Source organism: Cupriavidus pauculus (genome assembly GCF_008801835.1).
Classification (GTDB): Bacteria; Pseudomonadota; Gammaproteobacteria; order Burkholderiales; family Burkholderiaceae; genus Cupriavidus; species Cupriavidus pauculus.
Genome location: NZ_VZOW01000006.1, coordinates 57672 through 233120 on the forward strand (window position 1 = coordinate 57672; position 175449 = coordinate 233120).

Genomic DNA, 175449 nt, shown 5'->3' on the forward strand with positions numbered 1-175449 from the left:
CAAAGGCGGACAAACCCGCCTGAAACAGCAGAGCCACGCGACGCGGGCGCAGCGCGGCCCGATTTCATCCGATGCCGCGCGGCTGTCCCCTCGCTGGCGTGCGCTCGGTCAGGCTGACCAGAGCGGCGGCTCGTCCATCAGCGCGATCTGTTCGCGCAGTTCCAGAATGCGATCCTGCCAGTAACGCGCGGTGCCGAACCACGGGAACGCCGCGGGGAACGCGGGATCGCGCCAGCGGCTGGCCAGCCACGCGCTGTAGTGAAGCAGCCGCAGCGTGCGCAGCGCTTCCACAAGCCACAGTTCGCGCGTATCGAAATCGGCAAAGTCCTCGTATCCGGCGACGATGTCCGCCAATTGATCCTGCATCGCGGCGCGATCGCCTTCCAGCAGCATCCACAAATCCTGCACCGCCGGGCCCATGCGGCTGTCGTCGAAGTCCACGAAATGCGGACCGGGCGCGCCACGGCCGCGCGCGTCGGCCTCGTCGATCCACAGCACATTGCCGCGATGGCAGTCGCCATGCAGACGCAGCGTACGCACCGCGCCCGCGCGGTCATAGCAACGGCGCACGGCATCCAGCGCGAGATCCACCGCGGCACGCCATGGAGCCAGCAGATCGGCGGGAATGCAGTCGTGCGCGATCAGGTAGTCGCGCGACGCCACGCCAAAGGTCTCGGCATCGAGCGTAGGGCGTGCTTGATATGACGCCGATGCGCCGACAGCGTGAATGCGGCCGATAAAGCGGCCCAGCCAAGTGCGCGTGTCGGCCTGGTCGAGCGCCGGCTCGCGGCCGCCGCAGCGCGGGAACACGGCAAAGCGGAATCCGGCGTGCTTCAGCAGCGTGCCGGGCGCCTGCCCTTGCGTCGCGGCCGACAGCGCCGGCACGGCAGTGATTTCGGCGTCGGCCAGTTGCTGCACGAACGCGTGTTCTTCAAGAATTGCCGCGTCACTCCACCGGCCGGGCCGGTAGAACTTGGCAATTACCGGCGACGCATCCTCGATGCCCACCTGCCATACGCGGTTCTCGTAGCTGTTGAGCGCCAGCAGCCTGCCATCCGGATAGAACCCCGCCGACTCGAGCGCATCGAGAATGCACTCGGGCGTCAGTCCCGCATAGGGGACGTCGTTCGACGCGGGTTCATCCGTGGGGGTCATGGCGATGGGCGCTCCGAGGCGTGGTTACTGCGCCGGCTTGCGATTGCCGCCAAGCAGCGCTGCCTGCGGCGCCGGACGACGATTGCGCGCCGGCGCGGCCGCGGCGGGTTCCTGCACCGGACGCGGCTGCTGGGCCGGACGCGGCTGCTGGGCCGGACGCGGCTGCTGCGGGCGCGGACTCGCGGCCTTGGCGTAACCGTCATCGCGCCGACCGTCACGTCCGTCACGTCCGTCACGTCCCTTGCGGCCGTCGCCCTGGGCGCCGGTCTGTGCCCCGGTCTGGCCCTGGCCATTGCGCGGCGCGTTGCCTGCGCCGTTGCTTTTGCCATTGCCTGCGCCGTTGCGGCCTTCACCGCGGGCCGGCGGCGCGGCGTTCTGGCGCTGGCCCTGCGGCGCGCGCGGCTGACGGCGTTCGCCGCCATTGGCCGGCGCATTGCCGCCACCGCCATTGCCGCGCGGCTGGGCGCCACGGCTCTGGCCGCCGCCCGCATTGCGCTGCTGACGTCCCTTCTGGATCGGCTCGGGGGCAATACTCGGGTCGACTTCAAACCCGGGCAGCACCACCTGTTCGATCTGGCGCTTGATCAGACGCTCGATATCGCGCAGCAGGCCATGCTCGTCAACGCATACCAGCGAGATCGCCTCGCCTTCGGCGCCCGCGCGACCCGTGCGGCCGATCCGGTGCACGTAGTCCTCGGGCACGTTGGGCAGGTCGAAGTTGACCACGTGCGGCAGCTGGTCGATGTCGATGCCGCGTGCCGCGATATCGGTCGCCACCAGCAGGCGCAGCGTGCCAGCCTTGAATTCCGCCAGCGCGCGCGTGCGCGCCGACTGGCTCTTGTTGCCGTGGATCGCCAGCGCCGACAGGCCGTCCTTGGTAAGCTGCTCCGCCAGGCGATTGGCGCCGTGCTTGGTGCGCGTGAACACCAGCACCTGGTGCCAGTCGTGCTGGCGCACCAGATGGGCCAGCAGTTCGCGCTTGCGGTCGCGATCGACCGGAAACACGCGCTGCGCGACGGTTTCGGCCGTGGTGTTGCGGCGCGCCACCTCGATCGACGCCGGATTGTTCAGCAGCCGGTCGGCCAGCGCGCGGATCTCGTCCGAGAACGTGGCCGAGAACAGCAGGTTCTGACGCTTGGCAGGCAGCACGTTCAGAATCTTGCGGATATCGTGGATGAAGCCCATGTCGAGCATGCGGTCGGCTTCATCGAGGATCAGCAGTTCGACATGTGCGAGGTCGATCGTGCGCTGGGCCACGTGATCGAGCAAACGGCCGGGCGTGGCCACCACGATATCGACGCCGCGCTTGAGGGCATCTATCTGGGGATTGATGCCCACGCCGCCAAACATCGCCATCGAGCGCAACTTCACGTACTTGCCATAGTTGCGCACGCTTTCCTCGACCTGCGCCGCCAGCTCGCGCGTGGGCGTCAGGACCAGGGCACGCACGGTCGGGCGGGCGCCGCGCGCCGCCGGATCGCGCCCCGCGGTGTCGGACAGCAGTTGCAGCATCGGCAGCGTAAAGCCTGCCGTCTTGCCGGTGCCGGTCTGGGCGCCGGCGAGAAGATCGCCACCTTTAAGAATTGCGGGAATGGCTTGCGCCTGAATCGGGGTCGGCGTGGTGTAGCCCTGTTCGGCCACGGCACGCACCAGCTTGTCGGACAAGCCGAGTTCGGAAAAAGACATGAAAGGACGCTTCGGCCGCCCGTCGCGCAAGAGAAGTGCGCCAATCGTGGGGCGGCTCGGGTAGAAAACCGTACCTGAGGGTCAGGGCCGGCGGGACGGGTCGATTGCCCCCGCCTCCGGGCTGGAAAGGCCCGTAGTGTACCAGCCTGGCGACAGACCGTACCGACGCCGGCAACGAGGTGGCGCTGCGCTATCATGGCGCCCTTCCCCGCGCCACCGCCATTCCCGGTTCCACTGCCATGCGGCTCCGCTTTCTCGAAGACCAGGAAGTCACGCTCTTTGCGGCCATCCCCGTCGGCATTCTGGCCGGCATCGTCACCACGCTGTTCAAGGACGCGCTCGAAGCCAGCGGCCTGGTGATGTTCCACAAGGACGCCGATATCGTGCTGATCTTCGCCGGGCTGGCGTTGGCCTGGCGCGTGGTGATTCCCGCCTTGGGCGGCGCGCTGGCCGGCGCGTTGCTGGTGGCGGCGCAGCGCTATGCGCGCACCGAATCGCTGCCGAGCGAATACATGGAAGCCGTGGCGCGCGGCACGGGCCGGCTGCCGGTAAAAATCACGCTGTTGCGCGCGCTGGCGTCGTTCTGCTCGATCGTTTCGGGCAGTTCGGTGGGCAAGGAAGGCGCGATGATTCAGCTGGCGGCGCTGACTGGTTCGGTCTTTCCGTCGTCACGCGCCGATCAGGCCGTGGGCGACAGCAATATGCGGCGGATGCTGACCGCATGCGGCGCGGCAGCGGGGCTGGCCACGGCGTATCACACGCCACTTTCGGCGGCCGTGTTTGTCGCCGAAGTCGTGTTCGGCGCACTGGCGGTGCAGCGTCTGATGCCGCTGTTCCTGGCCTCCGTCGCCGGCACCATGGTCAGCCAGTGGCGCGGCGGACTGGAGCCGCTCTACTCCGGCCTCCATATCGCGCCCGATCTGCTGCAACAGCCGCATCTGATGCTGGCGGCCGCCGGCATCGGCGTGATCGCGGGCGTGTCGGGCGCACTTTTCATGCGCGCCAACACGATCGCGCGCAACGCTTTCGGCCACGTGCCAGGCGGACCGATCGTGCGCCTCGCGCTGGGCGGCCTGTTGGTGGGCTCGCTGGCAGTCGTGGTGCCTGAGGTGGTGGGCAACGGCTACTACACGATCCAGACGATCCTGCATAACGAGCCGCTCTCGGTGGCCGTGTGGGGCGTGCTGCTGGCCAAGCTGCTGGCCACCGTGATCAGCATGGGGTCCGGGGCGGTGGGCGGCGTGTTCACGCCGTCGATGTTCGTAGGGGCCGCGCTTGGCCAGATGCTGGCGCTGATGATTCCCGACGGCACCGCCACACCCGTGCTGCCACTGGTCGGCATGACGGCGTTTCTTGCGGCCACCAGCCAGGCGCCGCTGATGTCGATCCTGATGGTGTTCGAAATGACACTGGCGCCGACACTGCTGCTGCCGCTGATGATCGGCGCGGTGGCCGCGTTCTACACGGCGTCGCGCTGCCAGACGCTGTCGCTGTACAGCGTGGTGGTGGAGCGCGCCCAGGCCTCGGCCGCAGCGGAACGGGCGCGCGGACTTCGGCTGGCTGGCCTGTGCGATCCGACCGACACGGTTATCGATCCATCCGCCACGCTCGCCCAGACCGCCGACAAGTTTGCCGAGACCGGCACGCGCTACTTGTATGTCGTCGACGCTGGCGGCGCGCTGCTGGGCGCGGTGTCGATCCACGCGGTGCAGCGCGCGCAGCGCGACGGCGCCGATCCGGCGCTGCTGACGCTATGCGACGCCAGTTTTCCGTCGCTCACGCCCGATTCGCGGCTGCGCGACGCACTGGCGATCTTCTCGGAACACGGCATCAACCGGATTCCGCTGATCCGCGATGCCGCCAGCCGCGAACTGCTCGGCACCGTGTCCAAGCAGCGCGTGCTGCAGGAAGCGTCCTGCCTGTTCTGAGCGGCCGTTTTGGCTGCGCCCCGGCGGCTTGTCGACCGGAACGACCAAGCGATCGGAGCGATCCGCACCATGTAAGGATTGCGCCACAACGGGCGCGCCCGCGCTCCCCTGCACCCGGGACATCAGGGTAGAATCGCGGGTTAGCCTGCCTGCGCGAAGCGGCTGCAAGCATGACGACACCCGGCGCCGGCGGTATCCAATAAAACGCTCGCATCTTTCTTGTCGGGAGTCCCCATGTCCAGGCTGTTTTCGCGTCTGCCGCGCGCCGCGTGCGTGGCCACGCTGCTGCTCGCCGCCGCCGCATCCGCGCCGTCTTTCGCACAGTCAACGCAGGACGCTACGGCGATTCCCGGCGCGCCGGTGCGTGTGATTCCGGCCGACGCCGCGATGGCGCGCATGGAACTGGCCCGGCCCTCGGCCACCGATCCGCTGCAGGCCAAGCTCGACGGCAAGGTGGTGGGCGTAGCGCCCGGCCTGCGCATCTTCAGCACGGAAACGCTGCTGGTGAATCCCGCGGCCATCGCCAACAAGAAGCTGCCGGTGCGCTACAAGCTCGACCTGTACGGCCAGTTGCTCACGGCCTGGGTCATGACCGATGCAGAAGTGAAGGCCTGGAAGGCCGCCCACTGACGCCAATTTTTTGAATCGACCTGTTGTGCCCCTGATGCCCCCAGGTAAACCACTGAGACCGGCACCATGAAGAAGGTATTTGTCAAAACGTACGGCTGCCAGATGAACGAGTACGACTCGGACAAGATGGTGGACGTGCTGAACGCCACGCAGGGCATGGAGCCCACCGACAACGTCGAAGACGCCGACGTGATCCTGTTCAACACCTGCTCGATCCGCGAAAAGGCCCAGGAGAAGGTGTTTTCCGAACTCGGCCGCATGAAGGCGCTGAAGGCCGTCAAACCCGATCTGGTGATCGGCGTGGGCGGCTGCGTGGCCAGCCAGGAAGGCGCGTCGATCGTGTCGCGCGCCCCGTATGTCGATGTCGTGTTCGGCCCGCAGACGCTGCACCGCCTGCCCGACCTGATCCACCGCCGTCAGCAGACCGGCGTGTCGCAGGTCGACATCTCGTTCCCCGAAATCGAGAAATTCGATCACCTGCCGCCGGCGCGCGTGGACGGCCCGAGCGCCTTCGTGTCGATCATGGAAGGTTGCTCGAAGTACTGCAGCTATTGCGTGGTGCCGTACACGCGCGGCGAGGAAGTGTCACGCCCGTTCGAGGACGTGCTGGCCGAAGTGGCCGGTCTGGCCGAACAGGGCGTGCGCGAAGTGACGCTGCTGGGCCAGAACGTCAACGCCTATCGCGGCGCGATGGGCGGCACCAGCGAGATTGCCGACTTCGCGTTGCTGATCGAATACGTTGCCGAAATTCCGGGCATCGAACGGATTCGCTACACAACCAGCCATCCGAAGGAATTCACCACGCGCCTGATCGAGCTGTACGAACGCTGCGACAAACTGGTGAACCATCTGCACCTGCCCGTGCAGCATGCGTCCGACCGCGTGCTGATGGCGATGAAGCGCGGTTACAGCGTGCTCGAATATAAGAGCATCATCCGCAAGCTGCGCGCGATCCGGCCGGACATGTCGATGTCGTCCGATTTCATCATCGGTTTCCCCGGCGAGACCGATGCGGATTTCGACAAGCTGATGGCAATGGTCAACGAGATCGGCTACGACACGTCGTTCTCGTTCATCTTCAGTCCGCGCCCCGGCACGCCGGCCGCCAACCTGCACGACGATACGCCCCACGAGGTGAAGCTGCGCCGCCTGCAGACGCTGCAGGCCACGATCGAAGAAAACGTGGTGCGCATCAGCAAGGGCATGCTCGGCACGGTGCAGCGCATCCTGGTGGAAGGGCCATCGCGCAAGGACCCGAGCGAACTGCACGGCCGCACCGAGAACAACCGGGTGGTCAACTTCGCGCTGCCCGGCGTGCCACAAGCGCAGCGGGACCGCATGATCGGCCAGATGGTCGACGTGAACATCACGCAGGCTTTCCCGCATTCGCTGCGCGGTGAACTCGTCGTGCGTCAGTAAGGCCATATGAAGATTCCAACCGCAGAATTCGTCGCACCCAGGGACGACAACACACGCCTGCAGAACCTGTGCGGGCCGCTCGATGAAAACCTGCGCCAGATCGAGCAGGCGCTCGACGTGACGATCCAGCGCCGCGGCCATCGCATGACCGTGCGCGGCGATCGCGCACAGGACGCCGCGCTGGCGCTGGAACGTTTCTACAACAACGCGCGCGTGGCGCTGTCGATCGACGATGTGCAGCTCGGACTGGTGGAAGCGCGCCAGATCGCCGCGCACGGGGCCTATCTGCCCGACAACGACGACGATGCCGCGCCGGGCGTGGAAGACGAATCGCCGGTGCTGCACACCCGCCGCGCCGGCCTGCAGGGCCGCACGGCGATGCAGCGCGATTATCTGCGCAACATCCTGTCGCACGACCTGACGCTGGGCATCGGTCCCGCCGGCACCGGCAAGACCTACCTGGCGGTGGCCTGCGCGGTGGACGCCCTGGAGCGCGACACGGTCAAGCGCATCGTGCTGACGCGTCCCGCCGTCGAGGCCGGAGAACGCCTCGGCTTCCTGCCTGGCGACCTTGCCCAGAAGGTCGATCCGTACCTGCGCCCGCTGTACGATGCCCTGTACGATTTGCTCGGATTCGATCGCACGCAGAAGATGTTCGAGCGCCAGATGATCGAGATCGCGCCGCTTGCGTACATGCGCGGCCGCACGCTCAACCACGCGTTCATCATCCTCGACGAAGCCCAGAACACCACGCCGGAACAGATGAAGATGTTCCTGACCCGGATCGGCTTCGGTTCGAAGGCCGTGATCACCGGCGACACCACGCAGATCGACTTGCCGCGCGGCCAGAAAAGCGGTCTGGTGGAGGCGCAGCACGTGTTGCGCGACGTGCGCGGCGTGTCGTTCACGCGCTTTTCCAGCATCGACGTGGTGCGCCATCCGCTGGTGGCCCGCATCATCGAGGCTTATGACGAATTCCACGCCCAGCACAAGGACGCCTGATCTTGACCAAGAAGCACCCGAAGACCACCCCGCAGACCGCCAGCCTGGTCCTCTTCGACGGCAACGGCCGCGCACGCAAGGCCTCGGCGCACGCGCTGCGCATCCAGCTTGCCGATGGCCGCAGCCTGACGCTGGACCTGTCGCAAGCCGGCGACGGCGTGGTGGCCCTGCTGGCCGAACATACCGACACGCATCAGCAGGCCGGCTTGCTGGTGCGCCCTGACAATGCCGATGCGCTCTCGGTGGCCGTGACCGCCACGCCGATCGTGACCACCACCGGCACGCCGGCCACGCCGCCGGAATTCGAACTCGATGTCCAGATTGGCGACGGCATGGCAAAGCGCGAGGGACTGCCTTCACGCAAGCAGATCCAGAAGTGGGTCAAGTCGGCGCTATACGCTGACGCGGCGCTGACCGTGCGCTTTGTCGACGAAGAGGAAGGCCGAACGCTCAATCGCACGTACCGCGGCAAGGATTACGCGACCAATGTGCTGACCTTCGCCTACGCGGAAAACGCCGACGATCCGGTCAGCGGCGATATCGTGCTGTGCTGCCCGGTGGTGGAAGCCGAGGCGCGCGAGCAGAAGAAGGCGCTGGAAGCACACTACGCGCACCTGATCGTCCATGGCGTGCTGCACGCGCAGGGCTACGAGCACGACGACGACGCCGAGGCCGAGGAAATGGAGGCGATCGAGACGGAGACGATGCAGGCGCTGGGGTATCCGGATCCGTATCAGGTGAAGTAAAGGTCGCGATAGCCCCGGGGCTACTCGGGCACTGCGCTGGCCGTTTTTGTATGCGCTGCGACGTGGGGACGTCGCAGGGCGTAAGAGCAGCATCAGTCCAATGATGCGATAGCGACGTGTCGATTCAATAGCAATTCCCGAACACGCCAACTGGTGTACTTCCTGGGGAAGACGGCAATTTTACGCTCTCATCACCCTCTCCCAGATAGACCACACCACGGTCGACCCAGAGGGGGCCCTCATAGTGACCGAGATTAACGAGTGATTCTGCGCCACCTGCAGCAGAGCACGCCTAGTAACAACCCGAAACACCGCGACTCCTATGACTCGGTCTTCCGGCCGACGAGGGCAGAACCCACTCTTCGCTGTCATCTCCCAGAAAATAGACCTCCTTATCCCCCCAACGGGGAAATGGTCCATGTTGTAGGTTGACAAGGCGTTCGTTTAATAGACGGCCCTCCTTATTGTATAACCGCGCATAGCCTACGCCGTTGTCGCTGACCTGACCCGGCATTCCAAAACCGACGGCCAGCGCCCACAAGTTGATGTTCTGGTACTGCTGGATAAAATAGTCATGATTTGGGCTATAGCAGCGGTCGCCGAGTGGGGTGCCAGGTTTCCAGATGAGGTACAAACCGAGCATGAGCATCGCTGCGGTGACTGCTATCTTCTTTTTTCCAAGTGCTCCGAATATTTTCATCGCAGCAATGAGATTGCAGCGATCACAAAATAAATCAGCCGATCCGAGCCGCAATAGAAATTCATACCTCGTCCTAGTAGCAGTCGCCGTAGTAGCCGATGGGAATTTCGCCGACCGTAGTCGGTAGTTGAACAACGTCGTAGTCATTGCCGGCATAGAGGGTAACCTCCGTATCGAGCCAGAGAGGGCTCGGCCCATGAACAAGGTCGCCAAATATCTCGTGCATCAGTTTTCCCTTTCTGTCATACAGGCGGGAGTAGCCGACAAAGCTGTCGCTGCCTTGTCCTGGCATCCCAATGCCAACAAGCAGCGCGATGAGGTTCAGGTTCTGATATCGCTGCACGTAGTAATCATGATTCGGGCTGTAGCAGCGGCCGCCAAACGGCTCACCTTGCTTCCACCACCAATAAGTGCCATAGGCAACCGCACAAAACAAAATACCAGCCGCTAACCATTTTAGTTTTACGCTCATCGTTTGCAATCCTTCCCTAACTGCGACGCTATTCGCGCGGTGTGCTAGAGCGCAACGTATTTCACATTAGCCGGCAACCATATGACGTCCGAAAAAACATAGAAATCGCCACCCTCATTTCTGGCATGCTGCCACCGACGAAAATCGGTATTTTTCACTGGAACAAAGCCTGGAAATTCCCCGGCTCTCAATTCATTGGAGTACGACTTGTATTTCGCTATCTCAAGCTTGGTGAGACACCGTTTTCGACTCCAGATACCCAGCCCGAATAATTCATCCTCATATCTTCGCGCATTGAAGTCGTAGGTATCGCGAACGTAGACGCCCATGCGCTCTATTTCGAATATACTTTATTCGAAAATATCCCACGGGATGTTTTCCCCACAAGCGCAAGCTTCAACGTGGCATTGAATATCGCCCCAAAGAGATCGTCTAGCGTATCGAAATACGAACCGAAAGTCCTGTAATTCACCTGGCAGGTCCTATCGAGCTCCCATGCATTTTCCAGGCCATACCCTAGCTTGATCTGCTTGCCCGGAGACCATCCAGCTTTTTTCAAATGCTTAACAAGTTGGTCTCGTCCATTTTTTGTGTTCCAACCCTGGCAAAGATCCTCAAATACAGGGACGACACGCGGAAACTCAAGAAGCCACTTCATCTTTACTATCTGGCTATCAACTTGACTTGCTGGTAGTAATCGAGGATCCCCTGCGTCTTCGCCCCTCAGGTGAGCAGGCATCGCCCAAGCCGGCTTCGTCGAAAACCATCGACGCATCAGGGCCGCGGACACCCGCCATCCCATCCGGTCCATCGCAACGGGAATCTCGTCGAGATACATCACGTCCGCCTCGACCACCTTTCCTTGCCGATTGCTCACCGGACTCAATATCGAAGTCGCTACGCTCATGGCCGAATTCCCATCTCCGTTTGCACCAGATAGATCAGCGACACCGCCTCCGGCGCGCTGCCGCACGCCGCGGCAGTCGTGCCGTCGGCCAAGGTGACACCTTCGAGATCTCCGGACGCGGTGCGAACGCACCATGCAAAGCCCGCCGCAGGCAGCCCGGTCTCGCGGCTGTGAATGACGAAATGCTCGTCAAAGGCGGTTGATTGGGACGCACGTTCCCGATCGAAACCGGACGAAAAGCCACCCTGCGCTGCTCCGACATCGGGATTAACCATCCAACGCCGCCCGTACACAGGAGTGATCCGGGGATGACGCGCGCATTTGCAGAGCACGAGGTCGCCGCCCAGCGCCTGGCGCGCTCCTCCTGCCGTGAAGTCAATCATCCGGTTTCTCTGCGGCGACCCGGGCGCCCTGGCGATTGGGCCCGCGCTCCGACAGGCGTCGCACCATGCCTGATCCCCAAGCAGCGCCAACCTGCGCGGGCGGCCGTCCTCACCTTCGATGGTGCTGTGCGAGGCGCCGGGAAAGACCCGGCTTCCGGCACCGCTATCCAGCGGATCGTCTTCGACTGCTGCGTAGTAGATTCCCACCATCGCCTCTGTGGTCGATACGGAAACCAGCAGTCAACTCAACTGACGATGCAGCGCCAATCACATTTTCATTAAATATGTAACCGATACCGCGCAAATGGGCCCTGAAACCCGCCCACCGCCCACCCCGGCCAGTTCAGCCTTTTCGTGTATCCTTCAATCACTCTCCACCACGCGCTAGCCGCGACATGAACGACCCTTACCCCAGTTCGAAATCTGCCAACCACAAGCAGACGGATCGCCCCAGATCCCTTCTCGAACGTCTTTCAGATTTCATCTCCCCCGAACCCGACACGCGCGCTGAACTGCTGGAAGTGTTGCAGGATGCGCATGAGCGCAACCTGATCGACGCAGATTCGCTGTCGATGATCGAGGGCGTGTTCCAGGTTTCCGAGTTGACCGCGCGCGACATCATGGTGCCCCGCTCCCAGATGGACGCGGTCAATATCGCCGATGCGCCGGAAAGCTTTATCCCGTACATGCAGCAGACCGCGCACTCGCGCTTTCCCGTGTACGAGGGCAATCGCGACAACATCATCGGCATCCTGCTGGCCAAGGATTTGCTGCGCTATTACACCGACGAGAATTTCGACCTGCGCGAGACCTTGCGCCCGGCGGTGTTCATCCCGGAATCCAAGCGCCTGAACATCCTGCTGCGCGAATTCCGCATCAACCGCAACCACATCGCGATCGTTGTCGACGAGTACGGCGGCGTGGCGGGGCTTGTCACGATAGAAGACGTGCTGGAACAGATCGTGGGCGATATCGAGGATGAATTCGACCTCGATGAAGACCAGGACAATATCCTGCCCACCGCCGACGGCGCCTGGCGCGTGCACGGACTGACCGAGATCGAACAGTTCAACGAAGCGTTTGGCACGGCCTTTCCCGATGACGATGTCGACACCGTCGGCGGCCTCCTGACTAACCACGTTGGCCACGTCCCGCATCGCGGCGAGGTGATCACACTGCCGCCGATCCGCTTCGAAGTGTTGCGCGCCGATGCGCGGCAGGTCCATCTGCTGCTGGTGCGCCGCGAAGCGCCGGCCGAACCAAACGGCCTGGCTGAGGCATGAAGCGTGTCGGCACGCCCGACGCCGTGGGCAACCGTCGCGCCGATCTACCGCCTGGCCTTCCAGCACGCTCCGCCACGGACCCGCTGGCCGCCGATCCATTCGGCAGCGCCTCACGCAGGGGTCTTGTCTATCGCCTGCTGATCGCAGCCGTGCTGGGCGTAGCGCACACGCAGGCTTTTGCGCCGCACGACTGGTGGTGGCTGCAGATTCTGTCGGTGGCCGGTCTTGTGGCATTGATCGCCGATGCTCCGCGCCCGCGCACCGCTGCGGCCACGGGTTTTGCCTTCGGGCTGGGCTGGTTTCTGTCGGGTATCTGGTGGCTTTACATCAGCATGCACGTCTATGGCGAAATGCCGGCATGGATGGCTGCGCTGGCGGTGGTGCTGTTTGCCGGCTACCTGTCGATCTGGCCAGCGCTGGCAGCTGGCACATGGCGCTGGCTGACCGCACGCTCAGACGCCGGCATTCTGGCGGCGCTGGCGTTCGGCGCCACATGGGCGCTGTCCGAATGGCTGCGCGGCGTGGTCTTCACGGGCTTTCCGTGGCTAGGTAGCGGCTATGCGCATACCGACGGTCCGCTCGCCGGCTTTGCGCCGCTGGTCGGCGTCTACGGCATTACCTTCCTGGCGGCCAGCGCGTCGGGCCTGCTGGTTGTCGGCATCGGGGCATGGCGGCGGCGCCAGCGCCACGGTGCACGCTCGCTGGCCGCCGCGTCGGCGGTCATCGTTGCCGGCGTGCTGGGCGGCGGCGCGGCACTCGCTCCGATCGCCTACACGACGCCGACTGGCAAACCGATCCATGTGCGTCTCTTACAGGGGAACGTCGCCCAGGACATCAAGTTCGAACCGGCCGGCATCCAGCGCTCGCTGGAACTGTATCGCGACCTGATTACGGCGGAACCGGCCGACCTCGTGGTCACGCCCGAGACTGCGTTCCCGGTGATCCTGCAGGAATTGCCGATCGACATCGCCAAGGCGGTGCGCGCATATATGGAGAGGACCGGCACGACCGTCATCTTTGGTGCGGCGGGCGCCGATTCACCGGTGGATTTCACCAACAGCGTGTTTGCCATCGGCCCGGAACAGGAACAGCTCTACCGCTACAACAAGCATCATCTGGTGCCGTTCGGCGAATTCATCCCGTTTGGTTTCCGGTGGTTCGTCGACATGATGAAGATGCCGCTGGGCGATTTCCGCCGCGGCACGCTGGACCAGCCGGCCGTCCCGGTGCGCGGCATCCATGTGGCGCCGAACATCTGCTACGAGGATCTGTTCGGCGAGGAGATCGCCACCACGCTGCGGCAGCAGGCCACGCCAGCCAATATGCTGGCCAACGTGACCAACCTGGCCTGGTTTGGCGACACCATTGCGCTGGACCAGCATCTGCAGATCTCGCGCATGCGCGCGTTGGAAATGCGCCGGCCGATGCTGCGCGCCACCAATACGGGCATGACGGCGGTGGTCAGGCCGGACGGCAGCGTCCAGGCCAAGCTGCCGACGTTCGAGATCGGCACGCTGAGCGCCACCGTGCAAGGCATGCAGGGGCTGACACCGTATATCCGCTGGGGCAACGTGCCGGCCCTGGCGGGCAGCGCGCTGGTCTTGTTGCTGGCCTGGCGCGCGCGCCGGGCGCGGCGTCCTAGCTGACCAGCGAGCTTGCCAGCGACACGGCGGCCGCGGCGGCCATCACTGCGAGGGCGACGATATAAGGTTTGCGAGACAGCAGCGACATGACCAATCCCCAAAAATAGTTATCGAAATCCTCCGGATCGCATTGCAGTTTTTGCGCCTGGGACCCCTGGGCCTTGCGATCCGGCTTGCAGCCGTTTGATTTTCATGCGTGGCTGCATGCTTGCACTGTATCCAAAAATGGTATCGGCACGTATCAGACGGTTCTGAAACCCATGTCAGGATTTACCCGACCCGTTGCGCCGCGCCGACACCGCGAGCATGCATATTCCGTGCCCTGCCCCCTGTATTTCCTGCCGCCTCGCGGCTGAGCCGGAGCAAAAACCCGATAGAATTCAAGGTTTGGCAATTCCGTCGCGAGACGTATCGCGCACTTGCCTGCCGGCTTTCTCATTCGTCTTCTTATGCTGACCTTCCAACAAATGATTCTCACCCTGCAGGCCTACTGGGACCGGCAGGGTTGCGCGTTGCTGCAACCGATCGATCTGGAGGTCGGCGCGGGGACGTCGCATGTGCACACGTTCCTGCGCGCGATCGGCCCGGAGCCCTGGCGCGCCGCCTACGTGCAGCCGTCGCGCCGGCCCAAGGACGGCCGCTATGGCGAGAATCCCAACCGGCTGCAGCACTACTACCAGTACCAGGTGGTGCTCAAGCCCGCGCCCGAGAACATCCTCGAGCTGTACCTGGGATCGCTCGAAGCGCTGGGGCTGGACCTGAAGCAGAACGACATCCGCTTTGTCGAGGACGACTGGGAAAACCCCACGCTCGGCGCCTGGGGCCTGGGCTGGGAGGTCTGGCTCAACGGCATGGAAGTGACGCAGTTCACGTACTTCCAGCAGGTCGGCGGCATCGACTGCAAGCCGATCACTGGCGAAATCACCTACGGCATCGAGCGCCTGGCGATGTACCTTCAGAAGGTCGAGAACATCTATGACCTGGTGTGGACCGAGTGGGAAGAAAACGGCGTCACGCGCCGGCTTACCTACGGCGACGTCTATCACCAGAACGAGGTGGAACAATCCACATACAACTTCGAGCACAGCAACACGGAGATCCTGTTCCGCCATTTCGCCGAACATGAAGGCGAAGCCAAACGCCTGATGGGCGATACCGGCGAGAAGAACGAGGACGGCACGCCGAAGACCAACGACACGCGCCTGGCGCTGCCCGCCTACGAGCAGGTACTCAAGGCGGCCCACACGTTCAATCTGCTCGACGCGCGCGGGGCCATCTCGGTCACCGAGCGCGCCGCATATATCGGCCGCATCCGCAATCTGTCGCGCCAGGTGGCGCAAGCCTATTACGATTCACGCGAGGCGCTTGGCTTCCCGATGTGCGGAGCCCGTTCATGATGGCGCGCGTGCGCGGCGCGTTCGCGCTCGCCGCGTTTGTGTTGCCGCTGGCCGTACCGGCGGGCCTGCCGCTGGCGGGCGCAGCCCATGCGGCGGCGCGCGCGGCAGCCGCGCCCGCGCCCCAGGCGCTCTACCTGCCGGCGGATCTGACCAATATCTGCGAGGCCGACTCGCAGGCGCTGCAGCAAGCCATCACGCGGCATTGGCGCCCGTCGCTCAACGCGATCGATCAATGGACGCAGCTGGTGCGCTCGTTCTCGTGCGATCTGTCTGGCTCGCGCGATATCGGCTGGCACCGCGTGCCGCTGCGCGCGTACGAAAGCGCGATCCGTTATCCGCTGCAGTGGGTCGAGTGGGAGGAGCATAACGGCCGCCCGCGCCGCTCCGTGCGCACCTACTATTCGGCGTCGCAGTTACCGCAGAAGATCGATTTCTTTGTCGGCGGACGGATCGACGAAATCCGCTACGACCGCCGCGCGCAGCGCATCGACGCACGTTTTCCAGCCGCGGGCTCCCGCGGCGCTTCCGGCGCGGTGGCGCAATGCGCCTACACCACGCTGCAATTCCGCCAGCAGAACGGCCTGTGGCTGCTGTCTGGCGTGGAACCCAATCTCGCGCCGCGCTGCTGACGCGCGCGCCCATACCTGTTGGATAGATTCATGTCGCAACCCATGACCGATTCGCTGCTGATCGAACTGTTCACCGAAGAACTGCCGCCCAAGGCGCTGGCCCGTCTGGGCGAGGCCTTCGCGCAAGGTCTGTTCGATGGCCTCGGCGCACGCGACCTGCTCGACGCCGGCGCCGCCGTGACGCCGTACGCCACGCCGCGCCGGCTGGCCGCGCTGGTCACCGGCGTGCGCAAGACCGCGCCGGACCGCGAGCAACGCGAGAAGGTGCTGCCCGTGACCGTGGCGCTCGACGCCAGCGGCGCACCCACCGCCCCGCTGGCCAAGAAGCTCGCGGCACTGGCCAAGTCCGTCGGCGTGGCCGAGATCGACTGGCAAACGCTGGAGCGCGCCTCGGACGGCAAGGCCGACGCGTTCTTCTACCGCTACACCGCGCGCGGCGCGACGCTGGCCGACGGCCTGCAGGCGGCGCTGGACGATACGCTGGGCAAGCTGCCGATTCCGAAGGTCATGAGCTATCAGCGCCCGGACGGCACGACCGTGCATTTCGTGCGCCCGGCCCACAGCCTGATCGCGCTGCATGGCGCGGAAATCGTGCCGGTATCGGTGCTCGGCCTGCCGGCCAGCAACGTCACGCAAGGCCACCGCTTTCTGTCGCAGGGCGCGATCGAGATCGCCCATGCCGCCGAGTACGCCGCGCAGCTCGAATCGCAAGGCCACGTAGTGGCCAGCTACGCCGAGCGCCGCGAGCGCATCCGCAGCGCGCTGCTCAAGGAAGCTGGCGCGGATCAGGTGGTGATGCCGGACGCGCTGCTCGACGAAGTGAATTCCCTGGTCGAATGGCCGGTGGTGTACCCGTGCCACTTCGAGGAAGCGTTCCTCGCCGTGCCGCAGGAATGCCTGATCCTGACCATGCAGACCAACCAGAAGTACTTCGCGCTGACCGACGCCGCCGGCCATCTGCGCAACCGCTTCCTGATCGTCTCGAACCTGGCCACCGACACGCCGGAATCGATCATCTCCGGCAACGAGCGCGTGGTGCGTCCGCGCCTGGCCGACGCCAAGTTCTTCTTCGACCAGGATCGCAAGAAGACGCTGGCATCGCGCGTGCCGCTGCTTGCCAACGTGGTCTATCACAACAAGATCGGCACCCAGCTGGACCGCGTGCAGCGCTTGCAGCAGATCGCCGGCCATATCGCCGATGCGATGAACGCCGCCGGCGCCGCGACCGACAAGGCCGCCGCAATGCGCGGTGCGGAACTGGCCAAGGCCGATCTGCTGACCGACATGGTGGGAGAATTCCCCGAGCTGCAAGGCACGATGGGCACCTACTACGCGCGCCATGACGACGAGGCCGAGGACGTGGCGCTGGCCTGCTCCGAACACTACCGTCCGCGTTTTGCCGGCGACGCACTGCCGCAAGGCAACGTCAGCACGGCCGTAGCACTGGCGGACAAGCTGGAAACGCTGGTCGGCATCTGGGGCATCGGCCTGCAGCCCACGGGCGAGAAAGACCCGTTCGCGCTGCGCCGCCACGCGCTGGGCATCCTGCGCATGCTGATCGAAAAGCCGCTGGCCGTGTCGATCGACACGCTGCTCGATCTGACCGGCCAGGCGTTCGCCGGCATCGCCGCCGTGAAGCCGTCGCGCGACGCCATCGCCGACTTCCTCTACGACCGCCTGCGCGGCTACCTGAAGGAAAAGGGCTACACCACCAATGAGGTGGAAGCGGTTGTGAGCCTGCGTCCGCAATCGCTGCACGACGTGCTGGCGCGCATGGAAGCCGTGCGCACGTTCGCCGCGCTGCCCGCGGCCGAAGCGCTGGCCGCGGCCAACAAGCGCATCACCAATATCCTGAAGAAGACCGACGAGGCGATCGGCCAGGTCGATGCGTCGTTGTTCCAGGAAGCCGCCGAAGGCGCGCTGTACGAAGCCATCGAGCGCGTGCGCCCGGGCGTGGAAGCGGCCTTTGCGGGCGGCGACTTCACCGCCGCGCTGCGCGACCTGGCCCAGCTGCGCGACGCCGTGGACCGCTTCTTCAACGACGTCATGGTGATGGCCGAGGACGCACGGCTGCGCGCCAACCGGCTGGCGCTGCTGGCCACGCTGCACGGTCTGGCCAATCGCGTGGCAGACATTTCGAAGCTGGCGTCCTAAGCTGTCATCACGCCGCATCGGAGCGCACCATGCCACAGGCCCAACCGAAGTTCGTCATCCTCGATCGCGACGGGGTGATCAACCTGGACAGCGACCAGTTCATCAAGACGCCCGATGAATGGGTGCCGATCGAGGGCAGCCTCGAAGCCATCGCCATGCTGAACCAGGCCGGCTATCGCGTCGCGATCGCCAGCAACCAGTCGGGCATCGGCCGTGGGCTGTTCGAGATGAGCGCGCTCAACGCCATGCACGAGAAGATGTACAAGGCGCTGGCCAATCTGGGCGGGCGCGTCGAGGCGGTTTTTTTCTGCCCGCACACCGCCGCCGACAACTGCGACTGCCGCAAGCCCAAGTCGGGCCTGTTCGAGCAGATCGGCGAACGCTTCGGCATCGAGCTGCGCATGGTGCCGGTGGTCGGCGATTCGCTGCGCGACCTCGACGCCGGCGTGGCGGTCGGCTGCATTCCGCACCTGGTGCGCACCGGCAAGGGCGCGAAGACGCTGGCCCAGGGCGGACTGCCCGCCGGCACGCGCGTGCATGACGATCTGGCCGCCTTCGCACGATGGCTGATTGCAGAGAGCGCCCATAAGGCGCCAGCAGCCAACGCCGGCGCCCATTCCATGAATTCCGGTCCCGACCGATGACCTTTATCCGCTCCCTGCTGTTCGCGCTGTACCTGCTGATCCTGACGCCGCCTTACGCATGCGCGTGCTTCATCGTTTTCCCGTTCATGAACGCGGAAAACCGCTTTCGCTTCGTGCGCGGCTGGCCGCGCCTGGTGATCGGGGCCGCCCGCCTGATCTGCGGCATCCGCTACCGCATCGAGGGCATGGAAAAGATGATGGCAATGCTGGACAAGCCCGTGGTGCTGCTGTCCAAGCATCAGTCGGCATGGGAAACGATCGCCTACGTCGCGCTGATGCCCAAGCCGCTGTGCTTTGTGTTCAAGCGCGAACTGCTGCTCGTGCCGTTCTTCGGCTGGGCGTTGGGCATGCTCAAGATGGTCCACATCAACCGCAAGGACGGCACGCGCGCGTTCGCCTCGGCCGCGCGCCAGGGGCGCGAACGGCTCAACGAAGGTGCGTGGATCATCATGTTTCCGGAAGGCACGCGCACGCGCTCGGGCGCGGAGAATCCACGCTACAAAAGCGGCGGCGCGCGGCTCGCGGTGGAAACCGGCGCGTGGGTCTTTCCGATGGCGGTCAATTCGGGCCGCTACTGGCCGCGCAACTCGTTCCTGAAGTATCCCGGCACCATCACGATTTCGATCGGCGACGCAATTCCGTCGGCCAACAAGACCGCCGATGTGCTGAACCAAGAAGTCGAGGCGTGGATCGAGGCCGAAATGCGGCGCATCGATCCGGAAAGCTATCGTCACGCAAGAAGCCAGACCACCGCATGAAGCTGCTGCGCCCCACCGCCGACCCCAACGCGCAGCTCGAACTGCCGCTGGCGGAGCCCGCGCCTGCCGCACAGGCGCCGCAAAACCTGCTCGCGCCCCAGGCCGATCCGGCCGCGCCCAGCGCCGACGTGTGGCCGCCGGCGCTGCCCAACGGCCGCATGCTGCAGATCGGTGAACGCACGCTCCATTACGCGCTCAAGCGCTCGTCGCGGCGCACCATCGGCTTCACCGTCGACGATCGCGGGCTGTCGATCACCGCGCCGCGCTGGGTCACGCTGGCCGATGTCGAGGCGGCCATCGTCGAAAAACAGCGCTGGATCTTCGCCAAGCTCGGCGAATGGCGCCATCGCGAAGCGCGCCGTGTGTTGCCCACCGTGCAATGGCGCGACGGCGCGACGCTGCCCTTCCTGGGCAAACCGATCACGCTGCAGCTCGATTCGCCGGTCGGCGCATTGCTGTTCCAGGCCGATACGCGCGTGTTGCACCTCGCGCTGCCTGGCCATGCCGACGAGCAGCAGATCAAGGATCGCGTGCAGGGATGGCTGCAACACCAGGCGCGCCGCCTGCTGTCCGAACGGCTCGAACTCTATGCGAGCAAGCTTGGCGTGCGCCATACGGGCTTCGCGCTGACGTCGGCCGCCACGCGCTGGGGCAGTTGCACCGCCGATGGCAAGATCCGGCTGAACTGGCGCCTGATGCATTTCCCGTTATCGATGATCGACTACGTGGCCGCGCATGAACTGGCGCATCTCAAGGAAATGAACCACGGCCCGCGCTTCTGGGAAACCGTGGAATCGATCTTCCCCGAATTCCGCGACGCGCGCGCCCAGCTGCGTGCGCATCCGCCCGAACTGCTTCCCACCTTCTGAGCTTCCCCGGCTAGCTGGCTTCCGGGCGCGCTCGCCGCACGCCGCAAGGCGGCGGCCGATCGATGCGCATGGGCCGCCCGGATCGCACGCGGCGGCTGTCGCGGCGCGTTCACGCCAGGCGGAATAGAATACTGGCCTTCGCAGTCATCACAACCTGACTCAGGTAAAGGTAAAGGCCCCATATGCGACTTCTCCACACCATGCTGCGCGTTGGCGACTACCAGCGCTCGATCGATTTCTACACGCGCGTGCTGGGCATGCAACTGCTGCGCGAAAGCGACAATCCCGAATACAAGTACCGGCTGGCCTTTGTCGGCTACGGACCGGAATCGGAAACCGCCGTGCTGGAGCTGACCTACAACTACGGCGTCGACAAGTACGAACTGGGCACGGCCTACGGTCATATCGCGCTGGAAGTGCCGAATGCGGCCGAGGCCTGCGAGCGCATCCGCGCCGCGGGCGGCAAGGTCACGCGCGAAGCCGGTCCCGTCAAGGGCGGCACGACCGTGATCGCGTTCGTGGAAGATCCGGACGGCTACAAGATCGAACTCATCGAACGTCATTCCACGCGCGACGCTGCTCGTCCCTGAACGGACGGGTAATGAGCACGCAAACCATAACAAGGCGCCCGCTGGACGGCACGGCCATCGGACTGATGGTGCTGCTGTGCGCCGCATGGGGACTCCAGCAGGTGGTGATCAAGGTCACCGCCCCGTTGATGGGCGCCGTGCTGCAGGCCGGCGTGCGCTCCGCGATCGCGGCGTTGCTGGTGTTCGGTTTCGCCGCATTGCGCGGCACGCCGCTTTGGGAACGTGACGGCACGCTGCGCGCGGGGCTCGTTGCCGGCGTGCTGTTTGGCGCGGAATTCTTCTGCATCTTTGTCGGACTGGGCCACACCACCGCATCGCGGATGGCCGTCTTCCTCTATACCGCGCCGATCTTCACCGCGCTGGGCCTGCATCTGTTCGTGCCCGGCGAGCACCTGCATCGCGGCCAGTGGCTGGGCGTGGTGCTGGCGTTCTTCGGCATGGCGCTGGCGTTCGCCGACGGCATCGTTGCAACCTCCACGCATGGCAGCACCCTGTTGGGCGATGCATTGGGCGTGGTAGCGGGCGCGCTGTGGGCCGCCACCACCATCGTCGTGCGCGGCAGCAAACTGTCGCATGCGCCGGCCAGCAAGACGCTGCTATATCAGTTGGGGGTGTCGGCGCTATTGCTGCTCGTGATGGCATTGGCCGCGGGGCAGGCGCATCGCGTGGAAATCACCGGGATCGTGGTAGCGAGTCTGTTCTACCAATCGGTGCTGATCGCCTTTGCCAGTTATCTGATCTGGTTCTGGCTATTGCGCCAGTATCTGGCGTCGCGCCTATCGGTATTTTCGTTTCTCACGCCGCTGTTCGGCGTGGCATTCGGCGTGTTGCTGATGCACGATCAGGTCGGCGTGCGGTTTGCCGTGGCGGCCGTGCTGGTGCTGCTGGGAATCGTGCTGGTGAACCGCAAGGCGTAAGCGGGTGCCCCGCCTTGCGTGCGCCCGCTCTGGCGCGCACGCAAGAGCGGGAATGGCGGCCACGCGCCGCGCTTTACTTCGGGAACGAGAACATGCCCAGCGCGCCGCGCACTTCGTCCAGCGTCTGCTGGGTCAGTTCGCGCGCCTCGGCCGTACCCTTCTTCAGGATGTCGAACACATAGCCCGGATCTTGCGCCAGTTGTTCGCGGCGCTCGCGGATCGGCCGCAGCAGTTCCTGCAGCACGCCTTCGACGCGGCGCTTGAGCACCATGTCACCCAGACCGCCGCGCTGGTAGTGTTCCTTCAGCGCCTGCACTTCCTCGACATTCGGATCGAACGCATCCAGGTACGTGAACACCACGTTGCCCTCCACCTGGCCGGGATCGGACACCTTCAGGTGATTCGGGTCGGTGTACATCTTGTGCACGGCCTCGCGGATCTGGTCGGGCGACGCGCCGAGCGGAATCGCGTTGCCCTGCGACTTACTCATCTTGGCCTTGCCGTCGACGCCGGGCAGGCGCCCGTGCTTGGGGATCAGCGCGGCGGCTTCGGGCAGCACATCGCGGCCCACCTGATGATTGATACGACGCACGATCTCGTTGGTCTGCTCGATCAGCGGCGCCTGGTCTTCGCCCACCGGCACCAGCACGGCCTTGAAGCCGGTGATGTCGGCCGCCTGCGACGCCGGATAGCAGAGGAAGCCGGCCGGGATATCGCGGCCAAACCCGCGCGCCTGGATTTCTTCCTTGATCGTCGGATTCCGTTCTAGGCGCGACACGGTAACGAAATTCAGATACATCAGCGTCAGCTCGGCCAGCGCCGGCAAATGCGACTGCACCGTGATCGTGGTCTTGGCCGGGTCGATGCCGACGGCCAGGTAGTCCAGCGCGACCTCCAGCACATTGCGCCGGACCTTGTCCGGATCGTGTGCGTTGTCGGTCATTGCCTGCGTGTCGGCCAGCAGCACATATTGCTTGTGCGAATCCTGCAGGCTCACGCGGCTCTTCAACGAGCCAACGTAGTGGCCCAGGTGCAGCGGTCCGGTGGGACGATCTCCCGTCAGGATGACGGGACGCGTATCGGTCTTTGTCTGGTCTGTCATGAGCGTCGCTAAGACTTCAGGGTATTCAGGAAACGGTTTCGGCCATCACGCCGCGCCGAGCGCGGGCGGCACGGCATTCTTGCCAACGATGCGCGCCAGTTCGACGTATTCGGCCACGGCCACTTCCTCGGCGCGGCGGCCAAGGTCGAAGCCAAGCGCGTCGAAGTCGACCTGATCGCGCAGAAAGGACAGCGTATTGCGCAACACCTTGCGGCGCTGCGAAAACGCGGCGGTCACCACATCGCCCAGCACGCTGGCGTCGCACGCGGGATACGGCGAGCGCAGCGAGCCATCTTCGGCGCGCGGCCACGGAATCATCCGCACCACAGCGGAATCGACCTTGGGCGGCGGGTTAAACGACGCGGGCGGAACATCGAGCACGTGTTCCATGTGATAACGGACCTGCAGCATGATCGACAGGCGGCCGAACGACTTGCTGCCCGGCCCGGCGACCATGCGCTCCACAACTTCCTTCTGCAACATGAAATGCTGGTCGCGGACGTGATCGGCAAAGTCCATCAGGTGGAACAGCAGCGGACTCGAGATGTTGTACGGCAGGTTGCCGACGATGCGCAGCGCGCGGCCCGGTTGCTGCAGCCGGGCGAAATCGAACGCGAGCGCATCACCGGCATGCACCGTGATGCGGTCGCTGTAGCGGCGGCGCAGGCGCTCGACCAGATCGCGGTCGAGCTCGACCACCTGCAAGCTCGGCAGGCGCTCCAGCAGCGGATCGGTCAGCGCGCCGAGCCCCGGGCCGATTTCGACCACGATGTCGTCTGGCTGCGGATCGATCGCATTGACGATGCCGTAGATGATGCCGTCATCGACCAGGAAGTTCTGCCCGAATCGTTTGCGGGCGACGTGGCCCTGGTGCACATTTGAACGCATAAGTCAGTGGCGGCCATTGGCGGGCGCGCCGTTGTCGTGGCGCCCGCTGGCATGACCGGCCATGGTAATGGCACAGCGGATGGCTTCTATCATGCTGCCGTGCTCGGCCTGGCCGGTGCCGGCCAGATCGAGCGCGGTGCCATGGTCCACCGATGTGCGGATGAAGGGCAGGCCCAGCGTGACATTGACGCCGTGACCGAAAGTGCCGTACTTGAGCGGGCCCAGGCCCTGATCATGGTACATCGCCAGCACGCAATCGGCATCGCGCAGGTGGCGCGGCTGGAACAGCGTATCGGCCGGATAAGGGCCGCGTGCGTCGATATCGGCATCGCACGCCTGCGCCAGCGCGGGCATGATCACGTCGATTTCCTCGCGGCCCATGTGGCCCGCTTCTCCGGCATGCGGATTGAGGCCGGTGACCAGGATGCGCGGCCGCGCGATGCCGAAATGGCGGCGCAGATCGTGATCGACGATCCGCAGCGTCTCCACCAGCATCGGAATGGTCAGCGCATCGGGCACCGCGCGCAGCGGCAGGTGCGTGGTGGCCAGCGCCACGCGCAGCATGGCGTTGTCGTGCGCGGGCTGCGGCCCGGCCAGCATCATCACCACGCGCGGCACGGCGGCGCGTTCGGCCAGGTATTCGGTGTGGCCCGTGAATGGCACGCCGGCATCGTTGATCGTGCTTTTCTGCACTGGCGCCGTGATCATCGCCGCATAGCGGCCCGCCTGCAGGCCATCGATGGCGGCATCGAGCAGCGCCAGCACATAGCGGCCGTTGCGCGCGTCCAGATGCCCCGCCTCGCAGTCCACGCCCAGCGCGATGTCCTCGACGATCACATCGCCATCGGCAATGCGCCGGTTCCACGCATGCGCCACGCCCAGCGCCTCGGCGCGCTGCGACAGCAGTCGCGCATCGCCGATCACATGGAAGCGGCAGCCGTTGCCGCGCCCCTGGTTGCCCGCGCCGGGCGCGCCATGATGGCCGGCAAGCTGCAGCAGCGCCCCGATCGTGATATCGGGGCCGATGCCGGCGGGCTCGCCGGTGGTGATGGCCAGGGACAGCGGCGCGGCGGCAGGTGAAGGGTCGGGCATGGCGAAGTCGGCAGCGGATCAGCGCTGGCGGTTGATACGGTATTCCACGTACGCCGCGCTGCGCAGCTGACGCACCCAGTCATCATAGGCGGCGCGCAGCTTTTGTTCGCGCACTTCCTGACGTGCGAAATCACGCTGCTTCTCCGCGGAGACTTCCGTCTCGCGGCGGTTTTCCACCTGGATCAGGTGCACGCCGAACTGCGAGACCACGGGATCGGAGATTTCGCCCGGACGCAGGCGGTTCATCGCCTGTTCGAACTCGGGCACCAGCTCGCCCGGCGACACCCACCCCAGCTCGCCACCCTGCGACGCCGAGCCGTCCTGCGAATAGCGGCGCGCCGCATCGGCAAAGTCGCCGCCATGCGTGATGCGGTCGCGGATCGTCGCCATCTGGCGGCGCGCTTCGGCTTCCGGCATGTTCGGGCCGGTGCGGATCAGGATATGGCGCACCTGCGTCTGGGTGATGTGGTCGGTTGCGGCCGACTGCGCGGCGGGCGCGGTGCGCTTGGCGGCCAGCTTGATCACGTGATAGCCGTTGGCGGATTCCACCACTTCCGGCGCAATGGCGCCCTGCTGCAGATCGACCACAGCATTGGCGAACACGGCCGGCAGGCGGCCGATCTCGCGAAAGCCCAGCGAGCCGCCCTGCGCGGCTTCGGGCGCCTCGGAATTCGACTTGGCCAGCTCGCTGAAATCGGCGCCGCCCTGGGCCTGCTTGAGCAGCCCCTCGGCCTTGGCCTTCAACTGCGCCTTCTGCGCGTCGGAGGCGTCCTCGGGCACCCGCACCAGAATCTGCTGAACGTTGTATTCCGCCGGGCCGACGGCAGCCGACTGCCCGCTGCGCGCGGCCAGGAAGTTGTCGATCTCGCCGTCGTAGACCTGCACCTTCGAATCGACTTCGCGCTCGCGCAGCCGGATCACCTGCACCTGCTTGCGCAGCTCGTCGCGATACTTCGTCCACGTCATGCCGCTTGCCTCGACGCGACTGCGCAGTTCGGTGGCCGACATCTTGTTCTGCTGCGCCACCGATTCGATCGCGCGATCCACTTCCTGATCGGTCACCTTGATGCCGGCCTCTTGCGCGGCCTGCGTCTGCACGCGTTCCATCACCAGGCGTTCGAGCACTTCGCCAAGCAGATCCGCGCGCTCGGGGATCGGCCGGTTGGCCGCGCGCATCTGGTTTTCAAGCTCGTCGGCGCGATCGAGCAGCTCGCGGCGCGTGATCACGCTGTTGTTGACCACCGCCACGACTTCGTCCACCAGTTGCGAGCGCTTCTGCGCCGGCTGGGGCACGCCAAGCTGCGGCTGGCTGGGCGCCACGGTGCTGCTCTGGCCCGATTGCGGCAGGAAGATGCCCTGCGTGCGGGAGCTGCCTCCCGGCGCGCGCAGCTGCGCGGAAGCCGGCGCCGCCAGCGTGACGAGGAGCGCCGAAAGCAGCAGCGGCTGCCAGGAATTCAGGCGGGACAACCCGGAAAAGGCTTGACGTTTCATCTTGGTCCGTCATTCATAGTGATCGTACGGAGACGTAGGCACAGGACGTGCCGTGACCGGTTCGTAGCCCGGTACGTTCAACCGCAGCATGTCCAGCGGATTGGAACCCACCTTGGACAGGCCGCGGAATTCCACCTGCAGGAAGATCCGGCCGGTGTATCCGTTGGTGGTGTTGCGGAAGCGCTGGTAAACAACGCGGCCCACCCAGCAATCGGCCGCGTATTCCAGACCGGCCAGCGCATCCACGAGCTGGTTGGCCGATTTGTCGAACGCCACACGGCCAATGCCGTAGGTGCGCTGGGTGATCGGCCACTGGCCGGACATCTCGAACTGGTCGATGGCGGTGTTGTCGGTCACCGAAGTCGGCCTGCGATAACGATAGCCGACGTTCAGCAGCTTGCGCGATTCCGGCCGCCATGCGAATGCGACGTTCGAGTAATTGACACGATTCTGATCCGGATTCCACTGGATGCCGGCGTCGAGATAATAGCCGCGGAACATCTGAATCGTCGTGGCGGCCAGCAAGTCGGAATATGTCGGCTTGGTGTCCTGCAAGGTGCCGTTGATCTGCACGCGCTGGCCGGTGAAATCGATGCGCTGCGCGATCGTGCCGCGGAAACGCTCGACACCGGTCTCGGATTCGATCAGGCGCGTGGTCAGGCCGGCGGTCAGCTTGTTGTTGTCCGCAATCCGGTCATTCCCGCTGAACGGATTCTCGCTGAAAATCTGCCCGTAGCTGAAATCTGACTGCACCGTGTCAAACAGCGGGAATGCGCTCTGGTCGCGGAACGGCGTGTAGACATAGAACAGGCGCGGTTCCAGCGTCTGCGTGTAGTTCACGCCGAACAGCTTGCTGATGCCCGGTGCGTCGCGCTCGAACGTCATCCCCGAATCGAGGCTGACCGTTGGAATCGTGCGGCTCAGGGTATTCGGCGCACCGGGGGTGTTGGTGCCCGCATCCATGTTGTACTGCGCCGCGTTGAAGATCACCTTCGGCGTCACGTACCAGCCCGGACGAATCACCGGATAGCTGATCGTCGGCTGGAAATAGGCGCGACTGCCTTCCGGCAATTGGGCGCCGGACGAATTCAGCAGCGGAATCTTGAAGCGCGTGTAGTCGGTGTCGACCGAGATGTCGAAACCGCCGAGGTCGTAGCGCGTGTACTTCGCATTCAACTGCGGTTCACGCTCGTAGGACGGATCGCTGGGGCGCAGCGTCTGGAACTTCTGCACCCGCGCCATGAACGTGAAATCCTGCCAGCTGTAGATTACGCCGCCCTCCTGCGTGTACTGCCGCAACGTCGATTGCGACACGCTACGCGTCAGGTCGTCGGGATACTGGTCGTCCGAAACCTTGCTGACGTTGGCATACGCCGTCATGCCCGGAATGATCCGCTGCGAATGCTGGATCGAGTAGGCCCAGCGGTCGCGGTCGGCCTTCTTGTCGTCGGGCAGCAGCTCGGCGCGGATCCGTCCGGCGTAGCCGTCGCCGATATAACGGTAATCGCCGCCCAGTTGCACGCCGCGCGACGACAGGATGCGCGGATACAGCGTCAGGTCGCGATTCGGCGCCAGGTTGAAGTAATACGGGACCGTCATGTCCAGCCCCGACTTCGACCCGTAGCCGATCAGCGGGGGCAGCACGCCGCTGCGGCGTTCGTCGTTGAGCGGGAACGAGAACGCGGGCGCGCCGGCCACGGGCACGCCAAAGAAGTGCAGCACGCCGCCATACGCGACGCCCACTTCGCGGTCGCTGTCCAGGTCGAGCTTGCGCGAGCTGAAGTACCAGTCGGCGTTATCGGGCGAACACGTGGTGTAGGTGGCCTTCTTGAGCGTGCTGCGATCCGGATCCAGGAAATCCACGCGCTCCGCGCTGCCGGAGCCGCCGGTCTGCTGGAAATAGTAGTCCGGCGACAGCATGTAGCCCTCGTTGGCCTGGATGCGCATGCGCGCTGCCGGCCCGACCGCCAGCGTGCCGCCCTTGGACAGGCGCACATTGCCGGTGGCGTGGGCTTCGTCGGTGTCCTGGTCGTAGGTCAGCTTGTCGCCCTTGACCACGGCGCCATCGCGGCGCAGCGCCGCATTGCCTTCGAGTTCGACGCCCTTCTCGTTGTAGCCGGTCATGCGGTCGCCGGACACATAGGCCGGCGCATTGGGATTCGACGGCGTGGACGAGGGCGTGACGCCCAGGGTGCTGCCGCCGGTGGCCGGACGCGGCTTGGGCTCGGCCAGGCGCGGCACCAGTTCGCCCGATTCGGGCGGCGGCGGGGGCGGCTCGGCGCTCTGCGTCACGACCGGTTCGGCCAGATCGATATTCGGAATCGCGGATCCCGCGCCATACTGCGCGTGCGCACTGACCGAAAGTCCCGCCATGGCCAGCACGAGCGGCCGCAAGGCGCTGGCTGGCGCGCACGCGCGACGGGGCTGGCCCGCCAGCGCAGGCGGTCGGGTGGCCGGATGATGCGGTGATCGTCGTTGTTCGGTCATGCAAACGGTTATCGGTCGGCTCGGCGGCGGGCGCTTGTGCGGCGGCACGGAAAACGGCTGCCGGCAGCTCCAAAGCCCAATGCCAAAGCGGGCTGCGGAGCGACAAAGGCCCCTCCCGAGGGCCACCCGGCGCCCGGGTCTGGTCGGGTATTATACGGGGCATCGTATTCTCCCTTTCCGGCATGGCAGCACTTATTCTCGACCCGGGCCACGACCCGCGCATCGAACAACTCAAAACGTGGGTCGCCGGACTTGGCGCGGCCTGGTCGATCGACCCGGATTCGTGCGCTCCCGCATCGGCCGACGCGAGCTTTCGACGCTATTTCCGCGTGCGCACGGGGCATCCGGCGCATCCGACCGCGATCGTCATGGACGCCCCGCCGGCGCACGAGGACTGCCGCCCGTTCATCCATGTCGCCAAACTGTTTGGCGACGCCGGTGTGACCGTGCCGACGGTGCTGGCCCAGGATCTGGCGCAAGGCTTCCTGCTGCTGGCTGATCTGGGCAGCCAGACGTATCTTTCGCGCCTGGACGAGCCGTCGGCGCGCCAGCTGTACGCGGACGCCGCGGCAGCGCTGGTGCAGATCCAGCTGGCCACGCGCCCCGGCGAACTGCCCGCGTACGACCGCGCGCTGCTGACGCGCGAACTGGACCTGTTCCCGCAGTGGTATGTGGCAAAGCATCTCGGCGTGACCCTCGACGAGCGCCAGCAGGCCGACCTGCGCGAGGTCGTCGACGCGATCCTGGCCAACAACCTGGCCCAGCCGCAGGTCTACGTGCACCGGGACTACCACTCGCGCAACCTGATGGTGCTGCCCGAAGGCGCCAGCGTGGGGCCCAACCCGGGCATCCTCGATTTCCAGGACGCCGTGATCGGTCCGATTACCTATGACGCCGTATCGCTGTGGCGCGACGCCTATATCGAGTGGGAAGAAGAACAGCAGCTCGATTGGCTGATCCGCTATTGGGAACGCGCGCGCCGCGCCGGGCTGCCGGTGACGGCCGATTTCGGCGACTTCTATCGCGATTTCGAATGGATGGGCCTGCAGCGGCACCTCAAGGTGCTGGGCATCTTTGCGCGCCTGTACCATCGCGACGGCAAGGACGGCTATCTCGCCAACCTGCCGCTGGTGCTGAAGTACACGCGCAATGTGGCCGGCCGCTATTCGGAAATGCGCAAGCTGGTGCGCCTGCTCGACGCGCTGGAAGGCACTGAACGCCCCACCGGGCTCACATTCTGAGCCGTGACCCATCGTTCCGAAACACTCAACGATCCGCTCATCACGCGCCGCGGCGAATGGTGGGCGGGTGTGCGGGCGCTTGCGCCGATGCTGCTTGGCGTGGTGCCGTTTGGCCTGATCTATGGCGTGCTGGCGGTCAATGCCGGTATGCCGGCGTGGCTGGCCTGCGCGATGAGCGCCGTGGTCTTTGGCGGCGCGTCGCAGATGATCCTGACCCAATTGTGGTCCGCCGGCACGCCGGCGCTGATCATTGCCTTCACCGTGGCGATGGTCAACCTGCGTCACGCGCTGTATTCCGCCACGATCGCCGCGTCGATGGCGCCACTGCCGCGCCGTTGGAAGGCGCTGATCGCCTACCTGCTCACTGACGAAGCGTTCGCGGCCATGACGCGCCGGCTCGGCGACGAGGGCCCGCGTGCGCGCTATCGCCACTGGTTCTATTTCGGCGCCGGCATTGCGCTGTGGTCGAGCTGGCAGCTTTCCACGCTACTCGGCGTGCTGGTTGGCGCACAAGTACCGCGCGACTGGCCGCTCGATTTCTTCCTGCCGCTGACCTTCATCGCGATCATCGTCCCGAACCTCAAGCATCGCGCTCAGGTGGCTGCCGCACTGGTTGCCACGGCGCTGGCCGTGGTTTGCTACGCGATGCCGCACAAGCTGGGCATCATGGTGGCGGCGCTGGGCGGAATCGCGGCGGGCATGCTGCTGCTTGGGCGCAACAACCGCGGCAGCGGCCAGCGCGCGGCCGCCCGGTCCGACAGCCAGGAGCATGCGGCATGAGCCAGATGACCTTGCTCTGGGTGTTCATCGGCGCGGGCATGGCCACGTTCCTGATCCGCCTGTCGTTCATCGCCGTGGAAGGCCGCGTGCGGCTGCCGGCGTGGTTCCGCACCGCCTTGCAGTTCGTGCCGGCGGCGATGCTGTCGGCGCTGATCGCACCCGATCTGCTGATGCGCGACGGCGCGGTGTTCGTGAGCCCATATAACGCGCGACTGATTGCCGGACTGGTGGCGATTGCGATCGCCGCGCGCACGCGCAGCGTGGGCTGGACCATTGCCGGCGGCATGGCCACGCTGATTGCCCTGGAGACTCTGATTTGAAAGCGATGATCTTCGCCGCCGGGCGTGGCGACCGTATGCGCCCGCTCACCGATGCGTGCCCGAAGCCCCTGCTGGCGGTCGGCGGCAAGCCGTTGATCGTCTGGCAGATCGAGGCACTGGCGCGCGCCGGCCTGAGCGAGATCGTCATCAATCACGCCTGGCTGGGCGCGCAGCTGGAAGACGCGCTCGGCAGCGGCGCTGCGTTTGGCGTGCGCATCCACTGGTCGGCCGAAGACACGGCGCTGGAAACGGCGGGCGGCATTGCCAAGGCGCTGCCGCTGCTGGCCGGCCACGGCGACGACGTCTTCCTGGCCGTGTCGGGCGACATATTCTGCGATTTCGATTACCGCACGCTGCTGCCGCGCGCCGACGCAATGCGCGCAGCCGCGCGGCCGCAAATGCATCTGGTGATGGTGCCGAATCCGCCCTTCCATCCGCGCGGCGATTTCTGCCTGGGCGCCGACGGCCGGCTGGCGCTGCCGTCGGACGCCACGGCGGGCCAGGCGCTCACGTTCGGCAACATCGGCCTGTACGACACGCGCCTGTTTCGCGATATCGAGCCGGGCCGGAAGGTGGCGATGTCGCCGTATTACCGCGAGGCCATCGCCGCGGGCTGCGCCAGCGGCGAACGCTTCGACGGCCGCTGGGAAAATGTCGGCACGCCCGAACAGCTGGCCGCGCTGGATCGCTCGCTGCACACGTAGTTGCACCGCCCCACGATGGCGCGGCGCCTGCGCGCCGCCCGCATCACGCGCCGACGGGTTTAGAATCGGCACATTCCCCACACCGGTTTCTCCTAATGTCCGCACCCGACTCCGCCCTCCTTGGTTCGTGCCGCGACCGCCGTGCTCGCGTGCTGCAACATCTGCGCGACAACGGCGGCGGCGTGGCCATCGTGCCGACCGCGCCCGAAGCCATGCGCAATCGCGACAGCGACTATCCGTACCGGCATGACAGCTATTTCTATTACCTGACCGGTTTCGCCGAACCCGAGGCCGTGCTGGTGCTGGTGGCCGGCGCGCCCGGCGGCGAGGCCGACCGCAGCATCCTGTTTTGCCGGCCCAAGCACGAAGAGCGGGAAATCTGGGACGGCTTCCGTCACGGCCCCGAAGGCGCGCGCGCGACCTTCGGCTTCGATGAGGCGCATTCGGTCGAGGACATCGACAAGCTGCTGCCGCCGTTGCTCGCCAATCGCGCACAGCTTGCCTACCCGCTTGGCGCCACGGCCGAGATCGACGCGAGCGTGCGGCGCTGGCTCGATGCCGTGCGCATGCAGGGCCGCGCCGGCGTATCGTCACCGGCGGTTGCCGTGGACGTGCGGACCTGGCTCGATGAAATGCGGCTGTTCAAGGATGCCGGCGAGCTGGCCACCATGCGGCGCGCGGCGCAGATCTCGGCCGAGGCGCACGTGCGCGCCATGCGAGCGTCGCGCGCCGGACTGCGCGAATATCACCTCGAGGCGGAACTGCTCTATGAATTCCGCCGCCATGGCGCGCAGAGCGTGGCCTACAACTCGATCGTGGCGGGCGGCGCCAATGCCTGCGTGCTGCACTATCGCGCCGGCCCGGCGGAACTGCGCGACGGCGATTTGTGCCTGATCGACGCCGGCTGCGAACTCGACGGCTACGCCTCGGACATCACGCGCACCTTCCCGGTTTCCGGCCGCTTCACGCCCGCACAGCGCGAACTCTACGACCTCGTGCTGGCCGCGCAGGAAGCCGCCATCGCCGAGACGCGCGCAGGCGTGCCGTACAACGTGCCGCACGACGCCGCCGTCAAGGTGCTGGCGCAGGGCATGCTCGATACGGGCCTGCTCGATCGCAACAAGGAAGGCACGTTGGACGACGTGCTGGCCAGCGGCAGTTATCGCCGCTTCTACATGCACCGCACCGGCCACTGGCTCGGCATGGATGTGCACGACGTGGGCGAGTATCGCGTGCCCGGTGTGCCGCCGGCCGGCCAGCAGGGCGAGCGCCCTTGGCGTCCGCTCGAGCCTGACATGGTGCTGACCATCGAGCCGGGCATCTACGTGCGCCCGGCCGAAGACGTGCCCGAGCACTACTGGCATATCGGCATCCGCATCGAGGATGACGCCGTGGTGACCGCGGGCGAATGTGAACTGATCACGCGCGGCGTGCCTGTGAAGGCCGACGAGATCGAGGCACTGATGCGCGACAACGGAAAGGACGCGTCGCGATGAAGGCGTTATTGAGCAAGCTGTTTGGCGTGGGCACCCCGAAGCATCGCCCCCACGCCCCTTACGTGGATCCCAACGTGCCGTTCGTGGTGAATATCTTCGACGACCGCGTGGTCGTGCATCGCCCCGACGGGCAGCGCGAAGAACTGGAATGGGATGCCCTGGAACGCGTGGTGGTGCGCGTGTCCGACCGCGCGCCGTGGGCCGGCACGCCATGGCTGATTCTGGCCGGCGACGCGCAAAGCCAGCAGGGCTGCGTGGTGCCGATGACCGCGGCCAATCACGATGCGCTGCTTGAGCGACTCCAGCAATTGCCGGGCTTTCACCAGCAGAAACTGGAAAACGCGATGCGCGATGCGGCGGCCGGAAAGACCCGCACCGACGCCAACTTGTGGAAGCGCGGCGAAGCGCAGGCTGCGCTCGCCGACGCGCGCCCGCAGCAGGAGGCCAGCCATGACCCGTCCGGACAGCCCTGACGCCGCATTCGGCACAGATCCGTGCGACATCGCGATCGTCGGCAGCGGTCCGGTGGGGCTCGCGCTGGCCGGACAACTGTTACGCACCACGCCGTGGCGCATCACGCTGATCGACGCCGCCACGCCCGCGCGCGCGGCGCGCGATCCACGCGCCATCGCGCTGTCGCATGGCAGCCGCCAGTTGCTCGAGCAGATCGGCGCCTGGCCGGTGCCGGCGCAGCAGATCGAACATATCCATGTGTCGCAACGCGGCCGCCTGGGCCATCTGAAGCTGCACCATGACGACTATGGCGTGCCGGCGCTTGGCTACGTGGTCCGCTACGGCGACCTGTGCCAGACGCTCGAACGCGCGTTGGCCAGGGCCGCGGAAACCGCGCCGGGACGCCTCGCACGCGCGTTCGAGACGCGCATCGACCATATCGACCAGGACGACCGCCATCCGGACGCGCCGGTGCGGCTTGGTGGCACCGCCCATGCCGATCACGACGGCTTGCCGGTGGCCTACGCCGCGCGCATCGCGGTGCAGGCAGAAGGCGGCCTGTTCCATCAGCAGGCCCAGCGGCTGGCGCGCGGCACCGAAGCCACGCGGCGGCGCGACTACGGCCAGACCGCGATCATCGGTCACGTGACCTGCACGCAGCCGCAGCCGGGCTGGGCCTGGGAACGCTTCACCGAAGAGGGCCCCCTCGCGCTGTTGCCGCATGAAGAGCACGGTACAACCGGCTACGCGCTGGTCTGGTGCTGCGCGCCCGAGCAGGCCCAACGGCGCCTGGCGCTGCCCGAGGCCGAGTTTGCCGAAGAGCTGGGGCAGGCATTCGGCACGCGCATGGGGCGCTTCACGCTGGTGGGCAAGCGCCACGCGTTTCCGCTCGGCCTGAATGCCGCGCCGGTCACTGTCGACCGACGTGTGGTCGCTGTCGGCAATGCGGCGCAGACGTTGCATCCGGTGGCGGGCCAGGGATTGAACCTTGGCTTGCGTGATGCATTCGCGCTGGCCGATTCGCTGCGTGCCGGCTGCACACCCCAGGCGCTGCAGGCCTTTGCGGGCCGGCATCGCGTGGACCGGGCGCTGACGATCGGCATTACCGACCTGTTGCCGCGCGTGTTCGCGGTGGGCGGCCCGTTCGCGGCGCATGCGCGCGGCGCATCGCTAGCTGCGCTGGCCTGCCTGGCGCCACTCAAACACGCGTTGGCGCGGCAGATGATGTACGGCGCCCGCCGCTGAGCGCCCCGGCCAGAATTTGCGCCGGCCGGCCCGCCCAGGGCCGGCCCTAATGATATTTGCTCATTTATTGGGCAACCGTACCGGTTTGGCGGTAAAATCCCGCCCTCGCACATGACCCCAGACTTCGCCGGCAACTGATTCGGCAGGGGCATGTTTTTGCATCGTCACCGCTTCATTCCAGCCCGCCATCGTGCAGATCGGTCCGCATCAACTTCGCAACAACCTTTTTGTCGCCCCCATGGCGGGCGTGACGGATCGGCCGTTCCGCCAGCTGTGCAAGCAGTTGGGCGCGGGATATGCCGTCTCAGAAATGGTGGCGTCGAATGCGCAGCTCTGGAAAAGCGAGAAGACCATGCGCCGCGCCAATCACGCGGGCGAGGTCGAGCCGATCTCGGTGCAGATCGCCGGCGCGGAGCCGTCGATGATGGCCGAGGCGGCCCGCTACAACGTGGACCGCGGCGCGCAGATCATCGACATCAACATGGGTTGCCCGGCCAAGAAGGTCTGCAATGTAGCGGCCGGGTCGGCGCTGCTGCAGAACGAGCCGCTGGTGGTGCGCATCGTCGAGGCCGTGGTGGGTGCCGTGGGCGACCGCGTGCCGGTCACGCTGAAAATCCGCACCGGCTGGGACCGCGAACACAAGAACGCATTGCGCGTGGCGCGCATGGCCGAAGACGCCGGCATCAGCATGCTGACGATCCACGGCCGCACGCGCGCCGACCTGTATCACGGCGAGGCCGAGTACGAGACCATCGCGGCGGTCAAAGCGGCGCTGCGTATCCCGGTGGTGGCCAACGGCGACATCACGTCGCCCGAAAAAGCCAGGCACGTGCTGGCCGTGACTGGCGCCGACGCGATCATGATCGGTCGCGCCGCGCAGGGCCGCCCGTGGCTGTTCCGCGAGATCGAGCATTACCTGAAGACGGGCGAGCTGCTGCCGTCGCCCGAGGTGGCCGAGATCCGCGCCATCATGAATCACCATCTGGCGGACCACTACGCCTTCTACGGCGAGTTCACCGGCGTGCGCACGGCGCGCAAGCACATCGCCTGGTACACGCGCGGGCTCAAGGGCGCGAACCTGTTCCGCCATCGCATGAACACGCTGGAATCGACCGACGCCCAGCTCGACGCGGTCAACGCTTTCTTCGACGAACAGGCGGCGATTTCCGATCGCCTGGTCTATGTCGACGAAAGCGGCGCATCGGACGAAGAACAAGATATCAACAACAACAAAAAACGGGAATTGCTTGCCGCATGAGCCGCAACGCCATCGATCAATGTATCCGGGACAGCCTGGATACCTACTTTCGCGACCTGGACGGCGAAGTGCCGTCCAATATGTACAACATGGTGCTGGAGGCCGTGGAACGGCCGCTGCTGGAAGCCGTGATGGTGCGCGCCGAGCGCAACCAGTCACTGGCGGCCGCCTATCTGGGCATCAACCGAAACACCCTGCGCAAGAAGCTGCAGCAACACGGATTACTTTGAAGCGTTCCACCAAGCCATGATCAAGCAAGCCCTTCTCTCCGTTTCCGACAAGACCGGCATCGTCGATTTCGCGCGTGAACTGAACGCGCTCGGCGTCACGCTGCTTTCCACCGGCGGCACCGCCAAGCTCCTGGCCGATGCCGGCCTGCCCGTCACGGAAGTGGCCGACTACACCGGCTTTCCGGAAATGCTCGACGGCCGCGTGAAAACGCTGCACCCGAAAGTGCACGGCGGCATCCTGGCGCGCCGCGATCTGCCCGAGCACATGGCCGCGCTGGCCGAGCACGACATCCCGACCATCGACCTGCTGGTGGTGAACCTGTATCCGTTCCAGCAGACGGTGGCCAAGGACGACTGCACGCTGCCCGACGCGATCGAGAACATCGACATCGGCGGCCCGACCATGCTGCGTTCGGCGGCCAAGAATCACCGCGATGTCACCGTCATCGTCGATCCGGCCGACTACGCCGTGGTGCTCGACGAAATGCGCGGCAATGGCAACACGGTCGGCTACGACACCAACTTCCGCCTGGCCACCAAGGTATTTGCGCACACTGCCCAGTACGATGGCGCGATCACCAACTACCTGACCAGCCTGGGCGCGGACAAGTCGCACCAGGCACGCAGCAACTATCCGCAGACGCTGAACCTGGCGTTCGAAAAAGTGCAGGAGATGCGCTACGGCGAGAATCCGCACCAGTCGGCGGCGTTCTACCGCGACCTGAAGACCGTCGATGGCGCGCTGGCCAACTACGTGCAGTTGCAGGGCAAGGAACTGTCGTACAACAACATCGCCGACGCCGACGCCGCGTGGGAATGCGTGAAGTCGTTCGACGCCACCGCGGCCGCCGCGTGCGTGATCATCAAGCACGCCAATCCGTGCGGCGTGGCGGTTGGCGCCAACGCGCTGGAAGCCTACGAAAAGGCTTTCAAGACCGATTCGACCTCGGCCTTCGGCGGCATCATCGCCTTCAACGTCGAAGTGGACGAAGCCGCGGCGCAAGCCGTGGCCAAGCAGTTTGTGGAAGTGCTGATCGCGCCGTCGTTCAGCACCGCGGCGCGCAACGTGTTCGCCGCCAAGCAGAACGTGCGCCTGTTGGAAATCCCGCTCGGCCGCGGTGTGAATCAGTACGACCTGAAGCGCGTGGGCGGCGGGCTGCTGGTGCAAGGCCCGGACGCACGCAACGTGCAGCCGTCGGAACTGCGCGTGGTAACGCGCCGTCATCCCACGCCGAAGGAAATGGACGACCTGATGTTCGCCTGGCGCGTGGCCAAGTTCGTGAAGTCGAACGCCATCGTGTTCTGCGGCAACGGCATGACGCTCGGTGTCGGCGCCGGCCAGATGAGCCGCGTCGATTCGGCGCGCATCGCCAGCATCAAGGCCCAGAACGCCGGCCTGACGCTGGCTGGCTCGGCCGTGGCGTCGGATGCGTTCTTCCCGTTCCGCGACGGTCTGGACGTGGTGGTGGATGCGGGCGCGACTGTGGTGATCCAGCCGGGCGGTTCGATGCGCGATGACGAAGTGATCGCCGCCGCCGACGAGCGCGGCATTGCCATGGTACTGACCGGCACGCGCCACTTCCGTCATTGATGCATGACCCCGTGGCAGGCGCGCCCGCGTCTGCCACGGGTCTGCCTGCTGTCCTCCCACCGGGCGTAATCCTCTACACTACGCCCATCCCTTCCCACTGCCCGCTTCATGCGCATCCTCGGCATCGACCCTGGTCTGCGGACCACCGGCTTTGGCGTGCTCGAAAAGCACGGCAGCAAGCTTGCCTACATCGCGTCCGGCACGATCCGCAGCAATGGCGACCAAAGCCTGCCGCAGCGCCTGAAGACGCTGTATGACGGCATCGCCGAAGTGGCGCGCACCTACGCGCCCGATTGCGCCGCCATCGAAAAGGTCTTTGTCAACGTCAATCCGCAATCCACGCTGATGCTGGGCCAGGCGCGCGGCGCCGCCATTTGCGGGCTGGTTGGACAGGGCCTGCCCGTGTACGAATACACCGCGCTGCAACTCAAGGTGGCGGTGGTCGGCTATGGCCGCGCCAACAAGGAGCAGGTGCAGGAGATGGTGATGCGGCTGCTGGCGCTGTCCGGACGGCCCAGCAGCGACGCGGCCGATGCGCTGGGGGTGGCGATCTGCCATGCCAATGGCGGCGACACGCTTGGCGCTCTGGCTGGCCTGGCGCCGGATCTGGCGCGCAAAGGCATGCGCGTGCGGCGCGGCCGGCTGGTGGGCTGACATCGACGCTGCGCGCGGCTCAATCCGGCGCGGCCGCATCGGCCGCTCGCATACAATCGGCGTTCGAAAGCAAGCCCTCAGGAACGCCCCGATGTCGCATCCCCTCGTCTTTCGCATATCGCTCGCACTGGCCGTACCCGCCTTGATGGCAGGCTGCGTCACGCCACCGCGCGCGCCCGTGGCCACCGCGCCGGCCCCCGCCGCGGTCCCGACGCCGCCACCGGCCGCGCCTGCACAGAAAGCGCTGGTGATCGGCCATCGCGGCGCCAGCGCGCTGCGGCCCGAACACACGCTCGCGTCCTACCAGAAGGCCATCGACGACGGCGCGGACATCATCGAACCGGATCTGGTATCGACCAAGGACGGCGTACTGGTGGCGCGCCACGAAAACGACATCACCGGCACTACCAACGTCGCCGAGCTGCCCGAGTTTGCCGATCGCCGGCGCATCAAGGTGATAGACGGCGAGCGTATCGATGGCTGGTTCACCGAGGATTTCACGCTGGCCGAACTGAAGACGATGCGGGCGCGTGAACGGATTCCCAAGCTGCGTCCATACAACGCCAAGCTTAACGACCAGTTCGAGATCCCGACTTTCGACGAGATCCTGAAACTGGTCGCACAGGCTGCCGGCAAGCGCGGGGCCACCATCGGCATCTATCCCGAACTGAAGCATCCCAGCTACTTCCGCGGCATCGGCCTGCCGCTGGAGGAAAAACTCGCCACGGCGCTGCGCGGCAACGACTACGCAAGGCGCGCGCCGATCTACGTGCAGTCGTTCGAAGTCGCACCGCTGCGCACCATGAAGCGGCTGCTGGGGCCGTCGATGCCGAACGTGCGCATCGTCCAGCTGATCGGCAACGCCCGCAGCCGTCCCGCGGACTGGGGGCTGGCCGGCGACAGCCGCACATACGCATCGATGCTGACGCCGCTGGGGCTGCGCGAAGTGGCGGCTTACGCCAACGGCATCGGCCCCGAGAAGAATCTCGTGATCCCGCGCGATGCGCGCGGCAATCTCGGCGCGCCCACCGCGCTGGTCGGTAACGCGCACGCCGCGGGGCTGGTCGTCCATCCCTATACGTTCCGGCCCGAAAACAGTTTCCTGCCGCGCTCGTTGCGCGCGCCCGGCGACGACGCCACGCGCAATCCCGCCGGCATGGAACGCGAAGTGCGCGCCTTTATCGGCGCCGGCATCGATGGATTTTTCACCGACGATCCGGCGCTGGGCCGGCGCGCCGTCGATACGCCGCCAGCACAATAGACACGTGGGCCGCTACACTTGCGGCCAGCTTTCTCACCCCATCGCACACACCATGATCGGACGCATCGCCGGCACCCTGCTTGAAAAGAATCCCCCGCATCTGCTGGTCGACTGCCATGGCGTCGGCTACGAGATCGACGTGCCGATGAGCACCTTCTACAACCTGCCCGCTGTCGGCCAGCCGGTGACGCTGCTCACGCAGCAGATCATCCGCGAGGACGCGCACCTGCTGTTCGGCTTTGGCTCGGCCACCGAGCGCAACACGTTTCGCGAGCTGATCAAGATCACCGGCATCGGGGCGCGCATGGCGCTGGCCGTCCTGTCCGGCCTGTCGGTACCGGAACTGGCGCAGGCCGTGACGATGCAGGAGGCGGGCCGGCTGACGCGGATTCCCGGCATCGGCAAGAAGACGGCCGAGCGGCTGCTGCTCGAACTCAAGGGCAAGCTGGGCGCCGATCTGGGGCATGTGCCCGGCGCGCAGCCGTTGTCGGACACGGCCGTCGATGTGCTCAACGCCCTGCTGGCGCTTGGCTACTCCGAAAAGGAAGCCGCGCAGGCGATCAAGCAGGTGCCGGCCGCAACCGGTGTGTCGGAGGGCATCAAGCTGGCGCTCAAGGCCCTGTCCAAGGGCTGACCACTTGGCGGGAAGCCGCGACGGGCAGCGTAGAATGGCGGCAAATTGCTTCCGACTGCCATGATAGAAACCGACAAGCTGACCGGCGAACGCCTGCCCGACCGCGTGATTTCCGCCACGCCGGCTTCCAACCAGGAGGAGGCGTTCGAGCGTGCGCTGCGTCCGAAGCTGCTCGACGAATACGTCGGCCAGGAAAAGGTGCGCGGCCAGCTCGACATCTTCATGCACGCGGCGCGCAATCGCCGCGAAGCGCTGGACCATGTGCTGCTGTTCGGCCCGCCGGGGCTGGGCAAGACCACGCTGGCCCACATCATCGCGCGCGAGATGGGCGTCAATCTGCGCCAGACTTCCGGCCCGGTGCTCGAGCGCCCCGGCGACCTCGCCGCGCTGCTGACCAATCTCGAAGCCAACGACGTCCTGTTTATCGACGAAATCCACCGGCTGTCGCCCGTGGTGGAAGAAATCCTGTATCCGGCGCTGGAGGATTACCAGATCGACATCATGATCGGCGAAGGCCCGGCGGCCCGCTCGGTCAAGCTCGACCTGCAGCCGTTCACGCTGGTGGGCGCCACCACGCGCGCCGGCATGTTGACCAATCCCCTGCGCGACCGCTTTGGCATCGTGGCGCGGCTGGAGTTCTACACGCCTGAAGAACTGGCGCGCATCGTCGCGCGATCGGCGCAGTTGCTCAATGCGACGATCGATCCTGCCGGCGCACTGGAAATTGCGCGCCGGGCACGCGGCACGCCGCGTATCGCCAACCGGCTGCTGCGGCGCGTGCGCGATTTTGCCGAGGTCAAGAGCGACGGCACGATCACACGAGACCTCGCCGACGCCGCGCTGGCAATGCTCGATGTCGACACCGTCGGCTTCGACCTGATGGACCGCAAGCTGCTGGAAGCGGTGCTGCACAAGTTCGACGGCGGTCCGGTTGGCGTGGACAACCTCGCCGCGGCGATCGGCGAAGCGCGCGACACCATCGAGGACGTGCTGGAGCCGTATCTGATCCAGCAGGGCTATCTGCAACGCACGCCGCGCGGACGTGTTGCCACGGCGGCTGCATACCGGCATTTCGGCCTGGCCTCGCCGCAAGGCAGCCGCGACGGCGATATCTTCGACGCGCCGTAGATCGCCCGCTATTACAAAGAGACGCTGACGCCCCTTGCGGACGCCATTTAAACGTTTTCGCGGCGTCCCCAAGTTTTTTCGAAGTGCATTGCTGGGCCCTGAGCAGTTGCCCACAATGGCTGCATCCTTTTTTACAAACGCGCACGTCGCCACAGGACAGCCATGAAACGCCGAGCCAGCCTCACCACTTCGACACTAGCCGCCTGCCTCGCCATGCTGGCCATGGGCACGGCCACCGCCCAGATGGCGCCCGCGCCCGCCGGCCCCACGTCGCCGTTGCCCAACGTTGCGCCGCCCCGGCCGGAAGCTTTCGCCGAAGAGGATGTCGCGAGGGGCAAGGTGGTCTCCGTCGACCCGCAGACCAAGGCGATCATTGTGCAAGGCGAGGGCGGCAACGTCGTCGAACTGGTGGGCGGCGACGAAGCCCAGAATTTCGGCAACGTAAACCCGGGCGATATCGTCACGATCCGCCGTGAGGCCGCTGTCGTGGCGGGGCTCGAGCCGCTCGGCACCAAGGACGTGGCGATGATCGAGCAGACCGAGCGCGTCGCGCGTGCGCCCGCTGGCGGCAAACCCGGCGTGGTGCGCGAAGTCACCACTACGATCACCGCGCAAGTCACGCGCGTGGACGTCTCCCAGCGCCTGCTGACATTCTCGGGCCCGCGCGAATCGGTACGCACCGTGAAGGTCGTTGATCCCAGTATCGACCTGGCCGCAGTCAGGCCCGGCCAAATGGCCAAGATCGTGGTACGCGAAATGGTCGTCATCACGATCGAAGCACCCAAGGCAGGCTGATCGCACGAATCGGAGAGCCGCCGGTCGCAGTTCCTTTCCCAATCAGAGGAGAATCCCACATGGATCGACGTCAGTTTGTTGCCCGGGTCGCCGGGTCTGGACTGCTGGTAGCCACCGCCGGCCTGGCGGCAGGCTGCACCACGACAGGCAGCAGTTCGCCCACCGATGTAGCGGCGAAACGCAAGGAGATCGATGCCGGCGTCGACGGCGCGCTGAACCGTCTCTATGCATCGGTGGACGGCGCGCGCGACCTGGGCAGCCGCGCACAGGGCCTGCTGGTGTTTCCGCGCGTGCTGGCCGGTGGCCTGGTGGTGGGCGGCGAGTATGGCGACGGGGCGCTGCGCACCAAGGGCGCGACGCAAGGCTACTATCGGACGATCGCCGCGTCGGTCGGGCTGACCGCCGGCGGCCAGTCGCGCTCGGTCGTCATCATGTTCATGACGCCCGACGCGTACAACAAATTCGTGCAGTCGAAGGGCTGGACGGCAGGCGTGGACGCGAGCGTGGCGCTGGCCAAGGTTGGCGCCAATGGCAAGGTGGACACCGTCACCGCGCAGCAGCCGGTGATCGCTTTCGTGCAGACCAACGCCGGCCTGATGTTCGATGTCTCGCTGGACGGCTCCAAGATCAGCAAGCTGGACCTGTAGCCGCACCAACCCTCTCCGGGTTGCAAATGGATCGCTCCCCGCTTCGGCCGGGAGCTTTTTTTTGCGCCGGTGCGGGCGCGGCTTCGCTGGCATAATCGCGCCAATCCCGCGCCCCGGACGTCACCATGCACGAACCCATCGCCGCCTCCGCCCCCGCCGCAGCACACAGCGGACGCGTGTACCGCTATTACGATCTCGTGATGGTGGCCTTCGTCACGGTATTGCTGTGCTCGAACCTGATCGGGGCGGCCAAGGCGGCGCAGGTTACGCTGCCGTGGATCGGGCCCGTCACGTTCGGCGCCGGCGTGCTGTTCTTTCCGGTTTCCTACATCTTTGGCGACGTGCTGACCGAGGTCTACGGCTATGGCCGCGACCGCCGCGTGGTGTGGGCGGGTTTCGCGGCGCTGGCGTTTGCCACGTTCATGGCGTTCGTGGTGCTGCGCATGCCGGTGGCGCCGTTCATGATCGACTATCAGAAAAGCCTGGAAGACGTATTCGGCAATACCTGGCGCATCGCACTGGGGTCGCTGATCGCGTTCTGCTGCGGCAGCTTCACCAACAGCTACACGCTGGCCAAGATGAAGCTGTGGACCAACGGCCGCTGGCTGTGGACGCGCACCATCGGCTCGACACTGGCCGGCGAGCTCGTCGACTCGTCGCTGTTCTACGTGATTGCGTTCTACGGCATCTGGCCGCTGGAAAAAGTCATCCAGGTCGCCATTGCCCAATACGTACTGAAGACCGGCTGGGAGATCGTGATGACGCCCGTGACCTACAAGGTGGTGGGCTTTCTGAAGCGCGCCGAACGCGAGGACTGGTATGACCGGAACACCAATTTCACGCCGTTCCGGTTGAAAGTCTAAGTCGGCGATTCAGGGAACGCGGCGGTCCACCTCATCGAGCGTCAGCGCCTCCAGATGGCTCACGTCGGCCCATTGCAGCATCGTCAGATTGACGCTGTCGCAGCGCAGCCGGTTGACGCTGGCGTTGAGCAGCTCGTGCTCGCGCGGGGCTTCGAGCGTCATGCCCGTCGCCTCGCGATACAGGCAATCGAGCACGCCGCCGTGGGCGACCAGCGCGATCCGTTCGCCCGGATGACGCCGCGATAACGACAGCGCCACTTCGACCGCACGCTCATGGAATTCGCGCAGCGATTCGCCTCCAGGCGGCGCGTAATCGGGAATGCGCGCCTGCCAGCGCGCGAAATCCTCGGGACGCTGTTGCGCCACCTCGGCGTACGTCATGCCTTCGAGATCGCCATAGCAACGCTCGCGCAGGCGCGGCTCCGCACGCGCATTCAAGCCCAACGCCTGCGCCAGCGGCGCGGCGGTCTGCGCGGCGCGGCTCAGGTCGCTGGTGTACACCGCGTCGATCGGCTCGCCCGCCAGCGCCTCGGCCAACGCGCGCGCCTGCGCGTGGCCCGCTTCGTTGAGCGGTATGTCGAGCTGGCCCTGCAGCCGCCGCTCGCGATTCCAGGCTGTCTCGCCGTGACGAATCACGATCAGATGGGTGTAGGCCAGCGATTGCGGGCCAGTGCTTTGCAACATGCCGATTCCTTGGGGGCTGCGGATAGGCGTTTTGTAAAACGATTTAGAACGATTACTTCACGAGCCGCGGGTTGAGCGTGTAGGTGCCGGTGATGCTGGCTTCGGCGAGAACGTGGCCCTGGATCGCGGCGCGCACCTCGGCGCCCGTGAACTTGCCTTCCACCGGCACGCGTTCGATATCGAGCGCGTACACCGTGAAGACATAGTGGTGAACGATCGAATCGTTCCACGGCGGGCACGGGCCGTCGTAGCCGAAGTAGTCGCCCTTCATGTCGGCGTCGCCGGCAAACCATCCGGTGTAGTCGTTCAGGCCGTGGCGCAGGCCGCCAGCCGTGGCCGTGCCCACCAGCGCCTCGGGCCCGGGCTTGCCGCGCGCGATCACGCCGTCGCTGTGCGAGGCCGCCGAGATGCTGTTCAGCCCCGGCGGAATGTCGATCAGCACCCAATGGAAGAAGTCCACGCGCGGCAGCGACGCGGGCACTTCGCGGCCCTCCTGGTTCACGTCGTCGCCCTTGCTGGGCACGTCACGGTCGTGACAGATCAGCACAAACGAGCGCGTGGCCGGCGGAAAATCGTCCCAGTGCAGGTCCGGGTTGCGATTGCTCGACAGCGTCACGTGGTTGGCCGCATCGGGCACACAGAACGCAAATTCGCCGGGAATCGGCGCGTTGTCGGCAAATGCCTTGCTCCAGAGTTTCATGAGGATCTCCTTGGCTTGGATTTCGACTTGCGATGTCACGCGGTACCGGCTGGCGGTACGCGCAGCCAGAACGTCACGGGGCCATCGTTGGTCAGGCTGACCTGCATCATCGCGCCGAATTCGCCGGTCTGCACCAGCGGATGCGTGGCGCGCGCGCGGGTCACGAAGTAATCGTAAAGACGGCGCCCGTCTTCGGGCGACGCCGCAGGCGTGAAGCTGGGACGGGTGCCGCTGTTGGTGTCGGCTGCCAGTGTGAACTGCGAAACCACCAACAAGCCGCCTGCCGTGCCGTGACCGTCGATATTCTGCACGGGCAGGTTCATCTTGCCTTCGGCATCGGAAAAGACACGGTACGACAGCAGCTTGGCCAGCAGCCGATCGGCCTGTGCTTCGGCGTCGCCGCGCTCGGCGCAAACCAGCGCCAGCAAACCCGCGCCGATTTCGCCGGTGGTGCGGCCTTCCACGGTGACGCGCGCCTGCGAGACACGCTGAATCAGTGCGATCATGGCGCCGGTATCAGCGCAGCGTCACGCGCGCAAAGCGGCGCTTGCCGACCTGAACTACATAGGTGCCGGCGGCCACCTTGGTGGCCTTGTCGGCCACCACGGCACCATCGATCTTGACACCGCCCTGCTCGATATTGCGGTTGGCCTCCGACGTGGACGGCACGAGGTTGGCCTGCTTGAGCAGTTGCGCGATGCCCATCGGCGCGCCTTCGAGGCTCACCGCGGGAATGTCGTCGGGCACGCCGCCGCGCGCGCGGTGGTTGAATGCCTCGAGCGCGGCTTCGGCTGCGGCCTGGCTGTGGAAGCGCGTGACGATTTCCTGCGCCAGCGCCACCTTGCAGTCGCGCGGATTGCGGCCCAGCGCCACTTCTTCCTTCATCAGGTCGATCTCGCTCATCGGCCGGAACGACAGCAGCGTGAAGTACTGCCACATCAGGTCGTCCGAGATGCTCATCAGCTTGCCGAACATGTCGTTCGGGGCCTCGGTCACGCCGATGTAGTTGTTCTTGGACTTCGACATCTTCTCGACGCCGTCCAGCCCCACCAGCAGCGGCATGGTCAAGATGCACTGCGATTCCTGGCCGTATTCCTTTTGCAGCTCGCGTCCCACCAGCAGATTGAACTTCTGGTCGGTGCCGCCGAGTTCCAGATCGGACTGCAGCGCCACGGAATCGTAGCCCTGCATCAACGGATAAAGGAACTCATGGACCGAAATGGGAATCCCAGACCGGAACCGTTTGGTGAAGTCGTCCCGCTCCATCATGCGGGCCACGGTGTACTTCGCGGCCAGCTGGATCATGCCGCGCGCGCCCAGCGGATCGCACCACTCGCTGTTGTAGCGGATTTCGGTCCTGGCCGGATCGAGCACCAGGCTCGCCTGCTTGTAATACGTCTGCGCGTTGGCTTCGATCTGTTCGCGAGTCAGCGGAGGTCGCGTGGAATTGCGCCCCGATGGATCGCCGATCGTCGAGGTGAAGTCGCCGATCAGAAAGATCACCTGGTGGCCCAGGTCCTGCAACTGGCGCAGCTTGTTCAACACCACGGTGTGACCGAGGTGGATGTCCGGCGCGGTGGGATCGAGCCCGAGCTTGATGCGAAGCGGCACGCCCGTCGCTTCGCTGCGTGCGAGCTTTTGCAGCCACTCGGATTCGACCAGGAGTTCGTCGCAGCCGCGCTTGGTGATCTCCAATGCGCGCATCACCGACGGCGTAAGTGGATATTTGGCCGCGGCGGCCGGGGACACTTCAGTCATGACGTAAGTCTTTGAAATCTATAGGGAAACCACGACGGACGGCCAGCATGGTTCTGGTATAATCCGCGCTTTGCGCCAGACGGGTCATCCGTCGGCCCAACCGCCTTGCAGGCGGAAACATAGAACGCCCGCGCCGCACCTCGGGGGAGGAAGGCAGACGAGAAATATCGTCGCGGCAGCGGCCCTGGCAATACAGAAAGCTTGAATTCTACGTGATGTGGTCTAGTCTCCGCGAAGTTTTCGCGCGCGAGCTGGTGGTCCTTGTTGACCCTACGAATCCCCAGCATGCCCGCCGCCGCAAGCAGTTGACCGTCGCCGTCGGCACGGTCTTCACGCTCGGCATGGCCGCCGCGATGGGCGTTGCCCCCCGCAACGCCTTCGATGATCCACTTGCGCCGCGCGTGCTTCAGCCGCTGCGCATGCCCGACGTTCGCGAGCAGCTCGACAAGCTCGCCGAATCGGAAGACGGCAGCGTGTACGTGCGCGAGGAACGCATGCAGCGTGGCGACACCATCGCGGCGCTGTTGCGCCGTCTCGGCATCGACGATCCGGACGCCCAGGCGTTCATCGTCAAGAACCCCACCGCGCGCGGCCTGTTCAACCTGAATCCCGGCCAGAGCGTGCAGGCCGAGATCGACGAGCGCAACCTGCTGGTGTCGCTGCAAGCCAATCTCGGCGGCGACGCGGGCGCATCGCGCGAGCTGGTGATCGAGCGCGTGGCGCCAAAGAAGGACGGCGACGACTATACGTACCGCGCCCGCGTGGCGACGGTCGACAACGATCTGCACTACGAAATGGCGTCCGGCGCGATCGAGGCCAATGGCTTCTTCAAGTCGATGGACGCGGCCAGCGTGCCCGACGAAGTGGTCAGCCAGATGATCTCGATCTTTTCGGGCGTCATTGATTTTCATCACGACATCGCGCGCGGCGATCGCTTCCGCATCGTCTATGAGGCCGGCTTCCGCGACGGCGCATTCGTGCGCAATGGCCGCGTGGTGGCCGTCGAACTGATCAATCGCAACACGCTTTACCAGGCGCTCTGGTACGCCCCGAACGACGGCGAGCCTGGCGCGTATTACACCTTCGACGGCCGCAGCATGAAGCGCCCGTTCCTGCGTTCGCCGGTGGAATTTTCGCGCGTGTCGTCGGGCTTTGGCGGTCGCGACCATCCGCTCCATCACAAGTGGGCGCAGCACAAGGGCGTGGATTTCGCCGCGCCGCAAGGCACCAAGGTATTTGCGTCGGGCGAGGGCGTGGTCGATTTCGTCGGCCAGCAGAACGGCTACGGCAACATCATCGTGCTGCAACACGCGGGCGGTTATTCCACCTACTACGCGCACTTGTCCGGTTTTGCCGGCATCCGCGAAGGCCAGCACATCAGCCAGGGCCAGGTGATCGGCTATGTGGGGTCGACGGGCTGGGCCACCGGGCCGCATCTGCATTACGAATTCCGCTACAACGATGTCCCCCAGAATCCGCTGACTACGACGCTGATGGAAGCGCCCACCTTGACCGGCAAGTCGCGCGCGGATTTCCTGACCTATTCGAGCGCCATGCTGAGCCGCATCAACATGCTGCGCACCTATAACGTGCTGACCGCCAGCAACTGAGCCCATGCCCCCTTCCACGGCGCCCATAGACTGTTCCGACGACTGCTATATCGGCCTGATGTCCGGCACCAGCATGGACGGCGTGGACGGCGTGCTGGTGGATTTTTCCGGCCCGCAGCCGGTGGTCCGGGCGGCCGCGCACGTGCCGTTTCCCGACGCACTGCGCGAGGCGTTCGGCGCTTTGCAGCAGCCGGGCGATGACGAGATTCACCGCGAGGCGCTGGCCGCAAACGGCCTGGCCCGCGTGTATGCGGAGTGCGTTGCGGAATTGTTGCGCGCGTCCGGCACGGATGCCGCCCAGGTTGCCGCGATCGGCGCGCATGGCCAAACGATCCGCCACCGGCCGCGCCAGTATGACGGCATCGGCTATACGCGCCAGACCCAGCATCCGGCGCTGCTGGCCGAACTTGCCGGCATCGACGTGGCGGCCGACTTTCGCAGCCGCGACATCGCGGCCGGGGGACAAGGCGCGCCGTTGGTGCCCGACGTCCATCTCGCGCTGTTCGGCGTGCGTGACGAGACGCGCGTGGTTTGCAATATCGGCGGCATTTCCAATATCAGCGTTCTTCCGGCCGCCAGGACGGGAAAGCCGGTCCTCGGCTTCGACTGCGGTCCGGGCAATGCGCTGATGGACGACTGGATCCAGCGTCATCAAGGCGTGCCGTACGACGATCGCGGCCAGTGCGCGGCGTCCGGCATCGTCGATGCGCAGTTGCTATCGAGATTGCTGGCCGATCCCTATTTCCAGATGCCGCCGCCGAAGAGCACCGGGCGGGACCTGTTCCATCCGGGTTGGCTGCAGCGCATCCTGGACAGCCTGGGCGACCAGCAACCGTCGTGGCAAGACGTACTCGCGACGCTGGCGAGGCTCACTGCCACGGCCATCGCGGACGATATCCTAAAGTACGCCGCCGATGCGGCGCGGCTGATCGTATGCGGCGGGGGCGCCCGAAATGACCATCTCATGGCCACGCTGCGCGACATGCTGCCGGGTGTCGAGGTGCAGGCCAGCGACGACTTTGGCGTCCCGGTGTCGCAGGTGGAAGCCATTGCCTTCGCATGGCTGGCTCGTCAATGCGTGCGGCGCGCCCCCGGAAACGTTACGGCCGTGACCGGCGCAAAAGGGCCGCGCGTACTGGGCGCGATCTACCCGCGCTGACGCGCGCGGTCGAAATAAAAAAGCGCACCGAGGTGCGCTTTTTCTTTGCGGTAAAAGCTGTCGATCAGACCGAGAAAGACGAGCCGCAACCGCAGGTGGTCGATGCGTTCGGATTCTTGATCACGAACTGCGCACCGTTGATGTCTTCCTTATAGTCGATCTCGGCGCCGACCAGATATTGGTAGCTCATCGAGTCGATCAGCAACGTCACGCCGTTTTTGACCATCGAGGTGTCGTCTTCGTTGACGTCTTCATCGAATGTGAAGCCGTACTGGAAGCCGGAGCAACCGCCGCCCTGCACGAACACGCGCAGCTTCAGCTCGGCATTGCCCTCTTCCTCGATCAACTGCTTGACCTTGTCGGCTGCGCTGTCGGTAAAGACGAACGGTGCCGGCACGTCCTCGGTAACGGGTGCCTCAGCGACTGCGTTCATGGGGATTCTCCTGGTTAGATACGCCCGTATTCTAAGCGCTACTCAAAAATCGTGCCGAAACCCTTTGTTTTCAAGGGGCTCTGGATGAGCGAAAGCGACGCAACGATTGCACGCCGGCGCCTTGGGGCTTCCGTTCGGCGTCTTCGACAACGTCGGCGTCCTCTGCTTCCGCTGCATCCGCCGGGTCTTCGGCCTTTTCGGCGGTTTCGACCTTTTCCGGCGGAGAAGCGTGCCCGCTGTCCGTGACGTCGTGGGCTTCGGCGGCGGGCACATGATTAGGCAACGCTCGCACTTCGCCCTGGATGAGCGGAACCAGTCGCCCCTCGACAATCGCGCCCTGGTGCATCTCGAGCGCGGCGTAGCGGACTTCACCGTAGACGCGCGCGTGCGGCTGCAGTTCCAGCAGCTCATTCGCATGTACCGGACCCGTCACCGTGCCGTTGAGAATCAGGTGGTCGACGCGGATTTCGCCCTCCACGACACCCTTTTCGCTAATCACTAGCATGCTGGACTTGCCCGTCTCGGCGGTCACATTACCGCGCACCCGCCCGTCCAGCCGCAATCCCCCGGAAAATGTCACATCGCCTTCGACGGCGGCGGAATGGCCGATCAATGTATCGATGGACAAGCCTTTCTTCTTCGAAAACAGCATGTTTTTCTCCTTTGACGCGCTATGGCGTTGCCGATTGCGACGCGCGAGTCTGGCCGCCTTGCATGATGCGGACCAGAACGGCGCGGACTTCCACATCCGGCGGGAGCGCCAGATCCCCTTCAATGCGTTGGTAATGCGTCAGTCGGACCGCGGGCAACGGCCGATCGCCCGACTGCGGCAATGTCAGGGTTAACGGCTTGCCTCCCCGGATTGCCGAGATCGCAAACTGCAGTTCCCCCTTGAATTCCGGCTGTTCGACAAAGGCTTTGGAGCCGCCCTGCATCACAAGCAAACGATAATGCACAAGACGGGCGTGCGGAACGCTTTGCGAGACACGGAAACTCCGGACATGGATGCCCGATGTGTCGCCCGACGCGGGCAGCAGCGATTCGAAGAATCCGAGATCCTCCTTGAGCTGCGCGATTTCCGTTTCGGCCGATTTCACCTGCTGGCCCAGGCTGTCCTGCGCGGCGCGCGCCATGCTCATCTCGGCTGCGGCCGTGTCGACACTGGCGCGCAGCCGGCTTCTTTCCGCCAAGACTTCATCCAGTTGTTGCCGGAGCCGCGCGTTGGCAGCCAGCAGGTCAGGGTTCGGCGCGAACGGACCTACCGATTGCCGCCCCAGCTTATAGCCGCCCATGCATGCCGCCCCACAGATCAGCACGAAAGTCAGCCCGCCGATCACCCGGCCGCGCCACGGATGCTGCATGCGAATAACCGCGCGGCCTGACCTGGGCGGGCGACGCGGACGCAAGGGGCGATACTTCAGGCCCATCGTGACACCCCGACGGAATGCGCTCGGTCCATCGCTGGAAATCCTCGTTTCTGCAGGCCCGTGATTGTATCTCCGAGCGATCATTGCGCGAATGAAAAGTCGGCAAATCGGCAGCGATGTCGATCCTGAGCAAGACCCTGGCGGAAAGCGCACAAAACACCACATAGCGCGACAGCACACAAATCATCGACCAAAAAAAACCGCACGACGAATCGTGCGGCTTTTCTGGATTTGCCCGGCGTGCGAAGCGCCTGGCAAATGCGCATTAGCGCTTCGAGAACTGCTTGCGGCGACGTGCCTTGTGCAGACCGACTTTCTTACGCTCAACTTCACGAGCGTCACGCGTAACGTAGCCGGCCTTCGACAGGGCGGACTTCAGCGTGGCGTCGTAGTCGATCAGGGCGCGCGTGATGCCGTGGCGAACAGCGCCGGCCTGGCCGGTTTCACCACCACCGGTCACGTTGACCTTGATATCGAACGTTTCGGCGTGCGCGGTCAGTTCCAGCGGCTGGCGCACGATCATCAGCGAGGTTTCGCGAGCGAAATATTCGTTGATGGGCTTGCCGTTGACGATGATGTCGCCCTTGCCCGACTTGATGAAGACACGTGCCACAGCGCTCTTGCGGCGGCCAGTACCGTAATTCCAGTTACCGATCATGGATTGGGCCCCTTAGATTTCCAGCACCTTGGGCTGCTGTGCGCCATGCGGATGCTCGGCTTCGGCATAAACCTTCAGCTTCTTGATCATCGCATAGCCCAGCGGACCCTTCGGCAGCATGCCCTTGACAGCCTTTTCCAGGGCACGGCCCGGGAAGCGCTGCTGCATCTTGCCGAAAGTGGTTTCGTAGATACCGCCCGGGTAGCCCGAGTGGCGGTAGTACTTCTTGTCCTGTTCTTTCGTACCCGTCACGCGGATCTTGGCCGCATTGACGATGATGATGAAATCACCAGTGTCGACGTGAGGAGTGAATTCCGGCTTGTGCTTGCCGCGCAGTCGGCGTGCCACTTCGCTGGCAACACGGCCGAGGACCTTGTCCGTCGCGTCAATCACGTACCAGTCGCGCTTTACCTCTGCAGGCTTGGCGGAAAAGGTCTTCATGATTTTTCCTGAATGAGAAATCTGCCCTTGTGACGGTCGCCGTTTTAGCGTCCTGTCGATCGGCCGGCCCTTTGGACCTGACCTTCCTGCTTGTGTTTGCAGGCTCTCCCTGATTTTTTCCGGGGGCAACGACCGGAAAGCCGACGATTATACTGGGCAGCATCGCTTTCCCACAAGCAAAGTTGTGGCTTTTCGTCAAGCGGGCTGCTGTGTGCGCGTGAGGATATGCGGTTAACGCCACCTTGTCGGTCCTGATGCGCGGCACTTCGGAGCAAATGGCGGAAACGCGCGCGGAAAACTGGCGAAAAAAAACCCAAGTCGGTTTGGACTTGGGTTCGAATCCACCAAAGGAGGAGGGTGGAGGAGACACCGGGCGATCGACGGGGCCGGTCATGGCGGGCGGTGCGGCAAGCGATCAGGGGTACGTTACCGGCTTTCGCTTTCGCACTTCAGCGCGCTCTCATGCGCCGTCGTTCGATGGATTGGATTATACATATGGCCCCCTGCGATGCAAGAAAATTTGCACTACGAAATTCTATACCACAATACGGAATGTCTTTTAATCCACAAAATTTACAACAAACTCTTTTTAAATCAATGAGTTAATTGCTATCTCGCACCGATGCTTGCAGACCACATTAGAGGATACCCTCAACTTTCTAGGGGATATCCCGCATCCGGATGCAATCGTTTTGATGCCATATACTGGCGAAATGCAAGGCGCGGCATTGTGCGAATATGCGCGCAAACAGACACCCAGGAACCGAGGAAACAAAAAAATGGAATGCAAAGTGACATGGATGGGCCCGGAAGGCATGAGTTTCATCGCCCAGACCGGCAGCGGTCACATCGTCGCCATGGACGGCGCGCCCGACGGCGGCGGCAATAACCTCGCCCCCCGTCCGATGGAAATGGTGCTGCTCGGCACCGGCGGCTGCACTGCCTATGACGTGGTGCTGATTCTCAAGCGCGGCCGGCAGGATGTGCGCGGCTGCTCGGTCAAGCTGGAAGCGGCGCGTGCCGATGCCGACCCGAAGGTGTTCACGAAGATCAACTTCCATTTCACCGTGACTGGCCGGAACCTCGACCCGGCCAAGGTGGAACGCGCCATCGAGCTGTCGCACGAGAAATACTGCTCGGCGTCGATCATGCTGGCGAAGACCGCCGAGATTACGCACACGATGGAAATCGTCGAAGGCTGATCCGGCCGCCGCAGATGCAAAAACGCCCGGCGCAGCCGGGCGTTTTCATATCGGAAATATCGGAAGCAAAGACAGGCCGATAAGCCGGATTCTGTGCGCGTCGCACGCCTTGCGGCGCACGTCGCGTGACAACCATTCCTCTAGACCGGCCGTTACCGGACGGTTCCAGCTCCCTACCCGCAGACTCGGCGGGCCGCTTCATCGTCTGCCTATTTGGGATTGCTCCGGGTGGAGGTTACCGCGTTTCACCCTTCCCACCGGCCGAAACCGGTGGCAAGACTCGTCTCTGTGGCCCTATTCCGCACGTTGCCGTGGATGGCTGTTAGCCAACACCCTGCCCTGTGGAGTCCGGACTTTCCTCCCCTTGCACCTTGCGATGCAAGCAGCGATTGTCTGGCCTGCTTTGCGGGCCGCAGTCTAACACCGATGCGCGGTCGGGTCAGCACGGCGCCCCGCGCGAAACACGCCGGCGTCGTCATAGAACGCCGGATCGGCATTGTCGGCGCTCCATCCCGGCACGCCCATTACGGGTAGCGGCGCAAAGCCGCGGCCGCCGGCCAGTGCGCCCTGCTGCGCCGCGCCGGCCAGCGATGCCGCCAGCAGGCCGTCGATCTGCGCCATCGCAAGGCCCGGAGACGCGGCGATCCACCACACATGCGCGGTGATCGCCTTGTACGGGTTCACCAGTTTTTCGAGCAGCGCGTGACCGAACGGCAATACCGTGCAGGTGCCAGCCCATTCATCACGGCGTGATAAAAACAGTTCGTGCCAGGAAAATCCGCGCAGCGCTTGCGCAAGGCCCGCGTCCTCGGTTACCAGCAGTGCACCGTTCTCGTCGAACAGCGTTGCCGCGTCGCGCAGGCCGCCGCGCATGCGCTGCACGCCGTCGCGCGCGATCGCTTCGGCCTGAAGCCGGTTGAGCAACTGCTTGGTCTGCGGATAATGCAGCCACATCAGCGCGTTGAAGGCGTCGTGCAGATTGTCGCGGGTCGGCACCTGGCCTGTGGCGTCGATATGCGATTCATACGCGACGCCGTCGGGCAACGCGGATTGGGCGATGAAGCGCAGCGGCAGTCCGCGCGCATTGCGCAGTGCCCCGGCACTCATGCCGTTCAGCGCGGCGCGCAGATCGTCGCCGCCCCGCAAGGCGCGCGTCAAAGTTGACGCCGACGCGGCAAATGGCAGGAACCACGGCCGCGTCCAATCGATGGTCGACAGCAATCGATTCAGCTGGCCTTCCAGCGCAGCGTCTCGCCGGCGCGCAGCGGCACCAGCGTGGCATCGCCGTACGGCAGTTCGGCCGGCAGTTGCCAGTCCTCGCGCGTGAGGGTCAGCGTGCCGGTGTTGCGCGGCATGCCGTAGAACGCCGGGCCGTTGAAGCTGGCAAACGCTTCGAGCTTGTCCAGCGCGCCCGCGTTGTCGAAGGCTTCGGCGTACAGTTCCATCGCGTGCAGTGCCGTGTAGCAGCCGGCGCAGCCGCACGCGTGTTCCTTGAGGCCGCGCGCGTGCGGAGCGCTGTCCGTGCCGAGGAAGAATCGCGCGCTGCCGGAGGTCGCCGCCTTGACCAGTGCCTCGCGATGGATCTCGCGCTTGAGCACCGGCAGGCAGTAGTAATGCGGGCGGATCCCGCCGGTGAAGATGGCGTTGCGGTTGTACAGCAGATGGTGCGCCGTGATGGTCGCCCCGACCGGGCCTTCCGCTTCGGCCACATACTGCGCCGCATCGCGCGTCGTGATGTGCTCGAACACCACTTTCAGCTCCGGAAAATCCTTGCGCAGCGGCTTCATCACGCGATCGATGAAGACGGCCTCCCGATCGAAGATGTCGATATCGCCGTCGGTCACCTCGCCATGCACCAGCAGCGGCAGGCCCACGCGCTGCATCGCTTCGAGCGTGGCGGCGCAGCGGCGGATATCGGTCACGCCGGCATCGCTGTTGGTGGTGGCGCCCGCCGGATACAGCTTCACGGCATGGACGAAGCCGCTGGCCTTGGCGGCGACGATTTCCTCGGCCGGCAGGTTGTCGGTCAGATAGAGCGTCATCAGCGGCTCGAACGCCATGCCGGCCGGCAGCGCGGCCAGGATGCGGTCGCGATAGGCGCTGGCCTGCGCCACCGTGGTCACGGGCGGCTTCAGGTTCGGCATGATGATCGCGCGCGCAAACTGGCGCGCCGTGTCGGGCAGCACCGCCGACAGCGCGGCGCCATCGCGCAGATGCAGGTGCCAGTCGTCGGGGCGGGTAATCGTAAGCTTCTGGGTCATGGCTGAAATCATCGGCCGGTCGTCGCGGGACGCCGGCCTGCAGGAACAATCGAAAATCAGAGAATCAGGATGGCGCGGTAGTCGTTCACATTGGTGCGTGTGGGACCAGTCACCACCAGATCGCCCAGGGTGTCGAAGAATCCCCAGGCATCGTGCGCGTCGAGCTTGTGGCGCGCCGATACGCCCGCCGCCTGCGCACGCGCCAGCGAGTCGGGCGTCAGCAGCGCGCCGGCATTGTCTTCGGAACCGTCGATGCCGTCGGTGTCGGCCGCGATGGCGTGCACATCGGCCGCGCCTTCAAGCTCGATCGCCAGCGACAGCAGGAACTCCGAACAGCGCCCGCCGCGCGCCGCCTCCGCGTTGCTGGGCAATGTGACCGTGCATTCACCGCCGGACACCAGCACCACAGGCGCCGAGAACGGGGCATTGTACTTGCGAATCTCGCGCACCAAGGCGGCGTAGACGCGCGCCACTTCCTGCGCTTCGCCGGTCACGGTGTCGCCCAGCAAAACCGGTTCGATTCCCTGGCGGCGGAACAGCGCCGCAGCGGCTTCCAGGCTGCCGTGCGCCGTAGCGATCATCCGATTGTCCACACGGCGGAACAGCGCGTCGCCGGGTTTCGGCGTCTCGGGAATCTCGCCGCGGGCGCCGCGTTCCAGATGCGATTGCACCGACGCGGGCACCGCTGCGCCAAAGCGCTTCAGGATTGCCAGCGCGTCGGCGTAGGTGCTGGGATCGGGCACCGTGGGGCCCGACGCGATCGCGCTCGGATCGTCGCCCGCCACGTCCGACACGATCAGCGTGGTCACCGGCGCGCGGCTGGCCTGGGCCAGCCGGCCGCCCTGGATACGCGAGATATGCTTGCGGACGATGTTCATGTCCGTGATCGGCGCGCCGCAGCGCAGCAGTTCCCGCGTGGTGGCCTTCAGGTCCGCCATCGGAATGCCTTCGGCGGGCAGCGACAGGAGGCTCGATCCGCCACCCGACACCAGCACAATCAGTCGATCGTCGGGACCGAGCGACTGCACCTGCGCGAGGATGTCGGCGGCGGCTTTTTCACCGGCTTCGTCGGGTACCGGATGGCCGGCCTCGATCACGCGAATATGCTCGGTGGGCAGCCCGTGCGCATAGCGCGTCACAACCACGCCTTCCAGCGAGGCCTGACCGCGATAGGCGCGCTCGACCGCCAGGGCCATCGACGCCGCGGCCTTGCCCGCGCCCACCACTAGCGTGCGGCCGCCGGCGTGAGGCGGCGGAAGATGGTCGGCGACGATTTCGAGCGGATCGGCGGCTGCCACGGCTGCGCGGAAGCTTTCCAGCAGCAAGGTGCGAGGACATCCCTGGAATTTCACAGTGCCTCCGCAATGGCTCGGCCCAGATCGGACGTGGATGCGCTGCCGCCGATATCGCGCGTCAGCGGCGCGTGGCCCGGCCCGGCGGCCAGGACCTTCTCGATGGTCTGCAGCACGGCGGCGCCTGCGTCGGCGTGGCCCAGATGTTCGAGCATCATGGCGCCACACCAGATCTGGCCGATCGGATTGGCGACGCCCTTGCCGGCAATGTCCGGCGCGGAGCCGTGCACCGGCTCGAACAGGCTTGGATAGATCTTGTCCGGATTGATATTGCCCGACGGCGCCACGCCGATGGTGCCCGTGCATGCGGGCCCCAGATCGGACAGGATGTCGCCGAACAGGTTGCTGGCGACCACCACGTCGAACCAGTCCGGATGCTGCACGAAATGCGCGGTCAGGATATCGATGTGGTACTTGTCGACGTTGATGTCCGGATAGCTGGCGGCCATCGCCTCGACGCGCTCGTCCCAGTACGGCATCGTGATCGAGATGCCGTTGGACTTGGTCGCCGACGTCAGGTGCTTCTTCGGGCGTTTCTGCGCCAGTTCGAACGCGAATTTCAGGATCCGGTCGACGCCATGGCGGCTCATCACTGTCTCCTGGACCACGATCTCGCGCTCCGTGTTGGGAAACATGCGGCCGCCGATGCTCGAATACTCGCCTTCGGTGTTTTCGCGCACGACGTAAAAGTCGATGTCGCCGGGCTTGCGATCGGCCAGCGGGCTCTTGATGCCGGGCATCAGCCGCACCGGGCGCAGGTTCACGTACTGGTCGAACGAGCGGCGAAACTGCAGCAACGACCCCCACAGCGACACATGGTCGGGAATCTTCGCCGGCCAGCCCACGGCGCCGAAGTAGATCGCGTCGTAGCGGGTCAGTGTGTCGAACCAGTCGTCCGGCAGCATCTTGCCGTGGCGCTCGTAGTAGGCGTAGCTCGAGAAATCGAAGTGATCCCACTGGAAGTCGATGCCGAAGCGCCGCGCGGCGGCATCCATGACACGGATGCCCTCGGGCATCACTTCCGTTCCGATTCCGTCTCCGGGAATGACAGCGATCTTGTATTGACTCATGGCTGGGAAGGGGCTGGCGGGAAATCTGCGGCGCGCGCAGACGGTCTCTTGGCAGCACCGGGCACGCGCAGGATAATGACCGCATTCTATTGCAAAGCGGCAGCCCCCTGCCGCACGGTGCCTCCGCCATGTGCCAGCTTCTAGGCATGAACTGCGCCACGCCGACCGACGTGACGTTTTCCTTTACCGGCTTTGCCGCCCGCGGCGGCGTCACGGACCATCATGCCGACGGCTTTGGTGTGGCGTTCTTCGAGGACAAGGCCTGCCGGCTGTTCATCGACAACCAGTCGGCCGGTACGTCGCCGGTGGCGGAACTGATCAAGCGGTATCCGATCAAGTCCAAAAATGTGATCTCCCACATCCGCAAGGCCACACAGGGCACGGTACGGCTGGAAAACTGCCATCCGTTCATGCGTGAACTGTGGGGCCGGCACTGGATCTTTGCCCACAATGGCGATCTGATCGGCTTCAATCCGTACCTGTCCGGCGTCTACCAGCCAGTGGGCGACACCGACAGCGAACTGGCGTTCTGCGCGCTGATGCAAGGCCTGCGCAAGCGCTTTCCCGGATCGCAGCCGCCGCTGAACGAACTGGGCCACGCGCTGGCCGACATCACGCGCGACATCACGCTGCATGGGGTGTTCAACTTTCTGCTGTGCAATGGCCAGGCGCTATTTGCGCACTGCTCGACGCGGCTGTACTACATCGTCAGGCAATGGCCGTTCTCGAAGGCGCATCTGATCGACGCGGATCTGTCGATCGACTTCGCGCAGGTGACTACGCCGGACGACCGCGTCGCGGTGATTGCCACGGCGCCGCTGACCGACAACGAAACCTGGACACAATTTGCGCCTGGCGAGTTGATCATGTTCGAACACGGTAGGCCGACTATGACCTGGACGGTGCCGATCCCGCCCGAGGTGCAGGCCAAGAACGCCGCCAACACCGCGTGCACCTGAGCGCCGCGTCAGGCGGTTGAAAGCCGCTGAAGGCGAACGGCCGGGGATACAGTCGAAGATACAGTCGAGGAACTGCGGGAAGGTCAAGCGGGATGCGGGACGGGCGCGGGGGATCGCGCCGCGAGGCAACGCGCCGCGACCGCCGGCACGCGTTGCGTGCGGCGCCCGCGGCGGCAGTCAATCAGTGATGCAGGATCTTCGAGAGGAACTGGCGGGCCCGCTCGGAGCGCGCCTCGATATTGCCGAAGAACTCTTCCTTCGGGCAGTCTTCCACGATCTTGCCGGCGTCCATGAAGATCACGCGGTTGGCCACCTTGCGTGCGAAGCCCATTTCGTGGGTCACGCACATCATGGTCATGCCTTCCTGCGCCAGCTGCACCATCACGTCCAGCACCTCGTTGACCATTTCGGGGTCGAGCGCCGAGGTCGGCTCATCGAACAGCATGCAGATCGGATCCATCGCCAGCGCGCGGGCGATCGCCACGCGCTGCTGCTGGCCGCCCGACAACTGGCCCGGATACTTCGCCGCCTGGTTCTTCAGACCCACGCGCTCCAGGTACTTCAGCCCCTTGGCGGTGGCCTCTTCCTTCGAACGGCCCAGCACCTTCATCTGCGCGATGGTCAGGTTCTCGGTGATCGACAGGTGCGGAAACAGCTCGAAGTTCTGGAACACCATGCCAACGCGCGAACGCAGTTTCGGCAGGTTGGTCTTCGGATTACCCACCGAGGTGCCGTCCACCAGGATGTCGCCCTTCTGGAATGGTTCCAGCGCATTCACGGTCTTGATCAGCGTCGATTTGCCGGACCCCGACGGACCGCACACCACCACCACTTCGCCCTTGGCGACCTTGGTGGTGCAGTCCGTCAGCACCTGGAAGGCGCCGTACCACTTGGAAACGTTATTAATTTCGATCATACGGCCACCTTTTTCTGATAACGCTTGACCAGCAGTGAAGCGGAGAAACAAATGATGAAGTACACGAGGCCCGCGAACAGCAACATCTCGACGATACGGCCGTCACGCTCGCCAATGCCGTAGGCCTGGCCGAAGAAATCCGCCAGCGCGCTGACGTAGACCAGCGACGTATCCTGGAACAGGATGATGCCCTGCGTCAGCAGCAGCGGCACCATGTTGCGGAACGCCTGCGGCAGGATCACCAGACGCATGGTCTGGCCATAGGTCATGCCCATCGCCTGCGCGGCGAACATCTGCCCGCGCGACACGCTCTGGATGCCGGCGCGGATGATTTCCGAGTAATACGCGGCCTCGAACAGCGAGAACGCGATCAGCGCGGACGTCATGCGCAAGTCGGACGCGGCGTTCAAATTGAAGACCTTCTGCAGCAGCTGCGGGATGATCAGGAAGAACCACAGCAGCACCATCACCAGCGGAATCGAGCGAAAGAGCGTGACGTACCCCTGCGCGAACAGGTTCAGCACCCTGCTCGACGACAGCCGCATCATCGCCAGGATCGTGCCCCAGACGATGCCGACGATCACCGCGGTCACGGTGATCTTCAGCGACACCATCATGCCCTCGCCCAGCACATGCAGCGTCGACGGGTTGATCGAGCTGAAATCGAATTCGTATGCCATGTTCCAGCTCCTTACTTGCCGCCGATAAAGCCGGGCACGCGGGTGCGGCGTTCCACCCAGCGCATCAGCAGCATCACCGTGAAATTGATCAGCGCGTACAGCACCGTGACCGCGATGAACGACTCATACGGACGCGCGGTGTAGTCCACCAGCTGGCGCCCCTGCGCGGCCAACTCCAGCAGGCCGATCGTCGACGCGACGGCGGAATTCTTGAAGATATTCAGGAATTCGGAGGTCAGCGGCGGCACGATCACGCGAAACGCCATCGGCAGCAACACGTGGCGATAGGTCTGCGTGAGCGTGAAGCCCATCGCCAGCCCGGCGTTCTTCTGGCCGCGCGGCAGCGAATTGATACCCGAGCGCACCTGTTCGCAGACCCGGGCGGCGGTAAACGTGCCCAGGCAGATCATGGCGGCCAGGAATTGCTGCGTGAACGGATTCATCTGCTTGATCGCCTCGCCGCCGGGCAACAGCTCCGGGCCGACGAAATACCAGATGAACAGTTGCACCAGCAGCGGAATGTTCCGGAAGATCTCGACGTAGGTGGCCGCAAACCCCGACAGCCACTTGTTCGGCACGGTGCGCAGCACGCCCAGCACCGATCCGATGACCAGAGCGATGATCCACGAACTGAGGCCCAGCGCGATCGTCACCTTCAGACCGGAAATCATCCAGTCCAGGTACGTCTCGTTGGCGGCCGCCTGTTCGAGGAAGACTCCCCAGTGAAATATGTAATCCATGTTGCGTCCTCAAAAAGAAACGGAAGGACTCATCCTTCCGTTTCGCACTGCTCCGATCGCGAGAATCAGTCGAGTGCCTTGTCGTTCGGATTCTTGAAGAGCGCCTTCATGTCTTCGGACAGCGGGAAGTCCAGGTTCAGACCCTTCGGCGGCACCGGTTGCATGAACCACTTGGTGTACATCGTGTTGATCTGGCCGTCCTTCATCAGGCCGGTGATGACGTGGTCCGCCAGCTTCTTGAACGGCGCGTCGTCCTTGCGGATCATGCAGCCATACGATTCACGCGATTGCGGCTTGCCCACCACGATCCAGTCGTTCGGGTTCTTGGCCTTGGCGCGTTCGCCGTAGAGCAGCGCGTCGTCCATCATGAACGCCACGGCACGGCCCGATTCCAGCGTCAGGAACGACTGGCCATGATCCTTGGTGCTGATGATGTTCATGCCCAGCTTCTGGTCATCGTTCATCTTGCGCAGCAGGCGCTCGGACGTCGTGCCAGCGGTGGTCACCACGTTCTTGCCCTTCAGGTCGGCCCAGTCCTTGATGCCGCCATCCTTCTTCACCATGATGCGCGTGCCGATGATGAAGATGCTGGTGGTGAACGATGCCTGCTTCTGGCGTTCCAGGTTGTTCGTGGTCGATCCGCACTCGATATCGATCGTGCCGTTCTGCAGCAGCGTGATGCGGTTCTGCGACGTGATCGGGATTTCCTTGACCTGCAGGTTCGGCAGCTTCAGCTGATCCTTGATGGCTTCCACGATCTTCATGTTGATATCGTAGGAATAGCCCACCTGGCGCACGCCGCCCAGGTTGTAGTTGAACGGAATCGAAGAATCCCGCACACCCAGCGTGATGACACCCGTGTCCTTGATTTTCTGCAGCGTACCCGTCAGCGGTTCGGCCGCTTGGGCACTTGCGCACAGCGTGCCTGCCGCGATCATCAGGCCAGCCAGCTTGGCAAAATTCATAACATCTCCTTGACCATGAAGAGAAAGACGGGACTGTATCAGACTGTCCCATCGGCGAAACAGTATTGCTTAGCTCGTCACCCAAGACAACGGGTTTTTCCCCTAAGTGGTGCCGAATCGGGCATGGTTTCGCGGCGATGCGCCAAAATGAGACACATCTGCCAACCCACCTTTCACGTACCGGCGGCCGCCTGCATCGGCCCCAAAAAGAAGAACGGCGGCCGGAACAAACCGGTCGCCGTTTTTTCGATGCCTCACGAAAGCGGGAAGCATTGCTGCGACGCAGCAATGCGCGATCCCCGATTCATGACCGTCCGTATCATGGATACAGACCACGCATCTCGCGCGCCTGCAGGATCCGCGTGCAGGCCACGATGAACGCAGCCGTACGCAGGGTGACCTTGTTGTCCTGGGCAACCTGCCAGATCGCCCGGAAGGCTTCTTGCATGATTCGTACCAGGCGCTCGTTGATTTCCTCTTCGGTCCAGAAGAAGCTGGAAAAATCCTGTACCCATTCGAAATAGGACACCGTCACGCCGCCAGCGTTGGCGATCACGTCCGGGCAGACGAGGATGTTGCGCTCGCGCAGGATGTCGTCGGCCTGCGGCGTGGTCGGGCCGTTGGCGCCCTCGATGACCAGCTTGGCGGTAATCTTCGGCGCGTTCTGCACGGTGATCTGGCCTTCCAGTGCGGCGGGAATCAGGATGTCGCAATCGACTTCCCAGAACCGTTCGGTCGACAGGACTTCGCCCTGGAAGCCGTCGATGGTGCCGCTGTGCGAGGCATATTCCATCATCGCCGGCACATCCAGCCCGGCCGGGTTGTACAGCGTGGTGCGATGATCCTGCACGGCCACCACCTTGGCACCGGCTTCATGGAACAGCTTGGCCGCCACCGCGCCGACATTGCCGAAGCCCTGCACAGCCACGCGGGCGCCCTTGACGTCCATGCCCAGATTGCGCGCGGCCTCGGAGCCGACCACGAACACGCCACGGCCGGTGGCTTCATGGCGTCCCAGCGATCCGCCCAGCGAGATCGGCTTGCCGGTCACCACGCCGGTGGCCGTGCTGCCCGAGTTCATCGAATACGTATCCATCATCCAAGCCATGACCTGGGCGTTGGTATTGACGTCCGGCGCGGGAATGTCCTTGGTCGGACCGATGATCAGGTTGATCTCGCTGGTGTAGCGGCGCGTCAGGCGTTCCAGTTCCGGCATCGACAGCGTGCGCGGATCGACGCGGATGCCGCCCTTGGCGCCGCCATAGGGCACGTTCACCGCGGCGTTTTTCACCGACATCCACGCCGACAGCGCCATCACTTCGGACAGCGTGACGTCCTGGTGAAAACGGATGCCGCCCTTGCCCGGGCCGCGCGACAGATTGTGCTGCACGCGGTAGCCCTCGAAGTGGGCGATGGTGCCGTTATCGAGTTCGATCGGTACGTCGACAATCAACGCGCGCTTGGGGCGCTTGAGCGTTTCCACCCAGCGTGCCAGCGAACCCAGGTAAGGCGTGACACGGTCGACTTGCTGCAGGTAGATGCCCCACGGGCCGAGGTTGTCGGCATTCAGGTACGAAGGCAGGGCGTGAGCGTTGGAGACGTTTTGCGTCGGTGCTGCGGAAGACATCGTAGAGTTCCGAGTGAAGGTGACCCGCAGGATATCGGCGCCCCCTGTTCTGAATCCAATGCCGATTGATCATCCGCCCCACCGCCGTTATGCAAGTCATGCATAACCTTCGAACGCGCTACCGCCGGCTTAGTTGCCCGCCAGCGGCGCGGCCACCGCGGCCCATACCTTGTCCACCAGTTGGCGTTTGCGGCGCAGCTGGCTGCCGCGCCGCTCGCCACCATTGTCGGTCGGCCGCTCGCGGTAGAGCCGGATTTCCATGTCGATCGACTGCGGCAGGCTGCGCGCCGATTCGGCCCGGACCAGCCGGCCCGCGGCCACGTCCTCGCGCACCGTGCTTTCGGGCAGGAAGGCCATGCCGTGCCCGGCCAGCGCCATGACCTTGAGCGCCTCGGCCATATCGGTCTCGTAGCATTTGTCGAGCTTGAGCGTTTCCGGCGATTCGGCCAGCAGCATGTCGACCATGCGGCCGAGGAACGCATTGGGCGTGTAACTGAGGAACGGCACCGGCTTCTTGTCGGTCCCCGGCAGCCGGAACGCCGGGCGGCCAGTCGCGTCGGGCACGCTGTACGGCGACAGCCGCTCGGTGCCCAGCACGAGCATGTCGTAATGCGCCGGATCGAGCTGGATCGCCTGTCGGGCATGGTGGTAGACCATGACCAAATCGCAGCCGCCTTCGACCAGCATCAGCACGGCGTCATGGACATTGAGCGCGCGCAGCCGGCACGGCAGCGTGCCGACCAGGCGTTCGACGCCCTTGAGCCATTCGGGGAAAAAGGTCAGCGACAGCGTGTGCGGCACGGCGAATTCCAGCACCTGCGCATTGGCAGAGCGCTGGCCGCGCATCAGCGCGCGCGTCTCGCTAACCTGCGCCAGCATCGCCAGCGCCTGTTCGTAGAACACCTTGCCGGCGGCGGTCAGGCTAGTGGGATAGCTGGACCGATCGATCAGCTCGGTGCCGACCCACGCTTCCAGTGACTGGATGCGACGCGAGAACGCTGGCTGCGTCACGTGGCGCAGCTCGGCCGAGCGCGAGAAGCTGTGCGTCTCGGCCAGACTGACAAAGTCTTCAAGCCATTTGATTTCCATGGCGCGGATTATCGCCCGCCGGCCCGATCCGCGCACGGCGCGCAAAATTGTTCCATGGATTTGCAGATCGATGGAACAGGATTACACTTTCACGGCATTCCGGACCAGATTTTGCATGTTTGTGCTCACGAGGCGCTTTTAAGATGACTGCCATTGCACGCCAACCCGATCGAGCCATCCATGCAGCAAGCCGCGCCGTCCTCCCGTCTGTCCCTGAACCTGCTGGCCTCCGGCATGGAAGCCACGTTGGCGCAGAGCGCGCGCATGGTGGCCGCCCACGTCGCGGCGAGCCTGCCCGATACGGACACGCTGCTGGCCAGCCTGCCGCCCGGCGCGCTCGACGGCAGCCCCGCCACCTACACGCGCCATCTGGTGCATGCCGATCCGTTCGAGCGCTACTCGGTGATGCTGCTGGTCTGGCGGCCGGGCCAGCACAGTCCGGTGCACGGCCATCGCACATGGTGCGCGTACCGGGTGTTGCGCGGCACGCTGTCGGAGCGGCATTACCGCTGGAATCCCGACAATCGCACCGCCACGCAGGTTGGCGCCGTCACGCGCGGCGAAGGCGACACCTTCAGCGTGCCGGCCGGCCTGCAGCATATCCACGCGCTGGGCAACGACAGCGATGCGGTTGCCGTATCGCTGCATATCTACGGCGTGGACCAGGATCGCATTGCCACCGGCGTCAATTTGCTGGTGGACACCATCGTCAGCTAGTTCGCGCCCGGCAGGGACGGCGGACGGCCGACGCCATCACACCCCTGTCCGAGAACTTCGATGGACCGCTATGACCGCCAGATCCTTGGCATCCTGCAAGAGGATGCCACCGTGCCCGTTGCCGATATCGGCGAGCAGGTCGGCCTGACTTCCACCCCTTGCTGGCGGCGCGTCCAGAAACTGGAAGAAGCGGGTGTGATCCGCAAGCGCGTGGCGCTGCTCGACGCGGCGAAACTCAATGTCGGCGTCACGGTCTTCGTGTCGATCCGCACCAACCAGCACAACGTGAAATGGCTCAAGGCCTTCCACGGCCTGGTGGCGTCGATCCCCGAGGTGACCGAGTTCTACCGCATGGCCGGCGATACCGACTATCTGCTGCGCGTGGTGGTGCCCGATATCGCCGCCTACGACGCGGTGTACAAGAAGCTGATCCAGGGCGCCGAGCTGGCCGATGTCAGCTCGAGTTTCGCGATGGAGCAGATCAAGTACACCACGGCGCTGCCGCTGGACTACGCGTAGGCGACTGCACCGGCGCGCGTCAGCCGCGATGCGCCCAGCTGGTCATGCGTTTTTCCAGCACGGCGAACAGCTCGTACATACCCATCGCCATCGCTGCGATAACGACCAGCCCGGCAAAAGCCAGCGGCATCTTCATCGCCGAACCGGCCGACACCAGCAGATAGCCGATGCCTTCGTTGGCGGCATTCATCTCGGAAACAGTCGTGCCGACGAAGGCGAGCGTGATGGCCACTTTGAGCGAGGCAAAGAAGAACGGCATGGCGCGCGGCAGGCCAACCTTGATCAGCACGTCGCGCCGCTTGGCGCCCAGCACGCGCAGCACGTCTTCCAGTTCCGGCTCCAGCGTGGCCAGCCCGGTGGCGATATTGACCATGATCGGGAAGAACGAGATCAGGAATGCGGTCAGGATCGCCGGGCCCGCGCCCAGGCCCAGCCACACGACCAGGATCGGCACGAATGCGGCCTTGGGCAGCGCGTTGAACGCGGTCATCAGCGGATAGGTAGCCGCATAGGCCAGCCGCGACGATCCCATCAGCATGCCCAGCACCACGCCGACGACGATCGCCAGGCCGAAGCCGACCATCGTGGTCCAGAACGTTCGCCACGCATGCCCGGCGATCACGCCGCCGTATTCGGCCAACGACGCCACGATGGCCGACGGGCTCGGCAGGATGAAGTCCGAGACATTGAAGACCAGACACGCGCCTTGCCACAGCAGCAGGCACGCGCCCAACAGGATCCAGGGGGCGACGCGCTGCACGCGCTTCGCCTGAAGTGAGGTCATCGTCGCCATGATCAATGCTGCCTGACGTGGCCGATCTTCTCGCGCAACTCGTGCACGCGTTCGGCAAATGGTTCGGTGTAGGTAACGTCGAGCGGACGCGGGCGCGGCAGGTCGATTTCCTTGCGCAGCAGCAGCCGTCCCGGCCGCGCGCTCATCACGTACACGGTATCGGCCAGGAACACCGCTTCGCGCAGATCGTGCGTGACCAGAATCACGTTGAAGCGTTGCGCCTGCCAGAGATCGCGCAGCACGCACCACAGTTCCTCGCGCGTGAAGGCGTCGAGCGCGCCGAACGGCTCGTCCAGCAGCAGCATGCGCGGCTGGTGGATCAGCGCGCGGCAGATCGAGGCGCGCTGCTGCATGCCGCCCGACAACTGCCACGGATACTTGTCCTCGTAACCGGCCAGACCGACCGTCTTGAGCAGATCGCGCGCGCGCGCCACGTACTCGTCGCGCTTCTTGCGCATGGTCGACCGGTACGGCTCGACGATCTCCAGCGGCAGCATCACGTTGTCGAGCGTGGTGCGCCACGGCAGCAACGTCGGCGCCTGGAATGCCATGCCGACCTGCTTGAGTGGCCCAGTCACCTTCGCGCCGTTGATGCTGACCACGCCGCGCGTGGCCTGGCGCAGGCCGGTGGCCAGCTTCATGAAGGTCGACTTGCCGCAGCCCGACGGCCCGACGATGGCGATGAACTCGCCCTCGGCCGCCTGCAGCGAAATGTCCTCGACGGCGAACTCGCCGCGCCGTGCCAGCTCGTCGTCATAGGCCAGCCACACGCGGTTGAAATCGACGAACGGCTTGCCGGCAGGCGCGCCCGCGCTGTCGGCAACGCCACGGGCCGGCGCGGCGTCGGCCGGCACGCCGCCCGATGCGCCAATCAGTGCTTCTCTTGCCATCATCGCAACACATCCAGTTCGGCGGCCGACGGCAGGTAGGCGTCGGTCCACAGCGTATCGGGGTTGATGCGTCCCTTGGTGGCGAAGGCATCGGCCACTTGCGACGCCATCAGCGACAGACGCGGCTTGTTGACACGGCCAAACCCTTCGGCCTTGGCGTCGGGCGACTTCACCACGCTGTCGAGCGCGATCTTCAGGCGGCGCACTTCCAGCTTCTCGTCGATGATGCCGTCGCGCGCCTTCACGGCCTTGATGCCTTCCTCGGGATTGGCGATCACATCCTTTGCGGACTTGGCAAAGGCGCGGAGGAACGCCTTCACCGCTTCGGGATTGCTCTTGAGAAATTGCTCGGACGCGATGACTGCGTTGCCGTACAGCTTCACGCCGTACTGCGGATACGGCAGCACCACGATGTCCTCGTCCTTCACGCCGCGTGCGTTCAGGTTCAGGATCGACGTGAACGAGAAGCCGGTGATCGCATCGAGATCGCCGCGCGTGAGCATGGTTTCGCGCAGCGTCGGATCCATCGCCTGCCAGTTGAACGACGCGGCCTGCAGGCCGTTGGCCTTGGCAAAGATCGGGAAGGCGCGGCGGCCCGCGTCGAACACCGGTGCGCCGAGCTTCTTGCCGGCCAGGTCGCGCGGCGACTTGATGCCCGACTTCTTCAGCGCCAGCACGGCCGCCGGCGTGTTGTTGTAGACCATCATCACGGCTACCGGCTTGTTCTTCGCGTCCGGGTTGTTGCCGTAGAACTCCATCACGGACGCCAGGTCGGCAAAGCCCATGTCATAGGTGCCCGACGCCACGCGGTTGACCACGTTGCCGGAGCCATTGCCGGCGTCGATCGATACGTCGAGCTTTTCGGCCTTGTAGTAGCCCTTCTGTTCGCCGAGCAGAAACAGCGCGGACGGACCTTCGAAACGCCAGTCGAGCTGGAAGCGGATCTTCGTCGCAGCTTGCGCCTGCGCGGTGCCAGCGCAGAGTGTCGACAGCACCATCGTGGTGCTCAATGCGGTGCACAGCTTCAGCAGATGACGGCGCACAGGGGATTGCGGCATGAACCTTCTCCAGTAGTTGATCTCTCTGGGAAGGACTTTTCGCAAGGGCCGTGCCAGCCCCGCATGGGACAATCGCGCACCGAAGCGAGGCGTGCGCGCGGTGCATTGACGAACCACGATTGTGCGCGCTCCCGTGTCAGCGCGACTTGCCGCCCAGGATTGTCGACAATCCGAGGCGGCGTTTTTTGCGGATCAGGCGTCCTGCGTGGCGTCGCCGACGTCGACCGCCAGCGCTTCCGCATCGGGCGCGCCCTTGGCGGCGTTGCGCGCCTGGATGTGCCACATTTCGGCGTAGCGGCCGTTGGCGCGCATCAGGTCTGCGTGCGTGCCGCGTTCGATGATGCGGCCGTGATCCATCACGAGAATCTGATCGGCATGCACCACCGTGGAAAGCCGGTGCGCGATCAGCAGCGTGGTTCGATTCTGCGCCAGCCGCATCAGTTCGGCCTGGATGGCCTGCTCGGTGCGCGAATCGAGCGCCGAGGTGGCTTCGTCGAACACCAGGATCGCGGGATTTTTGAGCAGCGTGCGCGCGATGGCCACGCGCTGCTTCTCGCCGCCCGACAGCTTCAGCCCGCGCTCGCCCACCGGCGTGTCGTAGCCCTGCGGCAGTTCGCGAATGAAGTGGTCGATCTGCGCGGCGCGCGCGGCCTCGATGACTTCCTCGCGCGAGGCGTCGGGCCGGCCATAGGAGATGTTGTAGTAGATGCTGTCGTTGAACAGCACCGTATCCTGCGGCACGATGCCGATCGACGCGCGCAAGTCGGCCTGGCGCACGCGCCGGATATCCTGGCCGTCGATTTCGATGCTGCCCGTGGTCACGTCGTAGAAGCGGAACAGCAGACGCGCCAGCGTCGACTTGCCCGATCCGCTGTGCCCGACCACCGCGGTCGTGGTGCCGGCGGCGATCGTGAAATCGACATCGTCAAGGATCACGCGATTGGATTCGTAGCCGAAGCCGACATGGCGGAATCGCACCTGGGCACCGTCGACGCGCAACGCGGGCGCGCCGGGCGCGTCGGCCACTTCCTGGTTGGTGCCCAGCAGCACGAACATGCGGTCCATGTCGGTGGTCGCCTGCTTGATTTCGCGATAGATCACGCCGAGGAAATTCAGCGGGATATAGAGCTGGATCATCAGCGTGTTGACCAGCACGAGATCGCCGAGCGTGAGCTTGCCGGCGGCCACGCCAACCGTGGCGCGCCACAGGATCAGGATCAGCCCGACCGCGATGATCGCCTGCTGGCCGAAATTGAGCAGCGAAAGCGAATTCTGCGACCGAATCGCGGCGGCGCGGTAGGTGCGCAGGTTCTCGTCGTAGCGGCGCGCTTCGTATTCCTCGTTGCCGAAGTATTTGACCGTCTCGAAATTGAGCAGCGAATCGATCGCCTTCTGGTTGGCGCGCGAATCGAGTTCGTTCATCTTGCGCCGGAAATGCGTGCGCCACTCGGTCACCACGATCGTGAAGCCGATATAGCTGGCCAGCGCGCACAGCGTGATCGCGGCAAACCAGATGTCGTAGTGCAGGAAGAAGAAGCCGATCACCAGCGACATTTCCACCAGCGTGGGCAGGATGCTGTACAGCGAATACGAGATCAGCGACTGGATGCCGCGCGTGCCGCGTTCGATATCGCGGCTCATACCGCCGGTCTGTCGATCCAGATGAAAGCGCAGCGACAGTGCATGCAGATGACGAAACACCTGCAGCGCGATCTCCCTGACCGCGCTTTGCGTGACCTTCGAAAAGAGGATCTCGCGCAACTCCGTGAACAGCGAGCCGGAAAGGCGCAGCACGCCGTAGGCGACGATCAGGCCCACCGGCACCACCAGCAGCGCGGCGGCGTCGCCGGCCTTCACGTCCATGCTGTCGACAAGCTTCTTCATCAGCACCGGCACGCCCAGATTGGCCACCTTGGCGGCCACCAGGCACGCCAGCGCCAGCATCACACGCCACTTGTAGTGCCACACATAGGGCAGCAGGTTGCGGACGGTCTGCCAGTCGCTGCGGGGAGCGCCCGCGTCTTTGAACAGCGTGTTTGCCGGCGGCGTGGGGACGGGCTCGGCGGTCGTGGAGTAGCGGCGCATACGTTAGAATTCAGGCCAATGCCGCGATTGTCGCAGAGAACGCCAGGTCCGGCAGACCGTGCCCCGCCCGCCCCATGAACGCCCCGTATTTCCCCCTCTCCTCGATCGACACCATGTCCACATCCGCCCCCATCTCCGAACTTCCTCGCGGCAAGAACCCCGCATTGCGCGTGGTGCCGATGCCCGCCGATGCCAACGTGCACGGCGACGTGTTCGGTGGCTGGATCATGGCGCAGGTCGATATTGCCGGCTCGATCCCCGCGGTCGAGCGCGCACAGGGCCGCGTGGCCACGGTGGCGGTCAACTCGTTCCTGTTCAAGCACCCGGTGTTTGTGGGCGATCTGGTCAGCTTCTACGCGGACATCGTCAAGACCGGACGCACCTCGATCACGGTGTCGGTCGAAGTCTACGCCCAGCGCATGCGGCACAGCCATGAGATCGTCAAGGTGACCGAAGCCACGCTGACCTATGTGGCCACCGACGAAAGCCGCTCGCCGCGCGAATTGCCGACGGCCTGAGCAACGCGCCGACAGGCAGGCGTCCCTCGCCCGAGCAGGCCAGGGACGCAGCGCTGCCTGCGGCGCAAGACCGCACGCTCAGTCGAACTTCGAGAAGTCCGGCTTGCGCTTTTCGAAGAATGCGGTGAACGCCTCCTTCGCTTCGGCAGCCAGCAGCATGCGGCGGAACACCTCGCCTTCCTCCGCCATCTTCTTCTCGACTGCCGGCGTGTCGTCGCCCTTCATCAGACGCTTGGTTTCACGCAGCGAAGACGCCGGCAGCGCCGCCAGCTTGGCCGCCTGCTGACGCACGTGGTCCGCCAGTTCCGCAGCGGGCAGCACCTTCGTCACCAGTCCCATGGCGTGCGCTTCCTGCGCGCTGAATGCCTCGCCGAGCAGCAGTTTCTCGGCGGCGCGCTGATAGCCGACCAGGCGCGGCAGCAGCAGGCTCGACGCGGCTTCCGGGCACAGCCCCAACTGCACGAACGGCAGCGACAGCCGCGCGGTGTCCGACGCGTAAACCAGATCGCAATGCAGCAGCAGCGTGGTGCCGATGCCCACCGCCGCGCCGCTGACCGACGCCACCACGGGCTTGGTGGCGTGGCTGATGGCGTGGAGAAACTGAAACACCGGCGCGGGCGCGCCGCCTTCTTCATGGGTGGGCGGACGCTTCATGAAGTCTTCGAGGTCGTTGCCGGCCGTGAAGATTTCCGGCTTGCCCTCGATCACGATCACGCGCACGGCGTTGTCGCCTTCGGCGTCGCGCAGCGCATCGGCCATGGTCTGGTACATCGCCGCGGTGATGGCGTTCTTCTTGTCGATGCGATCGAAACCAATGGTCAGCACGCCCTGCTCGATGCGGGTGGTAATGCTCATGTCTTCCTCGTCTCCAGTGGGAATTCGATGTTTGCCGCTCACGCAAACGGTGGCGGCGTCTCGGAAAGATAACTCAAGCCGAACGCGCCCGCGCCAACATTGAGCGCGACGGTCAGGCTCATGGGCGCGAGCATCAGCTCTACGTCATGCGCGGCGGCCGCATCGGCCAGCGATTGCCAGGCCGGCCACGCCGTCACGTCATCGATGTCGCCCGCATAGGCGGCTGCGATCGTCGGTGTCATCAGGCATCCGGCGCGGATGCACGCTTCGGCATGACCCAACAGGCGACGGATGCCTTCGTCGGTGCCGCGCGCCTTGGCAATCGCCTCGGTTGCGCCGCGATGCATGCGGATCACCGGGCGGATATTGAATGCGCTGCCCAGCATATAGCGGCCCCACGTGATGCTGTGCTCGCCCTTGAGCTTGGCGCGCGTGTACATGTACAACAGCTCGTCGGGAATCAGGAACATATGCGCCGCGTCGCGCAGGCGATTTTCCACCGCATCGACCACCGCTGCCGCGCTGGCCCCGCCTGCCAGCATGCGCGCGGCCTCGCGCACGATCAGCGCCTGGCCCGGGCCGATCGCGCCGGTGTCGATCACGGTGAGATCGAACAGCCCGCTGCGCCCCGCGTCCTTGCGCAGCTTGAAACTGCGCGCGACCGTGCCCACCACCGCGCCGGTGGCGTTCGCATACAGCTTGCTGCGGCTGCTGGCGATGGTCAGCAGGATCGCGCGGTCGCATTGCGCCACCACGTTCCTGAGCAGATGGTCTTCGAGTTCGCGTTCGAGCAGCGGAATCGATTCGGCGTAATGATCCTGCTTGCCGACCAGATACTGCTGATAGAGATCGGGCAAGGCCGCCTCGTCGCGCGTATCGGCGACAAAGCGATCGCCAGCGCGAATCCGGAACGGAATGGTGCGGACGCCCAACGCGTCCATCAGCGTGCGCGGCATGTCGCATGCCGCGTCGGCCAGAATGGCTGTCTCCTGCATTTCTTGTTCTCCTCCGGGTCAGTGCGTCAACGTGTTGGCATCTTCGTGTCCATACATTTCTTCATCTGATCGAAGGTCGGGACGGCTCGCCCGTGAGGCGGCCGTCCCTGCGGCGCGTTTTTGTTATACGCGCTCGAAGATTCCAGCAGCGCCCATGCCCGTTCCCACGCACATGGTCACCATGCCGTACTTCATGTTGTGGCGACGCAGCGCGTGCACCACGGTTGCCGAGCGGATCGCGCCCGTCGCGCCGAGCGGATGGCCCAGCGCAATCGCGCCGCCCATGCGGTTCACACGCGACGGATCGAGATCGAGATCGCGCATCACCGCCAGCGACTGCGCAGCAAATGCCTCGTTCAGTTCGATCCATTCGATCTGGTCCTGCGTCAACCCTCCGGCCTTCAGCGCGGCGGGAATCGCCACCTTCGGACCAATCCCCATGATCTCCGGCGGCACGCCGCGGACCGCAAACGAGACAAAGCGCGCGAGCGGCACCAGGTTGAACTGCTTGAGGATCTTTTCCGAAACGAGGATCAGCGCACCGGCGCCGTCCGAGGTCTGCGAGCTGTTGCCGGCCGTCACGCTGCCCTTGTTGGCGAACACCGCGCGCAGCTTGCCCAGTCCTTCGGCCGACGTATCCGGGCGCGGCCCTTCGTCAAGCGAGATGGTGCGCGTCCTGACGCTGACCTGCCCCGTGGCGAGATCGGGAAATTTCTCGACGACTTCGATCGGGGTGATCTCGTCGCCAAATTCACCGGCCTGCTGGGCAGCGATGGCCTTCTGGTGCGACGCCAGCGAAAACGCGTCCTGGTCTTCGCGGCTCACCTTCCACTGCGTGGCCACCTTTTCGGCGGTCAGGCCCATGCCATAGGCAATCCCGACGTTCTCGTCGCGCTCGAAAATCGACGGCGACATCGACGGCGAATTGCCCATCATCGGCACCATGCTCATCGATTCCACGCCCGCGGCGATCATCACATCCGATTCGCCGACGCGGATGCGGTCGGCCGCCATGGCCACCGCGGACAGGCCCGAGGCGCAGAAACGGTTCACCGTGATGCCGCCGACGGTATTCGGCAAACCCGCCAGCAGCGCGCCGATGCGCGCCACGTTCAGGCCCTGCTGGGCTTCGGGAATCGCGCAGCCAACGATCGCGTCCTCGATCAGCGCCGGGTCCAGGCTCGGCACCTGGGCCACGGCGGCCTTCAGGATCGTCGCCAGCAGATCGTCGGGACGGGTGTTCTTGAACGCGCCCTTCGGGGCTTTGCCGATCGGCGAACGCGTGGCCGCGACGATGTAGGCGTCTTGCAGTTGTTTCATGATGTCGGTTCCTCGTTGGCCTGATCAGTTGCGCACCGGCTTGCCCGTCTGCAGCATGCCCATGATGCGCTCCTGCGTCTTGCCGTTGCCCAGCAGGTCAATGAATGCCTTGCGTTCCAGCGCCAGCAGCCAGTCCTCGCTGACCAGCGAGCCTGCCTCCACGTCGCCGCCGCAGACCACTTCGGCAATGCGCGTGGCGATCAGGAAATCGTGCGCCGAGATGAAGTTGCCGTCGCGCATGTTCACGAGCGACGCCTTGATCGTGGCGATGCCCGAGCGGCCGGCCACCGGAATCAGCTGGCCCGGCAGCGGCGCACGATAGCCGGCGTTGGCCAGCGCGCGCACTTCGCTCTGCGCCACGTACAGCAGTTCGTGGACGTTGTAGACGATCGTATCGGTCGGCTGGACGTAACCAATCTGCTGCGCCTCCAGCGCCGAAGTCGACACGCGCGCCATGGCCGCGGCCTGGAAGCGGTTGGTGACGAAGTTCAGGTAGTTGGTGCTGCCGGCGGCCTGTGCGGCCCGCGCGGCGGCAATCGCGGCTTCCTTGAGGCCGCCGCCGGCAGGCACCAGGCCGACGCCCACTTCGACCAGGCCCACGTAGCTTTCCAACGCGACCACGCGTCGGGCCGAATGCAGCATCAGTTCGCAACCGCCGCCCAGCGCGATGCCGGACACCGCCGGCACCACCGGTACCGCGGCGTACTTCACGCGCATCATGGTGTCCTGGAACTTCTTCACGAACGGCTCGATGCCCTTGGCACCGCCCATCATGAAGGCCGGCATGGCGGCCTCGAGGTTGGCGCCCGCCGAGAACGGACCGCCGGGCGCGCCCAGCTGCAGCGATGTCGGCTGCCACACCACCAGTCCCTTGTATTCGGCTTCGGCCAGTTCCACGGCGCGCACGATGGTGTCGAGCACGTCGGGGCCGATCGTGTTCATCTTGCCCTTGAACGAGATGATCAGCACATCGTCGGCGCCATCGCTGGTCCAGATGCGCGCGCCGTCGTTCTCTTCGATGGTCTTGCCGGCACGGCGCGGATCGGCCGCTTCGGTGCCCTTGAGTGCGGCCCGGAAAACCTGGCGCGCGTAGACCGGCAGGTCGGCGCGCTTGACGAACGCGCTGGCGGCCGGCGACCACGAACCCTGCGCGCCATGCACGCCGCCGTTCTCGGCCACCGCGCCATCAAACACCCACGCGGGCAGCGGCACGTTCGCCAGCGCGCGCCCAGCGTCGATATCTTCCTTGACCCACTCGGCCACCTGCTTCCAGCCCGCCGCCTGCCAGTCTTCGAACGGGCCGGAATTCCAGCCGAAGCCCCAGCGGATCGCCAGGTCGATGTCGGCCGCCGAACCGGCGATCTGCTCCAGATACACGGCGATGTAGTGGAACACGTCGCGGAACACGCCCCACAGGAACTGCGCCTGCGGATTGGTCGATTCGCGCAGCAGCTTGATGCGTTCGGCCGGATCCTTCTTGAGCATGCGCACGACGATCTCGTCGGCTTTCTTGCCCGATTCCACGTACTGGCCGGTCTTGGCGTCCAGCACCTTGATCAGCTTGCCTTCCTTCTTGTAGAAGCCGGCACCGGTCTTCTGGCCCAGCGCGCCGGCGTCGACCAGCCCCTTGAGCACGGCTGGCGTCTTGTACACCGGCGCGAACGGGTCGTTGGCGAGCCCGTCCTGCATGGTCTTGATCACGTGCGCCATGGTGTCCAGCCCCACCACGTCGGCGGTGCGGAACGTGGCCGACTTGGCGCGGCCCAGCTTGGTGCCGGTCAGGTCGTCGACGATATCGAACGGAATGCCGAATTTCTCGGCTTCGGCAAACACGGCCAGGATCGAGAAGATGCCGACGCGATTGGCGATGAAGTTCGGCGTATCCTTGGCGCGCACCACGCCCTTGCCCAGCGACGTGGTCAGGAAGGCTTCCAGGCGGTCGAGGATCTCGGGCTGCGTGGTGGCGGTGGGGATCAGTTCCACCAGATGCATGTAGCGCGGCGGATTGAAGAAGTGCACGCCGCAGAAGCGCGCCTTGAGGTTGTCGTCGAAACCATCGGACAGCGCCGTGATCGACAGGCCCGACGTATTGGTCGCGAAGATCGCGTTGGGCGCCAGATGCGGCGCCACTTTTCTGTACAGGTCGTGCTTCCAGTCCATGCGCTCGGCGATCGCCTCGATCACCAGGTCGCATTCCTTGAGCAGCTCGATGTCGTCCTCGTAGTTGGCGGCGCGGATCAGGCCCGCTTCGTCCTTGATGCCGAGCGGCGCGGGCGACAGCTTCTTCAGGTTTTCGATGGCCCGCAGCGCGATGCCGCTCTTCGGGCCTTCCTTGGCCGGCAGGTCGAACAGCACCACAGGCACTCGGGCGTTGACGAGGTGGGCGGCGATCTGCGCGCCCATGACGCCGGCACCCAGCACGGCGACCTTCTTGACGATGAAATTGGACATGCGCGCTCCTTGGAGAGTGAGCGTTTGGGAGAGAAGTATTCGAGCGTTCGGTGTGCTCGCGTCCCTGCCGTCCGGGCGGCAGGGCAGTTGCAGCAAGGGCTTCGGGTTACGGCGCGCCACGCATGGCCCGCCAACCGCTCCACCCCTGCCGGCCGTCGGTCGTTCAGATCAGAACAGGTCGGCGTCGAGTGCCATCAGCGTGGCGCTGCCGGCGCGCGCCTTGCGGATTTCCGCCGCGGTTTCCGGCAGCAGCTTGGCAAAGTAGAAACGCGCGGTAGCCAGCTTGCTGACGTAGAACTTGTCGCCGCTGTCCTGCTTTTCGAGCGCGATCTTGGCCATGCGCGCCCAGAAGTACGAGAACACCAGATGGCCCACGACGCGCAGGTAAGGCACGGCCGCGGCGCCGACTTCGTCGGGGTTGCCCATCGCCTTCATGCCGATTTCCATCGTCAGCTTCTGCACCTTGTCGCCGATGTCGGCCAGCGGGTTGACGAACTCCTGCATCGCCTCGTTGGTGCCCTCGGCCTCGACGAATTCCTGCACGATCTTGCCAAAGGCCTTCAACTTGGCGCCCATGTCGCCGAGGATCTTGCGGCCCAGCAGATCCAGCGCCTGAATCGTGTTGGTGCCTTCGTAGATCATGTTGATGCGGGCGTCGCGCACATATTGCTCCATGCCCCACTCGGCGATGTAGCCGTGGCCGCCGAACACCTGCATGCCTTCGTTGGTCGACGTGAACGCGTTGTCGGTCAGGAATGCCTTGATCACCGGCGTGAGCAGCGCCACCAGGTCGGCGGCTTCCTTGCGCACCGCTTCATCGGGATGCGACAGCTCGCGGTCGATCTGCAGCGCGGTCCAGTAGCTGAAGGCGCGGCCGCCCTCGGCATAGGCCTTCTGCGTGAGCAACATGCGGCGCACATCCGGGTGCACGATGATCGGGTCGGCCGGCTTGTCCGGCGCCTTCGGGCCGGTCAGCGCGCGCATCTGCAGGCGATCCTTCGCATAGGCGACCGAATTCTGGTACGCCACTTCGGTCAGGCCCAGGCCTTGCGCGCCGACGCCCAGGCGCGCGGCGTTCATCATCACGAACATCGCGTTCAGGCCCTTGTTGGCCTCGCCGACCAGCCAGCCGCGCGCGCCGTCCAGGTTCATCACGCAGGTGGCATTGCCGTGGATGCCCATCTTGTGCTCGATCGAGCCGCACTTGATGCCGTTGCGCTCGCCCGGATTGCCGCTGGCATCGGGGATGAACTTCGGCACGACGAACAGCGAGATGCCCTTGGTGCCTTGCGGGGCGTCCGGCAGGCGGGCCAGCACCAGGTGGATGATGTTCTCGGCCAGGTCGTGTTCGCCGGCGGAGATGAAAATCTTGGTGCCCGTGATGGCGTAAGAGCCGTCGGCCTGCGGTTCGGCCTTGGTGCGCAGGATGCCAAGGTCGGTGCCGCAATGCGGCTCGGTCAGGCACATCGTGCCGGTCCACACGCCCGACACCAGCTTGGGCAGGTAGGTCTGCTTCAGTTCCGGCGTGCCATGTGCGTGCAGCGCTTCATACGCGCCGTGCGACAGGCCCGGGTACATCGTCCACGCCTGGCCGGCCGAGTTCAGCATCTCGTACAGCGCGTTGTTGACGACGATCGGCAGGCCCTGGCCGCCGAATTCGGGATCGCACGCCAGCGCCGGCCAGCCGGCTTCCACGTACTGCTGGTAGGCTTCCTTGAAGCCCTTGGGCGCGCGCACCACGCCATCGCCGACGTAGGTGCAGCCTTCGCGGTCGCCCGGCTGGTTCAGCGGGAACACCACGTCCGCGCAGAACTTGCCGGCTTCTTCGATGACCTGGTTGATGGTGTCCGCGTCGATGTCCGCGTGCTGCGGCATCGCCTTGAGTTCGGCTTCTGCGCCGAGCAGTTCGTGGAGCACGAACTGCATGTCGCGCAACGGTGCGGTGTACTGGCCCATCAAAGACTCCTTGGAGGTTTTCAATGCCGCCACACGCGCGTGCCGCACGCCCCTGCCGGGGCATGGTGCGGCCGTTGCCGGACGGCTCAGGTACGGTAAGACTGAATCAGTTTGTTGAGCGCGACCATGGCAAGCTCGGCACTGTCCGGCAGGCGCAAGAAACGGGCGTCGTGATGCAAGCCTAGTTCAAGGCTGTACATTTCGAACAGCATCAGGCGCGGATCGCAATCCGCGCGCAGGTGCCCCTCTTCCTTTGCCTGGTCGATGGCACGCATCAGCGCGGCCCGCCAGATTGTCACGCTCTTGACGAGTTCGTCACGTACCGGGCTTTCCGCGCGATCGTCGTACTCGACCGCCCCGCTGATGTAGATGCAGCCGGTGGTCACTTCCTGGATGCGCTTTTCCATCCAGCGCCGCACCATCGACCACAGGCGAGGCAGACCGCGCGGCTCCTGCAGCGAGGGGTAGAACACCTCCTGCTCGAACCGGCGGTGATACTCGCGCACCACTTCCACCTGCAGGTCTTCGCGCGAACCAAAATGCGCGAACACGCCGCTCTTGCTCATCTGCATGCGTTCCGCGAGCAGGCCGATGGTCAGCCCTTCAAGCCCGTCGCGGGACGACAGTTCCAGTGCGGCATCGAGAATCGCCACGCGCGTCATCTCGCCCTTGCGCAAGGGCGTAGGTGCGGCGGCGGATTCAAGACGGACTGACTGGTGTCGCATGGTTTTCTCTCCGTTCCTTGCGCCCCCGAAACAGGGGCGTTTGCTGGCCTGACGCTGCTTTCGGCAGGCACATTCGACAGCAAAAAGCCATCGTAAATGCACGAAGTCTAAGCCAAAAAAGAACGGTCGTTCAGATTATTCTGGCGGGGCCGATCTGCATCAAGCTTTTAATTAGACCCGTGTTTCTAAACGGGCGGCGCGGCACGGCCCGTTTGCGGCGCAATGCAGCATCGGCTTAAAAACCGCGTGAAATCGCGCCCTGCGCGCTGGTTCGCGCGGGTCTGGTGCGGCGTCGCAGCGCCGGCCGGCCAGCATCTTACCGTGGCCTCCTGCGGCGCGTTCAGTAGCGGCCGGTCACGCCCGCGATCACGACGCCCATACGCAACACGTAGTACGCGGCCCAATTGGCAAAACGGCGCAAACGCGGCAGCTTTGCGTGGACTTCCGGAATCACGCGGGCGCTGCGCTGATCCATCGCGCGTTCCAGGCGCGCGCGCAGCGTATTGGCGAAGGTCGCATCGTAGACCGCCACATTGGCCTCGCGCGCCAGCAGCAGGCTGAACGGATCCATGTTGCTGGAGCCAACGGTCGCCCACGTGTCGTCCACCACCGCCACCTTGGCATGCAGGAAGCTCGCTTCGTACTCGAAGATCTCGACGCCGGCTTCCAGCAGGCGCGCATAGAGCGCATGGGTGGCGTAATGCTGGAGCTTGTACTCGACCATCCCCTGCAACAGCAGCCGCACGCGCACGCCGCGCTCGCGGCAGGCCAGCAGCGCGCGGCGCATCTTGTGTCCGGGCAGGAAATACGCGTTGGCCAGGATCACGTCGCTGCGCGCGGCGCCCAGCGCGTACAGGTATTCGCGTTCGATGGTGCGGCGATTGCGCAGGTTGTCGCGCAGCAGCAAGGCGGCGGGCACGCCGTCGGCATGGATATCGTTGCGCGCATGACGCGCGGCGCGGGTCAGCGTTTCCACCTCGGCAAAGGCCGTGGCCGTCTCGCTCAGGCTGCGCCGCTGGGCAATGCGAAACCACAGCCGCGCCGACGCCAAGGCAATCTGCGCCACCAGCGGGCCGCGCACGCGCACCGCGAAATCGTAGCGCGGGCCCAGTTCGGGCAGCTCGACCGGGCCGTGGTTGTGATCGTCGATGATGTTGATGCCGCCGACGAAGGCCACTTTGCCATCGATCACCGCAATCTTGCGATGCAATCGGCGCAGATGCCGGCGCGCCAGCTTGAAGCCGCGCAGCGGCCGATAGATTTCCAGCTGCACGCCGCCCGCGCGCAGGCGCTCCACGAGTGCGACGGGGATATCGCCCGCGCCGAATCCGTCGATCACCAGCCGCACATCGACGCCGCGCTGCGCCGCCGCAATCAGCGCATCGCTCACGCGCGCGCCGACGGCGTCGTCGGCGTAGATGTACGTCTCGACGACGACATGGACCTGCGCACTGTCGATCGCCTCGATCAGCGCGGGGAAGAACTCCTGGCCGTTGCGCAGCAGATCGACGCGGTTGCCGGGCACCGGGCTGCCGCGGCGCCGCACCCAACGCATCAGGCGCGCCTTCGCCTGGGCGCCGGCGCCCTGCGGCCATGCGGTCCGGGCGTGGCCGGCGGCCGGGTCGGGCGCCGCCGCGACGTCGGGCGGATTGGGCGGACGATCTTCTGCGCGGTCGTAGGGGCGTGACATGGACTCGATTATCGGCCAACGGGCGGCTTGTGCACATCGCCCGGACCAACTCTGCTATCGTCAGCGCATTCTGACGCCCAACAGGGAAAGCATTGTGAAGGTATTCGGCATCACCGGTTCATCGGGAAGCGGCAAGACCACGCTGCTGGACCAGCTGATTCCCCGCTTTGTGGCCAACGGCATGCGCGTGGCCGGCATCAAGCACACCCACCATGGCTTCGATCCCGACACCCCCGGCAAGGATTCCTGGCGCATGCGGCAAGGCGGTTGCGAAAACGTGGTGCTGGTGGGCGCGCGCCATCTCACGCTGATGCGACACTATCCGGAACATGCGCAGTCGCCGGAACTCGTTGACGCGTTGGCGGTGCTGCCGCCCGACACCGATCTGGTGGTGGTGGAAGGCTACAAGTGGAGCGATTTTCCGAAGTTGGAGATCTATCGCCCGGCCCATGGCAAGGGCCCGCTGTGGCCCGAAGTGCCGGGCGTGGTGGCGGTGGCCAGCGACGCGGTGGCCGAGGTGGCCGGCCAGACGGCGCTGCCGGTGCTGGACCTGGCCGATATCGAGTCGATCTACGCGTGGATTCGCGACTACCTGGCGTCCCACTAACCTGCGCAGCCAGTCTCAGGCCTCGGGAATGGCCACGCGATGCGCCAGTTCGGCCATCAGCGGCACGTGATCGGAGCGCTCGGCCCATTCGCGCCCGGTCAGCGCCTGCGAGCGTTCGATCTCGAAGCCGCGCACGTAGATGCGGTCGAGCTGCCACCACGGCATGTGGCTCGGAAAAGTATGAATGCGCCCATTGCGCGCATGCGCCGATTCCACCGCGCCGAGCGTGTTGCAGATGCGCGCGTCGAGTTTGTGGTTCCAGTCGTTGAAATCCCCGGCGATCACCAGCGGCGCATCGGCCGGCACCACGGCGCGCACGCGATCGACCAGCGCGCTGGCCTGACGCACGCGGCTGCGCGCGAACAGGCCGAAATGCACGCAGATCAAGTGCGCTTCCACGCCATGGATATCGGCCACCGCGTGCAATAGCCCGCGCTGTTCGAAGCGATGATCGGAGATGTCGAGGTTTTCCGACATCACGATCGGATGGCGCGACAGTATCGCGTTGCCGTGATGCCCGTGCTCATAGACCGCGTTGCGCCCGTAGACCGAGTGCGGATAGGCGTCGGTCGCCAGATAGTTGAGCTGGGTGTGGTCCGGATCGAACAATTCGGCGGCAATCAGGCGGTCATTGCGATCCTGCACTTCCTGCAGGAAGACGATATCCGCGTTCATCGCCTGCAGCCCGGTGCGCACGCTCTGGATACGCGGCTTTCCGGTGAAGCCCTTGACGCCCTTGTGAATGTTGTAGGTCACCACGCGCAGCTTCATTGCGCGACTCCCGCGGTCACGGCCTGGCGCGCAGCCGTGCGCCATACCAGCTGTCGCACGGCTTCGGCATTGCTCGCTGAAAAGCAGCGCTCGGCGGCAGCCTGCCAGGGCAGCCATTCGAACTGTAGATGTTCGCGCGGTGCCAGCGTGACCGGCAGCGGCTCCGGCACACACAACCCGAACCAGTGTTCGGTATTGCGGATGACGCCGGGCGCGTAGCGGTGACGCCACTGGGGATAGATTTCGTAGTCGATCGTGTGCCGCCAGTCGGTCAGCGCAAAGCGGCTGGCAACAATGCCGGTTTCCTCGGCCACCTCGCGCGCCGCGGTGACCGCCAGCGGTTCATCCTCGGCGTCGAGACTGCCGGTGACCGACTGCCAGTAGCCGGGCCGGTCGGCTCGTTCGATCAACAGGACTTGCAGGTCTGGTGTGTGGATCACAACCAGCACCGATTCTGGAATCTTGTAGCGCATGGGGGCGTGGGAATGGACAGACCCAAGCATAGCGCAGCGGGGCGCCACTGGCGCGCGCCGGGCCGATTTACCGCAATGCGGAATCAGGCGGCGCGCAGCCACCGCCTCACGCCAGAGTGTGCGTGCCGGGTTGCTTGGGCGGCAAATAGTGGCTGCCGGACGGCTCGGCCTGGGCCGACGCCGGGGCATTGCGCAGCCAGGTGTCGAACACCTCGGGCGAATCGCCGTGTCCCCACGCGGCACGCAGCTGCTGCATCAGCGGTGCCAGCGCCTCGGTATATCGTCGGGACGCCACATGCGCGTGCTCGGCCAGCGCATCGGTGCTTTCGCGCACCTGCGCCGCCAGTTCGGCGCGCTCGTGTGCGATCTCCTTTTCGCGAATGCCCAGTTGGTTGTATTTCTGGATCAGGAAGCGCTGGTAGTCGCCGGCCTCCACGCCTTGCGCGGCCTGCGCGTTGACCTGCTCGAAACGCATCACGATGCTGGCGGTTTCCTGTTCGACATGCGCCACCTCGCTGTTCAACGCCTGCAACGCCTCCTGCAGGCGCAAGGCTTCGCGGCGATGGGTCTGCAGCCGCGAAGCCTCGTCGTCGAACGTGCGCTGGGCGCTCAGGTAGGCCTGCACCACCGGCTGCGGCGCCACGACCAGCAGCGGATCGGCCCCGCCGGCGCGGCGCCCGGACAGCAACGCATCCTCGGGCAGCCGCAGATTGCCGACGTCTTCGAGCCAGCGGCCCCGCGCCATTACCGTGGCCACCGTATCCAGCGCCAGCTTGCGCAGCGCCTCGGCACGCTGTGCGGCCATCGACGTGGCGCCCTGCGAACCGTCGGCATACAGCGGCGACGCGTTCTGCACCGCATGGGCGACATCGGGCACGCACGCGGCCACCGTGGTGGCGACCGATTCGGACATCGCCTTCGCGGACTTGCGCACCGCGCGGCGCAGTTCGAAGCGCGCCAGCATCATCATCACCAGACCGGCCACCAGCCAGGTCAGAATGGTTTCCGCATGGGCCAGCACAAAGGTGCGGATCAATTCGGTATCGAGCTCGAAGTTCATTGGTCTTATCCTCCCTCGTCGCGATCGCCCTTCGGATGTCCTCGGGGTCCACGTCGCGCATCAGGCAGGAAGACCTTGCCGGCCAGCGCTTCGTTCCGGCTGGTAACAAATAGAAACGCATCCTTGCGACCAAAACAAAAAAGCCGCGCACTGGCGCGGCTTTCCTGCTTGCGGTCGAAATGATCGGTCGAGGCGATCAGGCCGTGGTTTTCGGCTCCTGCGCGCGCAGGCGGATATGCAGCTCGCGCAGTTGCTTCTCGTCGACCGTGCTCGGCGCCTGCGTCAGCAGATCCTGCGCGCGTTGCGTCTTCGGGAAGGCGATCACGTCACGGATCGAATCGGCGCCGGCCATCATCGTCACGATACGGTCCAGGCCGAAAGCCAGGCCGCCGTGCGGCGGCGCGCCATATTGCAGCGCGTCGAGCAGGTAGCCGAACTTGGCGCGCGCTTCCTCGTCGTTGATCTTCAGCGCGCGGAACACCTTGCTCTGCACGTCCTCGCGGTAGATCCGCACCGAGCCGCCGCCCATTTCCCAGCCGTTGAGAACCATGTCGTAGGCCTTGGCGATGCACTTGCCCGGATCGGTTTCCAGATATTGCAGATGCTCGTCCTTCGGGCTGGTGAACGGGTGATGCATGGCCACCCAGCGAGCGTCGTCCTCGTCGTACTCGAACATCGGGAAGTCGATCACCCACAGCGGCTTCCACGTGTCCTCGAACAGGCCCGTGCTCTTGCCGAATTCCGAATGGCCGATCTTCAGGCGCAGCGCGCCGATGGCGTCGTTGACGATCTTTGCCTTGTCCGCGCCAAAGAAGATGATGTCGCCGTCCTGGGCTTGCGTGCGCTTCAGGATCTCGGCAATCGCGGCGTCGTGCAGATTCTTGACGATCGGCGACTGCAGGCCGTCGCGGCCCTTGGCCACTTCGTTGACCTTGATCCACGCCAGGCCCTTCGCGCCGTAGATGGCGACGAACTGCGTGTACGCTTCGATCTCGCCGCGCGAGATGGCGCCGCCGCCGGGCACGCGCAGGCCGACCACGCGACCGTTGTCGCTGTTGGCCGGGCCCGAGAACACCTTGAAGTCGACGTCCTTCATCACGTCGGTCAGCTCGGTGAATTCCAGCTTCACGCGCAGGTCGGGCTTGTCCGAACCGAAGCGCGCCATGGCCTCGCGGAACTCCATCACCGGGAACTTGGCGTCGAGGTCCACATCGATGGCGTTCTTGAACACGGTGCGCATCATGTCCTCGAACAGGTCACGGATTTCCTGTTCGGTCAGGAACGACGTTTCGCAGTCGATCTGCGTGAATTCGGGCTGGCGATCGGCGCGCAGGTCTTCGTCGCGGAAGCACTTGGTGATCTGGTAGTAACGGTCGAAACCGGACACCATCAGCATCTGCTTGAAGATCTGCGGCGACTGCGGCAGCGCGAAGAAGTGGCCCGGATTCACACGCGACGGCACGAGATAGTCGCGCGCGCCTTCGGGCGTGCTCTTGCCCAGCATCGGCGTTTCGATGTCGATGAAGCCCTGTGCATCGAGGTACTTGCGCACTTCCATCGCCACCTTGTAGCGCAGGCGCAGGTTGTACTGCATCTGCGGGCGGCGCAGGTCGAGCACGCGATGCGTGAGGCGCGTGGTTTCCGACAGGTTGTCGTCGTCGAGCTGGAACGGCGGCGTGACCGACGGGTTCAGCACGGTCAGCTCGTGGCACAGCACCTCGATCTTGCCCGAGGTCAGGTTGCTGTTTTCGGTGCCGGCCGGGCGCGGACGGACCTTGCCGACCACGCGGATGCAGAACTCATTGCGGATCTCTTCGGCGGCCTTGAACATTTCCGGACGATCCGGATCGCACACCACCTGCACCAGGCCCTCGCGATCGCGCAGGTCGACGAAAATCACGCCGCCGTGGTCGCGGCGGCGCTGCACCCAGCCGGTCAGGGCCACTTCCTGGCCGATCAGTTGTTCGGTCACCAGACCGCAGTAGTGAGTACGCATGGAGGACATAGGAGGAATTCCCTGTAAAGCGAGGCCGCAAGGCGCGGCCGCGCGCAATCAATTGGTATGGGTGTCGACGATCTCGTCGTCATCGGCGCCGATCGCCAGCGCGCCAGCGGTCGCGGGCTGCGCGCCTTGCTTGCGTGGCAGGTCGGCGGGGGCCACCACGCCCATCGACACGATGTACTTCAGCGCCGCGTCGACGGTCATGTCCAGCTCGATGGTGTCGGCCTTGGGCATCATCAGGAAGAAGCCCGAAGTCGGATTGGGCGTGGTCGGCACATAGACGCTGACGTATTCGCCCTGGAGGTGATTCTGCACGTCTCCGCCCGGGCGCCCGGTCAGAAACGCAATCGTCCACGATCCTTCGCGCGGATACTGCACCAGCAGCGCCTTGCGAAACGCGTTGCCGGACGAGGACAGCAGCGTGTCCGAAACCTGCTTCACGCTGGTGTAGATCGGACCGACAACGGGGATGTGGCCGAGCAGCGCCTCCCACCAGCGCACCAGGCGCTGGCCGATGAAGTTGTGGGCCAGCACGCCCACCAGCAGGATGAACAGCAGCGTCAGAATCGCGCCCAGGCCGGGAATGCGCCGCCCGAACAGGTTCTCGGGCTGCCACGCCAGCGGCAGCAGCGCCATGCTCTGATCCATCGTGCCGATGATCAGGTTGAGCACCCATAGCGTGATGCCCAGCGGCACCAGCACGAGCAGCCCGGTCAGGAACCAGGTCTTGAGAGCGGAAGTCTTGTTGGTGGCCACGGCGCGCCTGACGATCAGTGGCTGGCGCTGGAGCCGGCGTTACCGCCAGCTGCCGGCGCGGCCGAAGCGCTGGCGCTCGAGCCCGTCGAACCCGACGAGTCGCCCGATGCGCCCGATGCGCCGGAGGCCGGTGCAGCGGACGTGGCCGCGGCGCCGGTCGCGCCGCCGCTGCCGCCACGGAAGTCCGTCACATACCAGCCCGAGCCCTTGAGCTGGAAGCCGGCGGCGGTGAGCTGCTTCTTGAAGGTGCCGGCGGCGCCGCAGGATGGGCAGTCCGTGAGCGGGGAATCGCTCATCTTCTGCAGCACATCGCGCCCGTGGCCACAGGCGTCGCAACGGTAGGCATAGATCGGCATGATGGTTTTTTCGCGGAAATCAGGAACGTAAAGCGGATAAATGGCGGCGCCACGCGGTTTTGACAAGGCCGCCAAACGGGGCGGGCCAATGTCGCAACAAGGGGGCGTGCGGCGATGCAAAGCTTTGGATTATAAACCGTCGGAGTTCGACAGGCCGTCACGAATAGCGGCCAATCGCGGTCGCAAACGTCGTCGACACATCGCCGCGTCGCGCTGGACCCGCCCGGCACGGCGTTCCCGCATGAAAAGTTAAGCGATGTGCACTTCCCGGACCGACGGCCGATCGCTGATCCATTGCGGGAGCAGCGACCCGAAGATCATGCCTGAAATCGAAAACAGCAGGCCAACCATTTGAGGGGGCATCGCGGCATCGGCAAAGGCCACCTCGCAGGTCAGCCACGACACCAGGCCGAGCAGAATCGCCAGCAACCCGCCTTGCCGCGTGGCGGGCTTCCAGAACAGACCAAAGGCCAGCGGCACGAACGACGACACCAGCGTCACCTTGTAGGCGTTTTCCACCATATGGAAAATCGACAGGTGCGAATTGAGCGCGAACAACGTGACCAGGGTCGTGAAGACCAGCACCACCGCCTGCATCACGCGCAGGAACTGCTTGTCGCTGAGATGGCGGAAATAGGGCCGCATGATGTTTTCGGCGAAGGTCACCGACGGCGCCAGCAACGTCGCCGAAGCGCAACTCTTGATCGCCGAAAGCAGCGCACCGAAGAACATTACCTGCGCGAACATCGGTGCGTGGGTCAGGATCAGTTTTGGCAGGATCAATTGCGAATCGGCGTTGATGTATTTCTCGACCATGCCCGGGTCGATCAGCGTGGCCGAATAGGCCAGGAACATCGGAATGAAGGCGAAGAAGAAATACAGCACGCCGCCCAGCACCGATGCGCGCCCGGCGATTTTCTCCGTCTTGGACGATGTCACGCGCTGGAATACGTCCTGCTGCGGAATCGACCCGAGCATCATCGTGAACAGCGCCGCTGCAAACCCGATGATCTGCACCAGATCGAGCGAAGGAAGGAATTCGAACTTGCCGGCCGCGGCTGCGTGGGACACCACCGCGGCGACGCCGCCGGCCTGGCCGCTGACCTCGTAGCCGATGTAGAGCATGCCGACCACGATGATAATCATCTGGATGAAATCGGTCACGGCCACCGACCACATGCCGCCGAACAACGTGTAGACCAGCACGCTGGCCGCCCCGATCATCATGCCCGCGTCCTGCGACAGCGCGCCGTCGGACACCGTGTAGAACACCAGGCCAAGCGCCTTGATCTGCGCGGCCACCCAGCCCAGATACGACACCACGATGCACAGCGTGGTCAGCACTTCGGCCAGTCGCCCGTAGCGGTTATGGTAGTAGTCGCCGATGGTGAGCAGGTTCATCCGGTACAGCGGCCGGGCGAAGAACAGACCTACCAGGATCAGGCACAACGATGAGCCGAAGGGATCGGACACCACGCCCGATAGCCCTTCCTTGAGGAACACGGCGGGAATGCCCAGCACCGTCTCGGAGCCGAACCAGGTGGCGAACACCGTGGCGGTGACGATATAGAACGGCAGGCTGCGGCCCGCGACGGCGAAGTCGGCGGTGCCCTTGACGCGCAGTGCCGCCCACAGGCCGATGCCGACCGAGATAATCCAATAGACGATGACGAACCAGATCAGCATGCCGCTGCCCCATCCCAAATAGCCAGAAATGCCCTGGTGGCGAAAAACCGAATGCCGGCCGGGGCCCTGGCGCTTGCCCAGGATGACTCCGGCCGGAGTCCAATTCATCGGTCGGGGCCGCGGGCGCCCGGGCGGGCATAAGCGGTCGTAGCCGAATCAAACCGCGGATTATAGCGACGCAGACCCGTGCGGGAGGAAAAAATTCCCGCCGACGCGGTCAATTCCCCACAGTGGCGCCGCGTCGGTGCGGCATCGGGCGCATCGGCGCAGCGCAGCGCTTACCAGTAACCCGCCCAGGCCAGCGCCTGCACGATCACGATGCCGGCCAGGAAGCCGCCGACCAGCAGCAGCGCGGTGGACAGCCGGCGGTTGGTGCGGCGCTGCTCGAGCACCAGCAGCGCGAGCAGGCGCTCCTGCTCGGCGTTGTTCTGCAGCGCGCGGCGCTCCAGGAACTGATGCGCCAGCCGCGGAAAATCGGGCAGCATCTTGGCCCATTGCGGCGCCTCGACCTTGACCCGCTCCCACGCGCCCTGCCATCCCACCTGCTCGTACATCCAGCGTTCCAGGAACGGCTTGGCGGTTTTCCAGAGATCGAGATCGGGATCGAGCTGGCGTCCCAGTCCTTCGATATTGAGCAGCGTCTTCTGCAACAGCACCAGTTGCGGCTGGATTTCCACATTGAAGCGGCGCGACGTCTGGAACAGGCGCATCAGCACCATGCCCAGCGAAATTTCGCGCAGCGGCTTGTCGAAATAGGGTTCGCAGCACGCGCGCACGGCCGATTCCAGTTCCTCGACACGCGTCTCGGGCGGCACCCAGCCTGATTCCACATGCAGCAATGCCACGCGGTGATAGTCGCGCCGGAAGAATGCGATGAAATTCTGCGCCAGGTAGTTCTTGTCGAATTCCGACAGCGCGCCGACGATGCCGAAATCGAGCGCGATATAGCGCCCGAACGTCTCCGGCTGCACCGACACGAGGATGTTGCCCGGGTGCATGTCGGCGTGGAAAAAGCCGTCGCGGAACACCTGCGTGAAGAAGATTTCCACGCCCTCCTCGGCCAGCTTGTGCATGTCGACGCCAGCCGCCTTCAGCGATTCGGTACGGGAAATCGGGATGCCGTGCATCCGCTCCATCGTGAACACGCTGCTCGTGCACCAGTCCCAGAACACCTCCGGCACGCACAGCAGGTTGCTGTCGGCAAAGTTGCGGCGCAACTGGCTGGCGTTGGCCGCCTCGATCATCAGGTCGAGTTCGTCATGCAGGTACTTGTCGAACTCGGCCACCACCTCGCGCGGCTTCAGCCGGCGACCGTCGACCCAGACGCGCTCCAGCCACGTGGCCATGTCGCGCATCAGCGCCAGATCGCTGTCGATGATCGGCAGCATGCCGGGCCGCAGCACCTTCACGGCCACCTCGCGGCCGTGGTTGGGCCCGCCGCGCAGCGTGGCAAAGTGCACCTGTGCGATCGACGCGCTGGCCACCGGCTGGTGCTCGAAGTTGTCAAACAGGTAATCAAGCGGCCTGCCCAGCGACTTCTCGATGATCCGGACCGCCAGGGCCGAATCGAACGGCGGCACCTGATCCTGCAGCTTGGCCAGTTCGTCGGCAATGTCGGGAGGCATCAGGTCGCGGCGCGTCGACAGCACCTGGCCGAACTTGACGAAGATCGGCCCCAGCGCGGTCAGCGCAAGGCGCAGACGCTCGCCGCGTGGCAATTCGAGCTTGCGGCCGATGGTGATGACGCGCACCAGAAACTTGATGCGCCGGCTCTTGAAACCGGACAGCACGAGTTCATCGAGCCCGTAGTAGAGGACGATGAAAATAATCTTGCAGAGGCGCAGCAGGCGGGTCATGCGGGGATCTTCAGAAGACAACGCCGCGCGACGCGGCGACGGAAAGCAACATGGCGGCAATCATCGGCCGGCGTTCAGCGGTGGGCCGATGGCAGCGACCCCGGGGAACCCGCTCCCGGCGTCTGGCTTGCCGACCGCTCCAGGCGTTCGAGCCGCTTTTCCAGCCGCGCCAGATCGTCGCGCAGACGCGCCACGTCGCTGCTGAATTCGTCCAGTGCGGCATGCCGCACCAGCGTCGGCTGCTCGTCGAGCAGGTATTCGGTGACGTTGTCGATCAGCGCGCGGCCCACCCGCGTGGCGCTTTCGTGCACCTGGCGTGCGCCTTCGACCACGCGCTGCGCCACGCTGTCGCTGACTGGGCCGCCCATCACACCGCGCAACGCGCGCGACAGGTCTTCGGCGGCATCCCAACGCAGGTTGCGCGCCAACGTCGACACCACGTTGGCCAGTTCGGCATCGCCTTCGATGCGCACATGACGCATGGCCGCGGCCTGACCGCCTTCGGCCACGTCGGCCACCACCAGCGGCCACTGCTGCAGCGGCACGATCAACGTGACGGCCGCTTCCGATCCCGCTGGCGCCTGCTCGACACCGCCTTGCGCGGTCACGTTGAGCGACAGTGAAAATGCCGCCGCGTCGTAGCGGACGACCCGGCCCGCAAACGGCGCCAGCAGGCTGCAGGCCCATGGTTCCTGTTCGATCAGGTGATTCAGTGCGGCGACGATTGGCGCGGCCAGCGGTGTCGGCAAAGCGTTCATGGCGTCCGGTAATAAAAAAGGCCCACGCGCACGTGGGCCTCCATTCTAAGCTACTCGCCCGCCGCTTCATGTCATCCATGTCGCGGCAGGACGGGCCCGCTTCAGGATTCCTGCTGGATCCCGGCCAGCAGCCAGCCGCCGTCCCCGGACGTCGACTTGGCCAGGTTCCAGACCTCACCGAACGGCTGCGCGGCCTCGCCCGCGTTCTCGCGGATCATGCCCGAGAAACGCACGCTGGCGATATGCTGCGTCGGCGTCGATTCGATGCCAAGCAATTGCGCATCCAGCGTCACGACATCGGTCTTGTTGGGCTGTGCACCGCGCTCGGTCAGATCCATCTTGATCTCGGCGAACATCTCGGGCGTGGTGAATTCGCGGATGTCGTCGAGATTGCCGGCGTCCCACGCGGCCTGCAGCCGAACATAGTGCACCTTGGCGTTGCGCAGGAAGGCTTCGGTATCGAAATCGGCCGGAACGCCCCATGGCTGCGCGACGGAAGCCGCAGCACCGGCAGCCGCCCCGCCCATCACGGGATTGGATGCCGCCCCGTTGAAGACCGGGCTTTCCGCCTGGCGCAACGTCGGCTCGGCCTGGCGGCTGGCACCGCCATAGCCGGCGTTCGACGCGCTGCCGTTACCCATGCCGGCGTAAGCGGGCGTTTGCGAACGGGCCGAACCACCGCGGAACTTGCGGTAGAGCCACAGTGCGATCAGCGCGATCACGCCAATCATGATCACATTGGCCAGGAAGCTGGCCGCTGCGCCGCCCAGACCGAAGTGCGACAGCAGGTAGCCCAGGCCCAGACCGGCCGCCAGACCGCCCAGCATGCCGCCCCAGTTGCGCTTGGGCGCCGCCGCGGCGGCAGTGCCCGCAGCACCGGCCGCGGCAGGCGCGGCCTGTTGTGCCGGCTGGGCCGGCGTGGTGTTCTGCTGCGGCGGCGTGCTCTGGCGCTGCTGCGTTACCGTTGACGATTGCTTGCCGATGCTGCGCGAACCGCCGAGGCGCTTCGCATTGGCGTCGACCGCTGCCCCGAGGGCCAGTGTCGCCATCAGCGCAATAGCCAGGAATTTTCCACGAAAAGAAGACATTATCTGCGATCCCCTGTCATTTTCGGCCATTATTAGCCGAACATGGCGAATTAATACTTTCTTCCAACGTGGAGCGCCACTACTCCGCCCGTCAGATTGAAGTATTCGACCTTTTCCAGTCCAACTTGTTCCATTATGCGTACAAGTGAACCCTGGTCCGGATGCATTCTGATCGATTCCGCCAGATAGCGATAGCTAGGGGCATCCCCGGCGACGCGCTCGCCCAGCCACGGCAGCACCTTGAAAGAATAGACGTCGTAGATTTTTTCGAGCGGTTTCCAGACTTTGGAGAATTCCAGCACCATCACCTTGCCGCCCGGCTTGACCACGCGGCGCATCTCGGCCAGCGCGCGGTCCTTGTGCGTCATGTTCCGGAGCCCGAACGCCACGGTCACCAGATCGAAATAGTTGTCCGGGAACGGGATCTTTTCAGCGTCGCAAAGCGCCACCGGTGTCACGACGCCCTTGTCCAGCAAGCGGTCGCGTCCCACGCGCAGCATCGACTCGTTGATATCGGTAAGCCAGACCTCGCCGGTCGGGCCCGCCTGCCGGGCGAACGCCTTGGCCAAATCACCGGTGCCGCCGGCGATATCGAGTACCTTCTGGCCGGGTCGCACGTTGGCCTGCGCAATAGTGAACATCTTCCAGAGCCGGTGCATGCCGCCGGACATCAGGTCGTTCATCACATCGTATTTGGCAGCCACCGAATGGAATACGCCGGCAACCTTGCCGGCCTTTTCCGCTTCGTCGACTTTCTCGAACCCGAAGTGGGTCTCGCTCATTCTCAAACTCCAGGGCTGAATTTAGTGGTGATGACCGCAACCATGGCCGCCCGCGGCGGGCATCGGATCATCGCGGTTCAGGCCGGCGACTTCGAGCCGCTTCAGATAGTCCGCCCACAACGCATCCTGCTGGTCGCCCAGGCGGTACAGCAGTTCCCAGCTGTAGATGCCGGTGTCATGGCCGTCGTCGAAGCGAATCAGGATGGCGTAGTTGCCTACCGGTTCCACCGCCGCGATGCCGACGCCGCGCTTGCCGGTCTGCAGCGTCTCCTGGCCAGGGCCGTGGCCCTGCACTTCCGCGGAGGGCGAGTATACGCGCAGCAACTCGAACGGCAGGCGCCAAGCGCGGCCGTTGTCGAAGCCGATTTCCAGCACGCGCGATTGCGTGTGGACGGTCAGCGCGGTGGGGTGTGGGGTGTCTTTTTCCAGGCCAGCCATGATCAGGGGCGCGGCGCCATCCGCACGCCGCTCTGTGCCATGGGAGCGACTGGGGGCAGAACGGTCGCCGTCACGCGTCTTGTACGACCCGATAGCTTACTCCACCGCCCTCGCCTTGCCCATCCCGCGGCCCCGCGCCGCTTTCGTCCGCGCCATCGCCGACCGGCACGTAGCGCAGCCTGCGGTCATGGAAGGCCGCAACGGTGCTGCGGTGCGCAATGCTGACGATCGCCGCATCGGGCAGCGCCTGCACCATCAGCTGGTACATCGCGCGTTCGGTGTCCTCGTCGAGCGCGCTGGTGGCTTCGTCCAGGAACAGGAAATCGGGCTTCTGCAGCAGCGCGCGCGCAAAGGCCAGCCGTTGCTGTTCGCCGGGCGACAGCCGCAGCGACCAGTTGTCGAACACGTCCAGGTGTCTGGCCAGCATGCCCAGCCGCGCCTGGTGTAACACGTTGACCAGCGTCTCGCGCGAATGGACGTTGCCGGCGTCGGGATACGACAACGCATCGGCAAGCGTGCCGATCGGCAGGTAGCTGCGCTGCGGCAGGAACAACATGCGCCGGTGCGGCACGGTGATACGCCCGCTGCCATAGGGCCAGATGCCCGCCAGCGCGCGAAACAGCACGCTCTTGCCGCACCCCGACGGCCCGTTCACGAGCCAGCGCTCGCCCGGGGCGATCGACAGTGAGAACGGCGCGACCAACGGCCGCACGCCCGGATGATGGAGCGGGTCGACGCCTTCTGCGTCCACGTCCGTGCCGCCTCGCACCGGCAGCGCCAGCGCCAGTCCGCTGACCCTCACGTCGCCTTGCGCGGGATCCGCAGCCTGCACCACTTCGACATCGCCGGGGCCTTCGTGCGTCAGGTCCTGGCGTTCGGCCACCCGCATGGCTTCCTGGAAATCGATCAGCCGGTTGGCTGCCGCTTTCCATCCCACCAGCGTCGCGTAGCTGTCCACGAACCACGACAGCGCCCCCTGCACCTGCCCGAAGGCCGAATTGATCTGCATAAGGCCGCCCAGCGTGAGCTTGCCGGAGAAATACCGCGGCGCGGCAACCAGCAGCGGGAAGATGATCGCGAACTGCCCATAGCCCGAATTCACGAATGTCAGGCGGCGCGTATAGCGCATCAACTGGTTCCAGTTGGCGCGGATGCGTTCAAACCGCGCGCGCAGCCCTGCTTCCTCCGTCGGCTCGCCGCGATACAGCGCCACCGGCTCGCTGTTTTCGCGCAGCCGGACCAGCATGAAACGGAAATTTGCCTCGTACTGTTCCTGCTGGAACGACAGGCCGATCAGCGGACGCCCCACGAAGTGGGCAATCAGCGAGCCAACCACCGCATAGGCAATGGCAAACCACACCATGTAGCCGGGAATAGTCAGATCGACGCCGCCCAGCGCCAGGCTGATCGGCCCGGACACGGTCCACAGAATGCCGATGAACGACACCAGCGTCACGACCGAATTGAGCAGGCCCATCGACAGCGACAACGCGCCATCGGTGAACTGGCGCAGATCGTCGGCCAGCCGCTGGTCGGGGTTGTCGGTGGCATGGGTCTGCTCGATGCGGTAGTACGCCTGGTGGCCGAGCCAACGCCGCAGGAACGTGCCGGTCATCCACGTCCGCCAGCGCATCTGCAGCATCATCTGGTAATACTGGCGCGAGATGGCCAGCACGATGAAGGCCGCGGCGATCCAGGAAAACCGCACCAGCAACAGCTTGAACGACGCGTAGTCGCGCTGCTCGATGGCGTTGTAGAACACGCGGTTCCACTCGTTGAGCAGCACGTTGATATAGACGATGCCCAGGTTCAGCGCCACCACCAACAGCAGCAGGCCGACGCCCGCCTTGCGGTCATCGGATTTCCAGTAGGGCTTGATCAGCGCCCAGGTAGCGGCCAGGCGCAGCCGGCTCTGGTTCTTGAGTGCCTCGGCTGGGACTGCGGGGCCGGGCACGATAACGGACGACGGTGTGGAAGACATGGCGCCAGCGGTTTGGCCCGCCGCACGGTGCGCCGGCGGGCGTGTTGTTGTTCGACCGGTGTCAGACGCGCCGCCACGATGGCGGGTTCCGTACCAGACTGCAACGGCACTTTACCAAGGCCGCGGGGAATCTTGCAGGAGGGATGACAAGCGCGCTGCGCGGGCCGGTCAATCGGCGGTGTCGAGCGCCGCGAGCGCGGTGCGCAGCGCCGGCAGCCGGCTGGCCAGCTCGGCGATCCGCGCCGGATCGGCGGCGCGTTGCGGCGCGGCCCAGACGGCCTCGGGGAAATGCGAATCCCAGCGATAGCGCGGAATGATGTGCCAATGCAGATGCGGCACGATGTTGCCCAGCGCGGCGAGATTGATCTTGTCCGGCGTCATGACCTCGCGCACCAGCCGCTCGACGCGCGCCACCAGCCGCATCAGCCAGGCCTGGTCAGTATCGTCGAGATCGGTCAGTTCCGCGGCGTGGTCGTTCCACACCACGCGGCAGAATCCCGGAAAACGGTCGCGCTCGACCAGGATCACGCGCGCGCGGTCCCCCATCCAGACCAGCTCGCCGCCATCGGCTTCGCACAACGGACAATTGGGAATTCGTTTCATCGAGATATCTGAAAGGGCGAAGCTGCCGCGCACGCTCCCGCGCCGCGGAACGGGATGCGCATCGCGAGCGGCGGCACGCTGGGCGCCGCCGTCCGCGTCCGGTTACACCAGCACCCGCTCGATGCCGCCGGCATTTGCCTTGGCCACGTAATCGGGCATCCAGTCCGGCCCCAGCAGATGCTTGGCCATCTCCACGACGATGTAGTCAGCGGTCACCGACGCATCCTCGTTATAACGCGACAGGCCCTGCAGGCACGACGGGCAGCTGGTGAGAATCTTCACATCGCCGCCAAAGTCGTCGGCACGCAGCTTGTCGGCGCCCTTGCGCATTTCCTCTTCCTTGCGGAAACGGACCTGCGTGGAGATGTCCGGCCGCGTCACCGCCAGCGTGCCCGATTCGCCGCAGCAGCGTTCGTTCTTCTCGATCTTGCCGCCGCCCTGGTTGCCGCCCATCAGGTCGTTCACCAGCTTGGTCGGGTCCATGGTCTTGATCGGCGTGTGGCACGGATCGTGATACATGTAGCGCGTACCCGTGACACCTTCGAGCTTCACGCCCTTTTCGAGCAGATACTCGTGGATGTCGATGATGCGGCAGCCCGGGAAGATCTTGTCGAATTCGTAGCCGGCAAGTTGGTCGTAGCAGGTGCCGCAGCTCACCACCACGGTCTTGATGTCGAGATAGTTCAGCGTATTGGCCACGCGGTGGAACAGTACGCGGTTGTCGCTGACCATCTTCTCGGCCTTGTCGTACTGGCCGTTGCCGCGCTGCGGATAGCCGCAGCACAGGTAACCCGGCGGCAGCACGGTCTGCACGCCCACGTGCCAGAGCATGGCCTGCGTGGCGAGCCCCACCTGCGAGAACAATCGCTCCGACCCGCAGCCCGGGAAGTAGAACACGGCCTCGGTTTCGGCCGTGGTCGTCTTCGGATTGCGGATGATCGGAACGATCTCGTTGTCCTCGATGTCCAGCAGCGCGCGCGCCGTCTTCTTGGGCAGGTTGCCCGGCATCTTCTTGTTGATGAAGTGGATCACCTGCTCCTGCACGGGCGGCTTGCCGACCGTGGCGGGCGGATGCTGGGTCTGCTTCCTGGCCAGCTTCTTAAGCAGTTCGTTGCCCAGGCGCTGCGCCTTGTAGCCCACGCCCATCATGGCCGTGCGGGCCAGATTGATGGTCTGCGGGTTGGTCGCGTTCAGGAAGAACATCGACGCGGCGGTGCCCGGGTTGAATTTCTTCTGACCCATCTTGCGCAGCAGGTTGCGCATGTTCATCGACACATCGCCGAAGTCGATCTTGACCGGGCACGGCGTCACGCACTTGTGGCACACGGTGCAGTGATCGGCCACGTCGGAAAATTCGTCCCAGTGCTTGATCGACACGCCGCGGCGCGTCTGTTCCTCGTACAGGAACGCCTCTACCAGCAACGACGTCGCCAGGATCTTGTTGCGCGGGCTGTATAGCAGATTGGCGCGCGGCACGTGCGTGGCGCACACCGGCTTGCACTTGCCGCAGCGCAGGCAGTCCTTGACGCTATCGGCAATCGCGCCGATATCGCTCTGCTGCATGATGATGGACTCGTGCCCCATCAGGCCGAACGACGGCGTGTACGCGTTGCGCAGGTCCGCGCCGGGCAGCAGCTTGCCCTTGTTGAAGCGGCCTTGCGGATCGACGCGCTGCTTGTAGTCGCGGAATTCGCCGATCTCGGCTTCGGTCAGGAATTCGAGCTTGGTGATGCCGATGCCATGCTCGCCGGAAATCACGCCATCGAGCGAACGGGCCAGCGCCATGATGCGGGCCACCGCGCGGTGCGCGTCCTGCAGCATGTCGTAGTCGTCGGAGTTGACGGGAATGTTGGTGTGAACGTTGCCGTCGCCGGCATGCATGTGCAGCGCGACGAACACCCGGCCGCGCAGCACCTGTTTGTGGATCTTCTGCGCTTCGTCGAGGATCGGCTTGAATTCGCCGCCGTTGAAGATCTTGCGTAGCTCGGCGCGGATCTCGGTTTTCCAGCTCACGCGGATGGTGCGGTCCTGCAGCAGATGGAACACCGCCGCATCGGGCTGCACCTGCAGGCGTTGTTCGAAAGCGGGGCCGAGCAGGCCCAAACCGTGCCCGATCAGCGACGCGCGCGCCGCCGCCAGCGGCGTATCGAGATGATCCTGCAGATAGCGCCAGCGCGCGCGGATTTCGCGCAGCAGCGTCAGCGCGTGCTGCACGCGGTCTTCCAGCAGTTCGGCGCTGGGAATCTCGTTGGCGTCGTCGCTGCGGCCAAGCGGCAGGTTGCCGCGCGCGAAGAACGCTTCGAGTTCGTCGGTGAGCTTGAGCTTGTTCTTGATCGACAGCTCGATGTTGATGCGCTCGATGCCGTCGGTGTATTCGCCCATGCGCGGCAGCGGAATCACCACGTCTTCGTTGATCTTGAAGGCGTTGGTGTGGCGCGCGATGGCCGCGGTGCGCGAGCGGTCGAGCCAGAACTTCTTGCGCGCCTCGGGGCTGACGGCGATAAAGCCTTCGCCGCTCTTGCCGTTGGCCATGCGGATCACTTCCGAGGTGGCGCGCGCCACGGCGTCTTCATCGTCGCCGACGATATCGCCGATCAGCACCATCTTCGGGAAAGCATTGCGCTTGCTCTTGGTGGCGTATCCCACCGCGCGCAGATAGCGTTCGTCCAGATGCTCCAGCCCCGCCAGGATCGCGCCGCCCTCGCGCTTCGATTCGGCGTCGAGGTAATCCTTGATTTCGACGATGCTTGGAATGGCGTCGCGCGGCTGGCCGAAGAATTCGAGGCACACCGTGCGGACATGGCGCGGCATGCGGTGCAGGATCCAGCGCGCGCTGGTGATGATGCCGTCGCAACCTTCCTTCTGCACGCCCGGCAGGCCCGCGAGGAACTTGTCCGTGACGTCCTTGCCCAGCCCTTCCTTGCGGAACTTGCGGCCCTCGATGGCCAGCGTTTCGGTGCGCAGCACCTTCTCGCCCGGCTTGCGATTGCCGTCCGACCACTTCAGTTCGAACGTGGCGACCGGCACATCGTGGATCTTGCCCAGGTTGTGGTCCATGCGCGTGATCTCGAGCCAGTTGCCCTCGGGATCGACCATGCGCCACCACGCCAGGTTATCGAGCGCCGTGCCCCACAGCACCGCCTTCTTGCCGCCCGCGTTCATCGCCACGTTGCCGCCGATGCACGAAGCATCGATCGACGTGGGATCGACCGCGAACACCAGGCCAGCCTTGTCGGCCGCGTCGGCCACGCGGCGCGTCACCACGCCGGCGCCCGAGAAGATCGTCGCCACCTTGTGCGCAACGCCCGGCAGGTCGGACATCTCGACCGGATCGAGCTGTTCGAGCTTTTCGGTGTTGATGACGGCCGAGAACGGCGTCAGCGGCACGGCGCCGCCGGTGTAACCGGTGCCGCCTCCGCGCGGGATGATGGTCAGGCCCAGTTCGAAGCAACCCTTGACGAGCCCGGCGATCTCTTCCTCGGAATCCGGGGTCAGCACCACGAACGGATATTCGACGCGCCAGTCGGTGGCGTCGGTCACATGCGACACGCGCGACAGTCCGTCGAACTTGATGTTGTCCTTCTGCGTAACCTTGCCCAGCACGCGCTGCGCGCGCTTGCGCAACGCATAGGCTTCGGCGAATTCGGTCTTGAACGATTCGATCGCCTGCTTGGCGAACGCCACCAGTTGCTCAACGCGGTGCGAGCGGTCTTCGGCGGCGGGCTCGGCGTGCTCGGCGCGATCGGCCGCGCGGCGCTTTTCGATTTCGCTCAGGCGATGGTGCAGCGCGCCGACCAGCATCTGGCGGCGCTTGGGATTTTCGAGCAGGTCGTCCTGCAGATACGGATTGCGGCGCACCACCCAGATGTCGCCCAGCACTTCGTACAGCATGCGGGCCGAACGGCCGGTGCGGCGTTCGCCGCGCAATTCGTCGAGAATGCGCCAGGCTTCTTCGCCCAGCAGCCGGATAACAATCTCGCGATCCGAAAACGACGTGTAGTTATAGGGGATCTCGCGCAGGCGCGGCGGGGCGTCCTGCGCTGCGAGCTTGGCGTCGAGCACGAGTGGGGCGTTCATGGGCGGGACCGCTTCGAAGCTGCGCACGGGGACAGTGCGCGGATTTTCGTCATTAAAGGGCAATTGTACTGCAACGCCCTGTTTCGCTGCACCGCACCATTCGCCTTTTGCCCGAATAACCCCTGAATCGATCCGGGATCTTCGCGCTTTGCATGCAATTCATGCTGTTGGCGAATCTTCTAGAACCACTGGCGGATCGCCTCTCCCACGCCGTGCCAGAACGAGTCGGGAATCCAAAGCAAGCTGCCGGTCATGATCAGGTAGCGCAGGAACTTGCCGATCGCCATATAGCCCAGGCTTTGCCAGAACGGCATGCGCAACCATCCGGCCAACGTGCACAAAGGATCACCAATGCCCGGCAGCCACGACAGCAGCATGGTCGGCGGGCCATAGCGGCGCATCCAGCGGAAATATTTCGCGTCCAGCTTGGGCTTTTGGCGCTTGCGCGGATGCGGGCGGTGCGCGGCGTGTTCCAGTTCATGCTGGTGATGCTGGCGCCGTTGGCGGTAGCGCACCAGCGCCAGCTTGGCCGCGTAGCCCAGCCACCAGTCGATCGCGCCGCCCAGCGTATTGCCGGCCGTGGCCACGATCACGGCGGGCCAGAACATCTGCGGGTTCAGCTTCACATAGCCGAACACGGCCGGCTCGGACCCCAGCGGCAGCAACGTGGCCGACACCAGGCTGACCACGAAAATGGCCGGCAGCCCTACCTTGGGCAGTGCAATCGTGTCGAACAGCCAGTCGATAAAGGCTTCCATGCGTCGGATAACAGAGGGCGGCGAAGCGCAGAGTAACCCGCATGGCGACACCCCAGGTTTTGTGATTAACTGTTAGAGCCTGTAGCGGCGATTCGTTCATCGCGCCGCGTCGATGGGGCAAACCCGGCAGCACCAATATCACGAAATAGCCGTCTCAACCAAGCGGCAGTACCGCGTCGTGGCCTGTCCCGCGCAGTCGTCATTATCGGGATCGGCGGAGCTGGCCATGCGCGCACCACCCACATGGAGACAAGCATGGCAATTCCCATCCGCCTGACGGTCAATGGCAAGCCCGTTGACGCCCAGGTCGAACCCAACACCCTTCTGGTTCAGTTTCTGCGCGAGCAGCTTCGCCTGACCGGCACGCATGTGGGATGCGACACCGCCCAGTGCGGCGCCTGCACCGTGCATGTGGACGGCCGCGCGGTGAAGTCCTGCAACATGCTCGCGCTCCAGGCGGATGGCGCCAGCGTGACCACCATCGAGGGCCTTGCCGCCAATGGCGAAATGCACCCGATGCAACAGGCATTCCGCGAGTGCCACGGCCTGCAATGCGGCTTTTGCACGCCCGGCATGGTGATGGCGGCCACGTCGCTGCTGGCGCAGCAGCCCAATGCCGATGCGCAGACGATCCGCGAGCAGCTCGACGGCAACCTGTGCCGCTGCACCGGCTATCACAACATCGTGCGCGCCGTGCAGCAGGGGCAGGCCGCGATGCAGGCCGGTGGCGCCGCGCAGCGCGGCGAGCGCGCCGCGGTCAGCGCCGAATAAGGGAGGCCCGTCATGAACGCACCCGACAAACAGGCGCTGATCGGCGCATCCGTGCGCCGCAAGGAAGACTATCGCTTCCTCACCGGCAACGGCCAGTACACCGACGACGTCACGCTGCCGCACCAGAGCTACGCGTATTTCGTGCGCTCGCCGCACGCTCACGCGCGCATTCGTTCGATCGATACCAAAGAAGCGCTCGCCTCGCCCGGCGTGATCGCCGTGCTGACTGGCGAGGACATGGCCGCCGACAAGGTGGGCGGCCTGCCCTGCGGCTGGCTGATCCACAGCATCGACGGCTCGCCGATGAAGGAGCCGCCGCACCCCGCGCTGGCGCACGGCAAGGCGCGCCACGTGGGCGACCAGGTGGCGCTGGTGATCGCCGAATCGGTGCAGCAGGCACGCGACGCCGCGGAAAAGATCGACGTCGACTACGAGGAACTGCCCGCCGTGGTGAACCCCGCCGAGGCCGCCGCGGCTTCGACGCTGGTGCACGACGATGTGCCCGCCAACACCTGCTATACCTGGGGTCACGGCGACAAGGCCGCCACCGACGCGGCGTTCGCCAAGGCCGCGCATGTGACCACGCTGGAGATCGTCAACAACCGGCTGATCCCGAATGCGATCGAGCCGCGCGCGGTCAACGCCAGCTACACGCGCCAGGACGACGCCTACACCGTGTACGTGTCGAACCAGAACCCGCATGTAGAACGCCTGCTGATGGGCGCGTTCGTGCTCGGGCTGCCCGAATCGCGGCTGCGCATCATCGCGCCCGACGTCGGCGGCGGCTTCGGCTCGAAGATCTTTCTCTACCCTGAAGACGTCGCGCTGACCTGGGCGTCAAAGAAGGTCGGCCGCCCGGTCAAGTGGACGGCCGAGCGGTCCGAGTCGTTCCTGACCGACGCCCACGGGCGCGATCACGTGACCCGTGCCGAACTGGCGCTCGATGCGGACGGCAAGTTCCTGGCGATGCGCGTGCATACGGTCGCCAACATGGGCGCGTACCTGTCCACCTTCGCCAGCAGCGTGCCGACCATCCTCTACGCCACGCTGCTCGCGGGCCAGTACGCCACACCCGCGATCTACGCGGAAGTGCAGGCCGTGTTCACCAATACGGCACCGGTCGACGCATATCGCGGCGCGGGCCGGCCCGAGGCCACCTATGTGGTCGAACGGCTGGTCGAGGCCGCCGCGCGCGAAACCAACACCGACCCGGCCGCGCTGCGCCGCAAGAACTTCATCCGCACCTTCCCGTACGCCACGCCGGTCGGCCTGACCTACGACACTGGCGACTACGAGCCCTGCCTGGCGCGCGCCGAGGAACTGGCCGACGTGGCCGGCTTTCCCGCCCGGCGCGACGCCGCCCGCCAGCGCGGCAAGCTGCGCGGCCTGGGCTATTCCTGCTACATCGAAGCCTGCGGCCTGGCGCCTTCCAATATTGCCGGCGCGCTCGGCGCGCGCGCGGGGCTGTTCGAAGTGGGCGAAATCCGCGTGCATCCGACCGGAACGGTGACGGTGTTCACGGGATCGCACAGCCACGGCCAGGGCCACGAGACCACCTTCGCGCAGATCGTGGCAGACCGCCTCGGCATTGCGCTGGATGCGGTGGAGGTCGTGCACGGCGATACGGGACGCGTGCCGTTCGGCATGGGCACATACGGATCGCGCTCGCTGGCGGTGGGCGGATCGGCCATCATGAAGGCGCTCGACAAGATCGAGACCAAGGCCAAGAAGATTGCGGCGCATTTGCTGGAAGCGTCCGACACCGACATCGAATTCAGCGATGGTGTGTTCCGCGTGGCCGGCACCGACCGCACCAAGACCTTTGGCGAAGTGGCGCTGACCGCCTACGTGCCGCACAACTACCCGCTCGACAAGCTCGAACCGGGCCTGAACGAAAACGCCTTCTACGATCCGACCAACTTCACCTATCCGTCCGGCGCCTACATCTGCGAAGTCGAAGTCGATCCCGACACCGGCGAATCGCAGGTGGTCAAGTTCGTGGCGGTCGACGATTTCGGCAACATCATCAATCCGATGATCGTGGAAGGACAGGTGCACGGCGGCATCGGCCAGGGCCTCGGACAGGCGATGCTCGAACAATGCATCTACGATCCCGACAGCGGCCAGTTGCTGACCGGCTCGTACATGGACTACGCGATGCCGCGCGCGGGCGACCTGCCCGACTTCACGGTGGAAACCTCTCAAGGCACGCCATGCACGCACAATCCGCTGGGCGTAAAGGGCTGCGGCGAAGCAGGCGCCATCGGGTCGCCGCCCGCGTTCATCAACGCGCTGGTGGACGCGCTGTCGCCGCTTGGCGTGCATGACATACAGATGCCCGCCACGCCCCACCGCGTGTGGCAGGCCATCCAGGCCGCGCAATCCAGTGCGTCGTAACCGGGGAGATCGACATGTACGCATTTCAGTTTGAACGGCCCGCCGATGCCAAGTCCGCCGTGGCCCGCCTCAAGGCCGATGGCGATGCGAAATTCCTGGCTGGCGGCCAGAGCCTGCTCGCGGCGATGAAGCTGCGGCTGGCAGCTCCGTCGATGCTGGTCGATGTGGCGCGCATTCCCGGCATGGCCGACATCCGCGTGGAAGGCGACGCACTGGTGATCGGCGGCGCCGCACGCCATGCCGACGTCGCGGCCAATGCCGAGGTCCGCCGGCGCATTCCGTCGCTGGCGGTGCTGGCCAACGGCATCGGCGACCGCCAGGTGCGGGCGATGGGCACGATCGGCGGATCGCTGGCCAACGATGATCCGGCCGCCGACTATCCCGCCGCGGTGCTGGCGCTGAACGCCACGGTGGTCACCGACCGTCGCGAGATCGCCGCCGATGACTTCTTCAAGGGCCTCTACGAAACCGCGCTGGCACCCGACGAACTGATCACGGCGGTGCGCTTTCCATCGCCCGATCAGGCCGCCTACATCAAGTTCCGCAATCCGGCGTCGCGCTTCGCGCTGGTTGGTGTGATGGTGGCGCGCACTGGGGGTGCGGTGCGCGTGGCCGTCACCGGCGCGGCCGACAGCGTATTTCGCTCGACTGCACTGGAACAGGCGCTCGCGGCCAGTTTCACGCCGGCGGCGGCGCGCGCAGTGAAGATCGATCCTGCCGGGCTCAATGCGGATCTGCATGCGTCCGCGGCGTATCGCGCGCATCTGATTCCGGTGCTGGCGTCGCGCGCGGTGGAGCAGGCATCGAAGGGGTAGCCAGCCGCGCCGCGCCCTGCGCCCTTTTTCCAGGCGCCGTTCGGAAAAAGGGCGCGGGCGCGCTTCACAGCCGTCATCGCGAACCTCGGACTCAATGCTTCCCACCTCGATCGACCATACCCTCGCGCTGCTGGCCCGGCAGCAGTATTTCGCGGATCGCGAGACCGCCACGGTGCTGTATCTCGCGTTGCGCATGCAGCGCCCGCTGTTCCTGGAAGGCGAACCCGGCGTCGGCAAGACCGCGCTGGCCCACGCGATGTCCGGCATGCTTGGCACGCGCCTGCTGCGGCTGCAATGCTACGAAGGGCTCGATGCCGCCAGCGCGCTGTACGAATGGGACTATCCGCGCCAGATCATGGCGCTGCGGCTCGCTGAAGCACGCGGCGAGCGGCCCGAACAGCAGTCGCTCTATCACGACGACTTTCTGCTCAAACGGCCGTTGCTCGAAGCGCTGCTGCCCGACCCGGCCGCGCCGGGCACGCCGCGCGTGCTGTTGATCGACGAGATCGACCGCGCCGACGAACCGTTCGAGGCCTTCCTGCTCGAAGTGCTGTCCGAATACCAGGTGTCGATTCCCGAAGTCGGCGTGGTGCGCGCGGAACGGCCGCCACTGATCGTGATCACGTCGAACCGCACGCGCGAGGTGCATGACGCGCTCAAGCGCCGTTGCCTCTATCAATGGATGGGCTATCCGGAGCGCGATCGCGAGCTGCAGATCGTGGCCGCGCGCGCGCCCGAAGCGGCGGCTGCGCTGCAGCGCCAGGCGGTCGATTTCATCCATCGGCTGCGCGGCATCGACCTGTTCAAGGCGCCCGGTATCGCCGAAGCGATCGACTGGTGCCGCGCGTTGTCGGCGCTGGGCGTGACCGAACTCGATCCGCAATCGGTGCGCGACACGCTCGGCGTGCTGCTAAAGTACCAGGACGACCTGGCGCGCGCAGATGGACCCACGATCGCCGAACTGCTTGCCGCCGCGCCGGCTTCTGCCTGATATGGCGCACGCCGCACCGATCGTCCGCCAGGCCGCGCCTCACGCGCTGCCGATGCTGGCGCGCAATGTCACGCATTTCATGCGGCTGCTGCGCGGTGCGGGCTTCGGCCTGTCGCCCGCGCATGCCGTGGATGCGCTCGATGCGCTGCGGCATGTCGACATCGGCACGCGCGCCGAAGTACGCGCCGCGCTGGCCGCGCTGGTGCTGTCCGGGCCCGAGCAACGGCCGTTGTTCGACGCGGCCTTCGACCTGTTCTGGCGCGATCCCGACTGGGAAGGCAAGCTGCGCGCGATGCTGCTGCCGCGCGTGGATGCGGGCGCGCCGCCGCCCAAACGCAGCAATCGCCTGGCCGACGCGCTGGCCGCACGGCAGCCGTCGACGCCGAGACCGGCCCAGCCGCCGCGCGAGGAACACTTCACCGCGCCGCTGACCTTTTCCGGCCAGGAACGCCTGGCCAGCCGCGATTTCGAAACGCTGGACGCCGAAGAATGGCGCGCGCTGCAGCACTTGGTGCGCACACGCCGCGCGCATCTGGCGCTGCAGCGCACCCGGCGCCTGCGCGCGGCCGCCAGCGGCACGCACGCCGACCTGCGCGCGAGCGCACGACTGGCGGTGCGTCAACACGGCGAATGGCTGCGCTGGAAATTCCGCAAGCATGCCGAACGCAAGCCGCCGGTCGTGCTGCTGCTCGATATTTCCGGATCGATGAGCCAATACTCGCGCGCGGTGCTGTACTTCTGCCATGCGCTGATGCAATCGCGCGAACGCATGCATGTGTTCCTGTTCGGCACCCGGCTCACCAACGTGACGCGCGCATTGCGCGAACGCGATCCCGACGAGGCCGTGACGCTGATCACCGAACAGGTACGCGATTGGGCCGGCGGCACCCGCATCGGCGCCGCACTCGCCGCGTTCAACCGCCAGTGGGCGCGCCGCACGCTGTCGGGCCGCGCCACGGTGCTGCTGGTCAGCGATGGCATCGATCTCGAACATATCGAATTGCTCGATCAGGAAATGGCGCGGCTGCGCCGCTTTGCGCACCGCATCGTGTGGCTCAATCCGCTGCTGCGCTATGCGGGGTTTTCGCCACAGGCGCGCGGCATGCAGGCCATCCTGCCGCATGTCGATGCGCTGCGGCCGGCGCACAACCTTGAAAGTCTTTTCGCGCTGGAATCGCTGCTCGCAGACCCCGGCATCCGGCGCGCTGTTCCACCCGTGAGACAAACCAGCCTCGGCAAAGGAATCCCGCCATGGAAATGACCCAGACCCAACGCCTGCCGGTGCCGCAACAGGTGGCATGGGAAGCGCTGAACGACCCGGCGCTGCTCAAGCAATGTATCCCCGGATGTGAGAGCATCGAGCCCGATGGCGAAAACGCCTATCAACTGGTGCTGACCGCGGCGGTCGGGCCGGTCAAGGCGCGCTTCAAGGGACGCATGGCGTTGCAGGACATCCACGCGCCCGACAGCTACACCATCCAGTTCGACGGACAGGGCGGCGCGGCCGGATTCGGCAAGGGCTCTGCGAACGTGACGCTGGCGCCCGAAGGCGACGAGACGCTGCTGACCTACGTCGTGCAGGCGCAGGTGGGCGGCAAGATCGCCCAGATCGGCTCGCGCCTGGTGGATGCCGCTGCGCGCAAGATGGCCGACGCGTTCTTTGCGCGCTTCACCGAAGCGGTGGGCGGCAACGATAGTGGCAACGACGGCGACAGCGAAGCGCCGCACAGTGACAACAACGATACCCAGAGCAACGGGGCCGCCGGCGACAGTGACGCGGACGGCGAAGAGAATCAGGAAAAAAAGCGGAAACGATCATGGACAGCGTGGATCTCGAAGTCCTGAAGAGCAGCGTCAAGTGGCAGCAAGAAGGACATGGCGTATTGCTGGTAACGGTGGTTAGAACGTGGGGCTCGTCGCCACGTCCGGAAGGCGCCATGCTGGCGGTGCGTGACGACGGCCTGGTGGTCGGCTCGGTATCGGGCGGCTGCATCGAGGACGACATCATCTATCGCGTGCATCGCGAAGGCATCCGGGCCACACGCCCGGAAGCGATGAAATACGGCATCAGCGCCGAGGAAGCGCACCGCTTCGGCCTGCCCTGCGGCGGCACGATCGAACTCGTGGCCGAGCCGCTGGCGGCGCACAGCGGCATTGCCGAATTGCTCGCAGCCGTGGAAGGCGGCCGGCTGGTCGCGCGCTCGCTCGACATGGCCAGCGGGCGCGCCACGCTCGCGCATGCCGAAGCGGCCGATGGCCTGTCGTTCGACGGCAAGACGCTGCTGACGATTCACGGCCCCCGCTATCGCATGCTTGTGATCGGCGCGGGCCAGTTGTCGAAGTATCTGTGCCAGATCGCGGTGGGGCTGGGATTCCAGGTCACCGTGTGCGACCCGCGCGAGGAATACACGGAAACCTGGGATATCCCCGGCGTGACCATGGTGCGCACGATGCCCGACGACACCGTGATGGAAATGAAGCTCGACGAACGCTGCGCGGTCATCGCCCTCACGCACGATCCCAAGCTCGACGATCTGGCGCTGATGGAAGCGCTGCGCACGCCCGCGTTCTATGTCGGCGCGCTGGGTTCGCGCCGCAACAACCAGGCGCGGCGCGAACGCCTCAAGGAATTCGATCTGACCGACCAGCAGCTGGCGCGCCTGCATGGTCCCGTCGGCATCTATATCGGTAGCCGCACGCCGCCCGAGATCGCCATCTCGGTGCTGGCCGAAGTGATCGCCGCGAAGAACCACGTATCGCTGCCGGACATCCTGCAGGTGGAAGGCGCCAAGGCCGCACGCGAGATCGCGGCGGGCGAGGCCGAATGCCCGATCCTGCCGCAGGCGTCGCCTACTTCGACAACCACTTCCGCGACGTCGTCATGAGCAAACCCGCCCGCCCCGCGCTGACGCAGACCGACCTGCCGACCGGCATCCTGCTGGCCGCCGGATTCGGCCGCCGCTTTGATCCGCAGGGCTTGCGCAACAAGCTCCTGGAGAAAATGCCGGACGGCCGCACGGTGGCCTGGCGCAGCGCGCGCACGCTGGCGGCCGGACTGCCGAACTCGATTGCGGTGGTGCGTCCCGGACAGCCGGAACTGGCGGAAGAATTGCGACGCGGCGGCTGCCAGGTCATCGAGTCCGCCGCAGCCGAGGCAGGCATGGGCGCGGCGCTGCGGGCCGGCGTGGCGGCCAGCGCCGATGCACGCGGCTGGGTGGTGGCGCTGGCTGACATGCCGTGGCTGTCGATGGAACTGGTGCGCGCAGTGGCGCTGACGATCGCCGCGCGCGACACCATTGCCGCGCCGTGGCGCAACGGACAGCGCGGCCATCCGGTCGGTTTCGGCGTGGCGTGGCGCGACGAACTGCTGCGGCTCGATGGCGACGAAGGCGCTCGCGCGCTGCTCAAAACGCAGCCGGTCACGCGCGTGCTGACCGAGGACGACGGCGCGTTCCGCGATATCGACACACCGGCGGATCTGACGCCCAGTCCACTGCGCTAGGCAACAGCGAGCGCCTGCCGGAGCCAGGCGCCGGCAACGCGCTCATCAAGCGACGCGACTGCACCTTGGCCCAAGGCGCCCTTAGCCTGCGTTCAGCGACCGGTCAACCCCCGTCCGTATCCATCAACGCGCGCAGGTATTCGCTGCTCCACCAGTGCACATCCTGCTGGCGAATCCGTTCCAGCAATTTCTGATGACGCGCGCGGCGTTCCGACAGCGGCATGTGCAGCGCCTGCTGGATCGCCTGCGCCGTGGCGCGCGTGTCGTACGGATTGACCAGCAGCGCTTCCTTGAGCTGTTCGGCGGCGCCGGCGAAGCGCGACAGCACCAGCACGCCCGGATCGTCGGGATCCTGCGCGGCGATATATTCCTTGGCCACCAGATTCATGCCATCGCGCAGCGGCGTCACCAGCGCCACGCTGCTGGCGCGGCAAAGCCCCGGCAGCCGGCGCCGGGAGGTCGAGCGGTGGATATACCGCACCGGCATCCAGTCCAGTTCGCCGTATTCGCTGTTGATCGCGCCCGTGATGCCTTCCATGTCGCGCCGCAGGTCAGCATACGCATCGACCGATTCGCGCGACGGTGCGGCGATCTGGATCAGCGTGGCGCTGGAGCGGTTCTCGGGATACTCGGCCAGCAGGGTCTGGAACGCCTTGAGTCGCTGCGGCAGGCCCTTGGAATAATCGAGCCGGTCGATCCCCAGCAGCAGACGCCGCGTCGAGTACTGGCCGCGCATCATCTCGTAGGTTTCGGTCGCGTCCGATTCGCGGCCCAGCTCGATGAATTCGTCCACATCGATGCCGATCGGAAACGCCTGCGCGCGCACGGTGCGATGAAAAGCGCGGAAGCGATATTCGCCCATCGGCTCGGCGCCCGCCTCGCCTTGCACATAGCGCGAGAAATGATCGAGATCGGCCTGGCTCTGGAAACCCAGCAGGTCGTACGCGAACAACGCGCGCATCAGCCATTCGTGCTGCGGAATGGCCGCCAGGATCAGCGGCGGCGGCAACGGTACGTGCAGGAAGAATCCGATGCGCTGGCCGCAGCCGATGGCGCGTAGTTCCGAAGCCAGCGGGATCAGGTGGTAATCGTGGATCCAGATCACGTCGTCGGGCTTGAGCAGCGGCGCCAGCTTGCGCGCGAACAGCTGGTTCACGCGCCGGTAGGCGTTCAGGTTGCCGCCCGAATCGAAATCGGCCAGGTCGACGCGATAGTGGAGTACCGGCCAGAGCACGCCGTTGCTGTAGCCGAGGTAATACGAATCGTGATCCTCGCGGCTCAGGTCCACGGTGGCCAGCGTCACGTTGCCGGCCTGCGTCTGATGCAGTTCACCTTCGCCTGGCGTGCCGCCGTGCGCCGCGTCCACCACCTTTCCGCTCCAGCCGAACCACAGGCCGCCAGTCTTGTTGAGCGCCTCGGAGAGCGCCACTGCAAGCCCACCCGCCGCATGGTTGCGCGGATCCGCGACCCGGTTCGATACCGCTACTAGTCTGCCCATATGTACGTTATGTGGTTGCCAATCCTTTCTTCAGATCACGGTGTCCCAGGGTGCCGACAGCCGCATGGCACCGTTGATCAGGCCGACCATCGAATAGGTCTGCGGGAAGTTGCCCCACATCTCTCCGGTGATCGGGTGTGTGTCCTCCGAGAGCAATCCAAGCGGATTGCGCGCGGCCAGCATGGCCTCGAAGATCTCGCGCGCCTCTTCGCGCCGGCCAATGCGGGCCAGCGCGTCGATACGCCAGAAGGTGCAGATATTGAAGGCCGTCTCGGGCTTGCCGAAATCGTCCGGTGCCTCGTAGCGCCGCATGTATGGCCCATCGCACAGCGATTCCTCGAGCGCCTTCACGGTCGAGACGAAGCGCGGATCCTTCGGGTCGATGAAGTTGACCTCGGCCATCAGCAGCACGCTGGCGTCCAGTTCCTTGCCGCCGAAGCTCTCGGCGAAGGCCTGCCGCTGCTCGTTCCACGATTCCTCAAGAATGCGCGTCTTCATGCGATGCGCGTGGTCGTGCCAGTACGCGGCACGCGCGGGCTGCTCCAGCTTGACGGCGATCTTGGCCAGGCGGTCGCACGCCACCCAGCTCATCAGCGCCGACGAGGTGTGAATGCGCGCACGCGTGCGCAATTCCCACATGCCCGCGTCGGGCGTGCCGAACACGCGCACCGCCTGCTCGCCCACGTCCTCGAGCCTGCGGAATTCGGCCGGGCCGCCGCGAAACAGCAGGCGGTGATCGTGAAACGCCTGCGCGGCGGCCAGCACCACGTTGCCGTAGACATCGTGCTGGAAGTGTTCCTGCGCCTGGTTGCCGACGCGCACCGGGCCCATACCGCGATAACCGCCCAAGTGGTCGAGGATGCTTTCGGGCAGTTCGCGCTCCAGCCCGATGCCGTAGAGGGGCTGGATATGGCCGTCCTGCGACTGCATCACCACGTTCGAGAGCCAGCGCAGATAGTCTTCCATCGTGCCGACTTCGGACAGGCTGTTCAGCGCGCGCACCACGAAAAACGCGTCGCGCAGCCAGCAGTAGCGGTAGTCCCAGTTGCGTCCGCTGCCCGGCGCCTCGGGAATGCTGGTGGTCATCGCCGCCACGATCGCGCCCGTTTCCTCGTAGAGCGACATTTTCAGCGTGATGGCCGCGCGGATCACCGCTTCCTGCCATTCGCGCGGCACCGCGAGCCGGCGGCTCCACAGGCGCCAGTACGCGGTGGTTTCCTGTTCGAAATCGCGCGCGATGTCTTCCACGCTGTGCGTGAGCGTTTCATCGGGCCCGAGGATGAAGTTGTAGCCGCGCGTGACCAGGAACGGCGTCTGCGACAGCACGTAGGCCAGCGGCGCATCGGTGGTCATGCGCAGTGTCATGTCCTCGCCGACGTAGCGCACGTGGCTGCTGCCGCGCGTGACCTGTGGCTTGGTGCGTCCCCAGTTGAAACGCGGCGCGACGGTCACGCGCACGCGCGGCGCGCCGTGGATCGGCCGGATGCGCCGCACCAGCGTCAGCGGCCGGAAGTAGCGGCCGAGCCGGAAAAAGCGCGGGCAGAAATCGGTGATCTCGAGGCAGCCGCCATGGCGGTCGATCAGCCGCGTGCGCAGCACGGCGGTGTTCGGCTCGTACCACTGCGTGGCCTCATGAAAGTCTTCGATCTCGATGTTGAAATGCCCGGCGTTCTCGCTGGTGTCCAGCAACGCGTTGAACACCGGATCGCCGTCGAAGCGCGGCATGCAGCACCACACGATGCGTCCGCGCCCATCCACCAGCGCGGAAAACGCACAGTTGCCGATCATGCCCAGCGACAGCGACGGTTCGGCCTGGCGACAGGAATCGTCCGAATCGGTGTTGATCGCGGGCGCCTCGGTGGCAACCGTGGGGTTGAGGTTGGCAGGTTCACTCACTACAGGTCCTCCCTGTCTGGCGATGGGGGTGAGAGGGAATGCTGACCGTTGCGCTGCGCCATCTGCTGAGTCAGTGCATGCGCACAACGGTGCAGCCAGCTGCGCAGGGCGGCAGGCCCTGTCACGCTGACCGATGCGGCGGTGGCGCGCTGGCCGACCAGCACGCCGATGCCGCCAAGTTCGCGTACCACGCTGAAGCCGGCTTCATCGGTGACGTCATCGCCGGCGAACACGGGCAGGCGGCCGGCAAACGGCGGCGAACGCATGAACGTGGCAATCGCGCCGCCCTTGTCGACACCGGCCGGCTTGATCTCCACCACCATCTTGCCGGGCAGCGCTTCCAGGCCGACCGCATCGCGCAGCACGTCGGCCACGGCCGCGCGCACCAGCGGTTCGAGTTCCGGAACCTGCCGGTAATGAATCGCCACGGCGACCGATTTTCGTTCGAGCTGCAGCCCCGGATGGCGCGCCACAAGTGCCTCCAGATGGGGCAGTAGCGGGCCGATGCCGGGCGCCGGCGGGCGCACGATGCGCTCGGCGCCGTTACGGAATTCCGCGCCGTGCACGCCCGCGGCAGGCAGGCGCAACGGCTGCAGGAAGTGATCGAGCTCGGCCACGGGCCGGCCGGAGACAATCGCCAGCGCGCCATCGAGGCAGACATGCAGCGCACGCAGCGTGCCGACCAGTTCCGGTTCGACCTGCACCAGCTCGGGGCGCGGCGCGAGGTCCGCCAGCGTGCCGTCGAAGTCCAGAAACAGCGCGGTATTGGGTTCGATAAGAGGTAGCGGGGGCATCGCGTGAAACCGTAACACGTCGATTTGACGAGCGTCCACCGGGCGCTGTCCTACAACAGTGGCCTTTGCGGCACGTTTGCGCTGCGGACCCGTTGGCCGGGGCCGCCCGTGCGCCATCCATTATCATTGGCGCTTTCCGCCGATTTTTCCGGCTTTTTTTGCCACCGCGCCGTGGCAATCGCAGACATGACCCGCACCCCAGCCCAGCCCGACTATTTGAAGAAGATCCTGACCGCCAAGGTGTACGACGTGGCCCAGGAAACCGAGCTTACCTATGCGAGCGCGCTGTCGGCGCGCACCAACAATGCGGTGTGGTTCAAGCGCGAGGACACCCAGCCCGTGTTCTCGTTCAAGCTGCGGGGCGCGTACAACAAGATGGCGTCCCTCGCGCCGGAAGAGCTCAAGCGCGGCGTGATCGCGGCATCGGCCGGCAACCATGCGCAGGGGGTGGCCCTCTCGGCCGCGCGGCTGCAGTGCAAGGCGATCATCGCGATGCCCACCACCACGCCGCAGGTGAAGATCGACGCGGTGCGCGAGCGCGGCGGCGAATGGGTGCAGATCGTGTTGCACGGCGATTCGTACAGCGACGCCTACCTGCACGCGGCCGAGCTGGAAAAGAAGCACAAGCTGACCTTTATCCATCCGTTCGACGATCCCGACGTGATTGCCGGCCAGGGCACCATCGCGATGGAAATCCTGCGCCAGCATCCGGGCCCGATCCACGCGATCTTCGTCGCGATCGGCGGCGGCGGCCTGATTTCCGGCATCGCGTCGTACGTCAAGGCCGTGCGCCCGGAGATCAAGGTGATTGGCGTGCAGACCTACGATTCGGACGCGATGAAGCGTTCGATCGACGCCCGCAAGCGCGTCGAGTTGAAGGACGTGGGCCTGTTCTCCGACGGCACCGCCGTGAAGCTGGTCGGCAAGGAAACCTTCCGCATTACGCGCGAGCTGGTCGACGACATCATCCTGGTCGACACCGACGCGATCTGCGCGGGCCTCAAGGATGTCTTCCAGGACACGCGCAGCATCCTGGAACCGGCCGGCGCGCTGGCCGTGGCGGGCCTGAAGGCCTACGCCGCGCGCGAAAAGCTCAAGAACCAGCACCTCGTGGCGATCGCCTGCGGCGCCAACATGAACTTCGACCGCCTGCGCTTCGTGGCCGAACGCGCCGAGGTGGGCGAAGCGCGCGAGGCGATCTTCGCCGTGACGATCCCCGAGGAACGCGGCAGCTTCAAGCGCTTCTGCGAGCAGGTTGGCACGCGCAGCGTGACCGAGTTCAACTACCGCATCGCCGACACCGGCGTGGCGCATATCTTTGTGGGCGTGCAGATCGCCAGCCGCGCGGAAAGCGACAAGATCGCCGCCAATTTCCGCCGCCACGGTTTCGACACGCTGGACCTGTCCAATGACGAGCTGGCCAAGCAGCACATCCGCTACATGGTCGGCGGCCATTCGCCGCTGGCGCACGACGAGCTGCTGTATCGCTTCGAATTCCCCGAGCGGCCGGGCGCGCTGATGCGTTTCCTGTCGAGCATGAGCCCGAACTGGAACATCAGCCTGTTCCACTACCGCAACCAGGGCGCCGACACCTCGAACATCCTGGTCGGCATCCAGGTGCCGAAAAACGAGAAGCGCGCATTCCGCAGCTTCCTTTCCACGCTCGGTTACGTACACTGGGACGAGACCGACAATCCCGTCTACAAGCTGTTCCTGTCCTGAATCGAATCATGACGCTTCCTGAGCACTCGCCGCTAGGCAAGGCCTCGGCCTACAAGACCGAATACGATCCCACCCTGCTGTTTCCGATTCCGCGCCAGGCCAAGCGCACGGAAATCGGCCTCGATGAAGGCAAGGCGCTGCCGTTTTTTGGCGTCGACATCTGGAATGCCTACGAGGTGTCCTGGCTCAATCTCAAGGGCAAGCCGCAGGTGGCGCTGGCCACGTTCATCATTCCGGCCGATACGCCGAATATCGTCGAATCGAAGTCGTTCAAGCTGTATCTGAATTCGTTCAACCAGACCAAGCTGGCATCGGCCGAAGCGCTGCAGCAGATGCTCCAGCGCGATGTCTCGGCGGCCACGGGCGGCACGGTGCAGGTGCGGCTGGTGACCGAGGCCGATCTGGGCACGCAGAAGATGGGCGAACTGGACGGCCTGCTGCTGGACCGGCTCGACATCGAGACCGACATCTACGAGCCGGACCCGACGCTGCTCAAGGCCGATCAGGAAGAGTCGCCCGTGGAGGAATCGCTGGTGTCGCATCTGCTGAAGTCGAACTGCCTGGTGACGGGCCAGCCTGACTGGGGCAGCGTGCAGATCCGCTACGTGGGCGCACCGATCGACCAGGAAGGCCTACTCAAGTATCTGATCTCGTTCCGCAACCACAACGAGTTTCACGAGCAATGCGTCGAGCGGATCTTCACCGACGTGATGCGCATGTGCAAGCCGGTAAAACTTGCGGTCTACGCGCGCTACACACGTCGTGGCGGGCTCGACATCAACCCGTTCCGCACCAACTTCAACACGCCGTGGCCCGATAACCGGCGCAACGCGCGGCAGTAAGCACCGCACCGGCAGGCGTTTCCTGCCGCCCTCGCCGTCACTGCGTTGCGCGGGATCCCGCGCAACGCGCGTCGCTCAGAACTCCGCGTGCGCGCGGATGCCGATGAATTTGGCCGGTCCGCGATCGCGGTTGTAGCCCGGGTTTCGCACGTACTGGAAATCCGGGCTCAGGCTCAGCGTCTTCCACACGGCAATGCTGTAGTAGACCTCGAAGACCTGTTCTGGCCCATAGCGCAGCGCGCCATCGCCAAGGAACGCGCCCAGTCCGCCGGCGGCCAGGTAGCTGCGGTGCGATGATCCCAGCATGTTCACCGCCACCGCAATGCCCAGTTCGTCATTGGGACGGCCCCATGACGCGCCCTTGAGCGTGCCGCCGCCCGACACCTGCCGGCCGATTTCCGTGAACGCGTAAGTTTCTGTCTTGTCATCGGACCAGTTGGCGCGCACGAACACGCCGGCGCCGTCGGCCACTTCCTGCAGCAGCGCAACGCCGACACCCATCTTGGTGTGCTCGCGGCGCACGTCGCCCACATCGGGCGTCACGCCGTTGGCCTGGCCGAATGCGATCGCGTCGTTGAAGGCGCCCATGTTGGCCTTGTTCCGCCACAGCAGCAGCCGCGCCTGCCCGGGGCGGCCTGCGATGGCATAGCGCTTTTCCAGTTCCAGCATCTGGCCGTAGTGCTCGAACAGCCGCGTGTCGAGCGCGCGGCCGTTCGATTCCTGCGGCTGCAGGAAATGCCCGAAGCGCGCCGACCAGCCATCGCCGATGTATTCGATGGCCGCGCCCCAGTCGTAGCCGCGCGAATCGGCCGGGTAATCCCAGGAGCCGTGCGTCATGAACGACCAGTTCATGAATTGCGTGCGCGGGTCCGACCAATAGGGATTCACGTCGAACACATCGATCACGCCGAAGTTGCCGGCGGTCAGCACGACGCGCTGCTTGTCGACGGTACGCGCGAACTGGTTGAAATCGGCCTCAAGCGTTTCCTCGCCGCCGCCCATGCCCCAGTACTGCCGGATAAAGGCGCGGGCGCGATAGACCTTCGGGCTCGTGCTGGCCGTCTTGGCCAGTTCGCCATTGGACAGGCCGCCCATGCCGTGCAACTCGGAAAATGGCACGCCCTGTGCCACCTCGGGGTTGAGGTGGAATTCGGCTCCCTTCCAGAGCCGCAGGCCCAGGTCAAACGTGGCGGTGAACGAATAGCTCTTGGCACGATTCGGCGTCAGGCTGTTTTCCCCGGAGTACGCGGCGCCGAACGACGGCTTGCGCTGCCAGATGTAGGTGGTCTGGCCGTGGAAAGCGAACGGGCTTTCCAGATCGTTCACCAGCGGCACGCTGGCCGCAGGCGGGTTCACGGCCGTCGTTTCCTGCGCCTGGGCCGCCCACGGCAATGCCGTACTCGCGACGATGCAGGCGGCGAGGTGACGGACAAAGCGAGGGCGCGGCCGCGGCATGGCGGCCAGGAAACGGAAACGCAGCATAGGAAACCCGGGATGCGGATGCACCAACCACGGGCACCCTTCTGGACAGGCGCGAGCATAGCCAAGCCCACATGACATGTCTACCTCGCTTTGCTGCGTTGCAGCATTCCTCCAACGCTTGCTTTATCAACACGTGCCGGTGAAGCCAAGCCGACGTTGTAACGGATCTTGTATTAATTAATTCGAAAATTAATATTGAGCGGAATTCGCTGACTTCGACGTATCTGAACCGGTTCCGATGCCTGCTCGCACGCCACCCGATCCACCGCGCCGCCCTGGCCGCCCTGCCGCGCAGGCAGCCGACGCCGGCCAGCGCGACCGCCTGATCGACGCCGCCGTCACGCTGTTTGCCCGCCACGGCGTGGCGGCGACGTCGACCAAGGCCATCGCCGCCGGGGCTGGCGTCACGCCCGCGCTGGTCCACTACTACTTTGGCGACCGCGACGCGCTGCTCGACGCGATCTTCGAAGAACGGCTGCAGCCGCTGATCGAGCATGTCTTCGGGACGCTCCAGGCCGGTCCGCCCGACCCCGTCGCACGCATCCAGGCGCTGGCCGGTCAGTTGATCCGCACCGCGTCGGCCACGCCATGGTTTCCGGGCCTGTGGATCCGCGAGATCGTCGGCACCGAGGGCCAGTTGCGCGAGCGGCTGTTGCAGCGGGTGGCCCTGCAACGCGCGCAGTTGATCATCAATCCGCTGGCGGCCGCCCATGCGCAGGGCCGCCTAAATCCCGACCTGGAGCCCGCGCTGGTGATGGTGTCGCTGATCGGACTGACGCTGTTGCCGCTGGCCACCACGCATATCTGGCGCGCTTTGCCCGGCGCCGCTGACATCGACACCGACACGCTGGTGCGCCACGTCACCGCCCTGCTGGGCCACGGCCTGTCCGCGCCGCCCAAGAACCCTGCCTGAACCTGGTATCCCGGAGCCCGCATGACGCTTCCCGTCCCGAACCGCGCCTGGCCCCTGCTTCTGGCCGCGATGACCGTGCCGCTGCTCGCTGCCTGCAGCAACGACAAGACCACGACCTGGCAGGGCTATGTCGAAGGGGAATTCGTCGCGGTGGCGTCGCCGTTCGCGGGCCGGCTCGAAAAGCTTGCCGTCGACCGAGGCCAGCAGGTCGACAATGGCGCGCCGCTGTTCACGCTGGAATCGGATGACGAACGCGCCGCGCGTCAGCAGGCCGCCGAGCAGGTGCGCGTGGCGCAGGCACAACTGGCCGACATCCAGACCGGCAAGCGCCCTGTGGAAGTCGACGTCAATCGCGCGCAACTGCTGCAGGCGCAGGCGCAGGCCAATCGCAGCGCCGCGCAGCGCAAGCGCGACGAAGCGCAGTTCGAGATCGGCGGCATCTCGAAAGCGCAGCTCGACGAAAGCCGCGCCACCGCCGACGCCGACGCGGCACGCGTGCGCGAACTGCAGCGCGATATCGATGTGGCGCGCCTGCCCGGCCGCAAGGACCAACTGGCCGCGCAAAGCGCGCAAGTGGAGGCCGCGCGCGCAGCGCTGGCGCAGGCCGAATGGAAGCTGTCGCGCAAATCGGTCAACGCCACCGTGGCGGGCCTGGTCTACGACGTGCCGTTTCGCCCCGGCGAATGGGTGCCGGCCGGCAGCGCCGTAGTGCGCATGCTGCCGCCGGGCAACGTCAAGGTGCGCTTCTATGTGCCGGAGGCTGTGGTGGGATCGCTGCGCAATGGCCAGGCGGTCAGCGTCCGCTGCGACGGTTGCGCGGCACCCGTCGCTGCCACGATCACCTACGTGTCGAACGAAGCCGAGTTCACGCCCCCGGTCATCTACAGCAACGAAACGCGCCGCAAGCTGGTATTCCTGATCGAGGCCCGCCCCGCCACGGCCGACGCCCCGAAACTGCGTCCGGGCCAGCCGGTAGAGGTGGCGTCATCATGACGGCCGCGGCAAACGGCCAGGGCGGCCTGGCGATCGATGTGCACAACCTGAACAAGCACTTCGGTGACAAGCACGTGGTCAACGATCTGACCATGCAGGTGGCGCGCGGCGAGATCTTCGGCTTCCTTGGCCCCAACGGCAGCGGCAAGACCACGTCGATCCGCATGATGTGCGGCCTGCTGACCCCCGATTCGGGGTCGGGCACCTGCCTAGGATTCGACATCATCAAGGAAGCGGCGCAGATCAAGCGCAACGTCGGCTACATGACGCAGCGCTTTTCCTACTGGGAAGATCTGTCGATCCGCGAAAACCTCGATTTTGTCGCGCGCGTCTACGGCATGGCCAACCGCCGCGACGTCGTGGATCGTGCGCTGGAGGACCTGGGGCTGCAGTCTCGCGCCGAACAGCTGGCGGGCTCGCTGTCGGGCGGCTGGAAGCAGCGGCTGGCGCTGGCCGCGTGCCTGCTGCACAAGCCGCAGCTGTTGCTGCTCGATGAGCCCACGGCGGGCGTGGACCCGAAAGCGCGCCGCGACTTCTGGGAACAGCTGCATCAGCTGGCGGCGCAAGGCATCTCCGTGCTGGTCAGCACGCACTACATGGACGAGGCCGAGCGCTGCCACAAGCTTGCCTATATCGCGTACGGCAAGCTGCTGGCGCAAGGCACATCGGACGAGGTGGTCGCCAGCCAGCATCTGAGCACATGGAGCGTGGAAGGCGAAAACCTCGCCGCGCTGTCCGCGCAACTGCAAGGCAAGCCCGGCGTCGACCAGACCGTGGCGTTCGGCACCGCGCTGCACGTCACCGGCAAGGACCCCGCGCTGCTCGAACAGACGCTCAGGCAGGCCGCTGGCGCCAATCATCGGATCACGCCAGCGCAGACCAGCCTCGAAGACGTGTTCATCTACATGATGGGCGGCGCACAGGACAACATGGCCACTGCGGGCGCCGGCAAGCCGGCCGCGCGGGCTGGGCGGAGCCGGCCGCACGACACCCGGGAGCCGTCATGAACGCGCCACGGCAGCCATCGCGCTGGCATTCCGCGTTTTCCGTGCAGCGCTGGTGGAGCATCGTCCTCAAGGAATTCCTGCAACTGCGCCGCGACCGCGTGACGTTCGGCATGATCGTCGGCCTGCCGATCGTGCAGTTGCTGCTGTTCGGCTTTGCCATCAACAGCGATCCACGCCATATGCCGACAGCGGTGATCGTGGCCGAGCACAGCGATTTCTCGCGCACGTTCCTCGCCGCGATGGAGAACACCACGTACTTCAAGATCGTCCGCACAATGCCCGACGAGCAATCCGGCCGCGAGGCGCTGTTGCGCGGCGATGTGCAGTTCGTGGTCAGCATCCCGGCCGATTTTTCGCGTCGGCTGCTGCACGGCGACCGGCCATCGATCCTGGTGGAAGCCGACGCTACCGATCCGTCCGCCACCGGCCCGGCGATCGCGGCGCTGGCGCAATTGCCGGGCACCGTCGCGCGGATCGACCTGAAAGGCGCGCTGGCACCGCTGGCAGGCGGCAAGCCCGCGTTCGATGTCAATGTGCAGCGGCTCTACAACCCGGAAGGCATCACGCAATACAACATCGTGCCGGGCCTGATGGGCACCATCCTGACCATGACGATGGTGATGATGACCGGCCTGGCGATGACGCGCGAACGCGAGCGCGGCACGATGGAAAACCTGCTGGCCACGCCGGTGCAGCCGATCGAGGTCATCTCGGGCAAGATCGTGCCGTACATCTTCATCGGGCTGGTGCAGGCCACCATCATCGTGCTGGCCGCGCACTTCGTCTTCGACGTGCCGTTCCTGGGTTCGGTAGTCGCCGTGTATCTGGCTGCGCTGCTGTTCATCGCGGCCAACCTGACCGTTGGCATCACGCTCTCGTCGCTAGCCAGCAATCAGTTGCAGGCGGTGCAGCTCACGTTCTTCTATTTCCTCCCCAACATCCTGCTCTCGGGCTTCATGTTTCCGTTCGCGGGTATGCCGCGCTGGGCGCAATGGATCGGCAACGTGCTGCCGATGACGTATTTCAACCGCATGATCCGCAGCATCATGCTCAAGGGCAGCGGTTGGACGGAACTGTGGCCCAACGTATGGCCCGTGGCATTGTTCACGGTGCTCATCATGGCGATTGCGGTGCGCTTCTACAAGCGCACGCTCGACTGACGGGAGAGCCCTGGCATGCGAACTCATCCAACCTTGAACATGTCGATGGCGACGATTGCGGCGGCGATGGCGCTGCTGCTCGGCGGCTGCACGGTGGGCCCCGATTTCCGCACGCCCGAACCGACCACGGACGCGCGCTACACGGCCAGCGCCCAGCCCGCGCAGATGAGCGCGGCCGGATATCCCACGCAGACGCTGGCCACGGCCGATATTCCGCGGCAATGGTGGGCGTTGTTCCGCAATCCGAAGTTGGACGAGACGATCCGCGTCGCGCTGGCAAATAGTCCGACACTGGCCCAGGCGCAGGCGCGCCTGCGCGAGGCCCAGGAAAACCTGGCCGCGCGCACGGGTGCGACGCAGTTTCCGCAGGTCGACGCCAAGCTCAACGCCACGCGCCAGCAGGTGGATCTGACGTCGGTCGGCATCACGCAGTTTCCCAGCCCCGGTCCGTTCACGCTGTTCAATGCCAGCGTGCAGGTTTCCTATGCGCTCGACCTGTTCGGCGGACAGCGCCGCGAACTGGAGGGCTTGCAGGCGGCGGTCGATTACCAACGCTTCGAACTCGAAGCCGCGCGCCTGTCGCTGGCCGCGAATGTGGCCACCGCGGCGATCCGCGAGGCCAGCCTGCGCGCGCAACTGGCCGACACGACCGCCATCGCACAGGCGCAACAGCGGCAACTCGGCATCCTTCAGGCGCGACTCGAAGCGGGCGGCGTGGCGCGCGTCGACGTGCAACGCCAGCAAGCGGAACTGGCGCAGACACAGGCGCTGATTCCGGCGCTTGCGCAGCAGCTCGATGCCACGCGCCATCAACTGGCCGTCTACGCGGGACAGACGCCGGCCAGCGCGCAACTGCCCGCATTCACGCTCGAAGACCTGCACCTGCCGGACACGCTGCCGCTTAGCCTGCCGTCCGAACTGGCGCGCCGCCGGCCGGACATTCGCGCGGCCGAAGCGCTGCTCCATCAGGCATCGGCCAATATCGGCGTGGCCACGGCGAATCTCTATCCGCAGATCACGCTGACTGCCAGCGGCGGCACGCAGGAAATGCGCGCGCGCGATTTGTTCAACAGCATGAACATCTGGAGCCTCGCCGCCGGCGTGGTGCAGCCGGTGTTTCATGGAGGCGAGTTGCGCGCGCAGAAGCGCGCCAAGGAAGCGGCATACGAACAATCGCTGGGCGCGTATCGACAAGCGGTATTGCAGGGCCTGCAGAATGTCGCCGACACGCTGCGCGCGCTCGACGCCGATGCGCAGACGCTGCAGGCCCGCGCCGAAAACGCCCGGCAGACGCGCGACACATTGGCCATCGTCAGCGCGCAATACCGGCTGGGCGGCGTCAGCCAGTTCACCGTCATCGATGCGGAACGGCAGGCGCGCCAGGCCGCGCTCGATCTGTCGCAGGCCCGCGCCGCGCGGCTGGCCGATTCCGCCGCATTGATGCAGGCGCTGGGCGGCGGATGGTGGAACGCGCAGGAAACGCCGGGCGCGATCGAGTAGGTGCGCGTGGGTCGCCTTCAGCCGGCCAGAAACGCGCGCAAGCGGCGCACGCCTTCGTCGAGGCGCGCCACGTCGCAGGCGTAGCACCATCGCACGAAGCCTTCGCCCTCATCGCCGAATGCGCTGCCCGGCGCGAGGCCCAGCCGGGCGTCGCGCACCAGCTGCTTGCATAGCGACAGGCTGTCGGCCGCACCGGCGAGGCGGAAGAACACGTACATCGCGCCGTCCGGCGCGTGCGCCTCGACGCCGGGCAGCGCCGACAGCGCGGCCACCAGATGATCGCGCGCCGTGCGCAGCCGCTGCACCAGATCCTGCGTAAAGGCCTCACCATCGCGCACGGCAACGACGCCCGCTTCCTGCACGAACGAAGGCGCGCACGAGGTGTTGTACTCGACCAGTTTGCCGAGATCGTCGAGCAACGATGCGGGCAGCACCATCCAGCCAAGCCGCCAGCCCGTCATCAGCCACGCCTTGGAAAACGAGTTCACGGCGATCACACGCTCATCGCGGCTGGCGATATCGAGGAAAGACGGCGCAACGCCGCCCTCGCGCCCGTAGTAGAGGCGCTCGTAGACTTCGTCCGCGATGATCCAGATACCGTGGCGGCGGCAATGGTCGAGCACGGCCTGCTGCTGCGCGCGCGACATCACCCAGCCGGTCGGATTGTTCGGCGAATTGATCATCACCGCGCGCGTGCCAGGCGTCAGCGCGCGCAGCAGCTTGTCGACGTCGAGCGTCCAGCCGTCGGCGCCGAAGTCGAGCGTGACCGTTTCCACTGTGGCACCGAGAATGCGCGGAATCTCCACCAGATTCGGCCACAGCGGCGTGACTGCCACCACGCGGTCGCCTGGTCCCGCTACCAGCTGCGCAGCCAGCATCAGTGCATTCACGCCCGCGCTGGTCACGGCAATGTGGTCGACCGGCGTCGCGCCGTGCAAGCGGCTCACGTAGTCGGACAACGCGGCGCGCAGCGGGGCGATCCCGAGGTTGTGCGTATAGAACGTCGCGCCGCCGGCAAGCGCCTGGGCGGCCGCATCGCGGATGAACTGCGGCGTGACCTGATCCGATTCGCCAAACCAGAACGGCAGCACATCGGGCAGGCCGATGCCGGCGTTGGCGACCTCGCGGATGCGCGAGGCGCGCAAGCCGTGCACGATATCGCGCGCCAGCGGCGCGGCCTCGGTGGTGGAAGACTGGCGGGACGGGCTGACGGACATCGGCACTCCTGGGCGGAAAACGGATGAAGCGCCAAGCGTACCGGATTCCCGCCGCTCCCGCTGCCTTGCGCTACGCCAACGCGCCGCGCAGCTCGTCGGCCGTCATCGCCGCATAGCCAAGGCTTTGCAGCGGTGCCCGCACCGCGCGCAGCAGCCCGGCGTTGTCGGGCGCCGTCGATCCGTCGGGCAGCGTCATGTTGTTTTCGAAGCCGATGCGCGCGTGGCCGCCCAGCATCACCGCAGCGGCCGCACAATCGGCCTCCTGCCTGCCGAACGCGCACACGGCCCATTGCGTGCCACTGCGGTCGAGACCCGCTTCGGTCCAGGCCGCCAGGAACGGCAGCAAATCGGACGGCGACGATTTCTGACCCGCCGAATACCGCCCCAGCACGAACAGCACCCAGTGGCGTCCTTCGGGAATCGCACCGCTGGCGCGCAGCGCGGCGTAACGGCGCACGTCGTCGGCGTCGTACAGGATGTATTGCGCCACGACGTGTTCCCGATGCATCCACTGGAAGAACTGCGCAGCGGCAGGCAATGCCGCGTCGTCGGGCGCCAGCTCGCGCACGGCAACCGACGCGGCCTCCGGGCGCAATGCCTGCACCGTTGCGATCTGCTGTGCCGGCCGATAGATGCCCACGGCTTCGGTAGTGAGCTGCAGCACCAGTCGATCGCCGACTGCCTTGCGCACCGCCGCGATGGCGGGCACGTAGTCGGCCACTTCCAGGCTGTGCGTGGCGTCGGCCTTGCGCACGTGCAGATGGATCATGGCCGCGCCGGCGTCGACGCATTCGCGTGCGCACTGCGCCAGCTCGTCGGGCGTGACAGGCAGCCGTGGATGATCGACATGCGTCTTACGTGCGCCATTGGGCGCCACCGCCAGCGCAAACGGCCGGCGCAGGGTTTCGCTTTGCATGGAACGATCCTCAGCCTGGCAGGACCTGGTTCACCGACTGCACGAAGCGGTCGACGATGTTGTCGATATCGGCCGGCGTGCAGATAAACGGCGGTGCAAACAAGACATGATCGCCATGAACGCCATCGACGGTGCCGCCCATCGGATAGACGAGCAGACCGTTATCCATGCAGGTGCGCTTGAGTGCCGCGTGCGTCTTGCGGGCTGGGTCGAGCGTCGCCTTGCTGGCGCGGTCCGCCACGAATTCCACGCCGACAAACAGACCGCGGCCCCGCACGTCGCCGACATTGGGATGCGCGCCGAGCGCTTCGCGCAGACGCGCGCGCAGCTGCTCGCCACGCGCCCGCACGTTGTCGAGCAATCTGTCCTCGGCAATCACGCGCTGTACGGCCAGCGCTGCCGCGCACGCCGTGGCGTGGCCGATGTAGGTGTGGCCGTGCTGGAAGAAACCGCTGCCGCCGACAATGACATCGAAGATGCGCGACGTCGACAACATCGCGCCGATCGGCTGATAGCCCGCGGCCAGGCCCTTGGCGATGGTGACGATATCGGGCGTCACGCCGTCCTCTTCGCACGCAAACAGGTAGCCGGTACGACCCATGCCCGACATCACCTCGTCAAGGATTAGCAGCACGCCGTACTTGTCGCACACGGCGCGGATGCGCTTCAGGTAATCGCCCACCGGGGGCAGCGCGCCCGCCGTGGCGCCGACCACGGTCTCGGCGACGAAGCCGGCCACGGCGTCCGGTCCCAGTTCGAGGATCTTGGCTTCCAGTTCTTCGGCCAGGCGCTGCGCGTATTGGGCGTCGGTCTCGCCCGCGGCCTGGTCGCGATAGGCGTAGCACGGCGACACGTGATAGGCGGGCACCAGCAGCGGCAGGAACGGCTCGCGTCGCCACGCGTTGCCGCCGATGGCCAGCGCACCGAGCGTGTTGCCGTGATAGCTCTGGCGGCGCGCGATAAAGTGACGCCGCTGCGGCTGGCCGATCTCCACGAAATACTGGCGCGCCAGCTTCAGCGCCGCCTCAACCGCCTCGGATCCGCCCGAAACGAAGTAGACGTGATTCAGATCGCCGGGCGCGGCCTCGGCCAGGGTGCGTGCCAACGTCTCGGACACTTCCGTGGTGAAGAACGACGTGTGGGCGTACGCAAGCGTATCGACCTGCGCCTTGATCGCCTCGATTACGCGCGGATGCCCGTGTCCGAGACACGACACTGCCGCGCCGCCCGAAGCGTCCAGATAGCGGCGCCCATTGCTGTCGATCAGTTCGATACCGCTGCCGCCAACGGCGACCGGCATGGTTTGCTTGGGATTACGGTGGAATACGTGCGTCATGGTTTGGAGAGGCAACAAGGGCGCAGCCGGAATGCGGCACTACGCCAGACAGGTGCGAGTATAGGAACAACCTTTCGGGTACGCAACAATTGTTTCATTTTGCTGATTCAAAGAAACATATGCACCGACCGCCGTTGGCGTGAAGCGGGCGGCAACCTGTGCAACAATCGTTTCATTCCATCTTTCGCAAACGCCGATGTCCGCCGATTCCGCCACCCCGCCGCAGTCCCTCGATGCGCTGATGAGCCAGCTTCGGGCCGAGTTTCCCAATCTCAGCGCGCAATTTCAGGGCGGCGCGCGATATCTGCTCGATCATCCGCGCGATATCGCCATCCAGTCGATGCGCAAGGTGGCGGCAAGCGCCGGCGTGCAGCCCGCCACGCTGGTGCGGCTGTCGCAATCGCTCGGATTCGAGGGATGGCAAGCGTTGCGTGAGCTGTTCGTCGCGGCCGTGCGCGAAAACGGCAGCCAGCCTTATGCGCGGCGCGCGCGCAAGGTGGTCAAGGAAACCGGATCGAGCAAGATGCTTGCGGAGATGATCGAGGTTCAGCACCACAACCTCGACACGCTGCTGGCCAACAATGCCGATGCGCTGCCGCGCGCCGCCGATCTGCTGGCCGCCGCGCCCACCGTGCACGTGGCCGGCTTCCGCTCGTGCTTTCCGATTGCGTTCACGTTTCACTATATCTACGGGCTGTTCCGCAGTTCCGTCAGGCTGATTCGCGGCGACGCCGGCACGCTGGAAATGGAACTGCGCGCGCTCGGCGCCAAGGATGCGGTGTTGGTGGCAGGCTTCGCGCCGTATTCGCAGGAAAGCCTGCGCGTGGCCACCGCCGCACGCGACGCGGGATGCAAGGTGATCGCGCTGACCGACAGCACGGTGGCGCCGATCGCGCTCGAGGCCGACTGCACGCTGCTGTTCGCGATCGACAGCCCGTCGTTCTTTCCTTCGATCACCTCGGGCGTGACGATGGTGGAAGCGCTGGTCGAACAACTGCTGGCGCGCAAGGGCAAGGGCGCGATCCGCGCGCTGGAGCAGACCGAGGGTCAGCTCCACCGCACCGGCGCCTATTTGCCCGAAGGCCGTCGCTGACCGCGCTTGTTCGTTTATTCGCTTATTCGAACGCCTCGTCGTTCGGATTGGCGTAGGCCTTTTTGATCTGCTCGCTCTGCGGCAGGTCGAACGACAGGTTCTTCGGCGGCACCGGTTTCTGGAACCACTTCGCGTACAGCGTGTTGATTTCGCCGCTGCGCATCAGACTGCTCATTGCGCCGTCAACCACCTGTTTGAAGCCGGGATCGTCGCGCCGCATCATGAAGCCATAGGCCTCGAACGATTGCGGCGTGCCGACCACCTGCCAGTCGTTCGGATTCGGCGCCAGCGTGCGGGAACCGGACAACAGCACGTCGTCCATCATGAACGCCGCCACGCGGCCCGACTGCAGAATCAGGAACGATTCGCCATAGTCCTTGGCACTCTGGATCGTGATATTCGCGCCCTTTTCGTCGTTCAGCCTGCGCAGGATGCGCTCCGACGTGGTGCCCGCGTTGGTCACCACGTTCTTGCCTGAGAGATCGCCAAAATCGTGCACCGGACTGCCCTTCTTCACGAGCAGGCGCGTACCGGCAACGAAATAGGTGGTTGAGAACGCCACCTGCTGTTGGCGCGCCTTCAGGTTGGTGGTGACGCCGCATTCGAGATCGACGGTGCCGTTCTGCACCAGCGACATGCGGTTTTGCGACGTGACCGGCACCATGCGCACTTGCAGGTTCGGCGTGGCGGTTTCCTTCTTCACGGCGTCGACCACGCGATCGCAAATATCCTGGGCGAAACCGATCACCTTCTGGTTGGCGTCGTAGTACGAAAACGGAATCGACGAGGTGCGATGCCCGATCGAAATGGCCCCGGACGACTTGATCTTGCTGAGCGTGGGGCTCGCAGCCACATCGACGGCCAGGGCGGACCCGGCGCCCAACGACATCGCCATCAGCGCGGCGACACGGATCGAAACGGACTGCTTCATGGAAAGACTCCTGTTGAATGAAAGCATCAGCTGTTGCAATGCTAGTCATCGAGCAACAAGTGTTCCATCATGGATAACCATGAAACAAATGGTTTTTCCCGGCGCGCGCCCTGCCCGCGAGCATGCACGCCCGGCTTTGGGGAATATGTTGGAAGGCGCGGCGCGATGGTGCGCCGCCAAGGTGCGGCGGCGGCGGGTGGGAACGGGATCTGGGACGGGACTGCCGCGGCCGTTTCAGGGCGCGGCGGTGACGGGTTCGGCGGCGGCGTCGCGCGCCAGTTGCATCGCTTCGCGCAGCGTATCGAAGTCGCCAATGTGATTGGCCAGCAGCAGGATCAGCCGCGCGTTGACGGCCTGACTCTGCGCATCGTCGAGATCGCGATGCATGTCGATCAGTGCTTCGTAGAAGTCGTCGGGACGGGACAGATTGGGGGCGGTATTCAGCGGCATGGCCGGTCTCCTTGCAATCAGGCCAACGCCGGTGCTGGCGCCTGGGCGGACCGCCGCACCGCCGAGGCCGCGTTGCCGGTGGCGCGGGCCAGCGCCTCGGCCACGCGCCGCGCGTCGACGCCGCGCCAGCGCGCGCACACGTGCTGATCGGGTCGGATCAGATAACACGTGCCAGCGCGCGCGTCATAACGCCGCGCAGCCAGACCTTCGACATCGCGCAGCACCACGGCGCCGGGCCACGCCTGCGCCGATGCCTGAATCGCCACGTCGGTGACGAACACCACGCGCAGCGGAATATCGCCGTGCTGCAGCTGGCGCAAGGCTTCTGTGGCCGACGCATCGAGCCCGGCCGGCGCGCCGAAGATCAGCGCGACAAACCCATCGCCGAGATGCGGCAGCAGCCACGGCTTGCCTTCCTCGCCGGCAACCGGCGCGTCGACGCATGCGGCGCCTGGCGCCATCGCGCCCGAGAATCCGTCCGCATCGGCGGTATTGAGCGGCGAATCATGCAGCACCGCGGGCACTGACAAGCGCCCGCTGTTGACCAGTTGCCGCGCAAAGGCATGGTCGCGCGCCAGCGTCAGCACCGCGTCGCGGAACACGCGGCTGACCGCACTTTTCGGCGTGATGAAATCGGTGGAGCGCGTCGAGTTGCGGATGTTCTCGTCGGCGGCAAACTCGCGTTCGCTGGCGTAGCTGTCGAGCAGGCTGTCAGGCGCCTTGCCTTGCAGCACGTAGGCCAGTTTCCATGCGAGATTTTCGGCGTCCTGTATGCCGCTATTGGCGCCGCGCGCCCCGAACGGCGACACGCAGTGCGCCGCATCGCCCGCGAACAGCACGCGGCCATGCCGGAAGGTGTCCATGCGCACGCATGAAAACGTGTAGACGCTGACCCATTCCAGTTCGAACTTCACGTCCGCCCCCAACAGCGCCTGCACGCGCGCCTTCACGCGTTCCGGCGCTTTCTCGAGCGCCGGGTCGGCGTCCCAACCGAGCTGGAAATCGATGCGCCAGACGTTGTCGGGCTGGCGATGCAGCAGCACTGATTGATTCGGATGAAACGGCGGATCGAACCAGAACCAGCGCTCGGCCGGGAATGGCGCGTCCATCTTCACATCGGCAATCAGGAAGCGATCGCGAAACGTGTGGCCGTGGCTTTCCTGCCCGAGCAGCTTGCGCAGCGCACTGCGCGACCCGTCCGCCGCAACCACGTAGCGGCCGCGCAGCACGTAGCCGCCATCGGGCGTCTCGATCGTCAGCGCGACATGATCGGCATGTTGCTGCACGGCCACGGCGCGGCTTTTCCAGCGGATCTCGATATTGGGCATGCCGCGCGCCACATCGAGCAGATAGCCCTCGACGTAGTACTGCTGCAGATTGATAAAGGCGGGACGCTGATGACCCGATTCGGGCAGCAGGTCGAATGCGTAGACCTGGCGGTCGCGCATGAAAACCTTGCCCAGATGCCAGCGCACACCCTTGTCGACCATGCGGTCGCCGCAGCCAAGCCGATCGAAAATATCGAGCGTGCGCTTGGCAAAGCAGATCGCACGCGAGCCGGTGGACAGCGCGCAGTCGTCATCGACGAGCACCACCGGCACATCGTGCCGGGCCAGGTCGATGGCCGTAGCGAGCCCCACCGGCCCCGCGCCAACCACCACGACCGGATGCGGGTCGGCGGCGACGTGGTCCGCGCGTTGTTCCGCACAGGGCGCGTAATCGTAGGTCTGCCGCTGATAGTCGATATCGGCTTCGGTGCTGCTCATGGTGTCTCCGGTCCACGTTCGTTCTGGTGCGCGTGGTGCGCTGGCGCCCGTTCCGTACGTTGCGGAACGGGATCGACAAACGGTCGCGCTATTGCTGCAGCGCTGTCCACATTTCCTGGTCGCGCTGGGCCGTCCAGATCCGCGGATGGGTAACGCCCGACGCCTCGTCATACGCGCGCGACACATCGAACGGCAGGCAATGTTCGTAGATGAACACCTGACCGAATTTCGGATCCATCGCCTTGCGCGTATGCGCCATGGCGGCCTTCAGATCCATCTTTGCAGCCACCGCCTCGCGCCCGGCCTGCAGCAGCGTGGTGACGAAATCCTTGGTGTAGGCGAGTCCCTTGGCCACGTCGGCGCGCGTGGTCAGCGCGGGGCCGCGGCCGGGCACCAGCTTTTCGGGCTGCAGCGCGGCCAGCGCGTCGAGCGTGGCTGGCCATTGTTCGAGCTGCGCGTCGCCGCAATAGCACGCGGCGTCGTATTCGACGAGATCGCCGGAAAACAGCACCTTCTGCTGCGGCAACCAGACCACTGTATCGCCCTTGGTATGGCCTGCGCCCAGATGGGCGATACGCACTTCCAGCTTGCCCATGAACAGCGTGATCTCGCGATCGAATACCAGCGTAGGCCACGTCAGGCCGGGCACCGTTTCCACGCCGGCGAACAGGCGCGGAAAGCGTTCGATTTCCGATTTCATGTCGGCTTCGCCGCGCTCCAGGATCATCTCGTAGGTGCCGCGGCTGGCGATGATCTGCTGCGCGCCCTCGGCGAAGTACGCCGACGCGCCCAACACGCGCACCGCGTGGTAGTGCGACAGCACCACGTACTTGATCGGCTTGTCCGTGACGGTGCGGATGCGCGCGATCAGGTCGCGGGCCATCGCCGGCGTCGCGGTGGTGTCGATGATCATCACGCCGTCGTCGCCGACGATCACGCCGGAATTGGGATCGCCCTCGGCCGTGTAGGCATAGGCGTTTTCGGATAGTTGGGTGAAAGTGATCTGCTTGGCTTCCAGGTCGGCCTGGGACGCAAACGCTTTTGCCATGTCTGTCTCGTAATTGTCGTGGTTGGGGATCGGCGTAGAGGAATCTTAGGAAGAGTGCTATTTTTAGTCAATGACAAACGATATTGCCATTGGATAAATATCGGAGGCGAGACCCCTCGTTTCGTCAAGGCCCCGGGGAAAACCCTCAAGCGGTTCGCATCGATATGCGCCGGACGCGACTCGCCCCCCGGAGGGTTCGATTACCATCTGGACTTTTCCGACTCGCCCGGCACTCTTTCCGAGGCACGACGCACGCTATGGCACGACCCCCAGGCGAACCCGCCGGCAAAACCCAACGCGGCATCCAGAGCGTGGAAGTGAGCGGCCGGCTGCTGCAGGCGTTGGCCGATGCACGCCGCCCACTGGCGCTGGCCGAACTGGCCAGTGCGGCGCAACTGGCGCCCGCACAGGCGCACACCTATCTGGTCAGCCTGACCCGCCTGGGGCTCATCAAGCGCGATCACATCGATGGCGGCTACGAGCCCGGTCCGCTGGCATTGCGGCTGGGCATGCTGCATCTGGAACATGACCCGGCGTGGCGCGCTGCGGTGCCACGCGTGCAGGCGCTGGCCGCGCAAACGGGCTGCAATGTCGCCATAAGCCTGCCCACGCCACAGGGGCCGACCATCGTCCATTACGCCGCAGCCGGCAGTCCGCTCCATGTGAATCTGCACGTGGGCACCGTGATGGCGCTGGCCGCCACCGCAACGGGACGCACCTATTGCGCGTTCCAGCCCGAATCGCAATGGCTGGCGTTGTGGCAGCAGCAATGGACCGCGGCGTCGCCGCAGCCGCTATCCGCGTTTCGCAGAAGCGTAGAGATCATCGCCGCACGCGGGATCGAGCGGAGCATCGATTCGCCGAGCCCCGCCGTCAGCAGCCTGGCAGCGCCGCTGATGGACACCTCGGGCAGCTTGCGACTGGTCTTGACGGTGATCGGGTCGACCGGGGTGATCGATGTCGACTGGGAAGGCCCGGTGGCGCGCGCGCTGCTGGCGGTGCGCGACGAGATCGCGCATGCGATGGATCAAACATGAGCGAGTTCGTCGACAACAAATCCCGGCGCGGCATTCAGTCGCTCGACAACACCGGACAACTGCTGGCCGCGCTGGCCGATGCGGCGCGACCGCTCTCGCTTGGCGAACTGGCGCGCGCCGCAGGCATGGTGCCGGCCAAGGCGTTTCCCCATCTGGTCAGCCTGCAGAAGATCGGCCTGTTGTCGCGCAATGCCGATGGCGATTTCGAAGCGGGCACGCTGGGCCTCGACCTTGGCCTGATCGCCCTGCAACGGCTATCGCCCGCACGCGAGGCCGAGCCCGAGATCGTCGCCCTGGCGCACGCCACGGGCCTGTCCGCGGCCATTGCCGTTCTGGGCCCGCTGGGGCCCACCGTGATCCGGCTCGAAGAAGCACTGCGGCCGCAGCATGTCAGCCTGCGCGTCGGTACGGTCTTGTCGATGGTCAACACGGCGATGGGCCGCACCTTTGCCGCGCACCTCGGCGAAGATGCGCTGAAGCAGGCGCTGGCACAGGACGCCATCCGCATGGCCGGCGTGCGCGCCGATGCGACCGCCCGAGCAGAACTGGCGGCGCGCATGGTGCGGATTCGCGCCCGTGGCGTCGACAACGCCGAGAGCCGACCGGTCCCCGGCATCGACACGCTGGCCGCGCCGGTGTTCGATCACACCGGTGCCGTGGCGCTTGTAATCGCCGTGATGGGCAGCAGTGGCAGTTTCGACAGCACGCTCGATGGCGACGTGGCGCGCCTGCTCAGGCAGTCGGCGCAACGGCTGTCATGGCGTTTCGGCGCGGCGGCCCCCACCTCCTGAACCGCGTCACAAACCCGCGATTGCAACGTTTCCATTATTCGAATATATTCGAATAATGGAAACCGATCACGCCCTTGAAGCGCTTGCCGCGCTTGCCCACGCCGTCCGTCTGGCTGTCTTTCGCCTGCTCGTGCAGGCTGGTCCCGATGGGCTGCCCGCGGGCCGCATCGCCGAACTGATGGAGACGCCGGCCTCGTCGCTGTCGTTCCACCTCAAGGAACTGCACCGCGCCGGGCTGCTTGCCAGCCGCCAGGAAGGGCGATCGATCATCTACATGGCGCGCTTCGAGACCATGAACGACCTGCTTGGCTATCTCACGGAAAACTGCTGCGGCGGCAATCCGTGCTCGCCGATATCGCGCTGCTCCGTGGGCGCGGAGTCCTGATGATCGCCCCCATGCCCATGTCCAACCAGACTTGCAGCCAGTTCGTGAACCTGCCGCTGCATGGACGCGATCGCAACGCCGTCCTGAAGGAGATGCGCGATAACGGCGTGGAGCCGGCGCGATGAGCACGGCCGAGCGAGCCGCCGGGATGGCGCAACCGAGCGCCATCGGATTCTTCGAGCGCTATCTGACGGTCTGGGTTGCGCTGTGCATCGTCGCCGGGATTCTGTTCGGCCAATGGCTGCCCGGCGTTTTTCACGCAATCGGCGCAATGGAAGTGGCTCAGGTGAACCTGCCGGTTGGGGTGCTGATCTGGATCATGATCATTCCGATGCTGATCAAGATCGATTTCGGCGCGATGGGACAGGTGGCGGGCCACTGGCGCGGCATCGGCGTGACGCTGTTCGTGAACTGGCTGGTCAAACCGTTTTCGATGGCGCTGCTGGGCTGGATCTTCGTGCGCCATCTGTTCGCGGGCTGGCTGCCGGCCGACCAGATCGACAGCTACATCGCGGGCCTGATCCTGCTGGCGGCGGCGCCGTGCACGGCAATGGTCTTTGTCTGGTCGCAGCTCTGCAAGGGCGACCCGTATTTCACGCTCTCGCAGGTCGCGCTCAACGACGCGATCATGGTCGTGGCGTTCGCGCCGGTGGTGGCGCTGCTGCTTGGCCTGTCGTCGATCACCGTGCCGTGGGACACGCTGATCACCTCGGTCGCGCTCTATATCGTCGTGCCGGTGTTGATCGCGCAGGTCATCCGCAAGGCGCTGCTGGCGCGCGGCGACGCCACATACCGGCGCGTGGTCGGCGCGCTGGGCCCGTATTCGATCACCGCGCTGCTTGCGACGCTGGTGCTGCTGTTCGGCTTCCAGGGCAATGCGATCGTGGAGCAGCCGCTGATCATCGTGCTGCTGGCCGTGCCGATCCTGATCCAGGTGCTGCTGAACTCGGGCCTCGCGTATCTGCTCAACCGCAAGCTCGGCGTGGCCCACTGCGTAGCCGGTCCATCGGCGCTGATCGGCGCAAGCAATTTTTTCGAGCTGGCCGTGGCTACCGCCATCAGCCTGTTCGGCTTTCAATCGGGCGCGGCGCTGGCCACCGTCGTCGGCGTGCTGATCGAAGTACCGGTGATGCTGTTTGTCGTCGGTGTCGTCAACCGGTCGCAGCACTGGTATGAATCGTACGAATCGCGTTGAGGCATCCTCATGACCGTCACCATCTATCACAACCCCGCGTGCGGCACGTCGCGCAACACGCTAGCCATGATCCGCAACGCGGGCATCGAACCCATCGTGATCGAATATCTGAGCGCGCCGCCCGACCGGCCGACGCTGCAGGCATTGATCCGCGACGCGGGGCTCACCGTGCGAGAAGCGATCCGCGAGAAAGGCACGCCCTATGCCGAACTGGGTCTCGGGGACCCGGCACTGGACGATGAGGCGTTGCTGGACGCGATGCTTGCCCACCCGATCCTGATCAACCGGCCGTTCGTGGTCACCGAACTGGGCGTGCGCCTGTGCCGGCCTTCGGAGCGCGTGCTGGACATCCTGCCGGCGCCGCAACAGGGCGCCTATACCAAGGAAGACGGCGAGGCCGTGATCGACGCGCAAGGCCGGAGAATCCGATGATCGCCGAGCTGCCGAATGTCGTGCCCGCGGTGCTCGACACGCCCGACCTTCGCAAGCTGGAACCGGCGCGCGTGAGCACTCACCCGCCCCGCATCCTGCTGCTCTACGGATCGCTGCGCGAGACTTCCTACAGCCGGTTGCTTGTGCTGGAAGCCGAACGGATTCTGCAACACTTCGGCGCGCAGACCCGCGTGTTCGATCCGCACGGCCTGCCGATGACGGACAGCGTGCCGGCCGATCATCCGAAGGTGGTGGAGTTGCGCAAGCTGTCGGAATGGTCCGAAGGACAGGTCTGGTGCAGCCCCGAGCGCCACGGCACGCTGACCGCCGTGTTCAAGAACCAGATCGACTGGCTGCCGCTCGAAATCGGCGGGATCCGGCCGACCCAGGGCCGCACGCTGGCCGTGATGCAAGTGTGCGGCGGGTCGCAATCGTTCAACGCCGTCAATGCGCTACGCGTGCTGGGACGCTGGATGCGCATGGTGACGATCCCGAACCAGTCGTCGGTTGCCAAGGCCTATCAGGAATTCGACGACAGCGGCCGCATGAAGCCATCGTCCTACTACGACCGCGTGGTCGACGTCATGGAGGAGCTCTACAAGTTCACGCTGCTGGTGCGCGATCGCAGCGACTACCTGACCGACCGCTACAGCGAGCGCAAGGAGGCCGCACCCGCCAACGCCACGGCATTGGCCGCCGCAGCCATGCATCACGAACGCGACGCCCAGACCGGGGACAGCGATAGCGGCGAAGTGGAATAACACACGTACCGCCGCTCCCAGGCACCCCATCAAGAAACAAAAAACCCCGCACACCAGGCGGGGTTTTTGTTTGCAGGCTTGGTTAGGTAACCGGGTCTCAGAACGGTTAAAACGGAATGTCGTCGTCCATGTCTTCGAAACCGTTCGACGGCGCCGGTTGCTGGCGGCGCTGACCGCCGCCCTGGGCGCCCTGCGCGCCGCCGGCCGGGGCACGGCCGCCGCCCTGCGATTCGCGACTGTATCCGCCACCACCGCCCGCGCCACCGCCGTAACCGCCTTCATCGCCGCCACCGCCACCGCCGCTCTGCCGGCCACCCAGCATCTGCATCTGGTCCGCCACGATTTCGGTGCTGTACTTTTCCTGGCCCGACTGATCCTGCCACTTGCGCGTGCGGATGCGGCCTTCGATGTAGACGGAGGAACCCTTGCGCAGGTACTGGCCGGCAATCTCGGCCAGCTTGCCGAAGAAGGCGATGCGGTGCCATTCGGTGGCTTCCTTGAACTCGCCGCTCTGCTTGTCCTTGTAGCGGTCGGTCGTCGCCAGTCGGATATTGGTCACAGCGTCGCCGCTGGGCATGTAGCGGGTTTCCGGGTCGGCGCCCAGGTTACCGACGAGAATGACTTTGTTGACCGATGCCATGTAGAAGTTCTCCAGGGACCGCGCCCTTTCAGCGCGGCGTTAAACGTAACGCGAACCTGCAGCAATACAGGATTCGCAAAAAATGGGGGAAGCCGAAAGGCCGCAGGCGCCACGGAACGACCACCGTAAACGACATCACGCGCCGTTCGGAAGATCCGTTGGGCGCGTGTGGAATGCTACCGCCGATATCGGGAAAAAGCGTTTCGGATTTTTGCGGAGATGTGGAAAGTTGTGTCTAAGCCGCAACTGCCGAGGTGCCACCGCTTTTTTCGCCACTGGCACGAGCCGGCGGCGCCTTCATGCTCCACGCGATTATAAGCCACAGCATCAGCACCACGGCGCAGCCCACGAACACCGCGGGGCGGCCTTCGTGCTTGAGCAGCCAGCCGCCGGCCACGCCGCCCAGCGCCAGGCCGAGCGATTGCGTGGTGTTATAGACGCCCAACGCCGCGCCGCGACTGGACGCGGCATAGCGCGACACCAGCGACGGCTGCATGGCTTCCAGCACGTTGAACGCGACGAAAAACAGCAGCAGGACGACGACGATCGGCCACAGCCCATGCACGGTGGCAAACAGCAGCTGGACGGCGGTCATCAGCGCCACCGAGGCCAGCAGCACCGGGCGCACCTTGCCGTGGCGCTCGGCCGCCATCATGGGCGCCAGCATCAGCACGAACGACACCAGCACCACCGGCAGATAGACCTTCCAATGCTGGTCCAGCGGCATGCCTGCGTCGCGCAGCATGGCCGGCACCACCATGAACATCGCCACCTGGCTCGAGTGCAACGCCAGCACCCCGACGTTCATGCGGATCAGGTCCGGATTGAGCAGCACGCTGCGGAACGGCAATTGCACCGGATGCGGCGGCGGCGGTGTCGGCACCAGGAAAATCGTCACGCCGATGGCCACCAGGCCGAGCACCGCCATCAGCCCGAAAATGCCGGACATGCCGATGCCATGCAGTAGCGGCGACGCAATCACGAGCGACAGCGCGAAAGTCAGCCCGATACTGCCGCCGACCATCGCCATCGCCTTGGTGCGATGCCGTTCCCGCGTGAGGTCGGCAATGCATGCGGTAATGGCTGCCGAAATGGCGCCCATGCCCTGCATGGCGCGGCCAACCGTGATGCCGGTCAGCGTGTCGGAGAACGCCGCGACCAGCGCACCGGCGACGAACAGCAGCAGCCCACCCACCATCACCGGCTTGCGCCCGATGCGATCGGACAGCCAGCCCAGCGGAATGTGGAGAAACGCCTGCATCAGGCCATAGATACCCATGGCGATGCCCACCCGCTGCGCGTCGTGTCCGTCGGGCAGCGTGCGCGCGAATTCCGCGAACACGGGCAGGATCAGGAACAGGCCCAGCATGCGCAGGGCAAAGATGCTGGCCAGCGACAGACTGGCGCGCAGTTCGCCGCGGGTCATGCGGTCGCGCACGGGTTCCGCGTGGGCGGACGCATGAACGGACCCGTTGGCGGGCGATGGAGGCTGCGAGGAAGGGGGGATCGACGGCATTGCGGTCGTGAGTGGATTCTGGCGCGTTCGGCCCGGATGCTGGGCAAAGCCCTGCCGCCTGGAAGTTGCCTTGTCAGACCGGGCAGACACACATTCGGCAGAGTCTGCGGTGATGTCCGCAACACTGGCGGCATCGCGTTATCTCAAGTCTGCCTGGTGCCGGGCAACCCCGGAAACCGAAGTTCGGTATATTAGCAGGTTTGCTTCTCGCGCCTCCCTGGTCACCCGTGAACGCTGCGGGCGGCCGCCAAGGCGCGCAGCGGCAGGCGTGGCGCCCTTCGTGGGCACTCCAGGCGTTGCGTACGGCACTTTTAGGTTGCCGTGGACCGCCCTGCATTCGGCAGGCCGCGGGACACCGGGCAAACGAACGGGATATGGAAGAAATCAAGATCCGTGGGGCACGTACCCACAACCTGAAGAACATCAACCTGGACCTGCCGCGCAACAAGCTTGTGGTGATCACGGGCCTGTCCGGTTCCGGCAAGTCGTCGCTGGCGTTCGACACGCTGTACGCCGAGGGTCAGCGGCGCTACGTGGAATCGCTGTCCGCCTACGCCCGCCAGTTTCTGCAACTGATGGAAAAGCCCGACGTCGACCTGATCGAAGGGTTGTCGCCGGCCATCTCGATCGAGCAGAAGGCCACCAGCCACAATCCGCGCTCCACGGTGGGCACGGTCACCGAGATCCACGATTACCTGCGCCTGCTGTACGCGCGCGCCGGTACGCCTTACTGCCCCGACCACAACATCCCGTTGCAAGCCCAGAGCGTGTCGCAAATGGTGGACGCCGCGCTGGCGCTGCCGGAAGACACGCGGCTGATGATCCTGGCGCCGGTGGTGTCCGACCGCAAGGGCGAGCATTCCGACCTGTTCGATTCGATGCAGGCGCAGGGCTTCGTGCGGTTTCGCATCCGCTCGGGCGGCGGCACCGCGCACGAGGCGCAGGCCAAGGTCTACGAAGTCGACGCGCTGCCCAAGCTCAAGAAGACCGAAAAACACTCGATCGAAGTGGTGGTCGACCGCGTGAAAGTGCGCGCCGACATCAAGCAGCGTCTGGCGGAATCGTTCGAAACCGCGCTTCGGCTGGCCGATGGCCGCGCGATCGCGCTCGAAATGGACACGGGCCACGAACACGTCTTCAGTTCGCGCTTTGCCTGCCCGATCTGCTCCTATTCCCTGCAGGAACTGGAGCCGCGCCTGTTCTCGTTCAACAATCCAATGGGCGCGTGCCCTAGCTGCGACGGTCTGGGGCAGATCACGTTCTTCGATCCGAAGCGCGTGGTGGCCTTTCCGAACCTGTCGCTGGCATCGGGCGCGATCAAGGGCTGGGATCGCCGCAACCAGTTCTATTTCCAGATGCTGCAAAGCCTGGCTGCGTTCTACGATTTCGACACCGAAACCGCGTTCGAGGACCTGCCGGCCGAAGTGCAGCAGGTAGTGCTGCACGGATCGGGCGAGACCGAGATTCCTTTCACGTATATCAACGAGCGCGGCCGCACCACGGTCCGCGAGCACGCGTTCGAAGGGATCATCCCGAACCTGGAACGGCGCTACCGCGAAACCGATTCCGTGGCCGTGCGCGAGGAACTGGCCAAGTACCAGAACAACCAGGCGTGCCCGGCCTGCCACGGCACGCGGCTGCGCACCGAAGCGCGTCACGTCAAGATCGGCGAGGACGACCACGCGCGCGCGATCTACGAGGTCAACGGCTGGCCGCTGCGCGACGCGCTGACGTGGTTCCTCACGCTGAACATGCATGGCGCCAAGCGCGAGATTGCCGACAAGATCGTCAAGGAAATCACCGCGCGGCTGAATTTCCTGAACAACGTGGGGCTCGACTATCTGTCGCTGGAGCGCAGCGCCGATACGCTGTCGGGCGGCGAGGCGCAGCGCATCCGCCTGGCCTCGCAGATCGGCTCGGGACTGACCGGCGTGATGTACGTGCTGGACGAACCGTCGATCGGGCTGCACCAGCGCGACAACGACCGGCTGATCGGCACGCTCAAGCATCTGCGCGACATCGGCAACTCGGTGCTGGTGGTGGAGCACGACGAAGACATGATCCGCGCCTGCGACTACGTGGTCGACATCGGCCCCGGCGCAGGCGTGCATGGCGGCATGATCGTGGCAGAGGGCACGCCCGACCAGATCGAGGCGTCGCCGGCGTCGCTGACGGGCCAGTATCTGTCTGGCCAGCGCCGCATCGAAGTGCCGGCCAAACGCACCGCGCCCGACCCGGAAAAGCTGCTGCGCATCGTCAACGCCACGGGCAACAACCTGCGCAATGTGTCGGCCGAGATTCCAGTCGGGCTGCTGACGTGCATCACCGGCGTATCGGGTTCGGGCAAGTCCACGCTGATCAACGACACGCTGTACAACGCGGTGGCGCGGCATCTGTATGGATCGACCGCCGAACCGGCGCCGCACGACCGCATCGAAGGACTCGAACATTTCGACAAGGTCATCAACGTCGACCAAAGCCCGATCGGACGCACGCCGCGCTCGAACCCCGCCACCTATACGGGGCTGTTCACGCCGATCCGCGAACTGTTTGCCGGCGTGCCTGCGGCCAAGGAGCGCGGCTACGATCCGGGCCGTTTCTCGTTCAACGTGAAGGGCGGCCGCTGCGAGGCCTGCCAGGGCGACGGCGTCATCAAGGTGGAAATGCATTTCCTGCCTGACGTCTACGTACCGTGCGACGTCTGCCATGGCCAGCGCTACAACCGCGAAACGCTGGAAGTGCTGTACAAGGGCAAGGCGATTTCCGAGGTGCTCGACCTGACCGTCGAACAGGCGCACGAATTCTTCAGCGCCGTGCCGGTGGTGCGCCGCAAGCTGCAGACGCTGCTAGACGTGGGGCTGGGCTACATCCGCCTAGGGCAGTCGGCCACCACGCTGTCGGGCGGCGAGGCCCAGCGCGTGAAGCTGTCGCTGGAGCTGTCCAAACGCGATACCGGACGCACGCTGTACATCCTGGACGAGCCGACCACCGGCCTGCACTTCCACGATATCGAGCTGCTGCTCAAGGTCATCCAGAAACTGCGCGACCACGGCAACACGGTCGTGATCATCGAGCACAATCTCGACGTCATCAAGACGGCCGACTGGCTGATCGACATGGGCCCGGAAGGCGGCGCCGGCGGCGGCCTGGTGATCGCCAAGGGCACGCCGGAAACCGTGGCGGCCAGCAAGGCGAGCTTCACCGGCAAATATCTGGCGCCGCTGCTCAAGCGCAAGAAGTAAGCGCGCCGCACGCGCGGGCAAGCCGCGCGTTCGACACGCCCTCCGCCATCACATCAGCGCGCTTGCGCCACGCTGCCCAGCTTGGCGTCCGGCTCGTCCTTCATGCGGCTGCGATTCATCATGCCCGCCTTTTCCAGCACCGGATACGCGGTCGCGCAGAACAGCGAATTGAGCCGTTTCAGCTCGCTGATCACGTCCAGGTGCAGCGAGCTGGTCTCGATGCTTTCCACCGTCTGCACTGCCACGCGCCGCAGGTGCGAGCGCGCGTACTGGCGCTCCAGATCGCGAAAGTTGGCCTTTTCCGCCATCAATTGCTGCGCGCTGCGAATATCGCCGGTCAGGAACACCGACAGGCCCAGGCGCAGATTGGCGACGACGCGGCTGTGCATCTCGGAGATTTCCTGCATGCCCGCCTCGGAAAACGCCAGGTTGTGCGCGATCTTCTTTTCCTTGGCGTCGACGATCACGCGCTCGATCAGGTCGCCCGCATGTTCAAGGTTGATGGTCAGCGAGATGATTTCGGTCCAGCGCTGGCCGTCCTGCTCGTCGAGCGCCTCTGTGCTGATCTGCGTGAGGTAGAGCTTGATGGCGGTGTAGAGGTCGTCCACCTCGTTGTCGATGCGGCACGTGGCGTTGGCCAGCTTGACATCGTTGGTGCGCAGCACGCGCAGCATGTTGTCGAGCATCTGTTCGACACGATCGCCGATGCGCAGCACTTCGCGCGCGGCGTTCGACAGGGCCAGCGTCGGCGTGGACAGCGCGGCGGCATCGAGATGGCGCGGCGTGACCTGGCTGTCGCCTGTGTTGCGGCCCGGCAAGATCGCCTCGCACAGGCGCGCCAGCGGTGCCGTGGCGCCAATCAGCAGCACCGCGAGCGCCACGTTGAACAGCAGGTGGAAATTGACGATCAGGCGCTGCGGCTCTCCGCCGATCAGCGCCAGCAGGTCTTCAGCCTGGCTCAGCAGCGGCAAGGCGATCACGCATCCCAGCAGTCGCGACAGCAGGTTGCCCAGCGTTACGCGCTTGCCCGGCTGGTTGTTGCCCGACGTGGTCAGCAGCGCGGAAATCCCCGAGCCGAGGTTGGCGCCCAGCACCAGCGCCAGCGCCACGTGGATCGACACCACGCCGGCCGATGCCAGCGCACCGCAGAACAACACCACGGCCAGACTGGAATAGCAGAGGATTGTCAGGAACGCGCCGATCAGCATGTCGAGCGCGGCGTCGCCGGTCAGCGTACCGAACAGCACCTTCACGCCGGCCGCCTGCACCACGGGGCGCGTGGCGATCGAAATCAGTTCCAGCGCCAGTGTAATCAGGCCCAGCCCGATCAGCACGCGGCCCACGTGTCCGGCCTTGCTGCCCTTCCACGTCAGGTGCAGGATCACGCCGACAAAGATCAGCAGCGGCGACAGCCATGACAGATCGAGCGAGAACACCTGCACCATCATGGCGGTGCCGACGTTGGCGCCAAGCATGATGGCGAGCGCCGGCGCCACGGCGATCAGGCCCTGGCCGACGAATGAACTGACGATGACGGCGGTGGCATTGCTGCTCTGCACGAGCCCCGTCACGCCCAGCCCGGCGGCAAACGCCGTGAACCGGTTCGATACGCTGACGGAGAGTACGTGGCGCAGGTTAGCGCCGTACACGCGCAGAATGCCGACCTTGACGATATTGGTGCCCCAGACCAGGAGCGCCACGCCAGACAGAAGATGAAGCAATACGCCCATTGTGCGTCCCTTTGTGACCGGTGCCGGCAGGGCAGGCGCGAGGCGTGCAGCCCGGTCATCGCGTTGTTATCAAGCGGGCATTATGCGCCCCCCTGTCACACCGGGCAAACGGACGCAAACGGGCGCAATCAGTGACCGCCGAAATTACAGACGGTGAACAGCGGCAGCCCGCTGGCGTGCAGCAGCCGCGAGCCGCCCAGCTCGGGCAGATCGACAATCGCGGCGCCCTCCACCACCGTGGCGCCCAGGCGCTCCAGCAGCTTGCGGCCTGCCATCATTGTGCCGCCGGTGGCGATCAGGTCGTCGATCAGCAGCACGCGGTCGCCGGGCTTGCAGGCGTCGGCGTGGATCTCGACGGTAGCGCTGCCGTATTCGAGTTCGTATTCCTCGGCCACGGTCTGGAATGGCAGCTTGCCCTTCTTGCGGATCGGCACGAAGCCGAGGTTCAGTTCGTACGCGATGATCGAACCCAGGATGAAACCGCGCGCGTCGATGCCGGCCACCAGATCGAGTTGCTGGTCCATGTAGCGATGCACGAACACGTCGATCAGCACGCGCAGCGTCTTGGGGTTCTGAAGCAACGGCGTGATGTCGCGGAACTGCACACCCGGCTGCGGCCAGTCCGGCACCGTACGGATGCGGTCACGCAGGTAGCCGGTGACATCGCCGAGCTCGGGGGACTGGATAATGGAATCTGCCATGGGGGAATCTGTCGAAGAAAAAGTCGTGCCTGATGCGGTAACGGGTTACCACCCGCGCGCCGCGTCAGCGCCGCACAATGGTCTGGCTGCGGGCCACGCCCGCAACCCGTAACCATACAGGAGACCGCAATGGCAAAGAAGATTCTCATGCTGGTTGGCGATTTCGCCGAGGACTACGAAACCATGGTGCCGTTCCAGGCGCTGCAGATGGTGGGCCACACGGTCCACGCGGTCTGCCCCGACAAAAAGGCTGGCGACCATTGCGCCACGGCGATCCACGATTTCGAAGGCGACCAGACCTACACCGAGAAACGCGGCCACAACTTCACGCTGAACGCCACGTTTGCCGACATCGACCCGGCCAGCTACGACGCGTTGGTCATCCCGGGCGGCCGCGCGCCGGAATACCTGCGCCTGAACGACCGCGTGATCGAGATCGTGCGTCACTTCGCGAAGGCCAACAAGCCGATCGCCGCGGTGTGTCACGGCGCCCAGCTGCTGGCCGCCGCCGACGTGCTCGAAGGCCGCACCTGTTCGGCCTATCCCGCCTGTGCGCCCGAAGTGCGGCTGGCCGGCGGCAAGTACGCCGACATTCCGGTGGACCAGGCCTACACGGACGGCAATCTGGTATCCGCGCCGGCGTGGCCCGCGCATCCCGCTTGGCTGGCGCAATTTCTTGCCGTGCTGGGAACGCGGATCGTAGAGTAGAGGCTTCCGATCGCGGCCGGCCGCGACGCACGGGAGTTTCCATGTGTGAAATCTTTATCCGGGCCAATCCCGAGTCCTACCAGACGCAGTCGCGCTCGCTGCGGCTGCACGGCGTGGCGACCAGCATCCGGCTGGAAACGCTGTTCTGGGAAGTGCTCGAGGAACTGGCCCAGCGCGACGGCATGAGCGTCAACCAGTTGCTGACGCGCCTGCATGACGAACTGGCCGAACATCGCGGTGAAGCGTCGCTGTCGGCCAACTTCGCATCGTTCCTTCGTGTGTGCTGCATGCGCTATTTGCTGCTGCAGAACGAGGGGCGCATCCCGTCAGATACGGGCGTGCCGATCCGGTCACTCGATGCGCGCGCGGTGCTCGACAGCCTACCGCCGTCGTGGGTCGACGGCGCGAGCCCGCGGCGCAAGATCCCATCTGAACGATCTGCCCGGCAAACTCGCAACGCCTGATCCGGACGTCGCAGTGGATCGCATCGGCGCCGCAGGTCCGGCGCGCTTGGCCGGGGTTCACGTATTCAGGTCGCGTGTTTTGGCCCGCCCGGTTCAGCCGATCAGCCGCTGTTCGGCCGACTCGAGCGCTTCCGGCGTGCCCCGCATGACGACGATATCGCCCGGTTCCAGCACCGTTTCCGGCTGCGGATCGAAGGCCGGAATGCCCCGGCGGCGCACAGCCGTCACCTCGACGCCAATCCGCTCCAGCGCCAGCGCGCCAAGCCGCCGCCCCACCGCGGTGTGCTCGGCCCCCAGCGATACCGCGTGCAGGCGCACCGATTCGCGCTCGATCATGTCTTCCTCGTCGTCGCGCCCGTGGAAGTAGCCGCGCAACAGGCTGTAGCGCGCATCGCGCGCCTGCTGGACGCCGCGCACCACGCGCCGCATCGGCACACCGAGCAATACCAGCGCATGCGACGCCAGCATCAGGCTGCCTTCGATAATTTCGGGCACAACTTCGGTTGCGCCGGCCTTCTGCAACGCGTCGAGCTCGGAATCGTCCACCGTGCGCACGATCACGGGCATCGCCGGCTCCAGTTCCTGTACGTGATGAAGCACTTTTATCGCCGACGGCGTGTTGGCATATGTGATCACGACCAGCGCGGCGCGATGGATGCCTGCGGCGATCAGCGATTCTCGGCGGCCGGCGTCGCCATACACGACCGTGTCGCCCGCGGCGGCGGCGTCGCGCACGCGATCCGGGTCGAGATCGAGCGCGACATAGGTGATGCCTTCGCGCTCGAGCATATGCGCCAGGTTCTGCCCGCAGCGGCCGTAGCCGCAGATAATCGCGTGCTTTTCGGTCTGCAGGCTCTGGGCCGCGATGCGCGTCATGTTCAGTGACTGCATCAGCCATTCGTTGGCGGCAAAGCGCAGCACGATGGCATCGCTGTATTGGATCAGGAACGGCGCGGCCAGCATCGACAACAGCATCGACGCCAGGATCACCTGGATCAGCACCGGATCGACCAGCCCCATGCCATCGATCTGGTTCAGCAGCACGAAGCCGAATTCGCCCGCCTGCGCCAATCCGAGGCCGGTGCGGATCGCCACGCCCTGGCGCGAGCCGAACAGTCGCGCCAGCCCCGCGATCATCAGCAGCTTGAACAGGATCGGCAGCACCAGCAGGCCCAGCACGAGCCAGATGTGATCGACCACCACGCGGATATTGAGCAACATGCCGATGGTGACGAAGAACAGCCCCAGCAGCACGTCGCGGAACGGCTTGATGTCCTCTTCCACCTGATGGCGGTAAGGCGTTTCCGAAATCAGCATGCCGGCCATGAACGCGCCCAGCGCCATCGACAGCCCCAGCCGCTCGGTCAGCGCGGCCATGCCCAGCGTCACCAGCAGCAGGTTCAGCATGAACAGCTCTTGCGAGCGGCGCGCGGCCACGACATGGAACCAGCGGCTCATCAGGCGCTGGCCGAGGAAGAAAATGACGCCGAGCGCCACCACGATCTTGATCGTGGCGAGCCCCAGCGCATAGGCGAGGTCGCCCGGATCGCGCGAAAGTGCCGGGATGATGATCAGCAACGGCACCACCGCCAGATCCTGGAACAGCAGCACGCTGATGATATTGCGGCCGTGTTCGCTTTCCAGTTCAACGCGCTCGGACAGCATTTTCACGACGATCGCCGTGGACGACATCGCCAGCGCGCCGCCCAGCGCCACTGAAGCCTGCCAGGACAGAGGAAACAGCCAGTTGAACATCCAGCTGGCCGGGATCACCGCCAGCATCGACAGCGCGACCTGCGACGCGCCTAGCCCGAACACCAGGCGCTTCATGGCGCGCAGCTTGGTCAGGCTGAATTCGAGCCCGATCGAGAACATCAGGAAAACCACGCCGAATTCCGCCAGGTACTTGGTCTGCCCGGAGTCGCTGGCCAGGCCCAGCGCGTGAGGGCCGATCAGAATGCCCACCGCCAGATATCCGAGCATCGGCGGCAGTTGCAGCATGCGGAAGGCCACCACGCCGAAAACGGCGGCGGCCAGCAGCACAAGGGTCAGTTCCAGCGGAGAATGCATTCGGCGGGTTCGGCAGCTTTGAAAGAACCAGCCGGGCACGCGCGCCGAGCCGGCATCTGCGCCCCGCCGGCAAAAGACGGCAAGCACGGCGGTCGTCGCGGTCCGCGCGTCGGATTGCCGCGGTCAGACGCCATCGCATTCGTTGGTATACTCCAGCGCCATGATAGCCAATTTCGATGCGGATCGAGCACTCCGGCTCGCCCGCCACACTCTTCAGATCGAGGCCGACGCGGTTTCCGCGCTGGCCGGACGCCTGACGCCTGCATTTACCAAAGCCGTCGAGTTGATCCTTGCCTGCACCGGCCGCGTGGTTGTTTCGGGTATCGGCAAATCGGGCCATATCGGCCGCAAGGTGGCGGCCACGCTTGCATCCACTGGCACGCCCTCGTTCTTCGTGCATCCGGCCGAGGCCAGCCACGGCGACCTCGGCATGATCACGCGTGACGACGTGCTGATCGCGTTCTCGAATTCCGGCGAAACCGCCGAGCTGCTGTCGATCATCCCGATCGTCAAGCGTATCGGCGCGGGGCTGATCTCGATTACCGGCAATCCGGCTTCGAATCTGGCCAAGCTGTCCGACGCTCACCTGGACGGCGCCGTGGCCCAGGAGGCATGTCCGCTGAATCTGGCGCCGACGGCCAGCACCACGGCCGCCCTGGCGCTGGGCGACGCGCTCGCGGTGGCGGTGCTCGACGCACGCGGCTTTGGCGAGGAAGACTTCGCGCGCTCGCACCCGGGCGGCGCGCTGGGCCGTAAGCTGCTGACCCATGTCCGCGACGTCATGCGTAGCGGCAACGCCGTGCCGGAAGTGCGAGAAAGCACGCCGCTGGCGCAGGCGCTGATGGAAATCACGCGCAAGGGCATGGCCATGACCGCCGTGGTGGATCCGGACGGCCGCGCCGTGGGCGTCTTCACCGACGGCGACCTGCGCCGCCTGCTGGAAACTTCGTGCGACTGGAAGACCGTGCCGATCGGCGAGGTCATGCATCGCAATCCGCGCACAGTGCATCAGGACCAGCTCGCCGTGGAAGCCGTACAGATCATGGAAACGAATCGCATCAACCAGCTGCTGGTCGTCGATGGCGACGGCCGCCTGGTGGGCGCGCTTCATATTCATGACCTGACGCGCGCAAAGGTCATCTAGGCAATGCAGGACTTCCTGTCCCGACTCACCGGCATGATCCTGCGGCTGTTGCCGCTGTTGCTGATGGCCATCGTCGCGGGCGCCACGTTCTGGTTGGTACAGCTGAATTCGCCACGCGAGGATGTCGAGCAGTCGCGCATCAAGCGCCACGAGCCCGACTACTGGATGGAAAACTTCTCCGCGACCGAACTGGCCGTGGACGGTTCCACCAAGATACGCTTCACGGGCGTGAAGATGATCCATTACGAGGACGACCAGACCTACGACGTCACCACACCGGCCATGCGTGCGTACCAGCCCGATCGCCCGCCGGTCACGGCCAATGCAAAGCGCGGCGTCATGAACGCCGAAGGGTCCATCATCGACCTGTACGGCGATGCGTTCATCGTGCGCCAGGCCGGCGTGGATCCGGCCAAGGACCCGCGCATGACCGCCGCGTCGCAATATTTTCAATTGCTGGTCAACGACGACATCGTCAAGACCGACAAGGCCGTGCAGTTGACGCGCGGGCCCTCGGTGATGACGGCCAACGGCCTGATCTTCAACAACGTCACCCGCGAAGTACAATTGCTGGGTAACGTGCACGGCACCATCATCATGAATTCGCCGGGACGGCCGCCGGCCCAATGATCCGCAGGCGCCGCGCTTCGTCGCCGCAGGGTCGCCGCCGTCCTTATCTCATCACTCGCCCTAACATGACCCCTCCCTTGACGACATCGTCCTGTCGCCGCATCGCGCCCGCCCTGGTGGCGGCAATCGCCGCCCTTGGCCTGACGCTGGCCATGCCGGCGTTAGCCGAACGCGCCGACCAGGGCAAGCCGCTGGTGCTCGAAGCCGACAACGCCAGCTACGATGACGTCAAGCAGATCTACACGCTCACCGGCAACGTAGTGCTGACCAAGGGCACCATGGTCCTGAAGTCGGACGCCGCGGAGTTGCGCACCGACCCAGAGGGGTATCAGTACGCGATCGCCACCGCCAAGCCCGGCCGTCAGGCCTATATCCGGCAAAAGCGCGACGGCGTGGACGAATACATCGACGGCTGGGGCGATCGCATCGAATACGACGGCAAGTCGGAAATCAACAAGCTGATAGGCCATGCGCGCGCGGCCCGCGTGTCGGGCGTGGGCGCGAAGATCATCGACGAAATCCGCGGCGCCGTGATCACGTACGACAGCCGCAACGAGTTCTATACCGCCACGGGCGGCGACAGCAACACCGCGGCCGGCAATTCGTCGGGCCGCGTACGCGCCGTGCTTTCGCCCCGCTCCGACGCCAGCGCACCCGCCGCGGCCGGCGCGCCGCTGAACCTGAAGCCCTCCGACACGCCAGCCAAGCCCTGAACGCCCCAGACAGCCCCAGATGAACGATACCGCCACGCTCGCCGCCTCTGCCCCGTCTTCCGCATCCGCCGTCCGCGCCGACAGCAGCACGCTGATCGTGCGCCACCTGAAAAAGCGCTACGGCTCGCGCACGGTGGTCAAGGACGTGTCGCTCGACGTCAAGAGCGGCGAGGTGGTGGGACTGCTGGGGCCGAACGGCGCCGGCAAGACCACATCGTTCTACATGATCGTCGGCCTGGTGGCGCTGGATGAAGGCGATATCGTGCTCGACGACGAGCACATCAGCGGCCTGGCGATTCACGAGCGTGCGCGCATGGGGCTGTCCTATCTGCCGCAGGAAGCGTCGGTGTTCCGCAAGCTGAACGTGGAAGAAAACATCCGCGCCGTGCTGGAACTGCAGCGCGAAAACGGCAAGCCCCTCTCGAAAGCCGAGATCGACCGCCGGCTGGATTCGCTGCTCGATGATCTCCAGATTGCGCATCTGCGCAATAATCCGGCGCTGTCGCTGTCCGGGGGCGAACGCCGACGCGTGGAAATCGCGCGTGCGCTGGCCTCCGCGCCGCGCTTCATCCTGCTCGACGAGCCGTTTGCCGGCGTGGACCCGATCGCCGTGGGCGAAATCCAGCGCATCGTCAGTTTCCTCAAGGCACGCAATATCGGCGTGCTGATCACAGACCACAATGTGCGCGAAACGCTCGGTATCTGCGACCACGCGTACATCATCAGCGAAGGTACGGTGCTGGCCGCCGGGCAGCCCGAGGAAATCATCGCCAACGAGTCCGTGCGGCGCGTCTACCTGGGCGAAAACTTCCGCATGTAATGCCGGTTGTCCGACAGCGCGGAAAATCTTCCCGCGCTTTCGTCAACTAGCCGTTGGCGATCACGAAGTCGAAGCGATAGACGATAGCAATTTCCGTTCCAACATCGGAAAGATGCGCATAGAATAGGTCGCATGAAACCTTCGCTTCAGCTTCGCCTTTCACAGCATCTTGCCCTGACACCGCAACTGCAGCAGTCGATCCGGCTGCTGCAGCTTTCCACGCTGGAACTCCAGCAAGAGGTCGAGCAGGCCCTCACGGAAAACCCCCTGCTGGAACGCGAAAACGACTGGATCGAAAGCCCCTTGCGGGTGTCGGCCGATGGCTCCGTGAACCTGCAGAGCGCACCCGCGCCGGCTCCCTCGGAGCCCAAGGCCAATGGCGACGATCGGCAGGACAGCCAGGCAAGTGGTGAGGACGACAGTTACGGCGATTCCGGCGGCGAAGACTACGGCAGCGACTGGAGCCTCGACGATTTCGCGCGACGTCCGCAGGGTGACGATGACGAAAAAACGCCGATGCAATTGCGCGAGGCCGATCCCACGCTGCGCGAATTCCTGATGGAGCAGCTGACGCCGCTGAAAATCTCCGTGCGCGACAAGGGCCTGGCTATCTTCCTGATCGAATCGCTCGACGACGACGGCTACCTGAGCGCTTCGCTCGAGGAAATCTGCGGGGAACTCCCCGAGGAACTCGAATTCGAAGTCGATGAAGTGCACGCCATGCTGACGTTGCTGCAGAGCTTTGATCCTCCCGGCGTGGGCGCGCGCAACGCGGCTGAGTGTCTGAGTCTGCAGTTGCGGCGTTTGAAGCATCCGCAGCGCGAGTTGGCGTTGTCTATCGTCAATCATCACCTGGAACTGCTGGCCGTGCGCGACTACACGCGGCTCAAGAAAGCGCTCCAGGTTGACGAAATTGCATTAAAGGCCGCGCACGAGTTGATCCGGTCGCTTGCGCCGTATCCAGGGCATGCTTATAGCCGCCCGGAAGCGGATTTTGTGGTGCCGGACGTATTTGTGCGCAAAAGTGGAAACGGGTGGATTGCGCACCTGAATCCCGATGTCATGCCGCGTCTGCGCATCAACGACATGTACGCGCAAATCTTGCGCGGTGCAAAAGGCGAAGCGGGTGCGGCGGGACTGCAGCAGAAGCTCCAGGAGGCGCGGTGGCTCATCAAGAACATCCAGCAGCGTTTCGATACGATCCTGCGTGTGGCGCAGGCAATCGTAGAGCGTCAAAAGAACTTTTTCTCGCACGGGGAAATCGCAATGCGCCCCTTGGTTTTGCGGGAAATTGCCGATACACTCGGTTTACATGAGTCGACCATTTCCCGGGTGACTACGAACAAATACATGGCCACACCAATGGGTACTTTCGAGTTGAAGTACTTCTTTGGCAGCCACGTCTCCACCGAGACGGGCGGTGCGGCCTCCTCCACGGCGATCCGCGCGCTGATCAAGCAACTGATAGGAGCCGAAGACCCCAGGAATCCCCTTTCCGACAGCCGCATCGCCGAATTGCTGGGCGAGCAGGGTTTCGTGGTTGCACGCCGCACTGTGGCCAAATACCGCGAAGCGCTGAAGATCCCCGCAGTCAATCTCCGCAAGTCTTTGTAGCCGAGCCGCAACCGCCTGCCTGGTGCGGCTCTTTCAGAAGGAGAAGCGCTATGAACTTCAAGATCAGTGGACACCACCTCGACATCACGCCGCCGTTGCGTGAGTACGTGGAAACGAAACTGGAGCGAATTGTCAGGCATTTCGATCAGGTCATTGGCGTGAGTGTGCTGCTATCTGTCGATAACCATAAGGAAAAGGACCGGCGTCAGTACGCGGAAATCAACCTGCATCTCAAGGGCAAGGACATCTTTGTCGAAGCGCATCACGAAGACCTGTACGCGGCCATCGACTGTCTGGTCGACAAGCTCGATCGGCAAGTGATCCGCTACAAGGACCGCGTGCAAGGCCACGACCGTGAGGCGGTCAAGTACCAAATGGCAGCCGCGCAACTACAGCAACAATAAAGCGGCGGCAACGCACTAAAAGTTGCCCCTTAGAGGATCGATAGGAAGAGAGCAAAGCCGCGCATCTGCGCGGCTTTTTTGATTCCCGGGTTTCGGCGAGGCAGAAATGCGGTCCGTTACCGCGAAACCACGGCCAGCAGCATTTGATGCATCCGGGGTGTTCGCATCTCGCGCGGCTCGGTGTATGCTGCGCCATACAAATACAACGGCAGAACGGTCCCGATGGCTGTCCGGCGAAAAGCGCAAGGCGAATGACCCTGCGATGTGCCGGCACCCAACGGGTGGGCAAACCGGCTGGCAATATCGCGGCACCACACGCGACGCCGGCACTGCATCGCACAAGTGCGCTGCAGCCCTGCTCTATAATGGCCGGACGCTCCAATGCGGGCGTCTATTCCATAGCACTCGATATCCTGTTTGCCCAATTCGGCGGGACGGTTCATGCGCGCCGGTTCGCCACCCTGACTTCTCGTGCATCGCCCATGAATCGTTTGGCCAAATTGTTGCCACCCGGCAATATCAACCTTGACGTCACCGTCACCAGCAAGAAGCGCGTCTTCGAGCAAGCCGGGCTCCTGTTCGAGAACAACCATGGCGTGGCCCGGGCCACCGTCACGGATAATCTCTTCGCTCGCGAATCGCTCGGTTCCACCGGCCTCGGCGCGGGCGTGGCCATTCCGCACGGCCGCATCAAGGGCCTGAAGCAACCGCTGGCAGGATTCATGCGGCTGGCCGAGCCCATTCCATTCGAATCGCCCGACGGCAAGCCGGTATCGCTGCTGATTTTCTTGTTGGTGCCGGAACAGGCCACCCAGCAGCACCTCGAAATCCTCTCGGAAATTGCCCAGTTGTTATCGGACCGCGAAATGCGCGAGGGCCTGGCGACATTGCCGACGCCGGAGGCCGTTCACCAGTTGCTTACCGAATGGCACCCCTGATCCCGCGGCTCGCCGTTCCGGCTCCCTGAGCACACCGTCCCCTTCCAGAAAGTCATCCCGCATGGAACTCACCGGCGTCACCTCGCAGTCGATCTTTGACGACAACGCAGCCGACATCAAACTCTCGTGGGTCGCCGGACTGGAAGGAGCCGATCGCGCCTTTGACGTCGAATTCGCCCGCGAAGCCACCTCTGCGGCCGATCTGGTCGGCCACCTGAACCTGATCCACCCGAACCGGATCCAGGTGCTTGGCAAACCCGAAATCCTTTATTACCAGCGGCTTGACGACGAGCCGCGCAAGCGCCAGATGGGCGAACTGATCCTGCTGGAGCCGCCGTTCCTGGTGGTGGCCGATGGCATGGAGCCGCCGCCGGACCTGGAATTGCGCTGCACGCGCTCGTCCACGCCGTTGTTCACGACGCCGGTGTCGTCGGCGGCCGTGATCGACCATCTGCGCCTGTATCTGTCGCGCATTTCCGCACCGCGCGTGACGATGCACGGCGTATTCCTGGACATTCTGGGAATGGGCGTGCTGATCATGGGCGAATCCGGGCTCGGCAAGAGCGAACTCGGGCTGGAACTGATCTCGCGCGGGCACGGCCTCGTGGCCGACGACGCGGTGGATTTCGTGCGACTGGGCCCCGATTTCATCGAAGGCCGCTGCCCGCCGCTGCTGCAGAACCTGCTCGAGGTGCGCGGCCTGGGCCTGCTCGATATCAAGACGATCTTTGGTGAAACGGCGGTGCGCCGGAAAATGAAGCTGAAGCTGGTCGTGCAGCTGGTGCGCCGCAACGACGGCGAATTCGAGCGGCTGCCGCTCGATTCCCAGTACCTTGACGTGCTTGGCCTGCCGATCCACATGGTGAAGATCCAGGTGGCGGCCGGTCGAAATCTCGCCGTGCTGGTCGAAGCCGCAGTCCGCAACACGATCCTGCGCCTGCGCGGCATCGACACATTGCGCGATTTCATGGACCGCCAGCGCGCCGCCATGCAGGCCGACGTGGTGTCGCGCGGCCAGGGCAGACTGCTCTGAGGCCGCGCCGATCCGCTCGTCGGCATCTTTCATACGCCCGCTCCACGCGGGCGTTTTCATTTGCTTACAAGGCCTGGCGGGCCGCGCGTCAACGGCCTGGGGATGCGCGCCGTTGTGTGCTGTAATGGGCGCGAGTCCAGTCCGATACCGCCAGCCAGCCCTCACGACCATGGCGCGCGGCCACGATGTGTTTCCACAGCCAGGAGAGAAGCATGAAAAAACTGATCGCGATGTGTGTGCTGGTGACCCCGCTGTTCGCCACGGGCGCGTTTGCCCAGAGCGCTTCCGCTCCGGCCGCCGAAAAATCTGCAAAGACGGCGCAGCAGGAAAAGATGTCGGCCTGCAGCAAGGAGAACAAGGGCAAGAAGGGCGACGACTACAAGAAAAGCATGAGCAATTGTCTGTCGGGTAGCGCCCCGGCCGCCGCCGAGCCGAAGACCCAGCAGGAAAAAATGTCCGCCTGCAGCAAGCAGAACAAGGGCAAGAAAGGCGACGACTACAAGAAGAGCATGAGCGACTGCCTGTCCGCCAAGCCGGCGGCATAGTTTCTGGCAAAACTGGCAGTTTTCTCGAGTAACCATGGCGAATCCTGTGCGATTCGCCATGATTGCTTCCAACAGACTGTCATGACGCAGCCACGTCGCGGTGCTATCCTTGCGTCGCTATGCGGATCATTCTTATCACCGGAATTTCCGGCTCCGGCAAGTCGGTCGCCCTGAACGTCCTGGAAGATGCGGGCTACTACTGCGTCGATAACCTGCCGGCACAGTTCATCCCCGATCTGACGACCTATCTGGCCGACCAGGGCTACACGCATCTGGGCGTCGCCACCGATATTCGCAGCCGCGAATCGCTGGCCCGCCTGCCTGACACCGTGCGCGAGCTTTCCGCAAATCACCAGGTGCAGGTGCTGTTCCTGACCGCCAACACCGATGCGCTGGTGCAGCGCTATTCCGAAACGCGCCGCCGCCATCCGCTTTCCACGCGCGTCGAATCGGCCAGCCAGCCGGGCACGCCCAACGATACGTCGCTGATCGAAGCCATCGAAATGGAGCGTACGCTGCTGAGCCCGCTGGCGGAATCGGCGCACCGCATCGACACCAGTAATGTCCGCACAAATGTGCTGCGCAGCTGGATCAAGGAACTGCTGCAGAACGACAGCCAGCCGCTGACGCTGCTATTCGAGTCGTTCGGCTTCAAGCACGGCGTGCCGAGCGACGCCGACCTCGTTTTCGATGTTCGATCGCTGCCCAACCCGTACTACGATCTTGCGCTGCGCCCGCTCACGGGCCGCGATGCGCCGGTGATCGATTTCCTGCAGAGCCAGCCGATGGTGCTTGCCATGGCCGACGATATCCGCGCCTACGTGGAGAAGTGGCTGCCGAGTTTCATCGCCGACAACCGCAGCTACCTGACCGTGGCCATCGGCTGCACGGGCGGTCAGCATCGCTCCGTATTCATCGCCGAAAGACTCGCCAACTATTTCCGGGCGCATGGTAATGTGCTGGTCAGACACCGCGAGATGGCCCACAGCGGCTGATTCGCGTACCTGAGAAGGATGGCGCGCCTGCGCCGTCCCGCCACCGGAGTGGCCTAGCATGTCGAAACCTGGCGCCGACACCGCACCGATTCCATCCAATCTGGATGCGCTGCCGCTGTTCCCCCTCAACACTGTCCTGTTCCCGGACGGCCGCCTGCCGCTGCGCGTCTTCGAGAAGCGCTATGTGGACATGGTGCGCAATTGCATGCGCGATGGCGCTCCGTTCGGCGTCTGCCTGATCGCCAGCGGCGAGGAAGTGGCGCGGCCCGGCCACCCGACGCAGCCAGAGCCAGTTGGTTGCCTGGCGGAAATCGTCGATTGCAACATGGAGCAGCTTGGCGTTCTGCTGATCGAAACACGCGGCCGCCAGCGGTTTCGCGTGCTGTCGCATGTCACGCGCGACGACGGCCTGCTGGTGGCCGAAGCGGAACTTCTTGCCGACGATGTCATCGACTGCAAGCTCGAACTGCTAGGCGAATGCCTGGCGGCGCTGCGGCGCATCGTTACATCGATGCATAGCGAATTCCCGGACAAGTCGCGGCTGCCATTCGCCGAACCGTATCTCTGGGACGATCCGAGCTGGGTCGCCAACCGCTTGTGCGAACTATTGCCCGTCCCGCTCAAGGCCAAGCAGATGCTGATGGAATTGCCGGACGCGGGCATGCGCATCGAAATCGTCCACCGCTTCATGCGGCAGCACCATATCGTCTGAGCGGCGAAGCCCGCCACGCAGCGTGCGGGCGACGCCTCAGAACAAACCGATCCTGGCCTGATCCTCGAGCAGACGTCGCACCGGCGCGGGCGTGCCAAGCGCATCGAGATCGTCGAGCGACAGCCAGCGAATGTCGCCCCCAATATGCGGCGCGGCCGAATCGAGATCCACGCGAAGCGCGCGAATCAGCAGGCGGAAATGCGTGAAGACGTGCGTCAGCTCGCCAGCCAGATAGGCCCGCGCCGCGTTGCCGAAGCGCTGCGCCATGGCCAGCGCGGCGTCCTCGGCCAGCTCGGGATCGAACGGCACGGCGTTCACGGCGATTTCCGGAAGGCTCCACAGCCCACCCCAGATGCCGCTGTCGGGACGCAACTGCACCAGCACGTTCCTGTCGTGGCGCACGATCACCATCACCGTGCTGCGTTCGGGGATGGCGGCGCGCGGCTTCGGCGTGGGCAACAATGCGGTGAGGCCGTCGCGGCGCGCCACGCAATCGGACGCCAGCGGGCACGCGTCGGGATCGGCAAGGCACTGCGGTTTGCCGCGCGAGCAAATCGTCGCGCCCAGATCCATCAAGCCCTGCGTGTAGGCCACCATGTCTTCGGGCTGGGTCGGGCCGGCGGGCGGCAGCGCCTGTTCGGCCAGCGCCCACATGCGCGTCTCGATCGCCCTTTCGCCGGGATAACCGTGGATGCCAAACACGCGCGCAAATACGCGCTTGACGTTGCCATCGAGGATCGGCGTGCGCACGCCTGCGCTGAAAGCCGCAACCGCGGCGGCCGTGGACCGGCCAATGCCGGGCAATGTCACGAGCACCGCCGGATCGGTAGGAAAAACGCCGCCATGGTCGTCCATCACAGCCTTGGCGCAGCGATGCAAATTGCGCGCGCGCGAGTAGTAGCCAAGGCCCGCCCATAGCGCCATGACCTGATCAGGCGGGGCTTGCGCCAGCGCGGCGACGGTCGGCAGCGCCGTGACAAACCGCTGGAAATACTCGATCACCGCCGCGACCTGCGTCTGCTGGAGCATGATCTCCGACAGCCAGATGCGATACGGATCGCGCGTGTTTTGCCACGGCAGATCATGCCGGCCATGCTGGCGCTGCCAGGCAACCACGCGCATGCCGAAATCGGCCGGCACGGCGGACTCTTCGTTGACCACGGGAACAGCGGCAGACTTGCGGGGCATTGCGGGGATCGGGGAAAAGAAAAAGCGCCGCTCGCACGGCGGCGCCACATGATACCAACTACCGTTGCGCGATCCGCGCGTGGGCAAGCCACAAGCGCTTCGGCTACAGGCATATGGGCAATGGGCGGCAACATCCGCCCGTCGCACTCACGCCGCGCGCGCCGCGGATTCCACCGGCTGCTCGATCAGCTTGCGCGTGAACGATTCGATCTTCGTGCTGCGCTCGTCCAGTCCGTTGAGCACTTCCTCAAGCTCGGCGATACGGCTTTCCAGCGTGTCGGTTGCCTCGTGGATGCGTTCGATCGAATCCACACGACGACGCAGTTGCTTCTGGTGTTCCCGCACCTGCGCTTCCAGCGGCGTCATCACCGATTTCAACCAGATTTCGATATCGCGATTGAGATCGCGAAAATTGTCGAGCACGCGGCTGGCCATCGTGGCGAACGCGTTTTGTACCAGTTGCGGGCGCGAGCGCGTGAGCATGTTCACGGTGCCGAAATGCGCGTTCACCAGCGCCAGCGTTTCCTGCAATTCGCTGGCGTAGCGCGCGGTCACGAAATGCATCGGCGAAGGCAGCGTGAAACCGTGCTCGGCATTGAAGCGCCGATACATGCTGTCCACCAGTTGATGCAGGCCGGCGATCTTCTGGTCGGCATCGCGGATAAGAGCGGTCAGCTGCGCGAACAGCGCCTCCATGTCCTCACGCAGGCCGCGCGAGAAAAAGCGCTCCTTCATCTGCTCGCGCTTGTCCCGCATGGTGCGGCGCACGTCGCGTAACTGCAGGCTCTTGATGATGTCGGCGCTATGCCGGCCAAACACCAGGCGCAGGGCCTGGAATTTGGCGATGCTCTGCTCGAATTCTTCCTTCTCGCTTTGCACGCGCATCAGCATGTGCTTGACCATCGCGTGGTTCTTGCCGCGCAGGCCGCGCAATTCAAACAGTTGCTCGACGATATCGCGGCGGCGGCTTTGCAGCAGTTGCTGCGCGCCGCGCGACATGTCCTGCACCAGACGCTGCACCTGATCGGCGACGATCTCGCGACGCTGCGGAATCAACTGATCGGACAGCACGTGCTCGAACTGCATCAGGTTGCTGCGCACCAGCATCGCCGGATCGTGCGTGACCTTGGCAACCAGCCCCTTTTGCGCGGACACCGGATACACGCGCCGTTCCTCGATGCCCAGGGTCTGCGCCGTGCTGCGCACCTGCCGCTCGATTTCGGCGGCGATCTCGGGCGACGACTTCAGGGGATCCCACAGGCCGTCGATCTTGTTGAGCACCGCCAGGCAACCGCGCCGATGCCCGGCGCCGACATGACTGCGCCACAGCGCCAGATCGCTCTTGGTCACTCCGGCATCGGCGGCCAGCACGAACACCACCACGTGCGCATCCGGAATCAGCCGCAGCGTCAGTTCGGGCTCGGTACCGATCGCATTGAGGCCCGGCGTATCGAGAATGACGAGCCCCTGGCGCAGCAGCGGGTGCGGAAAATTGATGACGGCATGGCGCCAGCGCGAAATTTCGACCATGCCGTCGGCATCGACCGAATACGCGGCATCGGGATCGTTTTCGTTGTAGAGGCCCAGCGACTCGGCCATCGCGGGCGTCACGCGCGTCGTTTCCACCACATGCTGGAACGCCGCCAGCATGCCCTCGGGTGAGGATGGGTCCAGCGGCACGGTGGTCCAGTGCGAATTGGGCGAGCCCGGCTCCATGAAATCGGCCGTCGAGGCGTCCTGCAGGCGTGTTTCGATCGGCAGCAGGCGGATGCACGGCGGCTCGTTCTCGTCGTAGCGCAGCTCGGTCGGACACATCGTCGTACGGCCTGCGGAAGACGGCAGAATACGGCGGCCATAATCGGCGAAGAAGATGGCGTTGATCAGCTCGCTCTTGCCGCGCGAAAACTCGGCAATGAAGGCCACCTTGAGACGGTCGCTCTTGAGCACGCTCTGGATGCGCTGCGCGCGGTCGTCCGCGGTGGCGTCATGCAGATCGCACTGCTGCAGCCAGGACTGGAATTCGGCAAGCGACTGAAGGACCCCGGTTCTCCAGGCGCCATATTGTTCGAATTGGTGGGCGAGGCTCGTCATGAGGGATTCGCTGTTCGGATTATGGTTTTGGGCGCGTATCGCGCGGCCGGCTGCGGGCGCATCCGTTGACCCATCGGACCCGAAGCCGGTCGCCGTGCCGGAAATCCTTGTCGAATTGATCGATCCGGCACTTTTTGTAACTTTTTATGACTGCGCACACGATACAGGTTTCCGGGCGGATTTTGTGGAATTCACGCCCCTTGTCGCGTTGATGTATCGAGAGTGTTGCGCCGAGCCATCGGCGGCACGTAGCTGCCATATTTCTTCACGCAATCGCCATCGCGGAGTACGCCCCAGCCCCGCGACGAAGCGCCGCCGCTCCTGCTCCGGATCGTGGTGTGCGGGGCCATATGCGGCTTGGTAAAACCGCGCTGGTCAGCGCTGGCAGTGCGGGCAATAGAAGGTCGAGCGCTGCCCCTGCACGATCTGGCGGATTGGCGTGCCGCACACGCGGCACGGCTCGCCGGCGCGGTCGTAGACGAAACAGTCGAGCTGGAAATAGCCGCTGCTGCCGTCGCTGCCGACAAAATCGCGCAATGTGCTGCCGCCCCGTGCGATGGCCTCGGCCAGCGTCTCGCGCACGGCAGATGCCAGCCGCTCGTAACGCGGCAGGCTGATGCGGCCGGCCGGCGTGGTCGGTCGAATTCCCGCGCGGAACAGGCTTTCCGAGCAATAGATATTGCCCACGCCGACCACAATGTCGCCGGCCAGCAGCGCCTGCTTGATGGCCACTGTACGGCCGCGCGTGAGCCGGTGGAACCACGCGCCGTCAAAGCGCGGATCGAAGGGCTCGACGCCCAGCCGGCGCAGCAGCGGATGTTCGGAAAGGGCCGACTCCGCGAGCGGGGTCCAGATGATGGCGCCAAAGCGGCGCGGATCGCGGAAACGCAGCGTGACAGCCCCGGCGGCGGTGTCGCCGCGGCCCGCGCGTTCATCGGCAGCCAGCAACAGGTCCAGATGATCGTGTGCGCCGGCTGCCGGCGGGTCCGGATAGACGCGCAGCGTGCCTGTCATGCCCAGATGCACCAATAGCCAGCCGGTGGCGCCGGCTGCGGAGTCACCCCCATCGGGCGCAGCGGGCGCGTCAGCCGGCCGTTCCGTTTCGGCTGCCAGCGCGGGCGCGGGCAGGCATTCCAGCAGCAGATATTTTCCGCGCCGTTCGATCCGCCCAATCAGGCGGCCGGTCAGGCGCGCTTCGAGTTCGGGCTCCACGGGCCATCGCAAGCCGCGATGACGCACCGTCACCTGGGCAATGCGGCGACCCACCACATGCGGCAGCAACCCGCGCCGCGTGACTTCGACTTCCGGCAATTCTGGCATCGCGCCCGTGTCTCCCGGCGTGCATCCGACCTCGCGTGCGGATGCTCCGACTGAACCTGACAGAACCTATCGCCCGCTGGCACGCTCCAAGATGGCAGGGAATTTCCTGCCGGGCGGTCCGCATTGTGCGGGTTCCCATACGTAAGCGCCTTGCGGGGCAAGCAGCGCATTGTAGCGGCAGGCTACAATGCCTCCATCCAGTTCTACGCCCTCGTGCGCCGGAGCATCGATTTCATGCTGGACCACTATTTGTCCCCTCAGGCCACGCGCCCGGAATCTTCGCCGATGAAAGTTTTTTTTGCCCTCGGCCCGACGGCTTCGCCCGCGGCCCGTTTCCGGCGCCATGCGCGCGCCCTGGGTGTGGCTGCGTGCCTGGCCATGGCTTCGCTGTCGCTGGCCCACGCGGCGCCGGCGAAGGTGGCCCAGAACGATGACGAAGTCATCGACGTTCCGGCGCCCTCGCAGTCCGCCAAGTCGGCGCGAACGCCGCTGCCCAACATCGCGCTGACGCCCGATATCCTCTATCGCGTGCTGGCCGCGGAAATCTCGTTGCAGCGTGGACTCGTCGGCCCGTCCTACCGCACCTACATGGATCTGGCGCGCGAGACGCGCGATCCGCGCATGGCCCAGCGCGCCACGGAGATCGCATTCAATGCGCGCGTCTCGCAGCAGGCGCTCGACGCCGCGCGACTGTGGGCGGAACTGGCGCCGAAATCGCCAGCCGCCAGACAGGTCCTGTCGACGCTGCTGGTGCTCAACGCCCGATGGGAAGAGGCCGAGCCGCTGCTGATCCAGCAACTGGCCGCCGCCCCGGCGGGCCATCGCGGCGACGCAATCCTTCTCATGCAGCAACAGTTGTCGCGCACCAGCGATCCCACCGGCGCGGTGGGCGTGCTCCAGCGCATCACGGCCAACGACACCAAGCTGGCCGATACGCACCTGGCCCTGGCGCGTGCGCGCGAGGCCGCGGGCGACAACGCGGGGGCGCTGACGGAGCTTGAACAGGCGCTGCGCATCAAGCCCGATCTCGAACCCGCCGCGCTGATGTCGGCCGAATTGCAGGCCGAGTCCGCACCGGATAAATCGATCGAGGTCATGAAGCGGTTCCTGGCCAAGTCGCCGTCGTCGGTCAACGGCCATATCACGCTGGCGCGGCTGTATCTGCAGAAGAACGACATGCAGGCCGCGCGCGCGGAATTTGAATCGCTGCGCAAGGTGGCGCCCACCGATCCGCGCGTGCCGCTGGCATTGGGCTTGACCAGCCTGCAGGCGCGCAACTACGACGATGCCGAGCGCTATCTGAAGGAATACCTGCAGATGGCCGAGAAGTCGCCGGCCGCCAATCCGGACGTTGCATTTCAGTATCTGGCGCAGATCGCCGAGGAAAGAAAGGATTACCCGACCGCGATCGACTGGCTCGACCGGATCGACGACAGCCGACTGGCGCTCGCGGCGCAGGCCAAACGCGGCCAATTACTGGCTCGCATGGGCAAGCTCGACGACGCGCAGGCCGTGTTCGGCGAACTGCTTGCCGACGCCGAGGACATCTCCGATCCCGACCAGCGCAGCCAGCGCATGACCGCGATCCGCCAGGCGGAAGTCGGCGCGCTGCTCGAAGGCAAGGCCTACGACCGCGCGCGCAAGCTGCTCGACGAACGCGTCAACGCGGAGCCCGACAACGCCGACTGGATCTACGAACTCGCGATGCTCGACGAACGCGAGAAGCGCTACGACAGCATGGAACGCGGGCTGCGCAAGGTCATCGCGCTGCAACCCGAGCAGAAGCAGGGCTACAACGCGCTTGGCTATTCGCTGGCCGATCGCAATGAACGCCTGCCCGAGGCCCGCAAGCTGCTCGAGCGCGCCTCCGAACTCGGCCCGGACGACCCCTACATCATGGACAGCCTGGCCTGGGTCAAGTACCGCCAGGGCGAACTGCAGCCCGCGGCGGACTTGCTCAAGAGCGCTTTCGCCAAGGCGCCCGAGGCCGAAATCGGCGCGCATCTGGGCGAAGTGCTATGGCAAATGGGCAACCAGGAAGAAGCGCGCAAGACCTGGACCGAAGCCGCCAAGGTCGAGCCCGACAACCAGACGCTGATGGACACGCTGCGTCGGTACAACCAGAACCTGCTGCTGTCGAAGTAATCGCGCCTTGCGTATCATGCGCACGCCCGGGCTACATGCCCGGGCGCTTCGTTCCATCGCTATGGCGCCGCAATACTCCCCTTTATCCACCGCTCCATGACCATGCTCCGATCACGACGCCTGGCCCTGCTTTGCGTGGCTGCGCCGCTCTGGCTTGCCGGCTGCGCCAGCATCACCCCGACCCGCGGCTTCGAGGCCACTGAATCGGCGCGCAACGAGCAGTACACCGGGCGCTTCGCCGCCAACTACACGCGCTATGGCCGCAGCGAAGGCGTGCAAGGCAACTTCCGCTGGGAAGAGCAAGGCCGCAATGTGCGGCTCGATCTCGTGTCGCCGCTGGGGCAGACGCTGGCCATCGTCACCAGCACGCCGTCCGGCGCGACGCTCGATCTGCCCAACGAAAAACCCCGCAACGCCCCCGAGGTGGACAGCCTGATGGAGCAGTCGCTCGGCTTTTCCCTGCCCGTTTCGGGGATGCGCGACTGGCTGCACGGCCGCGCCGCGTCCGGCACGCCGGCGCAGGTCACGCGCGATGCCAGCGGGCGCCCCGACACACTGCGCCAGAACGGCTGGACCGTGCGCTACGTGGCCTGGCAGGACGCGCCGGAAGGCAGCGCAGCGCCATCCACACTGCCGCGGCGTATCGACATGGCGCGCGACGGCAACGACGCCCCGCTGTCGGTGCGGCTCGTGATCGATCCGGAGAACAAGCCATGACCGCCGTCGTCGATCTGCCGCCCGCGGAACTGCGCGACTGCCCCGCGCCCGCCAAGCTGAATCTGTTCCTGCATGTCACGGGCCGCCGCCCCGACGGCTATCACACGCTGCAAACCGTGTTCCAACTGATCGACTGGTCGGACACTCTGCACTTTCGCCGACGCGACGACGGCGTGATCGCGCGCACCACCGACATTCCCGGCGTGCCGGCCGATACCGACCTCGTAGTGCGGGCGGCGCGGGCGCTGCAGCAGGCCAGCGGCACGCCGTTCGGCGCGGATATCGAGATCGAGAAAATCCTCCCGATGGGCGGCGGCATCGGCGGCGGGTCGTCCGATGCCGCCACTACGCTGCTGGCGCTGAACCGTCTGTGGGGCGTGAACCTGCCGCGCGAGCAACTGATGCGGCTGGGCCTGACGCTGGGCGCCGACGTGCCGGTGTTCGTTTTCGGACAGAATGCGTTTGCCGAGGGCGTGGGCGAAGAACTGACGGCGGTTGACCTGCCGCAAAGCTGGTTCGTCGTGATCCACCCGCGCCAGCATGTACCGACTGCAGCAATTTTTTCGGACCACCGCTTGACAAGGAATTCACCGGTCTTTATAGTTGCGGACTTCGCTGCTTGCACAAACAAATTCGCTTTCGGTCGCAACGACTTGCAAGCGATAGCAACAGCGAAATTCGGCGAAGTTGCCCGAGCCCTTGAATGGCTGACAGAATATAGTCCGCATGCAAGGATGACCGGTTCCGGAGCCTGCGTATTTGCCCGTTTCGAACACGAGCAGGATGCGCAGAGAGTGATGGAAAGGTTGCCGCCCGAATGGGATGGCAGGTGTGTGAGAAGTTTGTCGCATCACCCGCTCGCAGCGTTCGCTTAAGGTTTTCGTTTGGCGCAGTCCTGAAGTAAAGTTCGGTGCGGCGACAGACGATAAAGGTTGTGTAGGGGAGTCGCCAAGCTGGTCAAGGCACCGGATTTTGATTCCGGCATGCGAGGGTTCGAATCCTTCCTCCCCTGCCATTACTTCCTATAGTGCCCTAGCGACATGCAAAAATTCGTCATCGGCAATTGCCGATGGCGCAAAGCTCCCCCAGCAGCAAGACAGGTGCCCCGAATGAGCGTCGAAGGCTTGATGGTATTTACCGGCAATGCCAACCCCAAACTCGCGGAGGCTGTCGTACAGCACCTCGGCATTCCGCTGGGCAAAGCTCTGGTCGGCCGTTTCTCCGACGGTGAAGTCCAGGTAGAAATCCAGGAAAACGTTCGCGGCAAGCACGTCATCGTGCTGCAGTCCACCTGCGCGCCGACCAACGACAACCTCATGGAACTGATGGTGATGGTCGATGCGCTCAAGCGCGCGTCGGCACGTAGCATCACCGCCGCCATGCCCTATTTCGGCTATGCCCGCCAGGATCGTCGCCCGCGTTCAGCGCGCGTCGCCATCTCGGCAAAGATCGTAGCCAACATGCTGGAAGTGGCCGGTGTGGAACGCGTCCTGACGATGGACCTGCACGCGGACCAGATCCAGGGCTTCTTCGATATCCCGGTCGACAACATCTACGCTTCGCCAGTGCTGCTGGGCGATCTGCGCGAGAAGAACTACGGCGACCTGCTGGTGGTTTCGCCGGACGTCGGCGGCGTGGTGCGCGCGCGCGCGCTGGCCAAGCAACTCGACTGCGACCTGGCCATCATCGACAAGCGTCGTCCCAAGGCCAATGTTTCCGAGGTGATGAACATCATCGGTGAAGTGGCCGGCCGCAACTGCGTCATCATGGACGACATGATCGACACCGGCGGCACGCTGTGCAAGGCTGCCCAGGTGCTCAAGGAACGCGGTGCGCTGAAGGTGTTCGCATACTGCACGCACCCCGTGCTGTCGGGCGGCGCGGCGGCACGTATCGCCGCCTCGGCGCTGGACGAAGTGGTGGTCTGCGACACGATTCCGCTGTCCGACGAAGCCCGCCAGTCCGGCAAGATCCGCCAAGTATCCACCGCACCGCTGCTGGCCGAGACCTTCACGCGGATCGTGAAGGGCGACTCGATCATGTCGCTGTTTGCCGACGCCTGACAAGGCACGACCGGGCCCTCGGGTCCGGTTCAGGCAAATTTCTGCTAGAATTTTGGGCTTTACCGCATTGGCCGCCTTCGGGTGGCCAATGTGATTCAAGCGGTACGGCCTATGTGCCGTATTGCTTCCGTCAAGGCTGTCTGGTCGCGGACAGCCTTATTCACATCTGGAGTTGAACATGAAAGTTATCGCTTTCGAGCGTAGCGTACAGGGAACGGGTGCGAGCCGCCGCCTGCGCAATTCGGGCAAGACGCCTGGCATCATCTACGGCGGCGCCGCCGAGCCGAAGATGATCGAACTGGATCACAACGCCCTGTGGCACGCCCTGAAGAAGGAAGCGTTCCACTCGTCGATCCTGGATCTGGAAGTGGGTGGCACGAGCGAAAAGGCTCTGCTGCGCGCATTCCAACTGCACCCGTTCAAGCCGCTGGTCCTGCACGTTGATTTCCAGCGCGTGTCGGCTTCGGACAAGATCCACGTGAAGGTGCCGCTGCACTTCATGAACCAGGAAAGCGCTCCTGGCGTGAAGCTGGGCCACGGTATCGTCAACCACATCCTGAACGACCTGGAAGTGTCGTGCCTGCCGGCCGACCTGCCCGAGTTCATCGAAGTGGATCTGGGCAACGCCGAACTGAACCAGACGATCCACCTGTCGGACCTGAAGCTGCCGAAGGGCGTCACCGCCATCACCCATGGCGACGACAACCCCGCCATCGCCAACATCTCGTTGCCGGCCGGCGCCCAGTCGTCGGAAGCCGCCGAAGGTGGCGAAGCTGGCGAAACGCCGGCTGCTTAAGCTTCACCGCAGCAGATGCCGTAGCGGCCTCGCCGCTTGTGCATCGATAGAAACCGCCGGTTCGCCGGCGGTTTTTTTTCGCGCCGGCATTGGCGCGGATTTTTCGCGTATCCTGTGTCGCCTGCGTCGCGGCTCTCGCGACCCGACTTCCGTTTTGCACGCATGATCAAGCTTATCGTCGGCCTCGGCAATCCCGGGGCGGAATACGAAGCCACCCGGCACAATGCCGGTTTCTGGCTGGTCGACCAGCTCGCCCGCATGGGCAGCACCACACTGCGCGTGGAAGGCCGATTTCATGGTCTGGCCGGCCGCGCAAGGCTGTGGGATCAGGACGTATGGCTGCTCAAGCCGTCCACCTTCATGAATCGCTCCGGCCTCTCCGTCGTCTCGCTGGCGCGCTTCTACAAAATCCTGCCTGACGAAATCCTGGTAGCCCACGACGAAATGGACCTGCCTGCGGGATCGGTCAAGCTCAAGCGTGGCGGGGGCTCGGGCGGCCACAATGGGCTCAAGGACATTGCCGCACACCTGACAACCCAGGATTTCTGGCGCCTGCGCATCGGCGTGGGGCATCCGCGCAATGCACCGGGCGGCGCCGCCGGCGGACGTGAAGATGTGGTCAATTTTGTGCTGAAGCCGCCGCGCAAGGAAGAACAGCAGGCGATCGACGAAGCCATCGACCGCACCATCGGGCCGCTCGGCTTGCTGGCACGCGGCGAGAGCGAGCGCGCGATGATGGAGCTGCACACGGGCCGCTAGGCGCCGCTGGCGGCATGAAAAAACCCCGCTGAGACGCTCGGTCTCGCGGGGTTTTTTGTTTCTGCTTGCTTGTGGGGGCCAGAACGAAGCGCCGCAACCGTCCGCGACGTCAGGCCGCGTGCTTGGCCGCGGTGAGCAGCCGATAGCGTTGCATCAGCACCTCATGCGACTCGATGCGGTTCGGATCCTTCGGAATGCATGCCACCGGGCAAACCTGCTGGCATTGCGGTTCATCGAAGTGACCGACGCACTCGGTGCACTTGTTGGGGTCGATCTGGTAGATCTCGGGCCCCATCGAAATGGCTTCGTTCGGGCACTCGGGTTCACAAACGTCGCAATTGATGCAGTCGTCGGTGATCAGTAGCGCCATGATGTACCTCAAAAAGCCTTTAAAAACAATACATTATAGCGCATCAACCTTGCCAACGGTCAGGCCAGAATGCTCGAAAACCATGCTTGTGAGTTGCAGCAGAGTTGCGCAAGCATACTCGATGCAACTCATGTGCCATATTCCAGCATGCCGTCTAACCTGCCGCAAGAGATCAGGAATCAACTGCGACGTTTGTGAACCCGAGTGCCCGAACGAAGCCATCTCGATGGGGCCGCGAATCCTTACAATCGCCACCGCAACCACCGCCCTACATTCATAGAACTGTCAGCCTAACCGACAGTCATCTCGATCCCAAATTTTGGTTCACCAATATGCAGGATGGCCGGAGACCGACGCAGAGCAGCCCGTCGCGATTCTCTATAGCGGACTCCGCACATCCAATCAAGGGCATATATCCACGGCCTCTATTGCCAAGCCCCCTCGCCGTGCGGGACTCCGACCAGTGCTTCATCAACTGACACACGTTCCCACGCGCCGAGCACCGCCAATCGTTTAACTGCCGTGCGTGTCGGCTAAACTTATTAGGGTAGCACTCATTGTCTGATATAGCTCGCGGCTGCCAGTCGCCTTCGCAAGATGCGCACCACGAAGCCCGTCAGCACTGCCGCAATCAAAGATGGGCTTTCTAGCTTCTTGAGAATAAGGTACCAAGCTATGAAGGTTTGGAATACCGCCGAGATCGAAGCCATCGTCCTCCCACTCCATAACCTGATTCAACGGAGTCAACAACTCAACGATGTTCGTTTCAATCGACTCGGCAACTCTACGCCCGAAGATTTGCCAGCCTTTGGTCATACCGTCGTCGTTGTTACGAGTGTTGTGCTGTTGGCGCACATATCCAAGGAATTTCGGTGCTCCGTGTGGCATCTCGACGCCGCTGTCTGATCCTGCCGCACGGATCTGCTCCCATTCCCTGCGCCAACTCACTAGTTTTCGGCCCAAGTTTTGCGTGCCACGGATGGAAAACAGGTCGGGAGAGACCGGTACCATGAAATAGTCACACGAGGTCAACACGGTACGATTGAGCGGGCCCAAGTTGGGTCCGAGGTCGACGAAGGTAATGTCAGCGCCGACTTTTTCTGCAGCAGATTTAATGTACCTGTAAACACCGGTCTGCTTGCGAAGGTCGGCGATCGCACCACCCTTTGCTCTATTCCAAGTGTCCCCGAGGGTATCCTCGAAATCGCTCAACGCGGGATCGCCTGGTACGAGATACAAGTTGGAGTAGGTATCGCTAACCTGCGTCGGCTTGCGGTCTCGGATGTCGCCCATACTTTCGTGCAACGGCTGAATGTTCAAAAACAGGCTGTTGCCACGTTCGGCCAACCATGCTCGCTCGACCGCTGCGTCGGACAAACAGTAGGCCGTTAGATTGCACTGAGGGTCCGCGTCAACCAGCAGGACCGTTTTACCTTTGCTCGCGATATCGTGCGCGACGTGATAGAGATAGGTCGTTTTGCCGACGCCGCCTTTGTTGTTGAAAATTCCAATAATCAATTAATTACCCCCGATTGTTTGCATAACCCCTAAGCGAGGCAGACGAGGCTTCGCAAAGGTTCCAGAAGCGGAACGATTAGAAAGCGGCGCCGTGCCACTGCTGCGCATTCATTGTCAATGATCTGGCCGGATGTGTCGAACTTCTGCAATTGACCGAACTTGGGCCTCGGATCTTCGCCTTTCCCAGACACCAGATTTTGCCCACAGGGCTAGCCAGATGAGCCACCAAGCGTCTAGCTGAATAGCTTAGCAGTCGAGTACGCCCAAGCTAGCAAGCGCAGCAAGCGGAAACACCCGACCAAACTGAGAGCTGCTGCGCTTGACATGTCCCTTTCGTGAACTTCGTTTTATGGCGCGGCGACCGCGCAAACTGTTGTATGCATTCAACAACAAGCTCGCACGTACTTGCGCAAAGGTTGGGACCCACTATCCTAGCCAGATCGTTATATTTTTCATAACAAAAAGGGAACTGGGGGTCATGTTAGTACTAGGGACAGCGCTCTGGAACGAGTCCGCAACGCACGCAACCCCAATACGCCAGCCAACGGGGGAACGCATGTCGAGCTCTTCTATTGTGTCGAGCGAGGAACTAGATGCATTCCTAGCCTCCTACGTGGGCATGCAAGGCAACCCTGGAGCTCCGATCTGGCTTTGTGACGTGTCGCCACATGCCAATAGCACCCGGCTGGTAACACCTCTTGAGCCACTGCGCACGCCCGCCGTCTGGGACTCCAACTTCCGTCAAAGGAACAGAGACGATATGTCCCGATGGCTAAATCATCAAAAGGCAGCGCGGATCATGGCGTCGGCATACCGGACTGCCCATGATGTGGCCGAATCCGATTGGAAGGACTACTTCTGGGATCAGCTTTATGCCCCTTCTGGTGGCGATTTCTGGCTGAGTTTGTTTCCTTTGCCGGCGCGGTCTGGGGCATCGAGGTGTTGGTCAGCCACACATCGGGGCCAGCCTGCGCTAAACCCACAGAATCGCTACATCGATCTTTGCCGCGTGGGCGGCCGATTCCGTTACCTTGCAGAGCTGAGGCAACGAATGGCACCAAAGATTATTGTTTGCTTTGGACCTCGCCATGCTGACGACTTTCTGCACGCATTTGGGTTCACCGGCACCGCAAGCTCAGAGGTCGTGTTGCAGCCCGCCGACTTGCCCAAGCGGCTGCACATCTTTACTCAAGGCGACGCAACGTTGGTAGTTGCCCCGCTTCTAGGCGGTGCAGCCGGGCTCAATTCCGATGTTCTACAGTATGCATTGGGGCAATATATTGGAGAACTGCTAAAAGGATAGCGGCAACTGTCTCGCGCATATCGGTACCGTGTGGTGACATCTGAGAAAACATTCAAGGCCGTGCAATACAATTGTCGGTTAAACCGACAATTGCCCCCTTCTAAATTTTCCCCACAGGCTAGCCAGATGAGCCACCGTGCATCTGGCCAGCTTTCGGCCTAACACACGTACCCCAAGACCGCGAACGCGGCCAAGCAGCGCGACCAACATGCCACGCTCTCCCAAAAATGAACCAATGAATGTAGCTGCGACGCTTCGCAAGATTGGCACCCCGTTTCCCGAATTCGAATCTATCGGCGATGCATTCGACCAGATTTTTGAAGCGCTCATGAGGGCGTATCACCTGTTGGACCACTCGAATTCCAAGAGCGATTTTTGCGCGCAGATCCTTGATCCGCTGATGGAGAAAGTGCGGTCGGGCAGCGATGACCCACTAGAGATCCGACTCCCAAGCCTTCCCCCCAGCTTTGACGCTGCTCGCATTCCCTCTATCAAGGCAATCGTGAGGTCCATGACATACGCGGTTTGCGCACAACTTGCAGAGGAACAATGCGAGCATACTTTGGCCTGGGCATATATTGGAAACGCGCAGTATTGTCTCGGCTTCGTAGAGGGACTGCTTATCCTGGAGCCAGCACTAGGGTACGTCGTGGCCGAACGCAGCAAGTCCGGCGCACAGAGGCGGGATGCAAAATTCGCCCCGCTTCGGCAGCTCGCACGTGATCTCGCAGCTAGCAAGACCTACCCCAGCAAGCGACAAGCGGCGCTCGGCATCAAAGATGAAATCCTTGCCGCTGCCAAGATGCGGAATGTCTCGCTCTCGGAGATTCAGGCTGAACGGACGATCACGGGGTGGCTGGAAGGTATGTCGTTTGGTAGTAAACGCCAACATTGACCAGCAAACACCGACGCCATGTAGCACGCGGGCTATATTGCATTTTTGCTCCGAATTAAAGTTCGTCCTGTCGGCTAACCGACATTTCGGCGAACCTAATTAGGAGAATATTATGCCTCTCACTCAAGCACAGACTTTTGAACGGAAGCTTCGCATCCGCAAGATTTCGCAAAAATCCTTTACTGGAGTCCCCCTTTCCAAACTTCGCAATAATAAGCTGCGTTTCCGTGGGATGACCGCACTCTCTTCCCACGGCGTCCCGACAACCGTAAAACCCGCTGACACTGCCGAAGAGAAAGTCCCGCCTGCGGTAGAAACAGATACTGCGCTCCCCCCTACGCAACAATCCGCCCTTCCATCGCGATCTGAAATGCAGTCAGAGGCTACAGAGTCAGCTGAAAGTCACACGCGGAAGCCATTCGACAAGGACGCAGTTCTCCCAGTCTTTCGGAGCGATCTTAATGAAATCATTTCTTTGGGAAGCAGCCTCAAGACGGAGCAAGATGAACAAAATGAAAAGCTGCGAGACAAGGTAATCAAGGCCTTCGCCAAGATTCTCGAAGTACGGCGCAAATATTTTGATGACGCTACACCCGAAGCAATCGTCACACTTATGGAAGATCTGCGCCAGCAGTGCCGGCCCTATGGTCTAAAGGGTCGAAATTCACGGACCACGGAATTTCATTTGCTGTCTAGACTTCTTCGCAGATCCGACACAAAACAGGCTTCGGCCGATGCCAAGATTCTGATTCGCGCGCACATTGAAGGACAGACCGCGCAAACTTTCGCTACATGGGTCAAAGCAGCCGACGGTTTGAATAAGATCAGGAGGCAAATCGAAGTCGATGAGCGAGCCGCAAAGCAGGCTGCAAAGGCTACGCGAGTGCCCAACAAGGCTAAGTCTGTCAAACGCGTAATCGATGCCGTCGTGGCTAGCCATAACGCTGGTGCCTGGTCAACTGCTGCGATCCTCCCCGCCGACGCTCTGCCGGGAGTCATGCGAACATTGATTCCACCTAGCGGCTGGCGCCCCATTGTGATCAAGCAGCATGACAACGAATTGCACTTCTACGTCCTGCCAGAGGAAGAGGCGCTGAAAGTAAAGGCGTGAAGAATACAGGATCTCCGCACGGCGAAGTCCGACCTAATCGGCATTACGTCGTACCTGTATCTGTGCTGGGTTGTCGGTCGGACCGACAACCCAGCCGCCCCACGTATAGCGGTGTTACGGCGCATCTTCGAGCACTGTCGTTGCTGGCGCCGAGCATGTTGTGCATAAGCAGCTTTCGTGATGCCGAAAGCGTGGGGATTTGAGCAAGAACGGTGATGGACGCTGGAGGGGTTCCCTCAGGGAGCGTGCATGCACGCGCCTGAGGGAAGATGTCGCCTTTATTGTG

The 175449-nt window shown here is 64.8% G+C and carries 166 protein-coding genes, 1 tRNA gene and 1 other RNA gene (1 of these 168 cut by a window edge); 88 read left to right on the plus strand and 80 right to left on the minus strand.

What is annotated here, in order from left to right:
- A protein-coding gene (locus F7R19_RS09255; protein WP_150980070.1) for a universal stress protein crosses the window boundary here: on the plus strand, nucleotides 1-23 show its 3' end. It extends 424 nt beyond the left edge of the window; 23 of the gene's 447 nt are visible here — the last part of the coding sequence; its start codon lies off the left edge, out of view; its stop codon occupies nucleotides 21-23.
- Between the two features lie 85 nt (nucleotides 24-108).
- On the opposite strand, the gene F7R19_RS09260 is transcribed toward F7R19_RS09255, so the two are convergent.
- Nucleotides 109-1155 (minus strand): serine/threonine protein kinase, encoded by a 1047-nt coding sequence (locus tag F7R19_RS09260; protein ID WP_150980071.1) that lies wholly within the window; start codon nucleotides 1153-1155, stop codon nucleotides 109-111.
- Nucleotides 1156-1179: 24 nt separating this feature from the next.
- Complete coding sequence (locus tag F7R19_RS09265) at nucleotides 1180-2841, minus strand: DEAD/DEAH box helicase (RefSeq protein ID WP_150980072.1); 1662 nt, start codon at nucleotides 2839-2841, stop codon at nucleotides 1180-1182.
- 239 nt (nucleotides 2842-3080) lie between these two features.
- Here F7R19_RS09265 and F7R19_RS09270 point away from each other — a divergent pair, with 239 nt between their 5' ends.
- The 5 genes from F7R19_RS09270 (at nucleotide 3081) to ybeY (ending at nucleotide 8566) form a co-directional block, all read left to right on the plus strand.
- Entirely contained in the window at nucleotides 3081-4769 is a 1689-nt protein-coding gene (locus tag F7R19_RS09270; protein WP_150980073.1) for a ClcB-like voltage-gated chloride channel protein, read from the plus strand.
- A 234-nt stretch (nucleotides 4770-5003) separates the two neighbouring features.
- Nucleotides 5004-5399, plus strand: a complete 396-nt coding sequence (locus F7R19_RS09275) for a hypothetical protein (RefSeq protein ID WP_061954838.1) — start codon at nucleotides 5004-5006, stop codon at nucleotides 5397-5399.
- Between the two features lie 66 nt (nucleotides 5400-5465).
- The gene (gene miaB / locus F7R19_RS09280) at nucleotides 5466-6818 is read left to right on the plus strand and encodes a tRNA (N6-isopentenyl adenosine(37)-C2)-methylthiotransferase MiaB (RefSeq protein WP_061954836.1); all 1353 of its coding nucleotides are present in this window, start codon (nucleotides 5466-5468) and stop codon (nucleotides 6816-6818) included.
- A 6-nt stretch (nucleotides 6819-6824) separates the two neighbouring features.
- Nucleotides 6825-7820 carry a PhoH family protein gene (locus tag F7R19_RS09285; protein ID WP_150980074.1) on the plus strand — a complete coding sequence of 332 codons (996 nt, stop codon included), beginning with the start codon at nucleotides 6825-6827 and terminating at the stop codon, nucleotides 7818-7820.
- 2 nt (nucleotides 7821-7822) lie between these two features.
- Complete coding sequence (ybeY, locus tag F7R19_RS09290) at nucleotides 7823-8566, plus strand: rRNA maturation RNase YbeY (protein ID WP_150980075.1); 744 nt, start codon at nucleotides 7823-7825, stop codon at nucleotides 8564-8566.
- A gap of 292 nt (nucleotides 8567-8858) precedes the next feature.
- On the opposite strand, the gene F7R19_RS09295 is transcribed toward ybeY, so the two are convergent.
- Genes F7R19_RS09295 through F7R19_RS09310 form a run of 5 tightly spaced genes read right to left on the minus strand, consistent with a single transcriptional unit; the run spans nucleotide 8859 to nucleotide 11028 of the window.
- Nucleotides 8859-9320 (minus strand): hypothetical protein, encoded by a 462-nt coding sequence (locus F7R19_RS09295; RefSeq protein ID WP_150980076.1) that lies wholly within the window; start codon nucleotides 9318-9320, stop codon nucleotides 8859-8861.
- A 19-nt stretch (nucleotides 9321-9339) separates the two neighbouring features.
- The gene (locus F7R19_RS09300) at nucleotides 9340-9738 is read right to left on the minus strand and encodes a hypothetical protein (protein WP_150980077.1); all 399 of its coding nucleotides are present in this window, start codon (nucleotides 9736-9738) and stop codon (nucleotides 9340-9342) included.
- 44 nt (nucleotides 9739-9782) lie between these two features.
- Nucleotides 9783-10067, minus strand: coding sequence for a DUF6402 family protein (locus tag F7R19_RS30605; RefSeq protein WP_407648714.1), 285 nt, complete (start codon nucleotides 10065-10067; stop codon nucleotides 9783-9785).
- A 5-nt stretch (nucleotides 10068-10072) separates the two neighbouring features.
- Complete coding sequence (locus F7R19_RS09305) at nucleotides 10073-10645, minus strand: DUF6402 family protein (protein WP_150980078.1); 573 nt, start codon at nucleotides 10643-10645, stop codon at nucleotides 10073-10075.
- Nucleotides 10642-11028, minus strand: coding sequence for a hypothetical protein (locus tag F7R19_RS09310; protein ID WP_150980079.1), 387 nt, complete (start codon nucleotides 11026-11028; stop codon nucleotides 10642-10644). The genes F7R19_RS09305 and F7R19_RS09310 overlap by 4 nt, the downstream gene beginning before the upstream one ends.
- Nucleotides 11029-11423: 395 nt before the next feature.
- Between F7R19_RS09310 and F7R19_RS09315 the strand changes: the two genes are divergently transcribed.
- The 10 genes from F7R19_RS09315 to F7R19_RS09360 all read left to right on the plus strand — a co-directional run bounded on the left by F7R19_RS09315 (nucleotide 11424) and on the right by F7R19_RS09360 (nucleotide 21912).
- Complete coding sequence (locus F7R19_RS09315) at nucleotides 11424-12311, plus strand: HlyC/CorC family transporter (RefSeq protein WP_061954826.1); 888 nt, start codon at nucleotides 11424-11426, stop codon at nucleotides 12309-12311.
- Nucleotides 12308-13957, plus strand: coding sequence for an apolipoprotein N-acyltransferase (lnt, locus tag F7R19_RS09320; RefSeq protein ID WP_150980080.1), 1650 nt, complete (start codon nucleotides 12308-12310; stop codon nucleotides 13955-13957). The genes F7R19_RS09315 and lnt overlap by 4 nt, the downstream gene beginning before the upstream one ends.
- Nucleotides 13958-14403: 446 nt before the next feature.
- Complete coding sequence (gene glyQ / locus F7R19_RS09325; protein ID WP_061954823.1) at nucleotides 14404-15351, plus strand: glycine--tRNA ligase subunit alpha; 948 nt, start codon at nucleotides 14404-14406, stop codon at nucleotides 15349-15351.
- Nucleotides 15348-15980 (plus strand): hypothetical protein, encoded by a 633-nt coding sequence (locus F7R19_RS09330; RefSeq protein ID WP_061954821.1) that lies wholly within the window; start codon nucleotides 15348-15350, stop codon nucleotides 15978-15980. The genes glyQ and F7R19_RS09330 overlap by 4 nt, the downstream gene beginning before the upstream one ends.
- Nucleotides 15981-16010: 30 nt before the next feature.
- On the plus strand, nucleotides 16011-18134 hold the full coding sequence (gene glyS / locus F7R19_RS09335; RefSeq protein ID WP_150980081.1) for a glycine--tRNA ligase subunit beta: 2124 nt from the start codon (nucleotides 16011-16013) through the stop codon (nucleotides 18132-18134).
- A 29-nt stretch (nucleotides 18135-18163) separates the two neighbouring features.
- Complete coding sequence (gene gmhB / locus F7R19_RS09340; RefSeq protein ID WP_061954818.1) at nucleotides 18164-18778, plus strand: D-glycero-beta-D-manno-heptose 1,7-bisphosphate 7-phosphatase; 615 nt, start codon at nucleotides 18164-18166, stop codon at nucleotides 18776-18778.
- On the plus strand, nucleotides 18775-19536 hold the full coding sequence (locus tag F7R19_RS09345) for a lysophospholipid acyltransferase family protein (protein ID WP_150980082.1): 762 nt from the start codon (nucleotides 18775-18777) through the stop codon (nucleotides 19534-19536). Before gmhB ends, F7R19_RS09345 begins: the two co-directional genes overlap by 4 nt.
- On the plus strand, nucleotides 19533-20405 hold the full coding sequence (locus F7R19_RS09350; RefSeq protein ID WP_150980083.1) for a M48 family metallopeptidase: 873 nt from the start codon (nucleotides 19533-19535) through the stop codon (nucleotides 20403-20405). The genes F7R19_RS09345 and F7R19_RS09350 overlap by 4 nt, the downstream gene beginning before the upstream one ends.
- A 182-nt stretch (nucleotides 20406-20587) precedes the next feature.
- Nucleotides 20588-20995, plus strand: a complete 408-nt coding sequence (gene gloA, locus F7R19_RS09355) for a lactoylglutathione lyase (protein WP_061954812.1) — start codon at nucleotides 20588-20590, stop codon at nucleotides 20993-20995.
- 11 nt (nucleotides 20996-21006) lie between these two features.
- On the plus strand, nucleotides 21007-21912 hold the full coding sequence (locus F7R19_RS09360; RefSeq protein WP_150980084.1) for a DMT family transporter: 906 nt from the start codon (nucleotides 21007-21009) through the stop codon (nucleotides 21910-21912).
- A gap of 73 nt (nucleotides 21913-21985) precedes the next feature.
- On the opposite strand, the gene trpS is transcribed toward F7R19_RS09360, so the two are convergent.
- From trpS to F7R19_RS09385, 5 genes are read right to left on the minus strand one after another with little or no spacing between them, the layout of a single operon-like run.
- The gene (gene trpS, locus F7R19_RS09365) at nucleotides 21986-23014 is read right to left on the minus strand and encodes a tryptophan--tRNA ligase (RefSeq protein ID WP_061954808.1); all 1029 of its coding nucleotides are present in this window, start codon (nucleotides 23012-23014) and stop codon (nucleotides 21986-21988) included.
- A 45-nt stretch (nucleotides 23015-23059) separates the two neighbouring features.
- Nucleotides 23060-23902: a 16S rRNA (adenine(1518)-N(6)/adenine(1519)-N(6))-dimethyltransferase RsmA gene (rsmA, locus tag F7R19_RS09370; RefSeq protein ID WP_150980085.1), complete on the minus strand. Its 843-nt coding sequence runs from the start codon at nucleotides 23900-23902 to the stop codon at nucleotides 23060-23062.
- 3 nt (nucleotides 23903-23905) lie between these two features.
- A complete protein-coding gene (pdxA, locus tag F7R19_RS09375; protein ID WP_150980086.1) occupies nucleotides 23906-24994 on the minus strand; it encodes a 4-hydroxythreonine-4-phosphate dehydrogenase PdxA in 1089 nt (362 codons plus the stop codon).
- Between the two features lie 18 nt (nucleotides 24995-25012).
- A complete protein-coding gene (locus F7R19_RS09380; protein WP_061954801.1) occupies nucleotides 25013-26485 on the minus strand; it encodes a peptidylprolyl isomerase in 1473 nt (490 codons plus the stop codon).
- A gap of 9 nt (nucleotides 26486-26494) precedes the next feature.
- Entirely contained in the window at nucleotides 26495-28972 is a 2478-nt protein-coding gene (locus F7R19_RS09385; protein WP_150980087.1) for an LPS-assembly protein LptD, read from the minus strand.
- A 182-nt stretch (nucleotides 28973-29154) separates the two neighbouring features.
- On the opposite strand from F7R19_RS09385, the gene F7R19_RS09390 reads away from it, so the two are divergent.
- The 17 genes from F7R19_RS09390 (at nucleotide 29155) to F7R19_RS09470 (ending at nucleotide 44272) form a co-directional block, all read left to right on the plus strand.
- Nucleotides 29155-30213 (plus strand): aminoglycoside phosphotransferase family protein, encoded by a 1059-nt coding sequence (locus F7R19_RS09390; protein WP_150980088.1) that lies wholly within the window; start codon nucleotides 29155-29157, stop codon nucleotides 30211-30213.
- 87 nt (nucleotides 30214-30300) lie between these two features.
- Nucleotides 30301-30993, plus strand: coding sequence for an AzlC family ABC transporter permease (locus F7R19_RS09395; protein WP_211922722.1), 693 nt, complete (start codon nucleotides 30301-30303; stop codon nucleotides 30991-30993).
- Nucleotides 30990-31313 carry an AzlD domain-containing protein gene (locus F7R19_RS09400; RefSeq protein WP_061954794.1) on the plus strand — a complete coding sequence of 108 codons (324 nt, stop codon included), beginning with the start codon at nucleotides 30990-30992 and terminating at the stop codon, nucleotides 31311-31313. Before F7R19_RS09395 ends, F7R19_RS09400 begins: the two co-directional genes overlap by 4 nt.
- Nucleotides 31310-32017: an N-acetylmuramate alpha-1-phosphate uridylyltransferase MurU gene (murU, locus tag F7R19_RS09405; protein WP_150980090.1), complete on the plus strand. Its 708-nt coding sequence runs from the start codon at nucleotides 31310-31312 to the stop codon at nucleotides 32015-32017. Before F7R19_RS09400 ends, murU begins: the two co-directional genes overlap by 4 nt.
- Before the next feature lie 95 nt (nucleotides 32018-32112).
- Complete coding sequence (locus F7R19_RS09410; RefSeq protein WP_061954790.1) at nucleotides 32113-33513, plus strand: aminopeptidase P N-terminal domain-containing protein; 1401 nt, start codon at nucleotides 32113-32115, stop codon at nucleotides 33511-33513.
- Nucleotides 33510-33986, plus strand: a complete 477-nt coding sequence (locus F7R19_RS09415; protein WP_150980091.1) for a hypothetical protein — start codon at nucleotides 33510-33512, stop codon at nucleotides 33984-33986. Before F7R19_RS09410 ends, F7R19_RS09415 begins: the two co-directional genes overlap by 4 nt.
- Nucleotides 33964-35211 carry a UbiH/UbiF/VisC/COQ6 family ubiquinone biosynthesis hydroxylase gene (locus F7R19_RS09420; RefSeq protein ID WP_150980092.1) on the plus strand — a complete coding sequence of 416 codons (1248 nt, stop codon included), beginning with the start codon at nucleotides 33964-33966 and terminating at the stop codon, nucleotides 35209-35211. Before F7R19_RS09415 ends, F7R19_RS09420 begins: the two co-directional genes overlap by 23 nt.
- Before the next feature lie 190 nt (nucleotides 35212-35401).
- Nucleotides 35402-36469, plus strand: a complete 1068-nt coding sequence (gene dusB / locus F7R19_RS09425) for a tRNA dihydrouridine synthase DusB (RefSeq protein WP_061954784.1) — start codon at nucleotides 35402-35404, stop codon at nucleotides 36467-36469.
- Nucleotides 36466-36699 (plus strand): Fis family transcriptional regulator, encoded by a 234-nt coding sequence (locus F7R19_RS09430; RefSeq protein ID WP_061954782.1) that lies wholly within the window; start codon nucleotides 36466-36468, stop codon nucleotides 36697-36699. Before dusB ends, F7R19_RS09430 begins: the two co-directional genes overlap by 4 nt.
- Nucleotides 36700-36715: 16 nt before the next feature.
- Entirely contained in the window at nucleotides 36716-38290 is a 1575-nt protein-coding gene (gene purH / locus F7R19_RS09435; RefSeq protein ID WP_061954780.1) for a bifunctional phosphoribosylaminoimidazolecarboxamide formyltransferase/IMP cyclohydrolase, read from the plus strand.
- A 108-nt stretch (nucleotides 38291-38398) separates the two neighbouring features.
- Nucleotides 38399-38944 carry a crossover junction endodeoxyribonuclease RuvC gene (gene ruvC / locus F7R19_RS09440; protein ID WP_150980093.1) on the plus strand — a complete coding sequence of 182 codons (546 nt, stop codon included), beginning with the start codon at nucleotides 38399-38401 and terminating at the stop codon, nucleotides 38942-38944.
- Nucleotides 38945-39035: 91 nt separating this feature from the next.
- On the plus strand, nucleotides 39036-40205 hold the full coding sequence (locus tag F7R19_RS09445; protein WP_150980094.1) for a glycerophosphodiester phosphodiesterase: 1170 nt from the start codon (nucleotides 39036-39038) through the stop codon (nucleotides 40203-40205).
- Nucleotides 40206-40257: 52 nt separating this feature from the next.
- Nucleotides 40258-40839: a Holliday junction branch migration protein RuvA gene (gene ruvA / locus F7R19_RS09450; protein ID WP_061954774.1), complete on the plus strand. Its 582-nt coding sequence runs from the start codon at nucleotides 40258-40260 to the stop codon at nucleotides 40837-40839.
- Between the two features lie 60 nt (nucleotides 40840-40899).
- Complete coding sequence (gene ruvB, locus F7R19_RS09455; RefSeq protein WP_150980095.1) at nucleotides 40900-41967, plus strand: Holliday junction branch migration DNA helicase RuvB; 1068 nt, start codon at nucleotides 40900-40902, stop codon at nucleotides 41965-41967.
- Nucleotides 41968-42129: 162 nt separating this feature from the next.
- Nucleotides 42130-42762, plus strand: coding sequence for a hypothetical protein (locus F7R19_RS09460; RefSeq protein WP_150980096.1), 633 nt, complete (start codon nucleotides 42130-42132; stop codon nucleotides 42760-42762).
- A gap of 59 nt (nucleotides 42763-42821) precedes the next feature.
- Nucleotides 42822-43409, plus strand: a complete 588-nt coding sequence (locus tag F7R19_RS09465) for a BPSL1445 family SYLF domain-containing lipoprotein (RefSeq protein WP_061954768.1) — start codon at nucleotides 42822-42824, stop codon at nucleotides 43407-43409.
- Nucleotides 43410-43534: 125 nt separating this feature from the next.
- On the plus strand, nucleotides 43535-44272 hold the full coding sequence (locus F7R19_RS09470) for a queuosine precursor transporter (RefSeq protein ID WP_061954766.1): 738 nt from the start codon (nucleotides 43535-43537) through the stop codon (nucleotides 44270-44272).
- A 9-nt stretch (nucleotides 44273-44281) separates the two neighbouring features.
- Here F7R19_RS09470 and F7R19_RS09475 read toward each other — a convergent pair whose 3' ends face one another.
- From F7R19_RS09475 to tyrS, 4 genes are read right to left on the minus strand one after another with little or no spacing between them, the layout of a single operon-like run.
- Nucleotides 44282-44956 (minus strand): histidine phosphatase family protein, encoded by a 675-nt coding sequence (locus F7R19_RS09475; protein WP_061954763.1) that lies wholly within the window; start codon nucleotides 44954-44956, stop codon nucleotides 44282-44284.
- A 52-nt stretch (nucleotides 44957-45008) separates the two neighbouring features.
- The gene (locus F7R19_RS09480) at nucleotides 45009-45656 is read right to left on the minus strand and encodes a YbhB/YbcL family Raf kinase inhibitor-like protein (protein ID WP_061954948.1); all 648 of its coding nucleotides are present in this window, start codon (nucleotides 45654-45656) and stop codon (nucleotides 45009-45011) included.
- A 35-nt stretch (nucleotides 45657-45691) separates the two neighbouring features.
- Nucleotides 45692-46162, minus strand: a complete 471-nt coding sequence (gene dtd / locus F7R19_RS09485) for a D-aminoacyl-tRNA deacylase (RefSeq protein ID WP_150980097.1) — start codon at nucleotides 46160-46162, stop codon at nucleotides 45692-45694.
- A 10-nt stretch (nucleotides 46163-46172) separates the two neighbouring features.
- The gene (gene tyrS, locus F7R19_RS09490) at nucleotides 46173-47414 is read right to left on the minus strand and encodes a tyrosine--tRNA ligase (RefSeq protein WP_061954760.1); all 1242 of its coding nucleotides are present in this window, start codon (nucleotides 47412-47414) and stop codon (nucleotides 46173-46175) included.
- Nucleotides 47415-47629: 215 nt separating this feature from the next.
- Between tyrS and F7R19_RS09495 the strand changes: the two genes are divergently transcribed.
- Together F7R19_RS09495 and F7R19_RS09500 are read left to right on the plus strand one after the other, a co-directional pair.
- Nucleotides 47630-49024, plus strand: coding sequence for a M23 family metallopeptidase (locus F7R19_RS09495; RefSeq protein ID WP_061954757.1), 1395 nt, complete (start codon nucleotides 47630-47632; stop codon nucleotides 49022-49024).
- Nucleotides 49025-49028: 4 nt separating this feature from the next.
- A complete protein-coding gene (locus F7R19_RS09500) occupies nucleotides 49029-50183 on the plus strand; it encodes an anhydro-N-acetylmuramic acid kinase (protein ID WP_150980098.1) in 1155 nt (384 codons plus the stop codon).
- A gap of 64 nt (nucleotides 50184-50247) precedes the next feature.
- Here F7R19_RS09500 and erpA read toward each other — a convergent pair whose 3' ends face one another.
- The 5 genes from erpA to rplM form a co-directional block, all read right to left on the minus strand.
- Nucleotides 50248-50616, minus strand: coding sequence for an iron-sulfur cluster insertion protein ErpA (gene erpA / locus F7R19_RS09505; RefSeq protein ID WP_061954753.1), 369 nt, complete (start codon nucleotides 50614-50616; stop codon nucleotides 50248-50250).
- Between the two features lie 70 nt (nucleotides 50617-50686).
- On the minus strand, nucleotides 50687-51268 hold the full coding sequence (locus F7R19_RS09510) for a bactofilin family protein (protein WP_150980099.1): 582 nt from the start codon (nucleotides 51266-51268) through the stop codon (nucleotides 50687-50689).
- 19 nt (nucleotides 51269-51287) lie between these two features.
- The gene (locus F7R19_RS09515) at nucleotides 51288-51977 is read right to left on the minus strand and encodes a DUF6776 family protein (protein ID WP_223505650.1); all 690 of its coding nucleotides are present in this window, start codon (nucleotides 51975-51977) and stop codon (nucleotides 51288-51290) included.
- A gap of 331 nt (nucleotides 51978-52308) precedes the next feature.
- Entirely contained in the window at nucleotides 52309-52701 is a 393-nt protein-coding gene (rpsI, locus tag F7R19_RS09520; protein ID WP_061954747.1) for a 30S ribosomal protein S9, read from the minus strand.
- A 12-nt stretch (nucleotides 52702-52713) separates the two neighbouring features.
- Nucleotides 52714-53142: a 50S ribosomal protein L13 gene (gene rplM, locus F7R19_RS09525; RefSeq protein ID WP_061954745.1), complete on the minus strand. Its 429-nt coding sequence runs from the start codon at nucleotides 53140-53142 to the stop codon at nucleotides 52714-52716.
- A gap of 779 nt (nucleotides 53143-53921) precedes the next feature.
- Between rplM and F7R19_RS09530 the strand changes: the two genes are divergently transcribed.
- Complete coding sequence (locus F7R19_RS09530) at nucleotides 53922-54344, plus strand: OsmC family protein (RefSeq protein WP_061954946.1); 423 nt, start codon at nucleotides 53922-53924, stop codon at nucleotides 54342-54344.
- A 63-nt stretch (nucleotides 54345-54407) separates the two neighbouring features.
- Here F7R19_RS09530 and rnpB read toward each other — a convergent pair.
- The 5 genes from rnpB to F7R19_RS09555 all read right to left on the minus strand — a co-directional run bounded on the left by rnpB (nucleotide 54408) and on the right by F7R19_RS09555 (nucleotide 59027).
- An RNA gene (rnpB, locus tag F7R19_RS09535) (RNase P RNA component class A) lies at nucleotides 54408-54749 on the minus strand.
- 12 nt (nucleotides 54750-54761) lie between these two features.
- Nucleotides 54762-55565 (minus strand): DUF3025 domain-containing protein, encoded by an 804-nt coding sequence (locus F7R19_RS09540; protein ID WP_150980101.1) that lies wholly within the window; start codon nucleotides 55563-55565, stop codon nucleotides 54762-54764.
- 5 nt (nucleotides 55566-55570) lie between these two features.
- Complete coding sequence (gene pyrC, locus F7R19_RS09545) at nucleotides 55571-56605, minus strand: dihydroorotase (RefSeq protein ID WP_150980102.1); 1035 nt, start codon at nucleotides 56603-56605, stop codon at nucleotides 55571-55573.
- Nucleotides 56606-56661: 56 nt separating this feature from the next.
- A complete protein-coding gene (locus F7R19_RS09550; protein ID WP_150980103.1) occupies nucleotides 56662-57957 on the minus strand; it encodes a glycerate kinase type-2 family protein in 1296 nt (431 codons plus the stop codon).
- Nucleotides 57954-59027: a tartrate dehydrogenase gene (locus tag F7R19_RS09555; RefSeq protein ID WP_061954737.1), complete on the minus strand. Its 1074-nt coding sequence runs from the start codon at nucleotides 59025-59027 to the stop codon at nucleotides 57954-57956. Before F7R19_RS09555 ends, F7R19_RS09550 begins: the two co-directional genes overlap by 4 nt.
- Before the next feature lie 128 nt (nucleotides 59028-59155).
- Here F7R19_RS09555 and F7R19_RS09560 point away from each other — a divergent pair, with 128 nt between their 5' ends.
- The gene (locus F7R19_RS09560; RefSeq protein ID WP_061954944.1) at nucleotides 59156-59986 is read left to right on the plus strand and encodes a class II glutamine amidotransferase; all 831 of its coding nucleotides are present in this window, start codon (nucleotides 59156-59158) and stop codon (nucleotides 59984-59986) included.
- 181 nt (nucleotides 59987-60167) lie between these two features.
- Here F7R19_RS09560 and F7R19_RS09565 read toward each other — a convergent pair whose 3' ends face one another.
- The 6 genes from F7R19_RS09565 to F7R19_RS09590 form a co-directional block, all read right to left on the minus strand.
- The gene (locus F7R19_RS09565) at nucleotides 60168-60902 is read right to left on the minus strand and encodes an amino acid ABC transporter ATP-binding protein (protein ID WP_061954735.1); all 735 of its coding nucleotides are present in this window, start codon (nucleotides 60900-60902) and stop codon (nucleotides 60168-60170) included.
- Nucleotides 60899-61582 carry a glutamate/aspartate ABC transporter permease GltK gene (gene gltK, locus F7R19_RS09570; RefSeq protein ID WP_061954733.1) on the minus strand — a complete coding sequence of 228 codons (684 nt, stop codon included), beginning with the start codon at nucleotides 61580-61582 and terminating at the stop codon, nucleotides 60899-60901. Before gltK ends, F7R19_RS09565 begins: the two co-directional genes overlap by 4 nt.
- A gap of 11 nt (nucleotides 61583-61593) precedes the next feature.
- A complete protein-coding gene (locus F7R19_RS09575) occupies nucleotides 61594-62322 on the minus strand; it encodes an amino acid ABC transporter permease (RefSeq protein ID WP_061954731.1) in 729 nt (242 codons plus the stop codon).
- 65 nt (nucleotides 62323-62387) lie between these two features.
- A complete protein-coding gene (locus F7R19_RS09580) occupies nucleotides 62388-63287 on the minus strand; it encodes a glutamate/aspartate ABC transporter substrate-binding protein (protein ID WP_061954729.1) in 900 nt (299 codons plus the stop codon).
- Between the two features lie 319 nt (nucleotides 63288-63606).
- Nucleotides 63607-64914, minus strand: coding sequence for a Glu/Leu/Phe/Val family dehydrogenase (locus F7R19_RS09585; protein ID WP_061954727.1), 1308 nt, complete (start codon nucleotides 64912-64914; stop codon nucleotides 63607-63609).
- 129 nt (nucleotides 64915-65043) lie between these two features.
- Nucleotides 65044-66003, minus strand: coding sequence for a LysR family transcriptional regulator (locus F7R19_RS09590; RefSeq protein ID WP_150980104.1), 960 nt, complete (start codon nucleotides 66001-66003; stop codon nucleotides 65044-65046).
- Between the two features lie 180 nt (nucleotides 66004-66183).
- On the opposite strand from F7R19_RS09590, the gene F7R19_RS09595 reads away from it, so the two are divergent.
- Together F7R19_RS09595 and F7R19_RS09600 are read left to right on the plus strand one after the other, a co-directional pair.
- Entirely contained in the window at nucleotides 66184-66720 is a 537-nt protein-coding gene (locus tag F7R19_RS09595) for a cysteine dioxygenase family protein (RefSeq protein ID WP_061954723.1), read from the plus strand.
- A gap of 60 nt (nucleotides 66721-66780) precedes the next feature.
- Nucleotides 66781-67239: an Lrp/AsnC family transcriptional regulator gene (locus tag F7R19_RS09600; RefSeq protein WP_061954721.1), complete on the plus strand. Its 459-nt coding sequence runs from the start codon at nucleotides 66781-66783 to the stop codon at nucleotides 67237-67239.
- A gap of 19 nt (nucleotides 67240-67258) precedes the next feature.
- Here F7R19_RS09600 and F7R19_RS09605 read toward each other — a convergent pair whose 3' ends face one another.
- The 4 genes from F7R19_RS09605 to F7R19_RS09620 all read right to left on the minus strand — a co-directional run bounded on the left by F7R19_RS09605 (nucleotide 67259) and on the right by F7R19_RS09620 (nucleotide 72065).
- Complete coding sequence (locus F7R19_RS09605) at nucleotides 67259-68032, minus strand: ABC transporter permease (protein ID WP_061954719.1); 774 nt, start codon at nucleotides 68030-68032, stop codon at nucleotides 67259-67261.
- Between the two features lie 2 nt (nucleotides 68033-68034).
- Entirely contained in the window at nucleotides 68035-68925 is an 891-nt protein-coding gene (locus F7R19_RS09610; protein ID WP_084003889.1) for an ABC transporter ATP-binding protein, read from the minus strand.
- Nucleotides 68922-69980 carry an ABC transporter substrate-binding protein gene (locus tag F7R19_RS09615; protein WP_150980105.1) on the minus strand — a complete coding sequence of 353 codons (1059 nt, stop codon included), beginning with the start codon at nucleotides 69978-69980 and terminating at the stop codon, nucleotides 68922-68924. Before F7R19_RS09615 ends, F7R19_RS09610 begins: the two co-directional genes overlap by 4 nt.
- Nucleotides 69981-70172: 192 nt before the next feature.
- Nucleotides 70173-72065 carry an ABCB family ABC transporter ATP-binding protein/permease gene (locus tag F7R19_RS09620; protein WP_150980106.1) on the minus strand — a complete coding sequence of 631 codons (1893 nt, stop codon included), beginning with the start codon at nucleotides 72063-72065 and terminating at the stop codon, nucleotides 70173-70175.
- Between the two features lie 113 nt (nucleotides 72066-72178).
- Between F7R19_RS09620 and F7R19_RS09625 the strand changes: the two genes are divergently transcribed.
- Nucleotides 72179-72583: an acyl-CoA thioesterase gene (locus F7R19_RS09625; protein WP_061954713.1), complete on the plus strand. Its 405-nt coding sequence runs from the start codon at nucleotides 72179-72181 to the stop codon at nucleotides 72581-72583.
- A gap of 78 nt (nucleotides 72584-72661) precedes the next feature.
- Here the strand turns inward: F7R19_RS09625 and F7R19_RS09630 are convergent, their stop codons facing one another.
- The 7 genes from F7R19_RS09630 to clsB form a co-directional block, all read right to left on the minus strand.
- A complete protein-coding gene (locus F7R19_RS09630) occupies nucleotides 72662-73438 on the minus strand; it encodes an enoyl-CoA hydratase (protein WP_150980107.1) in 777 nt (258 codons plus the stop codon).
- Between the two features lie 38 nt (nucleotides 73439-73476).
- Entirely contained in the window at nucleotides 73477-74433 is a 957-nt protein-coding gene (locus F7R19_RS09635) for a DegV family protein (RefSeq protein WP_150980108.1), read from the minus strand.
- A gap of 123 nt (nucleotides 74434-74556) precedes the next feature.
- Nucleotides 74557-75756, minus strand: a complete 1200-nt coding sequence (locus F7R19_RS09640; RefSeq protein ID WP_150980109.1) for an acetyl-CoA C-acyltransferase — start codon at nucleotides 75754-75756, stop codon at nucleotides 74557-74559.
- A 21-nt stretch (nucleotides 75757-75777) separates the two neighbouring features.
- Nucleotides 75778-78204, minus strand: coding sequence for a 3-hydroxyacyl-CoA dehydrogenase/enoyl-CoA hydratase family protein (locus F7R19_RS09645; protein WP_150980110.1), 2427 nt, complete (start codon nucleotides 78202-78204; stop codon nucleotides 75778-75780).
- 168 nt (nucleotides 78205-78372) lie between these two features.
- Nucleotides 78373-80160: an acyl-CoA dehydrogenase C-terminal domain-containing protein gene (locus tag F7R19_RS09650; protein ID WP_061954703.1), complete on the minus strand. Its 1788-nt coding sequence runs from the start codon at nucleotides 80158-80160 to the stop codon at nucleotides 78373-78375.
- Nucleotides 80161-80246: 86 nt separating this feature from the next.
- Nucleotides 80247-80837 (minus strand): TetR/AcrR family transcriptional regulator, encoded by a 591-nt coding sequence (locus F7R19_RS09655; RefSeq protein ID WP_008645958.1) that lies wholly within the window; start codon nucleotides 80835-80837, stop codon nucleotides 80247-80249.
- Nucleotides 80838-81225: 388 nt separating this feature from the next.
- Complete coding sequence (gene clsB, locus F7R19_RS09660) at nucleotides 81226-82575, minus strand: cardiolipin synthase ClsB (RefSeq protein ID WP_150980111.1); 1350 nt, start codon at nucleotides 82573-82575, stop codon at nucleotides 81226-81228.
- Between the two features lie 94 nt (nucleotides 82576-82669).
- Here clsB and mobB point away from each other — a divergent pair, with 94 nt between their 5' ends.
- Nucleotides 82670-83182 carry a molybdopterin-guanine dinucleotide biosynthesis protein B gene (gene mobB, locus F7R19_RS09665; RefSeq protein ID WP_150980160.1) on the plus strand — a complete coding sequence of 171 codons (513 nt, stop codon included), beginning with the start codon at nucleotides 82670-82672 and terminating at the stop codon, nucleotides 83180-83182.
- Between the two features lie 15 nt (nucleotides 83183-83197).
- Here the strand turns inward: mobB and F7R19_RS09670 are convergent, their stop codons facing one another.
- The 16 genes from F7R19_RS09670 to F7R19_RS09745 form a co-directional block, all read right to left on the minus strand.
- On the minus strand, nucleotides 83198-83953 hold the full coding sequence (locus F7R19_RS09670; RefSeq protein ID WP_061958639.1) for an endonuclease/exonuclease/phosphatase family protein: 756 nt from the start codon (nucleotides 83951-83953) through the stop codon (nucleotides 83198-83200).
- On the minus strand, nucleotides 83950-84426 hold the full coding sequence (gene nudB, locus F7R19_RS09675) for a dihydroneopterin triphosphate diphosphatase (RefSeq protein WP_061958640.1): 477 nt from the start codon (nucleotides 84424-84426) through the stop codon (nucleotides 83950-83952). The genes F7R19_RS09670 and nudB overlap by 4 nt, the downstream gene beginning before the upstream one ends.
- A gap of 106 nt (nucleotides 84427-84532) precedes the next feature.
- The gene (locus F7R19_RS09680; protein WP_061958641.1) at nucleotides 84533-85486 is read right to left on the minus strand and encodes a hypothetical protein; all 954 of its coding nucleotides are present in this window, start codon (nucleotides 85484-85486) and stop codon (nucleotides 84533-84535) included.
- A 196-nt stretch (nucleotides 85487-85682) separates the two neighbouring features.
- Entirely contained in the window at nucleotides 85683-87491 is a 1809-nt protein-coding gene (gene aspS, locus F7R19_RS09685) for an aspartate--tRNA ligase (protein WP_150980112.1), read from the minus strand.
- Nucleotides 87492-87539: 48 nt separating this feature from the next.
- Complete coding sequence (locus F7R19_RS09690) at nucleotides 87540-88244, minus strand: DUF502 domain-containing protein (RefSeq protein ID WP_150980113.1); 705 nt, start codon at nucleotides 88242-88244, stop codon at nucleotides 87540-87542.
- Nucleotides 88245-88258: 14 nt separating this feature from the next.
- Complete coding sequence (locus tag F7R19_RS09695; protein WP_150980114.1) at nucleotides 88259-88600, minus strand: FmdB family zinc ribbon protein; 342 nt, start codon at nucleotides 88598-88600, stop codon at nucleotides 88259-88261.
- Nucleotides 88601-88849: 249 nt separating this feature from the next.
- Entirely contained in the window at nucleotides 88850-90286 is a 1437-nt protein-coding gene (locus F7R19_RS09700) for a high affinity choline transporter 1 (RefSeq protein ID WP_061958673.1), read from the minus strand.
- Between the two features lie 278 nt (nucleotides 90287-90564).
- Nucleotides 90565-92142 (minus strand): ubiquinone biosynthesis regulatory protein kinase UbiB, encoded by a 1578-nt coding sequence (gene ubiB, locus F7R19_RS09705; protein WP_150980115.1) that lies wholly within the window; start codon nucleotides 92140-92142, stop codon nucleotides 90565-90567.
- A 74-nt stretch (nucleotides 92143-92216) separates the two neighbouring features.
- Entirely contained in the window at nucleotides 92217-92900 is a 684-nt protein-coding gene (locus tag F7R19_RS09710; protein WP_150980116.1) for a ubiquinone biosynthesis accessory factor UbiJ, read from the minus strand.
- Nucleotides 92901-93001: 101 nt separating this feature from the next.
- Nucleotides 93002-93988, minus strand: a complete 987-nt coding sequence (locus tag F7R19_RS09715) for a Tim44 domain-containing protein (protein WP_150980117.1) — start codon at nucleotides 93986-93988, stop codon at nucleotides 93002-93004.
- Between the two features lie 50 nt (nucleotides 93989-94038).
- On the minus strand, nucleotides 94039-94770 hold the full coding sequence (ubiE, locus tag F7R19_RS09720; RefSeq protein WP_061958646.1) for a bifunctional demethylmenaquinone methyltransferase/2-methoxy-6-polyprenyl-1,4-benzoquinol methylase UbiE: 732 nt from the start codon (nucleotides 94768-94770) through the stop codon (nucleotides 94039-94041).
- 21 nt (nucleotides 94771-94791) lie between these two features.
- The gene (locus tag F7R19_RS09725; RefSeq protein WP_150980118.1) at nucleotides 94792-95208 is read right to left on the minus strand and encodes a gamma-butyrobetaine hydroxylase family protein; all 417 of its coding nucleotides are present in this window, start codon (nucleotides 95206-95208) and stop codon (nucleotides 94792-94794) included.
- 70 nt (nucleotides 95209-95278) lie between these two features.
- Nucleotides 95279-97189, minus strand: a complete 1911-nt coding sequence (locus F7R19_RS09730; protein WP_150980119.1) for an ABC transporter ATP-binding protein/permease — start codon at nucleotides 97187-97189, stop codon at nucleotides 95279-95281.
- 168 nt (nucleotides 97190-97357) lie between these two features.
- Nucleotides 97358-97792, minus strand: a complete 435-nt coding sequence (locus F7R19_RS09735; RefSeq protein ID WP_150980120.1) for an HIT family protein — start codon at nucleotides 97790-97792, stop codon at nucleotides 97358-97360.
- 102 nt (nucleotides 97793-97894) lie between these two features.
- Entirely contained in the window at nucleotides 97895-101869 is a 3975-nt protein-coding gene (locus F7R19_RS09740) for a DUF3683 domain-containing protein (RefSeq protein ID WP_061958675.1), read from the minus strand.
- Nucleotides 101870-102048: 179 nt separating this feature from the next.
- On the minus strand, nucleotides 102049-102627 hold the full coding sequence (locus F7R19_RS09745; RefSeq protein ID WP_150980121.1) for a YqaA family protein: 579 nt from the start codon (nucleotides 102625-102627) through the stop codon (nucleotides 102049-102051).
- A 255-nt stretch (nucleotides 102628-102882) separates the two neighbouring features.
- On the opposite strand from F7R19_RS09745, the gene F7R19_RS09750 reads away from it, so the two are divergent.
- The 8 genes from F7R19_RS09750 to F7R19_RS09785 all read left to right on the plus strand — a co-directional run bounded on the left by F7R19_RS09750 (nucleotide 102883) and on the right by F7R19_RS09785 (nucleotide 111103).
- The gene (locus F7R19_RS09750) at nucleotides 102883-103398 is read left to right on the plus strand and encodes a (2Fe-2S)-binding protein (protein ID WP_150980122.1); all 516 of its coding nucleotides are present in this window, start codon (nucleotides 102883-102885) and stop codon (nucleotides 103396-103398) included.
- Nucleotides 103399-103410: 12 nt separating this feature from the next.
- Nucleotides 103411-105795, plus strand: a complete 2385-nt coding sequence (locus F7R19_RS09755) for a xanthine dehydrogenase family protein molybdopterin-binding subunit (RefSeq protein WP_061958651.1) — start codon at nucleotides 103411-103413, stop codon at nucleotides 105793-105795.
- A 14-nt stretch (nucleotides 105796-105809) separates the two neighbouring features.
- Nucleotides 105810-106610, plus strand: a complete 801-nt coding sequence (locus F7R19_RS09760; RefSeq protein ID WP_150980123.1) for an FAD binding domain-containing protein — start codon at nucleotides 105810-105812, stop codon at nucleotides 106608-106610.
- Between the two features lie 94 nt (nucleotides 106611-106704).
- Nucleotides 106705-107601: an AAA family ATPase gene (locus F7R19_RS09765; RefSeq protein WP_150980124.1), complete on the plus strand. Its 897-nt coding sequence runs from the start codon at nucleotides 106705-106707 to the stop codon at nucleotides 107599-107601.
- 1 nt (nucleotide 107602) lies between these two features.
- Nucleotides 107603-108862: a vWA domain-containing protein gene (locus tag F7R19_RS09770; protein WP_150980125.1), complete on the plus strand. Its 1260-nt coding sequence runs from the start codon at nucleotides 107603-107605 to the stop codon at nucleotides 108860-108862.
- On the plus strand, nucleotides 108853-109446 hold the full coding sequence (locus F7R19_RS09775) for a CoxG family protein (RefSeq protein WP_061958655.1): 594 nt from the start codon (nucleotides 108853-108855) through the stop codon (nucleotides 109444-109446). The genes F7R19_RS09770 and F7R19_RS09775 overlap by 10 nt, the downstream gene beginning before the upstream one ends.
- Entirely contained in the window at nucleotides 109419-110486 is a 1068-nt protein-coding gene (locus F7R19_RS09780; RefSeq protein WP_061958656.1) for an XdhC family protein, read from the plus strand. Before F7R19_RS09775 ends, F7R19_RS09780 begins: the two co-directional genes overlap by 28 nt.
- The gene (locus F7R19_RS09785; protein ID WP_061958677.1) at nucleotides 110483-111103 is read left to right on the plus strand and encodes a nucleotidyltransferase family protein; all 621 of its coding nucleotides are present in this window, start codon (nucleotides 110483-110485) and stop codon (nucleotides 111101-111103) included. Before F7R19_RS09780 ends, F7R19_RS09785 begins: the two co-directional genes overlap by 4 nt.
- 103 nt (nucleotides 111104-111206) lie before the next feature.
- Here the strand turns inward: F7R19_RS09785 and F7R19_RS09790 are convergent, their stop codons facing one another.
- Genes F7R19_RS09790 through otsB form a run of 3 tightly spaced genes read right to left on the minus strand, consistent with a single transcriptional unit; the run spans nucleotide 111207 to nucleotide 115291 of the window.
- Nucleotides 111207-112601 carry an alpha,alpha-trehalose-phosphate synthase (UDP-forming) gene (locus F7R19_RS09790; RefSeq protein ID WP_061958657.1) on the minus strand — a complete coding sequence of 465 codons (1395 nt, stop codon included), beginning with the start codon at nucleotides 112599-112601 and terminating at the stop codon, nucleotides 111207-111209.
- A gap of 30 nt (nucleotides 112602-112631) precedes the next feature.
- Nucleotides 112632-114446, minus strand: coding sequence for a glycoside hydrolase family 15 protein (locus F7R19_RS09795; protein WP_061958678.1), 1815 nt, complete (start codon nucleotides 114444-114446; stop codon nucleotides 112632-112634).
- Between the two features lie 50 nt (nucleotides 114447-114496).
- Entirely contained in the window at nucleotides 114497-115291 is a 795-nt protein-coding gene (otsB, locus tag F7R19_RS09800) for a trehalose-phosphatase (protein ID WP_150980162.1), read from the minus strand.
- A gap of 186 nt (nucleotides 115292-115477) precedes the next feature.
- Here otsB and ilvA point away from each other — a divergent pair, with 186 nt between their 5' ends.
- On the plus strand, nucleotides 115478-117013 hold the full coding sequence (ilvA, locus tag F7R19_RS09805) for a threonine ammonia-lyase, biosynthetic (protein ID WP_150980126.1): 1536 nt from the start codon (nucleotides 115478-115480) through the stop codon (nucleotides 117011-117013).
- An 8-nt stretch (nucleotides 117014-117021) separates the two neighbouring features.
- Nucleotides 117022-117855 (plus strand): NADPH-dependent 7-cyano-7-deazaguanine reductase QueF, encoded by an 834-nt coding sequence (gene queF, locus F7R19_RS09810; protein WP_061958659.1) that lies wholly within the window; start codon nucleotides 117022-117024, stop codon nucleotides 117853-117855.
- 75 nt (nucleotides 117856-117930) lie between these two features.
- On the opposite strand, the gene F7R19_RS09815 is transcribed toward queF, so the two are convergent.
- Nucleotides 117931-119337 (minus strand): carbohydrate porin, encoded by a 1407-nt coding sequence (locus F7R19_RS09815; RefSeq protein WP_150980127.1) that lies wholly within the window; start codon nucleotides 119335-119337, stop codon nucleotides 117931-117933.
- 238 nt (nucleotides 119338-119575) lie between these two features.
- On the opposite strand from F7R19_RS09815, the gene F7R19_RS09820 reads away from it, so the two are divergent.
- The 5 genes from F7R19_RS09820 to F7R19_RS09840 are packed head-to-tail and all read left to right on the plus strand — an operon-like array spanning nucleotide 119576 to nucleotide 124910.
- Nucleotides 119576-120250, plus strand: coding sequence for a TetR/AcrR family transcriptional regulator (locus F7R19_RS09820; RefSeq protein WP_061958662.1), 675 nt, complete (start codon nucleotides 119576-119578; stop codon nucleotides 120248-120250).
- A 21-nt stretch (nucleotides 120251-120271) separates the two neighbouring features.
- Nucleotides 120272-121243, plus strand: coding sequence for an HlyD family secretion protein (locus tag F7R19_RS09825; protein ID WP_150980128.1), 972 nt, complete (start codon nucleotides 120272-120274; stop codon nucleotides 121241-121243).
- Nucleotides 121240-122250, plus strand: coding sequence for an ABC transporter ATP-binding protein (locus F7R19_RS09830; protein WP_061958664.1), 1011 nt, complete (start codon nucleotides 121240-121242; stop codon nucleotides 122248-122250). Before F7R19_RS09825 ends, F7R19_RS09830 begins: the two co-directional genes overlap by 4 nt.
- Complete coding sequence (locus F7R19_RS09835; protein WP_150980129.1) at nucleotides 122247-123410, plus strand: ABC transporter permease; 1164 nt, start codon at nucleotides 122247-122249, stop codon at nucleotides 123408-123410. The genes F7R19_RS09830 and F7R19_RS09835 overlap by 4 nt, the downstream gene beginning before the upstream one ends.
- 15 nt (nucleotides 123411-123425) lie before the next feature.
- Entirely contained in the window at nucleotides 123426-124910 is a 1485-nt protein-coding gene (locus F7R19_RS09840) for an efflux transporter outer membrane subunit (protein WP_223505648.1), read from the plus strand.
- 17 nt (nucleotides 124911-124927) lie between these two features.
- On the opposite strand, the gene F7R19_RS09845 is transcribed toward F7R19_RS09840, so the two are convergent.
- The 3 genes from F7R19_RS09845 to F7R19_RS09855 all read right to left on the minus strand — a co-directional run bounded on the left by F7R19_RS09845 (nucleotide 124928) and on the right by F7R19_RS09855 (nucleotide 128379).
- Nucleotides 124928-126127 carry a pyridoxal phosphate-dependent aminotransferase gene (locus F7R19_RS09845; protein WP_150980130.1) on the minus strand — a complete coding sequence of 400 codons (1200 nt, stop codon included), beginning with the start codon at nucleotides 126125-126127 and terminating at the stop codon, nucleotides 124928-124930.
- A gap of 70 nt (nucleotides 126128-126197) precedes the next feature.
- Nucleotides 126198-127043, minus strand: coding sequence for a beta-keto acid cleavage family enzyme (locus F7R19_RS09850; RefSeq protein ID WP_061958668.1), 846 nt, complete (start codon nucleotides 127041-127043; stop codon nucleotides 126198-126200).
- A gap of 10 nt (nucleotides 127044-127053) precedes the next feature.
- A complete protein-coding gene (locus F7R19_RS09855; RefSeq protein ID WP_150980131.1) occupies nucleotides 127054-128379 on the minus strand; it encodes an aspartate aminotransferase family protein in 1326 nt (441 codons plus the stop codon).
- Between the two features lie 196 nt (nucleotides 128380-128575).
- Here F7R19_RS09855 and F7R19_RS09860 point away from each other — a divergent pair, with 196 nt between their 5' ends.
- Entirely contained in the window at nucleotides 128576-129472 is an 897-nt protein-coding gene (locus tag F7R19_RS09860) for a MurR/RpiR family transcriptional regulator (protein WP_150980132.1), read from the plus strand.
- 22 nt (nucleotides 129473-129494) lie between these two features.
- Here the strand turns inward: F7R19_RS09860 and F7R19_RS09865 are convergent, their stop codons facing one another.
- The 4 genes from F7R19_RS09865 to F7R19_RS09880 all read right to left on the minus strand — a co-directional run bounded on the left by F7R19_RS09865 (nucleotide 129495) and on the right by F7R19_RS09880 (nucleotide 133667).
- Nucleotides 129495-130403, minus strand: coding sequence for a glutamate/aspartate ABC transporter substrate-binding protein (locus tag F7R19_RS09865; RefSeq protein ID WP_150980133.1), 909 nt, complete (start codon nucleotides 130401-130403; stop codon nucleotides 129495-129497).
- A gap of 234 nt (nucleotides 130404-130637) precedes the next feature.
- A complete protein-coding gene (locus F7R19_RS09870) occupies nucleotides 130638-130853 on the minus strand; it encodes a DUF2783 domain-containing protein (protein WP_150980134.1) in 216 nt (71 codons plus the stop codon).
- A 17-nt stretch (nucleotides 130854-130870) separates the two neighbouring features.
- Nucleotides 130871-132619 (minus strand): FAD-dependent oxidoreductase, encoded by a 1749-nt coding sequence (locus F7R19_RS09875; protein ID WP_150980135.1) that lies wholly within the window; start codon nucleotides 132617-132619, stop codon nucleotides 130871-130873.
- Nucleotides 132620-132707: 88 nt separating this feature from the next.
- A complete protein-coding gene (locus F7R19_RS09880) occupies nucleotides 132708-133667 on the minus strand; it encodes an MBL fold metallo-hydrolase (RefSeq protein WP_150980136.1) in 960 nt (319 codons plus the stop codon).
- Nucleotides 133668-133924: 257 nt separating this feature from the next.
- On the opposite strand from F7R19_RS09880, the gene F7R19_RS09885 reads away from it, so the two are divergent.
- Genes F7R19_RS09885 through arsH form a run of 7 tightly spaced genes read left to right on the plus strand, consistent with a single transcriptional unit; the run spans nucleotide 133925 to nucleotide 138268 of the window.
- A complete protein-coding gene (locus tag F7R19_RS09885) occupies nucleotides 133925-134704 on the plus strand; it encodes an IclR family transcriptional regulator (RefSeq protein WP_061957197.1) in 780 nt (259 codons plus the stop codon).
- A complete protein-coding gene (locus tag F7R19_RS09890) occupies nucleotides 134701-135495 on the plus strand; it encodes an IclR family transcriptional regulator (protein ID WP_150980137.1) in 795 nt (264 codons plus the stop codon). The genes F7R19_RS09885 and F7R19_RS09890 overlap by 4 nt, the downstream gene beginning before the upstream one ends.
- A gap of 55 nt (nucleotides 135496-135550) precedes the next feature.
- Complete coding sequence (locus tag F7R19_RS09895) at nucleotides 135551-135880, plus strand: ArsR/SmtB family transcription factor (protein ID WP_150980138.1); 330 nt, start codon at nucleotides 135551-135553, stop codon at nucleotides 135878-135880.
- Nucleotides 135880-136005, plus strand: a complete 126-nt coding sequence (locus F7R19_RS30465) for a hypothetical protein (protein WP_263289395.1) — start codon at nucleotides 135880-135882, stop codon at nucleotides 136003-136005. The genes F7R19_RS09895 and F7R19_RS30465 overlap by 1 nt, the downstream gene beginning before the upstream one ends.
- Complete coding sequence (arsB, locus tag F7R19_RS09900) at nucleotides 136002-137075, plus strand: ACR3 family arsenite efflux transporter (RefSeq protein WP_150980139.1); 1074 nt, start codon at nucleotides 136002-136004, stop codon at nucleotides 137073-137075. The genes F7R19_RS30465 and arsB overlap by 4 nt, the downstream gene beginning before the upstream one ends.
- Nucleotides 137076-137084: 9 nt before the next feature.
- Entirely contained in the window at nucleotides 137085-137507 is a 423-nt protein-coding gene (gene arsC / locus F7R19_RS09905) for an arsenate reductase (glutaredoxin) (protein WP_150980140.1), read from the plus strand.
- A complete protein-coding gene (gene arsH / locus F7R19_RS09910; protein ID WP_150980141.1) occupies nucleotides 137504-138268 on the plus strand; it encodes an arsenical resistance protein ArsH in 765 nt (254 codons plus the stop codon). The genes arsC and arsH overlap by 4 nt, the downstream gene beginning before the upstream one ends.
- Before the next feature lie 106 nt (nucleotides 138269-138374).
- Here arsH and F7R19_RS09915 read toward each other — a convergent pair whose 3' ends face one another.
- Both F7R19_RS09915 and F7R19_RS09920 read right to left on the minus strand, forming a co-directional pair.
- Nucleotides 138375-138908, minus strand: a complete 534-nt coding sequence (locus F7R19_RS09915) for a single-stranded DNA-binding protein (protein WP_061957203.1) — start codon at nucleotides 138906-138908, stop codon at nucleotides 138375-138377.
- A gap of 235 nt (nucleotides 138909-139143) precedes the next feature.
- Nucleotides 139144-140424, minus strand: coding sequence for an MFS transporter (locus F7R19_RS09920; RefSeq protein WP_150980142.1), 1281 nt, complete (start codon nucleotides 140422-140424; stop codon nucleotides 139144-139146).
- 374 nt (nucleotides 140425-140798) lie between these two features.
- Between F7R19_RS09920 and uvrA the strand changes: the two genes are divergently transcribed.
- On the plus strand, nucleotides 140799-143666 hold the full coding sequence (gene uvrA, locus F7R19_RS09925) for an excinuclease ABC subunit UvrA (RefSeq protein WP_150980143.1): 2868 nt from the start codon (nucleotides 140799-140801) through the stop codon (nucleotides 143664-143666).
- A gap of 53 nt (nucleotides 143667-143719) precedes the next feature.
- Here uvrA and F7R19_RS09930 read toward each other — a convergent pair whose 3' ends face one another.
- Together F7R19_RS09930 and F7R19_RS09935 are read right to left on the minus strand one after the other, a co-directional pair.
- Nucleotides 143720-145396: a Na/Pi cotransporter family protein gene (locus F7R19_RS09930; protein ID WP_150980144.1), complete on the minus strand. Its 1677-nt coding sequence runs from the start codon at nucleotides 145394-145396 to the stop codon at nucleotides 143720-143722.
- 128 nt (nucleotides 145397-145524) lie between these two features.
- Nucleotides 145525-146097: an adenine phosphoribosyltransferase gene (locus F7R19_RS09935; RefSeq protein WP_061957207.1), complete on the minus strand. Its 573-nt coding sequence runs from the start codon at nucleotides 146095-146097 to the stop codon at nucleotides 145525-145527.
- Nucleotides 146098-146226: 129 nt separating this feature from the next.
- Here F7R19_RS09935 and F7R19_RS09940 point away from each other — a divergent pair, with 129 nt between their 5' ends.
- Entirely contained in the window at nucleotides 146227-146805 is a 579-nt protein-coding gene (locus F7R19_RS09940; protein ID WP_061957208.1) for a DJ-1/PfpI family protein, read from the plus strand.
- Nucleotides 146806-146846: 41 nt separating this feature from the next.
- Complete coding sequence (locus F7R19_RS09945; protein WP_061957209.1) at nucleotides 146847-147269, plus strand: ribbon-helix-helix domain-containing protein; 423 nt, start codon at nucleotides 146847-146849, stop codon at nucleotides 147267-147269.
- 93 nt (nucleotides 147270-147362) lie between these two features.
- Here F7R19_RS09945 and F7R19_RS09950 read toward each other — a convergent pair whose 3' ends face one another.
- The gene (locus F7R19_RS09950) at nucleotides 147363-149339 is read right to left on the minus strand and encodes a monovalent cation:proton antiporter family protein (RefSeq protein WP_061957210.1); all 1977 of its coding nucleotides are present in this window, start codon (nucleotides 149337-149339) and stop codon (nucleotides 147363-147365) included.
- 160 nt (nucleotides 149340-149499) lie between these two features.
- Here F7R19_RS09950 and F7R19_RS09955 point away from each other — a divergent pair, with 160 nt between their 5' ends.
- The 11 genes from F7R19_RS09955 to F7R19_RS10005 all read left to right on the plus strand — a co-directional run bounded on the left by F7R19_RS09955 (nucleotide 149500) and on the right by F7R19_RS10005 (nucleotide 158887).
- Nucleotides 149500-150483 (plus strand): KpsF/GutQ family sugar-phosphate isomerase, encoded by a 984-nt coding sequence (locus F7R19_RS09955; protein WP_061957211.1) that lies wholly within the window; start codon nucleotides 149500-149502, stop codon nucleotides 150481-150483.
- Nucleotides 150484-150486: 3 nt separating this feature from the next.
- Entirely contained in the window at nucleotides 150487-151113 is a 627-nt protein-coding gene (gene lptC / locus F7R19_RS09960; RefSeq protein ID WP_061957212.1) for an LPS export ABC transporter periplasmic protein LptC, read from the plus strand.
- Nucleotides 151114-151178: 65 nt separating this feature from the next.
- The gene (gene lptA, locus F7R19_RS09965; RefSeq protein WP_150980145.1) at nucleotides 151179-151826 is read left to right on the plus strand and encodes a lipopolysaccharide transport periplasmic protein LptA; all 648 of its coding nucleotides are present in this window, start codon (nucleotides 151179-151181) and stop codon (nucleotides 151824-151826) included.
- Nucleotides 151827-151845: 19 nt separating this feature from the next.
- Entirely contained in the window at nucleotides 151846-152646 is an 801-nt protein-coding gene (gene lptB / locus F7R19_RS09970; RefSeq protein WP_150980146.1) for an LPS export ABC transporter ATP-binding protein, read from the plus strand.
- A 132-nt stretch (nucleotides 152647-152778) separates the two neighbouring features.
- Complete coding sequence (locus tag F7R19_RS09975) at nucleotides 152779-154260, plus strand: RNA polymerase factor sigma-54 (protein WP_061957215.1); 1482 nt, start codon at nucleotides 152779-152781, stop codon at nucleotides 154258-154260.
- Between the two features lie 50 nt (nucleotides 154261-154310).
- On the plus strand, nucleotides 154311-154664 hold the full coding sequence (hpf, locus tag F7R19_RS09980; RefSeq protein WP_019449655.1) for a ribosome hibernation-promoting factor, HPF/YfiA family: 354 nt from the start codon (nucleotides 154311-154313) through the stop codon (nucleotides 154662-154664).
- Nucleotides 154665-155146: 482 nt separating this feature from the next.
- A complete protein-coding gene (gene ptsN, locus F7R19_RS09985) occupies nucleotides 155147-155602 on the plus strand; it encodes a PTS IIA-like nitrogen regulatory protein PtsN (RefSeq protein WP_061957260.1) in 456 nt (151 codons plus the stop codon).
- A gap of 61 nt (nucleotides 155603-155663) precedes the next feature.
- Entirely contained in the window at nucleotides 155664-156635 is a 972-nt protein-coding gene (gene hprK / locus F7R19_RS09990; protein WP_008650955.1) for an HPr(Ser) kinase/phosphatase, read from the plus strand.
- A 212-nt stretch (nucleotides 156636-156847) separates the two neighbouring features.
- Complete coding sequence (locus F7R19_RS09995) at nucleotides 156848-157180, plus strand: PsiF family protein (RefSeq protein WP_061957216.1); 333 nt, start codon at nucleotides 156848-156850, stop codon at nucleotides 157178-157180.
- A 119-nt stretch (nucleotides 157181-157299) separates the two neighbouring features.
- Nucleotides 157300-158175: an RNase adapter RapZ gene (gene rapZ / locus F7R19_RS10000; RefSeq protein WP_061957217.1), complete on the plus strand. Its 876-nt coding sequence runs from the start codon at nucleotides 157300-157302 to the stop codon at nucleotides 158173-158175.
- A 58-nt stretch (nucleotides 158176-158233) separates the two neighbouring features.
- The gene (locus F7R19_RS10005) at nucleotides 158234-158887 is read left to right on the plus strand and encodes an LON peptidase substrate-binding domain-containing protein (protein WP_150980147.1); all 654 of its coding nucleotides are present in this window, start codon (nucleotides 158234-158236) and stop codon (nucleotides 158885-158887) included.
- Nucleotides 158888-158923: 36 nt separating this feature from the next.
- Here the strand turns inward: F7R19_RS10005 and mutY are convergent, their stop codons facing one another.
- The 3 genes from mutY to mutM form a co-directional block, all read right to left on the minus strand.
- A complete protein-coding gene (gene mutY, locus F7R19_RS10010) occupies nucleotides 158924-160075 on the minus strand; it encodes an A/G-specific adenine glycosylase (RefSeq protein WP_150980148.1) in 1152 nt (383 codons plus the stop codon).
- A 147-nt stretch (nucleotides 160076-160222) separates the two neighbouring features.
- A complete protein-coding gene (locus F7R19_RS10015) occupies nucleotides 160223-162166 on the minus strand; it encodes a dynamin family protein (RefSeq protein ID WP_061957220.1) in 1944 nt (647 codons plus the stop codon).
- 375 nt (nucleotides 162167-162541) lie between these two features.
- Nucleotides 162542-163486: a bifunctional DNA-formamidopyrimidine glycosylase/DNA-(apurinic or apyrimidinic site) lyase gene (gene mutM, locus F7R19_RS10020; RefSeq protein ID WP_150980149.1), complete on the minus strand. Its 945-nt coding sequence runs from the start codon at nucleotides 163484-163486 to the stop codon at nucleotides 162542-162544.
- A gap of 285 nt (nucleotides 163487-163771) precedes the next feature.
- Between mutM and F7R19_RS10025 the strand changes: the two genes are divergently transcribed.
- From F7R19_RS10025 to pth, 7 genes are all read left to right on the plus strand, one after another.
- A complete protein-coding gene (locus tag F7R19_RS10025; protein WP_223505646.1) occupies nucleotides 163772-165631 on the plus strand; it encodes a tetratricopeptide repeat protein in 1860 nt (619 codons plus the stop codon).
- Nucleotides 165632-165733: 102 nt separating this feature from the next.
- On the plus strand, nucleotides 165734-166348 hold the full coding sequence (gene lolB, locus F7R19_RS10030; protein WP_150980165.1) for a lipoprotein insertase outer membrane protein LolB: 615 nt from the start codon (nucleotides 165734-165736) through the stop codon (nucleotides 166346-166348).
- Nucleotides 166345-167223, plus strand: coding sequence for a 4-(cytidine 5'-diphospho)-2-C-methyl-D-erythritol kinase (gene ispE, locus F7R19_RS10035; protein ID WP_150980151.1), 879 nt, complete (start codon nucleotides 166345-166347; stop codon nucleotides 167221-167223). The genes lolB and ispE overlap by 4 nt, the downstream gene beginning before the upstream one ends.
- 63 nt (nucleotides 167224-167286) lie before the next feature.
- Nucleotides 167287-167363 (plus strand) — tRNA-Gln (locus tag F7R19_RS10040).
- 94 nt (nucleotides 167364-167457) lie between these two features.
- The gene (locus F7R19_RS10045; protein ID WP_061957223.1) at nucleotides 167458-168411 is read left to right on the plus strand and encodes a ribose-phosphate pyrophosphokinase; all 954 of its coding nucleotides are present in this window, start codon (nucleotides 167458-167460) and stop codon (nucleotides 168409-168411) included.
- A gap of 178 nt (nucleotides 168412-168589) precedes the next feature.
- The gene (locus F7R19_RS10050) at nucleotides 168590-169207 is read left to right on the plus strand and encodes a 50S ribosomal protein L25/general stress protein Ctc (RefSeq protein WP_061957224.1); all 618 of its coding nucleotides are present in this window, start codon (nucleotides 168590-168592) and stop codon (nucleotides 169205-169207) included.
- A 162-nt stretch (nucleotides 169208-169369) separates the two neighbouring features.
- A complete protein-coding gene (gene pth / locus F7R19_RS10055; protein WP_061957263.1) occupies nucleotides 169370-169966 on the plus strand; it encodes an aminoacyl-tRNA hydrolase in 597 nt (198 codons plus the stop codon).
- A gap of 109 nt (nucleotides 169967-170075) precedes the next feature.
- On the opposite strand, the gene F7R19_RS10060 is transcribed toward pth, so the two are convergent.
- Nucleotides 170076-170336: a YfhL family 4Fe-4S dicluster ferredoxin gene (locus F7R19_RS10060; protein ID WP_061957264.1), complete on the minus strand. Its 261-nt coding sequence runs from the start codon at nucleotides 170334-170336 to the stop codon at nucleotides 170076-170078.
- Nucleotides 170337-170849: 513 nt separating this feature from the next.
- Nucleotides 170850-171854, minus strand: coding sequence for a ParA family protein (locus F7R19_RS10070; protein WP_150980153.1), 1005 nt, complete (start codon nucleotides 171852-171854; stop codon nucleotides 170850-170852).
- Nucleotides 171855-172410: 556 nt separating this feature from the next.
- Here F7R19_RS10070 and F7R19_RS10075 point away from each other — a divergent pair.
- From F7R19_RS10075 to F7R19_RS10085, 3 genes are all read left to right on the plus strand, one after another.
- Nucleotides 172411-173157, plus strand: coding sequence for a transcriptional regulator (locus F7R19_RS10075; protein WP_150980154.1), 747 nt, complete (start codon nucleotides 172411-172413; stop codon nucleotides 173155-173157).
- Nucleotides 173158-173365: 208 nt separating this feature from the next.
- The gene (locus F7R19_RS10080) at nucleotides 173366-174052 is read left to right on the plus strand and encodes a hypothetical protein (RefSeq protein WP_150980155.1); all 687 of its coding nucleotides are present in this window, start codon (nucleotides 173366-173368) and stop codon (nucleotides 174050-174052) included.
- Between the two features lie 112 nt (nucleotides 174053-174164).
- The gene (locus F7R19_RS10085; protein ID WP_150980156.1) at nucleotides 174165-175163 is read left to right on the plus strand and encodes a hypothetical protein; all 999 of its coding nucleotides are present in this window, start codon (nucleotides 174165-174167) and stop codon (nucleotides 175161-175163) included.
- The last annotated feature ends 286 nt before the right edge of the window (nucleotides 175164-175449 follow it).

Bases quoted from the DNA above. Each gene is read 5' to 3' on its own strand.
- F7R19_RS09260 (WP_150980071.1), bottom strand. From the start codon at position 1,155: ATGACCCCCACGGATGAACCCGCGTCGAACGACGTCCCCTATGCGGGA.
- F7R19_RS09265 (WP_150980072.1), bottom strand. From the start codon at position 2,841: ATGTCTTTTTCCGAACTCGGCTTGTCCGACAAGCTGGTGCGTGCCGTG.
- F7R19_RS09270 (WP_150980073.1), top strand. From the start codon at position 3,081: ATGCGGCTCCGCTTTCTCGAAGACCAGGAAGTCACGCTCTTTGCGGCC.
- F7R19_RS09275 (WP_061954838.1), top strand. From the start codon at position 5,004: ATGTCCAGGCTGTTTTCGCGTCTGCCGCGCGCCGCGTGCGTGGCCACG.
- miaB (WP_061954836.1), top strand. From the start codon at position 5,466: ATGAAGAAGGTATTTGTCAAAACGTACGGCTGCCAGATGAACGAGTAC.
- F7R19_RS09285 (WP_150980074.1), top strand. From the start codon at position 6,825: ATGAAGATTCCAACCGCAGAATTCGTCGCACCCAGGGACGACAACACA.
- F7R19_RS09300 (WP_150980077.1), bottom strand. From the start codon at position 9,738: ATGAGCGTAAAACTAAAATGGTTAGCGGCTGGTATTTTGTTTTGTGCG.
- F7R19_RS30605 (WP_407648714.1), bottom strand. From the start codon at position 10,067: ATGGGCGTCTACGTTCGCGATACCTACGACTTCAATGCGCGAAGATAT.
- F7R19_RS09305 (WP_150980078.1), bottom strand. From the start codon at position 10,645: ATGAGCGTAGCGACTTCGATATTGAGTCCGGTGAGCAATCGGCAAGGA.
- F7R19_RS09310 (WP_150980079.1), bottom strand. From the start codon at position 11,028: ATGATTGACTTCACGGCAGGAGGAGCGCGCCAGGCGCTGGGCGGCGAC.
- F7R19_RS09315 (WP_061954826.1), top strand. From the start codon at position 11,424: ATGAACGACCCTTACCCCAGTTCGAAATCTGCCAACCACAAGCAGACG.
- lnt (WP_150980080.1), top strand. From the start codon at position 12,308: ATGAAGCGTGTCGGCACGCCCGACGCCGTGGGCAACCGTCGCGCCGAT.
- glyQ (WP_061954823.1), top strand. From the start codon at position 14,404: ATGCTGACCTTCCAACAAATGATTCTCACCCTGCAGGCCTACTGGGAC.
- F7R19_RS09330 (WP_061954821.1), top strand. From the start codon at position 15,348: ATGATGGCGCGCGTGCGCGGCGCGTTCGCGCTCGCCGCGTTTGTGTTG.
- glyS (WP_150980081.1), top strand. From the start codon at position 16,011: ATGTCGCAACCCATGACCGATTCGCTGCTGATCGAACTGTTCACCGAA.
- gmhB (WP_061954818.1), top strand. From the start codon at position 18,164: ATGCCACAGGCCCAACCGAAGTTCGTCATCCTCGATCGCGACGGGGTG.
- F7R19_RS09345 (WP_150980082.1), top strand. From the start codon at position 18,775: ATGACCTTTATCCGCTCCCTGCTGTTCGCGCTGTACCTGCTGATCCTG.
- F7R19_RS09350 (WP_150980083.1), top strand. From the start codon at position 19,533: ATGAAGCTGCTGCGCCCCACCGCCGACCCCAACGCGCAGCTCGAACTG.
- gloA (WP_061954812.1), top strand. From the start codon at position 20,588: ATGCGACTTCTCCACACCATGCTGCGCGTTGGCGACTACCAGCGCTCG.
- F7R19_RS09360 (WP_150980084.1), top strand. From the start codon at position 21,007: ATGAGCACGCAAACCATAACAAGGCGCCCGCTGGACGGCACGGCCATC.
- trpS (WP_061954808.1), bottom strand. From the start codon at position 23,014: ATGACAGACCAGACAAAGACCGATACGCGTCCCGTCATCCTGACGGGA.
- rsmA (WP_150980085.1), bottom strand. From the start codon at position 23,902: ATGCGTTCAAATGTGCACCAGGGCCACGTCGCCCGCAAACGATTCGGG.
- pdxA (WP_150980086.1), bottom strand. From the start codon at position 24,994: ATGCCCGACCCTTCACCTGCCGCCGCGCCGCTGTCCCTGGCCATCACC.
- F7R19_RS09380 (WP_061954801.1), bottom strand. From the start codon at position 26,485: ATGAAACGTCAAGCCTTTTCCGGGTTGTCCCGCCTGAATTCCTGGCAG.
- F7R19_RS09385 (WP_150980087.1), bottom strand. From the start codon at position 28,972: ATGACCGAACAACGACGATCACCGCATCATCCGGCCACCCGACCGCCT.
- F7R19_RS09390 (WP_150980088.1), top strand. From the start codon at position 29,155: ATGGCAGCACTTATTCTCGACCCGGGCCACGACCCGCGCATCGAACAA.
- F7R19_RS09395 (WP_211922722.1), top strand. From the start codon at position 30,301: ATGCTGCTTGGCGTGGTGCCGTTTGGCCTGATCTATGGCGTGCTGGCG.
- F7R19_RS09400 (WP_061954794.1), top strand. From the start codon at position 30,990: ATGAGCCAGATGACCTTGCTCTGGGTGTTCATCGGCGCGGGCATGGCC.
- F7R19_RS09410 (WP_061954790.1), top strand. From the start codon at position 32,113: ATGTCCGCACCCGACTCCGCCCTCCTTGGTTCGTGCCGCGACCGCCGT.
- F7R19_RS09415 (WP_150980091.1), top strand. From the start codon at position 33,510: ATGAAGGCGTTATTGAGCAAGCTGTTTGGCGTGGGCACCCCGAAGCAT.
- F7R19_RS09420 (WP_150980092.1), top strand. From the start codon at position 33,964: ATGACCCGTCCGGACAGCCCTGACGCCGCATTCGGCACAGATCCGTGC.
- F7R19_RS09430 (WP_061954782.1), top strand. From the start codon at position 36,466: ATGAGCCGCAACGCCATCGATCAATGTATCCGGGACAGCCTGGATACC.
- purH (WP_061954780.1), top strand. From the start codon at position 36,716: ATGATCAAGCAAGCCCTTCTCTCCGTTTCCGACAAGACCGGCATCGTC.
- ruvC (WP_150980093.1), top strand. From the start codon at position 38,399: ATGCGCATCCTCGGCATCGACCCTGGTCTGCGGACCACCGGCTTTGGC.
- F7R19_RS09445 (WP_150980094.1), top strand. From the start codon at position 39,036: ATGTCGCATCCCCTCGTCTTTCGCATATCGCTCGCACTGGCCGTACCC.
- ruvA (WP_061954774.1), top strand. From the start codon at position 40,258: ATGATCGGACGCATCGCCGGCACCCTGCTTGAAAAGAATCCCCCGCAT.
- ruvB (WP_150980095.1), top strand. From the start codon at position 40,900: ATGATAGAAACCGACAAGCTGACCGGCGAACGCCTGCCCGACCGCGTG.
- F7R19_RS09460 (WP_150980096.1), top strand. From the start codon at position 42,130: ATGAAACGCCGAGCCAGCCTCACCACTTCGACACTAGCCGCCTGCCTC.
- F7R19_RS09465 (WP_061954768.1), top strand. From the start codon at position 42,822: ATGGATCGACGTCAGTTTGTTGCCCGGGTCGCCGGGTCTGGACTGCTG.
- F7R19_RS09470 (WP_061954766.1), top strand. From the start codon at position 43,535: ATGCACGAACCCATCGCCGCCTCCGCCCCCGCCGCAGCACACAGCGGA.
- F7R19_RS09475 (WP_061954763.1), bottom strand. From the start codon at position 44,956: ATGTTGCAAAGCACTGGCCCGCAATCGCTGGCCTACACCCATCTGATC.
- F7R19_RS09480 (WP_061954948.1), bottom strand. From the start codon at position 45,656: ATGAAACTCTGGAGCAAGGCATTTGCCGACAACGCGCCGATTCCCGGC.
- dtd (WP_150980097.1), bottom strand. From the start codon at position 46,162: ATGATCGCACTGATTCAGCGTGTCTCGCAGGCGCGCGTCACCGTGGAA.
- tyrS (WP_061954760.1), bottom strand. From the start codon at position 47,414: ATGACTGAAGTGTCCCCGGCCGCCGCGGCCAAATATCCACTTACGCCG.
- F7R19_RS09495 (WP_061954757.1), top strand. From the start codon at position 47,630: ATGTGGTCTAGTCTCCGCGAAGTTTTCGCGCGCGAGCTGGTGGTCCTT.
- F7R19_RS09500 (WP_150980098.1), top strand. From the start codon at position 49,029: ATGCCCCCTTCCACGGCGCCCATAGACTGTTCCGACGACTGCTATATC.
- erpA (WP_061954753.1), bottom strand. From the start codon at position 50,616: ATGAACGCAGTCGCTGAGGCACCCGTTACCGAGGACGTGCCGGCACCG.
- F7R19_RS09510 (WP_150980099.1), bottom strand. From the start codon at position 51,268: ATGCTGTTTTCGAAGAAGAAAGGCTTGTCCATCGATACATTGATCGGC.
- F7R19_RS09515 (WP_223505650.1), bottom strand. From the start codon at position 51,977: ATGCAGCATCCGTGGCGCGGCCGGGTGATCGGCGGGCTGACTTTCGTG.
- rpsI (WP_061954747.1), bottom strand. From the start codon at position 52,701: ATGATCGGTAACTGGAATTACGGTACTGGCCGCCGCAAGAGCGCTGTG.
- rplM (WP_061954745.1), bottom strand. From the start codon at position 53,142: ATGAAGACCTTTTCCGCCAAGCCTGCAGAGGTAAAGCGCGACTGGTAC.
- F7R19_RS09530 (WP_061954946.1), top strand. From the start codon at position 53,922: ATGGAATGCAAAGTGACATGGATGGGCCCGGAAGGCATGAGTTTCATC.
- pyrC (WP_150980102.1), bottom strand. From the start codon at position 56,605: ATGACCCAGAAGCTTACGATTACCCGCCCCGACGACTGGCACCTGCAT.
- F7R19_RS09555 (WP_061954737.1), bottom strand. From the start codon at position 59,027: ATGAGTCAATACAAGATCGCTGTCATTCCCGGAGACGGAATCGGAACG.
- F7R19_RS09560 (WP_061954944.1), top strand. From the start codon at position 59,156: ATGTGCCAGCTTCTAGGCATGAACTGCGCCACGCCGACCGACGTGACG.
- F7R19_RS09565 (WP_061954735.1), bottom strand. From the start codon at position 60,902: ATGATCGAAATTAATAACGTTTCCAAGTGGTACGGCGCCTTCCAGGTG.
- gltK (WP_061954733.1), bottom strand. From the start codon at position 61,582: ATGGCATACGAATTCGATTTCAGCTCGATCAACCCGTCGACGCTGCAT.
- F7R19_RS09575 (WP_061954731.1), bottom strand. From the start codon at position 62,322: ATGGATTACATATTTCACTGGGGAGTCTTCCTCGAACAGGCGGCCGCC.
- F7R19_RS09580 (WP_061954729.1), bottom strand. From the start codon at position 63,287: ATGAATTTTGCCAAGCTGGCTGGCCTGATGATCGCGGCAGGCACGCTG.
- F7R19_RS09585 (WP_061954727.1), bottom strand. From the start codon at position 64,914: ATGTCTTCCGCAGCACCGACGCAAAACGTCTCCAACGCTCACGCCCTG.
- F7R19_RS09590 (WP_150980104.1), bottom strand. From the start codon at position 66,003: ATGGAAATCAAATGGCTTGAAGACTTTGTCAGTCTGGCCGAGACGCAC.
- F7R19_RS09595 (WP_061954723.1), top strand. From the start codon at position 66,184: ATGCAGCAAGCCGCGCCGTCCTCCCGTCTGTCCCTGAACCTGCTGGCC.
- F7R19_RS09600 (WP_061954721.1), top strand. From the start codon at position 66,781: ATGGACCGCTATGACCGCCAGATCCTTGGCATCCTGCAAGAGGATGCC.
- F7R19_RS09605 (WP_061954719.1), bottom strand. From the start codon at position 68,032: ATGGCGACGATGACCTCACTTCAGGCGAAGCGCGTGCAGCGCGTCGCC.
- F7R19_RS09610 (WP_084003889.1), bottom strand. From the start codon at position 68,925: ATGATGGCAAGAGAAGCACTGATTGGCGCATCGGGCGGCGTGCCGGCC.
- F7R19_RS09615 (WP_150980105.1), bottom strand. From the start codon at position 69,980: ATGCCGCAATCCCCTGTGCGCCGTCATCTGCTGAAGCTGTGCACCGCA.
- F7R19_RS09620 (WP_150980106.1), bottom strand. From the start codon at position 72,065: ATGCGCCGCTACTCCACGACCGCCGAGCCCGTCCCCACGCCGCCGGCA.
- F7R19_RS09625 (WP_061954713.1), top strand. From the start codon at position 72,179: ATGTCCACATCCGCCCCCATCTCCGAACTTCCTCGCGGCAAGAACCCC.
- F7R19_RS09630 (WP_150980107.1), bottom strand. From the start codon at position 73,438: ATGAGCATTACCACCCGCATCGAGCAGGGCGTGCTGACCATTGGTTTC.
- F7R19_RS09635 (WP_150980108.1), bottom strand. From the start codon at position 74,433: ATGCAGGAGACAGCCATTCTGGCCGACGCGGCATGCGACATGCCGCGC.
- F7R19_RS09645 (WP_150980110.1), bottom strand. From the start codon at position 78,204: ATGTCCAATTTCATCGTCAAGAAGGTCGCCGTGCTGGGTGCCGGCGTC.
- F7R19_RS09650 (WP_061954703.1), bottom strand. From the start codon at position 80,160: ATGGGCCAGTACACCGCACCGTTGCGCGACATGCAGTTCGTGCTCCAC.
- clsB (WP_150980111.1), bottom strand. From the start codon at position 82,575: ATGTCACGCCCCTACGACCGCGCAGAAGATCGTCCGCCCAATCCGCCC.
- F7R19_RS09670 (WP_061958639.1), bottom strand. From the start codon at position 83,953: ATGAAGCTGCGCGTGGTGACCTACAACATTCACAAGGGCGTCAAGGGC.
- nudB (WP_061958640.1), bottom strand. From the start codon at position 84,426: ATGCGCTACAAGATTCCAGAATCGGTGCTGGTTGTGATCCACACACCA.
- F7R19_RS09680 (WP_061958641.1), bottom strand. From the start codon at position 85,486: ATGAACTTCGAGCTCGATACCGAATTGATCCGCACCTTTGTGCTGGCC.
- aspS (WP_150980112.1), bottom strand. From the start codon at position 87,491: ATGTCCTCCATGCGTACTCACTACTGCGGTCTGGTGACCGAACAACTG.
- F7R19_RS09695 (WP_150980114.1), bottom strand. From the start codon at position 88,600: ATGCCGATCTATGCCTACCGTTGCGACGCCTGTGGCCACGGGCGCGAT.
- F7R19_RS09700 (WP_061958673.1), bottom strand. From the start codon at position 90,286: ATGCTGATCTGGTTCGTCATCGTCTATTGGATTATCTCGGTCGGCATC.
- ubiB (WP_150980115.1), bottom strand. From the start codon at position 92,142: ATGACCCGCCTGCTGCGCCTCTGCAAGATTATTTTCATCGTCCTCTAC.
- F7R19_RS09710 (WP_150980116.1), bottom strand. From the start codon at position 92,900: ATGAACGCTTTGCCGACACCGCTGGCCGCGCCAATCGTCGCCGCACTG.
- F7R19_RS09715 (WP_150980117.1), bottom strand. From the start codon at position 93,988: ATGTCTTCTTTTCGTGGAAAATTCCTGGCTATTGCGCTGATGGCGACA.
- ubiE (WP_061958646.1), bottom strand. From the start codon at position 94,770: ATGAGCGAGACCCACTTCGGGTTCGAGAAAGTCGACGAAGCGGAAAAG.
- F7R19_RS09725 (WP_150980118.1), bottom strand. From the start codon at position 95,208: ATGGCTGGCCTGGAAAAAGACACCCCACACCCCACCGCGCTGACCGTC.
- F7R19_RS09730 (WP_150980119.1), bottom strand. From the start codon at position 97,189: ATGTCTTCCACACCGTCGTCCGTTATCGTGCCCGGCCCCGCAGTCCCA.
- F7R19_RS09735 (WP_150980120.1), bottom strand. From the start codon at position 97,792: ATGAAACGAATTCCCAATTGTCCGTTGTGCGAAGCCGATGGCGGCGAG.
- F7R19_RS09740 (WP_061958675.1), bottom strand. From the start codon at position 101,869: ATGAACGCCCCACTCGTGCTCGACGCCAAGCTCGCAGCGCAGGACGCC.
- F7R19_RS09745 (WP_150980121.1), bottom strand. From the start codon at position 102,627: ATGGAAGCCTTTATCGACTGGCTGTTCGACACGATTGCACTGCCCAAG.
- F7R19_RS09750 (WP_150980122.1), top strand. From the start codon at position 102,883: ATGGCAATTCCCATCCGCCTGACGGTCAATGGCAAGCCCGTTGACGCC.
- F7R19_RS09755 (WP_061958651.1), top strand. From the start codon at position 103,411: ATGAACGCACCCGACAAACAGGCGCTGATCGGCGCATCCGTGCGCCGC.
- F7R19_RS09760 (WP_150980123.1), top strand. From the start codon at position 105,810: ATGTACGCATTTCAGTTTGAACGGCCCGCCGATGCCAAGTCCGCCGTG.
- F7R19_RS09765 (WP_150980124.1), top strand. From the start codon at position 106,705: ATGCTTCCCACCTCGATCGACCATACCCTCGCGCTGCTGGCCCGGCAG.
- F7R19_RS09770 (WP_150980125.1), top strand. From the start codon at position 107,603: ATGGCGCACGCCGCACCGATCGTCCGCCAGGCCGCGCCTCACGCGCTG.
- F7R19_RS09775 (WP_061958655.1), top strand. From the start codon at position 108,853: ATGGAAATGACCCAGACCCAACGCCTGCCGGTGCCGCAACAGGTGGCA.
- F7R19_RS09780 (WP_061958656.1), top strand. From the start codon at position 109,419: ATGGACAGCGTGGATCTCGAAGTCCTGAAGAGCAGCGTCAAGTGGCAG.
- F7R19_RS09785 (WP_061958677.1), top strand. From the start codon at position 110,483: ATGAGCAAACCCGCCCGCCCCGCGCTGACGCAGACCGACCTGCCGACC.
- F7R19_RS09790 (WP_061958657.1), bottom strand. From the start codon at position 112,601: ATGGGCAGACTAGTAGCGGTATCGAACCGGGTCGCGGATCCGCGCAAC.
- otsB (WP_150980162.1), bottom strand. From the start codon at position 115,291: ATGCCCCCGCTACCTCTTATCGAACCCAATACCGCGCTGTTTCTGGAC.
- ilvA (WP_150980126.1), top strand. From the start codon at position 115,478: ATGACCCGCACCCCAGCCCAGCCCGACTATTTGAAGAAGATCCTGACC.
- queF (WP_061958659.1), top strand. From the start codon at position 117,022: ATGACGCTTCCTGAGCACTCGCCGCTAGGCAAGGCCTCGGCCTACAAG.
- F7R19_RS09815 (WP_150980127.1), bottom strand. From the start codon at position 119,337: ATGCTGCGTTTCCGTTTCCTGGCCGCCATGCCGCGGCCGCGCCCTCGC.
- F7R19_RS09820 (WP_061958662.1), top strand. From the start codon at position 119,576: ATGCCTGCTCGCACGCCACCCGATCCACCGCGCCGCCCTGGCCGCCCT.
- F7R19_RS09825 (WP_150980128.1), top strand. From the start codon at position 120,272: ATGACGCTTCCCGTCCCGAACCGCGCCTGGCCCCTGCTTCTGGCCGCG.
- F7R19_RS09830 (WP_061958664.1), top strand. From the start codon at position 121,240: ATGACGGCCGCGGCAAACGGCCAGGGCGGCCTGGCGATCGATGTGCAC.
- F7R19_RS09835 (WP_150980129.1), top strand. From the start codon at position 122,247: ATGAACGCGCCACGGCAGCCATCGCGCTGGCATTCCGCGTTTTCCGTG.
- F7R19_RS09840 (WP_223505648.1), top strand. From the start codon at position 123,426: ATGCGAACTCATCCAACCTTGAACATGTCGATGGCGACGATTGCGGCG.
- F7R19_RS09845 (WP_150980130.1), bottom strand. From the start codon at position 126,127: ATGTCCGTCAGCCCGTCCCGCCAGTCTTCCACCACCGAGGCCGCGCCG.
- F7R19_RS09850 (WP_061958668.1), bottom strand. From the start codon at position 127,043: ATGCAAAGCGAAACCCTGCGCCGGCCGTTTGCGCTGGCGGTGGCGCCC.
- F7R19_RS09855 (WP_150980131.1), bottom strand. From the start codon at position 128,379: ATGACGCACGTATTCCACCGTAATCCCAAGCAAACCATGCCGGTCGCC.
- F7R19_RS09860 (WP_150980132.1), top strand. From the start codon at position 128,576: ATGTCCGCCGATTCCGCCACCCCGCCGCAGTCCCTCGATGCGCTGATG.
- F7R19_RS09865 (WP_150980133.1), bottom strand. From the start codon at position 130,403: ATGAAGCAGTCCGTTTCGATCCGTGTCGCCGCGCTGATGGCGATGTCG.
- F7R19_RS09870 (WP_150980134.1), bottom strand. From the start codon at position 130,853: ATGCCGCTGAATACCGCCCCCAATCTGTCCCGTCCCGACGACTTCTAC.
- F7R19_RS09875 (WP_150980135.1), bottom strand. From the start codon at position 132,619: ATGAGCAGCACCGAAGCCGATATCGACTATCAGCGGCAGACCTACGAT.
- F7R19_RS09880 (WP_150980136.1), bottom strand. From the start codon at position 133,667: ATGGCAAAAGCGTTTGCGTCCCAGGCCGACCTGGAAGCCAAGCAGATC.
- F7R19_RS09885 (WP_061957197.1), top strand. From the start codon at position 133,925: ATGGCACGACCCCCAGGCGAACCCGCCGGCAAAACCCAACGCGGCATC.
- F7R19_RS09890 (WP_150980137.1), top strand. From the start codon at position 134,701: ATGAGCGAGTTCGTCGACAACAAATCCCGGCGCGGCATTCAGTCGCTC.
- F7R19_RS09895 (WP_150980138.1), top strand. From the start codon at position 135,551: ATGGAAACCGATCACGCCCTTGAAGCGCTTGCCGCGCTTGCCCACGCC.
- F7R19_RS30465 (WP_263289395.1), top strand. From the start codon at position 135,880: ATGATCGCCCCCATGCCCATGTCCAACCAGACTTGCAGCCAGTTCGTG.
- arsB (WP_150980139.1), top strand. From the start codon at position 136,002: ATGAGCACGGCCGAGCGAGCCGCCGGGATGGCGCAACCGAGCGCCATC.
- arsC (WP_150980140.1), top strand. From the start codon at position 137,085: ATGACCGTCACCATCTATCACAACCCCGCGTGCGGCACGTCGCGCAAC.
- arsH (WP_150980141.1), top strand. From the start codon at position 137,504: ATGATCGCCGAGCTGCCGAATGTCGTGCCCGCGGTGCTCGACACGCCC.
- F7R19_RS09915 (WP_061957203.1), bottom strand. From the start codon at position 138,908: ATGGCATCGGTCAACAAAGTCATTCTCGTCGGTAACCTGGGCGCCGAC.
- F7R19_RS09920 (WP_150980142.1), bottom strand. From the start codon at position 140,424: ATGCCGTCGATCCCCCCTTCCTCGCAGCCTCCATCGCCCGCCAACGGG.
- uvrA (WP_150980143.1), top strand. From the start codon at position 140,799: ATGGAAGAAATCAAGATCCGTGGGGCACGTACCCACAACCTGAAGAAC.
- F7R19_RS09930 (WP_150980144.1), bottom strand. From the start codon at position 145,396: ATGGGCGTATTGCTTCATCTTCTGTCTGGCGTGGCGCTCCTGGTCTGG.
- F7R19_RS09935 (WP_061957207.1), bottom strand. From the start codon at position 146,097: ATGGCAGATTCCATTATCCAGTCCCCCGAGCTCGGCGATGTCACCGGC.
- F7R19_RS09940 (WP_061957208.1), top strand. From the start codon at position 146,227: ATGGCAAAGAAGATTCTCATGCTGGTTGGCGATTTCGCCGAGGACTAC.
- F7R19_RS09945 (WP_061957209.1), top strand. From the start codon at position 146,847: ATGTGTGAAATCTTTATCCGGGCCAATCCCGAGTCCTACCAGACGCAG.
- F7R19_RS09950 (WP_061957210.1), bottom strand. From the start codon at position 149,339: ATGCATTCTCCGCTGGAACTGACCCTTGTGCTGCTGGCCGCCGCCGTT.
- F7R19_RS09955 (WP_061957211.1), top strand. From the start codon at position 149,500: ATGATAGCCAATTTCGATGCGGATCGAGCACTCCGGCTCGCCCGCCAC.
- lptC (WP_061957212.1), top strand. From the start codon at position 150,487: ATGCAGGACTTCCTGTCCCGACTCACCGGCATGATCCTGCGGCTGTTG.
- lptA (WP_150980145.1), top strand. From the start codon at position 151,179: ATGACCCCTCCCTTGACGACATCGTCCTGTCGCCGCATCGCGCCCGCC.
- lptB (WP_150980146.1), top strand. From the start codon at position 151,846: ATGAACGATACCGCCACGCTCGCCGCCTCTGCCCCGTCTTCCGCATCC.
- F7R19_RS09975 (WP_061957215.1), top strand. From the start codon at position 152,779: ATGAAACCTTCGCTTCAGCTTCGCCTTTCACAGCATCTTGCCCTGACA.
- hpf (WP_019449655.1), top strand. From the start codon at position 154,311: ATGAACTTCAAGATCAGTGGACACCACCTCGACATCACGCCGCCGTTG.
- ptsN (WP_061957260.1), top strand. From the start codon at position 155,147: ATGAATCGTTTGGCCAAATTGTTGCCACCCGGCAATATCAACCTTGAC.
- hprK (WP_008650955.1), top strand. From the start codon at position 155,664: ATGGAACTCACCGGCGTCACCTCGCAGTCGATCTTTGACGACAACGCA.
- F7R19_RS09995 (WP_061957216.1), top strand. From the start codon at position 156,848: ATGAAAAAACTGATCGCGATGTGTGTGCTGGTGACCCCGCTGTTCGCC.
- rapZ (WP_061957217.1), top strand. From the start codon at position 157,300: ATGCGGATCATTCTTATCACCGGAATTTCCGGCTCCGGCAAGTCGGTC.
- F7R19_RS10005 (WP_150980147.1), top strand. From the start codon at position 158,234: ATGTCGAAACCTGGCGCCGACACCGCACCGATTCCATCCAATCTGGAT.
- mutY (WP_150980148.1), bottom strand. From the start codon at position 160,075: ATGCCCCGCAAGTCTGCCGCTGTTCCCGTGGTCAACGAAGAGTCCGCC.
- F7R19_RS10015 (WP_061957220.1), bottom strand. From the start codon at position 162,166: ATGACGAGCCTCGCCCACCAATTCGAACAATATGGCGCCTGGAGAACC.
- mutM (WP_150980149.1), bottom strand. From the start codon at position 163,486: ATGCCAGAATTGCCGGAAGTCGAAGTCACGCGGCGCGGGTTGCTGCCG.
- F7R19_RS10025 (WP_223505646.1), top strand. From the start codon at position 163,772: ATGAAAGTTTTTTTTGCCCTCGGCCCGACGGCTTCGCCCGCGGCCCGT.
- lolB (WP_150980165.1), top strand. From the start codon at position 165,734: ATGCTCCGATCACGACGCCTGGCCCTGCTTTGCGTGGCTGCGCCGCTC.
- ispE (WP_150980151.1), top strand. From the start codon at position 166,345: ATGACCGCCGTCGTCGATCTGCCGCCCGCGGAACTGCGCGACTGCCCC.
- F7R19_RS10045 (WP_061957223.1), top strand. From the start codon at position 167,458: ATGAGCGTCGAAGGCTTGATGGTATTTACCGGCAATGCCAACCCCAAA.
- F7R19_RS10050 (WP_061957224.1), top strand. From the start codon at position 168,590: ATGAAAGTTATCGCTTTCGAGCGTAGCGTACAGGGAACGGGTGCGAGC.
- pth (WP_061957263.1), top strand. From the start codon at position 169,370: ATGATCAAGCTTATCGTCGGCCTCGGCAATCCCGGGGCGGAATACGAA.
- F7R19_RS10060 (WP_061957264.1), bottom strand. From the start codon at position 170,336: ATGGCGCTACTGATCACCGACGACTGCATCAATTGCGACGTTTGTGAA.
- F7R19_RS10075 (WP_150980154.1), top strand. From the start codon at position 172,411: ATGTCGAGCTCTTCTATTGTGTCGAGCGAGGAACTAGATGCATTCCTA.
- F7R19_RS10080 (WP_150980155.1), top strand. From the start codon at position 173,366: ATGCCACGCTCTCCCAAAAATGAACCAATGAATGTAGCTGCGACGCTT.
- F7R19_RS10085 (WP_150980156.1), top strand. From the start codon at position 174,165: ATGCCTCTCACTCAAGCACAGACTTTTGAACGGAAGCTTCGCATCCGC.